The following is a 230686-nucleotide window of genomic DNA, read 5'->3' as shown; positions in this document are numbered from 1 at the left end:
ATATCAAAATGAAAAATACTTCAGTAAAGTGTTTAAAAAATATACCGGTTTAACACCGAATGAGTTTCGAAAAGGATAGAGGGGACAGAGATTGCTCTGTCTCCTATGCTTGTGGGGCCAAACGAGCCGTCTCCGCTTTTCTAATTGTCTAGCTCCGGCGCTTAGGCCCTATCAAACTTCCCGTTCCGTCCGTACGATAAGTCAACATCAGCTCACTGTCGTTCGCTGTGTTTCCTTTATCTCCTACCGGAACAGTCCAGTTTGTACGGGCCTGATCGAAGCGCCTCCGCTTTTCTAATTGTCTAGCTCCGGCGGCTAGGTCCGGCTCAAACTTCACTTTTCCTCCGTACGATAAGTCATCATCGACTCGAAGATCGCTCGCCGTGATTCCTTTATCTCCTGCGGAAAAGCTCCAGTTTGATTGGACCTGATCGAGCCGCCTCCGCTTTTCTAATTAATTCGCTTGTTTTCTTCTACTGATAATAGATGGATCTTGGTAGACTAGCTGTTGTACTGTCGCAATGAGCGTGTCTAGCTTATTTTCCATCCTCGTTAATAAATAAAACGTGACAGCCACTGGAAATCCAACGTCACTTATCCAGCTCCACCATTGTTCCATTTAACGTTCACACCTCCTTAAAAAAGGGCCAGAGCTTGCCCTGACCCTACTAGCTTATTATTCTGCCATTTCAAAAACAGTTTCGGTACGCTCGATTACCTTTGCACTATGTTTCGTAACATAGTTACCACCGTTCGTTGTGAATACGCCGGAAGCAATAATTGCATCCATCGCACTAGTTATTTCAGCTTCCGTTACGTCCTCACGTGGCTCATCAACAACTAATTTCGCTTGTCTTCCCATTTCATTTAAGAAAATTAGCTCTAACGTTTTCATGTCTTTCACCTACCTTTCTTCCTAGTTACTTGCTAACCATTATTCAACGATTAGCTGTAAGTCGTTACGCTTCACTGCATCTAACGGGTACACTTGAAGACTACTAATCGCTTGTGCTGCTGCAATTAACCCTTCGTTTGTTGCATCAATTGCGATGTTGTTGTAGTTTTTTGTTTTAAATTGTACGTTTCCATGCTCGTCCAACCCTACCTCAAAGATTAAGCGAAGCTGTGTATTTTCTAGTACTGCTTGTGCCATCCTTATCACCTCCTTCACCTTCTATATAAAGCCTGTGGAAGGAAAAGTAGCGCTACTAGTAAATTTTTTTAAAAAAATATGATGGTACCATAACGAAAACGTTCAACAGAAAGCAAGGGTAGTTTAGTGATGATTAAAAATGTAGCGATAAAGTGATAAACTATTATTAATGAATAAAGGGAGAGAACTTGCACTTCCCTACAAAAAAGGAGCCTTTTCGATGCTAATACAGTGTACGAAGAAACTATTAGATGAATTGAAAATAAAACCAGCTGAACCACCAACAGATGCAGAACGTTTATTTTCTTGGCATGCCAATCTTATGTTGATTGGTCGTAAAAAAACGTTAGTACTAGTTAATGATCGCAATCGTTATACTGTCGTTCTTTTTGGATTAAAGGCAAAGCAGATGAAAAATATACAGCAATTAATGAGGGACGCGATCCGAGAAACACTTCAAGCGGAAGGAATAAAAGATGAATTTATTGAACCGTTTTTCCGTAATGAAGTAGTCTTTTCGAAAACACAAGGTAGGACGTTCGTTGCTAGAATGAACAAAGCGTGTGAAAATGTATACTACTTTCAAGAAGACATTCAAGAAGAAGCTATAAATCAAGTAGAGCTAAGTAAAAGAGTGAGTCGAATATATGCAGGCGAAGGAAAGGGGTATATCGAACCAAACGAAGAAATGTATAAAGATATAGCTGCCTGGAACGGTCAGCCTATTTTTCATACCGAGGCGGTTCAATTAAAAATAACACTCCAATTAGAGAATTATCGTATTTGGCGGAGAGTTATCGTCCCAATACATAAAACTTTTTCACAGTTACACACAGTAATGCAAGCTGCTTTTAATTGGCAAGACGAACATTTGCATGAATTTTATATACTAAATCTAGCTGGCAAACCGATAGCACATTTAGTTGCTACTGAAGAAGCCTTTGCATATGCAAGAGATGAAGTCCCAATGAAAATGAATAAGGATGTTATTCTATCCGAATACCTTCCAAATAAGATGTTGTATGTTTATGACTTTGGGGACGAGTGGAAGCATGTCATTGAAGTAGAAAAATTGATAAATGATTATTCCAATCCTTTTCCAACTTGTGTTGATGGGGAAGGCAATACACCGCCGGAAGATGTAGGTGGAGAAGGTGGTTTCGAATATTTTATGGAAGTGCTAGCTGACAAAAAACATCCAGAATACGAGCACATGTATTCATGGGGGAGAAGTCAAGGGTATGAAAGCTTTAATCGAGATCAAGTGAACAGAATGTTGAAGGATAAGTAACGAAAAACTGACTTAGAAGAATAGGGAGGTTAGAACTTATCTAACCTCCATAGTAAGTGTTACTCTCCGTATCCATTCGGATTATTGCTTTGCCATCTCCAAGAATCACGGCACATTTCTTCAATTCCTTTTTCTGCTTTCCATCCTAACTCTTTTTCTGCTTTTGTTGGATCGGCATAGCATTCCCCAATATCACCAGGGCGACGGTTAATAATACGGTATGGTACTTCTTTTCCGGAAGCTTCCTCAAATGCTTGTATCATTTCTAGTACGCTATAGCCTTGGCCAGTCCCTAAATTGTAAGCATCAACATTAGTAGTTTTCTTCACTTTCTCTAACGCCTTTAAATGCCCTTTAGCTAAGTCGACAACGTGAATATAGTCTCTTACACCTGTTCCATCAACTGTGTCATAATCGTCTCCAAATACTTGAAGATTAGGTAGTTTCCCTACCGCAACTTGTGTAATGAATGGCATTAAATTATTCGGAATTCCATTCGGGTCTTCGCCAATTTTTCCACTTTCATGTGCACCAATTGGATTGAAGTAACGTAGTAAAGAGATACTCCAAGTAGAGTCAGAGTCGTATAAATCTCTGAGAATTTCCTCAATCATAAGCTTAGAACGGCCGTATGGATTTGTTGCGCTCAATGGGAAATCTTCAGAAATAGGTACACTTTCTGGCATCCCATAAACCGTTGCAGACGAACTGAAAACAAGTTTTTTTACATCATTTTTTTTCATTGTTTCACAAAGGTTTATGGTGCCTGTAATGTTATTTTGATAATAGTAGAGTGGCTTTTCTACTGATTCACCCACTGCTTTTAACCCTGCAAAATGTATTACCGCATCAATTTGATTTTCTTGAAAAACTTGTTCGATTTTCTCTATCTGAAGTAAATCAGCCTCGTAAAATGCAAAGTCCTTCCCAGTAATTTCTTTTACACGGCGTAACGATTCCATTTTACTATTCGAAAAGTTATCTAAAATGATAACGTCGTATCCTGCTTCTAATAATTCCACAGTAGTGTGACTACCAATATATCCGGCTCCACCTGTTACTAAAATAGCCATTATTTTACCCCCGAACTATGTATTTTCAAATTTTGACATATAGTAAGATTATATCATTGGAATACGACGAGGGCTAGTTGTCGTATAATAACAAAATTTCGGTATTTTCTACAAAAAGATAAAACTTATTGTCGAATATGTAGTAAAATAGTATCAGAAAATAGATGGGAGTGGTTCCTATGAAGAAAGGTTTATTGCTAATTTTTTGTTTAGCTCTATTATTTTTAGCAGCATGTACATCAGGCACGTCTAGTAATTCTAGTAAATCTAACTCTAGTAAAAATACACTATATAAAGTGCGTGATTACAAATATGACGAAGATTATTATGAGTTCGTTAATGACATTCGTTACGGGTTTATGAATAAAAAAGGTGAAGTGGTTATTAATTATCAGTTTGATTATGTTGGTGAATTTTCGGAAGGATTAGCAGTCGTGTACATAGGGGATAAGTATGGATTTATTAACGAATCTGGTGAGTACGTTATTAATCCTCAATATGATTACGCCGAAAAGTTTACAGACGGTTTAGCGGCGGTCCAATTAAATGGCAAGTATGGCTATATTAATAAAAAGGGCGAGTATGTTATTAACCCTCAATTTGATAATGCCTATCCGTTTTCAGAAGGGTTAGCAGCAGTATCCGTTGGAGATAAATTTGGATTTATTGATAAAGATGGAACGTACACAATCAATCCACAATTTGAATATGTAGGACAATTTTCGGAGGGGCTTGCTTGGGTAGAGTTGAGTGAGAGAATAGGTTACATTGATAAAACAGGTAAATATGTGATTAATCCTCAGTTCGACAGTCCTTATTACATGGATTACGGTAATCTTGATTTTCGCGATGGTATTGCGTTAGTAATGGTGAAAGACACATTTGGTTTTATTGATCACAAAGGCCAGTATGTCATTAATCCTCAGTTTGAATGGGCAAATCCGTTTACAGACGGTTTAGCTTCTGTTTCTGTAGGAGGAAAATATGGATTTATTAATAAAGAAGGATCGTTCGTTATTAATCCTCAATTTGATTGGGCAGGTAGTTTTAGTGACGGGCTAGCGGTAGTCGCAGATTGGGATATCGAAGCATACGGATATATAAATAAAAAAGGGAATTATGTTTTAAATCCTTCTGAAAAACAATATGTATGGGCAGATAACTTTCAAAATGGGTTAGCCTATGCCATCTTAGATGACGAGAATGAAGGATATATTGATAAAGATGGAAATGTTGTTTACAACTATCTTACTGAAATGACGTACATTGGAAGATACGGGTATTAGTAAAAAAGAAAGGGTATCAGAGTACAACAACTCTGATACCTTTTTTATTAAGCACTTATCGTCTTGTTCGTATTTTCTTTTTTGTTTTGCATGTAATTTAGTGCGAAGATGATAGCGATAATGGCGATACCAATCATATCTGAATATGTTCCTGGAATAATCGACATTAATGCACCAGCACCTAAAATAATGCTCATTACTACGTTAAGCTTAGTGATGAAAAATCTTTCTACAGCAGCACTTAATGCAATAACACCGATAATAGCCGTAATCGTAATTAAGACGATATCTAATATAGGTGCCATCGGGAATTCCCTTGCATTTACTGCTACACCTGTCGTATCAATCATTAACAATGCAGGGTTGTATACGAATAGGTATGGAATTAAAAATCCGGCGATTGCTAGCTTTAAGGCAGCGAATCCAGTCCGCATCGGATCTCCACCTGAAATACCTGCACCAGCAAATGCTGCTAGCGCAACTGGTGGTGTAATGTTTGCAAAAATACCGAAGTAGAATACAAACATATGTGCAATTAAAATCGGAATCCCGAACTCTGCTAACGCCGGTGCTGCCATTGTAGCAGTAATGATATAAGCAGGGATAGAAGGTAAACCCATTCCTAAAATCATTGAAGCAATCATCGTAAAGAATAGTGTTAAAAATAGTGAATTCCCACCTAATGATGCGATAGACGATGTCATTACGTTACCGAAGCTAGTTAAACTTACAACTCCGATAATAATACCTACAACCGCACAGGCAACCATAACAGATAATGACTGTCTTGCCCCGGAATCTAACGCTTCAATAATATCCTTTACTCCCATTCTCGTACTCTTTCTAATGCTTGCAATAACGACAGTAGATACTAGTGTCCAAAATGCAGCATGTCCGATTGGCATATTTTGATATAGTAATACAACAAGGACTAAAATAGGCAATAATAAATGTCCTCGGTCTGCCATAATTTCTTTTACGCGAGGAAGATCCGCTTTTGGGATGCCTCGTAAGTTTTCTTTTCCAGCACGGAAGTGAACTTGCATAATTACCGCTAAGAAATAAAGTACGGCCGGGATTAACGCTGCAAGTGCAATTGTTCCGTAAGCAACACCAGTCGTTTCCGCCATAACAAACGCACTCGCACCCATTATTGGTGGTAATATTTGTCCACCAACAGAGGCACTAGCTTCTACTGCACCGGAGAAGTTTTTTGAATAACCGATACGCTTCATTAGTGGAATCGTAAACGCACCTGTACCAACTACGTTTGCAACTGCGGCACCGTTAATACTTCCCATAAATCCACTAGAAATAACGGCAACTTTTGCAGGTCCACCTTGTTTATGTCCCGCAATGGCAAGGGCAAGATCGTTGAAAAATTTCCCCATCCCTGACTTCGCTAAAAAAGCTCCAAATAAAATAAATAAGAAAATGAAGTTAACAGAAGCACCGATTGCTGTCGAGAACAATCCTTCCGTTTTTAAATATAGCTGACCGAAAATATCTCCTAAGTCGTATTGACGAGTCATCATTTTTCTAGGTATCCAACTCATATGACTAACGAATGGATATGCTAAGAAAACTAATGCTAAAATTGGTAGAATAATACCTGTTACACGTCTAGCAGCTTCTAATACTAGTACAACTGTCATAATTGCAAAAGCAACATCAAGTTTGTTAGGAATGCCACCTCGTTCGGTAACTATAGCATTATATTCCACAATTAAATATCCAGCAGAGCTTAGTGCAGCTATGAATAAAATCCAATCATACCAAGCTACTTTACTACGGTTTTGCTTTTTCGTCGTTGGATAAATAATAAAAATTAAAGCTATACCTGCCGCAACGTGAATCGCTCTTTGCTGCAACGTTGGCATAGGATTAAATGTAATATATAAATGAAAGAGTGAGTACAAAATAGCAAGAATAGAAACAAAGATGATCGTTTTTTTATTAACAAACTTACGGACCTTTGATTCAGCATCGAATTTTTCTAATATTTGTTGCTTTTTGTCTTCGGAAATTTCTTCTTCTACTAAATGGTTTTTCGTATCTTTTTCCGTCATTGTTAAGCACCTCTCAGCAACCGCCATAACGGTATATCTATTATTTCAATCGTAATCGTTTCATAATCATCAACGAGTTCATATAAAGGGATTATCTTATCATTAGTATAAAGGGTGGATTTAACATTTTTCGAGACAACTAAATGGACGGCATCCATTGGGCGGTTCACTTTCATATGAATAAATCCATCCTGGGAAGGAATAACTTCTTCATCAGAGGGGGTTCCAGCTCCGAACGTTTTAAATTTCGTTACGGTTAAATATAGCTGGTCATTAATATTTTCGTATGTTTCATACCACGGTTCTTTTTCAACGGAATGGATCCACCCGATTTCGAACATATCGTCTTCTATATAAAAGCTACTATTATTATAGGAAACTTGTATAATAGAAACACGATAAAAGAGGAAAACAAGGAGCACTAATAGGAAAGTGCCCCCTAAATATAAAAACTTATTTTTGCTCATCGTAATATTTTTGTGCTCCTGGATGCACTGGTGCAACCGTTCCTTCTTGAGCAAGTTCTAACGTTACCTCTGTTGCAGCTTGGTGAGAGTTACCTAGTACATCAAGCTTTTCGAAAAATAGCTTTGTTAATTGATATACATCGTCTTCACTTAAGTCACTACTTACTACTAACGCGTTCATAATTGCAGCAGTAGGAATAGGTTCAGCGTTACCATACGTATCAGCTGGAATTTCTAATGATACGAAATATGGTTGGTCTTGCGCAATTTTTTCAATGTTTTCTGGTTTTACAGAAACTAATTTAATATCAAGTGTTTTAGAAAGTTCTAGAACAGATGCATTTGGAAGACCACTTGTTAAAAATGCTGCATCAATGGCACCAGATTTTAATCCGTCAGCCGCTTCTGCATATCCCAAGTAATCTACTGTAATGTCATCATATGTAATGCCATGTCCAGCAAGTAAGTTTCTAGCGTTAACTTCTACACCAGAGTTTTGATCCCCAACAGCAACACGTTTACCAACTAAGTCTTCAACTGTTTCAATTCCAGAGTTAGCAGTTGTAATAATTTGAACGTAGTTCGGATACAGTCTAGCCATTTGCGCTACTTCTGTTACAGGTTCAGAGAAGCTTCCTGTTCCATTTACTGCGTCTGTTAATACGTCACTCATAACGAAGGCCATTTCTACTTTACCTTCTTTAATTAAGTTAATGTTTTCAACAGAAGCACCAGTTGATTGAGGTTTTGAGTTCACATCAAACGTATTTGTGTACTCATTCGCTAAAGTAGTACCAATAATATGATATGGACCTGAAGATCCACCAGTTGCAATCGTTACAATGTTCGTATCTAATCCATCTTCACTAGCGTTACCGCCGCTATCATTTCCCCCACATGCAGCTAGCACAGTACCAATTAGTAAAACGCTTACAAATAGAAGTGCAATTCTTTTCATGTTTATTATCCCCCTTGTCTAAAATAATATAATAATTCTAAAATAGTTTAGCAGAATAGCAGAATTGTTTCAATGATTTTTCGTTTCATTTTTCTGTAAATTTAAGAAGGATAACTTTAAATCTACTAAATTTATAAATATGTATAAAAAGAAGCTTGTTAGGACTCCTGACAATACACATGAAAAATGTAACGAATAAATATACATATAATAATGAAAATTAGAATAGCTTTTTTACCTTCTTAATTTATATGACAAAAAAGAAAAATATTATTTATAAATAGTAAGCGTTTTTATCTCGAGACACGAAACAAATCTGTTGCTTTTTTGTTTCAAAGCTCCTAAACTATTATAAGCAAATATGAATGAAAAAGAGGTTGTTCTTATGAACACAAATTCTAATAGAGAACAAGGGATCGGAATGTTGTTTGCCGCCCTATCGTATGTATTATGGGGTTTTCTTCCATTATATTGGAAGTTAGTAGATGAAATTCCAGCGGCTGAGGTGCTAGCCCATCGAGTTGTCTGGTCGCTCGTATTTATGTTTATTATTCTTTTACTAGTGGGGAAACTTACTAGCTTTTGGGAAGAATTAAAGGCACTGTTGACGAATCGGAAACGACTAGTAGCGATCAGCTTTGCCTCTGTTTTTATTAGCATCAATTGGGGATTGTATATTTGGGCTGTTGCTAGTGAACAGTTAGTACAGGCGAGTCTTGGTTATTACATTAATCCGCTCGTTAGTATTTTACTAGGTATAATTGTATTAAAAGAAAAACTATCAACACTACAAACGATCTCTTTTATTATTGCTGCAGTAGGGGTACTAAATTTAGCGTTCAATTTCGGTGAATTCCCATGGTTAGCACTTTTATTAGCATTCAGCTTCGGTATTTACGGATTGTTGAAGAAAATGGTTCAATTAGGTGCGTTAGTAGGGCTAGCAATTGAAACATTACTTATCACACCGTTCGCACTACTTTTCTTGGTGTTTATGCCTTGGGGCGATGCGTTCGGTACGAGTGGTGGAACTACCATACTATTAATTGTAGCAGGTATCGCTACAGCTGTACCACTTCTACTATTTGCAAGCGGGGCAAAACGAATTCCGTTATCGCTAGTCGGTCTTTTACAATATATTGCTCCGACCATTACGCTTATATTAGGTGTTTTCTTGTTTAACGAACCATTTACTGGAGTCCATCTATTCTCGTTTATTTGTATATGGGCAGCATTAACCTTATACACATTATCGATTTCAAAATGGTTTAAAGTACAGCCGGTGAAGAAAACACTGCAAGGATAAAGGAATATTTATTGAAAAGTCTCCGTTTTCATTGGAGGCTTTTTAGCTCGTTCTAAAATATGTGTAAGCTCCATATTTATGTACAGAAACAACTATAAATATGGGGGTGTTCACATGTTAAACAGAATAGCTAATAAGTTTTCAAAGTTTGTGGAGCGTTATTTACCAGATGCGTTTGTCATTGCTGTATTGATGACGCTCTTCGTTCTGCTTATCGGTTTTTTCATGAATCCAACGGAACCGAAGACGCTATTCACTTCTTTTGGAAATGGATTTTGGGCGTACCTAGCCTTTACGATGCAAATGGTTCTCTTATTAATGACTGGTATGGCGTTAGCATCCGTTCCTGTTATTCAGCGTTTACTTACAGCGCTAGCATCAAAGGCGAAAACGGCAAATCAAGCGTATGTGCTAACATTTTTAGTAGCATCGGCTGCCTATTATATTAACTGGGGATTAGCGGTCGTAGTAGGTGCGATTATTGCAAGAGAAGTTGGAAAGAGGAATAAAAAAGCACATTTTCCGCTGTTAGTAGCATCAGCATATACACCGACTGTACTGTATACGGCAGGATTTTCAAGTTCTATTGGGTTAACGGTTGCAACGGAAGGCCATTTTCTAGAAGGTGTTATGGGAGTAATACCTACTTCGCAAACGATTTTTCATCCAGGTACTTTTATTATACTACTAACTCTTCTTATTACTGTTCCACTATTCATCGTCCTGATGGCACCGAAAAAAGATATTATTTCATACAATCCTCCTATTCTTAAAAATGCTCGTACTCCTGAAAATGAAACGAATAGTTCAAGCCCAGCTTTACGTTTAGAAAATACCCCTATTCTTGGTATGATCATTGGGGCTATTGGCATTATTTATATTGTTATAGAGTTTGTAGGTGGGCGTGATTTAGATTTAAATATTATTAATCTAATCTTCTTATCATTAGGGTTATTTCTTCATCGCTCGCTTGGTCAGTACGCAAAAGCGTTTAAGGAAGCGGCTGGTGCGATTTCACCAATCATTTTACAATTTCCGTTCTATGCAGGTATTATCGCCGTATTAGGTAGTTCTGGAATTGCGGAGTCCATTATTAACGGCATGGCATCCATTGCGAACGAACAAACATTTTCTGTCTTCTCCTATTGGACAGCCGGCTTAGTAAATATACTGGCTCCATCCGGTGGTGGACAATGGGTACTCCAAGGTCCATTACAAGTTCCGGCAGGGATGCAATTAGGTGTTGATCCAGCCGTGACTGCCATGGCTGTAGGTTGGGGAGATGCTTGGACAAATCTTATTCAACCGTTTTGGGCATTACCGATCTTAAGTGTAGTGGGATTGCATATTCGTCACATTATGGGATATTGTATCCTCCTTAGTATTTGGGTAGGGATTGTTACGACAATTTTATTATTTTTCGTATATTAGCGGTGTTAAAGCAATGTAAGCGCTACACTATTGCGTTAAAATTTTAATCTTTTATATTAGTGAAGTTTTCTTATTGACACGCGAAATGTAACATCATATACTAATAAATAATTTCATAATAAACTTTATTCAAAAAACTCTTATCCAGAGTGGCAGAGGGACTGGCCCGATGACGCCCGGCAACCTTTCTTTTATAGAAAAGGTGCTAATTCCTGCAAAACAGAAATGTTTTGGAAGATGAGAGAGGAAGAATTGTTATATTCACTTATCCTCTCTTGTTCTGACAAGAGGGGATTTTTATTTGGTCTTTATGAAAAGGAGGGAAGCGAATGATTGTAAGAGGTGCTCCTAACAATTATCAATGTAGAGTTGGAGTGTTAGATGACTTAGAGGTAATTTTACAGAATGAAGGATATCAAAAAGTATTGTGTATTACTGGTGAAAAATCACTGGAGGCAGCTTCAAACTATTTACCGAATTTCTCGACTGTTTCTGTATCTTTTGAAACGTACAACGGGGAATGTTCGCCATCTGAAGTTCAGCGGTATCATCGTATAATCGAACGAGAGCAATATGATGCCATAATCGGGCTTGGGGGAGGAAAAGTTTTAGATTTAACGAAAACTGTCGGTGATAGTGTTAAGAAAGATGTGATACTCATTCCGACGTTAGCGGCTACTTGTGCAGCGTGGACACCGTTAAGTGTACTTTATGACGATGAAGGCTCGTTTATAAGGTTTGAATATTATTCAAAGAGTACTTTTTACGTTTTAGTAGAACCGCGAATTATTAGCGAGGCTCCTGTCCAATTTCTAAAAGCAGGTATTGGAGATACGCTCGCAAAATGGTACGAAGCCAAGTCGTTAATACATAGTTTAGATCCACTTCCTGTATCGGTACAAATAGCATTACAGGCAGCAAGGCTATGTAAAGACCTTTTGTTAGAAAAAAGTTTACCTGCTATTGAAGCAGTAGAAGCTCAAAAAGTGACGGATGATTTACTAGCTGTAGTGGAAGCGAACATATTATTAGGTGGAATGGTTGGCGGTTACGGTGATTATTACGGTCGAGTTGCTGCAGCACACTCTGTTCATAACGCACTAACACATATACGTGCATGCCATTCTCTCCTTCACGGAGAAAAAGTTGCTTACGGTGTTTTAGTTCAACTCGCATTAGAGAAAGAGTGGGATGAAATCGAACTGCTCCTCCCTCTATATGAGAAGCTAGGTTTACCTGCCTCATTAGAATCGTTAGGACTAACGTTACAAAATAGTGAAGAGCTTGATTTAATAGCCGAAAAAACATTATTACCCTCTGAATCTATTCATTATATGAAAGATTCGTATAAAAAAGCGGACATTATATCCGCAATAGAAAAATTACAAGCATACAAAAAAATTACGAGGTGAAGAACATGAAAAAGATATTATTGTCCATTGTAAGTTTATTATTAGTAGCATTTTTAGCAGCATGTGGAGGAAAGGATACTGGAGGGGCACTAAGTGAAGATAAATTAGTTATTGGAGTAACAGCAGGACCACATGAGCAAGTAATGGAAAAAGTGAAAGAAGTAGCTGCAAAAGACGGATTAGAAATTGACATTAAAGTGTTTACGGAATATGTAATGCCAAATACTGCTCTAGCAGAAGGTGAACTAGATGTGAATAGTTTCCAAACGAAACCGTTTTTAGATAACGTTGTGAAGGAAAGAAATTATGATCTAGTCGACATTGCACCAACATTAACGTTCCCAATGGGTATTTATTCTGAAAAATTTGCGTCTGTTGATGAACTAGAAGAGGGAGCAAAATTAGGCTTACCGAATGACCCGACTAACGGAGGTCGCGCATTAATCCTATTCCAATCTGCTGGTCTTATTACGTTAAAAGATGGAGTTGGTGACCAAGCGACAGTAAAAGATATCGTTGATAACCCGAAGAACTTTGAATTTATCGAATTAGAAGCATCTCAACTTCCTAGACAATTAGACGAACTAGCTGGAGCTGCAATTAATACGAACTTTGCAATTGAACACGGATATGTTCCAACAGAAGATTCCATCTTTATCGAAGGTAGTGACTCACCGTGGGTAAACTTACTAGTTGTTCGTGGTGAAAATAAAGAAGATCCTGTTTTAGAAAAATTACTAAAAGCGTACCACTCCGATGAAGTAAAACAATTCATCGAAGAAACGTTTAGTGGATCTGTTATTCCATCTTGGTAAGGAGCGAGCGTGCCTATGCAGATAATGAGCGGTTATCGCAAATAAACAACGGGCTATCGCAAATAAGGTTTGATTACCGCAAATAAAGCAGCTGTTATCGCAAATAAAACATGGGTACCGCAAATAAAGCAGCTGTTATCGCAAATAAAATTCAGGTACCGCAAATAAAAAACGATTATAGCAAATAAAACTGCAGTTACCGCAAATAACAACGGGAAACCGCAAGATAGAAACAGAGCCGCAAACTAAAAATGCGGCTCTCTCCTATAATAAATAGGGAGGAAGGATATTTATGATAGAACTATCCAACATAACGAAAACATTTGTATCGAAAAAGGGAAAAGTCGAAGCGTTGAAAAACGTATCGTTAAACGTACGAAAAGGGGAAATCTTTGGAGTTATTGGCTATAGTGGAGCAGGAAAAAGTACGCTAATCCGCTGTGTTAACTTACTAGAGGAGCCAACAAGCGGAACTGTCAAAGTGGATGGAGAGGAATTAACGAGCCTCTCAGCGAAGCAACTGTTAGATGCACGCAGAAAAATCGGAATGATTTTTCAAGGTTTCAATTTATTAAAAACGGCGACAGTTTATGAAAATATCGCAATTCCATTAAAACTAACAGGTGTACCTAAAAATGAAATAAAAGAACGAGTTGAAAAATATTTAACGATCGTTGGTCTTATGGAGAGGAAGGACGCCTATCCAGCACAGCTATCCGGTGGTCAAAAGCAAAGAGTCGCGATTGCAAGAGCTTTAGCGTTTGAGCCTTCTGTTCTGTTAAGTGACGAAGCAACAAGTGCGCTAGACCCTGATACGACAGAAGCGATTTTAGAGCTCTTATTAAAAATTAATAAGGAACTTGGAATAACGATTCTCCTTATCACGCACGAAATGCATGTTATTCAAAAAATATGTGATCGAGTTGCGGTTATGGAAAATGGAGAAGTTGTGGAGCAAGGTATGACGCTCGATGTGTTCACTGCGCCTCAACACTATACAACAAAAAAGTTCGTTAATTCAATCTTTAATCACGATGTATCAGAGGATATTATCGATTCTCTAAAAGACCAAGGCAAAATTGTTTCTTTAAAATTTATCGGAAACACGTCAAAGGAACCGGCTTTAGCGTATGTAAGTAAAAAGTTTGAAGTGTTCCCTAATATTTTATCTGGTCATATCACTCATTTAAAAGGGCAACCGTTTGGTAGCTTACTCGTTCATTTAAATGGTGAAGAGCCCGAAGTGAAAAAGGCAATTGATTATTTATTGGAAGAAGGAGTACAAGTGGAAGGAGAGGTAAACTATGACGTCAACAGTAAGCGAATTCCTTCATGAGTGGGGAGATACGATTTGGGAAGCGATTATTCAAACGTTTCAAATGCTGGGAATTTCTTTGTCTATCTCAGCAGCAATTGGTATTCCGCTAGGTGTATTCCTCGTTCTTACACGTCCAGGTAAAAGCTTAGAAAATAAATATGTGTACGGTTTTTTAAATATTAGTATTAATATTACACGTTCTATTCCTTTCATTATATTACTCTTCTTTATTTTACCTTTTACGAAACTAATCGCGGGTACTTCGATGGGAGTGCGTGGTGTAATCGTACCGCTTGTTGTTTATACAGCACCGTACATCGCGAGACTAATAGAAAATTCACTTTTAGAAGTGGATAAAGGAGTAGTCGAAGCGTACGAAGCGATGGGAATTAAAACTCGCCACATCATTTGGAATGTGATGATTCGTGAAGCGCGTTCCTCCATTGTCCTCGGTTTAACAATTGCAACAATTGGTTTAATTGGTGCAACGGCAATGGCTGGTTTAGTAGGAGCAGGGGGATTAGGAGACCTAGCTTATCGTTTCGGGCATTTACGCTACCAGTTGGACGTTATGTATGTAACCGTCTTCCTTCTAATCATTCTCGTTATCATTATTCAATCGGCTGGAAATATTGTCGCCGCGAAGCTTAAGAAAGATTAGGAGATGGTCCTTTTGGAAAAAACAGTAGATGTAAGTCGCGTTGTTCAATTTGAAGAATGGGAAAAACTCGCAAAAGAAAATATCGATCATAATGCTTTTACGTACATTCAATCTGGAGCAGGCAGAGAAGAAACGCTGCGAAGTAATGAAGAGGACTTTCGAAAAATAAAGCTCATTCCACGATATTTAAAAGATGTTTCAAACGTTTGTTTGAAAACGAATATTTTAGGAGAAACATTACCGTATCCGTTTATGATAGCACCAGTTGGCATGCAAGGAATTGCACATAGGGATGGGGAACTCGCAACAGCACGTGCAGCTAACGCACTAAAGGTTCCATTCATTGCTAGTACGGTCACGACATATTCTTTGGAAGAGATAGCGGCAGAGCTACCAGACACGATAAAATGGTTCCAATTGTATTGGAGTGGCGATTGGGAAATAACAGCAAGCTTTCTTCACCGCGCTGAAAAAGCAGGATACAGTGCAATTGTTGTGACAGTAGATACTCCATTATTAGGATGGCGAGAAAAAGACTTAACTAATGGGTATTCTCCACTAAAAGTTGGCAAAGGGGCAGGTAACTATTTTTCAGATCCTGTTTTTCTACAACGTTTAAAGCGTTCGCCACAGGAAGACAGTACGGCAGCAGCGGAAGAAATGATTAAACTTGTGCTAGAACCGAAATTAACTTGGGACGATATTCGCTTTATACGTGAATATACATCATTGCCAATCATTATTAAAGGAATACTACATCCTGAAGACGCGAAACAGGCGCTTAACTATGGTGTGGATGGCATTGTTGTCTCTAATCACGGTGGTCGACAATTAGACGGAGCTATTTCTTCCATTGAGGCGTTACCCGCAATTGTCGAAGAAATTCAAAATAAAATACCGGTATTACTAGATAGCGGAATCCGATCCGGTGCAGACGCGGTAAAAGCGTTAACTCTCGGTGCCGATGCAGTATGTCTCGGTCGACCGTTCGTGTACGGCTTAGCAGCGGCGGGGCAAGAAGGTGTTTCACAAGTTCTGCAAAACTTTATACAAGATTTAAAAGTAACGAAGAGTTTAATCTAAAAAAAGACCTGTTACCTTAAAAAGGAAAGCAGGTCTTTATTTTGTTAATAAAAGTGCTTCCTTATAATCAAATATTTTTTCATATAAAGTTACACATTTCTTATGATTTGAAGGGAATTGTCTTATAAAGGCATACAAATTTGGCTTTAAATTAACTTCAATTATTTTCTCGTTTTCTTCGCCAACTAGAAAATCGATAGAAACATAATCATAACCTAAAACGCTAGCTGCTTTACGAGAGATACACATTAAATGTTCAATTTTGTCTTTTTCTATTGAAATTTCCTTCGTAACCAAAGGGCGTAATATATTTTGTTCATTATTTGGTTTCATATAATAGAATTGCACCTCTTTTTTGAACAAAATTAACCGTATTTCATACTTATGAGGATAATAAGTGGATATACAATATGGTCTACCTTTAGGTAGTTTATTAATTTCTTTTAATAATTCTTCAAACCTATTAAAGGAATAAACCCCTTCACTTTTCTGTCCATTAATAGGCTTGATCACTACAGTATTAGAGTTGTTAAATGAGAAATGTTGAAAATCTTCATATAGAGAATCTTTGTTAGCTACATTAATTTCCTTAGTTGGGATACATGGTATATTTTCATTTTCTAATATAGTCGTTGTAATGACTTTATTATTTGCAATAATCTCGCTTTGGCTATTAATTGGGATGTTTACAATTCCATCTGAATAAAAAAATATGTCCCCTTTACTATACTTGGTCAAGTATGGGTGTGTAGTTAGTAGTTTTTCTATCTCCCAACCTCTATTAGTAGCGGCCTCGTTAATAAAAGATATCATTATTATCATCACTTCTTCCCAATATATTAAAATAAAACACTTCCTAAATAAATGACGAACGCTACTGAAAGAGAGCTACATATTGTTGAAAATAGTACAGTTTGCGCTGCTAATTCAGGATGACTGTTGTATTCTTGTGCTATGACAGCGCTATTCACAGCTGTAGGCATAGAGCTTGCGATTAGTAATGATTGAGCCGTGATACCGTCAACGTTGAATAAATAGATAATAGCGAGTGCAAGAGTTGGCCCAATAATTAAACGGATTCCACCACTAACTAGCACAAATGAAGAAATCGCAATTTTTTTTAAGTTTGCGACTTGAGCACCTAAAGTTAGTAGTGCTAAAGCGACCATTGCGTCCGCGATATAGTGAGCAGGTACCCATATAAAGTCCGGTATCGGTACATTCCAATAGTTTAATAGAACGCCAGACAACATGGCATAAAGAACAGGCATTTTAAAATAGCCAAGAGCTGCTTTCAGCTTTCCTACATCTGCTGATTTTAACGAAAAAATACCATATGAAAACACAAATATATTTTGCAATGTTAACATAATTACTTGGATGGACATTGCATACGGGTCGCTTTTAAAAACTAAATCATTTACAGGTACTCCGTAGTTACCTGAATTAAAAAACATCGTCGAGTTAGCGAAAGTTGTTTTTTTCTTATTGTCCATTTTCATTATTTTAGCAGTGATAGAAGCAATGATATACAGCAAAACGACAAGTAAAATGAAAAATGAAAGCACATTAACAAAAAGCTGGAACGTAAACGAGGATTCATATAGTTTTACAAAAATAAATGCTGGCACAACGAAATAAATATTCAGTTTTGCTAGAGTGGACAAATCAAGCTTAAACTTTTTTTGTAGGATATACCCAATCGCCATAATTATAAAAATCGGTAGAATAATATCTTTTAAAATAAATAATAAAGCAGTCATATTGCGGCCTCACTTTGGTTTTATTTCGTAAGTCTAATGAACATACACTTATTTTACCGCGTTAAATTAACCGTGGCAACGACTACCGAATGTTAATGACTATTTTCCTGTTTTTTACTATAATAATAGGTAATGATAAATAGAAAGAGAGCTTAGTTTATGCAACGCTTAATTATACCGTGGCTCTTAGTAGTCGCATGGATGGTACTTATTTTCTCCTTCTCGGCTCAGCCTGCTGAACAATCTTCCAGTTTAAGTGGAGGGATTGTGGAGCCGATTATTGAAACAATTGAAACAGTAGTCCCTGTTGTTAGTATTGATAAGGAATTTTTCCATACGTTTATCCGTAAAAATGCTCACTTTTTTACTTATTTTATTTTAGGTGTTCTTTCGTTACATGCTTTTAGGCGTAGTGGAGTTGTTGGAATGAAGGGGGGGACTTTTGCCCTTTTACTATCAGTCGTTTACGCAATTTCAGACGAGGTACATCAACTTTTCGTACCAGGTAGAAGTGGAGAGGTTAGGGATGTGCTTATTGATAGTGCTGGAGCGTTCATAGGCATTGTCATTTATTATTGTTTGTCTAAACTATATAATCGAAACAAGGCACTTTCTCGTTCGTAGAAAGTGCCTTGTCTTGTTTAATTATTATTAACCTTCTCAGGATATTTTTCTTGGATCATTCGAATAAATGGCTTTACGAAGACTGGATCAAATTGTTCACCAGCACAACGATTCAACTCATCTATTCCTTCTTGGAATGTTTTTGTTCGTTGATACGGTCTTTCCGTTGTCATTGCGTCAAAAGAATCAATAACACAAAGTATCCGTGCTAGTTTAGGGATTTTTTCACCAGCTAGCCCGTAAGGATATCCTTTTCCGTCGAACCGTTCATGGTGCAGCTCTACTAGCGGAATGAGGTCATCATACTTTTTCGTCGAGGCCATAATTTCTTTCCCCCACGTAACGTGCTTTTTCATTAAGTCCCATTCACGGGCATCAAGTTTCCCTTTTTTATTAATAATGTCACGCGGTATTTCTAGCTTCCCGATATCATGGATAAGAGCACCAAGTATGAGCTCGCGGCGTTCTTCACTCGTTAATGGAAGGCGATTGGCCATTTCAACTGCGTAAGTGAAGACACGTTTACTATGTTGGTATGTGTACATATCTTTTGATAAAAAGATGGAAAGTTGTTGCTCGAGAGCATCTATTTCTTTAAGTAGAAAATGCTCTTCGTTATATAAATGAGAATTTTCTTCGTATATTTGAACAGTGTTTTTCCCTTGAGCTTTTGCATAATACATTGCTTTATCTGCTTTATTTAATAGTTCAGCTGAATTATACGTATCTTCTTCATATTGGGCGATTCCCGCTGAGAAAGATAAACATTGAAGAGGGAGATCGTCACTACCGTTAAAATGTGTGTCGTTCAGTTCTTTTCGTATTTTATTTAAGAATGCCGAAGCTGCCCGCTTATCTGTTTTAGGCATTAAAATGGTAAATTCTTCTCCACCATACCTTGCCGGTAAATATCCGAATGGTTCCGTTTTTTCTTTTAAATAAGAACCAAAATACTTTAATAACTCATCACCTTGCAAGTGACCATTCAAATCATTATATTTTTTGAAATCATCAATATCTAAAATTGCAACAGAAAATGCTTCGTACGATTCCATTTGTTTAATATGTTCATCTAGTTGTAGTTTAAAATAACCATGGTTAAACAAGTCAGTTAAAAAGTCTTTATTTGCTTTTTCTTCTACTTCTTTATAAAGGGTAAAGAATTTAGTAAAGGCAAAGGATAGTGATACAACTAGGGAAATGAAAAGAAAAAGTCCAAAATAACTGTTTGCCTCTAATAGAATAGTTAAAACTAGAGCTAATAATAGTGTACTCACGTAGCTGACTATAGATTCTTTAATAATTCCTTTTTTAGAGAGATTCCTAATTAGTTGTACTGCATCTTTTGGCTCAAGGATGAAAAAGTATGCACTAATCATGATGACATTTAATGAGAAGTAAACTGTAAGTGCAACAAAGTAAGGCAATAGGTTTGTGAAATTTGTTCCATCTTGAGTGCCATTGAACAGTATATATGAATAATAAGAACCAACAATCATAATAGTATAAATTGAAAAGTTAAAAAGGTGCTTCCACCATGCAGTTTTTCTAATAAAAAAACCTAAAAGGCTACTTAGTAAAAGTACGAGTAATGTAATATCGAGACCAAAAAGGAAAATACAAGCGAGATAAATGGAACTGTCCATTGACAGAGCATTACCTTTAGGAGGTAAAAATATAATAAAGAAATTCAGTAGTAAAATTGAGCCAGTTAATATATATATAAGAACCCATCCCTGTATCGTCACATTAAGGGGGGACAGATGATAAATAGCTAAAGGTATACCAATAATACATATAGTAAAAATATATAATTTCTGTAAAAATTTCATATGCATACCACTTTCAAAAATATTAGGAGAAGCAATATATAGTATTACTCCTCCCACCATTATTAGACTAACTTATAACCTGAAGTTAGTGCAACAATTAATGATCCTAAAACTACTAGGTTGATAATAGTGTTTTTAGTTTTTGCGCTCATGTTTGTCACCTCCTTCAAATATTTAATTGTATTTAATTTGTAGAACTAGAAACTTTATTTGCATTTTTTCGACTTTCAACCATTACATATTGAATAAAAATGAAAACACCAATATTCATTATAACGTCTCCAATACTGATAACCTGTTCTTTAGGATACGGAGCTTGCAATGGGATAATATCACCAAGAAATGCTAGTCTAGTAGCTTCTGTTATTGCCTCATGTTTTCCATATAAGCTATTTGTTAAAGCTTCAACGAAATATGGATCAAGCATTTGACTTGCTTCTATTGAAACAGGCATTCTTCCCCCGTTTACTGCCATAACTATGAAATTTAAAACTACTCCAACTAAAATTAAATTAAAACCTCTATGTTCTCTATTAAGCCATAATAGGTAAATACCAATTACGTAGATTAACATAAAAGTAATGTTGCTATAATTTCCTACTAATTCAAATTTGTTTTGGATAGCAAATATAGTAATTTGCACTATTAATAAAATAGGGAAAATTAGAGCATACTTAAACTTTAACTCTGCAAATTTACTGAAGTTTCCCCCTCTAAGAAGGGCAACTATTATTCCAACCAATATACCGTCATAAACCATTTTCTTTCCTCCGAGTTGATTGGTGTTTACTATAAGAATAATATCATAAATAAATTACATTTATAACATATATTCCTACAAAACTAGACAATATTTGCAATAAATTGGACATAAACACTCATTCAAATAATTCTTAATTTTTAGTACAATTAAAAGAGGTTAATTTTAAAGAGGAGTGTGTCCAATGAAAAGAGAAGATTTGATTGCTCCAGAACAGTATAATTTAGTTTCAGAAGTACAAAAGTTTACTTCAGACAAAAAGAAAGTAGCCTTAATTTGGGAAAATGAAACAGGTGAGAGTAAGACAATTACATATGAGAGATTAGTAGATAGTGCGAATAAGATTGGAAATGTTTTTTTAAATAAAGGCCTTGAAAAAGGTGATGTTGTCCTAGTAGTCGTTCCTAGACTTGTGGAAGCATACGAAGTGTATTTAGGAGCGTTGAAGGCAGGATTGGTCGTCATTCCGTGTTCAGAAATGCTACGTGCAAAAGATTTTGCCTATCGAATTGAGCACGGTGATGTAAAGGCAGTCGTTTCCTATTATCCTTACGTGGAAGAGTTAGAGAAAGTAGGAAGTATAAAAGATGTTCACCGTTTTGTCGTAGGAAATCAAAAAGACGACTGGATTCAACTTGAAGAAGAAATGGCATTACAATCGACTCACCTAGCAACAGCGGAAACTTTAAGAGACGATATTGCATTTTTATCGTATACGTCAGGTACAACTGGAAATCCGAAAGGGGTTGTCCACACACATGGTTGGGCGTTTGCACATTTAAGGACTGCTGCACCACATTGGCTAGCTATTGAGGAAAATGATGTTGTTTGGGCAACTGCTGGACCTGGATGGCAAAAATGGATTTGGAGTCCTTTTCTTTCTACTTTAGGATCTGGGGCAACAGGGTTCGTATATAATGGTAAGTTTGAACCGAATAAATATTTACAGTTGTTAGATCAATACCAAATAAATGTATTATGTTGTACACCGACAGAATATCGCTTAATGGCGAAAGTGGAAAACTTAAATGATTATTCATTAAAAGCATTACATAGTGCCGTCTCTGCTGGAGAGCCATTAAATCGGGAAGTAATTGATACGTTCAAACGTCACTTTCATGTTGAAGTGCGTGACGGCTACGGACAAACAGAAAATACGTTATTGCTTGGTGTGTTAAAAGGAATGGAAATAAAACCTGGTTCAATGGGAAAACCGACGCCAGGTAATGTAGTAGAAGTTATTAATGATGAAGGTGAAGTGTGTGATCCAGGAGTAGTAGGAGATATTGCTGTTCACGTTAGTACACCGGCGTTATTTAAAAGGTATTATAAAGATCCAGAGCGAACTTCTCGTCAGTTTAGAGGAGAATACTATATAACTGGGGACAAAGCGAAAAAAGATGAGGACGGTTATTTTTGGTTTGAAGGTAGAGGAGACGATATTATTATTAGCTCCGGTTATACGATTGGCCCGTTTGAAGTAGAAGATGCTTTAGTAAAACATCCGTACGTTCGCGAATGTGCAGTTGTAGCTAGTCCTGATGAAGTACGTGGTGCAGTCGTAAAGGCGTTCATCGTATTACAAAATGAAATTGATTCTAATGATCCGCAGTTAATCCCAACATTACAAGAGCATGTAAAACAATTGACGGCACCTTATAAATATCCGAGAAAAATCGAATTTGTAGAGGATCTACCGAAAACAACGTCTGGAAAAATTAGAAGAATTGAGTTAAGGCAAAAAGAAATGACTAGCGTATAAAAGAAAAAAGCAGGGCTTCACAATTGTGAGATTCCCTGCTTTTCCTATTACTCATTTAATTTTAAATGTTCTTTTAAAATAGTAGAAATGCGTAAACGTTCTTCTTCAGGAACTTGTAAATAGTAGATACGGCTAATCGTCGTTCCAGTTCCGGTTATTTGAAGAACTTCAAGGTCATTTATTGCCTCTTTATAATTTTTTTGAATATCTAGCATCTCTGTTGATGCTATATCTGTTTTAACATTTTGGCCAATAGCATTTAAAATAGAGTCTAAGTTTGTTATGCCAGAGAATGACGCGCCTTTTTTAATAACAGCTTGAACTATTTGCTTTTGTCGATCTGTTCGTCCGAAATCACCACGAGGGTCTTGCTTCCTCATTCGAGAAAACGCTAATGCTTCTTTACCGTTTAAAGAAATCTTCCCTTCTGGAAAGTCCATTCCGCCGGTAGAAAAGGCAAAACTATTGTTGACTTCTACTCCTCCTACAGCATCTACTAAATCTTTAAAGCCTTCCATATTGATCTTTACGTAATAATCAATCGGTATATCTAAAAAGTTTTCGACAGTAGGAATAGCCATTTCCACTCCACCGAACGAATGGGCATGATTTATTTTATCCTCAAAACCTTTACCGACTATTTCCGTTCTTGTATCTCGTGGAATACTTACCATTTTCATCGATTTGTCGTCTGGATTTACCGTTATAACCATTAAGGTGTCTGAGAGGCCTCTCTCTAAATTGCCGTTTCTAGAATCTACTCCAATTAAGAGAATAGAAATTGGATCTTGTTCTATAAAGTTTACTTTTTCAGGACGTTTATCTGAATACTCTCTCTCAATCGGTTGATGCATCGTACTTAATGTTTTATTCACATTATAAAATGCATAACCTACCATACTTCCAACACCTAAAAATAAAACACCGATTATTAAGAAAGTATATTTCTGCCACTTTTTTAAGCTTTTTAGTTTTTTTATCATTAGTTTCTTCCTTTATCTGTATATTCTACTTTGAATTATACGATTTTTCGACAGGAATGTACATCGAATATATTGTAAATTTTTAATTTTGCACAAGCTTATGTAATGTTTAATAGATTTCTGCTTTTATTAGGTTTCTTCCAAACAAATTACATCATCTTTACACAAAAATTTATGTCGAAAAATATTGTTGTTATTCGAAAGTTTACTATATTCCAAAAAATAGTAATACGATATATAATCATCTTGTTTGATAATAATTTTAGGAGGATGGGAAATGAGAAAGGGCTTTTCTATTTTAGTAATTTTAACGTTACTAATCTCTCTACTAAGTCCAATTTCCACTTTTGCTGAAGAACCTGTTCAGCCCGAGGAAGAAATTCAACTGAAAGAAGAGACAGTAAACACTGACGAGCCGTTTAATACGGAAGCATCTGAAGAGAGTACATCAGAAGAAGAGATAGTTGAGGAAGCAGTTGAAGATGTAGTTACAGAAGAAGAAAAAATTACAGAGGAAGTAGATTCATCTGAAGCAACAGAAGAAGAAATTCCAGAAGAAGCGGAAGAAAATGAAGTAGTAGAACAACCTGTTGATGAAGAAAAAAAAGCAATTCGCGAAGAAATTAATCTTGATGACGAGATAGAGTTCATTGAGGGTGATTTTTTGTATGTTGACACGGTTTATGTGAATGAAAATAGTTTTCGTATATATTGGGGTGCATATTCGGAAAGTGAAAGAGTTTCATCCTATAAAATATACTTGAATGATAGTTTAGTATTATCTCCTAATCATCGTACAACTGAATATACTTTTACTAATTTACAACCAGATACGGAATATTACGTAAAAGTAGAAGCTTATAATAGTTCGGGAAAACTAATTGTCGAAAATAGCCTTACTGCAAAAACTTGGAAAATGCCGACAGGAAATAAAGTGACTTTTACAGATGCTAAGCTTAAACAAGCTATTCAACAACAAATTGGTGTTACGCGTGACATTTATGAAAGTGATATGGAACAGCTTACTTATTTAGATGCATCTAATATGGGGATTAGTAATCTATCAGGGATTGAAAAAGCTACTAACCTAAAAGTTTTATATATTTTTGGAAATAAAATTAGAAATATTTCTTACTTAAGCGAGTTAACTAATTTAGTTGACTTAGACTTAGATATGAACAATATATCAGATGTAACACCATTAAGGGGATTAACGAATCTAGTTACTCTTTGGCTCGCGAATAATCCAGTAGCAGATATTAGTAGCCTTGAAACTCTTGTTAATTTAGAATATCTCTTTCTACATGAAACGAATGTATCTTCCATACAAGTAATTGAAAACTTTACGCATTTAACACACTTAACAATTGAAGGGACAAATGTAGATTATTCAGAGGGTACGTCTACATATGAACTATTAATGACGTTGTTTGATGCGGGTGTATATATCGATGTTTTCGATGAGTATTACTATGAAAATTTTGAAATATGGTTAGAAGGCGTTAATGAAAATAGTGCATATTTTTATTGGTGGCATTTCGATGAAGAAGATCCAAATTATACGTATAAAGTTTATTTAAACGGAGAATTTATAACGGAAACAACAGAATTTGAGATTGAACTGACAAACTTAAATCCAGATACGGAATATGAGCTAGAGGTTCATGTCTATGATCAAAATGGAGAGGTAGTAGATGTTGGATATTACCTTTTTAGTACGCTACCACTGCCAACTGGAGAAATTGTAGTTATAGAAGATGAAATGTTAGAACATGCAATAAAAGCAAGTCTTTACATTAAAAATCGTCCAATCTATGAATCTGATATGGAAAGATTAGAGTGGTTAGACGCTGGGTTCTTAGGCATAACAAGCCTTGAAGGGTTGGACAAGGCTACGAATTTAGAAATGTTATATGTTGAAGGTAATGAAATAACAGATTTAACTCCATTAAAGAATTTACCTTTAATCTTTTTATCTGTAGGAAGTAATAATGTTTCAGATTTAACAGCTTTAGAAAATTTACCATTAATCTTTTTAGATGTATCGAACAATCCAATTACAAATATTAACGTTCTTTCTACGTTGATTGACTTGTATTACTTACTTTTACACGATACGAATATTTCTGATATCTCTGTATTGCTAGAGTTAGAGTATTTAGAAATGGTGACTTTATTTAACATTCCTTCTTTAACTTTTGAAGAAGGTTCGGAGGAATTACGTATCGTACAGGTATTAGAAGAAAGAGGAGTTATCGTCTTCTTAACTGAAGAAGATTTCTATGGTTCTTCTGATTTATACTTTCATTTACTAGATGTAACAAGCTCGGAAATTGAATTAGAGTGGTTCTACGCTGGTGAATATGAGGTAGATCATTATGAAGTATATTTAGATGGGGAGCTAGTTGATATTGTAAATGAAGAATATTTCTATTTCTCCGAGTTACTATCTGAAACGGTATATACAGTAGGTATTGCAGCATATGATGAGTACGGTGATTTCATTGATTATAATGAAATGGAGATCGAAACTTTAGCTGAAGTAGAGGGACAACCGATAGACGAAGAAGAAGAAGAAAAAGAAGAAAAAGAAAATGACAAAGTGGAAACAGGTAAAGGCGATGGGGCTTCAAAAAATGAAGGGGAAAAAGAAGAAAAAATAAGTAACACAGGAAATAAACTACCGAAAACAGCAACAAATATGATGAATTTCTTGGTTGTTGGATTTGTGTTACTAACAATTGGTGGAATAACCCTATTGTTTAACAGACGAAGACGAATAGTATAAATAATGATGAGCTAACTCTAATAAGAGCTAGCTCATTTTTTTGTCGTCTATCTCCGGCGGCTAGGTCCAGCTCAAACTTCACCTTTCCTCCGTACGATAAGTCATCATCGACTCACTGACGTTCGCCGTGATTCCTTTATCTCCTGCGGAAAGGCTCCAGTTTGATTGGACCTGAGCGAGCCGCCTGCGCTTTTGTTCTTTTATTCGACACTTAGTCCAAATTAAGAAAGCATTTGACAAATTTCCGAGGAAATATTCGACAGGAAATTATGTTGTATCGTAATTGAGCGAACCGTTTCTAAAGGAATTTTAAATAGTACTATCCTCCTTTTTCTACATCTACATCTTTTGTTCTAGAATATTTTGGAATAAATGTATATGAGCCTGTATACACTTTACTGAATGTGAACAGAAGGGAATATTGCGATTTTGGAGGAAGGAGTGGTTAAATGGAGCCTAATATCGCTGTTGAGTCGAGAAAAGATTTGACAGCAAAAACATATCGGAAGCGTAGGGAAAGGAAGTTGTTTTGGACTGGCATGCTTTATTTGTCGCCAGCTTTATTTTTCTTAATTGTTTTCTTATTTTATCCAATGTTTAAAACATTATATTTTAGTTTCTTCCAAACCGCTGGGGCAGGGATTGTACAAGGATTTGTAGGGTTTGATCACTATACAAGGCTATTTCAATCCGAGCTTTTTTTAGGTAGTTTAAAATCTACTTTTCTATTTGTTCTTTATACGGTTCCGACTGGAATTGTCATTGCACTCGCATTAGCCGTTATTGCTAGTGAAAAATTAAGAGGAATAGGCTTTTTTCGAATTGTTTTTTCTTCATCTCTTGGAATATCTGTAGCTGCGGGGGCGACGATATGGTTGTTTTTCTTTCATCCTACACTCGGTGTACTTAATAACATATTAGGGTTGTTTGGAATAGGCTCTATTAAATGGTTAACCTCTTCTTCGTGGGCACTAGTTTCAGTAGCTATTACTACGATCTGGATGAATATTGGTTTTAATTTTATTATTCTTCTAGGTGGTATTCAAAATATTTCAGAAGAGTTATATGAAAGTGCAAAAATGGATGGTGCTGGCTATTGGCGTCAATTATTTAGCATTACACTCCCACTATTATCTCCGACATTATTTTTTGTTAGCGTTGTGACGTTGATTAACTCGTTCCAAACGTTTGGCCAAATTGATATTTTAACAGGTGGAGGCCCTTCTAACTCTACGAATCTTATTGTTTATTCCATATATCGTGAAGCTTTCTACAATGGTAGATTTGGCTACGCAAGTGCACAGGCCATTGTATTATTTTTGATCATTTTAGTTTTTACAATTGTACAGTTTAAGGTTGGCGAAAAGAGGGTGCATTATCAATGATCAAAAAAATCATTATATATATACTCCTAACTTTGTCGGCCTTTTTGTTGTTTGCGCCTATTTTATATGCTATTTCAGCTAGTATGATGACACCGCAAGAGATTTTTAGTGGTGCACTAATTCCTTCATCACCTAGCTTGGAGGCTTATAGTCAAGCAATTAATCGAGTTCCTATTTTACAATTTCTTTTTAATAGTTTTGTTGTATCCTTTATTGTCATGCTCGGTCAGTTAGTAGTTTGTAGTCTAGCTGCATATGCTTTCGTGTTTATCCCTTTTAAAGGAAGAAATTTTTTGTTTTTCGTTTTTTTATCAACGATGCTTATCCCGTGGGAAGCAACGGTTATTCCAAACTACTTAACGATTTTAAATTTAGGGTGGATGAACACGTACCAAGGATTAACGCTGCCGTTTTTCGCTTTAGCATTTGGTGTCTTCCTATTACGTCAGCACTTCCTAACCATTCCTAGGGACATTTTTGAATCGGCGCAAATGGATGGGTGCTCTCGATTTCGGTTTTATTGGTCATTTGTATTGCCCCTATCTAAGTCTACGTTAAGCGCACTTGGTATTTATGGTTTTTTAACAACGTGGAATATGTATTTATGGCCACTATTAGTTACGAGTAATAACGATGTTCGTACAGTTCAGATTGGTTTGAAAATGATGATTGCACAAGAATCGTCTACGAACTGGAATATGGTCATGGCAGCGGTAGTGCTAATTTTACTGCCAACACTTCTGCTTTTATTCTTCGGCTTGAAGTATATTAGAAAAGGTCTTCTAGCTGGAGCTTTAAAAGGATAAATGCTTAAAACAAGGGGGAAAAAGAATGAATTGGAAAAGGTCATTACTACTAGTAGTTATCGCCTCAGTACTAGTATTTGCTGCAGCTTGTAGTAACAGTGGTGGGGAGACAGTTACGGAAGATGGAAAGAAAGTTGTGACATTTTGGCATGCGATGGGCGGAGGGCCTGGAGAAGCGATTGATCAAATGGTTGCGGACTTCAACGCGCAATCTGATTCAGTGCAAGTAGAAGCCGTTTATCAAGGTAGTTACGAGGAGCTGCTAAACCAATTGCGTGCAGTTGGAGGTTCAAGTGAAGCGCCAGCACTTGTCCAAGTGTACGAGGTTGGAACGAAATATATGAGTGAAAGTGGCTTTATAACACCGATGCAAAAGTTTATTGACGAGGACAATTATGACTTAAGTGATTTAGAGGAAAATATTTTAGGGTATTATCAGCTAGATGGTGAACTATATTCGATGCCGTTTAATACGTCGAATGCGATTATGTTCTACAACAAAGACATGTTTGCGGAGGTGGGATTAGACCCGGAAAATCCTCCAGCAACGTTCTCTGAAGTGAAAGCAGCTGCTGAAAAACTAACAAAGAAAAGTGGAAATGAAACGGAAGTGTATGGATTTGCGATTTTAATTTACGGATGGTTTTTTGAGCAATTATTAGCAAACCAAGGTGGTTTATATTTAGATGCTGATAACGGCAGAAGTGGAAATCCAACTAAAGCGACAATTGACGGTACGGAAGGGCAAGCGGTTTTCAACTTTTTACATGACATGAACGAAAGTGGCTATTTAGGAAACTTCGGTCGGACGTGGGATGATATTCGTGCAGCATTCCGTGCAGGTCAGCTTGCCATGTATTTAGATAGTACGGCAGCTACTCGAGATAATGTTACACATTCTCCGTTTGAAGTTGGTACGGCCTTCCTACCACACCCAGATAGTGTTGGGCCAAATGGTGTTATCGTTGGTGGTGGTTCTTTATGGATGACAAACCAAGTTTCAGAGGACACGCAAGATGCGGCTTGGGAGTTTATTAAGTTTTCAACTCAACCAGGAGTGCAAGCAAAGTGGGCAGCAGCAACCGGTTACTTCCCAATTACGAAAGCGGCTTATGAAGAAGATACATTAAAAGCTGTTTACGAAGTGCACCCTCAGTTCACAACTGCTGTTCAACAACTTCAAAACACACAATTAACTCCTGCGACACAAGGAGCTTTAATGAACGTATTTCCAGAAGCGCGGAACATTGTGGAAAATGCAATTGAAGAGTTATATGAAAATGGAGACCCAGAAGGAGTGTTAAAGAGAGCGTCGGATGCAATTACAGAAGCATTGAAAAATTAATAGTTATGTTCTACCCGGAAACTTGTCCATTGATGAGTTTCCTTTTTTTTGTTAGATGTAATAAAAAGTAACGGTTTATATATTTACATAATTTTGATAAGATAAGAAACGACAATTTATTGTACAAAAGTTATAGTACGGTAGAAATTTGTCAACTAGTAACGAATTACAGTATATTGTAAGAAGGATTATAAGGCCAAAATAAGAAAGGCTGAAACAAATGCAAAAAGTGAAAATTTTATTTTTTATTTATCAAATGGGTGGCGGTGGAGCTGCACGTACGTTATTAAATATTATTAATAACTTAGATCGAACTAAATTTTCGCCTACATTAGTTACCCTTAACTTTAACGGCTCATACGAAAGCGAACTAAAAGATGATGTTCAGTTTATCAAGTTGAGTACAACACGCTTAAGTCGATCTATATTTGAATTATCACGTATTATTAAAAAGGAAGAAATTGATATTGTATTTAGTACGATACCACGAGTAAATACGATAGCAATACTTGCAACAAAATTAGCTAATTCAAAAGCGAAATGTGTTATTCGCGAGGCAGATAATTTAGGTGGAGACTGGAAAACAAATCTTCAGCTATTAGGATTTGGATTTGCCTATAAATTTTCGAACCAAATCGTATCATTGTCAGAAGGTGTAAAAGAAAACTTAGTAAATCGCTATAAGGTAAAGCCTTCTGATATTAAAGTCGTATATAACCCAATTGACGTTGAGATTATCAATAAAAGAATCGATCAAGGTAAAATGGATCCACATGTACAGGAGCTTTATAATCGGGACGAAAAGGTTATTGTAACAGCGGGACGGTTAGTGGAGCAAAAGGATCAAAAAACGTTGTTACAAGCTTTTGCAAAAGTAAACGAACAGATAAAAAGCCGATTAGTTATTTTAGGTGAAGGCCCTCTAAAGGAGCAATTGACTAATCAAGCAAGTGAATTAGGCATTGCCGACAAAGTACACTTCATCGGTTTCCAAAGTAATCCGTACATCTATTTTAAGCATGCGGATTTATTTGTGCTATCTTCAAAACACGAAGGATTTAGTCATGTTATCGCTGAGGCTTTAGCAACTGGAGTACCAGTTGTATCAACTAATTGTAAATCTGGTCCATCCGAAGTGTTGTATAACGGTCTTTACGGTCAGTTATGTGAAGTTGGAGATGCAGATGAGATGGCTGAAAAGATGTTATTGATTCTATCTAAGCCAAAAGAAGAAGTAGAAGAAATTATTAATAAAGGCTACGAACGAGCATCACATTTTGATGCAAAAAAAATAGTAAAACAGTATGAAGAGGTGTTTTTACAGGCACTAAATTCATAAAGGGAGAAAGCTTTATGCTAGGTAACACAAATAATAATCCGTTAATTTCTATCGTGACTCCTGCTTATAATTCAGAAGCGTATATTAAGGACGCAATAGATTCAGTACTTAAACAAACGTACGTTAATTGGGAAATGATTATTGTAGATGATTGCTCTAAAGATAAGACTGTTGAAATGGTTAGGCAGTATTCTGACCCGCGAATTAAACTAGTTCAATTAAGTAAGAATAGTGGTCCTGCTGTTGCTCGAAATACCGCTATGGAGAACGCGAGAGGTCGATATTTAGCTTTTTTAGACAGTGACGACCAATGGTTACCCGAGAAATTAGAAAAGCAATTATTACACATGCAAGAGAACGACATTGCATTTTCATTCACTAAATATATGAAAGTAGATGAAGATGGGAAAGATATAGGAACAATTGTTGAAGCGCCTGACACACTTTCTTATAAACGACTTCTTAAAGATAATGTTATCGGATGTCTAACGGTTATGGTGGACAAAGAAAAAGTCGGTAATTTGAAAATGGAGAACATCCGTACTCGTCAAGATTGGGTACTTTGGTTAACAATATTAAAAAAAGGGTTTCAAGCCCATGGATTACAAGAAGTACTAGCTAAATATAGGGAACGACCTAACTCTGTCTCAAGCAATAAACTAAAAATGGCAAAACAAAATTGGAAAGTTTATCGTGAGATTGAAGGGTTTGGTCTAGTAAAAAGTATTATTATTTTTATTATACATTTATTTCATAAAGCTAAGAGAATTTTGTAGAAAATTGTATATTTTTAATTGAATTTTTTTTAATTAAACTATATAGTAAAGAATGTCATAAAAAAGAAGTAGATTTTTCAAAAAAAGTATAATTGTGATTCATCAATAAAAAGATAACATCAACTGAATTGAATTGAACTAAGAGGTGACAAAATTGGATAGAAAAATTGGTGTAGTAGGATTAGGGTATGTTGGATTACCAGTTGCGGTTGCATTTGGTCAAAGACACCATATTGTAGGATTCGATATCAATGAGCACAGAATAAATACTTTAAAAAATAATGAGGATTATACTAATGAAGTAGATGTGGATGAGCTAAAATCTGCGGATATAGACTTCACAATGGATCCATCACGATTACGTGACTGCGACTTTATTATCGTAGCAGTCCCAACTCCAATCAATATTAATAAGCTTCCTGACTTTGGTCCGTTAGAAGGTGCTTCCAAGACTGTAGGTGCTAATTTAACAAAGGGAACAATTGTTGTTTATGAATCAACAGTTTATCCTGGAGCTACAGAGGAAGTATGTTTACCAATATTAGAGCAAGAATCTGGACTAAAAGCTGGAGAAGATTTCTTTATTGGTTATTCACCAGAAAGAATTAATCCAGGGGATAAGGAACATACTTTTAGAAATATTACAAAAGTTGTTTCTGGACAAACTCCCGAAGTTTTAGAAATTGTAGCTGAGGTATATGAAAGTGTCGTCGAGGCTGGTGTATTTAAAGCTAGCTCTCTAAAAGTTGCAGAAGCAGCTAAAATTATCGAAAATACACAACGTGATTTAAATATTGCCCTAATGAATGAATTAGCTATTATGTTTGACCGTATGGATATAGACACGGCTGAAGTATTAGAAGCTGCTGGGACGAAATGGAATTTTCTGAAGTTTAATCCTGGGCTTGTTGGTGGTCATTGTATTGGTGTAGACCCTTACTATTTAACACATAAATCAGAAAGGGTTGGATATCGTCCTGAGTTAATTTTAGCTGGACGTCGTATCAACGACAATATGGGTAAGTATATCGCGACAGCTTTAGTAAAAGAAATGATCCAACAAAAATCTCCTGTATTTGGTTCAACAGTCACAGTTCTTGGATTAACTTTCAAAGAAAATGTGCCGGACTTACGAAATTCTAAAGTTATTGATGTAATTCGTGAATTAGAAGAATACGGAATAACTGTTCAAGTTTCTGATCCATATGCATCTGTTGAAGAAGCAAAAGAAGAATACGGAGTAGATCTAACTAATTATGAAGAATTAAAACCAGCTGATGCGGTAGTTATGGCTGTTCCACATAAATTCTACCTTGATAAAGAGTGGGATGAATATAATAAATTATTTAGCTCTGATAAAGGTATTATTGTAGATATTAAAGCTAAATTAAATAAAGATACTTGTCCTCCTAACATTAATTTGTGGAGATTGTAAAAGAAAAAAGTGTATTCCCATTGGGAATACACTTTTTACAAATAATTTTCATCGTCAATATATATTTCATCAATATCATCATCAATATCACTATCATTTTCTTCGTTTTCGTTCTCCATACCGAGGTCTTCATCTATTTCTTGATAAAGTCCAAATTCCTCATCTACATAATATTCAGGAACTTGTCTAGAATTAAAATAGTTTAAAATTTTCTTGAACATTTATTCTCACCTCGAGTAGTATTATTACTTTATTAATACCCGAAAAGTGAAAATAATATACAATTAGAATTCAAAAGAAAAAACGTCGAAGTATACGACGTTTTTATATGGTTATTTACTTTGTAAAGCGTCTATTAGTGGTGTTTTTAGCATTGGAGCTAATGTCCGCGCGTAAGTTGCAGTGAGATGATGTGCATCTCTATAAACAAGAACATTTCCAATAACAGGTTTACAGTATTCGTCATCACAAATGTAATCATTTAAATCAGCATAATATACGTTAGGTGGTGGATTATCTAGTTTCTCCCAAGCGCTTATTGAAGATAAAACATCCTCTCTTTCCTTTGTACACTCCAAAGAATCTTCACCTTTTTCTTCCACACAGGATGGCACATCAAAACCAAACCAAGGATTATCTCTAATAGCGAATACTTTTAATCCGGCTTCATTAAGTTTTTCCCATTGCTCGATAAATCCTTCTGGAATTACATTATTCTTTCTGTTTCCTACATCAGCTGTAGTGAATATTAGATCAGGTTTATTATCAATTAAAGTATCAATTAAATTGTTATTCCATTCAAGACAAGACTCAGTCATATCATCGCCTGTTGTAAAACGACAAGCGCTCTTCGTATAACTTAAAATCTTTATACTTTCGGAAATTGCTATTTCTTCAAGTGCTGATAACCAATGAGCAGAGTGAGAACCTCCAACAAGAGCAACTGTATATTTGGCATTCTCTGTTTCACCGTATATACATTCAATAACATTTGTGTCTGTTTGGTTTTGGTGACAACCATCTTCATATACTTTAGGGAGGTCTTGTCTAGCTTGTATTGGTGAAGGCTTCACGGGTGCATCTCCTGTATATATACCGTCTTGATTATCGTATAGGAGGGCCATAGCTCCAGGATATTCATCCGTCATCACTGCACTTGCTAATTGTGTGTGCTGTTTTTCCACTGTAAAGGACCATGTGTTTGTTAAAATAACAACTGGCAACATAAAGGCTAAAATTAATGATACTGTTTTCCAGTTTTTATTTGGGACTTTCAATGAACGTACCGGCTTTTCTATAAGTTTAGTAGAGAAGTAGGATAAGAACATGGATAGTAGAATTAATACAATTCCATGAGCAATTGATACTGTTTCATTTCCTGAAATAATAAAGTAAAAAGTTAATACAGGCCAATGCCACAAATAAAAGGCATAAGATATGCTACCAAATTTTAATAAAGGTTTGCTTGTTAAAATACGGTGGACTCCGTATTTACCTCCGCTAACGCCGGCTAAAATAATAAATACACCGCCTAATGTCGGCCAAAGTGCAGCGTACCCAGGAAATACAGTTGAAACTTGAATAACAATACCACAACTTATAATTGCGACAAGTCCAACCCAACCTAAAACAAAGCTTAATGTTTTACGTAAGACAATATGAGATGCGAGTACAGCAACGATTCCACCCATGCTAAATTCCCATACTCTTGCAAATGTGTTGAAGTAAGCCCAAGCTTGGTTAGTATATGTGCTATAAATTGAATAAATAAACGATAATGTAAATACCGTAAATAATATCATTACTAGGCTTTGTTTAAATGTTTTTTTGAATATCGATTTAACAAGGTAAGCTGTACCAAATATAACAATAGGCCATATAATATAAAATTGACCTTGTAAGGATAATGCCCAAAAATGTTGCACAGGGCTTGCTTCGTTATTTTGAGCTAAGTAGTCAACGGCATTAAAGGCCAATTGCCAGTTTTGAAAATAAAAAGCTGAAGCCAATATTTCTTGTATCGTTTGATCCCACCGAACTTGAGGTAACCAAATAATACATGCAATCGTAACAGAAAATAATACTAGAAAGGCCATTGGAAATAATCGTTTTGCAAGTCCAATGATAAAGTCAAGCACATCTATCTTATTGTATCTTTCCATTCTTTTTAATAGAGAAGTAGTTATTAAGAATCCTGATACGATAAAAAAGACATCCACTCCTCCTGATACATTACCTAACCAAATATGGTAAACAGCTACTAGTAAAGCAGCTACTGCTCTTAAACCTTCAATTTCGTATCTGAATTTTCTAGGTTGATTTAAGTTTGTTTCCAATAGGACCATTCCTTCTTTCAATAAATTATAAAAGACCATTTTCCCTTTAAGTTTTGTATGACATATTCCTCATACATGATAACGAACATTCACATATGTGTAAATAGAAAATATGGGTAATTTTAGGGAGGGGTATTTTAGAAATAAAAAAACGTATAAAGACAAATGTCCTTTATACGTTTTATTATTTCATTTTAGAAAATAATTGATAATACCTTGTAAAATACCTTCAGCTGCTAATTGTTTGTATTTCGCCTGCTTTAATTTACCACTATCATTTGGATGGTCCAAAAAACCAATTTCAATTAAAGAGCTAGGTATTTTCGTTTCACGTATAACGTGATAATTACCTTCGGCTACTCTTCGATAGTTCATTCCAGTTGCTTGTACTAATGCATTTTGTAACGAATTACTTAACTTTATACTTGAATTTTTTTCGTGCTTTCCATACCAAAAGGATTCAATTCCGTTAGCACTTCCATTGAACTTATTGGCATGAACACTAATGAAAATATCCGCATTAGATGAATTTGCGATTGCAGCTCTTTCGTGAAGTTCTAGGAAAACATCTGTTTCTCGAGTCATTATAACAATTGCACCTTGGTCTTCTAAAAGCTTTTTTGCACGTAATGATATATCAAGTACTAAGTTTTTTTCAACAATGCCATTTGCACTAGCCCCAGGATCTTTTCCACCATGACCTGGGTCTAAAACAATAACCATGCCATCAAGCAGACCATTTTTTTGATCTGTTCTATAATATTCAACACTTACTTTTTCTCCATCTATGAATGCGGTTCGATTATTGTAGATAACTTTTAACCAACCATTTCGTTCAATAGCGACTACTTCAACATAATCGTTCTTTGATAGAGTAGCGATAGTGTTGTAAGATTCACCTGCGCCAGTTTTAAGTGTTGTTGAGCTATTAATAGTAGCAATAGATAAAATTCTTGGTAGTAATATTTTATTTACTGCGTACTCTTTCTGGATAGCAGCTACACTAATAAGATTTACTTCCATGGCGGATGCTTGTATTATTCGATTGTATCTGTCGAGTGCTGTTGTATAATTCCTAGATTGGTGTTGTTTAGTTGCCCAATCTAATACAGATTTTGCACTTTCATTTAGTTCACTAATAAGTTTCTTGTCATTAGGATATAAAAAGTAACTATCTAACAAAATATTAAACCTACCTGTAACAGTACTATTCTTACTAGCTTCACTAATTAAAGAATTAACAGATGGGATGCGTTTATTATTTTTCGCATATGAGAGCTTTGCCTCTGCTTCTAGTACTATCGTAGTTTTCACTCTAGGAGCAGATAGGATCCTTTCATATCGATCAATAGCTGTATTGAAATTACCACTTTGTTGCTGGTTTGTTGCCCAGTTAAGTAAGGACTGAGCGCTATTATTAATTCCATTAACGAATCTTTGATCATTAGGATATAAATAGTATCCTTCAATATAAGCCGTTAATAAATGAGATGCACTCGTTTGGTTATTAGCATAGTTATACATTTCTTGAGCTGTCGGGTATTTACTATTTTGTTTAGCATAACGAAGTTTAACTTTAGTTTCTTCTATTATATTATTTGGGACGGTTGGTAACTCGATAATAGTCTCGTAACGATTCATAGCTGTACTAAAGTTACCGCTCTCGTGTTGCTTACTTGCCCATGCTAATAAATCTTTTGCTGTTTGGTGAATACCATCTCTTAACTGTCGGCTCTCTTTATAAATGGAATAACCATCTAATAAAGTATTTAACCTTACAGTTAGGGTCGATTGAGACATTGCTTGATCAAAGTATTCAGAAGCAGAAGGGATTTTTTTGTTTGATTCTGCAAAATGTTTTTGTAACTGAGCTCTATCTTTTATTGATTGCAAAACTTCCTTAATGCTCATAATAAAATCGTATCTACTAATAGCAATATCGAAGCTACCTTGTTGGTGTTGTTTTGTCGCATAGTTTAATACAAGTTCTGCGCTAGTAGATATTCCGTTATAAAAATCTTTATTGTTAGGATAGAACATATACCCTTCTAAAAATAAATCTAGTTTCTTTGAAGCACTAGCTTCTTTTTGTGCCAAATCTAGAATTACATTTGCAGGGCGTTTACCGATTAATGCATCTTGTAAACGGGAATGAATATCTTTAACTAATGCTTGATTAACATTTGAAGCCGATAATAGTAGTTCATACCTATTAATTGCGGTTTCATAGTTTCCTAAGTCATGTTGTTTTGTAGCCCAAACAAATAAATTTTTTGCGCTTTTTTGAAGGCCGGCTAATATTCTTTCGTCTTCGGAATAATGTAATAATGCATCTAAATAACCTGTAAATATAGCAGATACTTGTCCTTGATTTTCTGCATTATGAATTAATTCTTCTACAGTAGGATATAGTTTTCCAGTACTCGCGTATTGAATATGCTTTTCTGTAGTTTTTAATAATGTATCGTCCAAAACAGGAGTTTGAATAATCGTATTATAACGGTCAATTGCTGTATCAAAATTCCCTCTATTATGTTGACCTCTTGCCCAGTTTAACAAAAGTTGGGCACTTAATCGTATCCCGTCAACAAATCGGTGATCGTTTGGATAGAAACCATAACCTTCAACATATAAAGCTAGTTTACGAGATGCACTAGATTCATTGACTGCTAACTCTAAAATAATATTAGCGGAACGTTTCCCAATTTTTGCATCTGCAAGGCTAGAATTCACACTGCCTATTAGGGTTTGATTAATTCCATTAACACTTAATATAGTTTCATAACGGGTTATTGCAGTACTAAAGTTACCGGAATCATGCTGTCTTACCGCCCAATTATATAAATTTTGCGCACTCGATTGTAGCCCTTGTTGAAACCTACCATCTTCCGGATACCATTCGTATGCGTCTACATAACTCGTAAATATTCCAGATACGGTTGTTTGTTTACTAGCGTTACTAGAAAGATCTTCCGCACTCGGGACTGATTTATTATTGTTAGCGTAAGTTAAATGCTTTTCTGTTGATTTTTGAATTGTGCTATTCAGTTGTGGTGCAAGAAGGATTCGCTCATAACGGTCAATAGCTGTTGAAAATTGCATCTGGTTATGCTGCCTTCTAGCCCAAGTTAAAAGGGATTGAGCACTGCTTTGAATCCCATCTACAAATCGACTATCGTTTGGAAACTTTTCATATCCTTCAATAAATAATTCCAATTTTTTTGAGGCGCTATTTTCATTTACCGCTATTAAATACATTTCGTCACTAGTTAAATGATTGTCTATTATTTCGTTTGTAGTATCGTTAGTAGATACTTCATCATTTATAGTTGTATGTATTTCAGTAACATTTCCTTCGCTAATCTTTTCAACAGAAGTAGTATTTACCGTAATATCTTCCTCTATATCAGCTTCTTCTTCTAACACATTAGATTCGATTTCTAAAAATTGAGTAGAACCATCCTCAACATCAGCTTCGCTTTTATCCTTTTCATTCAATGAGCTCTCAAAATTTGAATCCTCTTCTTCATGTGAATGAATGGTGGTTTTTTCAACTTCCTGACTATTAATAGTTTCAGCGAAAGTTGAAATAGGGAAGATGAATAGTAAAATAAATGGTAAAAAAAGTCTTATTTTCATTTATAACCCCTTTTCAGTAATTTTTTAGCGGACAAGACAACATTCATTTTACAACATAAATTTACAATTTTCTACGAGATATTTATGGCTATATTGATAAATAATATAATGAAATAAGGGATTTTAATTTTGTTACAGTAATATTAATTTATTTGACATTTGTTAAACAAAATAGTACTACAGCCTCTATGTAATGATATTATATTGGAAAGTTTATAAAAGACATGTTAAAGTAAGATGTCTAAAAGAATTTTTATAATTAGTTAAACTCAGGCGGTGTCACGTTGAATTATGCGTAAATATTTGTTAGAAATGTTAAAGCGAAAAGACTTACTTTTATACTTAGTTAAGTCAGGTTTAAAAGCAGAAAATCGAAACAGTTACCTTGGATACTTTTGGTGGCTATTAGATCCACTTCTAAATGTTCTAGTTTATTACTTTTTAGTAGTGATTATCTTAGAACGAGGCGGAGAGAATTATGCAGTTTATCTTGTTATCGGACTAGTAGTTTGGAGATGGATGAACACGACCGTTACAACATCTGCAAAAGCTATTCGTAAATACGGTTCTATTATTAACCAAGTATACTTACCGAAATCAATATTTCCATTAGCAACTACTTCTACACAATTATTTAACTTTGCATTTGGACTTATCGTGGTAGCTATATTTTTAGTTATTTTTGGAATATTCCCAAGTTGGCATATTGTTTACTTGCCAGTCATTGTATTAGTTCAACTCGTATTACTTTTAGCGATAGCACTATTTCTTGCGTATATATGTGTATTTATAAGGGATATTGATAATATACTATCTCATATTATGAGACTGTTCTTTTATGCATCACCGATTATTTGGGAGGGTAGTCGTCTTCCAGAAAAATATGACTGGGTTGTTGCGATAAATCCAGTTGCTATCATTGTTGATTCTTATCGAAGTGTCTTAATGTACAATCAAAATCCTGCATTTTTAGGTCTGTTTGTAATTGGATTTACTTCTATTATATGTATAGCAGCAATGATATATTTTTATAGTAAAAACGAACATAAAATAATAAAAGCATTATAATTAAAAGAGGTTTTATTATGTCATTAAGTTCAGCAACAGTTCCAATAGATAAAAAAGAAGTTATTATTGATGCCAAAGATTTAGGAGTTAGCTTCAGCACCGGGCAAAAGGATGATTATAAATCTCATGTAATAGATTTTTTTAAAAGAGAGAAAAAAAAGCGGAGTAGTAAAGTTGTATGGCCGTTAAGAAATTTAAACTTTACTGGTTATAAAGGGGAAGTGTTAGGGATTATTGGCTCTAACGGTTCTGGAAAAACTACACTTTGTAAAATGCTTAGTGGCATTCTAGTTCCAGACGAGGGGCAATTAACCGTCAAGGGAAAGGTGTCAGCTTTATTTTCGCTAGGTATGGGGTTTAATAAAGAGTTAACAGGTCGAGAAAATGTTTATTTAAACGGTATGATGTTAGGAATTGAAAAAGAAAAAATTCATTCGTTTATTGAAGAAATACACGAATTTTCGGGTCTAGGTGAATTTATAGATCAACCAATGAAATATTATTCAAGTGGGATGAAAGCAAGATTAGGGTTCAGTGTTGCTGCATATTTAGAACCAGAAATACTAATATTAGATGAAGCACTAAACACAGGTGACAGTGAATTCAGTAATAAAGCTGCTGACAAAATAAAAGAACTTGTAAATAAAGCAAAAATGGTAATCCTAGTTACTCATAGTATGAAATTTGCACAAGAAAATTGTGATAGATTAATTTGGTTAGACAAGGGAGTAATAAAAGAAATTGGAGACCCTACTTTGGTCATCAAAAAATATAAAGAATCTATTCCTCCTAGAAAACCAAAGAAAAAATTAGAAATCAACTTTAACGAAACGACTTCTAATATTAAAGATGATCTAGTTATTAGAGCAAAAGATGTTAGTGTTTCATACCAATTGAAAAAAGGAACATTCTGGGCGTTGAAAGATGTTTCTTTTGAAATAAGAGAAGGGGAAATTATCGGTATAATAGGCCACAATGGGGCTGGGAAAAGTACTCTATGTAAAGTTTTAACAAATATATTAGAGCCAGAAAAAGGAAGCATAGAGATACATGGAGAAACATCTGCTTTACTAGGATACGGTACGGGATTCAACGAACAATTATCCGGAAAGGATAATATTTATCTAAATGGAATGTTATTAGGAATGCCTTTGAAAAAAGTTGATTCCAACGTGGATAATATAATTGAATTCTCAGAGTTAGGAAAAAAAATTAGCCAACCAGTAAAATCGTATTCAAGTGGTATGAAAGCGAGATTAGGATTCAGTATTGCAGCCACTCTTGAACCAGATATATTTATTATCGATGAGGCGTTATCTACTGGAGATATGCAATTTAAGCAGAAGGCTACAGAAAGAATCCAGGACATGATTGAAGATGCAAAGGCAGTTTTAATTGTTTCACACAGTATGAATTATATAGAAACAGTTTGTACAAGAGTAATTTGGTTTGAAAGAGGGCAAATCCTTTTTGATGGCGATCCAAAACAAGCTGTAGCATTATATAAGGAAAAAGTGAAACAAAAAAACAAAAAGCTTAAATAGAGCGAAGGTGTAGGCAAATATGCTAAAGATTTTAAAAAAGAGAATAATTAATATCCTCGAATGGTTTTTTTATAAATTTTTTAATTCTAGTCAAAGACGTAAAATTTTTACTTTACTCTCTTCTAAAAATAGGAAAAGAGTAAAGAAGTTGTTTAAAAAGGGAAAGACTCAAACGAATTTACGAAAAATTGAACAACTAAGGTATAAATTACGAAATTTAGGTTTTTTTGAAGAAGCGCTAAAGGATTTAGAAGATCTATATAAAAATAGTCCAAACGCAGTTTTAAGGAAATCTGCAGCTTGGGAAATTGCTTTATGGCATGCCAATAAGCAAACTCCGGAAGGTGCTAAAGAATGTCTAAAGTATATCCCGTTTTTATATGAGGGTGAACAAGATAAAGAGCAATTAAGACAAATTACTATTATAGAAGCAGAATGTTTGATAGCTGTAAATAAAAACGAAGAGGCTAAACGTACATTATTAACTGCTCTTAAAAGAGAAGAACATCCTGATTTATTTCTAGCATTGGCAAATTGTGAAACTAATGTTGACGAACGGCTAAAGTGGATAAATAAAATGTATACATTCTATCGCTTAACATCTGTCCTTTTGGAAGAAGAAACAACGAAGAATTTTTATGATAATTTAAGTCATAAGAAAGCCAAGGCTGTCTATAAAGAGAATTCGGGAAAAGTATCTATTATTATTCCTGTTTATAATGCAGAAGATGTAATAGAAACATCTTTAAATTCAGTCTTAACACAAACATGGAAAAACCTCGAAATTATTGTGGTTGATGATTGCAGTAGCGACAGCACAGTTCAATTGGTAGAAGAAATACAGAAAAAGGACGAACGACTTAAGCTTGTAAAAGCAAGTAAAAATGGTGGAGCATACACAGCGCGTAATCTAGCATTACAAGTAGCAACAGGGGATTTTATAACAATTAATGATGCAGATGATTGGTCACACCCAGAAAAAATTGAAAAACAAGTAACACATTTATTAAACAATCCAAGAATTATAGGGAACACTTCACAACAAGCAAGAGCAACTGAAAATTTAAAATTTTTCAGACGTGGAAAGCCAGGCTTATATATATTCAGTAATATGTCTTCTTTTATGTTTAGAAGAAAAAAAGTAACAAAGGCTCTTGGATACTGGGACTGTGTGAGGTTCGGAGCGGATTCTGAATTTATAAAACGAATTAAACATGTCTTTGGTGAAGATAGTATATTAGAATTACCAACAGGACCACTCTCCTTCCAAAGGCAATCTGAATCTTCTTTAACTGGCAATTCCTACTTCGGTTTTCCAGGTTATTTTATGGGAGCTCGAAAAGAGTATTTAGAAGCTCAAGTTGATTATCATAAAAAAGCTGAGAACTTGTATTATGATTTTCCACAAAAGAACCGTCCTTTCCCTATACCTGAACCTATGAAGCCGAACAGGTTACCACGAGATACTCGTAAGCATTTTGATGTAATTATACTGTCAGATTTCCGATTAGATGGAGGTTCAACCCTATCAAGCGTAGAGGAAATTAAGGCTCATAAACAAATCGGATTAAAAACGGGTCTAATTCAATTAGCACGCTACGATTATTCCCCTAAAAAGAAAATAAATCAAAAAGTAAGAGATTTGTTAGACGGGGAAAATGTAGAAATGATAGTGTACGGTGAAAATGTTTCTTGTGATACGTTAATAGTTAGATATCCTCCTGTATTACAAGTAAAACAAGAGTATATTCCGAATGTTGAAGCAAAGGAAATAAGGTTAATTATTAATCAAACTCCTATGAGTGATTATGGGCCACAAGGTGTTTTAAGGTATGATTTAAAGACTGTAAAAGATCGTTTAATAGAATACTTTGGTAATGCGGGGATTTGGCATCCCATTGGACCTTTGGTAAGGCAAGCTTTAGAAAATTATCATAGCCAATCGTTATCAGAAATACCGTTAGCAAAGGAAGACTGGACAAATATAATTAATCTAAATGATTGGAAAGAGAATGACCGACAAATTTCTGAATCTAAAGCAAATAATATAGTTATAGGTAGGCATTCAAGGGATAATGTTGTGAAATGGCCAAATGACAAAGAACAATTATTGTCAATTTATCCTGAGCAAGAAGGATATGAGGTTAGAGTGTTAGGTGGGGCCAATACAGTAAAAGATGTATTAGGTTACATCCCGGAAAATTGGTCTGTATATAAGTTTGGGGAAGTTGCACCTAAAGAGTTCTTAGCAAATCTTGATGTTTTCGTATATTTTACACATCCAAACTGGATTGAATCTTACGGGAGAGTAATAATAGAAGCTATGGCAGTAGGTATCCCAGTTATTCTTCCAAAACAGTACGAAATATTGTTCGGTGACGCAGCAATTTACTCTAAACCTAGTGAAGTAAAAAACGTAATTAATAACTTATTGTCTGATCCTCATTTATATGAAGAACAAATAGAAAAAGGTTGGAATTACGTAAAAGAAAATGCTAGTTATGAAACACATTACAGAAGGCTAAAATTAAGAGCTTATAATAATTAATAAGAAACAAGGCTGATTCTGGTATTTTTTACCTTGGTTAGCCTTGTTTTTATATTCTGATTGAACTTCTTACAAAAACTTACAAAAAATATAAAGCGATATAATGTTTTCAAATTGTGGTGTTTAGTTTATAGTAGATAAAGGAGATTTTAGTCGAATCTTGCAATATAAGTAGAAAGGTGATGACATGAAAAAAACAGTAAGTACCCTTTGTGTTTTGTTGCTTTTGTCCCCTTCTCAGTTTGTAATGGCAAATGATTCAAATGCCAACGTAATCGAAGAAGAGTTTGTCGATACGGAATCAAAAGAAGAAGAAAACGCGTTTACGGTTGATGATGAAGCCGACGCACGAAAAGAAGATATTATTAAAGAAGAAGAGATTGCAGAAGTTGAACTCTCGGATATAGATGAGGAAACTGCAAAAGATATTGGTAATGATAAACAGGCTGATGAACAAGAGGTTATTGAAAAATCATCGGTAACTGTTAATACTAGAAAAATGGATACTGTAGAAGCAACTACTATAACATCTATTGAATCAGATAAAGGTGCAGATTACTATTATGAGCAAGCAGTAAATGAAAACAGCGCCTCAAAAAAGTTAGAATTATTTATTGAAGGCTATGAAAAGTATCCAAATGATAGTCGATTTGTAGATGGTATTCAAAGTAGTGCTCAATCGCTTTTAACTTGGGCTAGAAGGCAGCATAACCAGCAGCAATTTACAACTGCTATTGACCGTTATGAACGAATCCTTCGTGCACCACAACTGAATAATGCAATCAAGAAATCAACGGAAAAGCATTTATCTTACGCTAACAGCAAGAAATTAATCCCAAGTGCGGACAGTCTTTATAGTATTGCTAGTAAACAGACAACTGTCTCTGGAATATTTGCGAGTTATGTAGACGCATACGAATGGTATCCGGAAGATGGTAGGTTTCAACAAGGGCTACAATCGAGTGCGCAAAATTTATATAATTGGGCGGTAAGACAGCATGATTCCGGTAATTTTAGTACTGCAATCGCTCGTTATGAAACGATATTAAGTGTTGCTGGGATTAATCAAACTATTATTAGTAACGTAGAATCTCGTCTTGCAGACGCAAAAATTGGGAAACGATCCGCTAATATTATTTTAGATTTAGCAGTCAATGAATCTAGTGCATCTCGTAAACTAGCTTTATATGTTGAAGGTTATGAGTTCTATCCAAACGACAAACGATTTATCGATGGGATTCAAACAGGTGCTCAACTTTTGTTAAACTGGGCGAGAGGTCAACATAATAGAGGTAACTTTGATACTGCAATTGATCGCTATAATACTATAATTGATACGCCAACTGTAAATGACGTTATTGTTCAGTCTACTGAAAAACATTTAGAATATGCATTATATAATAAGAGTATCCCATCTGCAGATCATTTGTTTAATACAGCTAAGGCACAGACGCAAGTTTCAGCTATTTTCCAAACTTATGTTGACGGTTTTGAGTTATATCCTAATGACCAGCGCTTTGTTGAAGGATTACAGAAAAGTGCACAAAACTTGTATAATTGGGCAGTAAGACAACATGATGATGGAAACTATGATACTGCAATCAATCGCTATGAGATAATTCTAGCTGTATCTGGTATTAATGACTCGTTATTAAAAAATGTCCAGTCACGTTTAGCTGATGCTAAAATTGGCAAGCGCCCTGCAAGTGTCATATTTGATTTAGCACAAAAAGAAACAAGTGCTTCAAAAATACTCGAGTTGTATATTGAAGGGTTTACTTTTTATCCGAATGACAACAGGTTTGTTAATGGAATTGAGCCTAGTGCTGTTGCATTATTAACGTGGGCAACAAATCAGCACCAAGCTGGAAATATTGATACTGCATTAGGTAGATATCAATATATTTTATTAGCACCAACTATCTCTGACGAGTTAATAAAGAAAACAAATATTCAATTAAGTTTTGCCGAAAAAAATGAAATGATACCAACACCGAATGGTTTCTATCAACTAGCGATGGAGATTTCTACTTTAACACATAGATTGAATATGTTAATAGATGGATGGACAATTTATAATGAAAGCTCAGTATTGGTTAATGGTATTAACACAACTGCAGGAGATTTATTATCTTGGGCTAGTAATCAACATGAGAATGCTCAATATGATACGGCAAAAAATCGATATCAAATAATTTTAAATATACCAGTATTATCGGAAACTATTAGACAAGAAACACAACTTAAACTTAGATATGCTGAACAAAATTCAAAATATCCAACTGCACAGCAACAATTTGATTATGCAAGTGGTCAAACAAGTGCATCGCATTTATTAGCAGCTTTTATCGAAGGGTATTTATTATATCCTCAAGATGCTAGATTTATAGAGGGAATAAATACGAGTGCTATTTCTTTATTAAATTGGGCAACAAATCAGCATAGAAATGGAAATTTTAGTACTGCAGTAGATCGCTACGAGAGAATCCTTGCAGCTCCAGAAGTTAGAAGTAGCATTTTGTTGGAAGCAGAAATTAAACAAAGCTATGCAGCAAAAAGTCAGCAAATTCCTTCAGCGAACCAATTGTTTAACGAAGCTGAAAGCAATAATAGTGCTACAGGTAAGTTTAACTTATTTATAAATGGGTATGTAATATATCCGAGTGACGAAAGGTTCATTTATGGTTTAAATGCTAGTGCTTTAAATCTACTAAACTGGGCTAAAGCTCAACATGAAAATAGAAGATTTGATACTGCAATAGATCGTTACAATAGAATATTAAATGCACCTGGTGTGTCTGATAGTGTAAAAGAAATGGCCAGCAGACTATTATCTTCTGCTGAAGATAATAAAACACCAGAAAGAGAATATATTACGTATACACAATATAACGTCACACTTGCTAATTCATTAAAAACTCAGATGTCATTAAGTGTTCCGCCTCAAACAGATCGTTATCGTAATGCTCCAGCTTATATTCAAACTTCTCGTATATCAGAAGTGTATACGAGGGGGATAGCAACTGCAGGTAGTAATTTACGGACAACTCCTAGTTTAACTGGTTCGGTTGCTTTCACGGTAGTACAAGGAACTACTTTTGAAATATTAGGTAGTGAAAAAGGCGATATGTGGAATGGTAGTGATATCTGGTACAAAGTTAGGTTTGAAAAGAGAGATTTATATATCCACTCTAACTTAGCATCTAGTACTAACATCGGAAAGCTTGCTAGTAATACTTCAGTATATGAAAGTACTAGTACGACCAGTCATGTATTCGGTACAAGAAGTGCAAACAGTGAAGTAGTTCTAGTAAACTATAATAATAATAGTAATTGGCAACAAATAAGTTTAGGAGCTTGGCGGAATGCTAAGGAAAGCGATGTTTTACCAATGCTCGACCCTAATAACAATGATATATTCCAACACCTTGTTTTAACTTCTAGTGTGGGTGTTCCCGCAACACAAATTAATAATTTGCTTTCGGGTAAAGGAGTATTACAAGGTAAAGGACAAGCGTTTATTGATGCTGGGTTAAGGCATTCTGTAAATGAAGTATATTTAATTTCACATGCCCTACTAGAGACAGGCCACGGCACTTCTGACTTAGCTACAGGTAAATTAGAAGTTGGTAAAGATAAAAATGGAAATCTTCAGCTAGTGACTTCGTCTAATAGAAGCTCTTTAACAAATATAAAGCCAACTTATAATATGTTTGGAATTGGAGCAATTGACTTTGATGCTGAAAGACAAGGTGCTTTCAGAGCATATCGTGAAGGTTGGTTTACAGTAGAAGCTGCTATTATAGGAGGAGCAAAATTTATTGGAGAGCGTTATATCCATAATCAATATGGACAAAATACGCTTTATAAAATGAGATGGAATCCAGCTAATCCAGGCTATCCTCAATATGCTACCGATATGGAATGGACTATTAAACAGATAGGGAACATTAAAAATATGTATAATCAATTAGAAAATCCTGTATTGAATTTTGACATTCCCAAATACAAATAGATTTATAAAAAGAATTCCCTAAAAGTAGATTAACTTATAGGGAATTCTTTTTTATTAATAATCAATCTATTAATTTGAATTTATAAATTAGATACGATATTTTGAATATATTTGAGAGATTCATTTAGTTTTAAGGGACTGTGTCCTAATTCTTTATCTGAATATAAAGTTACTTTAATTTCATCTGTATAGTAATGGTCGTCTAACTGTTCTAAACCTATTAAGAAAGGATTTAAATGTTTTTCTACGTCTCTAAGACAGGAAACGTTTTGAACATAATTTATTTTAGGTACATACTGTATATCTTTGTAGAATTCAATTATGTTTAATCGTTTTGTATGTCTATTAATTATTTCATTCCTTGTTAATTGAGGTTCAATCGTACTGAATAGGGCATTAACATGCTTATCGTTATAATTCCAAACGATAGTTTGTGGATTGTTAATAAGTGCTGTTGATTCTTTTATTAAACCTGAAAGCATTAGAGACATAAAGCCTCCAGCTGAGCTTCCGTAAAATAGTGTTTTTTCATTTTTTATTGACAGTTTTTCAAGGAGAATTATTAGGATTTCTGCAATTTCTGTTAAATAATGCCTTTCGCCTATTCCAACTCCCCATCCGATATTTAGTTTATTTAAATATAAAGTTGGGTCATTATAAAAAATAGTAGTTTCATCAAAATATTGAATCCATTTATGCCTTTGAAAGATAGGTGGCCTCAATTCAGATGATGCATCGTAGGCTCCAGAACCAAAAACTATTGCCTTTGAAGAATTCCTCTTTATTCTTAATAAAAAATCAAATTTAACTTTATCTTTATTTATTGTTAATAAAAAAGGATCTTCGTTTGTTGGAAAAGAAAACTGGTGTAACTGGCCGAATTCAACTTGGTGATTTTTATATGACGAAAGCATATATTTCCTCCCTTAGATATGATTTGTGTTATGTGCTATAGTTAATAATTATTGAACCAATTAATAATAAATTATAATTGGATTATACCAATGTTGCAATTTACTTGATTATTCTTCTAGTAAATCTTTTTTTTTATTTTCTCGTATGATATGCTAATGCTTGTAAATTTAATGGATTCTGAAATTATAATTGCTATCTAAGTTTTTTAAAAACTAGATAAAGCAATAAACATAGCAATAAACATATAGGAGCTGGTATATTTGGATAGTATTGAACATGGAGTTCGTGACCAATATTGGGCGGATCGAAATAGTATGATGTACTATAAATATGTAGATTATTTAGTGCGTGCATTTGCTGCTGATGCTAAAAGCATCATTGATGTTGGTACTGCAAATACAAAATACATAGAAAGCTTTACTTGGATTCCAAATAAATATTCACTTGATATAAAAAACCCTTACAGCTCAAGTAGTGTTAAGGGCATTGAAATGGATTTTTTAAAATTTGAACCGAAAGAGAAATTTGATTTTGTTACATGCTTACAAGTTTTAGAACATATTCCAAATGTAGAAGCTTTTGCACAAAAGTTACTTTCGATTTCAGATAAAGTACTAATTTCTGTTCCTTATAATTGGCCAGCAGGTTCAGAAGACGAGCATATACATGATCCCATTGACTTAGATAAACTGAATAAGTGGATGGGGAAAGAACCCACTTATTATATAATTGTAGAAGAACCATTAAGAAATCCAGTGAAACGTAAAAACAAAAGATTAATTTGTTACTATCAAACGCAAAATATAAATTTTGGAGAAGCGAGAAGCACAGCAAAAAGAATTAGAGGTAATAATATGGAGTCAAAACAGGTAAATGGGGAAGAGTTTCTAAAAAGTAATTTTGAATCAATTATTAGGCACCAACAAATAAATAATGAAATTATCGGAGCGGAAATTAAGACGTTAATCTTAAAAGAAAAAATAGAACTTACTATAAAAAACAATATTTTATATAGGAATAAGATTCAACAACTAGAAAAAGAAAAGGCTATTATAGAAAAGAGTTTAAACAAGGAATATAGAGAAAGAAAAATGTACGATAAGAAGTACAAGAAGATTACTGTGAGTAGGTTATGGAGACTGACATTACCGTTAAGAAAAATAGGGGACATTATTAAGCTGAAATTTTGAAACGACGGGTTTAAGTTGAAGTGACTTTAGCATGAAGGAGGTTCATCAATAAGATGAATAACAGTAACGAAAAGCCATATGATGAAGACCAAGGTGACAAATTAATAAAAGTACAAGAGGAATTTAAATCCATCACTAACAGGCTGGCGGTTGAGGAAGAAAACGAATTAGAATTACTACAAAAAATTAATGAACTAGAAAAAAGTATCTTTCAAAATAAGGATAAACTAAATCGGGCTACTAATAAAAAAAGCAAAAGTAAAAAAAGGTATGAAAAAATAAGTACAAGTACATCGTGGAGAATAACGGCTCCAGTTAGGAAATTTTTAGATAAAATAAAGGGTAAAGGGCCGAAATATGAAAAAACCTCCAATATCTCAGATGTAACTAGTCAAACGGGTGCCAGAGAAAATAATAAAAAAGAGGAAAAAAATGAAGTAAGATATTTAGATAAAAAATTATGGGCTGGTTTTTCAAAGTATGCAATAAAAGAATTATCTGATATAAAGTATTCAAGTGAACATTCCAAGAGTGAAAGAGTTAAAGCTGCAAGGGCAATTGCTAGATGGGAATATGATAATAATAGATATGAAAAAGCCCTTGAAAATTTATACTTTGTGGACGAAATCCGCTCTTCTAGTAAGATAAATATCGATGCTGTTATTAGAGAGATTAAAGTATTAAAAAAGCTTGGACAAGAAGATTTAGCATTAAGAGAACTTTGGAAGGCTATTGATGGGCTCGGAATGGAATCCGAACTTTGCTTAGCAATGGCACACGTCCACGATGATTTGTCGGAAAGAATTAAGTGGATAAATTTAATTTTTGAAAAATACGGGTACAAAAACGTACAAAAGCGTGATGCGGATCAGGAATTGACACTACATAATGTTCGTACAAAAAATCTAGAAAGTATAGATAATTTTAAGGATGTAAAGGTTTCTGTAATCATTCCTGCCTATAAAGCAGAAGACTCAATTCACATTGCGTTAAATGGTTTGTTAGAACAATCCCATTCAAATATTGAAATAATTGTGGTTGACGATTGTAGTCCAGATAATACGGCTGAAGTAGTATCGCGCTACACCAAAATTGATAACCGTGTTAAGCTAATAAAAAAGACAAACAATGAAGGTGCTTACGCTGCTAGAAATACAGCTCTCGATTACGTTACTGGTGATTATGTTACTATACATGATAGTGACGACTGGTCTCATTCTCAAAAAATTGAAGTTCAGTTACGAGCATTAATGAACTCTCAAGATGCAGTTGGAACAATATCACATTTAATAAGAGTATATAATGATTTATCTCCTGTTAATGCGGGCTCCTTATTAAGTACCAAATTTTTAATTATTAATTCTTCATCTCTATTAGTTCATAAGAACGTTTTTAAAGAGCTAGGAGGATGGGACAATGTTCGAGTTGGGGGAGATACAGAGTTTATTAGACGCATTGAAAAAGTATACGGTAGTAACAGTATTATATATGTTGAACCGAAAGTTCCATTTTCCTTTTCTTTATCGGATGAAAATTCTTTAACAGGTACAAGTGCTACTCATATTAAAACAATCAGATATGGATTACGTAGAACTTATAGAGAATCTTATCAATGGTGGCATGATAGTATAGGCTCTAATAAAGACTTATACATAGAGCCTGGAAGTTCGGAACGAAAGTTTCCTTGTCCAGTGCCTAATTTAGTGAAAAAGCCAACATCTAGAGATTATGATTATGTGTTTATTGCAGACTTTACAATTCCGCTAAAGGAACAGTCATTCTATAATATTCTAAATAAGGAAATTAGAGCAGGGAAGAAGATTGCAATATTTCATTGGGCTTTTTATGAAAATGACGTGTACAAACTATTGTCTTATGAAGTTTATGACATGGCACATAAATATAATATAGATATATTAGTTCCAGGTGAAAAAGTCTTCACCCAATTAACAATTATAGGTACTCCGCATGTTCTTAACTATAGTGTTGATAGTGCACCTGAAATAGAAAGTAAGAATAACTTTGTAGTATATTCAGATGATAGTGATAAAGAAAGCCTTCCTAGTAAAGAAGAAAATATAAAAAATGTTTTTGGATTTGAAGTGAAATGGGTTCAACAAACACAAATTGATGAAATCGAAAAACAATAAAAGGTAATGCCCTAAATAAAAAGTAGTAAAGAGTTGCTTTGGCTTCTCTACTACTTTTTTATTGATTTTTGAATAAGTGAATTTGCATAATTAAATTTATTTTAACCATCAATGTATTACTTAAAAACAATGGTTTATCACTTGTTTAAACTGGAATCCTAGTATAATAATTTTAATCATTTTCTATTTTGTACTTTTTTGTGTAAAATAGTGTAGGTACATAATATAAATTATTCTTCGTAAAAGGAGTTTTCATAATGAACAAAACATTAATCTTCGGACACAAAAACCCAGACACGGATACTATTTGTTCGGCTATTGCGTATGCTCATTTAAAAAAGGAGCTAGGTGCGAATGTTGAAGCGGTGCGATTAGGTGAAGTAAATGGTGAAACAAAATTCGCACTTGACCACTTTGGGGTAGAAGCGCCACGTTTAGTAGAAACTGTAGCGAATGAGTCGAACGGAGTAATTTTAGTTGACCATAACGAATTCCAACAAAGTGCAGCAGACATCGAAGATGCACACATTTTGGAAGTAATTGATCATCACCGTGTTTCTAACTTCCAAACGGCGGACCCGTTATACATGCGTGTGGAGCCAGTTGGTTGTACGGCAACGATTTTAAACAAGCTTTATAAAGAAAAAAGCGTAGAAATCCCGAAAAACATTGCAGGTTTAATGTTATCTGCAATTGTTTCTGATTCGCTTTTATTCAAATCTCCAACTTGCACAGATGAAGATATTGCAGCTGCAAAAGAGCTAGCGACTATCGCAGGTGTCGATGTAGATAAATACGGCTTAGATATGTTAAAAGCTGGTGCTGACTTAAGTGAAAAAACAGCTGCAGAATTAATTTCTATCGATGCAAAGGAATTTGCAATGGGTAATTATAAAGTAGAGGTTGCACAAGTGAATGCTGTTGACGTTTCAGAAGTAATGGCACGCCAGACGGAACTTGAAGAAAAACTAAATGATGTTATTTCCAGCAAAGGATTAGATTTATTTGTTCTAGTTGTAACAGATATACTAAACAGTGATTCCACTGCTTTAGCACTCGGCCAAAAAGCGGATGCAGTCGAAAAAGCATTTAACGTAACGTTAGATAATCATACAGCGGTATTAAAAGGCGTTGTATCACGCAAAAAGCAAATTGTTCCTGTTTTGACAGAAGCTTTAAAATAATAAAGAAAAGGGTGTCTCAAGTTGGAGACACCCTTTTACGTTATTAGTTTAAATTCAAATGCTCTTTAAAGATATTTGATACTCTCGTTCTTTCGTCCTCTGGGACAACAAAGTAGTATACTCCGTTAATAGTGGACCCTGAGCCACTAAGTTGTAATGTATCAACATTATGACGTGCTTCTAAATAGTTACGTTGAATGAGCATCATATCTTGTCTCGCTAGATTTGTATTGACGTTGTGGCCAATTGCACCAAGTAAAGAATTAACGTTAGCTATTCCTGTTACAGATGCGCCTTTGTTAATAACACCTTGGACAACTTGTTTTTGTCGGTCTGTTCGTCCGAAATCTCCTCGTGGATCTTGTTTCCTCATTCGTGAGAACGCCAGTGCTTCATCTCCGTTTAAAGAGATTCGTCCCTCTTGGAAAGTAAACTTATCTTGTGTAAAAGCAAATGAATTGTTTACTTCTACCCCGCCAACTGCGTTTACAATATCTTTAAAACCTTCCATGTTCATTTTCACATAAAAATCAATTGGAATATCTAAAAACTTTTCGACTGTTGGTATGCTCATTTCGACTCCGCCAAAAGCGTGAGCATGATTAATTTTATCTAACGTTCCTCTACCAACAAGCTCAACACGAGTATCACGCGGTATACTCATCATTTTCATGGAATCGTCTGCAGGGTTAACAGTGACCACCATTAAAGAGTCTGTCCGGCCTCGATCTGTTCCACCTGATTCTTTATCAATCCCCATTATAAGGACAGAAAATGGCTGTTTTTTAGACAAATCGACAGGTCCTGTTCTCAATGTTGAGAAATCTCGATCTAAAGGGTCGTGCATCGTTGTTAATGCTTTATTTAAAGTAAATAACGTATATCCAATATAACCACCAACTAACAGGACAAATACAGCTAGAATGCTAAGAGTGACTTTTAACCATTTTTTCATTTTCTTCTTTTGTCTACGTTCAGATCTCATCCTCGTATCTTCCTTTATTTGTATTATAGTAATCGAATCTATTAAATTATATTCGTTGTTCCATATTTGTACAAGTGGATATTTTTTAACATCTCTCTAAAATATCAAATTATGTAAAATTATTTTAAAAATAAAAAGCCCGCCTTAAAACAAGGCGAGCGAAAAGGTATATACATTACCATTGATCATTCGTAATTTTTTTAGCCATGTCTAATGAAAATTGTAGTTCTTCTTCTACATAATGATCCTTCGAAAATAACTTTAACGTGTACATATTATTTTCCATACTGTATGTTGCTAATGACTGGTCTACATCATTTAGCAAATAATACATCCAATATTCACCAGAAATTTTATATATATCACCTTTAAAAGGCTGTAAGTAGTTTTCGTTAATAATAGGACTATTGGAAAAAACCATCATAAAATCAGCATACCCTTGATGGTTAATACGAATAATCGTACTTTCTCCAGTAGAATATTCATAAACGAGCATGTCTTCTAAAGAGTATAGCTCATCTTGCTCGATATAGTTCGGCTCACCGAAAACACTTTTGACTCGCTCTACTGTATCTCCAACCGTAATTGCTTCTGAATCAGTCGGACTATTCTTTACATAAAACTTTCCATCCTCACCAGTAAACGCTCTAGCTTTTGGAAGTTCAGTTTCTGTCGCAGTTTCTTCCTCTGTATCCACACTCGATTCAGCCTGTTCTTGTTCGCTTTCTGTAACTTCTTCTTTAACAGTTGAATCTACGCTCGAATCAGATTGTTCCTGTTCGCTTTCTGTAGTTTCTTCTTTAACAGTTGAATCTACAGTCGATTCAGCTTGTTTTTGTTCACTTTCTGTATCCTCTTCTGCTTTATTTAATGAGACTTCATCTGTAGATACTTCCTGTTCAGTCTGTTCTTTTGTTGCCGAAGTAAGAGGGGAATAGCCTTCATATTCTGTTTTCGTACCGACACTATTAAGTACTAATAAAAATAATAACCCTATTGTGATTAAGTTCTTCATTTAAAAAATGCCCTCCATTCGGATCGTTATATATTTATATATTCAGAGTTAGTTTAAAAGTTCTTATAGTAACTGTATTTCCTTATCACTATATGTTTAATATTACAAAAACATTACAACTGATTTTTAATTAATTCCTGTAAAGGATTGGTGATATTTTGCTCCCTTCCGTAAACGAGCAAATCTCGATACTTACGTTAGGAAAAGCGAACAACGTTATTGGATATGCACATAGAAGATACGGTTCAAATTAGGCAGAATATGTACGAGTGAATGATATTTATCCAACCTTTGCGGAACTTAGCTGAAGTAGGTCTCGAAGCATTACAATTGAAATAACTGGTAGAAAAATGCTAAATATAAAATATTTTGTAAAAACATGTTGAAATACCTAACTTAATATAGTACTATTTTATTAAGTTTTGTAAGATATTAGGTGGTGCGAAAAAGGGTGAAAAAGGAAAGTGAACTTCACTCTACTAATGATATTTTGAATGTTTTACAGTATGCTTTCCAAGAAGGTAACAACCAAAAAAACATCTCAGCAAAAGAATTAGTAGAAAAGATAAGTAAAAGACTAGAGAAACTAACGAGGACTACATAAAGAACTAGACTTATAGATTACTATAAAGTCTAGTTCTTTTTTTGAGCTTATAAGAAAGTATAAAGTTTATTAATCTATAATTGACGACAATCTCTATTAAAGAGTGTTTTCTTCCTAAAGTCGCTAAGATAAACTAGCGCAGATTGCTTCGCAGCAAGGACTCGCGATCTGCGAGTTTATCTAATAAAAAACAAACATAAATTTTTCCATCACAGGTAATAATAACATCATCAACTTGTGGAGGAGATTTTATGAAATTTATTATAAAAATGCTAGTCATTGGAATAATTCTATCTTTATTGCAGTTCCCGAACATAACTTCGGCTGCACCTACAGACGAAGAAGTTCAAACATATCTTCGTGAAATTGGTTGGACTGAGCGGGAATTAAAGGCGTATTTAGATTTTTATGAAGTATCGCTCCAAGATTTTAAAAATATTGAATCATTACGAAAAGAATTAGGTACTCCAATTACGAAAGAAAGTCTACACGAATTATTGGATTCGTACAATATTACAGAGGAAGAATTAAATATTTTGTTAGCAAGGTTCGGAGAGAAAATTCAAGATTATACGTTCATTGAAGATTTAGATGTGGCGATCGATTTTTACTTAACACATGAGGAAGAAGTAGCTCGAGCAGAGAGATTTTTCGTATCGATGGGCTTTGAAGAGCGTGAAGCACATTTATTATTTCAACATATTTTACGTTTAGATAAAGATACGCTACTACCAGCATTAAGTAAAATTCAAGACGATTTAAGGCAAGTTACTACGAATGAAGAGGCGCTTACTGTTTGGCGACAGTTTTTTGAAGTGTTTCAATTAGGTGCCACAGTTTATCAAGTGGATGACCAAGGTCGAACAGTAATAAATAGGGAAGATATGCTTTCTTCTCAGCAAATGGATAATGCTACGTGGATTTTAGAGCTTTCCACTGCGAGTACGACCGATGTTTTAGCCTCTCTAACTTTAAATGAAGAAATGCTAACAAGTGCGTATGCAGCAGAAAAGGGAGAAGAGCTTATTTTTACAGCCCAAGTAGTTATGCAATTAAGTGACAAGTTATATGGAACTCGGATGCCGCAAACAGCAACTTCGAATGGAGCAGGAATGCTAGTTGGACTAGGCTTAATGGCTGTTGGATTGTTTTTATCGAGAAGGGTCCGACAATGAGAGAGGCGAAAGTAATTTCGATGTTTTTTATTAGCATGGGTGCAGTGTTATTTCTGCAAAGTGGAATTGCGTTTTGGGAAGGAATACGGTCAGTGGAAGAAGGAGTGATTGAGCGTACGGTTCCACCTCCAATCGAGCCTACTATTGAGCAGACCTTTATGGCTGGTGAGAAAATAGGCTACTTACATATTCCTGCACAACAAAAAAAGATTAGCATTTTTGAAGGAACATCTGAGAAAGAACTACAAAAAGGAATTGGCCATTTACCGAAAAGCTCATTCCCAGGACAGGTCGGAAATATCGTTTTATCAGGACATCGTGATACCGTATTTCTTCATATAGATGAATGGAGCGTTGGAGACGAGCTCACCATTGAAAGTAATGGCGAACACTATACGTACAAAATAAAAAAGACGAGAATTGTCGATAAGGATGATGGGACCGTCCTTGTACCCCGTCCCAGGGAGGAATTAACGATTACGACATGTTATCCGTTTCAATTTATCGGCAGCGCTCCTGAGCGATACATTGTTATAGCAGAACGAATAAAATAAAAAAGCTACCTACCGTGATGGTAAGTAGCTTTCTGTTTTCGTTGAGGAAATTTAAAAGGTATAAATTTTGTGGATCATTACTAATTTTGCGTTGTTACGTCTAGCTCCGGCGCTTAGGCCCTATCAAACTTCCCGTTCCGTCCGTACGATAAGTCAACATCGACTCACTACGTTCGCCGTGTTTCCTTTATCTCCTACCGGAACAGTCCAGTTTGTACGGGCCTAAGCGAAGCGCCTATGCTTTTGTACTATGATTTAGCAGTTTGTGGCTTCGTTGTATCATCTTTTGAACGAGTAATAAATTGGGAGAGTAATTCGTCGCCAGCTAATCCTTCTCCTACGAGACTGGATAGGAGGTCTACGTGAAAGCTATTGTTGCGACGGAAAAGCTGTGCATCGAATAGGACGCTAATATGCTCTTCCATAACGGAAATATGCTTTACTCTAGCATGAAAAGTGGCTGGGTCATTTGTCGGTTTAGAAATAATCGTTTGTATCGGAATAAGCTCTTCACTATTGACAAGGTTCTCAAATAATACGAGGTTGTCCTTTGGAACGTACGCCTCTACTAGCCATTGCTCATCCAACTCTTTATTAATAATAAGGCCGTCGATTAATGGGATAGGTCGGTTTTTATTTTCCTCAATAAGAGCTAAACTAACGAGCTTGAACGTTTTCATTCTTTCCCTCCTATAGGTAGTCAAAAGTTTTCAGGACTATTTTGCTTAACTTTATTTTTACCGTTTACTATAACTACGATTATAGCATATTGCAATGTTTTCCACTCTATGTATGAGAATATTAAAATTATGTTAGAAGTATAAAACAGTTGATTGAGGAGTCAAAAAGTTCATTTTGCTAGAAGAAATAGAGTGTTTTCTACCTTTTTACTTGCAAAAATGTTTTTTCGTTCATTTTACGTATTATTCCACACGTAATACTATTGAGTTGCAGTTCAAGTTAAGCACTGAAAGGAGGGAAGAGAATGATCAATCAAGTGACTCTTGTTGGTCGGTTAACGAGAGACCCTGAGCTCCGCTATACGAGTGAAGGAACTGCTGTAGCGACGTTTCATTTAGCGGTAAATAGAAATTTTAAAAATCAAGCTGGAGAAATAGAAGCTGACTTTGTTTCTTGTCGAGTTTGGCGTAAGCTTGCAGAAAATGTTGCAAACTATTGTCGAAAGGGGTCACTGATCGGCATAACGGGAAGAATTCAAACTCGTCGCTACGAAGACAAAAGCGGATCTTGGGTCTACGTGACAGATGTAGTGGGAGACGATGTAAGGTTTCTGGACAAACGAAAAGAGAAAAACGTTATTTTTACAGAAGGTAGAAGTGAAAGAAAGACTGATATACAATTAGAAACGTCAAAATAAGGGTATTTATAATCTTTCGTACATGTAGAAGAGGCAGGGCTTTGGGTAGGTCCTGCTTTTCTACAAAACTATAACCTCAAATAGAGAAGAACATCCATTCACATTTATCAAATAAAACTTCCCCGATACTCTCCTCCGCAGCCAGCAATAATTTTGTTGGCTACTATTTTTTCTTTATATCTGTTTGTTGTTTGATTAATAATTGAAATATTTGTTCTATATACTCTTGTTGCTGTTTGGATAATGTTGTATATGTATGTAATTGCTGTTTAAAGTTAGGAGCATGTTGCAAAAAGTTAACGATATCAAGTAGTTGTGTATCATTCTCTGGTAAATTATATAGACGTTTAAATTCATTTATATACGATTGTTCAGACGTGTGTTGCCCCATTAAATATGCAACACTTACTCCAAAAACATCACTAATCTTTTGAATCGTTTCTGTATCTGGTGTGAGCTTTTCTGTCTCCCATTTGCTTACTTGTGAACGGGAGTGATTGATACGTTCTCCTAGTTCGTCTTGCGACCAGCCTTTTTGTGTACGTAACGATTTAATATTTCTAGCTAAAACAGAATGGGACAAGAGAATACCTCCTATTCAATATAAATGGCTACTATAACCGTATAGGAAAGGTATTATGTTGAATGTTCCAATTAAGAACAAAGGTTACAAAAGTTCATAATCAGAACAGTTATTAGGTAGTTAGTACGAGGAAGAAAGAACGAGAAAAATGGAGAAAAAAGATATAAATTTATGAAAAAGCATATAAGAACACAGATATTGACGAATCTATCGAAATAGGTAAACTATAAGTAGAATCGTTTGGATAATTTTGGATTTAAAAACCATGCAAATGAGATGTAACCAAACTGGCGTACTACGCCGAAAGCAACTAGAACCGCTGTAGATAATAACAATAATAAAAATAAGGAGCGGGAGAAGTAGTAATGTATTATTTGTCGAGTGTCAGTTTTCATGAAAATGATTATAAGCATGTGGCCAATATTTCGAATTACTATATTTATGTGAAAGACTTTCACACTTCCAATTCTAGTAAAGAAGCTAGCTCGTTTTATGATGCCCTTCAACTATGTTCCAACGTAATAGAAGAGGAATGTTGGCGATCTATCGTTGTTAATCGGCTGCAGTCTATTGAGTTCCATTTTCGTTCTTACGAGAATAAAAAACAAATTATTTCGATAATGGTCCATTTGCCAACGTTTGAAGTTGACATATACTCTTACGGGTGGCAACCATATCGAAGTAGGTATTTAAGACATAACGATAACTACATTATTGATGATTCAGTTATTTTAGAGTTGCTTCAACGGATTTATATTAAGCATAATGATACTATTACATATCTTTCGCACTTTCGTCCGCGTGCGAAAAAAGAATAAAAAAAGCCAGGCAATGGGTAAAGCTCAATGCCTGGCTTTTGTTTCTGTTTAGGTTACTACTGACATGTTTTTACGTCTAGCTCCGGCGCTTAGGCCCTATCAAACTTCCTGTTCCGTCCGTACGATAAGTCAACATCGACTAAACGTTGTTCGCCGTGTTTCCTTTATCTCCTACCGGAACAGTCCAGTTTGTACGGGCCTGTTCGAAGCGCCTCCGCTTTTGTTTTAGTTGCGAAGTACTAGTAAGTCCTGTAGTTCTTCGTTTGTTAATTCTGTTATCCAGCCTTCGCTCGTAATGATTTGATCATTCAAGCTTTGTTTGGACTCAATCATCGCATCAATTTTTTCTTCGAGCGTTCCTGTTGTAATAAATTTATGAACGTGTACAAAACGCTTTTGACCAATTCTGTACGCTCGGTCTGTTGCTTGATTTTCTACTGCTGGATTCCACCAACGGTCGTAGTGAATAACATGGTTTGCAGCCGTTAAGTTCAGTCCAGTACCACCAGCTTTTAAAGATAAAACTAGAACGTTATACTTTCCTGCTTGAAAGTCGTCGATTAACGTATCACGGTCTTTTTTGCTGACAGATCCGTGTAAAAATTTTACGCGCTCACCTAATTTTTTTTGCAGAGCTTGAACGATCATATTACCCATTCCAATATATTGCGTAAAAATTAAACAGCTCTCATTTCTGTCACGTACTTCTTCTACTAACTCTACTAGCTTCTCCATTTTCGAGGAGCGAGAGATTAATTCTGTTGGTTCATCTTCTTTTAAATAAAGGGAAGGGTGATCGCACACTTGCTTGAGCTGACCGAGCATTTTTAAGACAAGTCCTCTACGTTGAATACCAGCTAGTTTCTCTACCTGCTCGAGCGTTTCCTTTACAAGTCGTTCGTATATAGATGCTTGTTCTATTGTTAAAGGACAATATTCTTTTTGCTCTTGTTTGTCCGGTAAGTTTAATGCAACTTGTTTATCTGTTTTCGTGCGACGCAATAGGAACGGTTGAATTAACTTTTGTAATTGCTCAATTTTCTCTTTATTTTGCTCGCGCTCAACAGGTACGACAAATTGGCGATGAAAACTACCGAGTGATCCTAAATATCCAGGATTTATAAAATCAAAAATAGCCCATAATTCTGATAAACGATTTTCTATCGGTGTCCCTGTTAATGCAATATGATGACGGCCGCGTAATTTTCGAACAGATTGAGACTGTTTCGTATCTGCGTTCTTTATATTTTGTGCCTCATCCAAACATATAGCATCCCAATGAACGTTAGTGAGTTCTTCTTCATCTAAATGTGAAAGAGCGTAGGAGGTAAGAATAACATCCGCCCCCTTAACAAAAGAGTCGAACGCTTCCCCTTTAACACGATTAGGTCCGTAATGTAATTTCACTCCTAAATTTGGTGCAAACTTCTCTAATTCCTTTTGCCAGTTTCCAAGTACAGAAGTAGGGCAAATAATTAAACATGGATTAATGTTATTCCCTTTTTCAAACGCTTCTTCTTTAGCGGAAAGGAAATAAGCAATTAATTGAATCGTCTTTCCTAGTCCCATATCGTCAGCTAAACAAGCGCCAAACCCGTGTTTTCGTAAAAATGTTAACCAACCAGCTCCGTGCGTTTGATAGGGGCGCAATTCTCCTTTAAAGCTAGGAGGAACATCAAACTGTTGATATTCTTTACCTTCATACAGCTGGTGAAATAGTTTTTTTACTTCACCGGACATTTCAATTTGTATATCTGATATATCATCTTGAAAGTCTGCTTCAGACCCATCGCCAGCATTATTTTTTAATACATCTTCTAACGAAATTCCATTTTGCTCTGCTTGCTGCATTAGTTTACGTATTTGTTGGATGAAGGATGGATCTAATACCATCCATTCTCCTTGTATTCGTACGAGTCGGCGGTTTTGCTCGACAAGTGCGAGAAATTCCTCCTCTGATAGTTCACGATTCCGAGTGGAGAAGCGCCATTCAAAATTTACGAGAGAATTTAGTCCAACGAACGATTGACTATTTTGATTCGTGCTAGTAACTCGCGCTTTTACTTTCGGACGAGAGTTTTTCACCGCTTGCCACCATGAAGGTAAATAAATATCGACGCCCATTTGAATGAGCTTTTCACTACCAGTGAGTAAAAAATCCCATGCTTCTTCTTCTGAAATAGTAGCGTTCAACTTTTCCTTTTTAAAAATGGTTGGTGTAACAAACTCCCACTTTCTATGTGCTTTCTGGATGGCTGCTTTATGTTTCGAAAACTTAGCTGGAAGCTTATCTTCACCGAATACGTATTGGGTGTCTGTCTTTTTGTCTTTTAATATCGTTTGCATCGTCCAATCGTACCCATCTTCCTCTGGTTCCGAGATGCGAAGTCCGATTGTAAACGGTGTTTCATCTTTATACCAGCCGATATCTAGTAACCAATCTTCCTTTTCGCCGTATAAATCTTGCAATGAATCTTCAAAAAAAGCGGGTGTAAGCTTTTCAGGGTTTGGCCAAATAGGCTCGAGCAGAAAATATTGCTTTTCTTCTACTAGCTTTTGCATCGTACTTTCAAGCCAAGTTTGAATAAGAGGTAGATGTGGACGAACTAGTATATTTTGCTCCGTAAGCTGTTTTCCTTCTTCGGTAAGCGTATATGTTATTTCATTTTCCTTCCAAGCTGAAAAAGAAGGTTCAAACGCTTTGTCCTCCATAATCGTTTTTAAAGTAGGTGCAACAAGTCGGTATATTTCCGCTTCATCACTCCAAAATACTTCATAAAAGGAGTTACCAGTTTCTTCTGCAAAAAGCTCTAACGCTTCATAAGCAGTCAAAAATAGTCCGTTTTTTCCTTCGAACGTATCCTCTTTTAAAGCTGTGCCAAAAAAGGAGCTTTCATGCCAAGTAAAAAGCAATGAAATATAGTTAGAAGGAGGAATAATGTTCCCGTCTTCCTCACCATATAAGAAAAATTTATGTAGTTTTTGTAAGTAAATAGCATGAATCATTAATTCGTTCATGGTAAAAGTTTACCTCTTTTCAATTCCTCCTGAAACGAGCGTAATCGTTTCGTCCTGTTTGCTAACTCTGGGAAATAAGCATCCCAATAGGAGAGCTTTTTTTCTTTCTTGTAAATAGCGAGTAGTTTCTTTAATAAACGAACGGCTTCTTTATAGCTTTTACGATTACGTTCGTTTATTTTTTCTTCCACCCCGCGATGATAAAAAGGTAAAAGAACAGAAGGAGCTTCTTTTTGAATCATTTTTAACCGGTAAGAATCGAGTGCATTCCAATCAAACCCTAAAAATAAGTGCAGTTCCATCCATTTTCGATACTCTTTCGTTTCATATAGGTACCATTCATATTCAGTAAAGCTGTATGGCAATAGTTTTTCCATCGCATATATGTATGGTTCATCATTGCCGGTTTCTTTCGCTAAGCTTGTTAGTAGCTTTAATAAATAGGATGAAAGCTGTCTTTTCTTATTATAAATTCCTTCGGCTAAAATATAATCGATGACGGAGGATAGGGCACCATCAACTAGTTTGGCCATTTGTGACCATGCACCAGTTTTGGATAACATTCGTAACCAATGGAAAATAAAAGGACCATATCGAATTCGATCTCGTTTTATCCATTGTAGCGCTTCTTCCTCTTTTTTTAGTAATAGGAGTAAGTGAATGTTTAAAATGGATGCTGGGAATGAAGTTAGTTCGGCAATGTCTTTTCGAACCGTTCCCATCCAATTTCGCTTTTGATACACGGTTTTCCACATATATTCGACGACGAAAAACTTTTCGTTTAAAAAATCGTCTTCTTTTAAGAAAAATTGATTTACTACCTCGCAACTTTCCTTCAGTAACGTATCAAGTTGAAAGGAAAGGGCGTGATGGGCCAAACTTTTCGATTGCTCTTCTAGCACGTCAATTACGCGTAAAATCATATCACGAACGTATTGAGGCGGATGTTGATCTGCCTCTTCCATCATTTTTTCGATACAAAATATAGCTGCATGTACGATGAAAAGCTGTCTAATTTCCCCTTTTTTCGGAGCAACAAGCTGTACTTTCGGTAAAAAAGTATAATAAATAGATGAAATTTGATGATTAGTCGATGCTGTAGAACGAAAATGTTCATATTGTGATTGTAAGTATTGAAGCCAGCTTACTAATGAACTTTCGTCATACACTTGTTGTGTTGGTACGTTATCTTTTTTTGCTGCTTTCCATTGTTCCATTAAAGTAGTAATCGGTTCTGACTTTGCCCACATCGTTAAAAAAACGGCAAGTGCATGAGGACAAAGGGAAGAGGTGTCACACGAGCAGCGGCTGAACTCTCCCATATCTGTATCGATGAGCGTATGGTATGTACTGGACCCTACTTCTACTTTTCCGAAAATATTCGTTCCATCTTGATAGACGTTGTGAACGTTCCCACTACGAAAGAGCCGAAGTGCTTTACTTAATAGTTGTCGATTTTCTTCATATTGAAGAGGATATTCTTCTATTAAAAAGGTTGTAAACTGGTCCATTTCGTCACCATCCAAAAGTTGTTTGCTTATAAACTAAGAAAAGGCTTCCTACTAATAGGCGAGCCCAGTATTTTAAAAATTTCCATACCTTTAATTATAGATTTTTTCCACTTTCGTTACAACCTAACAAGCAAAAGCAAATTAATTTACTTCAAAACTAGTGGAAGCTTGAACAGGTAGGTCTGCTCCTGCAAATAGAAACTGTACTTTATACGTGCCTTGTGGTAGATCTGCTTTTACTTCGTCGGCAGAGACAGTGTACGTTAAGCTTTCACCGCTAGAGAGTGTCGTTTCCACTATTGCTTGTGTGTACATCATACCGTCGGAGTGCTGCTTTATCTTTTTTCCATTTTCATCAAAAACAATATAGTCAAATTCTTGACTGGAAGAAAAAAGTATATCTAATTCGTTCTCATCTGTATTTTCGACTATAAATATGAACGAATCTTCTTCAAGTTGAACATTGGCTTGCAACGTGCTATCAGGATTGGTAAGTTCCAGTTCTCTTTTCTTCTCCTCTTTACTTCCTGTAGACGGGGAGGAGTTGTTAGTTGTATCCGTTAATGAATTGTCAGTCGAGTTTGTCGTCCCGCAAGCAGCTGCAACGAATAGTACGAATAGAAATAAAGGCGTCAGTTTTTTTAACATTAATATTACCTCCTATGTCCTGTTTTTATATTAGTCGTGAAAGGTATGAAGAAAGTTACTGTTTACCCGTAATGTATAGCAGATAAACTTCGAGTTAGAAATTTCAGTCTATTCGTAGGGCTAAAGGATAGTATATAATACAATTATACATAAATTGTAATTACAATATTGGGGTGTAGGAGAGAGATTGACAATGGAAAAAGTAAAAAAGTTTTTTACGAGTAAATGGTTTAAAGGTTCCGTTAACGGTATATGTTTCACACTATCACTTTTACTTCTAATATATAATGTTAGTATAATCGGATATTTTATATTATTAATTCGATTTGGCGAAGATCAAGGTGAAATGTTATACATGTTGTTAAGTACTGCTGGTATACTATTAATCTTAATTCCACTATTATTCAAAATGACGAAGCAACGGTTTTATCACTTTACTTTAATTGTGCTCCATTTATTTGCAATCGGTTTACCTTTTTTCATTAAGTTCATTGAAGGAGCTTTGAGGAAAATATAGAAAAGAGAGGAACGGATTTACTTTGAAAAAAGGAATGGTATTTGCGTTTTTACTTATTATTAGCGGATTAGGGTTCATTGGCTATGGTTTATATGAAAAAATTAGTATGGATAAAAAAACAGAAGCAGCTTTAAAAGAAGCAATCGAGAAAACAACAAGCTCCTCGATCGTTACAGAAAATGGAGTGCCTGAAGATTGGGATCCTGCAATTGGTGAAGCGATAGGTATTTTAGAGCTTCCAAAAATAGAGGCAGAACTTCCAATTGTAGCTGGAACAGATCCAAATGAACTAGCAAAAGGGGTCGGGCATTATACAGGCTCTTCTTACCCTGGTGAAATTGGACAAATCGTCATGTCGGGTCATAACGATACCGTTTTCTTGAGATTGGGAGAATTAGAAATGGGAGATACGTTCCAAGTAAAGATGCCGTACGGAGAATATACGTATGAAATTTATGATTCTAAAATAGTAGATGAAAATGACCTTTCGATTATTACATTGCAAAAGGAAACGGAAGAATTTATACTAACAACGTGCTATCCTTTTCACGTTTTAGGTCCAACACCTGAGCGGTATATTTTGTATGCAAAACCAGTCAAAAAATAAATAATGATGATAAAACACTGAATATAGTCTTATTCGGTGTTTTTGTTATACTAATATAACAATTCCGAAATCGCTATTCGTTAATTTTCGACAAAATACACCCGTTCTCAATATGTTTATACTATGGTAATATTAATAAATAACTAACGTGGGAAATTTGGTCTACAAACCAAGATAGGAGGGAAGAACTATGATTGATCTTCATTGTCATATACTTCCAGGTGTGGATGACGGTGCTAAACATATGACAGAAAGTATTGAGATGGCTAGGGTTGCGGTAGAACAAGGGATTACAACGATTGTAGCGACGCCTCATCATTTAAATGAGAAGTATACAAACAAAAGAATAGACATAATCCAACTTGTAGCCGAACTTAACGATCGCTTAAAAAAAGAAAATGTTCCTATTACAATACTTCCGGGTCAAGAGACTAGAATTCACGGTGAATTACTAGAATCCTATCAAAATGGTGAAGTTCTTACGATGAACGATAAAGGAAAATATGTTTTTATTGAGCTTCCTTCTGCAAACGTTCCTCTTTACACAGAAAAGTTAATCTATGATATACAGCTTGAAGGGCTGATCCCAGTCATTGTTCATCCTGAACGTAACGCTGAACTTTTACAATCACCTGATAAACTATACCAATTAGTAAAAAAGGGTGCATGCACACAATTGACGGCGGCTAGTTTAGTAGGGGCATTTGGAAAGAAAATTAAAAAGTTTTCTCATGATATTATTCAAGCTAATTTAGCTCATTTTATCGCATCAGATGCTCACAATATTAAAAATCGTACGTTTAAAATGGACGAGGCGTTTGAACTTATTGATAAAGAGTTCGGTAAGGAAACTCGTTACGTATTTATGGAAAATGCTGAGCTTTTAATTGAAGGCCAAACGATTATAAAAGAAATTCCGGAGCGTATTCGAAAGAAAAAGCTACTAGGGTTGTTTTAACATATATGAAAAATTCAAGCGGATGCACTGCTTGGATTTTTTTTTATTTAATCGTTTACCAGGAAACTATAAACGTTAGCTTTACTTTCGTTACGTCTAGCTGAGCGCTCCACTTCTGTTTATAGGTAAATAGTCTGTTGAATTTGCAATATTTTGTAGACAATTGTAGAAAAGTAATGGGAATAATAGTATATTGAGAGAGAGGTGGTAAAATGAGAAACGGAATCGTATTAGCCGTCCTATTAATTTGCTTAGGTTCGATTATAGCAGGACATTTTCATTGGGAAAATAAAATCGCATCAACGGGCCAAGAAATACGAACTACTAATATTGCTAGCTTAAATGAACAAGCCCCCGTAAATTCACAGGTTGAAGATAAGGACGAACAAAATAATGACCAGGATGCCCAGCTTGCTACTGAATACGCAAATCAGCTGCCATCACCGTTAAAAGAAGCTGTTCTTCAAAAGGTAACGAGTGGTGAACAAGTACGTTTTCTTATCGTTGGTTCAAAAGGCTTAACCGGTGAATCCGCTTGGCCAAACATACTCCAAGAAGAAATGAAAAAATATTATGGGGACACTTTCGAGTTTTACATACAAGAAATTACCGATCATACATCTTCAAAAGTAGTAGAACAACAGCTTCACCTTCTTGACGAAGTCGTTCCGGATGTTGTCCTTCTCGATCCATTTGTAATAGAGGATAATTATGGGCTCGTGCAAATGAGTAGAAGGTTTGCAAACATAGACGAAATCATTAAAGGTTATAAAGAGCAAAATGAAGAAGTTGTAATTTTACTACAGCCTTCAATGCCGCTTTACGGAGCTAGAAACTATCCGCGTGAAATAGAGGCGCTACAACAGTTTGCTGAACAACATAGTTATTTATATTTAAATCATTGGGAGAATTGGCCTCACTATAATGATGACGAGTTTTTACAATATGTTTCTGATGATACGCAATATCCAAATGATGTTGGGAATAACGCGTGGGCAGATTATTTATTACGTTTCTTTACAGGGGATGAAATAGAGGACAGTATAGTTTAATTATACTGTCCTTATTTATTTAAAATAACTTCCATATCGAAAATAGATAAACCCAAATGATAAATGCTACGAGAACTAATCCAGTAACAACATATGAAATAATTTTGCCGGCTTTAGAACGCTCGGTTATATATTGAATAAATAAAAACGGTATTAAAAGCCACGGTACGAGCATGATGATGGACAGAGCGTAAAAGCTAAATGTGCTATATTCGAGTCCGAAATAAAACATAACCGCTGGAATTGTGACAAATAATGGGCATAAGCCAACAATGATCATGATGCGGAAAGAATAATTTTTTAAATATAAAAACAAGGCCTCCCAATTAAAATGTATAGGATAACTTTTAAGACGTTTAATTATTGGTTCGAACCTACTCGCTATTTCTGCCATTTTTATCCCTCACTTCTCCCTATGCTTATACTTATCATTCTATTAACACTACTAACTAAATATGACTAGTTAGAAAAGTTCATCAAACTGTTTTTCCAGCTTTCTTTCGTTTTTTCGTAATGTGATTGGTAGTGTTGGAGCTTTTCTTCCTCTACATGACTATGACTTTTTAATTCTTCTAAAATTTGATAAAAAGACTCGTCCGTTTCTTTTTCAAGTTCCTTTAATATTTGGTACCCTTCTAACAATAAGGCTAAACTACGTTCTTCCTGTAGCTTTTCTTTTAAATCCTCGAGCGCAACATTCAATTTTTGTTCTGTTTCTACTTGTAATTGTTCTAGCTTCTTTTCGTATTGTTGAACAACATTTTCGTCTATCCAATTATTAGACGTTTGGAATACCGGAAAAGTTACATTTTTATCCAAAGAAAAAAAGTTTTCGTTAGGAATTTCTTTTTCTAATAGGGCAGTTTCTGCTCGTATCGGCAAGTGTTTACTAGTAGACTTAGTAGGGAGTGTGACGATAATAATTAAAACTATAAATATACTTATTAGAACTAACTGCATCTTATTCATAACAGAATTCTCCTCTCACCTATATAGTTTTAGCATCGTCGATTTTAAAGAAAACTATACGTTTTTATAGGGTGAGAATTAATTTTCTAGTAAGTGATAAAGTTAACTACCAGTTAATGGGACTTGCGATTTTCTAATGGAACTTTAACTTTATTTTTAGAAGAGAAGGTTGTAAACTTATATATTGGTAGGTTGGAAGTTTCTTTTTATTACAATTTCCATTATAATTAAGGGAAATTTGTGCATTGTTTGGAGAAACTAATAGTTAAACAAAACGTCTAACGTATTAAGGCCTTAACAAAGGAGCTTTTATATGAATACTTATACAAACGAAAAAACGAAACGGTTATCATTTATTATTATTGATATTAGCATTATTACACTGTCCTATTTCTTAGCGTTTTATATACGAAGTGAAACGTACGTAACAAGAAACTGGGACTCGTTCTTCACGGTACTTCCATACATTATTATAATCAGTACTTTCTTCTTATTTGTTTATGAAGTTAACCCTTCGAGACGAAAAAGAGTATTCGATTATATTGGAAGTATTTTTATTAGTACCGCGTCGATTACAGTAACGACGATGGCTGCTTCGTTCTTCTTTCGAGCGTTTGCATTGCCAAGATCGGTTATCCTGCTGTCCTTTATCATTGCGGTTGTGCTCTTAACGCTTTGGAAAGTTGTGTTTTTTGCTTTAAAGAAATCTAAGCCTGAAAAAGTGTTATTAATTGCAGAACCACATGAGAAAAATAAACTAACGTATCAAGTAATAGGGACGTTTGCATCAAAAGTAGATGTCGAATACGTGAACTACCATGCACCACTTCCAGAAATATATAACGCGATTAAACGATCTGAAACGATTGTATTAGGTGCAAAAGATACGGATGAGAAGAAATCTAAAATTATTTATTCCTCTTTTAAAAATGGGAAAAATTTATATTTAGTACCGTCGTTCTATGATTTGTTACTATCCAAATCAGAAATTACACCGTTTGAAGATACGATGTCTCTTGCGATTAAGCCATTCGGTTTAACGATTGATCAACAATTTATGAAACGATTTTTTGATTTAGTCGTTTCTGTAGTAGCATTTCCATTTCTTATCCCTTTCTTCCTAATTGGGATGATTTTAATTAAAATCGATGACTGGAAAGGCTCCATCTTTTACACGCAAAAGCGATTAGGAAAAGATAATAAAGAATTTAATATTATTAAATTCCGCACTATGGTAGAAAATGCAGAAGGTAAAACAGGCCCTACGATGGCAACGGATAAAGATCCGAGAATAACGAAAATCGGTAAATTTTTACGAGCGACAAGAATTGATGAAATCCCACAAATAATAAACGTTTTGAAGGGGGATATGTCCATTGTTGGTCCTCGCCCGGAACGAAGCTTCTTTATTGAAAAGTTTAAGAAAGAATTAAAATCGTATGAATACCGTAATAGTGTGAAGCCAGGTATTACTGGATACGCTCAAATTATGGGGAAATATACGACAAGTGTAGAGGATAAGCTGCGCTTTGACCTGCACTACATTAGAAATTATTCAGTTATGTTTGATATCCTTATCATTTTAAGAACGTTATTAGTTATTATTGATAAAGATAAATCAGAAGGTGTAAAAGAACAGCAACCGAGCAGCAAGTTAGCTCACAAGCGAAATTAATGAGGAACAGGCTAACTACTATGTTAGTCTGTTTTTCATATTTTCCGGTCATGCTAGAAAAACTAAAGTATCTACGTATGTCTTATTTTGTAATATGTTCTTAACAGTCACTTTACTAATCATACATTTGACTATGATATACTTTTATAAGACATATATGTAAAAAGGAGTAGTAGGAAATGACAATTAAAAAGGTAATTATTCCAGCAGCAGGTTTAGGAACTAGATTTTTACCAGCTACGAAGGCACAGCCAAAAGAAATGCTACCAATTGTAGATAAACCAACGATTCAATATATAGTAGAAGAAGCGGTACAATCTGGAATTGAAGATATTATTATCGTTAGTGGTAGAGGAAAGCGTGCAATTGAGGATCACTTCGATAAATCGTATGAACTAGAAGAGACGTTACTAAAAAAAGAAAAATATGAAATTTTGCATGAAATTCAAGGTATTTCTGAATTAGCAAACATTCACTACATTCGCCAAAAAGAACCTTTAGGATTAGGCCATGCGATTTGGTGTGCAAGAAAGTTTATCGGCAATGATCCGTTTGGTGTTATGTTAGGGGACGACATCGTTAAAGGAGATACACCTTGTTTAAAGCAGCTTATTGATGTATACGATCAATTCGGCTCGTCCGTTGTTGGAATACAAGGTGTTCCTGAAAAAGAAGTATCCAAATACGGTATAGTTGCTCCGAAGGGTGACGAAATTGCTGAAGACGTTGTGAAAATTGCAGGGCTAGTTGAAAAGCCAAACGTTGCAGAAGCTCCTTCCAATTTCGCGATTATGGGAAGATACGTACTAACTGCTGATATTTTTGATATTTTAGAGAAAACTCCTAAAGGTTCTGGTGGAGAAATCCAATTAACAGATGCAATCAATAGTTTAAATGGAATCCAACAAGTGCTAGCATATCAATTTAGCGGAACGAGATACGATGTAGGAGATAAATTCGGATTTGTGAAGGCGACAATCGATTTCAGTTTGGATCGCGAAGACTTACGAGATGAAGTTGTTCAATATTTACAAACACTTCAATATCAAAATTACAAAACGAAAGCCTGAGGAGCGATAATGGAGAGTAAAACGCACGTTATCGTCGCTACAGGCGATTGGGACCAAGATCATTTACGTTACCGTAGACACCGTTTAGCAGAATTTTTACTAAAACAAAGAGACACGGAAGAAGTGATATGGGTTTGTCCCACTACCGGAAAACAAAGCTTCCAGAAACTTTCTAACGGAATTGTGCAATACGGAATTCCTGATGTGCATAGTCATAAATTGTTTCGCTTTGGAAGATATTTTGATTTATTTTATAAACATAAATTAAAAGCACTACAAGCGCATTTGCAGAGTAAAGGTACGAAAAAATACTTATGGTATACGTTTCCTGGCTTTCCGGCCATTCAGAAGCTAATTGACTGGGAAACAACTACCTACGATTGTAGCGATTTGTGGGCTTCTTCCATGACTGGTAAAAAAAATATTGTGCTAAAACTTAGGGAGCAGAGCATTGTACAAGCGGAAGAAAGAATTGTCCGAACGGTCGATAAGCTATTTGCTACGTCAGACTTCTTAAATGACTATCTTGTAAAAACGTATAATCCTGCCCAAAAGCCACTGACGTTAGAAAACGGAGTAGAATATCACCTGTTTGAGGAGCGAGTTAAGCTAAGTAAAGGTAATGACCTGTCAGGCTCTGTAATTGGCTATATCGGGGGAATTAAGCCGAAATTAGACTTTGACTTGCTTAATGAGGTGATGAAGCATAGAGGGGATTGGACGTTGTTACTAGCTGGCCCCGACGGAACGAATGGTGACCCAACTTTTCACCAGTTACTTCAAAACGAAAATGTTAAGTATTTAGGTAAAATTCAACCGAATGAAGTACCAGCTTGGTTAAATAAAATTGATATTGGCTTACTACCGTACAAACCGTCCGAATATAATAAAGCGGTATTTCCGCTAAAGTTATTTGAGTATTTGGCTGCAGGCAAGCCGATAGTCGGCTATAATTTACCCTCAACGAAAAAGTATCAACAAGAGTGGATTTACGAATATGGAGAGGGTAGAAACGTTGACGAATTTATCGCCCATTGTTCCAAGCTTTTAGCGAATAACAACGAGAAGCATGTAGAAGGCCGAAAAAAACTAGCAGAGAGCAAAGATTGGAATAACATATTTAAAAAAATGTATATGAACGTAGTAGGAAAATAAAAGGCTCGCAGTTATTTAGCTGCGAGCCTTTTATTATGGAGTACCAGGTTGTGCTGGTGGAATCGTTGTTTCTGGTGTTCCCTCTGTTCCTTCTTCATCGATAGTTAATGCAGATTCAGGTAGTATACCTAAATGAACTTTGAGCTCTGTTTGAACCTCTTGAAGTGCTATTTCATCAGGAATGAAATAATAGATATTGTTTATATAGTCGTCTGTACCTTTAATGCTTAGCTGTTCAATTTTCGACGTATTAAAGTTCGAGTATACGGATGTAAGTCCAATAGCATCTGTTATCCGTACATTTGTCTCAATATTTTGTCCTAATTCTCTAGCGATACGATCGATTCGTAATAAATTTTGTGGGGAGGTAAGTTCATTAATAGTAGCTTCCACAATTTGTTTTTGTCGATCATTACGACCGAAATCCCCACGAGGATCTTTTTTTCTCATTCTAGCGTATGCTAGTGCTTCTTCCCCACCTAACGTCATTTCACCTTCAGTGAAGTGTATATCATAACGCGGTCTCGTATCACTTCGTTCTGAGAAACTAAACGGAACATCAACCGTTACTCCGCCAACAATATCAATAATATTTTTAAAACCGTCAAAGTTTACTGTTGCAAAATAATCAACAGGAACCCCGAGTAATTCTTCTATACGGTCAATCGTCATTTCTTTCCCGCCATAAGCGTGTGCATGATTAATTTTGGAGTAATAGTTACGATCTGGGAAGAACACTCTAGTATCACGGGGGATACTTAGGAGCTTCATCGTTTGTGTGTCAGGATTGAACGTTGCTAGCATTAATGTATCCGTTCTTCCGTTCGTTCCTCCGGTAGAATAATCCTCAATCCCCATTAAAAGAACAGAGAATGGATCTTTTCCCATCGTAATTTCTGTTTCCCTTAATTTTGATTTATTTCCTCTATCTATTTCTGTGTAAGCATCATTTGCTGCTCGAACTGTTTCATATACTAAATACCCTGCATATCCACCGACTATTAAGAATAGCGTAAGAATTGTAACTAATATCGTTCGCTTCTTTCTACTCTTTTTAGTCTTTTTCATTGAGACCCTTGAATTTTTATCCATAATAAAATTCCCCTCGTTATAGTTCTGTTTCTAAATAAGTGGTGGAGCCTTTAATAATATCGGCTTTCCCATTTGTTAAGTTAACCATCCACTCTTCGAACTGATTTGTTTCAGACTCAAGAACATACGTGTCGATCGTAATGTTTTCTAAATAATGAATTTCTTTTAAGGAGTAGTGAGAATTTCTTAATTCGTTTTCTACTTTCCCTAGTAATGTATAATCAATCGTTGTATGCATTATTCTCATCAATTTTCGCTCAACTATGCCTATTGATGTTAATCCTTCTGAAACTGCCTTTCCATATGCTCTTACTAACCCACCTGCACCAAGCTTCACGCCACCAAAATAACGGGTTACGACAACAACTGTATCTTTTAACCCTTTTTTCTTTAATACTTCCAACATCGGCACTCCGGCTGTACCGCTTGGTTCACCGTCATCATTTGCTTTTTGGAATTGATCGTTTTCACCAATTAAATAAGCAGAGCAATTATGAGTAGCGTTCCAATGCTTCTTTTTTATGTCTTGTATGAAAGTTTCTGCCTCTTCGACAGTGGTCGCTCTATTGATGTATGCAATAAATCTTGACTTTTGAATAGAAATTTCGTGTTCTCCGTACTCTTTCACGGTATAATAATGGGATAACAAGGTTTCACTTCCTCACTTATTGTACTAGGTATAAGAAACCATACATTTTATTATAAGGTCATTGTATTAGTACATCAATTGAAAAATTGTGCAAATCCTTTATATTTCGACAAAATGAGAAAAATTTAATGTAAATGTAACAAACGTCACATTACTGGATTATGTAAATTTCTAGATTTTACTATAAACTATCCGTTGTACCCCCACAAACAAAGAGGTGCAAAGGTAATGATATATTGTTCATGTTATAATGTGTGTAGGCAAAAAGAACTACTCACTCCGCCTAATGAGAACAATATTCTTTTAAGAATACAGGGACTTTTGGAGGATGTTCGATGTCACGTAAAGTTATAAACTCAAAACAACTAGATGAAATACTTGATAAAATGATTCAAACGGTTCAGAAGAGTAAATCAGAAGTTTTTGAAATCGGTGAGTCTTCTCGGAAAGAATTTGAAAGCCTATCTGAAGAGTTAAAAGTAATTAAAGTAGAAGTGGAGCAATTAATCCAACAGCAAGATTCTTTAGAAAATCTCGTTAGGTCTGCAAGAAACCGACTATCAGAAGTGAGTAAGCAATTTACAAAATATAGTGAAGAACAAATAAGACAAGCCTATGATCAAGCTCATGCCCTTCAATTAAAGCTTCATTCATTAGCACAGAAAGAAGCTGTATTAAGGGTAAGACGAGATGAAATCGAAAGGCGCCTCATTGGAATTGAAGAAACGATATCAAAGGCTGAACAACTAGTAAGTCAAATTTCCGTTGTCCTAAATTACATGACTAACGATCTTCAACAAGTAGGCGAACTTATTGCCGATGCTGCGGAAAAAAGAGAATTTGGCTTTAAAATTATGGAGGCTCAAGAAGAGGAGAGAAGAAAACTTTCTCGTGAAATTCATGATGGCCCAGCCCAAATGCTTGCAAATGTCATGATGCGTTCCGATCTTATTGAACGAACTTATCGGGAAAAAGGCAAGGATGCTGCATTAGTAGAGATCAAAGATTTAAAAGTAATGGTACGAAATGCATTATACGAAGTCCGCAGAATTATTTATGATTTGCGTCCGATGGCGTTAGACGATCTCGGATTAATCCCTACCTTAAAAAAATATATTTCGACAATCGAAGAGTACAATAAAGGAAAACCGAGTATCCAGTTTGTAGAAATTGGAACAGACACTAGACTATCTAATGACTTAGAAGTAGCTATATTCCGACTAGTTCAAGAGTCAGTTCAAAATGCAATTAAACATTCACGAGCTAGACTTATTCAAGTGAAATTGGAAATTACGAAAAAGAAAGTGTACATCCTAGTGAAAGATGATGGAGTCGGCTTTGATACGACAGTAAAAAAAGCAGAATCATTCGGTTTATTAGGAATGAAGGAACGGGTAGATTTAATAGGTGGGGAGTTAACGATTCAGTCTCAACCTAAAAAAGGGACAATCGTTTTAATACAAATACCGACAGATTGATATTAGGGGGATGAGAAAGATGGAAAAAACAAAAATTGTAATTATAGACGATCATCAACTATTTCGTGAAGGTGTTAAACGTATTTTAGACTTCGAACCAAATTTTCAAGTAGTTGCAGAAGGTGACGACGGAAACGAAGCAGTAAGTTTAATTACACAATTTTCACCTGATGTTGTCATTATGGATATTAACATGCCAGATATAAACGGAGTAGAAGCGACAAAACAATTAGTGGAAGAGAACCCAGATACGAAGGTCATCATGCTTTCAATCCACGACGACGAAAACTATGTAACGCATGCATTAAAATCAGGAGCATGTGGCTACTTACTAAAAGACATGGACGCAGATGCACTTGTAGATGCTGTGAAAGTAGTGGCAGAAGGTGGCTCATACCTACACCCGAAAGTAACGCACAACCTAGTAAAAGAGTACCGCCGTCTAGCAAACAACGACCACGTAACGGTTGGTCACGTAAATGGTGTATTACAACAATTAGAAATTCGCCGCCCGCTACATTTATTAACACGTCGCGAATGTGAAGTCCTTCAACTTCTAGCAGACGGAAAAAGTAACAAATCCATCGGAGAAGCTTTATACATAAGTGAAAAAACGGTGAAAAACCACGTAAGTAACATTTTACAAAAAATGAACGTAAACGACCGCACACAAGCCGTAGTAGTTGCCATCAAAAACGGCTGGGTCGAAGTACGATAAGCCCACAGGAGAACAAAGCTGCTGGGGCTTTTTCTTTTGGCTTTTGGGAGCGAGGTAGGTAGTTGGAGCATAAGATCTCGGTTGGCGTAAAAGTGTTGTCGGTTGGCACAAAAGAGAATTCGGTTGGCGCAAAAGAGAATTCGGTTGGCGCAAAAGTGTTGTCGGTTGGCACAAAAGAGAATTCGGTTGGCGTAAAAGTGTTGTCGGTTGGCACAAAAGCGATTTCGGTTGGCGCAAAAGTGTTGTCGGTTGGCACAAAAGTGAATTCGGTTGGCGTAAAAGTGTTGTCGGTTGGCACAAAAGCGATTTCGGTTGGCGCAAAAGAGAATTCGGTTGGCACAAAAGCGATTTCGGTTGGCGCAAAAGAGAATTCGGTTGGCACAAAAGAGAATTCGGTTGGCGTAAAAGTGTAGTCGGTTGGCACAAAAGTGAATTCGGTTGGCGCAAAAGAGAATTCGGTTGGCGCAAAAGTGTTGTCGGTTGGCACAAAAGTGAATTCGGTTGGCGTAAAAGTGTTGTCGGTTGGCACAAAAGAGAATTCGGTTGGCGCAAAAGTGAATTCGGTTGGCGCAAAAGAGAATTCGGTTGGCACAAAAGCGATTTCGGTTGACACAAAAGTGAATTCGGTTGGCACAAAAAGTAGTCGTCTCCCATCTACTTCAGCTAGCACCAAACAAAAATAAAAATGGAAAAATATAAAAATAGAAGGGTTTTTTCCAAAAGTGTAGAAGTATTCAGGTGATATTATTAGTTAGGGGTGATTTTTATTAAAGAGAGAACAAAACCGATTTATCTTTTGAAATTAGAAGCTGCATTGAGGCGAGTCCCAGATACGCATCCAAATAAACAAAAAATATTAAAAGAGTATTTAAAACAACAATCAGGATATAGAGGCGAAAAAACCGTAGATTATTATTTATCACTTCTTCCCAAAGAGCAGACAATTCTCCTTCCTAACCTCCGTCTAAAAAACAACAACAACTTTCACTTTCAAATGGATACACTAGTACTTACTCCTAGATTTTTCTTAATTATTGAATCTAAAAATTCCGCTGGAGAACTTATTTATGATACAGAGACAAATGAGTTAGTAAGGAGGAAAGGGACAGAGATTGAGATTTTTTCTGATCCTGTTCTACAAGTAGAAAGACAAAAATTGCAATTAATCGAACTCCTTCAATCGTTTAATATCCCTCCGGCTCCTCTCCTGACACTTGCCGTGTTAACGAATTCCTCCGTTACATTAAAAATGAAATCAGACCAGATGAAAGTCCCTGGTAACTTAATTAGAGCAGAAGCCCTCCCAAATAAACTAACAGAAATTCATTATTCAAATAAAAAGGAATATATCGCTTACCAGGATTTAAAAAGATTAGGCAGAATTCTTATTAAGAGAGATCAACCTTATAATCCAAATGTGTTAGAAAAATTTAATGTAAAAAAAGAGGAGTTAATATGCGGGATACATTGTCCGAGTTGTTTTAATTTTAATATGAGAAAGAGTAGACAGGGACATTGGAAGTGTGAGACTTGCTCGCTTATCAGTAAAGAAGCTTTCAGGTTTTCTATAAATGATTATTTGCTTTTAGTAAATAATGTCATCAAAAATAGTGAATTTAGGCGATTTTTAAATATAAAAGCACGCAGGTCAGCGGTACGTCTTCTTTCGAATTACAAAAAGACAGGAAATAAAAAAGCAACAACCTACCATTTAACCTATTACAAAAGTTAGGAGAGGTACCTACTTTTAACATAAATATAACCCAAGGTTATACCACTCTCTCTTATTTTATAGTAAGATAAAAGTAAGAAAACTATTCTATGCTAAGGAAGGTTTTAATCTAATATGAAAACTGCGATTGTTACAGATAGTACTGCGTATTTACCGAAGGAACTTCGTGAGCAGCATAATATACATATGATTCCATTGAATGTCATCTTTGGAGAAGAATCTTATCAAGAAGAAGTGGAAATAACAGCAGGGCAATTTTATGAAGAAATAAAAAATCGCCCTGATTTGCCTTCAACATCTCAACCGGCGATTGGGAAGTTTGTAGAGCTTTTTGAATCACTAGCGAAAGATTATGATGCTATTGTTAGTATTCATCTCTCCAGTGGGATTAGTGGTACGTATCAAGGTGCGGTAGCGGCTGCAGACATGGTAGATAGTGCTGAAATTCACGTGTTTGATACGGAAATTAGCTGTATGGTACAAGGCTTTTATGCAATTGAAGCGGCAGAAATGGCGAAAGAAGGTAAGGGTGCGGACGCGATTATGGCCCGTCTTCAAGACATGAAAAGAACGATGCGTGCATACTTTATGGTTGATGACTTATCCAATCTACAACGTGGTGGTCGTTTAAGTAGTGCTCAAGCGTTTGTCGGAAGTCTTTTACAGGTGAAGCCACTCCTTCATTTTGTTGATAAAAAGATCGTGCCGTTTGAAAAAATTCGCACACGCAAAAAAGCGGTAAAACGCATTTTAGATTTATTCGATGATGATGCAAAACTAGGTGCTCCGATGCGAGCAGTTATTATTCACGGTAATCAAGAAAGTGAAGCAGAAGAATTAAAAGCAGAGCTATCAGAAAAATACCCTCACGTTGAATTTTACGTAAGCTATTTCGGACCTGTAATCGGAACGCACTTAGGAGAAGGTGCCCTCGGTGTTGGCTGGTATTTAAAATAATATAGAAAACACTGTAGAAATGCAGTGTTTTTTCTCACTTTTAAGGAGGAATTTTGACGCGAGCATCGTAATATAAAATTGAAAGGAGGATACCATGAGATTTGCAAGTCAAAACGAATATGTTATACCAGAAACCTTATTACCTGAACCACTACCCACTAAAAAAATGAATGCTTTTCCTTCAATAAAAACTCCGACACGAAACCTTAAATTTACTTTTTCAAAACAACTACAACAACATTTAGCAGGAAGACGTTTATTGCTTGACGAAATTCCGTTCCTAATTGACGAAATCCAATCTCACTATGAAAATGGCTATATAACGTATGAACCAGGAATCTCTAACCAAACTTGTACCCGTTGCGGAAACGATGATCCGAAGCTTTTTGCGAGCTTTCAATGTGCTCGTTGCGAAGAGCTTTGCACGTACTGCCGAAAGTGCATCATGATGGGAAGGGTGAGTGAATGTACACCGCTTGTCAAATGGACAGGCCCTCCGATTATTTTCCACACACAAACAAATCCGTTACATTGGGAAGGTACTTTATCGCCAGGGCAACAGGCTGCATCCGACGAAGTAGTTCAAGCGATAGAGCAAAATAAAGAACTGCTAGTTTGGGCTGTTTGTGGTGCTGGAAAAACGGAAGTACTCTTTGAAGGAATCGAGAAAGCAATACAGCTTGGCCACCGAATTTGCCTTTGCACACCAAGAACAGACGTCGTACTCGAACTTTCTCCACGGATTAAACAAGCATTCCCTACAACTGAAATGGCTACTCTTTACGGTGGGAGTGAGGAGCGGATGAAAAATGCCCAACTGACAATTACGACGACCCATCAGCTTCTCCGCTTCCATCAAGCATTCGATACGATCGTTATTGATGAAGTGGATGCCTTTCCGTATTCCATCGATGCATCACTTCAATACGCTGTACAACAGGCGCAAAAAGAACAAAGTGCAACGATTTACCTTTCCGCCACGCCATCCACCGACATGCAGCGCAACGTACAGCTCAAAAAACTCCATGCTGTCACCATTCCTGCCCGCTACCATCGCCATCCTCTACCAGTCCCGACATTCCATTGGTGTGGAAATTGGAAAAAGAAATTAGAAAAGGGGAGGCTACCTCTCCAAGTGACGGGTTGGATAAAAAAACATCTACAACAAGGAAAACAGCTATTTTTATTTCTCCCGGATATAAAAAAGATGGAGGGAATTATGACACTCCTACAACCTCAGTTCGATGAAAAAATAGATTCCGTTCACGCAGAAGACCCCGACCGCAAAGAAAAAGTATCCCAGTTTCGCAACGGTTCAACTCGTCTGCTCCTTACAACAACAATACTAGAAAGAGGAGTCACCGTCCCAGACGTGCAAGTCGGAGTGTTTGGTGCAGAAGATCCGATTTTTACCGAAAGTGCACTCGTTCAAATTGCTGGTCGTGCTGGTCGGAGTGCCCACGCTCCAAACGGAGATATTCGTTTTTTCCACTACGGCAAAACAACCGAAATGGTGCGGGCCCGCCAACATATTTTAAAAATGAACAATCGTGCGAAAGAGGCTGGTTATATTGAGTAAATGTTTTATTTGTGAAGGTGACAATTCCGCACAGTTTACTTGGACAACTCTTTTTTCCAACGAAACAGATGTCACTTGTGCCGACTGTGAAAAGAAGTTCGAGCTCATAACTGGCGACACTTGCCCGAAATGCTCCCGCCCACAAAGTGACGCTACTGTATGTGACGACTGTAAAAAATGGGAAATGGACGAACAGTATAAAGGAACACTTCACCGGAACATATCCGTATATGCTTACAACGATTTTATGAAAGAAGTGCTCGCGCAATATAAATTTCGTGGTGATGTGGCGTTAGTAAAAGTTTTCCAAAAAAAGTGGACAGCGGCATTCCAACACCACTTTCCCGAAAAAGACCTACTACTCGTACCAATCCCGTTAGGAAAAGACCGACTTTACGAACGAGGTTTCAACCAAACGCTTGCTTTAACAGAAATGCTACCAGGTCAATTCGCTGATATTTTAACGAAAAACGAAACAGTAAAGCAGTCGAAAAAATCCCGACACGAGCGCTTGCGAACGGAAAATAGTTTTGAAGTAAAACAACCTCCACCTGAAAAAAGAATCGTCCTCATTGACGACATATACACAACCGGTACGACGATTCGAATGGCTGCAAAACGGTTAAAAGAGGCAGGTGCAACGGAAATATCATCCTTCACCCTCGTTCGTAGTTAACATTTTGTGAAATTGTACGATATAAAAGATAGAAGAAAAGCGGGAGAGGATGTTACCGATGGAACAGCTTACGAATTGTGCAAACTGTGGTCAGCTTCATATTAAAAATTCTGTGCGTGATGTTTGTGAGACATGTTATAGGCAAGAAGAAGAAGCGTACACAACAGTATATAAATTCATTCGTCAACGAGTAAATCGGACAGCAACGATGCAACAAGTAGTAGATGGTACTGGTGTTGAGGAGAAGCTTATTATAAAATTTATAAAAAAAGGCCGAATTCACGTTAGCCAATTTCCGAACTTAGGTTATCCGTGTGACCGTTGTGGGGCGTACATTAAAACAGGTAAACTTTGTGATGACTGTAAAAAAGATATTAATAGTCAAATCTCGGCTTTGGACCGTGAAGAAGAGAGAAACCGTGCTGAAGAAAAAATTAAAACGTACCATGCTGTTAAAGGTGCAAAAGGAATTTGGGATAAATAATAAACTTTTTATATTTTTTACCGATACTAATAATAGATATTTGTACGAGAAGAGGGATACGATGAAAATTAATCATATTGGACCTTCCGGGATTAATCCATATAAACGTAATCAAATGAATCAACAGCCAAAATCGGTTAGTTCTTTTAAAGAAGATAAGGTAGAAATTTCTACAGAAGCAAAGGGATTACAAGAAATGAACCAAATCCAAACAGCACGTGAAGAAAAAGTAAATAAGCTGAAAATCGCGGTTGAAAACGGTACGTATAAAGTAGACCCGAACGTTGTAGCAAATAAAATGATCGATTTTTATTACAAAAAATAAGGTAGGGATCCGGCAATGACTTTACAACCAGTGATCGTAATAATGGAAAAATTGCTAGCCCTTCATGAAGGTTTATTACAGCTTGCTGTGAAAAAAACAGACATCGTCAAGTCTGGCGACGCGAAAGAGTTGCAGCAGCTAACAAAAGAAGAAAACAAATTTGTGAAAGCAATCGGTCAACTAGAGCAAGAGCGTCTAACACTTACAGCAAATTTAGGTACGGGTGCTACCATTTCGGAGCTAATCGAAAAAGCGACAAATTCAGATGCGGACAAGCTTCTACAATTGAAAGATAAATTAACTCACGTTATTAAACAATTACAAGAACGGAACGAACTAAACGAAGGACTTTTACAACAATCATTACAATTTGTCCAAGTCACGTTAAATTCTATAAACCCAGAGCCAACGTCCGTAACGTACGAAAAGGCTGCAACAGGGAAGAAGCCAGCTACACCAACTCGTTCGATGTTCGATTCAAAAGCATAGGAGGAAAAACAGATGCGTTCAACGTTTCATAGTCTTGAAGTTGCAAGACGCGGACTCACCACTCAACAAACAGCATTACAAGTTACGGGGCATAATATTGCTAACGCGAATACACCTGGTTACTCACGCCAACGAGTAAACTTCGTCCAAACAGAACCGTATCCTCCAGCATCAATGAATCGTCCGCAAATACCTGGTCAGTTAGGAACTGGTGTAGAGGCAGGAAGTATTCAACGTGTACGCGAGAGTTTTCTAGATATTCAATTTCGCGGAGAAAACAATAAGTTCGGCTACTGGTCAACGAAAGCGGATTCCTTACAAAAGATGGAGGAAATAATGAACGAGCCGTCCGATACTGGTCTATCGAAAACGTTAGATCGCTTTTGGCAGTCATTCCAGGATTTAGCGGTAAACCCGACAAATACAGGTGCTCGTTCTGTAGTTCGCCAACGAGGAATTGCGGTAGCGGAAACGTTTAATTATTTATCAGATTCTATGAAATCTATACAACAAGACTTAAAGAACGAGATTAATGTTACGGCAAAACAAATAAATTCTTTATCAACAAGAATTAATAACTTAAATGAACAAATAGCGAGTGTAGAACCACACGGACTATTACCGAATGATTTATATGATGAAAGAGACCGTTTAGTAGATGAGCTTTCACAATTAGTGAATATTAAAGTAACTCCCGTTAAATCTGGCGGTAATGCGTTAGAAATAGCAGAAGGAAAATATACGATTGAATTAGTAGATGATAACGGTGTTCCAATACCTATGGCTGGAAAGTTAGTAGATGGGCAAACAAACAGAGTTAATCATCTCGATGTTAAATATGACAATACAACAGGCTTAGTAAGTGAAATTTCCATCGGCGGTATTGTTTCATTAGAGACAGACCAGTTTAAATCAGCAGGTAAACTAAAAGCTCTTTTTGAGTCTCACGGGTACATGAAAGGGACAGAAGAAAAAGGCCTTTATCCTGAAATGTTAAAAGCGTTAGACACGATGGCTTTTGATTTCATTACCGAATTTAACCGTGTTCATAATGAGGGATGGAGTGTATCTAGCATCGAGGCGGGAGAACATACAGAATATAACTTCTTTGCCCCGTTAGATAGTAGCGATGGTGCTGCAAAAGCAATTAAACTAGATGATGCGATCTATGATTCTTTAAATAATATCGCTGCTTCGTCAAACGGAAATTTAGGAGATGGACAAGGGGCAATTGCACTTGCTGAAGTGAAAAATAGCGCGTTAAATATTGGTGGAGACACTACGACTATTCAAAACTTTTACGAAAGTTTAATAGGCTCAATGGCAGTAGACGCTCAAGAAGCAAATCGACTTTCGTATAATAGTGATACGTTACGACTTTCTGTTGACCAACGTCGCCAATCGGTAAGCTCCGTTTCATTAGATGAAGAAATGACCAATATGATTCAATTCCAGCATGCCTATAACGCATCTGCAAGAATGATTACAGCAACGGATGAAATTTTAGATAGAATCATTAACGGTATGGGATTAGTAGGAAGGTAGGTGAACAGTGATGCGTGTAACACAGTCAATGTTAGCAGGTAACTCCTTGCGCCACATTAGTCAAGGCTTCAATAAAATGGGCAAATTACAAGAGCAGCTATCAACTGGTAAAAAAATTACCCGCCCTTCTGACGACCCAGTTGTTGCAATGAAGGGAATGTACTACAGAACAAACTTGACAGAAGTTCAACAATATAAGCGAAACCTTTCCGAAGCTTATGCGTGGATGGAAGAGTCCGAGGCTGCGATTGAGCAAGGTTCGAATGTATTGGGTCGTGTACGTGAACTACTAGTTCAAGGGATGAACGGTACTTTAGCAGATGAAGATAAAAACGCAATTGCTGCGGAAGTAGGCCAATTAAAAGAAGCGTTAGTCCAAGTGGCGAATACGCAATTTACTGGTCGTTATATATTCAATGGAACAGCAATAAACGAGCCCCGAGTAACAGATGGAAGTGACCCGTCTACTGTGAAAGACTTGAATGAACCATTCATGATTGAAGTGTCAAAAGGAATAAAGCTCCAAGCGAATATTGATGCGAACAACGTATTTAACGAGGAATTATTTACAATCATGAATCAAATTGAACAAGGCTTAAAAGGTGACGACTCTGTGGACTTAGGCTCGTTTTTGGGAAGATTAGATAACCAAATCGACAGTATGAACGCCGAACGTTCAGAGCTAGGTGCTCGTTATAATCGTTTAGAAATGATTGATGACCGCCTCGCCTATCAAGAATATGTTGCGACTAGAGTACTATCGGATAACGAAGACGCTCACCTTGAAGAAGTTATTACCGATTTAATCACTGCTGAAAGTGTACATCGAGCAGCATTAGGTGTAGGTGCAAGAATTATTCAGCCTTCGTTATTAGACTTTTTAAGATAATTTAGCTATCTACTTTTTGTAGGTAGCTTTCTTTTTAGGAGGGAGACTATGAAAATACCTCAAATTACGATAGAAACTAAGCCGTTTATTATGGAATCATCGAGTACATGGCATACGCTTGAAATAGAACAACCACCAGCAACGATTGATATCCAACAGCCTCATGCGGAAGTATCAATGCACACGATACCGAGTAAATTGACCATTGACCAAACACAAGCATGGGAGGATATGGGATTAAAACATATATTTCGTTCCATAGAGGAAGAAGCAAAAAAGGGACATCAGCATGTTCAAGAAGGAATGGCCCGCAGAGCAAGCGATGGCGACGAGTTAATGAAGATTGAGAATAAATATAATGCATTAACCGAAATTAGTAAAAGGAATGGAACGAGGAAAATGCAAGAATTCAACATTGGCTTTATTCCATCGCCTTTTAGTGTCAAAATAGATTATCAACCAAGCGAGTTGAATGTTGATGTGAAAGTGAATAAACCGATCATTAATAGTCACGCTAATAAAGTGAATCTAACGTATCATCCAGGAAGTTTAGATTTTGAGATTAAGCAATATAATTCGATTGATATAGATTTTAAAATATAAGGATGGAGTACATATGAAAATTAATACATGCTATCACGGAGATATTACGATTCAGGAGTCAGATATTATTACCTTTAAAAACGGTTTACCAGGGTTTGAGAATGAAAAAAAGTTCGTACTACTCTCACTAACAGAGGAAAATGTTTATTTCTCGTTGCAAAGTGTAAATACAACAGACTTAGCTTTTATCGTTACAAATCCATTTCTTTTCTATAATGACTATGAGTTTGAGTTAGAAGAATCTACTCAGCAAGCTCTAGCAATTTCAGCTAGCCAATCTGTTGAAATTTATGTTGTTCTAACCATTGCAGATCCATTCGAAAAGTCGACAGCTAACTTACAAGGCCCTATCGTAATTAATAAGGAAAATCAACTGGCGAAACAAATTGTTGTAAACGGGACGAAATACAATACAAAACACATCCTCCCACTTAGTACAAAGGAGGAAAAATGATGCTTATTTTAACTCGCAAACTAAATGAGACGATCGTTATTGATGGAAACATCGAAATTACCATTCAAAGTATAGATGGTGAACAAGTAAAAATAGGTGTAAAGGCACCGAAAGAAATCGAAATTTATCGAAAAGAAGTGTTAGAAGCAATCCAAAACGAAAACAAAAACGCACTCTCTAGGAAAATAGATATAAAAAAATTAAAATAAGTGTAAAGTTTTATAAAATCATGTCGATATAAAGAATGTAAAACAAAAGTTCAAAGTCGGCCGACAAAAACTTTTGAAAATAACCCACATGGATGTGGAAGAAAACAATTCAAGGAGGAAAACAATATGATTATCAATAACAACTTAAACGCAATGAACGCTCATCGTCAAATGGGTATGAACGTAAACGCTACAGGTAAAGCAATGGAGAAATTATCTTCTGGTCTTCGTATTAACCGTGCTGGTGATGATGCAGCTGGTCTTGCTATTTCTGAAAAGATGCGTGCCCAAGTACGTGGATTAGATCAAGCTTCAAGAAACTCTCAAGACGGTATCTCTTTAATCCAAACAGCTGAAGGTGCCTTAAATGAAACTCATGCAATTCTTCAGCGTATGCGCGAATTAGTTGTTCAAGCAGGAAATGGTACTAATGAGGAAGCTGACTTAGATGCTATTCAAGAAGAAATAAACGCCTTAATTGAAGAATTAGGTGGAGCGGATGAAACTGGAATTGCTGACAGAACTGCATTCAATGGTAAGAAATTATTAGATGGATCATTAGATATAAACCTTCAAATTGGGGCTAATACTTCTCAAGCACTTCAAATTACAATTGAAGACATGAGTGCAACAGGACTCTTAGTTGACACAGTTGATGTATCAGGAGTTGGTTATGACCCTGATACACACATAACTGCGATTGACACTGCGATCGAATCAGTTTCGGAACAACGTTCTAAATTAGGTGCATTCCAAAACCGTTTAGAGCACACGATTAAAAACTTAGATAATGCATCTGAAAATCTACAAGCAGCAGAATCTCGTATCCGTGATGTTGACATGGCTAGTGAAATGATGGAGTTCACACGTGCGAACATCCTTAACCAAGCTTCTCAAGCGATGCTTGCTCAAGCTAACCAACAACCTCAAGCAGTATTACAGTTACTACGTTAATTTAAAAATTATTAGAAAGGGACCTTTTTAGGAAAGGTCCCTTTCTATTACCTATTTAATAGTACTATAGTCCTTGTATCATAAACCATACTTTTGTAATAGATAGGAGGTAATTCCATGTTAAAAAAGATAGCCGTTAATTTAATTGTAATTATTATGCTTTCTAATATTTTTCTTCAATCAATTGGAGCTTCAATGGAAGCGTGGATATCGCCAAAAATTATTAATCTATCATTAAAGAAAAATGAAGAGGTTAATTTAGATTTAGTAGTTGAAACAGGCACACCACCAATCAAAAAGATAGATGTTGTATTTGCGATAGATACAACTGGAAGTATGGGTGGTGCAATTGAAGTTGCGAAAGCAAGGTCAATAGAAATTATGAATAACATTAAGAGTAAAGTAGAAGATTCAAGTTTCGGCCTAGTTACTTTTCAAGATTATCCTGGTTCATTTACATACCCTGGATATTCATCTACCTATGGGGGATATAGCGATAAACCATTTACATTACACCAACCGGTTACTAGTGATATTAATGCAGTATCAAATGAAATAAATAAACTTTATGCTAGTGGTGGGGCAGATTGGCCAGAAAGTTACACTCGTGCTTTATATGAAATGGCGGTTGGTACCCCAAAATGGAGAGATAATGCCAAAAAGGTAGTAATTTTAATAGGTGATGCTCCTACCCATGACTTAAGCTTTGCAGGGTACAACTTTGGTGGTGATCCGGGTCCTGATGGAATAGCAGGAACTAGTGATGATTTAGTTTTCACTGATGTGGTTAAACAATTAAATGACAAAGAAATTACAGTTTTAGCTTTACAGGCCGGAAATGATTTAGCTGCTTCAGCAACTTTCAAAGGTGCATCAGTAGGGTATGATACGGCCATAGGTACAAACGGACAGTATTTTAACTTGAGCAATTCGGAAGAGATATTTAACAAGATCCTAGAAATGGTAACCGACGAAATTGCAAAGATAAAAAACTTAACTCTAGATATACCTGAAGAGTACAAGGACTGGATTAGCTTTTCCCCTTCACATTTCGAAAATGTAGGACCTAGAAGCACAAGAACATTTTCTCTAAACGTAAAAACTCCAGAAGGTTTAACAAATGAAGAGTTGCAAAAGATTCATGAAATACCAGTAGGTGCCTATGGTGATGGTACATTAATAGAAAATATAACTGTAAATGTAGGAATAGAAAATGAAGAAAATAATGGAAATGCTGGTCAATTTCAATTTTCTTCAGATATTGCTATTACAAATGATCAAAAATATGCAAATATAACAATTAGTAGGGTTAATGGAGAAAAAGGGGAAGTAAGTGTTTTATTTAATACAGTATCATCTACTGCTGAAGAAAATGAAGATTATCTACCAGTTGAAAAGATAGTTGAATTTAAAGACGGTGAAACCAAGAAAGTTGTTCAGGTACCAATATTGAATAATAAGAAATTAGACGGAAAGAAAGAAGTGGTCCTTTCACTATCTTCCCCAACAGGAGGGGCTATACTAGGTGAACGAACTGTTGCTATATTAACTATAATTAATAATTCAATAAAAGAATATGGAAGCATTGAATTTTCTTCTCTATCATATAAAGACAGCGATGATAAAGAATTTGTAAATATTATTATTAATAGAAAAAACGGATTAGATGGAGAGGTTTCGGTAGAATTTTCTACAATTGATGGTACAGCAAAAGCTGGACTAGATTATGAATCTGTTAATGAAAGGATTACTTTCCTTCAAGGTGAAGAAAGTAAAACGATAAAGATACCGTTACTAAAAAACCATATAAGTGAAGGGAAAAGAGATATTAAGTTAGTCTTAAGTAAACCACTTGGAGGTGTAATGTTAGGAAGCTATAATACATCAACTCTTACTTTAGAAAAATCTATTACTAAGGAAATTTTAGAAATAAGATTCAAAGAGCAGTTGGATTATATGGAGCCAGGAGAAAGTAAGCAGTTAGAATTAATCGCCAATTATAGCGATGGCAGCACAGAAGATATAACAGAAAAAGCCAGCTATACAAGAAGTTCTTCTTATGCCACGGTAAGTCCGATAGGAACGATAACCCTATCGCCAAGTACCAAACTAGGAATGACGATCACAGTAACAGCAAACTACGAAGGAAAAAGTGGAACAAAGGAAATCACAGTAGAAGATACTAGTGTAGCGTTAGAGAGTATCGCATTCGAAGAAGTTTCGGTGGAGATGGATCCAGGAGAAACGAAAGAGTTCAAAGTGATAGGCTATTATAGCGATGGCAGCACAGAAGATCTAACAGAAAAAGCCAGCTATACAAGAAGTTCCTCTTATGCCACGGTAAGTCCGTCAGGAACGATAACCCTATCACCAAGTACCAAACTAGGAATGAAGATTACAGTAACGGCCAATTATGAAGGAAAAAGTGGAACAAAGGAAATTACAGTAGAAGATACTAGTGTAGCGTTAGAAAATATCGCATTCGAAGAAGTTTCGGTGGAGATGGGTCCAGGAGAAACGAAAGAGTTCAAAGTGATAGGCTATTATAGCGATGGCAGCACAGAAGATCTAACAGAAAAAGCCAGCTATACAAGAAGTTCCTCTTATGCCACGGTAAGTCCGTCAGGAACGATAACCCTATCACCAAGTACAAAACTAGGAATGAAGATTACAGTAACGGCCAATTATGAAGGAAAAAGTGGAACAAAGGAAATTACAGTAGAAGATACTAGTGTAGCGTTAGAAAATATCGCATTCGAAGAAGTTTCGGTGGAGATGGGTCCAGGAGAAACGAAAGAGTTCAAAGTGATAGGCTATTATAGCGATGGCAGCACAGAAGATCTAACAGAAAAAGCCAGCTATACAAGAAGTTCCTCTTATGCCACGGTAAGTCCGTCAGGAACGATAACCCTATCACCAAGTACAAAACTAGGAATGAAGATTACAGTAACGGCCAATTATGAAGGAAAAAGTGGAACAAAGGAAATTACAGTAGAAGATACTAGTGTAGCGTTAGAAAATATCGCATTCGAAGAAGTTTCGGTGGAGATGGGTCCAGGAGAAACGAAAGAGTTCAAAGTGATAGGCTATTATAGCGATGGCAGCACAGAAGATCTAACAGAAAAAGCCAGCTATACAAGAAGTTCCTCTTATGCCACGGTAAGTCCGTCAGGAACGATAACCCTATCACCAAGTACAAAACTAGGAATGAAGATTACAGTAACGGCCAATTATGAAGGAAAAAGTGGAACAAAGGAAATTACAGTAGAAGATACTAGTGTAGCGTTAGAAAATATCGCATTCGAAGAAGTTTCGGTGGAGATGGGTCCAGGAGAAACGAAAGAGTTCAAAGTGATAGGCTATTATAGCGATGGCAGCACAGAAGATATAACAGAAAAAGCCAGCTATACAAGAAGTTCCTCTTATGCCACGGTAAATCCGTCAGGAACGATAACCCTATCACCAAGTACAAAACTAGGAATGAAGATTACAGTAACGGCCAATTATGAAGGAAAAAGTGGAACAAAGGAAATTACAGTAGAAGATACTAGTGTAGCGTTAGAAAATATCGCATTCGAAGAAGTTTCGGTGGAGATGGATCCAGGAGAAACGAAAGAGTTCAAAGTGATAGGCTATTATAGCGATGGCAGCACAGAAGATATAACAGAAAAAGCCAGCTATACGAGAAGTTCCTCTTATGCCACGGTAAGTCCGTCAGGAACGATAACCCTATCACCAAGTACCAAACTAGGAATGACGATTACAGTAACGGCCAAATATGAAGGAAAAAGTGGAACAAAGGAAATCACAGTAGAAGATACTAGTGTAGCGTTAGAAAATATCGCATTCGAAGAAGTTTCGGTGGAGATGGGTCCAGGAGAAACGAAAGAGTTCAAAGTGATAGGCTATTATAGCGATGGCAGCACAGAGGATCTAACAGAAAAAGCCAGCTATACAAGAAGTTCCTCTTATGCCACGGTAAATCCGTCAGGAACGATAACCCTATCGCCAAGTACAAAACTAGGAATGACGATTACAGTAACGGCCAAATATGAAGGAAAAAGTGGAACAAAGGAAATCACAGTAGAAGATACTAGTGTAGCGTTAGAAAATATCGCATTCGAAGAAGTTTCGGTGGAGATGGGTCCAGGAGAAACGAAAGAGTTCAAAGTGATAGGCTATTATAGCGATGGCAGCACAGAAGATATAACAGAAAAAGCCAGCTATACAAGAAGTTCCTCTTATGCCACGGTAAATCCGTCAGGAACGATAACCCTATCACCAAGTACAAAACTAGGAATGAAGATTACAGTAACGGCCAATTATGAAGGAAAAAGTGGAACAAAGGAAATTACAGTAGAAGATACTAGTGTAGCGTTAGAAAATATCGCATTCGAAGAAGTTTCGGTGGAGATGGATCCAGGAGAAACGAAAGAGTTCAAAGTGATAGGCTATTATAGCGATGGCAGCACAGAAGATATAACAGAAAAAGCCAGCTATACGAGAAGTTCCTCTTATGCCACGGTAAGTCCGTCAGGAACGATAACCCTATCACCAAGTACCAAACTAGGAATGACGATTACAGTAACGGCCAAATATGAAGGAAAAAGTGGAACAAAGGAAATCACAGTAGAAGATACTAGTGTAGCGTTAGAAAATATCGCATTCGAAGAAGTTTCGGTGGAGATGGGTCCAGGAGAAACGAAAGAGTTCAAAGTGATAGGCTATTATAGCGATGGCAGCACAGAGGATCTAACAGAAAAAGCCAGCTATACAAGAAGTTCCTCTTATGCCACGGTAAATCCGTCAGGAACGATAACCCTATCGCCAAGTACAAAACTAGGAATGACGATTACAGTAACGGCCAAATATGAAGGAAAAAGTGGAACAAAGGAAATCACAGTAGAAGATACTAGTGTAGCGTTAGAAAATATCGCATTCGAAGAAGTCTCGGTGGAGATGGGTCCAGGAGAAACGAAAGAGTTCAAAGTGATAGGCTATTATAGCGATGGCAGCACAGAGGATCTAACAGAAAAAGCCAGCTATACAAGAAGTTCCTCTTATGCCACGGTAAATCCGTCAGGAACGATAACCCTATCGCCAAGTACCAAGCCAGGAATGACGATCACGGTAACAGCAAATTACATAGGAAGAAGTGGAATAGTTTCCATTCAAGTACCTTAATCTCCGTGAAAAAAAGAAGGCATAGGGGAATTTCTGCTGGTACACCTTCCAAGATAAACATATAAATTACGAATTTACGAAGTTATAGAGCGTGGAGAAAAGGGTTAATAAGGACAGTGATTTATTTGACCACTATTCTTTCAAACGAAACAGAAGGAGAGAATGTGTTTTTTGAAATTATCGCTTCGGTGAATCTGAAGAAGGTCGAAGTTACTCAAGAAGTTCTTTTTTTAATAATCCCAAAACTAAAACATTCATTTTATCTATTAACGATAGAAATTATGTTGAATTAATATAGGGATTAATCCCTGTATTTTGAAGTGTTTTGGTATGTTTTATTATTCTAGCCAAAAAGTTAAGTCTATTTACTCTTTTTTAAAAAAGTTTTTAGATAAAATATAGTCTAAAGTACCCATTCATTTAACCTGATAAATCTATTATCCTATTATTATAGTAATAAATACCAAGTGAAAAAGGCAAATCATAGGAAACTATGAGACGCAAAGCCAAGGGCCTGTTCTGCGTGATAAATAACACGTGGATGGCAGCCGGTTGCCACAAGGAATCATAGTTCCTAACCTATGAACCTTGTAGAAGGTTCTTTTTTATTTGGTCAAAAATAATGAAAGGTAGGACAAAAGGATGAAAAAATCGTTTTTTAGGAAGTTTACGTTATTAGCATTATTTCTTATGGTTGCTCAATCGTTACTTCCAGTTGTAGATGCGTTTGCCAATTCCGATAACAATATGTTACCTCCAAGTAATATAGATGCGGAATATATAACGCCAGATGATGTTAAGTTAGTATGGAACTCTGTTCACGGAGCAACAGGCTATCATGTTTATGAAATTACAGAAGGGCAGTTGATATTACTAGGGGAAACAACAGCTGCTAATTTCACTTTGAATGATTTAGAGGAAGGGTCCTACAGATATGTTATTTCTACATTAAATGGAGATTGGGAATCTGGACCAAGTGCACCAGTTAGTGTTGATGTTACATATCCAACTATGGAATCACCATCGACGATAACTCATAAGGTGGAAAACGGTAACGATATTGTACTTAACTGGGAAGCTTCTCCATATGCAGAATCGTATCATGTTTTTGAAATTTCCTCAGAAGGCGATGCTTCATTAATAGCAACTGAAGCTGGAACTACATACAAAGTTAATAATGCCCCTGAAGGACTGTATACATATGCTGTTTCTGCTTCACATTCTTTATATGGTGAATCATCATTATCACATATAGTCGAAGTGGAAGTTACTTATCCGTTAATGACAGCACCACAAAATTTTACGTATTCATTAGTTAACGGAAGCGATGTGTCACTTAAATGGGATGCTATTCCTTTCGTAAAAAATTATCATGTTTATGAAATATTAGATGATGAAAGAGTTTTAAAAAGCACTGTTACTGATAATAAAGTGACATTTACAAATCAATCTCCAGGTGAATATGTATACGAAGTTCGTTCTAACAATGATCGCTTTGGAGAGTCCGAAAAAGGAAGTTTGCTAAATGTTAATGTAAGTGAAATCACGATGTCAGCACCAGCTAATTTCACCTACAAAATCCAGAACTATAACGATATTGTTTTATCTTGGGGGACTGTCCCTTACGCAACAAGCTATAAAATATATCAAGTTAACGATGAAGGGAAAAGTTTAGTTAGTACCGTAACTGGTACAAGCGTTACTTATCCTGTTATGCCTGCAGGTGACTATGTGTATGAGGTACATTCCTTTAGTGACCGCTTTGGTGAGTCGGTGGACGGTAGTGTTGTTACTTTCTCGGTAGAAAAAGTAGATATGGATGCGCCGAATAACTTTAGTTATAAAATAAATAATGGAAATGATATCGCTTTAAGCTGGGATACTACACCTAATACAAATAACTATAAGATATACCAAATTGTAGATGGAGAAAAGGTGTTGGTAAGCACAAGAACGAACACTAATGTAACCTTTACAAATATGCCAGAAGAAAATTACGAATATGTAGTACATTCCTTTTCTACTAGGTTTGGAGAGTCCGAAGAAGGCAGTCAATTATCTTTCACTTTAGAACACCCAGTTGTTAAACCACCAGAAAATTTAATTCAGTCTATAAATAATCCAACTAGCTTTACATTAAATTGGGATGCAGCATTATTTACAACCAATTATAGAGTGTACGAAGTTGTAGGCGGAGAGAAAATCTTAAAAAGTACGACATCTAGAACAAATGTTACTTATTCAAATGTTTTACCTGGTGAATATACGTACGTTGTTCATACTTATTCTAGCCGCTTTGGAGAATCTCTAGAAGGTTCAGTGCTAAAGGTAACAATGAATGGGGAAACAATGGCCACTCCTACTAATCTATCGCATAGCGTTAGTAATGGAAACGATATTCGTTTAACTTGGTCAAGTGTCCAATACGCACAAAGGTATAACATTTACGAAATCATTGATGGTGAAAGAGTTCTGAAAAATTCTATCACTGGTACAGCATTATCCTTTATTAATTTACCAGAAGGAAATTATCATTACGTTGTCCATTCTGCCTCCACTCTACTAGGAGAATCTCCAGAAGGAGCGGAAGTTAAAATTTCGATCGTTCATCCGACGATGGAAGCCCCAAATACTGTAACATCAAGAGTGCAAAACGGTAATGATGTAGTATTAAGCTGGGAATCAGCGCCTTTTGCGAATAACTATCGTATTTACGAAGTGGTAGGCGAAGAGAAGGAGTTAAGAAGGACAGTGAACTCTTTATCTACTATTCTTTCAAACGAAGTGGAAGGGGAGCGTACGTATGTTGTGCATTCTTTTAACAATCGTTTCGGAGAATCCGCAGAAGGTATCGAAGTTACTCAAGAAGTTGTCTTTCCAGAAATGCAAAAACCAGAAAACGTAACATACTCTATTAACAACGGAAACGATGTTGTGTTGAGATGGAATGCGGCGGAATATGCAACGAATTATGTAGTATACCAATTTATTGATGGGGAACTAGCGTTAGAAAGAACGGTGTCAGGTGCTGCGACTACGTTCAGTAATATGCCTGAAGGTGAGCATAAATATATCGTTCATTCGAATAGTACTCGCTTTGGTGAGTCAGGTGAGGGAAGTGAAGTATCTTTAACACTTATTCACCCGACAATGCAAGCACCAGAAAATGTAACCTATAGTATTAATAACGGAAATGATATTGTCTTAAGGTGGAATGCCTCTTCGTTTGCTACCAATTATAAAGTGTACCGAGTTGTTAATGAGGAGTTAGTGTTAGAAAGAACTGTTTCGGGTACTGTAACGTCGTTTTCGAATATGCCTGAAGGGGAGTATGATTATGTGGTTCACTCGAACAGTACTCGCTTTGGTGAGTCGCATGAAGGTGAAACTATTTCCTTTACACTTATTCATCCAACAATGCAGCCACCAGGTAATTTAACGAATAGTATTTCAAATGGTAATGATATTGTATTAAAGTGGAGTGCTTCAACATTTGCTAACAACTATAAAGTATATCGGGTCATTGGTGAAGAGTTAGTATTAGAAAGAACGGTTTCAGGTACTTCCGTTACTTTTACTAATATGCCTGAAGGAAATTACGAGTATATTGTTCATTCCTATAGTAACCGGTTTGATGAATCTCCAGAAGGTAGCACTCTCGATTTTACGTTAGTATGGCCGACTGTACAGTCACCACAAGTTACTGGCACGGTCGTAAATGCAAATAATGTTACGTTATCATGGCCAACTGCCACGTGGGCAAATGAGTACCGTGTGTATAAGGTAAATAATGAGAGCAGAGAATTGATTTATAAAGGTACAGCGAGAAATTACACCGTTCACAACTTGACAGAGGAGACTCATTCTTTTGAGGTTACTTCTTTTAATACAAGGTTTGGGGAATCTAAACCGTCAAATAGAATTACAGAAACGATCATTTATCCAATTATGGAGCCACCGGTAGCAAACTTAGTTTTATTAAGTGATACGAGTGCGCGAATTTTGTGGGATTTTGTTACGTATGCAAATGGCTATAATATTTATGAATTAATAGATGGAGAAGCTGTTTTAATAGCAGAAAGGGTAAACAACCTATCTTACACAGTTAGGGATTTATCTTATCGAAACCATGAATATGTTGTAACTTCTTACAGTAACTCATTTGGTGAATCAGCACGTTCCAATATCGTTTTAGCAAAATTAATCATTGATACAGTACCACCGGTTACCACCATCAATGCATCGGAAAATTGGACAAATGAATCAGTTGCGATTACTTTATCTGCTACAGATGAAGATACAGGAGTAGCAAACACTTATTATTCTATTAATGATAGTGCCTTTGTGGAAGGAAACAGTTTTGTAATAGAGGGCGAAGGGATTCATGCTATTTCCTTTTACTCTGTTGATAAAGTAGGGAATAAAGAAGAAGTTCAGACAATTGAAGTGAAAATCGATCAAACAGCTCCGGTAACGGCTTCAAACATAAGTAGTGGAAAATGGTTGAATGAAGCTTATACGGTTGAGTTTACAGCTGAAGACAGTAAGAGTGGTGTAGGTAACACCTATTACTCTATTAACGAATCAGCATTTACAGAAGGAACAAGCTTTACTATCTCCAAAGAAGGCGTTCATGAAGTAAGCTATTACAGTGTAGACAACGCTGGTAATATAGAAGAAGTGAAAACAGAGCAGGTGAAGCTTGATTTCACAGCTCCAGTAACAATTTCGAACATTGTAGATGGCTGGCTAACAGAAGCGTTTACTGTACAATTAACTGCTACTGATGGAAAAAGCGGAGTAGCAACTACGTACTATTCCTTAAACGGTTCTGACTTTGTAGAAGGAACATCCTTTACAATCGAAGATGAAGGTGTTCACGAAGTAAGCTATTACAGTGTGGATGTTGTAGGTAATAAGGAAGAAGTGAAAACAGAACAAGTGAAAATTGATGGTACAGTACCAGTTACCTCTTCTAACATTTTAGACAAATGGTTGAATGAACCATTCACAGTTCAATTAATAACAGGGGAAAGTACTAGTGAAATTGCTGCTACTAACTATTCTATAAATGGTTCTGACTTTGTAGAAGGTACATCCTTCACAATCGAAGAAGAAGGCGTCCATGAAGTAAGCTACTACAGCGTTGACAATGCTGGAAATGTAGAAGAAGTGAAAACAGAACAAGTGAAGCTTGATTTCACAGTTCCAGAAACAACTTCAAACATTGTAAATGGGTGGTTAACAAAAGCGTTTACTGTACAACTAACTGCAACGGACAGTTTAAGTGGAGTATCAACAACTTACGTATCAGTTGACGAATCCGAACATGTAGAGAGCACAAACATTACGTTTGAAGAAGAAGGTCTATACGAAGTAAGCTACTATAGTGTCGATCAAGCAGGCAATGTGGAAGCTGCAAAAACGGAATACGTAAAGATTGATAAAACAGCTCCTGCTGTTAGCTGGGATTACGAAGATGAGTATGCATTAGGTACAGAATTAACATTAACTTATGATGCCTTTGATGCTCTTTCAGGGATTCAATCAGAAACATTGTTGTTTAATGGTAAACAATACAACAATGGCGATGTTGTTGTACTTGAACAACCAGGAAAATACACGTTAAAACTCGAAGTGGTAGACAATGCTGGTAATGTTACAACACTGGAAACTGAATTTGTCGTTTACATTCCACTAGTTGACTTTGAAGTGTTACCAAAAGTAATTACTCCGAATACAGGTGTATTCACTGTAAAAGTTAATTTGGTAGACAATTATTCTACAAAAGGGTTCGACTTGAATACGGTAACTATTAATGGAGTAAACGCTATTAATAAGAGCAATGGAAGCCAAAAGCAAGCCGAAAATGGACAATTCAAATTCAATCGGGACGAATTTGTTTGGAATCAATATGAGCAAGTCTTGGAATTTAGAGGTTATGTTGATGGACAGCTTGTAGTAGGCTATACAACAGTTAAAGTTCAAAGTAATAGTGGCAATAATAACGGGAAAAATATGAAGTTTTAATTATTACTTAAGAGGGCCAAGTTTTTTGGCTCTCTTTTTTTGTCTAAAGAATTCACCAAAATAACCGATATAAAAAGAAAAGCTGTATTGTTAGAAAGCGGGGATGGGGAATGGAGATAAGCTCTTCTAAATTAACAAATTTTCTTTCTACTAACACGTACAACGTAAAGACAGAAACTTCAGAGGTAGAAATTGCAAAAGAACATAAAAACGTAGAAAATGTTGTCGAAAGTATTAACCAATTTTTAAAACCTTTAAATACATCGGTGCAATTTTCTTTTCATGATGAATTAAATGAGTACTATGTTTCGATAGTGGACCAAGAAACGAAAGAGGTTGTGAAGGAAATTCCACCTAAGAAATTGTTAGACATGTATGCAGAAATGGCCAAGTTTATGGGGTTATTTGTAGACCAAAAAATATAGGAGGAACACGACAACATGAGAATAAGTGGATTTGCAAGTGGTATGGACATTGACCAAATGGTAAAAGACTTAATGAAAGCTGAACGGATACCATTGGACAGGTTTTATCAAAGAAGAACGACAATAGAATGGCAACGTGATGCGTATCGCGAAATGAATACGATGTTAGCTAATTTTCGAGATTTATCTAGGAATTTAACGCTCTCTACTTCATTAGGAGCAAAAACAGTTTCAACATCTAATACTAATATCGCAACTGCAACGGCCTCTTCATCGGCTGCGTTTGGTTCATATAAACTTGAAAACGTCACGTTAGCAAGTGCAGCTACAAATATTAGCGCCGGGACGATCTCTTCGGATGAACAAAATAAATTAGATCCTACTAAAAGTTTATGGAGTCAACGCGATAAAGTAGCAGCTTTAGCAAATGTAGAAGGTTCTGACGTTTGGGTAGAGAATTCTTTTGAACAATCAGCAGTATCTCTCTCGAATAAAAACTCGGTTCGTCTATCAAAAGGAGCTATCAATAGCGAGACATTCCCTAATACATTAACTGTATCTTCAAGTGATTTTACAAGAGTAAATTCACTTGAGGAATTAGAGAATGGTGGTCAAGCATTTTTCGTTGACACAAACACCGGACAAGTGACCTTTAGTGAAACATTTGAAGAGGGCGATGAACTACAATCATTTTCTTATGATCATTATTCCTTTAACTTTTCCATCACAACGTATGATGTGAACGGCACGGCAAAAGCAACTCCGCTAGAATTTGACGGTACCGCAACGTTAAACCAAGTTATTTCTGGGATAAACACATCGGCTGCAGGTGTAACAGCGCTATACGATAGTCAGTCCGACCAAATTGTTTTTACTAGAAAAGAAACAGGGAATTTCAATATTGAAGGACCAGAAATGACTTTTGAAGGAGCGTTTTTAACGAGTGTTTTACAAATGGATCCTTCTAGAGAAACAGGTGGTTCTGACGCAAGGTTCACCATTAATGGTTTAGAAACGTCACGTAAAAGTAATACATTTACGATGAACGGCATGACCATCACGCTAAAAAGCAACACAGTCGGTAATGAGTCCATTAACTTAACGGTAAATGCTAATACGGATAAAGCGTTTGATGAGGTTATGAACTTCGTTAACACGTATAATGAACTTATTGGAGAAATAAGTGGAAAGGTAAACGAACAAAAGAATAGAAATTACCCACCGTTAACGGATGAACAAAGGCGTGAAATGAGCGATCGTGAAATAGAGCTATGGGAAGAGAAGGCGCGAAGTGGATTGCTTCAAAATGATTCTTCACTACGTAGTTCGTTAGATCAGTTTAGACGTGAGTTATATAATGCAGTAGATGGCGTGGATCAGTCTTTTAATCATCTAATGAAAATCGGAATAACAACTTCCCGTGATTTCCGTGAAGGTGGGAAACTTATTGTTGATGAAGGAAAACTGAGAGAAGCGCTTGCTTCCAACCCGGATGAAGTTAGAAAGCTTTTTGGACAAGATGGGTCAACACAAGCGGAGAAGGGGCTTGCTCAACGACTTCGTACGATCGCCGACAATACGATTAAAAGTATTGAAACGAAAGCTGGAAATCAATATCGAACAAATCAACAGTTTTCACTAGGGCGTGAATTAATCGACGTTGAAAAAAGAATTACAGATTTTGAACGAAGATTAGTAGGAATTGAAAATAGGTACTGGAGTCAGTTCACTGCTATGGAAAAAGCATTATCACAAATGAACAGTCAAGCGAACTACTTATATTCTCAATTTATGAGTTAAGAGAGGGAAATAAAAAATGGCAATGAATAATCCTTACAAAGCTTACCAAGAAAATAGTGTTTCAACAGCTTCACCAGGAGAGCTAACTATTATGCTATATAATGGTGCTATTAAAAATGTGAAACTAGCAAAACAAGCAATTCAAGGTAATAACATTTCTGCTAAACATACACATTTAATAAAAGCTCAAGATATTGTAAGAGAACTAATGGTGACATTAAATATGGACATTGAAATCTCAAAATCGTTAATGGCGATGTATGATTACATTAATCGTAGATTAGTAGAAGCAAATACGACGAACAGTACTGATATCTTAGTTGAAGCAGAAGGATACTTAGTGGAGTTAAGAGATACGTGGAAAGAAGTAATTAAAATAAACCGCCAGAAGCAATTTGGTCAAGGTGGACAAGTATAATGAATCGAATGCAAGCTTATAACGATGTTAGTTTAGAATTACTTTACCTTCTTCAAAACTTACCACCTATTAAAGAAGATGATGACTACGTGCAACCATTGAATGAATTACTGCAAAAAAGAGAGGTTTTATTAGAAGTGATAAAACCTCCCTACTCAGAAGAAGAAAAGGTAATTGGTAAAAGTGTAGTACAGTTAGATATAAAAATTCAACAATTACTTCAAAACCGTAAAGTTAGAATTAGCGAGGAAATGATGAAAATAAAGCAATCAAAAAAGGTGAATAAAGCTTATGCTAATTCTTTTCAAGCACCTAGCCTTGACGGCACTTACTACGACAAACGAAACTAGGTGAACTGCATGACGGAAGAACAAATCACCTTTATCCGAGAATACAATGAACTTTTAGAAGTAACAGTAGAGGCGCTTCGATATTTAGGTTCGGATCGAACGAATGATGGTAGCGAAATGGAGGAGCGGGTCTACTACGATTCTTTATTAGCGTTTCTTAAAATACAACAAATGAATGAGGCGTTGTTGGATATTTTTCATGATGATACAGAGAAAGTGCAAGCAATTGCTTCATTTGAGGTAGTAGTGCATGAATTAGATAAAATTAGTACGGAACCGGTTCATGCTTCTAACGAAATTTTTCAACATCATATTATACCAGCTTTTGAAGCTTGGAAGATTCATTTACAGTCACACTTAAAAACAGTCATTTTTCATTAAAGGATGCCTATCTCCCACTAGCATCCTTTTCTTCTAAACTACCCTCTCTAGAAAAATAGCCCTGTAAATATGTCTAATTTTGACGAAAAGTATCGAATTTACTCGAAATTTGTATTATTATAATAGAGTGAGGAAAAATCTCACATTATTTACGAAATATTACTGAATACTATACAATATTTCTACATAACAGAAGGGTATGGAGTAAATGAAATCTTTAAAGTTAACTAGCTATGATCAATACTACAAGTTGTTATATCTTTATCATGCAGAGCTAGTATTTATAATAAATCTCCAAGAAGAGATCGTAGGTGCGAACCAAAATCTCATTAAATATGGATTCAGCATCGATGACATATTACATCAACATATAAAAACAATTCTCCGTGTCGATTTTTCCATTTCCCATGAAGATAGAATGGCTTCACAGCTTACTTATAAAAATGGTGATCAGGCGGAAGTGGAAGTACAGGTTATTACAATAGTAGAAAAAGGTGAATTAAAAGGATATTTTCTCGTTGTAAAAGATCAGAGCGAGGTCAATAAAGTTTTGCTCCAAGTCAATAAAGACGCCTTGTTGAAGAAAGAATGGATTACTCCATTTGAGCTAAAGTATGCATTGGAGCACAATCAGTTCACTTTATTTTACCAGCCAAAATTAAGCTTAACGACTGGAAAAATCGTCGGTGTAGAAGCGCTTATTCGCTGGAAACATCCAAAAAGAGGATTGATTTCACCTGGAGAGTTTATTCCTATTACAGAAGAAAGTGGGCTTATTATCCCAATAGGAGAATGGACACTCCGTGAAGCATGTCGCCAAAATAAAGCTTGGCAAGAAGAAGGTCATCCTCCCATGTTAATGTCTGTAAACCTATCTGTTAGACAACTGCATCAACCTGGTTTTGTCCCGATTGTTCAGCAAATCCTAAACGACACAGAGTTGGACCCTTCATACTTAGAGCTTGAAATAACGGAAAGCATGCTAATGGATCATGAAAAAAGTATTCCTGTATTAAGAGACTTAAAAAACCTCGGAGTGCAAATAAGCTTAGATGATTTTGGAACAGGTTATAGTTCTCTCCATTATTTAAAAAATATTCCGATTGACCGGCTGAAAATTGATCAATCATTTGTTCGAAATTGTTCTATCGATACGAATGATGCAACAATCGTTAAAACTATTATTGCGATGGCACATCAATTAAACCTAGAAGTTATTGCCGAAGGAGTAGAAATTAAAGAACATCTTTTATTCCTCCAGCGACACGTCTGTGATGAAGCACAAGGTTATTTATTTAGTAAGCCGCTTCCACCGGAAGAGTTGATTTGTATTTTAAAAGATGTCGAGCAAGTTATTCCTACAAGCGGGCTACCAAAAGACCTTTCCAACCAACATTGGATTGAAGAAGCGAATAGTGTAGATCGCCAAGAACTTATCGATACGATTAGTAAGCAGCAAGGAATGATCATGAAGTTTATAAAAAAAGGAAATGCATTCATTCACACATTATGTGGTGGGGAGTTAATTTACAAATTCGGATTAATTCCGGAGCAAATCATCGGGAAAGAGCTAAAAGACTTTCTTGACATAGAATTAGCAAATGAAAAACTCGCCTTTTATGAACGTGCTTGGTCTGGCGAGAAAGTAGTGTATGAAGCAAAATTAAACGATGTATTCTATATTACCTCTTTGCAGCCGGTAAAGAAAATGGGCCAGGTTGTCGAAGTAATTAGTTCTTCCTTTGACATTACACCTCGGAAAAAAATCGAGGAAGAGTTAAAGTTAAGGGAAGCAAATTTTAGAATCATTACGGACAATATGCTCGATTTAGTAGGCGTTTGGGACTTAGAAGGAAACGTTATATACGCTTCTCCCTCTCATAAAAAAGTATTAGGATTTAACCCTGAAGATTACAAAGGAAAAAAAGGACATAGTTGGGTACATCCGGAAGATATACCGATAGTAGATGAACATTTCAAAAATGTTTTAAACGCAAAACAGCAAAGCCTTGTTATTTTCCGTGCAAAACATACTAACGGAAGCTGGATAAAAATTGAAGTGCAAGTAGCACCAGTCATGGAAGAAAGCGGAACTGTAAAACAATTTGTCGTAGTAGGAAGAGATGTAAATAATAGAACGTGAATGACGTTTCTACAGCAAAAATACTAAACAAGGTCACAAAATAAACAACTTCCACCTTTAAGGAAAGAAACGCATATGTAGTGCATATACTTATTCAACTACGTAACTGCCTTGCCATTTGACGAAAATGTGAAGTTTATACAAAAGAAGGAATTATTTCACAAAAAGTTTGAAAAATGTCGATGTTTTAGCAGGAATGGAGGCGGGTATTGTAGAAATATGTATACATAGCCTTTATAATAAAGGTGAGGGGAAGATAGTATATTATCCCCGGTTATATGCAAAATGATAGAGATGTTTTCTATCAAGAGTTTAAAGGAGGAGTTCGTTTATGAAGTACAACGTACGCGGTGAAAACATTGAGGTAACTCCAGCAATCCGTGAATATGTGGAAAGCAAAATTGGTAAAATCAAAAGATATTTCGATTCCACAGAAACGGTAGAATGCAAAGTAAACTTAAAGGTAAATAACAACACACAAAAAATTGAAGTGACGATTCCGATGACTGGACTAGTGTTACGAGCTGAAGAACGCCATAGCGATTTATATGCAGCAATCGACCTAGTAGTCGACAAATTGGAACGCCAAATTCGTAAACATAAAACAAAAGTGAACCGTAAGCTACGTGATACGGGTGCTCCGAAATACTTATTTAATGAAGCAGTAGAAAATGGTAGTGTTGCTGTTGCAGACGAAGAAGATGAGTTAGTACGTACAAAACGTTACAACTTAAAACCGATGGACAGCGAAGAAGCAATTTTACAAATGAACATGCTTGGCCACAACTTCTTCGTATTCCTTAACGCAGCTACAAACGAAACAAACGTCGTCTACAAACGAAACGACGGCAAATACGGTATAATTGAAGCTCACTAAAAAATAAAAATAACGTAATACCCCGATTTTAATTGATCGGGGTTTTTACTTTTTTTAGGGAAAATAGCTCTGGCTAATGATTCAAGGTGGGAGATTGACAGGATTCTACTATAAAAATTACCGCTGAACTGGTAAAAAACGGAGCAAATGTATCAACTTCAACATAAATTAGCATGGAATTGGTGAATTTAATGAAGAAAAGGATGTGAAATGTAGTCATGAAACGAGATGCAATCGAAATTACAGATAATCCTGTCTCTCATTATTTATTTAACAGCACAAAGCTTGCTCTATTTTGGTTAATTGTTCGCTTATATGTTGGTTACGCATGGTTAAAGGCAGGATGGGGGAAAGTAACGTCAGATGCTTGGACAGGAGAGAACGCAGGTGTTGCGATAGAAGGGTTTATTAAAGGAGCAATCGCCAAAGCAGGAGAAGGTCCAGATGTAACTGGTTGGTACGCAGCGTTTTTAGAAAATATTGTTTTACCAAATGCCACAGTGTTCTCCTATTTAGTAGCTTACGGTGAAGTATTAGTAGGTTTAGGGTTAATTGTTGGGTTACTAACAGGAATTGCTGCTTTTTTTGGCTCATTAATGAACGTCACATTTTTATTCGCAGGGACATTAAGCACCAACCCAATTCTTTTCATTCTAGCGACTTGGCTAGTATTAGCTTGGAAAGTAGCAGGTTGGTATGGTTTAGACAGATGGGCACTTCCTCGTTTAGGTACTCCATGGAATCGCCCAGAAAAATAATCTTCATTCGTCAAGTACGTGACACTTGGCGATTTTTTCTGTTTTCTGCTTCCTCAGCCACTATCCGACCCGAAAGTTGTCCCCACTATAAAGAAGTGATAAAATAAAGGAATAAATATGGTTATAAAAGATGAGCGGAAATAAAAGGATTTTTCCCATTTATCGAGAATCTTTTTATTAACAACATCGAAAAGGGAGCGTTACTATGCGTGGATTATTGAACAAAGTTTTTGACATGAATAAGCGCCAAATTAAAAAATCAGAGAAATTGGCCGACCAAATAGATGCGCTAAGCAGTGATATGGAAAAGCTTTCCGACGATGCATTGCGTGCCAAAACAGAAGAGTTTAAAGAACGCTATCAAAAAGGCGAAACGTTAGATGACCTACTCGTTGAATCATTTGCAGTAGTTCGTGAAGCAGCACGTCGTGTTTTAGGGCTACACCCATACAAAGTACAGTTAATGGGAGCGATTGCCCTTCATGAAGGAAATATCGCCGAGATGAAAACAGGGGAAGGTAAAACGTTAACTTCTACACTACCTGTATATTTAAATGCTCTTACTGGAAAAGGCGTACACGTTGTTACAGTTAACGAATACTTAGCAAGCCGTGATGCGAACGAAATGGGACAACTTTTCGAGTTTCTTGGCTTAACAGTAGGATTAAACTTAAACGGACTTACACGTGAAGAAAAAATAGAAGCATATAAAGCAGATGTTACATATAGTACGAACAATGAATTAGGCTTTGATTACTTACGTGACAACATGGTGCTATACAAAGAACAAATGGTACAGCGCCCACTTCACTTTGCTGTCATTGATGAGGTAGACTCGATTTTAATTGACGAAGCGCGTACGCCATTAATTATTTCAGGTAGTGCTCAAAAATCTACTGCTCTTTACTTACAAGCGAACGGTTTCGTACGTCAGCTAAAGCGTGAAGAGGATTACACGTATGACGAAAAAACAAAAGGTGTTCAATTAACAGAAGACGGAATTTCGAAAGCGGAAAAAGCGTTCGGAATTGATAACTTATTTGACATCCAGCATGTCGCGTTAAACCATCACATTAACCAAGCGTTAAAAGCGCACGTAACGATGCATAATGATGTCGACTACGTTGTTCAAGAAGGCGAAATCGTTATCGTTGACCAATTCACTGGTCGTCTAATGAAAGGTCGTCGTTTCTCTGATGGTCTACACCAAGCAATTGAGGCAAAAGAAGGCGTAGAAATCCAAAACGAGAGTATGACACTGGCAACAATCACGTTCCAGAACTACTTCCGTATGTACGAAAAGCTTTCTGGTATGACAGGTACAGCGAAAACAGAAGAAGAAGAGTTCCGTAACATTTACAATATGAACGTTGTCGCAATCCCTACGAACAGACCGATTGCTCGTGATGACCGTGCCGATTTAATTTTCAAAACGATTGAAGGAAAGCATAATGCTGTTGCGAACGACATCGCAGAGCGTCATAAAGCAGGCCAACCAGTTCTTGTTGGTACAGTTGCGATTGAAACGTCAGAAGTTATTTCTAAGCTACTTAACAAACGTGGCATTAAACATAACGTTTTAAACGCGAAAAACCATGCACGTGAAGCCGATATTATCGCAGAGGCAGGTCATAAAGGATCTGTAACAATAGCGACAAACATGGCAGGTCGTGGTACGGACATTAAGCTTGGCGAAGGTGTTAAAGAAGCGGGCGGTCTTGCTGTTATCGGTACAGAGCGTCACGAATCACGCCGTATTGATAACCAGCTTCGTGGACGTTCCGGTCGTCAAGGAGACCCTGGGGTAACGCAATTCTATCTTTCCATGGAAGATGAATTAATGCGCCGCTTCGGTTCTGACAACATGAAAAATATGATGGAACGACTTGGTATGGACGATACGCAACCAATTCAAAGTAAAATGGTATCTCGTGCCGTAGAATCAGCGCAAAAACGTGTAGAAGGAAACAACTTCGATGCGCGTAAACAGCTTTTACAATTTGACGATGTACTTCGTCAGCAACGTGAAGTTATTTACAAGCAACGTTTTGAAGTATTAGATTCTGAAAATTTACGTTCAATCGTTGAAAAAATGTTAAAGTCTACTATCGAGCGTAACGTTCGTCTATACACGCCAGCTGCCGACCTTCCGGAAGAATGGAACTTACAAGGAATTGTCGACTATTTAGAGGCAAACCTTTTAAGGGAAGGCGACGTGACTGAAGGCGACCTTCGTGGTAAAGAGCCGGAAGAAATGATCGAGCTCATTACGGAAAAAGTAATCGTGCGCTACGACGAGAAAGAACAAGAGCTAGAGCCAGAGCAAATTCGTGAGTTCGAAAAAGTAGTCGTTCTTCGTGCTGTTGATAGTAAATGGATGGACCATATCGACGCAATGGATCAGCTTCGTCGAGGAATTCATTTACGTGCTTACGGTCAAATTGATCCGTTACGTGAATACCAAATGGAAGGTTTCGCGATGTTTGAAACGATGATTGCTGCGATTGAAGAAGATGTATCAAAATACATCATGAAAGCTCAAATTCGCAACAATTTAGAGCGTCAAGAAGTAGCTAAAGGTACAGCTGTTGTGCCAAACGAAGACGGAAAAGAAAAAGCGAAAAAACGTCCTGTTACAAAAGCTATTAATATTGGCCGTAACGACCCATGTATTTGTGGTAGCGGAAAAAAATATAAGCAATGTTGCGGACGTTAATATATGATAGGAAGGTGGGGCTTTCATTGCCTCACCTTTTTGCCGGTGGAAAGCACTTTAGGAGAAAATCGTCATAAATGATATGATATGGTTACAATAATTATAGAGGTGAACAGAATGGAACTTGCAGAAATTAGAAACGAACTTGAGAAAATGGCTAAACGTTTAGCGGACTTTAGGGGGTCTCTTTGACTTAGAACATAAGGAAAAGAGAGTCGCCGAATTAGATGAGCTTATGAGTCATCCTAACTTTTGGGATGATCAAAACGCAGCCCAAGTAGTCATTAGTGAGGCGAATGCGTTAAAAGATTCAGTTGGTCAATTTCATGAACTTCATGAAAGCTATGAAAACTTAGATGTAACGTATGAGCTAGTGAAAGAAGAGCCAGACGAAGAACTGCTAGCTGAACTAGTAAATGAAGTAAAAGAACTAACAGGTGAGTTTAATAAATTTGAACTACAGCTTTTATTAAGCGAGCCTTACGATAAAAATAATGCGATTTTAGAATTGCATCCTGGCGCTGGTGGAACGGAATCTCAAGACTGGGGCTCTATGCTACTACGTATGTACACACGCTGGGCAGAGAAAAAAGGTTTCAAAGTAGAAACGTTAGATTACCTTCCTGGTGATGAAGCTGGAATTAAAAGTGTAACTCTTTTAATTAAAGGGCATAACGCATATGGCTACTTAAAAGCAGAAAAAGGAGTACACCGTCTTGTACGTATTTCTCCATTTGACTCTTCCGGCCGTCGTCACACGTCGTTCGTTTCTTGCGACGTAATGCCAGAGTTTAATGATGAAATTGAAATCGACATCCGCACGGAAGATTTAAAAATTGATACGTACCGTGCAAGTGGAGCAGGTGGTCAGCACATTAACACAACTGACTCCGCAGTCCGTATTACACATATTCCAACGAATGTCGTTGTAACGTGTCAAACAGAACGTTCCCAAATTAAAAACCGTGAACGTGCGATGAAAATGCTCCAAGCAAAACTTTACCAACGTAAACTAGAAGAGCAACAAGCGGAATTAGACGAAATCCGTGGCGAGCAAAAAGACATTGGCTGGGGAAGCCAAATTCGTTCCTACGTTTTCCATCCTTATTCCCTTGTAAAAGATCACCGTACCAACACAGAAATCGGAAACACACAATCAGTCATGGACGGCGAACTCGATCCGTTCATTGATGCATATTTACGTTCAAAAATTTAATTGTCATTCCTACCCTTGTCGTGCAACGCGGCAGGGGTTTTGTTTTTGCCAGCAAGGAAGAAAGCTAGCGGGTTAAAAATAACGTCAAGTGCGTCAATTAATTTTTCAGCTGCGTCAAAAAATTGGCCGTGTGCGTCAATTAAATCCGCAAGTGCATCAATAAGTGAGTTCGGTTGGCTGAAATAGTGTTGCAGTTGGCGTGAAAGGAAGTCGGTTTGGCCGAAACCGCGTTGCAGTTGGCGTGAAAGGAAGTCGAGTTGGCCGAAAACACGTTGTAGTTGGCGTGAAAGGAAGTCGGTTTGGCCGAAACCGCGTTGCAGTTGGCGTGAAAGGAAGTCGGTTTGGCCGAAACCGCGTTGCAGTTGGCGTGAAAGGAAGTCAGTTTGGCCGAAACCGTGTTGTAGTTGGCGTGAAAGGAAGTCGAGTTGGCCGAAACCGCGTTGCAGTTGGCGTGAAAGGAAGTCAGTTTGGCCGAAAACACGTTGTAGTTGGCGTGAAAGGAAGTCGAGTTGGCCGAAACCGTGTTGCAGTTGGCGTGAAAGGAAGTCGGTTTGGCCGAAACCGCGTTGCAGTTGGCGTGAAAGGAAGTCAGTTTGGCCGAAACCGTGTTGTAGTTGGCGTGAAAGCGAATCCGGTTGGCACAAAGCCGAACTCGGTTGGCACAAAAGCGAATCCGGTTGGCACAAAAGCCAGCTCGATTGACGCAAAAGTGAACTCGGTTGGCACAAAAGCGAATCCGGTTGGCACAAAAGCCAGCTCGATTGGCGCAAAAATGAACTCAGTTGGCACAAAAGCGAATCCGGTTGGCACAAAAGCCAGCTCGATTGGCGCAAAAGTGATCTCGATTGACGCAAAAGCGAATCCGGTTGGCACAAAGCCGAACTCAGTTGGCACAAAAACCATTCGGTCTACACAAAACGAAGCCTGGTTTCCGTAAAAACCCACCACCCTCCCCCTCTACCGATGCATGAAATTCCCCCTCTTACCACAAACTAACTTTTAGCGCTTTAACACGTTATTCGAGCATCGTTTACATCGAAAAAAGTGCGTGCTATACTCTTTCTGTTTGTGGTTTATATGTTAGCGTAGTTGGAGGGAGCATCTTTGAGCAAACGTAAAAAGAATGATCGAAAAGTAGACAGCCCATTTATGCAAAGGGTGAAAGAATATGGGTACGTTATTATCGGAGCGGCTTTTGTCGCGTTAGCTTTTAATTTATTTTTACTTCCTAACCGTGTAGCATCGGGTGGAGTTAGTGGAATTAGTACTATATTAAATGCAGTGTTAGGCTGGGAACCTGGTATCGTTCAATTATCTTTTAATATTCCGCTATTTTTTGCAGGAGTCGTTTTACTAGGACGTCAGTTTGGATTAAAAACGTTAGTAGGAACGGTAACACTTCCATTAATGGTTTTATGGACGAGAGATATTCAACCTGCGACGATGGATCCGTTACTTGCAAGTCTTTTCGGAGGAATTGGGGTCGGAATTGGGCTTGGGCTTGTGTTTAGAGGAAGAGCGTCTACAGGAGGAACGGACTTAGCAGCGCAAATTATACATAAATATACCGGGCTATCTCTAGGGACGTGCGTTGCCATTATCGACGGTTTAATTGTAATTTCTGCTGCAATTGTTTTTGATATTGAACTTGGTTTATACGCGCTTTTATCTCTATACGTAACAAGTAAAACAATTGATATGGTTCAAGTCGGTATCGGATATTCGAAGACAATTATTATCATTTCCGAAAAAGAAGCGGAAGTTCGTGAAGCAATACTAACAAAATTAGATCGCGGTGTGACAAAGCTAACAGCCCATGGTGGATACACTTTAAATGAAAAGCCGGTGCTTATGTGTGTAGTAAATCAGCAAGAATTCACAAAGTTGAAACAAGTGGTGCAAAGCATTGATGCGTCTGCTTTTGTCGTCGTTATGAATGCTTCAGAAGTGTTAGGAGAAGGGTTTAAACGGGAGTAGGATGGTTATAATAACCAATGGAATGTGGTATTTTTTAAGTATAAGGAATGCGCATCCTTTTTAACTACAAAATTATTGCTAAGGGGGATTTTACCTTGAAAAAATGGTTATTAACATTCGTTTTCGTTAGTACTCTCATTGTCCTTGGTGCTTGTGGTGGTGGAGGAGATAATGCAACGGAAGCTCCTGCACAAGATGCAACAGGCGATGCTGTCAGTGCAGATGCTGAAAAGCTATATCAACAAAGCTGTCAAAGCTGTCACGGTGGTAATTTAGAAGGTGGCTTCGGACCACAACTATCGCAAGTAGGAAATAAATATTCTAAAGAAGAAATTGAAGACATTATTTTAAATGGACAAGGTAATATGCGTGGTGGCTTCTTAAAAGGTGAAGAAGCATCTACTGTTGCTGCATGGTTAGCAGAACATAAATAAAAGTCCTAGTACAAAACTTCTCAGTGAAAAATCATTGGGGAGTTTTTTCTATTTCTATGTAGTTTCCCCCTCGTCTTTTTTCAAAACATAAGTAATTAGCACTAACCTTCGAAATTAAAAATCATGCCTCAATATCTATTTTTCAAAAAACAGCTTGGACTTTCATCCTGTTTATTTCAAACTCTATTGAATATTTAAATAATTAAAAATATAATTTATTTTAGTTTCCGAAATAATTGTAGGAAATTAGTGTCGATTGCAGTCTAATGTTGCGACGTTAGCTGTAAGAATAGTTAAAAAGGGGAGTGGGTCCATTGCGTAACAAACTGGTTACAGCACTAATGATTGTTAGTGCCATCCTATTAGTGTTTAGTTCTTTTTCTGCTGGTGCACAAGTGAACCAAGGGAAAGTAACTAAAGTAGAAGAATTAGCAACTCTATACGGCGAGTATGATTTATCTAGCTCGAAGCCGACAACAGTTATTGTCGAACTAGAAGAAGAGTCTCTTGTCGAAGCAAAGCATAAAGGAAAAGCACAAACGAAGAAAAACTTGAATAATGTTCGTAACCAAGTAAAAAATGAAGTTGGGAAACGTGTTTCTACTTCAAAAGTAGAACGTGAATATGATTACGTATTTTCTGGTTTCGCTGTGGAAGTTCCACAAAACGAGATTCCTAGCTTACTAGCAACTCCTGGCGTAAAAGCAGTTTATCCGAACGTTACATATACAGTAGATTCTTCCACTGAATATGTTGTAGAAGAATCTTATAGCCCAGAAATGTTAGATTCCGCTCCATTTATCGGTTCTAACGAAGCTTGGGATGCAGGTTTCACTGGTGAAGGTGTAACAGTAGCAGTTATCGATACTGGTGTAGATTACACACACCCAGATTTAGCTGGACAATTTGGTGCTTACAAAGGATATGATTTCGTAGATAACGACGAAGATCCACAAGAAACACCTAAAAATGATCCGCGTGGTGCAGAAACAACTCACGGTACACACGTTGCAGGTACAGTAGCAGCGAACGGTCTAATTAAAGGGGTAGCTCCAGAAGCGACGCTTTTAGCATACCGTGTTTTAGGACCTGGTGGTAGCGGTACGACAGCTAACGTTATCGCAGGTATTGAGCGCGCAGTTCAAGATGGCGCTGATGTTATGAACCTATCTTTAGGTAACACGTTAAACAGCCCTGACTTTGCAACGTCTATCGCATTAGATTGGGCAATGGCAGAAGGTGTAGTAGCAGTAACTTCTAACGGAAATAGCGGTCCAAACAACTGGACAGTAGGTTCTCCTGGAACTTCTCGCGATGCTATCTCTGTTGGTGCAACTCAATTACCGTACAACGTATTTACAGCAACAACAACTTCTTCTGACGGAGTATCTTACGCTTCCTCAGCAGTTCAAGGATTCCCATCTGAAGATGCGTTAAAGGCTTTAAATGGACAAAACTTTGATTTAGTAGATGTAGGCTTTGGTTCTCCAGCAGAGTTTGCAGGTAAAGAATTAGAAGGTAAAATCGCATTAATTAGCCGTGGAGCAGGTATCCCATTCGTGGACAAAGCGACAGAAGCTAAAAAAGCTGGCGCAGTTGGTGCAGTTCTTTACAATAACGTAGCTGGTGATATGCCACTAATTCCAGGAATGGACGTTCCAACAATTATGCTTAACCAAGCAGATGGGGAAGCGTTAAAAGCAAAAGTTAATGACGTAACAGTAAGCTTTAACATTGCATTTTCTCACCAAGTAGGTGAAACAGTAGCAGACTTCTCATCTCGTGGTCCAGTAATGGATACTTGGATGATCAAGCCTGACGTTTCAGCACCTGGTGTTGCAATCGTAAGTACAGTACCAACATTTGATCCATCAAATCCATACGGATACGGAGCAAAGCAAGGTACTTCAATGGCAAGTCCACACGTAGCAGGAGCAGCGGCATTAGTATTACAAGCTAATCCTGATTGGGATGTATTCCAAGTAAAATCTGCGTTAATGAATACTGCAGAAGATCTAATTAATCCAGCAACTGGGGAAAGCTATCCACACAATACACAAGGTGCTGGTAGTATCCGTGTACTAGATGCAATCAATGCAGAAACATTAGTTAACCCTGGAAGCTATTCTTTCGGAGTATTTGAAAAGGCAAAAGGAAAAGAAAGTGCACGTCAACATTTCGAAATCCAAAACCTTTCTAATGAAGCTAAACGTTACAACGTCGAATTCACATTCAAAAACGAAGTAGGCAAACATGTAAAAGTTACAACAAGTAACAATACAAGAGTAAACCCAGGTAAAACACAAAAAGTAAATGTAAATGTAACAGTAGATGCTTCTAAATTAGACTCCGGCTATTATGAAGGCTACTTAACAGTTACAGAAGGTGAAACAGTAGTAGAAGTTCCTACAATTCTATTCGTAGGTGAACCAGACTTCCCTCGAGTAACTTCTTTAGGGTTCGATAGCTTAGGAAACAACACATTCGACATTTGGTCTTACTTACCAGGTGGCGCAGATGAGTACGAAGTGTGGATCTACTCTGCAACAGCAACTGGTGGATTAGGTTCTTATGTTGGAGATGCACTTTACGATTCCAACCTTCCTGCTGGTTATGCTGAGCATGTGTGGGATGGTACATTAGTAGATGGTACCGTACTACCTGCTGGTAACTACCGTGTAGTAGTGTTTGCACAAAAAGGTGAATTAAATCGTGCAGTACTAGCAACAGACGTATTAACAATCGAATAATAGTAAAGGTCCAAAAAGTAGAAATTAACTTTTTGGACCTTTTTTTGTTCAGACTAGGAGTAATGATTCTGAACCAACAAGCTTTAAAACATGAGTTGGCTCAAGTGTCCGAACGGTTGGCGTAAAAAGAGTGTCGGTTGGCACAAAAGTCCGAACGGTTGGCACAAAAGGAGTGTCAGTTGGCACAAAAGTCCGAACGGTTGGCACAAAAAGAGTGTCAGTTGGCACAAAAGTCCGAACGGTTGGCGCAAAAGGAGTGTCAGTTGGCACAAAAGTCCGAACGGTTGGCGCAAAAAGAGTGTCAGTTGGCACAAAAGTCCGTACGGTTGGCGCAAAAAGAGTGTCAGTTGGCACAAAAACCCGTACGGTTGGCGCATAAATAGAGTGAGTTGGCGCAAAAACCCGTTCAGATGGCCGAAAAAGTGAATCAGATGGCGCAAAAGTCCTTTCAGTTGGCCGAAAAAGTAGCTCAGTTGGCGCAAAAGTCCATTCAGTTGGCCGAAAAAGCAGCCGAGATGGCGCAAAAACCCGTTCAGTTGGCCGAAAAAGTAGCTCAGTTGGCGCAAAAGTCCATTCAGTTGGCCGAAAAAGTAGCTCAGTTGGCGCAAAAACCCGTTCAGATGGCGCAAAAGCCCGTTCAGTTGGCCGAAAAAGTAGCTCAGTTGGCCGAAAAAGTAGCTCAGTTGATGCATACCACAGTTCCTTTAGCCTATAATAGGCCCCCGGTAGCACAATCCAAAGTCCATTCACGTCAAAGCATCCCCACGAAAAAAAGCAAGATCCCACAGCTACTATCAAAATAAACACAAAAATTTCAAACTTCCCCCACAACAAAACTATTATTTTTTTCTACCTCTACCAAATTAAGATGAAATATGACAAAATAAACCTATATTCCCAATAATCGTTTTAAATTGAAAAGAAAATGTAATATAAATAATGCTCTTTTTGTCGGAATATGATGTTATAATGAGTCTGAACAATTTTGAGATTGAGGATACTTGCCGTTTAAGACAATGGATTAATATAGAGAAGACAATGGATTGATATAGAGAAAATACATTTTCTACTAAAAAGGTGATTACATGATTGAAATGCATAATGTATTTAAAAAATATTCAAATGGTGTACAAGCAGTTAATGGTATAGATATAACATTTAAAGCAGGCGAATTTGCTTACGTCGTAGGACCTAGTGGTGCAGGGAAATCAACATTTATTAAAATGATGTACCGCGAAGAAAAGCCGACAAGCGGTTCCATTATTATTGACGGAATCGATTTATCTAAGCTAAAAGAGCGCCACGTTCCATTATTACGTAGAAAAATAGGCGTCGTGTTCCAAGATTTTAAACTGTTACCACAACTAACAGTTTATGAAAATGTAGCATTTGCGCTAGAAGTTATTGAAGAAACGCCAAAAAGTATTAAAAAACGTGTCATGGAAGTACTAGATTTAGTAAAGCTAAAGCATAAAGCGAGAGCCTTCCCAAATGAACTTTCAGGTGGAGAACAGCAGCGTGTATCTATCGCGCGATCTATCGTTAATAACCCGAAAGTAATGATTGCCGATGAACCTACCGGGAATTTAGATCCTGATACTTCATGGGAAATTATGAAGTTGTTCGAAGAAATTAATGAACGAGGCACGACGATTGTGATGGCAACACATAACAAAGAGATTGTTAACACGATGAAAAGACGTGTTATTGCAATAGAATACGGAAAAATTGCTAGAGACGAAGTGAAGGGGGATTATGGCTATGAAGCCTAGAACATTACTCCGACATTTCAGAGAAAGTTTCAAAAGTTTAGCTCGTAATGGTTGGATGACATTTGCATCCATTAGTGCCGTTACTGTAACGCTACTATTAGTCGGTGTATTCCTCGTTATTATGATGAACTTAAATAACGTGGCGAAGGAAATTGAACAAGACGTTGAAATTAAAGTTTATATAGAAATGACAGCAACAGAAGAAGAGCAAAATCAATTACAAGCAGATTTAGAAAAAGTTTCGAAAGCTGAATCTGTTGTATTTTCATCTAAAGATAGTGAATTAGAAAGTTTAAAGGATAGCTTTGGTGAAGATGGCGCTATTTTAGACCTTTTTGAACAAAGTAATCCACTATATGATGTGTTTATTGTCAAAACAAAGACTCCACAAGATACCTTTGATGTAGCAAAACAAATTGAGGGCTTTGACAATGTTGCGAAAGTAGTGTTTGGTCAAGAAACGGTGGAAAGGCTCTTCCAAATCTTTAATATAGCTCGTAACATCGGACTCGCATTAATTTTAGGGTTAGTATTTACGGCGATGTTCCTAATATCTAACACTATTAAAATAACTATTTTTGCAAGAAGAAAAGAAATTGAAATTATGAAACTAGTAGGGGCAACAAATTGGTTTATCCGCTGGCCGTTTTTCCTAGAAGGTCTTTGGTTAGGTGTTCTTGGTGCATTTTTACCAATTGCGATTATTTTAACATCGTATTATTACCTCATTGATCTAGTTCAACCAAAAGTAACATCTCAATTTTTACAATTCTTACCTTTCTTCCCGTTCGCATTCCAAGTTGTAGGCATTTTAGTTGCTATCGGTGCGTTTATCGGAATTTGGGGTAGTATGATGTCTGTCCGTAAGTTTTTAAAAGTATAAAATAGTCGAGTATTAGTAGATTGCTATATAAATAGTGTTCCCTTAAAACGATTAAGGAAAACATGAAATGCTCGTCTTTTTGAGGAGGGTTATACCTCCTCGTATACATAAACGTTTGAGGAGGATCAAAATGAGAAGGAAAATCGGCATAGGTATTATTGCAGCGGTCATCGGTTTATCTGTTGTATTTTCAACGAACTACTCAGATACAACATTCGCAAATGGGTTGCAAGAAAAACTTAACGAAAATAAGGAAGCTCAATCAAATCTTGAATCTTCTTTAAATGAAAAACAAGAAGAAGTGAACAAATTACAAGCAGAACAAGCTCAAACTGAAGCGGAAATTACTCGTTTAGACAAAGCGGTGGAAGAAACGAAGGCTAAAATCCGTACGAAAAAAGATGAAATTGAAACGACTCGTCAAGATATTGAACAGTTAAAGAAAGAAATTGAAGCATTAATGGAAAGAATTGAACGTCGTACTGCATTGTTAGAAGACAGAGCGCGTACGTTCCAAACAGGTGGAGGCGCTATTAACTATATTGATGTAGTTTTAGGAGCGCAAAGCTTTAGTGACTTTATTGACCGTGTAAATGCAGTTGCCCTTATTTTGCAAGCTGACAGAGATATCGTCCAAGCACATGAAGATGACTTAAAGCTTTTAGAAGATAAAGAATTAGAACTACGTAGTAAACTTTCTAACTTAGAAACGCAATTAACAGAGCTAGAAGGCTTAGAGAAGAGTCTAGAAGGTCAAATTGCGGAAAAAGCAAAAATTATGGATAAATTAAAGAAACAAGAACAAGAAGCGATGCATGAAATTCATGAAATTGAAGATGAAGCTGCATTCTTAAGAGCACAAGAAAGAGCGATTCAATCGCAAATAAAAGCAGAAGAAGAACGTAAAAAGCGTGAAGAAGAAGAGCGCAAACGCCGTGAAGCAGAGCAAGCAAAACAAGCTTCTAGTAATAGTAATAACGGAGGAAGCTCAAGTGGTAATAATTCAACTGGTACAGCACCAGCCCCTGCAGTAACTAGTGGTAACTTTATGAGACCAGCTACAGGGCGTGTAACATCAGAATTTGGCCCACGTTGGGGAACGTTCCACTACGGTATCGATATCGGTAAAAACGGTAGAAAAGAAGATGTTCCTATTGTTGCAGCAGCATCTGGTACAGTATTCCGTTCAAGCTATACACCATCATACGGTAATGCTGTATTTATTACTCATAATATTGATGGACAAGTTTGGACTACGGTTTACGCCCACTTAGAAAACCGTGCAGTTGGTGAAGGTCAATATGTAGAAAAAGGTCAGTACCTCGGCATGATGGGGAATACAGGTCATTCTACTGGACCACACTTACACTTTGAATTACACAAAGGACCTTATCAGTTCCCGCGTGTTAACGCTGTAAATCCGAGAAATTACATTAATTTCTAATTTGCATAAAATGTACAAGCTTTTCATATACTAGTTATTAATTAAGGCATTACACTTTAAACGTGTAATGCCTTTTCTACACATATTTCCACAAGTAAATGATAGGCTCAACTTTTCGTTTTGCTATATGACTATGTTACAATAGTCTTTAAATGGAAGTGTAGAAATTCGATTTTGCGTCATATTGCGCACTTGTAAGTTGCTGTAACTTAAGGCATCGCCGTTTTCTTTTCTACATAGTATGAACGAAACGAGACTTAAAAAATGCAGGGGGTTTTTCGGATGAATCGTAAATTAGTGACCGCCGTAATGGTGCTTTCACTTTTATTAGGTGCCGGCGCAATGTACGTTGGACTCCAAGTTTTTGGAGATTCACCTGTATCAACAACTACTTCACCAAATTCTTCAAATGAAAATTCAAATGCAAAAAAAGAGAAAGAAGTAGTCATTAATGTTGATGAGCAAATGAAAAAAATTCAACAAGCGTTTGAATTAATTTCAACAGAGTACGTCGAGCAAGTCGACCAAATGGAACTAATTGAAGGTGCTATTCAAGGGATGGTTAGCACGTTAGAAGATCCTTATTCTACATATATGGATAAAGATACGGCAGAACAATTTACACAATCATTAGAGTCTTCTTTTGAAGGAATTGGTGCAGAGGTGGGTATGCAAAATGGAAAAGTAACGATTATTTCTCCATTTCGTGATTCTCCGGCTGAAAAGGCAGGGTTACAGCCAAATGATCAAATTATAAAAGTAGATGATGAAGACATTGCCGGCTTAGATTTATACCAAGCAGTGTTAAAAATTCGTGGTGAAAAAGGCACGGTCGTTAAACTAGAAGTGGAACGACCAGGAGTAAATGAATCGTTTGTTGTAAACGTAACGAGAGATACGATTCCGTTAGATACCGTTTATTCGAAAACGTTTGAGCAAGATGGGAAAACGGTAGGATACATTCAAATTACTTCTTTTGCCCAAGAAACGTCGGCTGATTTCCAAGATCAACTTAATGAACTAGAAAACAGTGGTATTGATGGATTAATCATTGATGTTCGTGGAAATCCAGGTGGGCTGTTAGATCAAGTTCAGACGATTTCATCAGAGTTTATTACGAAAGATAAACCGTATGTTCAAATAGAACAACGAAACGGCGAGAAGCAGAGATATTTCTCCTCTTTAACTGAAGAAAAATCGTATCCAATCGTAGCACTAATTGATAAAGGTAGTGCTTCCGCTTCTGAAATTTTAGCAGGTGCTTTAAAAGAAGCTGGAGGATACGACATTATTGGTGAAGCTTCATTTGGTAAAGGAACGGTACAGCAAGCAGTTCCATTTACGGATGGTAGTAACATAAAATTAACGCGTTACAAATGGTTAACTCCAGATGGTAACTGGATTCATAACGATGGAGTTACGCCTACAATAGAAGTACGTCAACCTGACTATTTTTACGCTAGTCCAATTGTGTTAGAAGACGGAGAAGAGTTAGTGTTTGATTCTAACAATGAAAAAGTAAAAAATGTGCAAGTGATGCTTCAAGGATTAGGACTAGAGCCTGGTCGTGCGGATGGCTATTTCAGTAAGCAAACTGAAGAAGTAATCCGTCAATTCCAAAAGGATAAAGGCATTTCCGTTACTGGAAAGGTCAATAGTGAAACAGCAGAATTGATCCAAACGGACTTACTAGAGGCAGTTCGTGCAGAAGAAAATGATGCTCAACTCCAAGAAGCAATTAAAGTTTTAGGTCGTTAATAAAAGAGGTTGTCCGATATAAGTGTTCATTCACTTATAATCGGGCACCTCTTTTTTGCTTATGTTAATATTTTCACATCCTAACTACGAAAAAACAGGTGAAAAGTTTCGTACCTTTGTTAGTTGTGGAAATTTTCTATACTTCTTATCGCCTTTTCTATGATAAAATAAAGAGTAAAATGAGCTGAATAGGCGGTGTAAATGTGTTTGAGGCTTGGGGAATTGAATTATTAAAAGCAATTGGTCGTTTTTTTATCCATCCTGTACCTTACGTTATTGTTGCTGTAGCATTACTCCTTGGTTATATGCGGATAAAAAGAGAGCGATATGACTTCCATATAAGAGTATATGATATTTTTCATGAGCTTCGATTTGCCATTCAACCTATGCTGATGGGATTAGCTCTCTCTATTTTCACGATAGGTCTAGGAGTAATCATACCGTTCAGTACAATATTTTTTATTAGTATTATTACTGTCCTTTTAGCTCTCACATTAAGGCCAAAATGGCTATCGGCAAGCTTTATATTTGGAGTAACAATACTAGCTATTTTAGTGTTGCCTCAATTTACTACAGGCGTATCATTAATTGATGATCAAATTCAATCAATGGCGACGACTCATATTCCGAGCATAACGTTCCTTTTAGCTACGTTTGTGATCGTAGAAGGGTTGTTAATTTGGAAGCAAGGGTCCCGTTTGACGACGCCGCAACTAGAGAAAAGTAAGCGTGGTTTACCAGTCGGAGCGCATGAAACTAGTCGAGTATGGCTCATTCCGTTATTTTTATTTTTACCTGGGACAGGCCTTCAATCAACAGTCGAATGGTGGCCAGTATTTTCTTACGGAGAACAAACTTTCTCTCTTTGGATTGTTCCGTTTGCATTAGGTTTCTCGCAACGATCGTATACTGCTGTACCGAAACAAGCCTTTGCTCTTACAGGTAGACAAATCTTTGCATTAGGGATTGTATTATTTCTACTAGCAGTTGGTACTATATGGGTAGAATGGTTAACATTAGCTGCAGTTATTTTAGCAATTGTAGGAAAAGAATGGATTACTTATATGGGTAGGAAAAGAGAAGAAGAAGCCCCACCTATTTTCGTTCATCGCGACAAAGGGTTAATTGTGCTTGGTATTATTCCAAGTAGTGTAGCGGAGAAAATGAATGTAGAAATTGGTGAAATTATTTTAAAAGTAAACGGCATGACAGTGTCATCTGTACAACAATATTATGAAGCATTACAATCGAATCGAGCTTTTTGTAAACTACAAGTACTTGACGAAAATAACGAACTCCGTTTTGAACAACGTGCCCTATACGAAGGAGAACACCACGAATTAGGTTTCTTACTCGTTCAAGAGGGGAAGAGATGGAAAAAAGAAGCGGTGTAACAATATAAAAAACTACTTAGCATTAGTCTAAGTAGTTTTTTCTTGTATTAAATTTTTGTTATGTGCATGTAAAAAAGAACGTTTAAGTAATACTATTTGCACTTCTCATGATAAGATAGAAGAAAATTACCATGTAGAGGTGGTCAATTGTTTCCTACTGTTATCCCTGCTATCCGTAATATAAAGGACTTTGAATATGTGCTAAAAAAAGACCATGAGCATATTATATTTTTAGAAACACGACTTTCCCAAGTAGACAGTATCGTGAAGCATGCGAAACAGCATAACAAAAAAGTATTGATGCATGCCGATCTCATTCAAGGATTAAAAGTGGATGAATATGGACTAGAGTATTTAATTAATAACGTGAAAATAGATGGAATTATTTCAACGAGAGCGAACGTTATAGCTTTTGCAAAAAAGCACCAAGTAATTGGAATCCAACGGTTATTCGCCTTAGATAGTCATGCACTTGATCATAATTTAAAGCTATGCAAAAAAGTTCAGCCGGACTACATAGAAGTACTTCCCGGAATTATACCGAGTGTTAATAAAGAAATTATCGAAAAAACAGGCATTCCCCTAATAGCGGGTGGATTAATCCGTACAGAAGAGGATGTGCAGCATTCTTTAAAAAGTGGTGCCATTGCTGTTACGACCTCCAATAGGAATCTTTGGTAATAGATGATTCATTGCTTTATATTTTTTTAGAATATTGTTATAATGAAACTAAGTTAATAATTTGGGCGGAGAACTCGAGAGACCACATCACTCTACTTTTCGGAAACGAAAATAGAGTTGATTTGTGGTCTCTTTTTTTGTTATCTTTCGCCTTTCATTGCTAGATTTTTAAAGTGAGTGCTAAACAGTTGTCTTGAATAATATATTGCTATTATGAAAGGAACGATTATGATGCAATTTTCTAATGTAAATAGAGTAGAAATAAAGAAAAAAATGCAAAGTGAACCGTTAGATCTACTAGTTATTGGTGGTGGAATTACTGGTGCTGGCATTGCTTTAGATGCAGCTACGAGGGGAATGAAGGTTGCCGTTGTGGAAATGCAAGACTTCGCTGCGGGCACATCGAGCCGATCAACAAAACTTGTCCATGGTGGGTTACGGTATTTAAAACAATTCGAAATCGGAGTTGTTGCAGAAGTTGGGAAAGAGCGGGCGATTGTGTATGAAAATGGCCCACATGTCACAACACCGGAATGGATGATGTTACCGTTCTACAAAGGTGGAACGTTTGGCCCTCTCACAACGAGTATCGGATTGAAAGTGTATGATTTTTTAGCTGGTGTTAAAAAAAGTGAACGAAGAAAGATGTTAAAGCCTGAAGTTGCAATAGCACGAGAACCCCTATTAAAACGGTCTGGTCTGAAGGGGGCGGGTTTGTATGTGGAATATAAAACAGATGATGCCCGTCTAACGCTTGAAGTGATAAAAAAGGCAGTAGAAATGGGAGCACAAGCTCTTAATTATATGCAGGTTGTTGCATTAGTTTACGAAAATAATAAAGTAGTTGGTGTGAAAGCGGAAGACTTAATAGATGGGTCTATAGTAGAAATACGTGCGAAAAAAACGGTGAACGCGGCAGGTCCATGGGTCGATACGTTAAGAGAAATGGATAAGTCAAAAAAAGGGAAAACGTTGCAATTAACGAAAGGAATTCATTTAGTGTTTGATGGAAAAAGGTTTCCGCTCAAGCAGGCTATTTATTTTGATACAAAGGATGGGAGGATGATCTTTGCTGTTCCGAGAGACGGAAAAACTTACGTAGGTACGACAGACACAGTATATAAAGGGGACATTGCTCATCCGAAAGTTACAGTTGAAGACCGTGATTATGTTTTAACAGCGATTGACTTTATGTTTCCTGACGTAAAAATATCAGCTAATGATGTTGAATCAAGCTGGGCTGGGCTTAGACCGTTAATTCATGAAGATGGAAAATCTCCATCTGAAATTTCTCGGCGGGATGAAATATTTATCTCGGAATCTAATTTTATTTCCATTGCAGGAGGTAAATTAACAGGGTATCGGAAAATGGCCGAACAAATAGTAGATGTAGTTGCTAGGCAAATTCATAAAGAAGAAGGAATTAGCTTTCCGAATGCTAGTACGAAGTCCTTACCAATCTCCGGTGGGGATGTAGGTGGTTCGGAAGGATTTAAAAAATTTATTACTCTAAAGCGGATGGAAGTAAAGAATATTGGTTTTAGCGAAGAAATTGCAGAACAACTAATTTACCGCTACGGATCTAATGTAGATATAGTTTTTAACATTTACAAAAAAGAGAAAGAAAAGGCTAAAGAGGAAGGACTTGATCCAGTTGTTTATGCTTGCTTAAAATATAGTATCGATTATGAGCTGGCATTTACACCGAGTGACTTCTTCATTAGACGCACTGGGGCAATCTTCTTTAATATTCGTTGGGTACTTGAGCATAAGAATTCTGTTACAATATTTATGAAAAAAGTGTTCCGATGGACAGATGAGCAGTACAAAGAGTATAAACAAGAGTTGGAACAGCTAATTTATGAGACTACTAACCCTTTAACAGAAAAGGAATATTAAAAGTTTGCTTTTTTTGAAAAGGAAATCTTTTCTTTCATTTAAGATATTTCTGCCATATTTATGTTGTAATTGTAGATAACATATTTATGGTAATTATGATAATCTAGATGTAAAGGTATTCATTGCAAATGGTTAAGGAGGTTTTCGGAAAAATGGAAATTGCCATTGTGGTAGCATTGCTTATCGGAGTGGGATCTGCAATTGCGACATTGATGTTAGGTGGAAAGAGTGATGAAAACTATCGTGGTGCTGCAAAAAGAAATAGCATTAATTTATCGTTAATTTATACAGTTGTTATTATTTTATCATTTGCGGCTCTCGGAATATATCTTGTATGGTTTGTTTAATAGATGGGCAATCACATATCCAGTGTGATTGTCTTTTTTATTCAGAAAAATGCAATGCGGAATGGGAAAAATTCCAAAAGTATAATTCATTTAAAATAAATTTTACAAAACGTATAATAGTAATATTGCATTTAAATCATTTTTTAAAGGAGCAACAAAAATGAAATATAAAGGTAGAATTGTTGCGCTAAGTATATGGTTAATTTTGTTGTTGTCCTTTGTACTTATAGTTGCATTAAATATTGAATTAAATAGAATGGTAAAGTATATAAGTGTTTTTTTATTGCTTATTCCGGCCTGGTTCATAGGAAATCAGTTTGATAGAATTTCTTTTTACATGAATCAATTAAATGTAAATAAGCAACAGTTGGATGATAAAAACAGATTGTTAGAAAGCAGTAAAAAAGAGATTGATGAAATATATGAGAACCTTCATTTAATGTATTTTTCCTACAATCCGAAAAAAAATAAAATGAGTGTATCGAAAGGAATCGAGCTAATAAGCGGGTATACGAAAGATGACTTTTCGGCGAACTTTATACTTTGGAGAGAACTTGTTCACCAAGAAGATAAAGAAAAAGTGAGTGAAAAACTAGAACAATTATTTTTAGGCAAGAGTATCTCGAACCTACAGCATAGAATTATTGATAGTAACGAAGAAGTGCGTTGGGTGTCGCTGAATGCGAACATTTTATATGATGATGAACATCAGGACGTACAAAAAATTGTTGGAACCGTTACAGATATATCGGAGCAAAAACAGCTGGAAGATAAGTTGAGACATTTAGCCTATTACGATAATTTAACGAATTTACCTAACCGATTGTTACTCCATAATCATCTCAAAAGAGCAAAGGCTAGAGCAAAAAGAAATAATCATAATTTAACGATTTTGTTTATGGACCTTGATGGCTTCAAACAAGTGAATGATACACTTGGGCATGATGTTGGAGACCTATTACTAAAAGAAGTAGCCTACCGGTTAGAAAATTGTGTGCGGGAAGAAGATCTAATTTCGAGAATTGGTGGAGATGAATTTATTATCGTTTTGGAAGAAACGGATAATGAAGACGTTAGAAAGATTGCGGAAAGAATTGTAAGTGCAATTTCAGAGCGATACGATTTAAATGGGAACAAGACAGAAGTTACTCCTAGTATCGGGATCAGTGTATTTCCTGAACATGGGGAAGAGATAGAAGTTTTACTGAAAAATGCTGATAAAGCGATGTACGCTGCTAAAAATAACGGAAAAGCCCAATACGTTTTTTATGAAACGACGCTAGAAAACTTCCAATTGAAAAAGTCTATTTTTGAAAAAATATTAAGCGCTTTTCAACGAAATTAAACAAAAATAAAAGAACGACTTTTCACCTCTATCATCTAGATAACGGGATTGTCGTTCTTTTTTGTATAATTGCTGAAGTTTTTCTTGCTTTGTTTTTGTTTTCTTCGTCGTTAAGTTCGCTAGTGCATACACTCCACGACCGTTTTCAGGATTACGCTTTCCTTCTCGTTCTAGCTTTTCACGATATTTCTTTGCTTTACTTTTTGCCATACTGTATCATCCTTTCCTCTCTGTTTCTTCTATTATACACATTTTCGATCAACTTGTTTATAAAACTGTGTATGATCAATATTAAATAAATAGTTATACACAATTACTATAAATGTGGATAAATACCGGCAACTGTAAAGGTTTAATTCACTATTACCGAAGTGTTTATACACAAAAACACAAAAGAAATGCACAATTGTTAGTAAATAAGGGCGAAAATGGAGGGTCTGTGGATTAGTAGTTGAGAAAAATATTTTATATTCACAATATTTTTGCTAGTTATACACAATAGTTTGTACATTAAACATATTTAGGTAAGAAATGTGGATAATATTCAGAATAATATGGAAAGAAGTCCGCAAAATAGCTGTTAATTATACACAAGTCGTAAAAAGGAAAAAACTTTATTTCTTCGGACAAATGATATCTGCTATAATATTTCTATTCCTAAAAATGAGAAGAGGCAGGTTGAATTTGTGAACAACTTAACTAATGAAATAGATCGTCGTAGGACGTTTGCGATTATCTCTCACCCGGATGCTGGAAAAACAACGTTAACAGAAAAATTATTAGTTTTTGGTAACGTTATTCGTTCAGCGGGTACCGTAAAAGGTAAAAAATCAGGGAAATTTGCTACGTCTGACTGGATGGAAATCGAGAAGAAACGTGGAATCTCGGTAACTTCCAGTGTTATGAGTTTTGAATATATGGACCGTCATATTAATATTCTGGATACTCCAGGACACGAAGACTTCAGTGAAGATACGTATCGTACATTAACAGCAGTAGATAGTGCAGTAATGATTATCGACTGTACAAAAGGTGTGGAGCCTCAAACGATTAAGCTTTTCAAAGTTTGTCGTATGCGTGGTATTCCAATCTTTACGTTCATCAATAAGTTAGACCGTGAAGGAAAAGAGCCGTTAGAGCTGTTAGAAGAAATTGAAGAAGTGTTAGGAATTGAGTCTTACGCGATGAACTGGCCAGTTGGTATGGGGAAACGCTTCTTAGGAGTGTATGACCGTTACAATGAAGTGTTCATTCGTTGGCAAGGTAAAGAAGAAGAGCAACATATTCCTTTTTCTGAGCTAGATGATGTGAAAGAAATTTCAGAACATCCAACGTTTGTTCAAGCGAAAGATGACTTTGAACTGTTAGAAGAGGCAGGAAACGATTTTTCCATTGAAAAAGTGAAGAATGGACTTCAAACACCAGTCTTTTTCGGAAGTGCGATTGCGAACTTCGGTGTAGAAATGTTTTTCCGAACGTTTATCGACCTTGCAAATGAGCCACAACCGCGTCAAACAGTGGCGGAAAGTGTGAAGCCGCAATCTGAACAGTTTTCTGGCTTTATTTTCAAAATACAAGCGAACATGAATCCGGCTCACCGTGATCGTCTAGCATTCCTACGCGTTTGTTCCGGAGTGTTTGAAAGAGGAATGACGGTAAAAGTTAGTCGCACTGATAAAGCGATTAAGTTAACGCAGTCTCAACAGTTTTTAGCATCTGACCGTGAAACAGTAGAGCACGCTTATCCAGGTGATATTATCGGTATTTACGATCCAGGAGTGTATCAAATTGGTGACTCTTTATATAGTGGAAACCAACAAGTCGAGTTTGATGAAATCCCAACGTTTGCTCCAGAGCTTTTCGTAAAAGTAACAGCGAAAAACGTTATGAAAGGGAAGCAATTTGGGAAAGGTATTACGCAGCTCGTTCAAGAAGGTGCCATCCAATTATACCGTCAATACGGAACAGACGATTACATCTTAGGTGCGGTTGGTCAGCTACAGTTAGATGTATTTGAATACCGTATGAAAGGGGAATACAACGTCGAAGTTGTATACCAAATGATTGGATCGAAAATCCCTCGTTGGTTAGAAGATCAAAAAGTCGATACGAACTTGTTTGATTCCCGTAACATGTTAGTAAAAGACCGTAATGGCGATTATGTTGCACTATTCGACAACGACTTCTCATTACGCTGGTTCCAAGATAAAAACCCTAAAATCAAACTTATTGATATTATGGCTCAAGATGAAGAATAAGGTGAAAAAAGGCTCTGTAGTTTTAGAGCCTTTTTCTATTTTTATATTGAAAAAGTGCGCATTCTGTCGATATAAAGGAAAAGAACGCTGAAAGAAGTGAATATCATGAAGGAACTCAGTAAATATGTAACTGGTCATATGACAGTTTTACAATTGAATGGGCGGGAAATAGAAACAGGTAAGTGCTCCATTTTTTTATACAAGCTGTCAATGCAAGGGATGATTATTATTAGTAACATTAATTTCCCAGAAGGAACAGATACTCTTTTACAGTTTCAATTTACAGTGAAAAATAAACCGTACACGTTAAAGGCGAAAATTGATAAATGGATTCCGAACAGTAAAGAAGGACAGTTTACGTATATGGTAATGTATGAAACTCAAAACATGAAAGAAGAAGATGATCTTTTCCAATTCGTAAATACTTTACAACTAGCTAATAAAAATAAAAATTTAAGTAGAGTGGTAGAAACTTCGCTAGAACTATCATTTGCGTAAGGAAAATAATCGGAAACCTGTTATAATATACGTACGAGTGAATAGAAAGAGGTTTTCGAATTGTTAGCTATTAAAATAATTGTTGCGCTCTTTTTGCCAGCATTATTAGTTGTTTTGTTTACGAGGGTAACGTACAACCTATATGTAGGCACTGGTTTAGCCTTAGCGTTACTTATTGCTTCGTATTATAAAGGTTATACAGATGAATGGTACATTATTGCGATTGATATGATGTCCTTACTCTTCGGCTTTTTGTATGGGAGAAGGGTAATAAGAAATTTAAAGTGAGAGGATGTAATCTAATGTTACATTCTCTTATTTAGTTTTCCCTTTACATCTTTAAAATAGAGATGTGTTAAAACATAGTCCGTTCCACTTCGCTACAGCCACTTGCTTTCCGCGGGGAGAAACGGGAGCCTCCTCGGGCTAAAGCCCTGTGGGGTCTCCCGATTCCTCTTCTTCCCGCAGGAGTCAAGTGGCTTCCGCTCCGTTTCACTCACAGTTTAAAACACTTAAGTCATGTAAAACCGCAATTACCCTATTTTTATTTCAAACTACACCCTAAATAGTTAGTTGATTTCAACGCAACATGTTTTCATTTCAAAAAAATACCTTCAAAATTGAAACTAGAAATCTGCTACTACCGTCTAATGGGCATAGTTGAATGGGGAAGGGGGAGATCCCTTGTTGGAGGAAGAGAAAAGGCGAGTCATTGAAGAGGCGTTAGAGATGTACGGGGAAGAGGTTAAACGGTTAATTTATACGTATGTGAAGGACTTCGATGTAGTAGACGACCTTTTTCAAGAAGTGTTTGTAAAAGTATATTTTCACCTCGATTCTTTTAGAGGAGAGAGTGAGTTAAAAACATGGATCTATCGAATTGCGATTAATCGAAGTAAAGATTATTTGCGAAGTTTTAAATATAGAGTGTTGCAATTACTGCAGCCAGTACAGTCGGAAGATGTGGAATCAAAAGTGCTTTTAAAAGAAAGAAATGATGAGGTAGCCTCATATGTTTTTCAATTGCCTATTAAATACCGAGAAATTATTATTTTATATTACTATCGAGATTTAAGTGTGGATGAAGTAGCGACCGTGCTTCATATTAGTGCAAATACAGTAAAAACAAGACTAGTTCGAGGAAGAGAAAGGCTACGCAAAATGTTGGAAGAGGGAGGAACCGTAGATGAAAGAACCTTTAGACAAGGATAAATTTAAGCGGAATATGGACGAATACATTTCCAGCCATTCGTTGTTTTCTGCTATTGACCAATCGAGAGTGTTAGAGCGTATTGATAAGGCAAAGCGAAGGAAACGTTTATGGAAGCGTCCAAAGCTTCTATTAGTTTTAATCTTCTTCGGGCTGTTATTGGTTATTATATTTGGTTTTCGTACAACTGGCATGTAGGCGGGAGTGATTGTTCCTGCCTACATTTACAATATTTCACTCTACTTCAGCAGCTTTTTCCTGATATTCTACTAATTGCTGTACTTCCTCTTCGGTTGTCTCTACAAGCTCTGCAGGTCGGACAACCCATATCGGATCAGCACCGAACGTTTCTCCGTAACCGATGAGTACTCCATGGATTGTCACTACATCACCAATTTGAATATCTTCTTCAATAGCTCTCTCAAACGTAACGAGAATAGAAGGTAAGTAAGGCTCCTTCAGCTCTATCGTTCTTTCATCTTGTATTCGATGAACAGTAGCTGTCCAGCGTACTGATTTCTCTTTATTTTGTTTAATATAATCATGCACATATAGACCATCTATTTCACTATATAAAAATTCTTCGTCTCTATTATGTAGCGCCCTTTCGTCTAAATAGTCCAAATCTAGCACTTTTATTGGAATACTACTGTTAGAGCAAGCGACCATTAAAAAGAAAAGGATCGATACTTTCCAAATTTTCACCTTCATCCCACCTTTCCACACCATTTTACTTTTCCAAAATAAGAACAGCAACTCTTACTATCAATGACCTACATATTGAAAAGTAAATGTCGAATAGAAAAATAGAATATTTGTTCGCTTTTTTGTGTTTTTTTATACCTTTTGTGGTAAGATATAATATAGATTTTAAGAACGGATTGGAGGCTTATGTGTGCAAAACGAGTTTGAATTAGTATCAAAGTATCAACCGCAGGGGGACCAGCCAGGAGCAATTCAAGAACTAGTCGATGGAATTAATAATGGTAAAAAGCATCAAACATTACTAGGAGCTACTGGGACAGGTAAAACTTTTACCATTTCTAACGTTATTAAAGAAGTAAACAAGCCAACGTTAATTATCGCACATAATAAAACGTTAGCTGGTCAGTTATATAGCGAATTTAAAGAGTTTTTCCCAAACAATGCAGTCGAATATTTCGTCAGCTACTATGATTACTATCAGCCAGAAGCGTACGTGCCTTCCACAGATACATTTATTGAAAAAGACGCAAGCATTAATGACGAAATTGATAAACTACGCCACTCAGCGACGGCATCTCTCTTTGAGCGAAACGATGTTATCATCATTGCGAGTGTTTCTTGTATTTACGGTTTAGGTTCTCCAGAAGAATATCGCGACTTAGTCGTTTCTCTACGAGTAGGAATGGAAAAAGAGAGAAACGAATTACTTCGAAACTTAGTCGACATTCAATACGATCGTAATGACATAGACTTTCGCCGTGGTACATTCCGGGTGAGAGGAGATGTAGTGGAAATTTTCCCAGCATCTCGTGATGAGCATTGTGTACGAATTGAGTTTTTCGGTGACGAAATTGATCGCATCCGAGAAGTCGATTCTTTAACAGGCGAAATACTAGGAGACCGCAATCATATTTCAATCTTTCCGGCTTCCCACTTCGTTACTCGTGAAGAAAAGATGCGAAAAGCGATTGTGAATATTGAGGCGGAGTTAGAAGAGCGTCTTGCGGAATTACGTGAAAATAACAAGCTACTAGAAGCACAACGATTAGAACAGCGTACTCGTTACGACTTAGAAATGATGCGAGAAATGGGATTTTGTTCAGGGATTGAAAACTATTCACGTCATTTAACGTTACGTCCTTCAGGCTCTACACCATATACATTAATCGACTTCTTTCCAGAAGATTTCTTATTAGTAATTGATGAGTCGCACGTAACATTACCGCAAATTCGTGGCATGTTTAATGGCGACCAAGCACGTAAACAAGTGTTAGTCGACCACGGCTTCCGTTTACCATCGGCGAAAGATAACCGTCCTCTTCGTTTTGAAGAATTTGAAGAAAAGGTGAGTCAAGCTGTTTTCGTATCAGCAACACCAGGACCGTACGAATTAGAGCATACACCGGAAATGGTTGAGCAAATTATTCGTCCGACTGGCTTGTTAGATCCGACTGTCGAGGTGCGACCAATTCATGGTCAAATCGATGATCTACTAGGTGAATTACATAAACGTATTGAGAAAAACGAACGTGTTCTTATTACAACATTAACGAAAAAAATGTCCGAAGACTTAACAGCGTATTTAAAAGACATAGGTATAAAGGTTGCTTACTTACATTCAGAAATAAAAACGTTAGAACGAATTGAAATAATACGTGAACTCCGCATGGGTAAATACGACGTTCTTGTCGGAATTAACCTTTTGAGAGAAGGACTAGATATTCCAGAAGTATCGTTAGTAGCTATTTTAGATGCTGACAAGGAAGGTTTCTTACGTTCAGAACGATCTCTCATTCAGACGATGGGACGTGCTGCAAGGAATGCAAGTGGTCACGTTATTATGTATGCAGATAAAATAACGAACTCGATGAAAATTGCGATAGATGAAACGAAACGCCGTCGTGAAGTTCAGCAAGAATACAACGAAAAACACGGTATTACACCAAAGACCATCCAAAAAGATATTCGCGATGTTATTCGTGCAACGATTGCTGCAGAGGAAACCGAGAATTACGATGCGGTGTTAACATTACCAAAGACGAAGAAAGAGCGCGAAGAACTAATCGAAAGCCTAGAGCGAGAAATGAAAGAAGCGGCAAAAGATCTCGACTTCGAAAGGGCAGCCGAGCTTCGTGACTTACTATTAGAACTAAAAGCAGAAGGATGATAGAAGGATGGCAATTGACAATATAGTAGTAAAAGGGGCTCGTGCCCACAATTTAAAAAACATAGATGTAACAATTCCGCGCGATAAACTTGTCGTTATAACAGGTTTATCGGGTTCTGGGAAATCTTCCTTAGCCTTTGACACGATTTACGCAGAAGGTCAGCGTCGTTATGTTGAGTCTTTATCTGCCTATGCTCGTCAGTTTTTAGGACAAATGGATAAACCGGATGTTGATTCGATTGAAGGGCTATCACCTGCGATTTCTATTGACCAAAAGACGACAAGCCGCAACCCGCGCTCGACTGTCGGAACGGTTACAGAAATATACGATTATTTACGTCTTTTATACGCTAGAGTTGGTAGACCAACATGTCCAAAGCATGGAATTGAAATTTCATCCCAAACGATTGAACAAATGGTGGACCGCATTCTCGAATATCCAGAGCGTACGAAACTTCAAATATTAGCACCTGTTGTTCAAGGGAAAAAAGGTCAACATGTAAAAGTACTTGAAAATATTAAGAAGCAAGGCTACGTCCGTATTCGTGTTGACGGTGAAATGCAAGAAATTACAGATGATATTGAATTAGAAAAAAACAAAAAGCATACGATCGAAGTAGTTGTAGACCGTGTTGTTGTGAAGGAAGGCGTGGAAACGCGTTTATCTGACTCGTTAGAATCTGCCTTGAAGCTTGGGGAAGGAAGAGTACTTGTAGACGTTATTGGCGAAGAGGAACTACTTTTTAGTGAGTTACATTCCTGTCCTCAATGCGGCTTTTCAATTGGAGAATTAGAGCCAAGAATGTTCTCATTTAACTCTCCGTTCGGTGCCTGTACGAAATGTGATGGACTAGGGATCAAATTAGAGGTAGATGTTGATTTAGTCATCCCAAATAAGGATTTAACTTTAAAGCAACACGCTATCGCACCTTGGGAACCTACTAGTTCACAATATTACCCAACACTATTAGAAAGTGTTTGTAATCATTACGGAATTGATATGGATATTCCAGTTAGTGAAATTCCAGGGCATTTAATGGATAAAATTCTTTACGGTAGTGACGGGGAACAGATTTATTTTCGTTATGAGAATGAATTCGGGCAAGTGCGTGAAAATTACATCGTATTTGAAGGTGTTATAAACAATGTTGCTCGCCGTTACAAAGAAACATCATCCGATTACATCCGCGAGCAAATGGAAAAATATATGGCAGAACATCCTTGTCCTTCTTGTAAAGGGTATCGGTTAAAACCTGAAACGTTAGCTGTCCTAATTAATGGCTTACATATTGGTGAAGTAACGAAGCTTTCTGTTAAGGATTTATTACACCAAACGGAAAACATCCAACTTACAGAAAAAGAAGCAAAAATTGCCCATATGATTTTACAAGAAATTGTGGAGCGACTAGGCTTTTTAAATAATGTTGGTCTCGATTATTTAACATTAAGTCGATCAGCCGGTACGCTATCAGGTGGGGAAGCGCAACGTATTCGACTTGCTACCCAAATCGGTTCGCGACTAACAGGTGTACTATATATTTTGGACGAACCGTCGATTGGACTTCATCAACGGGATAACGACCGGCTTATTTCTACGCTACAAAGTATGCGTGATATCGGAAACACGTTAATTGTCGTTGAGCACGATGAAGATACGATGGTAGCAGCAGATTACTTAATCGATATCGGACCAGGAGCAGGTGTTCACGGTGGGGAAGTTATTTCTGCTGGCACTCCTGAGGAAGTGATGAATGATCCGAGTTCCTTAACCGGTCAATACCTATCAGGGAAAAAATTCATTCCACTACCACTTGAGCGGAAAATCGTAAAAGATCGAAAGTTACAAATAATTGGGGCGAACGAAAATAACTTGAAAAATGTATCGGCAGATATTCCTTTAGGTTGCTTCGTAGCTGTAACAGGTGTTTCTGGATCTGGTAAAAGTACATTAATAAATGAAATACTCCAAAAAGCGTTAGCTCAGCAGCTACATAAGGCTAAAGCGAAACCAGGTACACATAAGCAAATAAAAGGGATGGAGCAATTAGAAAAAGTAATCGACATTGACCAATCTCCAATTGGTAGAACGCCGCGCTCTAACCCTGCAACGTATACAGGTGTATTCGATGACATTCGTGACTTATTTGCCTCTACAAATGAAGCAAAAGTTCGTGGCTATAAAAAAGGGCGCTTTAGCTTTAATGTAAAAGGCGGACGTTGTGAAGCTTGTCGCGGGGATGGAATTATTAAAATAGAAATGCACTTTCTACCAGACGTTTACGTTCCATGTGAAGTTTGCCATGGAAAACGATACAACCGAGAAACACTTGAAGTGCAATATAAAGGAAAAAACATCTCAAATATATTAGAAATGACAGTAGAAGCAGCTGTCGAGTTTTTCGAAAATCATCCGAAAATTAAACGAAAAGTTCAGACGCTATACGATGTAGGACTTGGTTACATTACACTAGGCCAACCTGCTACAACATTATCAGGGGGCGAAGCACAGCGTGTCAAGCTGGCTTCCGAATTACACCGTCGATCGAATGGCCGTACTCTCTACATTTTAGACGAACCAACTACAGGACTTCACGTAGATGACATCTCTCGTTTACTTGTCGTGCTACAGCGCCTTGTAGAAAATGGAGATACCGTATTAGTAATTGAGCATAACTTAGACGTCATCAAAGCGGTAGACCACATTATCGACTTAGGCCCAGAAGGCGGAGACAAAGGTGGAACAATCATCGCCACTGGTACTCCCGAACAAGTAGCCGAAGTACAGGAATCATACACAGGAAGATATTTAAAACCAGTACTTGAACGCGACCGTGCTCGTATGGAGAAGAGAGTAGAGGAATTAAGTACAACAAAATAAAGTAATCAAAGTCATCCGATAGTTTAAGCGGATGGCTTTTTTGCGAAATAAATAAAAGTATAAATGCAGCATAAACTATTGATATAATAAAGTCAGAAAATTATAAAAATATAAACTGTGAGAGGGGGATAATAGTAATGAAGATGATGAAAGACAAGCTATCACGTTTATTTGAAATAAATCGTAGTCTTACACAATCGTTTGATTTGGAAGAAATCTTAAGTAATTTAGTGAGGGAAGCTTTTGATTTAATAGAAGCAGCAGATACAACGATTTTATATAAATTAAGAGAGGATGGCCTACTACATTTTTCTCACGGAATTGGAGTTGACGTAAATTATTTAAAGAACGTGAAATTTAAACCGGGAGAATCTTTAACAGGACATGTATTTGTTACTAAAGAAGGTGTAATTGCGAATGGGGATGAAATAAGAGCGTTTATGAGTAATATGACACCTCAAAATCATTCGCTTTTTTTTGAAGGTGTTTTTAGAAGAGAAGTGAAAAGTGGAATAGTTATTCCGTTAATTTATAAGGAAGGTTGTATCGGTATTCTCGTAGTTGATAACTTTGAAACAAATGAACAGTTTACGATGGAGGAATTTGAAATTTTAGAAATAGTAGCTGATCAAGCAGCTATTGCTATTATGAATTCAAAGCTGTATGAGGAAGTAAATCTAAGAAATGAAGAATTAAAGTACTCACTACATATACACCAAAAATTTACGAATATATTGCTAGAAGGAAAAGGTGCTTCATACATTCTGAAAACAATCAGTAAGATTTTAGGTACACCCGTATCTTATATAGAAGCATCTGATTCTCCTGACTTTTCATTCCCAATCATCATTTCAAACGAGCTATTCGGTTATTTCCAACTAGAAAAGCAATTAGAGAAGCTAAATAATGTTGAAAAAACAGCACTAGAACATGCTGCAACTGCGTTATCATTAGACTTTTTAAGACAGAATACGTTATTTGAAAAGGAAATGCATTTAAGAGAGGAAAAATTTCATGATATTTTGAACGGTACCAGGTTAAATATAGATTTCTTCAAAAAGTATAACTTAAATGAAACAAGTAAACTATCTTGCATGATCATTGATAGTAAAACCGGTTTTTTATGGGATGTAAAATCCATTCTACAAAAGGAAAAGCTAATTCGAGCTTTGGAGCGGAAACTTTATAAATATAGCTCAAGCTTTTTCACTTTTACTAAGTCAGATCAAATCGTTGTATTACTAGAAAACAAAAGAAATAAAAACAGCCAACATTTAGCTGAAGACATAAGTTCAATTATAAAAAAAACTAAAAACATAGCTATCGGTATTGGTAGAGAAGTAACATTAAAGACTATCGGTGAATCTTTTCAAGAAGCTAGTGAAGCTGTTTCTATTTGTAAAAAACTTAACGATAGAATCTTTGTTACTTATTCACAATTAGGTGTAGAAAGACTGTTGTTAAATACAGACAGAAGCCTTTTAAAGAAGTTTGTATTAGATAAAGTAGGAGTTTTATTGCAAATGGAGCCTGAATATCTGTCTACAATGCAAACATATATTGCAAACAATAAAAGCCATAAAAAAACAGCAGAAGAGCTTTTCATTCATCCTAATACTCTTGCATATCGACTAAAAAAAATAGAAAGTGACTTAAATATAGATTTAAATCAGAAGGAAGATTGGATTAATATCGTACTAGCGCTGCAAATGTTACAATTTATTTAAATATGATTGGTTCATGACACAAAATATACCACTTATTTTTAGTGCTCAGCATGTATACCCTTTAAATTCAGAATATTATAATTAATTAAAATCTATATGTAAAAGGGGTGTATGTCATGACGATCAAGACTAACAGTTATAACGAAATAACCGATGCGAAAGATGGAGTAAAAACTTATTACAATTATATTAACGGGGAATGGGTAGCATCAGAAACCGGAGAAACGTATCCGAGCATCAATCCGGCTAATACTAGTGAAGTTTTAGGATATTTTCAAAAATCGAACGCGAATGACGTACAAAAAGCAATAGAGAGTGCAAAAGATGCTTTTTCTACATGGAAAAATGTATCGCCGATAAGTCGTGGTGACATTTTATTTAAGCTAATATTTTTAATAGAACAAGAAAAAGAAGAGTTGGCAACAATAATTACGAAGGAAGTTGGTAAAACAATTGAGGCAGCTCGAAAAGAAGTAGACGCCACTGTTCAAGCGTTAAAACATTTTAGTGGAGAAGCTAATAGATTATCTGGTGAAACGGTACCTGCTATTAATCCGGAAACGTTCGCTTGTACGATTCAAGAACCATTAGGTGTTGTTGCTGTTGTCACACCTTTTAATTTTCCGCTTGGGATTGCCATATATAAAATAGCTCCGTCTATGCTGGCAGGAAATACGATTATCTATAAAGCGGCAAGTGATACGTCCTTAATTGCTGTAAAAGTAGTTGAGTTGTTTGAGAAGGCAGGCATGCCAAAAGGAGTATTAAATATGATAACAGGACCGGGATCTGTTGTTGGGGAAGCACTTGGAACAAACCCGCAAATTAAAGCATTATCCTTTACAGGTTCCTCTGATGTTGGAATTCATCTCGGCAAACTTGTAACAGCTCATGGTGGAAAAATGCAAGCAGAAATGGGTGGTAAAAATGCCACAATCATATTAGAGGATGCAGATCTTGAAGAAGCAGTTCAAAGTGTTGTTATAAGTGGCTTTTATAACAACGGTCAAAGCTGTACTGGTACTAGCCGAGTAATTGTACCAAAATCAATTTCTAAAAGAGTAATAGAAAAACTGGTAGAGAAGGCAAAGGAAATTAAAGTAGGAAACGGAATAGACGAAGGGTTTGATAATGGTGCAATAGCGAATAAGCATCAATTAAACACTTATCTTCATTATGTGAATAGTGCTATTTCAGAAGGTGCGGTTCTAGAATTTGGTGGCAAACAATTAATGGACGGGGAAAAGAGCGAGGGATATTTTGTAGAACCTACCGTTTTTAGCAAAGTGACGAAGGACTTTACGATTGCGCAAGAAGAGATATTTGGCCCTGTAGTAGCAGTTATGGAAGTAGAAACGTTCGAAGAAGCCATTGAGCTTGCGAATGGTACTGAATTCGGATTATCTTCAGCTATTTTTACAAAGGATCTGCAAAAGGCATTTGAATTTATAAGAAAAATTGAAACTGGAGTAACACATGTAAATATTCCATCCAACCATTATGAAAATCAACTTCCGTTTGGTGGAAAGAAGACATCGAGTATTGGTCCAAGAGAACAAGGAAGTTCTGCTTTAGATTTCTGGTTGGATACGAAAACAGTTTATATAAAACCGTAAAAGATTAAGGGGGGTGTAGTATGGAAAGTATTGCAGTAATAGGTTGTGGAGCAATGGGAAAGGGCATAGTTAAAAATCTATTATTAAATGGGTTGACCGTATTTGTACACGACGCAAGTTTGGAAGCAATGGAAAGGTGTGCGAAGCTCGGAGCCATTCCTAAACCAACGGCTTTTACAGCAGCGACTAATGCGGAACTAGTAATAACTTCTTTGCCAGGACCAGAAGCTGTAAAAGATGTCATGATTGGACAAAATGGTGTCTTTGAGTCATTAAAGCCTAATAGTTTTGTTATCGATATGAGCACTATTGACCCTGAAACAGCGCAAGATTTATATCGCGTTGGAAAACAAAATGGTATTCATTATTATGATTGTCCAGTAAGCGGAGGACCAAAAGGGGCAGACGCTGGGACCTTAACGATTATGGTTGGTGGAGATAAACTTTATTTAGAGGAGATTTACCCAATTATCCACTTTGTAGGAAAAGATATTTTCTACCTAGGTCCCACAGGAGCTGGCCAAGTAGCAAAGCTTTGTCATAATATGCTAGTTGCCGTTATAACAGCAAGTTTAGGTGAAGCATTTAAGGTAGGTGAAAAAGCGGGAATATCAAGAAATCAGTTAGCGAGTGTCATTCAAAGTGGTTCAGCCCATAATCGCGTATTAAATGTATTTGGTGAGAATATCCTTCAAAATAGTTATGAAAACGTACTTTTTAGTCTTGAGCATATGAATAAAGATATACACCTTTATTCGAAAACAGCCAGCTTTTATAAGGAGAATTCACCAATAGCTCAATTAGCATGTGATTTATACAAGAAGGCGATGGAGCAAGGAAAAGGGAAGTTAGATTCATCAGCTGTGTGTGACCTACCAAATGAGCATTTAATATAGGGGGGATATTATGAATAACGAAAAAAAGGAGATTTTAAAAGACTGGCGTTTGCATGCAATTGCGTTAATACTAGTTGCGGTAACTGAAACAATAGGACAGTTTAGCTTTAAAGTTGGTAGTGGTGTTATTTTATTATTACCGATGCTGTATGCATTTTTCATTGGCTTAGGGCTTTACTTCACTCCACTAGTAAAAGAAAAACAAGCAAAGAACGCAGAACCTCTCATTATTTTAGGAGTAACTCTATTAATTGCAAAAATAGGTGTCACAATTGGTCCGCAAATTGAAGCTTTAATTGCTGCAGGTCCAGCCCTGTTACTTCAAGAGTTAGGAAATCTCGGAACAATTTTAATTGCGCTTCCAGTTGCTGTGCTTTTAGGTTTTAAAAGAGAGAGTATCGGGATGACTCACTCTGTAGCAAGAGAACCCAATGTTGGATTAATAATGAATAAATTTGGATTCGACTCTCCAGAAGGAAGGGGAGTTATGGCAATCTATATATTCGGAACAGTATTTGGAGCTGTTTTTCTCGGATTAATTTCAGGACTTTTAGCTACGTCCACTCCACTTCATCCGCTTTCATTTGCAATGGCATCAGGTGTTGGGAGTGGAAGTATGATGGCGGCAGCAAGTGGATCACTAATAGCTGCATTTCCAGAACTAGAAAGTCAGATTGTTGCTTTTGCAGGAGCTAGTAATCTACTCTCACTTTCCACTGGCCTTTACGTTAGTATTTTTATTGGATTACCTCTGACGGAAAAATTATATGCAATGATGATGAATAGGAAAAATAGAAAGTCTGCAAATAGTGGGAAAGGGGGAGATATGAATGTTTAAAAATGTTATAGAATGGTCTCTAATCTTAATAGTATTTGGGCTTTCCGCTATTATAGGTAACTGGCTTGGATATGATGTACTCCCATATGCAGCTATTCCTGGCATGGTAATATTAATTATTATTAGTGTGCTAGGGCTTGTGTTGGAGAAGGTACTACCAGGTAATATTCCAGGTGTAGCTTATATTGGAATAATTGGAATTCTTATCTCACTTCCTTGGTCGCCTGTGTCAGAATTTGTTGTTAAATGGACTAGTCAAATTAACATCCTTGCTTTAGCAACACCTATCCTTGCTTACGCGGGATTGTCGATAGGGAGGAACTGGGCTGATTTTGCTAAACTTGGTTGGAGAAGTGTTATCGTAGCTGTATGTGTTTTCTTCGGTACATTTATTGGCTCTGCAATCATTGCTGAAATTATTTTAAGAGTTCAAGGTATCATTTAAATGGAAAATAAAAGTCTAGCGACATAATTTTGCTAGACTTTTTTATTTGGTTAGAAGTTGTCATGCAAGGGACCTTTTCCCTAAACCCTCCAAACATGTCTCGAAACCGACATAATATTTCATATCATCACTATGACAATAGTGCTAAAATAACTAAATACACAGTTAATTTGCCGGAGGGGTTTTTAGTGGGGTTATTTACAAAAAGAGAAAATAAAATAGAATCAGTTATTAAAAGTGAAGAGTTTGTGGACTCTATTCGCATTTCTGTTACAGATGCAAACATTCGAAAACAAGTGGAGTTGTTAGGGCTAACTGCTGAGGACCTTGCGACGCTACGCTCTGTCTTCCCAATTATCGAACCACATATTTCTAGTATTGTTGCAAAGTTTTACGATAACTTATCGACGCACGAACATTTATTAAAAATTATCAATACTCATAGTTCTATTGAGCGTTTAAGAAAAAGCTTAAATAAGCACTTACTTTTAACATTAAAAGGTGTGGATTTAGACGATAGTTACATAAAAACGTTAGATCGTATTGCGATGGCTCATGTAAGAATTGACCTTGATCCACAATGGTATTTAGCTACATTCCATCATATTTACGAAAATGTAATGGAAGTATTTGAAGAAGCAACACCTTCCTTACAAGATTGGAAAACATATAGTAAAGCATTATCAAAATGTTTAAATTTAGAGCAGCAAATTGTTATTGCTTCCTATGAAAATTTTTATAACAAGCAAGTAGAGGCAAAACAAAATGAAAAAGAAGAGATTTATAGTTACTTAGCGAAAGAAGCAGAGCATTTGTCTGCAATAAGTGAAGAGTCGGCAGCAGCAGTTCAAGAAGTTACTCATGCCCTACAAGATATAGAAAACACGTCTATCGCTACAGTGAACATTGTAGATGAAACAGTACACAAATCGAATGAAGGACAGGGTAAGCTGTTAGAGTTAGAAAAAGGGATGGAACAAATCGTTTTAGACGTTCAAAAAATGGGGCAAGAAGCGATTGAGTTAAAAGAAAATACCGAACAAATACAAGAAATAGCTGATATTGTGAAAGGTATTGCGGAACAAACGAATTTACTTGCGCTAAATGCTTCCATTGAAGCGGCACGTGCTGGCGAGCATGGAAAAGGCTTTGCTGTCGTTGCAACAGAAGTTCGCAAACTTTCCGAAACAACGAAAGAATCTGTTCAACAAGTAAATGAATTTCTATTAAAAACGTCTGAAAAAACAAATACCGTTATGAAAATGCTAAAAGAAGTAGAATACTTAACGAAAAACGGTACATTAGGCGCTTCTACGACGAAACTATTTTTTGAAAGTATTTTAGAAAATATGAATCAAGTGAAAGAAAGTAACATCCAAGTAAAAAATCAGTTAGCCAATACAACAACAACATTACAAAACATCGAAGAAGTATCCGCCAACGTCGCCGCATCAGCAGAAAAACTAGTAAGCAATGCGTAATGGTCATATAATAATTTTGGTGAAATGTTGAAAATATCATTGGTATTAGGTAATGCGTGGGAGTGTATCATTTTTTAATGTTTATATATTCACTGTTTAGAACCGTAAGTGGATCGTAGCGAAGGACATTTGACTCCTGCGGGAATAGCGTGAGCCTTGAGACCCCGCACGAGCGTAGCGAGGAGGAGGCTCAAGCCACGCCCGCGGAAAGCAAATGTCCGTAGCGAAGAGGAACGGACTTAATTTGACTACATCCATACAAAAAAGAAGCACATCTACTTTTGTGCTTCTTTTACTTTATTTTCAATAAACTGCTCCATAAAGCGAACATCAATCGGATACGTTTTTTCTCGAAAACGTATTTCACCCGTATTTTGCCCAACCGTACCTTTCAAATGAAACGAACTACTTTCTAACGTATACTCTTTACTTTCATCATCATAATGAAAATTTGCACTTTGCAGCTCATTCATCACAATCGGCTGAATCGTATCTTCCACAAACTTCGCGCCACTCTCCGTCGTTTCACTCGAAATCACTCCGAAAAAGACGAGCGCCACAATAACAACCGCTCCTAAAAGTAACTTTGAAAGTAAGCTCTTAATGAATGGGATAATAATAAATAACGCTACAAAGATAATAATAATCGTTAGCAAATGATCCATGATTAATTGTATCATCCTTTTTCTCCTTTCTAAGCCTCAAGACGTATAGGATGTTCCTTTAAATTAATACTCGAGTCCGACAACAAAATGAACATTTTATGGGAAAATAGAATTATAAGTTAGCAGCAGTATTAACGATAAAGTGAAACTTTACACATCTAAATTCGTATATATAGTTATAGTAAGTCAGCAAGAGGAGGGTTCGCTTATGAATCGTAATTATAAAGCTATTTCATCCTTATGTTATTTTAGCATTTTTTTCGCACCGTTTTTATTACCATTAATCGTATATTTTATCGTAGACGACAAAGAAGTAAAACAACATGCAACAGCTAGTCTTTTTTCACACATTTTACCAGTCATAGTCATACCTTTGTTTATCGTTGCCATACTGTTAAATAGTGTAGTATTTCTATTTTTCGTCCTCGTTTTAGGTGGATTAGCATCTGTATTCGTACTAATTTGGAACATTATTAAAGGTGTTCAACTATTAAAAGAATCATAAATAAGGGGGAAAAGAACATGCAAGAACGTTCGAGAATTTTAAAGCTTGTCGAAGAGGGAAAATTAACAGCAGAAGAAGCATTAATATTACTAGAAAGCTTAGAGAATGATAAAAAAGAAGAAAAGGCACGCGAAGAAGAGATGGTTACCGCAATTTCGAAAGAAGTCATTCAAGAACAGCAGTCTGGCCAAAGTTCTCAGTCTTCATCTGCGAAACAAGCCACTTCGTTTAAAAATAATATATTAGATTTTGTGGAAAGTGCGCTTCAAAAAATTAAAGACTTTGACTTAGACTTTAATTTCGGTTCTTCTGTAACGATTCAACATATATTCCAGCAATCAAGCCCATACATTCAAGACATTGATATTGATGTCGCAAACGGTCAAGTGAAAGTGTTACCGTGGAATGAACGCGATGTGAAAATCGAATGTGAAGCAAATGTGTACAATGTTGACAATCAAGAAGAGGCGCGCAAGTCATTTTTACAAGAAGTGTTATTTTCGATTGATTCAGGGAAACTTCGATTTTCGGTACAGAAGAAACAGCTAAAAGTAAATGCGACCATTTACGTGCCAGAAGCAGAGTACGACAAGTTATCTGTGCGCATGTTTAACGGCCCTATTAATGGGGAAGCACTACAAGTAAAAACAGTCAAGCTAAAATCAGCAAATGGCTCTATTACAGTGGATCGTATACGAAGTGATGAAGTAGAAGTAGAAACAGCGAACGGTCATATTAAACTAAGTGGTTGTTATGCGAAAGAAGTAGAAGCAGAAACAATTAACGGCCTAATAGAAGTAACTGGTCAAGTAGAAAAGCTAGACGTTCAAAGTTTTAATGGTAATATTGTAGGAGATATTTCGAATAGTACTCCTCGCTCTATAATGGCTAAAACAAAAACAGGAAGCATTGACCTATTCATTCCAACGAAACAGGCGATTGAAGGCGAGCTTAAGACGAATTTAGGTAGCTTTACGTGTGAAGTTCCTGGGATGGACATCGTAGAAGAGAAAAATGATGTTGTTCAAAAGTCATTACATTTTAAAGCGAATAAAGGAGAGGCAACAACTCCTCTTTATATACTAGCGGAAACAAAAACAGGATCGATATTAATTAAACCTTCTGAGGTGATTTAAAATGAAGAAACTATTACGATCTAAAACAGATCGAAAGCTCGCAGGTGTTTTAGGTGGATTAGCAAACTATATGGGGATGGATTCCACGTTACTACGTGTAATCTTTGTTATCATTGCTATTCTAACTTCAGGTTTTCCATTGTTAGTGACGTATCTTATATTAGTGTTTATTATGCCAAATGAAGGAGATACGTATAGCTAATGAAATGGCTCGCCAGTATACTAGTAAATGCAATTGTTTTAATTGTAGTAGCAGGTTACTTTGATTCCTTTTATTTAAGTGGAGTCGGGGCTGCTATTATTGCAAGTGTTATTCTGTCTATTTTAAATGTTATTGTAAAACCTATATTAATTTTGTTAACGTTACCTGTTACCGTCTTAACGCTAGGGTTTTTCCTATTCGTTATTAATGCTATTACACTTTGGATTACAGCAGGCTTAATGGGAGATGCTTTTCATATTGATGGCTTTGGTATGGCGATTCTTGCAGCCATCTTCATCTCCATTTTAAATGTACTTATCCAAAAAGTAATTATAGAACCGTTGCAAAAAAAGTAAATAATTTGTAAAGGGGGTCAGAGCTTGCTCAGGCCCCCTACTTTATTTAAAGGAAGTACAATTGTATAATGGAGAAATGTAATCAATTATTTTACATAGTGCTGCTAAGGAGGAAATACAATGTCTAATGTGCGTACAAAGGATATTATTGATAAATTTCATTTTGATTTAATCGCAGGAGAAGAAGGGGTAAACCGACTAATCGCAACGAGTGATATATCCCGACCAGGTATAGAAATGGCAGGAGATTTTACGTTCTACCCTGCGGAACGAATTCAGCTATTAGGGAAAACAGAGCTTACCTTTTTTAATCGTCTAACAGCAGAACAACGAAAGCACCGAATGGATAACCTTTGTACAGACATCACACCTGGTATTATCGTTTCCCGTGAAATGGAAGTACCGACCGAGCTTTTAGAAGCGTGTGAACAAGAAGGTGTACCGTTAATGCGCTCGTCGTTGAAAACAACAAAGCTTTCCAGCAGATTAACGAATTATTTAGAAAGTAAATTAGCTCCGACAACAGCGATTCATGGTGTTCTTGTTGATATTTACGGTGTTGGAGTTCTTATCACAGGGAAAAGTGGCGTAGGTAAGAGTGAAACAGCGTTAGAGCTAGTGAAACGTGGTCACCGTTTAGTAGCGGATGATTGTGTAGAAATACGTCAAGAAGACGAAGATACACTAATCGGTAATTCTCCAGAGTTAATTGAGCACCTTCTTGAAATTAGAGGGCTAGGTATTATCAACGTTATGACGTTGTTCGGTGCAGGGGCTGTGCGAAGCTATAAGCGAATTACCTTATGTATTAATTTAGAGCTTTGGGATAAAACGAAGCAATATGACCGTCTCGGCTTAGAGGAAGAAAAAATGAAAATTATTGATACAGAAATTACAAAGCTTACAGTGCCAGTTCGTCCAGGTCGTAACTTATCCGTTATTATAGAAGTAGCTGCGATGAACTACCGTCTAAAAAGAATGGGTGTGAACGCGGCCGAGCAATTTACGAACCGTCTAGCAGATGTAATCGAAGAAGGAGAAAGAGAAGAAATTTAACGTGGTAAACGTTATCGTGTTATAGTGTTACATAGATAGAAAGAGGAGAACAAGGAGGGGAATAAAAATGTATTTAGGGGCAATTGAGCCACTGAACCCTGTTCTTTTGCAGTTAGGGCCACTAACTGTTTATTGGTACGGGTTTATTATTGGAGCTGGTGCGCTTCTAGCTTTATGGGTAGCTACTCGTGAAGCAGATCGTCTCGGTTTTGATAAAAATATCATGGTAGATTTAGTACTAATTGCTATTCCAGTCGCAATATTAGGTGCAAGGCTTTACTACGTCACGTTTCAATGGGACTATTACTCTAAAAATCCAGGCGATATCCTAAAAATATGGGAAGGTGGTCTCGCCATCCACGGTGGTTTAATTGCTGCTGTTCTGACTGCTATTGTGTTTACGAGAGTAAAGGGGATTTCGTTCTGGAAAGTGGCTGATATCGCGGCACCAAGTATTATTTTAGGGCAAGCGATTGGTCGTTGGGGAAACTTCATGAACCAAGAAGCTCATGGAGGCGAAGTAACAAGGGAATTTTTAGAAGGTTTAAATTTACCGGAATTTATTATTAACCAAATGTACATTCAAGGTACGTACTATCAACCAACGTTCCTGTATGAATCATTATGGAATCTAGTTGGCTTTGCAATCTTACTCTTATTGAGAAAAGTAAATTTAAAACGTGGGGAACTATTTTTAACGTACGTTATTTGGTATTCGATTGGTCGTTTCTTTATTGAAGGCTTACGAACAGACAGCCTCATGATTTTAGATTTACTCCGAACTGCTCAAGTAATTTCAATTGTTTTAATTATTGTAGCAGTTGCGTTTATTATCGTGCGCCGACTTACTGGGCAAGCGAACAAACGTTATTTAGAAAATTAATAGAAAAAGCATCAAAGGGGGAGAGCGGCTTTGAAAAACACGTTTAAAAACGGGGTAAAAGCTGGATTACAAACAACGTGGACGCTAGGAAAAGTCATTTTCCCAATAACGATTCTCGTTGGTATTCTGCAGCATACGCCTGTTTTGCAATATATTACAAACTTTATTGCGCCGGTTATGGGGATATTCGGCCTATCAGGTGAAGCGGCAATTCCGCTAGTAGTCGGAAACTTTTTGAACCTTTATGCCGGGATAGGGGCGATTTTAACGTTAGATTTAACGGTAAAGGAAGTATTTATTTTAGCGATGATGCTCTCCTTTTCCCACAATCTATTAGTAGAGTCCACTGTCGCAGCAAGAGTAGGAATAAAAATTTGGATTATATTAGTAGTACGTTTAGGATTAGCTTTTTTCTCAGGAATCATTATAAATTTAGTGTGGCAAGGTGGGAGTGAACAGGCCCAATACGGACTGATCGCTCCGAAGGAAGAAGTGATTACCGGCTTTTTCCCAATTGTTTTCGATGCATTTCAACGAGGAATTTTAGGGATTGTCCAGCTTGCAATTATCGTTATTCCGTTAATGGTTGCTGTTCAATTTATGAAAGACTTAGGTTGGCTAAATGCATTTTCGAAAAAAATGGCGCCTTTTACAAGGATGCTCGGTATGAAGGAAAATACGTCGATGACATTAGCTGCCGGCTTAACCATTGGTTTAGCTTACGGAGCAGGTGTTATGATTCAAGCAGTAAAAGAGGATAATGTTAGTAAAAAAGATATTACACTCGCATTTATATTCCTCGTAGCTTGTCACGCGGTTGTGGAGGATACGTTAGTCTTTATCCCTCTAGGTATACCGGTCTGGCCGTTACTAATCATTCGGGTTGTAACAGCTATTGTTCTAACAATGGTAATCGCACAAGTTTGGAAACGAATGGAACTTGCCAAAAGAAAGGAAGCTACTTATGAGCATTAATACAGTACTATTTGATTTAGACGGAACATTAATCGATACAAACGAATTAATTATTAGTTCATTTTTACACACGTTAGACCATTACTATCCTGGTGAATATAAACGAGAAGACGTTTTAACGTTTATGGGGCCACCACTTTACGATACGTTCGTGAAAATGGATAAAGAACGAGTACAAGAAATGATTGATCATTACCGTGAGTATAATTTACGCATGCACGATGAGCTGGTAACTGATTTCGAAGGTGTTTTTGAAACAGTGAAAACATTGCATGAAAAGGGCATCAAGCTTGGTATCGTAACAACGAAAATGAGCCCAGCTGTTCATATGGGACTGAAACTTTCTAAGTTAGATCAGTTTTTTGACGTAATTGTTGCTTTAGACCATGTGGAAAAGGCGAAACCAGATCCAGAACCAGTGTTACTTGCTTTGAAACAACTGGACGCTAAGCCGGAAGAAGCGTTAATGGTCGGTGACAATTACCACGATATTTTATCAGGTAAAAATGCAGGTACTAAAACAGTTGCTGTTAGCTGGACGTTAAAAGGTATCGACTTCTTGAAAAAATATGAACCAGACTATATCTTGGAGCATATGGAAGACATCCTTCCAATCGTCGGAGTGACAAACGAATGAGAAAAACGACTCGCTATCCAGTAGAAGGGGCCAACTCGCTTTGGCACGTGTACAAAACCGTACCATTCTGGAAAGTAGTCAAAAACTTCATTGTGATTCAACTAGCTAGATACACTCCTCTCCTCGGAATGAAAAATTGGTTATATCGAACGTTTTTACGAATGAAAGTAGGAGACCAAACATCATTTGCCCTTATGGTCATGCTTGATGTGATGTTTCCAGAAAAAATTAGCGTCGGCCGGAATACGGTTATTGGCTATAATACAACAATTTTAGCGCACGAATATTTAATAAAAGAATACCGCCTCGGTGACGTTGTAATTGGCGATGAAGTCATGATCGGTGCGAACTCAACGATTTTACCAGGTATCAAAATCGGCGATGGCGCCATCGTCTCAGCCGGCACACTCGTCCATAAAGACGTCCCAGCCGGTGCCTTCGTCGGCGGCAACCCGATGCGCGTTATTTACACAAAAGAAGAAATGGAAGAACGAAATAAAAAGGAAACAACCTAATGGCTTAGTGGCGGTTAGGTTGTTTTTTTGTTTTACGGAATATGTGTTTAAAGCAACCGTTTTATGTTCAACATCTCCTCATTTATGAGCAATATCCCTCCGTTTGTGAGTAACATCTTTCAGTTTATGTGCATTGCTAGTAGTCCCATCGCCAATATGTTTAATAAACAGCCGTTTATGTTCAACATCTCCTCATTTATGTGCAATATCCCTCCGTTTGTGTGTAACATTCCTCAGTTTATGTGCAATGCCAATAGTCCCATCGCCAATATGTTTAATAAACTACCATTTATGTCCAACATCTCTTCATTTATGTTCAACATTTCTTCATTTATGTGCAATAGCCCGCCGTCTGTGTGTATCACCTTTCAGTTTATGTGCATTGCTAGTAGTCCCATCGCCAATATGTTTAATAAACAGCCGTTTATGTTCAACATCTCCTCATTTATGTGCAATACCCGCTCGTTTATGCTCACTATCAATCCACCAAAACAGAAAGTAATAAATTTCCTTGACCACAAACTTTTAATTTGTTAACATATTACCATATTAGCAGGCTAAAGGATTTAAGATAAATCAGAAAACTAAAAATAAAAGGACGTGTACATCATGTCAAAGCTCTTTACGTTTGAAAAACCGCTCGGGATGCGGGATACGCTCCCAGCTTTATATGAAGCAAAACAGACGATTAAAAAATTGCTAGCCTCCGAGATTAATAGTTGGGGTTATCAGTTTATGGATACACCTACGCTTGAATATTACGACACTGTAGGATCAGCTTCTGCGATCCTTGATCATCAGCTTTTTAAACTGCTAGATCAGCAAGGGAAAACGTTAGTACTTAGACCAGACATGACGGCACCAATTGCTCGAGTTGCGGCATCGCAAATGGAGGACACTGCACAGCAACCACTTCGCCTCGCATACTCAGGCAATGTGTTTCGCGCTCAACAGAATGAAGCGGGGAAACCGGCAGAGTTTGAACAGGTCGGTGTAGAATGCATCGGTGACGGCACCATTAGTGCAGATGCAGAGATGATTGCTTTATTAGTCTCCCTGTTAAAAAAAGTAAACATTCAACCGTTTACGATTGCCGTCGGACATATCGGCTTCGTTCAACAGCTTTTCCTAGAAGTGGTCAAGACGGAAGAAACAGCGGAAAAGTTAGGGAGATTTTTATACGAAAAAAATTACGTTGGCTACCGTGAATACGTGAAAAGCTTACAGTTAGACTCAAAGGAAGAACAACGATTACTAACATTACTTCAAGTTAGAGGAGACTACTCCAAAATTGAACTCGCTCAAACGTTAGTAGAAAGCGAGGAAGGAGTGCAAGCAATTGAAGAACTCCAACAATTATGGACGATGTTAGAAGCATACGGTGTCACAGAATTTGTTAAATTAGATCTAAACATCGTAAGCCATATGAGCTATTACACTGGCATTCTATTTGAAGTATATGCAGGCAATGTTGGTGCGCCAATTGGGAATGGTGGAAGATACAATCAGCTTTTTGAAAAATTCAATAAACAAAAACCAGCAACAGGGTTTGGATTATATTTGGACCGTTTATTAGATGCAAAGGGCTACAAAGGTGAGATTGCTCCACGGTCACTAGTCCTTTTCAGTAAAGACCGAAAACTAGAAGCGATACAATATGCGCAAATGAAAAGAAACGATGGGGAGCGAGTAGTCGTTCAAGACATCGACGGACTTCAACATATAGAGGCCTGTATCCAACAATACGAAACAGTATATTATTTTATAGATCGTGAGGTGTAAGCGATGTTAACGGTAGCGATGCCTAAAGGGAGAATTTTTGATGAAGCGGTTGAGTTGCTTGTAGCAGCTGGATATGACATCCCATCAGATCTTCAAAATTCACGTAAATTAATTGTTGATGTACCAAATGAAAATATGCGGTTTATTCTTTCAAAACCGATGGACGTTACAACGTATGTAGAGCATGGGGTAGCGGACATCGGAATCGCTGGGAAGGACGTTATGTTAGAAGAAGAGCGCGACGTTTATGAAGTGTTAGATCTTCATATTAGCGGTTGCTATTTAGCGGAGGCGGGGCTACCAGGATCGGAATGGTCAGGAGTGGTAAAAAAAGTCGCAACGAAATATCCGAAAATTGCTTCGAGCTTTTATCGAGAAAAAGGCGAGCAAGTGGAAATTATTAAACTAAATGGATCAATTGAACTTGCGCCATTAATTGGTCTTGCGGACCGCATCGTCGACATCGTTTCCACTGGACGAACATTAAAGGAAAACGGCTTAGTGGAGTTTGAACAAATTTCCCCAATTACATCAAGACTAGTTGTGAATCCAGTAAGCTATCGATTAAAAGACAGCACTATTGATGAATTAGTAGCAAGACTTACAAAAGTAATCGAACGTAAGGAGAATGCCGTATGAAAATTAGTAGAATAACGGATACGCTTTCGATTAAACGTTCGATTGACCAAGGAACAGAAGAACAGCGCAGCGCCGTATTATCGATCATAGAAAATGTAAAACGTAACGGCGACAAAGCGTTATATGAATATACGGAAAAGTGGGATGGGGCAGCACTTTCTCAACTAAAAGTTACAGAGGAAGAAATTAGCGCAGCATACGAAGAATTACCAGCAGAAATGATTACGATCTTCAAAGAAGCTGCAGCCAACATTCGCGCTTATCATGAAAAACAAGTCCGTAATTCATGGTTCACTACGGATGAAGCGGGAACGTTACTTGGGCAAAAAATTACACCGTTAGACGCTGTTGGTGTTTACGTTCCAGGTGGGAAAGCGGCGTATCCATCGTCTGTATTAATGAATGTTATCCCAGCCCAAGTTGCGGGTGTAAATAGAATTGCGATGGTGAGTCCTCCTGATGAAACAGGGAAACTACCAGCTGGTGTATTAGTTGCAGCAGACCTTTTAGGTGTGAAAGAAATATATAAAGTTGGTGGAGCGCAAGCTGTTGCAGCATTAGCGTATGGGACCGAGTCGATTCAGCCCGTACATAAAATAGTCGGGCCAGGTAATGTGTTCGTTGCTTTAGCAAAAAGAGAAGTGTACGGACAAGTCGATATTGATAGTATTGCAGGGCCGAGTGAAATTGTTGTACTAGCAGACGAAACGGCACAGGCAGACGAAGTAGCAGCCGACCTTCTATCTCAAGCAGAGCACGATGAACTCGCCTCCAGTGTATTAGTAACAACCTCTATGAAGCTAGCAGAAGAGGTGTTAATGGAAGTGAAAAAACAACTAGCCACTTTACCGCGTCAGGAAATTGCACGTGCTTCTATCGAACAATTCGGGGCGATTTACGTTGCAGAATCATTGGATGAAGCAGTGGAAACAGTTAATAGCCTAGCGCCTGAGCATTTAGAAGTGTTAACGAACGAACCGATGAGCGTTTTACCGATGATCAAGCATGCAGGAGCCATTTTCCTCGGAAGATTTAGTACGGAACCGGTTGGCGACTATTTTGCCGGTCCAAATCACGTCTTACCAACGAACGGGACCGCAACATTTTCAAGTGGTCTATCAGTTGATGAATTTGTAAAAAAATCGAGTGTGATTTTTTATAGTGAAAAAGCATTGCAACAAAATGGAGAAAAAATTGCCGCTTTTGCTAGACTGGAAGGTTTAGAAGCACATGCACGCGCGGTAGATATACGATTGAAAAAACAAGGGTGGGAAACAAAATGACGAGAACAGCTTCTATCGAAAGAAATACAAATGAAACACAAATACAGCTTTCTTTTAACATCGATGGGGAAGGAAACGCAGACTTAACAACGCCAGTACCGTTCATGACCCATATGCTCGATCTTTTTACGAAACACGGCCAATTTGACGTTACCCTTCAAGCGAACGGAGATGTCGAAATTGATGACCATCATACGACGGAAGATATCGGCATCGTGTTAGGGCAAGCACTTCTTACAGCTTTAGGTAATAAAAAAGGTATAAAACGTTATGGAAATGCATTCGTTCCTATGGATGAAGCACTTGCTCAAGTGGTAGTCGACTTAAGTAATCGTCCGCATTTAGAAATAAGAGCCGAGTTTCCTAGTCAAAAGGTAGGAACATTTGATACCGAGCTTGTTCACGAATTTTTATGGAAACTAGCACTTGAAGCACGAATGAATTTACACGTTATCGTTCACTACGGGACGAATACTCACCATATTATTGAAGCAATTTTTAAAGCGCTAGGTCGAGCGTTAGATGAAGCAACGACCGTCGATCCTAGGGTGAAAGGTGTGCCATCAACGAAAGGGATGTTGTAAATGATCGGAATTGTAGATTACGGAATGGGTAATTTGTTTAGCGTTAGTAAAGCGCTTGAACGAATGAACGTCCCTTATTTTATTTCATCAGAACAAGAAACGCTCGCGGGGGCAGACGGGCTTTTACTACCAGGTGTTGGTTCGTTTCACGATGCGATGAACATTTTACAAGAAACACGGTTGGCACAATTTTTAAAAGCGCAAGCTGCAAATGGAAAACCGTTACTCGGTATTTGCTTAGGGATGCAGCTATTATTTGATGATAGTGAAGAAAATGGCAAAACAGCTGGATTAGGCTTATTAAAAGGCAATGTAGTCAAGTTTCCAGATAGCGAGTTGAAGGTCCCACATATGGGCTGGAATAAGCTGCGTTTTCAACAAGCTTCACCTCTGCTAACGAATGTACCGGAAGAGTTCGTCTATTTCGTTCATTCTTACTACGTAAAGCTAGCAAGTGAAGATACACTAATTGCAAGTAGCAACTACGGTGTAACAGTGCCAGCAGTAGTCGGAGAAGGAAATGTGTTCGGAACGCAATTTCATCCAGAGAAAAGCAGTGAAGTAGGCATCGCGATTTTGCAAAATTTTGTGCAACTAGTGGTAGTGTCAAAAGTTCTATGAAAAACTAGCACGGTTCATACTACCTACCATTTATTAGGTGGAATTGCTCGCTATCGCTCTTGACAAACACACCAATGGTTTATTCGGAGGTCAATCAAGGGCGAAGGGAACAAAAGAAGGCATGCTAAATAAACCCTTGACTCTTTCCATTTTAAACCATTGGTAAGTTCGGTTTGTCAAGAGTTCGCTTCGCCGATAGCTGAATAGGGCTCAGCTAAACAAAAGTTAGGCTGACTGTTGTTGAATCCAGTCCTGGGCTAATCCAATAAGGGCTGTCCATCTCGCTGGCATGGTTGGTAGCTTTTCTAATTCTGGAATTGTTACTGGCACTTTACCTTCAAGTGAAGAATGTGGGCGCAAGAAGTTAAAGTAAGCCACAAACAATGTCACAAAAGAAACAGAACCTTGTTCAGAACCAAAGCCGTGTGTCGATCGATAATTTCCTTTAAACGTGCGATTTAGTCTCTCGATGATTTGCTTGAGAGGTCGATACTCTCTGGAGACATCATCTTCATTTGTTAGCCCGATGACCTGTTTTACGTCAAACGATATGTGGTTTTCTGCGAAGAAATGCTGTGCCAACAAGTAAATAGGGTTACCATCTACTACAAATTGTAGGTTTTCGGGTATTTCTTTCAGCTTCACTAGTACTTCATCAATCGCTCGTATTGCTGTTGCGGTGTCGCGATTTGGTGACACTGGATACGAAAGAATGACTTTCTTGACCGCATCAAAAAAGAAAAACAGATAATGCCAACGACCGTTGACCCGGATGTACGTTTCATCCCCACAGAATTGATCCGACAGCTCATACGGAAAGTAGTCAATATAAGGCTTGAGCCATAATGCGACGCTGTTTTCGTAGTTTAGGATACTTTGATGGGAGACAGACACGCCGTGAATATCCTTCATGATCGCTGCCGTTTTACGGGCCGATAATCCGTAATTGACATGGTACGTCAAGATGAGCCCAAGTGTATGCGGTGAAACATACAATCTTGATAAATCGACTTTTGGCTGCTTTGGTGATTGTTTGGATAACGGTTGATAGTCGATGTGGAACTTCCGGTAAATGTAGCGAACTTTCAGCGATTGTGGATCTTCTTTAAACTGTTTTTTCTCTTTTTTAGTCATGGCATTCAAGTTCTTTTGATAATAAGAACAACGATCATTTTTACACTTAAACACGTGAAAATCTTTTCGTTCTTTAATTTTTTCTAGCGTTTTAAGACAGTGAGGACACTTAAGGATGGCCTCTTTCTGATAACGACTCTTTTTATTGAAAACACACGCACACACCTTACATTGATATTGTCCTTTTCCTCCGTTGTTTGCGTACAGATACGCAGAAGGAGCACCACACTTCGGACAACATAATGTAGACGGTACAGGTGTAGAATTCGATCGACGCTGTACTGGTTTTAACGGTTTCCCTTTGGAATGAAGGTGTTCCGCTAATAAAAGTTGATAATTGAGCATTTTAGGTTTTTCAATGATAGGTAAATCATCAATTTGAAGCTTTCGATAAGGCTGATTAACAGGAGCTTCTTTTGGTTTATCGAACATGCTTTTTCCAATCAATAGAGTGAGCAAAGTTCGAATAATTTGTTCTTGATAGTTTATAAAAGTTAATAAATAGGTTATAATTTGAGGGTACAAATTGTCACTTCCTTTTCTGGAATTGGGTGTGTGGTAACCTCAATTATCTACAGAAATCAGGGGGTGGCAATTTTTTTGCTTATAAAGCCCTCTAATATAGGATTTAATAACCTATTTCTATATAAAGTTTTGACAATACGCAACTAGTAGAGGGGGTTCGAGTATGAGTTTTACGATTTTTCCAGCAATCGATATGAGAGGCGGCAAATGCGTTCGACTTCTTCAAGGGGATTATGAGAAAGAAACAGTGTACGGTGATTCGCCTTTTCAAATGGCAAAAACATTCGCGGAAAGTGGAGCAGCATGGATTCATATGGTTGACCTCGATGGTGCGAAAGCGCAAGAGCCTGTTAATGATGAGTTCGTTCTTCAAGTTGCTCGTGATTTGCCAGTCAAAGTTCAAATTGGTGGTGGCATCCGCACAGAGCAAGTAGTGGAACACTATTTATCTCAAGGAGTGGACCGTGTCATTTTAGGAAGTGCGGCGATAAATAATCCCGCTTTTGTAAAAGAGATGTTGCAAAAGTATAAGGAAAAAATCGTCATTGGCATCGATGCGAAAGATGGCTTTGTCGCAACAGAAGGCTGGACTACAACTTCTACACTAAAAGCAACAGAACTTGGTGTAAAGTTAGCCGAAGCTGGAGCGGAAACGTTTATTTTCACTGACATTGCGACAGATGGGATGTTATCTGGACCGAATGTTGATGCTATTTTGGAGTTAGCAAAGGTTACCGGAAAAAGCGTTATTGCCTCAGGTGGAGTTAGCTCACTAGAAGACTTGCAAAAGCTCCAACAGTTCGAAAGTGAAGGGGTTTCTGGCGCAATTGTTGGAAAAGCGATTTACACCGGTAGAGTCGAATTAAAAGCTGCATTAGAAAAGGTTAGTGGTCAATGATGTTAACGAAACGAATTATTCCATGTTTAGATGTAAAAGACGGTCGTGTCGTAAAAGGTATTCAATTTGTTGGGTTACGAGATGCTGGAGACCCGGTTGAACTGGCAACCTTTTATGATCGTGAAGGCGCAGATGAACTCGTCTTTTTAGATATTTCTGCTTCCCATGAAGGGAGACAAACGATGGTTGATGTTGTCCGGAACGTGGCGGCGACACTTGCCATTCCGTTCACGGTCGGTGGCGGTATTAATAGTTTAGAAGATATGAAACGTATTTTACGTGCTGGTGCAGATAAAGTGTCCTTAAACACAGCGGCGCTACTTAATCCAGAGGTTATTACAGAAGGAGCGAACTACTTTGGCTCCCAATGTATCGTCGTTGCTATTGATGCAAAATACGATGAGGAATTAGGTTCATGGCGAGTTTTTACGCACGGTGGGAGAAATGCAACCGACTGGGAAGTAACGGCTTGGGCGAAAGAAGCAGTTTGCCGAGGCGCTGGGGAAATTTTGTTAACGAGTATGGATAGTGACGGAGAGAAAAGCGGTTTTAACCTCGCGTTAACAAAAGCAGTCAGCTCCGTTGTATCCGTTCCGGTTATCGCTTCAGGTGGTGCGGGGAAAGCAGATCATTTTTACGATGCTTTTGAAGAAGGAAAGGCCGACGCAGCACTAGCGGCTTCCATTTTTCACTATAAAGAAACATCAGTTGCAGAAGTTAAATCATACTTAAAAGCGCGAGGAGTGGCAGTTCGATGATAGAAAATATAAAATGGGACAGTGCAGGACTGGTTCCGGCAATTGTACAAGACGCACAATCGAAAGAAGTTTTAACCCTCGCTTATATGAATGAAGAGTCGTTACAAAAAACGTTAGAAACGAAAGAAACGTGGTTTTGGAGTCGTTCTCGCGAGGAGCTTTGGCATAAAGGAGCGACGAGCGGAAATACGCAAAAAGTAGTTGAGCTTAAACTAGACTGTGACCGTGACGCGATCGTTGTTTTAGTAGAACCAGCAGGCCCAGCGTGTCATACAGGAGAAACGACATGCTTTAATGAAGTAGTCGTGGCAAACGAAAAACCACCTGGTAGTCTAGCTATTTTACGAGAACTAGAAAATACGATTAAAGAACGCCAACAAGAAATGCCGGAAGGGGCGTATACAACGTACCTTTTTGAAAAAGGTGTCGATAAAATCCTAAAAAAAGTCGGCGAAGAAGCAGCGGAAGTCATTATCGCAGCGAAAAATCGTGATCGAGAAGAATTGAAATGGGAAACAGCCGACCTTCTATACCACACACTCGTATTATTACGCGAGCAAGACGTGTCACTGAATGAAGTGTTAGCTGTACTAAACGAGCGACATAAAAAATAATAGATATTTTGATAAAATGCTAAGCATGTGCCTAGCATTTTTTTATATCAATCGAGCTTTTGCGGAAAAATATGCGTTATGCGGAAATTCAATTTATTTATGCTGAAAATCCTCCTTTTTTGCGAAAAATCCCTTTTTTTCCATCTAACACCCTCCGTAAACATTTATTCCTTAAACTTCATCTGTTCCGAATAAGCATTCGTATGTTATACTACGTAGGTTGAGGAAGATTGAAAGACGGAGGGTACTTAATTGGGAAAATACTCTAATGTGAAAAAAGAAGCGAAGATTATCCCATTTGCCCAAAATGGTGATTTTTATTTTGAAAAAGGTTTACACGCATACCGTAAGCGTGATTTATATAAAGCAAGAAAATGGTTACAACGTGCAACTCAGATGAAGCCAAGTGATGCGAATATTATTTCTCAATACGCAATTGTACTAATGGAGTTAGGAGACTATCAACGTTCTAACGAATACTTTGAGCAAATTTTAGAAGAACTTGAGCCAACAATGTATGATTGCCATTACTTCCTAGCAAACAACTATGCCTTTATCGGACTTTTCCAAGAAGCGAAAAAGCACGTTGAAGAGTATTTAACGTATGAACCTGATGGAGAGTTCGTAGAAGAGGCGGAAGATTTACTAGAACTTTTAGAAATTGATGCGGATGAAGATGAGACAACTGGTACAACTCAGGATCAGTTAATTGTCATGCAAGAAGATGCTCGTGCGTTGCTAGAGGAAGGAAAATTGGAGGAAGCAATTGATCTTCTTTTAGAAATGATAGACGAGTATCCGCAATTTTGGTCGGGATATAACAATTTATCGCTTGCTTACTTTTATCAAGGAAATGTTCAAAAGGCGATGGAAGTTTCGTATGATGTTTTAGAAAAGAACGAAGGAAATCTTCATGCTCTTTGTAACCTCGTTGTGTTTTATTACTACGAAGGAAAGTTTAAAAAAGTAAAAAACTTAATTGACCAGTTAGAAAAGGTAAACCCAATTTTAATTGAGCATCGTTACAAGCTAGGGGCAACGTTCGGGATGGTTGGTCGTTACGATTTAGCTTACAACTGGCTTCGTTCCTTACAACGCACTGGATTTCAAGGTGATGGAACGTATTATTACTGGTTAAGCTTTGCTGCATACCATACCGGAAATGAAAATATTGCTTATCAAGCGTGGGAGAAAGTGCTTGAAAGTAATCCGAGTAAATACGGTTCTGCTCCTTGGGAACAAGATGGAAAGAAAATAGAGGATGAAGCATTGCAGCTATTCAACACTTTTGAAGTTAGCTTACAGAAAAATGTTGATATAAAGGAACAATTGCAACAAGGTGGAATGACCCCACTAGTTCGCGATTTTGCGACGTATGCTTTTCTTCACCAACAGCATTTGCCACTGTCCATCCAAAACAGCTATAAAGTTGCGCTGCAGTTAAACGAACAGATGGATATGAGTGCTGTAAAGGAATGGTTTGCCTTATTCGTAAAAACAGTGGAAGCGAACATGGAAATTAAAAATGTTGATGCTTGGGCAAGTGCTTTTACGTACGTTTATACGATCACCCAAGGGATGAAAATAACCCAAACTTCGCTTGCAAACCGATACGGTGTTTCGGTAAGTACATTAAGAAAACATATAAAAGTTATTCAAAGCCTTCTTTCTTAAAAAAATAGAAAGAAGGTTTTTGGCATATGTTACAATTCACGTGAAATTTACAAGTATACAAGCAAAAAGATGGACGAAATCGAACGTGTTTTATACGATAGTATTAGGGAATACTTTTAAAAGAACTTATTATAATTATTGTCGGCTAAGGAGTGACAAACATGTCTGAAGAAAAAATTTATGATGTGATTATTATCGGGGCTGGTCCTGCAGGAATGACAGCAGCGGTATATACGTCCCGTGCAAATTTAAGCACTTTAATGATAGAGCGTGGAGTTCCAGGAGGACAAATGGCAAACACAGAGGAAGTGGAAAACTATCCTGGATTTGACCATATTTTAGGACCTGAACTTTCTACAAAAATGTTTGATCATGCGAAAAAATTCGGCGCAGAATATGCGTACGGAGATGTAAAAGAAGTAGTAGACGGAAAAGAATATAAAACAGTAAAAGCTGGAAGTAAAGAATATAAAGGCCGATCGATTATTATTTCAAGCGGAGCGGAATATAAAAAGCTTGGCATACCTGGAGAAAAAGAACTTGGTGGCCGCGGTGTATCTTACTGTGCAGTATGTGATGGAGCATTCTTTAAAGAAAGAGAGCTTGTCGTTATTGGTGGGGGAGACTCAGCAGTTGAGGAAGGTGTATACTTAACACGCTTTGCTTCAAAAGTAACAATCGTTCACCGTCGTGACCAATTACGTGCCCAAAAAATTCTTCAACAACGTGCGTTTGATAATGAAAAGATTGATTTCATTTGGAACCATACAGTGAAAGAAATTAACGAAAAAGATGGAAAAGTTGGCTCTGTAACGTTAGTAAGTACAGAAAACGGAGAAGAAAAAGACTTTAAAGCGGACGGTGTATTCGTATATATCGGAATGCTTCCACTATCGAAGCCGTTTAACGGTCTTGGCATTACGAATGAAATGGGATATATCGAAACAAATGATAACATGGAAACGAGAGTGCCTGGCATTTTTGCGGCAGGGGACATTCGTGAAAAATCACTACGTCAAATTGTAACAGCTACAGGTGACGGTAGTATTGCTGCCCAAGCTGCCCAACATTATGTGGAAGAGCTGTTAGAAGAGTTAAAAGCGGAAGCGAAATAATATTGTTATATAAGATTAATATGTAAAATTTGTCAGGCTGTCTGTTAACGAAAAAGTAACTTCCCTTTAATGATGCTGTAACAGCATTGAAACAATAATCGTTTATTATAAAGGTAGTAATTGACCCCCTTTTAATAAATTTTTTTGGCACAGGTTCCCTTTTACCTGTGTCTTTTTTTGAGTATATATAATTAAATTTTCTGAAAATAATATACTAGAAATCCTCTTAATAGAGAAGCTAACAATATTAATTGTCCAATACATAAAGAAAGGATATACTAAATAGATATAATTCGATATTTTGTAGATTTTTACGGTGTTTTCTTTTTTATATATACAGTAAAATAAAAGTAATACACTGTTCACGGTAGGATAAAATGAACATAAGTGTATAATTCGAGGTGAAAAGATGCAAAGAGTAACGAACTGTATTTTATTATCAAATGATAAGGTGTTACTTTTACAAAAGCCGAGACGTGGTTGGTGGGTGGCACCAGGCGGTAAAATGGAGCTAGAGGAATCGGTCAAAGATTCTGTTGTCCGTGAGTACCGTGAAGAGACCGGAATATATTTAAAAAATCCGAATTTAAAAGGTGTTTTTACCTTTATTATGAAAGATAAAGAGGAAGATAAAATAGTTTCGGAATGGATGATGTTTTCCTTTTTAGCAACAGAATATGACGGAAAAAACGTACAACAATCTGAAGAAGGTAAAATCGAATGGCACGATGTAGAAGCAGTAAGTGAGCTTCCAATGGCGCCTGGCGATTATCATATATTAGACTATTTAATTAATGGTACAGGAATGATTTACGGAACGTTTACGTATACTTCCGATTTTGAGCTATTGTCTTACCGTTTAGATCCAAACTAATGGCATGAGTCAAAAATGCTACAAGTATTTCTTATAGGGAGGAATTATGATGAGCACAGGTTCTAGTAGTGATATCCAACTAGTCATCATTACCGGCATGAGTGGAGCAGGGAAAACAGTAGCGATCCAAAGCTTAGAAGATTTAGGTTTTTTCTGTGTCGACAATTTACCACCATCCCTTCTTCCTAAATTTTTAGAGCTAATGGAAGATACGGGAAGTAAAATGAATAAAGTTGCGCTCGGAATGGATTTACGAGGTCGTGAATTTTTCGATAGTTTATTCGAAGCGTTAGACGATATGTCTGAAATTTCTTGGGTAACACCGCATATTTTATTTTTAGATGCGAAAGATTCTGCCCTCGTTAGTAGATATAAAGAAACGAGACGATCACATCCACTTGCAAAAACGGGGTTACCGCTTGAAGGTATTCAGCATGAACGTGAGCTGTTAGAAGAACTGAAAGGTCGCGCTCAACTTATACTCGATACTACCGATTTAAAACCACGAGAGCTACGCGAAAAAATCCTCCATCAATTCGCAACGCATTCAAAACATACGTTTAAAGTAAACGTACTATCTTTTGGGTTTAAATACGGGATCCCAATTGATGCGGACTTAGTGTTTGATGTGCGTTTTTTACCGAACCCTCATTACATCGATCATATGAGGCCAATGACTGGATTAGATGAAGAAGTATCCTCTTATGTGCTAAAATGGACAGAAACACAAAAGTTCATCGAGAAGTTAACCGATTTATTAACATTTATGCTTCCTTATTATAAACGTGAAGGAAAAAGTCAACTTGTCGTTGCAATTGGTTGTACAGGTGGCCAGCATCGATCTGTCACGTTAGCAGAATACTTCGCAAAGCATTTTGGTGAAGACTACGAAACAATCGTGACACATCGCGATATCGAGCGTAGAAAGGAACGACATTAATGAGTGAGACGAAACTTCCAAAAGTCGTCATTATTGGTGGCGGTACAGGGTTACCTGTTTTATTACGCGGATTGAAAAAATACAACATTGATATTACAGCAGTCGTGACCGTTGCAGACGATGGAGGAAGTTCGGGAAGATTAAGGGATGAATTGGATATTCCACCACCGGGAGATGTACGAAATGTACTCGCAGCGTTATCCGAAGTGGAACCGTTAATCGAAGACCTTTTTCAGCATCGATTTAATACTGGAAACGGACTATCTGGGCATTCATTAGGCAATTTATTATTAGCTGCAATGACAACGATACGTGGTGATTTTGTAACCGCCATTCGTGAAATGAGTAAAGTATTAAATGTACGTGGTAAAGTGCTTCCAGCAGCTAACCAAAGTGTTGTCCTTCACGCTGAAATGGAGGATGGTACGATTGTTTCGGGGGAATCGAAAATACCGTATTCCGGCAAGAAAGTAAAACGAGTATTTTTATCACCAGAAAAAGTGGAGCCTCTTCCTGAAACGTTAGAAGAAATTAGCAGTGCGGACTTAATTATTATCGGTCCTGGAAGCCTATATACGAGTATTTTACCGAATTTGCTAGTACCGAAAATCGGAGAAGCCGTTTGTGAAGCGAAAGCAAAAAAGGTGTACATTTGTAATGTGATGACCCAAGCCGGAGAAACATTATCTTATAAAGCAAGTGATCACGTTCAAGCGTTATACGACCATATGGCTCGGCCTTTTATTGATACGATTCTTGTTAACAATGAAAACATACCAGCCAACGTGCAAGAACGCTATACGAAAGAGTTAGCACTACCTGTAGAAGTGGATGAGGATAAGCTACAAGCGATTGGCCTTGAAATCATTCAAGATAACCTTATCCGTTATGAAGATGGAGTAATTCGCCATGATACAGATAAAGTGGCGTCTCTTTTATATTCAATGATTGATGTAACTTGAGTAAATGAAGGTGGTTAGAGGTAAGGGATACCTTATCGCTTCCCCACAAATAATAATGGGGGGATTATGGGATGTCTTACGCATCAGAAACGAAAAAAGAACTAACAACGTTAGAAATAAAAGATTGTTGTGTAAAAGCAGAACTATCCGCACTCATAAGAATGAATGGCTCTTTATCTTTTTCCAATAAAAAGTTAATATTAGATATTCAAACTGAAAATGCAGCAATCGCAAGACGCATTTATACGTTAACAAAAAGACTGTATGATGTGTCCATTGAATTGCTAGTTCGAAAAAAAATGAGACTGAAAAAGAATAACGTTTATATCGTTCGTTACTCGGAGCAAGCTCATTATTTACTAGAGGAACTTCAAATTTTGAAAGACGGTTTTACGTTCATTCGAGAAATTTCCGAAGACATTACAAAAAAGAAATGTTGTAAACGTTCTTATTTACGCGGAGCATTTCTAGCAGGTGGATCGGTAAACAATCCAGAAACATCTTCGTATCACTTGGAAATATTTTCACTGTACAAGGAGCATAACGAATCATTATGTGACCTAATGAATATGTTTCACTTAAACAGTAAAACGTTAGAGCGTAAAAAAGGATATATCAACTATTTAAAAGAAGCAGAGAAAATAGCTGAGTTTTTAAACATTATTGGTGCACACCAGTCTCTTTTAAGGTTTGAAGATATTCGTATCGTTCGCGATATGCGTAACTCGGTAAACCGTCTCGTAAATTGTGAAACAGCTAACTTAAATAAAACGATCGGTGCAGCGATTAGACAAGTTGAAAACATAAAATTTATCGAGCAAACAGTAGGACTGCAAATACTGCCAGATAAATTAAGAGAAATTGCCGAACTACGCGTCACGTATCAAGACGTCACACTAAAAGAACTTGGGGAAATGGTCTCTAGCGGTACGATTAGTAAATCTGGAATCAACCATCGGTTAAGAAAAATAGATGAAATAGCGGAAAAGCTACGCTCAGGAGAAAAAGTATAAATATATAGAGAGAACTTAAGGAGGAATTAAGATGGTACAAAAACAAGTAGAAGTAAAATTAAAAACAGGATTACAGGCACGCCCGGCAGCGTTATTCGTACAAGAAGCAAACAAATTTTCAGCTGACGTGTTTCTTGAAAAAGAAGGTAAAAAAGTAAACGCAAAAAGCATTATGGGACTTATGAGCTTAGCGGTAGGCTCAGGTGCGACTATCACACTAATCGCTGATGGCAACGACGAAGCAGAAGCATTAGAAGCACTAGTAAAATACGTTCAACAAGAAGGTTAATACGAAAACCGTTCCACCTAACAATGTGGGCGGTTTTTTGTTGTTTCAGTCTCGAGTGCGTCAATTATCTTTTTATCTGCGTCAAAAAAGTCGGAAAGTGCGTCAATTATTTTTTTATCTGCGTCAAAAAAGTCGGGAAGTGCGTCAATTATCTTTTTATCTGCGTCAAAAAAGTCGGAAAGTGCGTCAATTATTTTTTTATCTGCGTCAAAAAAGTCGGGAAGTGCGTCAATTATCATTTTATCTACGTCAAAAAAGTCGGCAAGTGCATCAATTATCATCCCAACTACGTCTATAAACTCTCCACCATCATAAATAAAGCCACAACGAACATCTATTCCCTCGCAACCCCCTTCTTAAAAGTAAAAAAGCGCATCCCAACCAACATTGGGACACGCTTATCTCTAACATTAGTTATTATTTCTAATAACTTTATCAATTAATCCATACTCTAACGCACGGTCAGCAGTCATGAAGTTGTCACGCTCTGTGTCACGCTCGATTACTTCCATCGGTTGACTAGTGTTGTCAGCTAAAATGCGGTTTAACTTTTCACGTAAGAAAAGGATACGCTTAGCAGCAATCTCAATTTCAGTTGCCTGACCTTGAGCTCCACCTAGTGGTTGATGAATCATTACTTCACTGTTCGGTAAACAGAAACGTTTACCTTTCGCACCAGCGGATAGTAAGAACGCACCCATGGATGCAGCCATACCGATACACATTGTGCTTACATCTGGCTTAATGAAATTCATCGTATCATAAATTGCCATACCAGCTGTAATGGATCCACCTGGAGAGTTGATGTATAAAGAAATATCTTTATCAGGATCTTCCGCAGTTAAGAAAAGTAATTGAGAAACGATAGAGTTTGCTACGTTATCATCAATTGGACTTCCTAAAATAATAATGCGGTCTTTTAATAGACGAGAGTAAATGTCGTATGCACGCTCACCACGACTTGTTTGTTCAATAACTGTAGGAATTAAGTTCATCTCACTTTTCCTCCTTAAATGTTCTTATTAGTGATAACTAAATTAATAAAGAGAAACGCGGTAATCATTTCCTCTTCTTATGTATCTTTATTCTACAACTAAGGTCAAGAATGGTCAAATGAAAAACCTCGTGAATCTCTATGTTTTTTCTCTACCCTTACATCATAACCATTCTACATAAAATTAAACTTTTCCTTCCTAATATCGTATTGTAAAAATTAGAAATGTATGATTAAGTTATACATGGAAGTTAGACGTATAAAGGTGGGAACCCATTTGAAAAAAATATTTATTTTAATCATCATAACATTATTTTTTGCTGGTTGTAGTTCAACTGCAAAAGAGAAAGTTGATACAAGAGCAATACTAGTTCAAGAAGTTACGGTTGCATTTGCTAATGGGGATCGTGAACTACTAGAAGAAAAAGTGAAAATTGAAGATCATAAAATAGATGAGTATATAGAAAAGTGGTCCCAATCGAACATTAGCGGTAAAGCGGAAACGGACTTTACGGTAGAAAAACAAGGGGACTTTACGTATCATGTTTTTGAAACAAACAAAGGGAAAGAATCTGGGTACGTTATTTTCCGTGTGTTTGAACATTTACATACAGGTTTTTACGTTGATTATGTACAGTTTGTTTCATAGATATTGAAAAATTAGCGCGAATAGCCTATAATTAGTGAGCGAATGATTTTGTTTGCACATCAGTGTGGGTAAATCTCATTCACTTCTTATTTTGCGCTCGTAGCTCAGTCGGATAGAGCGGTGGTTTCCGGTACCACGTCTGTCGGGGGTTCAAGTCCCTTCGAGCGCGCTAAAATAAATCTCTATTTCTATTATGAAATAGGGATTTTTTCTTGTTTAAAGGCATAGTAACTCTTTGGAAACGTATATTTGATAATAATAGAAGCGATAAAGCGGTAGGTACGGATCGAACAAAATGTAGTCGCCATTAATTTACATTCAAAAACGGACGAATCTCATGTAAAATAGAATAGTAGGGAGGAGGGCTGTTAGATGAGACATGATTTACAACTAGTGCAAACGCAAACATTAAAATTAACGATGACACAAGAGTTAAGACAAGCAATATCATTACTACAATACTCAACTTTGGATTTAATTCCTTTTCTGCAAGAGCAAGCGTTAGAAAACCCCCTGCTTGAGTTAAAAAATCAAGAAACATATGCTTCATCTTATCAGCAAAGAAAAGGAAATTCAGATTCCGATTTTACAATTGAAAATGTAGGATATGATAAAGAGTCGATACGAGATTATATCGAGACACAAATACTATTAGACAAAAAGATTACGAAAACAGAGCGAAATTATGTTAAAAAATTATTACCGTATCTCGATGATAACGGTTATTTTACAGAATCAACTTCGTTTATAGCGCAACAAATGAAGGTAAGTGAACATACAGTGGATACGTTAATACAACTAGTCCAAGGGTTAGAACCTGCCGGAGTAGGAGCTCGAAACTTACAAGAATGCATCTTACTTCAATTAACAAGACTTCCGAAACGTAGTCGTGTAGCAGAAGAAATTATCGAGGAACACTTTCACCTATTTGCAGAAAAAGCGTGGAAAACATTGTCTAAGCAAACAGGGTATTCTTTAAAAGAAATACAAGAGGTTTTCGACTTAATTGTGACGCTTGAACCTAAACCAGGTATACGTTATGGATCCAATGATCATGCGAAATACATTATCCCTGATTTATATGTGACAGAAATTAATCATGAGTGGATTGTTTCGCTGAACGACGAATTAATTCCTCAAATTGAAATTAATGAAATTTACGCTAATCATTTAAACGGAGATGATGGACGTTACATTCAAGAGAAAATCCAACACTGTCACTGGTTAATTAGAAGCTTAGACTATCGAAAACAAACATTAATCCGGGTGATGGAAGAAATCGTCCGCCTGCAACATTCCTTTTTCGTAAATGGTCCGTCTTTTTTGAAACCGCTAACATTACGAGTGATTGCCGAGCGACTTGATGTTCATGAGTCTACAGTAAGTCGTGCAACGAAAGAAAAATATGTTCAAACGCCGTATGGATTGTTCGAATTAAAGTATTTTTTCTCACAAGGGTATGTTACGACACTTGATGAAGAAAAGTCATCGCGGCAAGTAAAGGGAGTACTGCAGTCAATTATAGAAAAAGAGAATAAGCAAAAACCATATTCCGACCAAAAGCTGACAACCTTACTAAAAAAAGAGTATAGTATAGATATCTCAAGAAGAACGGTGGCAAAATATCGAGAGCAGCTCCATATTCCATCTTCTTCACAACGAAAAAGATACGATTAGAAAGGTGACAGCGTAATGAAAGTAACACTTTATTCGAAAGAAAATTGTTCTCTATGCGATAAAGGTAAAAAAATATTAGAAGAGTTACAAGAAGAAATAAAATTCTCGATTGAGGAAGTAGATATTTACAAAGACGACATGCTACTAGAAAAATATCAAATTATGATTCCGGTTGCGGAAGTAGATGGCGATATGCTGGGATATGGTATTTTTAACAAAGTTGACATAAGAAACCGCTTACTTGAAAAAATCAGCTAATGCCTAGTTGAATAAGCTTTTAACCTCTGTTAGAATAGAAATTGTAGCCGAGGTGTTTTTTTTTACAACTGGTGGGACATAATATGTCACACAGGGACGAAATGAGTCCCTATTGGAAAACGACACCTAAAAGGGGAAGCTATTGATGAGAAATATTGTAGAGATTCAACAAAAATTATTACCGGATCTTCTATCTGTTATGCAGAAAAGATACGAAATTCTTCGGTACATACGATTAATGCAGCCCATTGGTAGAAGATCACTTTCTACAAACCTTGGACTAAGTGAGCGTGTTTTGCGTAGTGAAGTAGATTTTTTGAAAAAACAAGATTTACTCAACATAAGCACTTCAGGTATGACACTTACGCAAGAAGGTACCATATTAATGAGGCAGTTAGAAGAATTTATGAAAGAAGTATCTGGTTTAAAGGTGTTAGAAGAGGGAATTAAAAACCAACTACAACTTCGACAAGTTGTCATCGTACCCGGAAATAGTGATACTTCCCCGTGGGTAAAAAACGAGATGGGTCGAGCGTGTGTAGCCAGTATGAACCGTTATTTAAAAGAAGAAAATATTATCGCGGTAACTGGAGGTACGACGATTTCTGCAGTTGCAGAAATGATGGCGCCTGAATCTAAAAACCGAAACCTTTTATTCGTTCCAGCTCGTGGTGGGCTAGGCGAAAATGTACAAAATCAAGCTAATACGATTTGTGCAGCAATGGCCGAAAAAACGAAAGGCCAGTACCGATTACTTCACACACCAGATGAATTAAGTAACGATGCTTATCAGTCAATGATTGCGGAACCATCTATTAAAGAAGTGCTTGCACTCATTAAAAATAGTAGTATGGTTGTTCATAGTATTGGGGACGCTAAAATGATGGCGATGCGCCGAAAAACAGCTCCTGAAAATATGAAAAAGATCGAACAATGCAAGGCTGTTGCAGAAGCATTCGGTTATTATTTCAATAGTGATGGAGAAGTAGTCCATCGAGTACAAACAGTAGGAATGCAATTAGCAGATTTGGAAAAAATAGAAACTGTTATTGCGGTCGCTGGAGGAGCTTCGAAAGCGAATGCCATTCGAGCTTATTTAAAACAAGCACCACATACCATCCTTATTACAGATGAAGGTGCAGCAAAAGAGCTAATTAGGGAGACTCTCCCTTAATTAGGGAACGTTTTAGTATTTGTCCAACTAACAAATATTGAAACAGACCTACTATATAAAAAAATTCTTAGTATTCTAAGGAGGAAAAATCATGGCAGTAAAAATTGGTATTAACGGATTTGGTCGTATCGGACGTAACGTATTCCGCGCAGCTTTAAAAAATTCTGAGGTAGAAGTAGTAGCAGTTAACGATTTAACAGACGCTAACATGCTTGCTCATCTTTTAAAATATGATTCCGTACACGGTAGACTTGATGCGGACGTTAAAGTAGATGGCGATAGCCTAGTAGTTGATGGAGTAGCTGTAAAAGTTACTGCTGAGCGTGACCCTGCAAAATTAACTTGGGGAGAAATGGGAGTAGACATCGTTGTTGAATCTACTGGTTTCTTCACTAAGCGTGCAGACGCTGCAAAACATTTAGAAGCTGGAGCGAAAAAAGTAATTATTTCTGCACCTGCTACTGACGAAGATATTACAATTGTTATGGGTGTTAACCATGACAAATATGATGCAGCTAGCCATGACGTAATTTCTAATGCGTCTTGTACTACAAACTGTTTAGCTCCATTTGCAAAAGTATTAAACGACAACTTTGGTATTAAACGTGGAATGATGACAACTGTTCACTCTTACACAAATGACCAACAAATTTTAGATTTACCACATAAAGACTACCGTCGTGCTCGTGCAGCAGCAGAGAACATTATCCCAACTTCTACTGGTGCAGCTAAAGCGGTATCTCTAGTATTACCTGAATTAAAAGGTAAACTAAACGGTGGTGCAATGCGTGTTCCAACTCCAAACGTATCACTAGTTGACTTAGTAGCGGAGTTAGATAAAGACGTAACTGCTGAAGAAGTAAATGCAGCATTAAAAGCAGCTTCTGAAGGTGACTTAAAAGGAATCCTTGATTACTCTGATGAGCCACTAGTATCTGGTGACTACAATGGTAACCCAGCTTCTTCTACAATCGATGCATTATCTACAATGGTTATGGAAGGTAGCATGGTTAAAGTTATCTCTTGGTATGACAACGAGAGCGGATACTCTCACCGAGTAATCGATTTAGCTACTTACATCGCTTCTAAAGGTCTATAATATTTCACAATTCAATTGTGATTTGCTATACACTTTATATATAATTAAGAGTGGTTAAGGGGGAAGGGAATATATCCCTCCCCCTTTTTTCCATGTAGTGATGGATAGACGTTGTATTTTCAATAAAAGGAGGCCTTTTTCATGAACAAGAAAAGTATTCGCGATATTGATGTAAAAGGTAAAAGAGTCTTTTGTCGTGTAGACTTTAACGTACCGATGAAAGATGGTGTAGTTGGCGACGAGACTCGTATTCGTGCAGCAATCCCGACGATTCAACATTTAGTTGAAAATGGTGCAAAAGTTATTTTAGCAAGTCATCTAGGACGTCCAAAAGGGGAAGTTGTAGAAGAACTTCGCTTAGCACCAGTAGCCCGCCGTCTTCAAGAGCTTTTAGGTCGTGACGTAGCAGTAGCTAACGAAGCGTATGGAGAAGCTGTGAAAGCACAAGTAGACGCTCTAGCGGAAGGTGACGTACTTGTATTAGAAAATGTACGCTTCTACCCTGGTGAAGAGAAAAACGATTCAGAACTAGCAAAACAATTTGCAGAGCTTGCAGATGTTTACGTAAATGATGCATTTGGTGCAGCTCACCGTGCTCATGCTTCTACAGAAGGTATTGCACATCACGTACCTGTTGCAGTTTCCGGTCTATTAATGGAAAAAGAATTAGACGTACTAGGTAAAGCTTTATCACATCCTGACCGTCCATTCACTGCAATTATCGGTGGTGCAAAAGTTAAAGACAAAATCGGTGTTATTGATAACCTACTGGATAAAGTAGATAACCTAATTATCGGTGGAGGACTTGCTTACACTTTCATTAAAGCGCAAGGACACGATGTTGGGAAATCTCTTCTAGAAGAAGATAAAATAGATTTAGCAAAATCGTTCATGGAAAAAGCGAAGAAAAACGACGTAAACTTCTACATGCCAGTTGACGTTTTAGTAGCTGATGATTTCTCTAACGATGCTAATACAAAAATTGTTCCAATTGATCAAATTCCTAGCGATTGGGAAGGTTTAGACTGTGGTCCAAAATCTAGCGAGATTTATGCAGAAGTTATTAAAAACTCTAAACTAGTTATTTGGAACGGACCGATGGGAGTATTCGAATTAGATACTTTCGCAAACGGAACAAAATCAGTAGCAGAAGCACTAGCACAATCTCAAGATACATACTCTGTAATCGGTGGAGGAGACTCCGCAGCTGCAGTAGAAAAGTTCAATCTTGCAGATAAAATGAGCCACATCTCTACAGGTGGAGGAGCTTCCTTAGAATTTATGGAAGGTAAAGCCCTACCAGGAGTAGTAGCTTTAAACGATAAGTAAGATTCTTACCCTTTAATGTTATGAAGTGAAGTTACTTCGTTTTTGTGAGTGGAACGGGTCCATGGCAAAGCGGCGTTCGGGATATACATACAAACGAGTGACACGCTAATAATGACAGGGTGAAAATAATAAGCATTGAAAGGAATGAAATTCCATGCGTAAACCAATTATTGCAGGAAACTGGAAAATGCACAAAACTGCTTCTGAAGCAGTAAGCTTTGTAGAAGAAGTGAAGGGATTAATTCCTTCAGCTGACAAAGTGGATGCAGTTGTTTGTTCACCTGCCCTATTTTTAGACCGTCTAGTACAAAATGTAGAAGGTAGCGAACTTAAAGTTGGCGCTCAAAACATGCACTGGGAAGAAAGTGGAGCGTTCACAGGTGAAATTAGCCCTGTAGCATTAAAAGACTTAGGAGTAACTTACGTAGTTTTAGGTCACTCTGAGCGTCGTGAAATGTTTGCAGAAACAGACGAAACTGTAAACAAAAAAGTATTATCATCTTTCCAACACGGATTAACTCCTATCGTTTGCTGTGGCGAAACGTTAGAAGAACGTGAAGCTGGAAAAACAAATGATCTAGTAGGAGACCAAGTGAAAAAAGCGCTAACGGGCCTAACTGCTGATCAAGTAAAAACAACAGTCATTGCTTACGAACCTATTTGGGCAATCGGAACTGGAAAATCTTCAACTGCAGAAGATGCGAACGAAGTATGTGCACATATTCGTCAAGTTGTAGGGACTGAATTCGGTCAAGATGCTGCAGATGCAGTTCGTATTCAATACGGCGGAAGTGTAAAACCAGGTAACATCGCTGAATATATGGCACAACCAGATATCGATGGAGCTTTAGTTGGCGGAGCAAGCCTAGAAGCTCAATCTTTCTTACAGCTTTTGGAGGCAGGTAAGAATGAGTAAAAAACCAGTAGCACTTATTATTTTAGACGGCTTCGCTCTTCGTAATGAAGAAAAAGGGAACGCCGTTGTTCATGCAAAAAAACCAAACTTTGACCGTTACTGGAACAACTATCCACATGCACAATTAATTGCTAGTGGAGAAGCGGTAGGATTACCTGAAGGACAAATGGGGAATTCTGAAGTTGGGCACTTAAATATTGGTGCTGGACGTATCGTTTATCAAAGTTTGACTCGAGTGAACGTTGCTATCCGTGAAGGACATTTCGCAGAAAACGAAACATTCCTTCGCGCAATGAACCATGCAAAAGAAAAAAACTCTAACTTACACATTTTCGGTCTACTTTCAGACGGTGGTGTACATAGTCATATTAACCACCTTTTCGCTCTATTAGAACTAGCGAAAAAAGAAGGTGTGGAGAGAGTTTACATTCACGGTTTCCTTGATGGTCGTGATGTAGCACCTCAAAGTGCGAAACAATTTATTGAGCAATTAAATGCACACATTGAACAAACAGGTGTTGGAGAAATCGCAACTATTTCTGGTCGTTATTACTCGATGGACCGCGACAAGCGTTGGGATCGTGTAGAAAAGTCGTATCGATCCATGGTATACGGCGAAGGGCCATCTTACCGTAATGCATTAGAAGTTGTTGAAGACTCTTATGCAAATGGTATCTACGATGAATTCGTATTACCATCTGTCATTACGAAAGAAGACGGAAGCCCAGTAGCAACAATCCAAAACGATGACGCTGTTATTTTCTATAACTTCCGTCCAGACCGTGCGATCCAAATTTCAAACACGTTCACGAACAAAGACTTCCGTTCGTTTGACCGTGGAGAAAAGCACCCTGAAAACTTAATGTTCGTATGTTTAACACATTTCAGTGAGTCAGTAGACGGATATGTTGCATTTCAACCAGTTGGAATGGATAATACCCTTGGTGAAGTATTAGCTCAACAAGGGTTAAAGCAACTACGAATTGCTGAAACGGAAAAATATCCACACGTTACGTTCTTCATGAGCGGTGGACGTGAGGAGCCTTTCCCAGGTGAAGAGAGAATATTAATTGATTCACCGAAAGTAGCAACGTATGACTTAAAGCCAGAAATGAGTGCATATGAAGTAACAGAAGCACTATTAAAAGAAATCGAAGCAGATAAACATGATACGATTATTTTAAACTTTGCGAACCCAGATATGGTAGGGCACTCCGGAATGCTTGAGCCAACTGTGAAAGCAATTGAAGTAGTCGACGAATGTTTAGGAAAAGTTGTCGAAGCAATTAATGCTAAAGGCGGAACTGCTATTATTACAGCTGACCACGGGAACGCTGATGAAGTCATTACGTTAGAAGGCAACCCGATGACAGCACATACAACAAACCCAGTTCCTGTTATCGTAACACGCGAAGGTCTAGAACTTCGTAACGACGGTATTTTAGGAGACTTGGCGCCAACAGTACTTGACTTACTAGGCGTTGACAAACCAGAAGAAATGACAGGAAATACGTTAATTAAAAAATAATATAAGAGTATAGCGCTGAGAAGTGCATTACTTTTTGATTGGAGCGGAAGGTACTTGACTCCCGCGGGAGAAGAGAGAAGGTCGAGACCCCACAGGCGAAGCCGAGGAGGCTCGACTCTCTCCCCGCAGGAAAGCAAGTACCTGTAGCGGAAATCAACTATTGTAAAAAATATTTTAAAATAAAAAGGAGACTTACAAACATGCCAATTATCTCTGATATTTACGCACGCGAAGTATTAGACTCTCGCGGTAACCCAACAATTGAAGTAGAAGTTTACACAGAATCAGGCGCATTCGGTCGCGCACTAGTACCAAGTGGTGCATCTACAGGTGAATACGAAGCAGTAGAACTACGTGACGGTGACAAATCTCGTTACTTAGGTAAAGGTGTTCAAAACGCAGTTGAAAACGTAAACGAGCAAATCGCTCCTGAACTTATCGGTCTTTACGACGTAATGGAGCAAGTAGCTATCGACCAAGCATTAATGGAGCTTGACGGTACAGAAAACAAAGGAAAATTAGGAGCAAACGCTATTCTTGGTGTTTCTATGGCAGTAGCTCGTGCAGCAGCTGACTTCCTACAAATTCCTTTATACCAATACTTAGGCGGATTCAGTGCAAAAACGCTTCCAGTACCAATGATGAACATCATCAACGGTGGAGAGCATGCGGACAACAACGTAGACATCCAAGAATTCATGGTAATGCCTGTTGGAGCTGAAAACTTCAAAGAAGCTCTACGTATGGGTGCTGAAATCTTCCACGCTCTTAAAGCAGTTTTAAGTGCAAAAGGTTTAAACACAGCTGTTGGTGACGAAGGTGGATTCGCTCCAAACTTAGGATCTAACGAAGAAGCTCTTCAAACAATCATCGAAGCAATTGAAAAAGCTGGTTACAAACCAGGTGAGCAAGTAATGCTTGCTATGGACGCTGCAGCTTCTGAGTTCTACAACAAAGAAGACGGTAAATACCACCTTAAAGGCGAAGGTGTTGTTTACACTTCTGAAGAAATGGTTGAATTCTACGCGAAAATGGCGGAGAAATACCCAATCATCTCGATCGAAGACGGCTTAGATGAAAACGACTGGGAAGGTTTCAAACTATTAACGGAGCGCATCGGCGGTAAAGTTCAATTAGTTGGAGACGACCTATTCGTAACAAACACGAAAAAATTAGCAGAAGGTATCGAGCGTAAAATCGGTAACTCTATCCTAATCAAAGTAAACCAAATCGGTACACTAACTGAAACATTCGAAGCAATCGAAATGGCAAAACGCGCTGGTTACACAGCTGTAATCTCTCACCGTTCTGGTGAAACAGAAGACAGCACAATTGCTGACATCGCAGTTGCAACAAACGCTGGCCAAATCAAAACTGGTGCACCATCTCGTACAGACCGTGTAGCTAAATACAACCAATTACTTCGCATCGAAGACCAACTTGGTGACACAGCTCGCTACGACGGCTTACGTTCTTTCTATAACTTAAAGAAATAATGTGAATGAGGGTCTGACCTATTGGGGTCAGGCCCTTTTATATTGGGTGGCGTGAACAGAGGGTCTGCTGGCGAAAAGTGTTACCGGTTGGCGTAAAAAGATGCTCAATTGGCCGAAAAGTGTTCCCAGTTGGCTCAAAAAGATGCTCAGTTGGCCGAAAAGTGAGTCCAGTTGGCCGAAAAGTGAGTCCAGTTGGCGCAAAAGTGAGTTCAGTTGGCGCAAAAGTGAGTTCGGTTGGCACAAAAGCGGGTTCAGTTGGCGCAAAAGTGAGTTCGGTTGGCCGAAAAGTGAGTTCGGTTGGCACAAAAGCGAGTTAGCTTGGCCAAAAAAATGATTCAAATTACTTAATAAGGCTCACGACTAGCACAAAAAACTAACAGTAAACGCAAATTGCACTATTCGAAATGAAGAAATTCCTGACCTTTTCGCATTTTCTCCCTCTTGTCCACACTAACATTTTGTGGTACATTTATTGTAAGTTTACTTATGAACGTTCGATGGAGGTGTCGTAGTCACATGCAAATTTTCTTAACTATTTTACTTATTATTACTTCTTTAGCACTTGTAGTCGTTGTTTTACTTCAATCAGGAAAAAGTGCTGGTCTATCTGGTGCAATCGCTGGTGGAGCAGAAACATTATTTGGTAAACAAAAAGCGCGCGGTCTTGATTTAGTTTTACATCGTGCAACGATCGTATTAGCTGTACTATTTTTCTTACTAACTTTAGCAATCGCTTATTTTGCATAAAACAACAGTAAAACCACTTCCCATTACCGAGAAGTGGTTTTTTTAATTAACGGAAATGCGACCGTAACGTTAGTCCCTTTTCCTTCCTCGCTAAAAAAGTTAATCGTTCCATTATATTTCTGGACAATATTAAAGCAAATCATTAACCCAAGTCCAGTCCCTTTTGCCTTTAAAGAATAGAAGGGAGTGCCGATTCTTTTTAATTGTTCCTTCGTCATCCCAACCCCTTGATCTACAATGTTAATTTGAACCCTATCATTAACTTTTCTAACCTTTACTCGCACTGTTCCCCCATGCTTGGAAGCTTCCACCGCGTTTTTCAATAAATTGACGAATAGCTGCTTAAATTCCATTAAAGTACATTGAATCGAATAATCATCTTCAATGTCTAATTCTATTTGGATTGTATCAATGTGAGCGTACGTATTTAGCAAATCCATTACATTATAAAGAGCTGGTTTAACTTCAACTGTTTCAACTTCACTAACCTCAGGCTTTGCGAGAGATAAAAAGTCTGAAATAACCGTTTCAGCTGTATACAGCTCGTCCATCATTAATTTATAATGCTTCTTTATATGGTCAGGTAATTGCTTATCTGTTTCATGTAATTGGATAAATCCTTTCACTACTGTAATCGGATTGCGAATTTCATGTGCAACTGCTGCAGCCAATTGTCCTGTTGTCTTTAATCGTTCATCCTCTTGGATTTGCTGATAATACTGCTTTTGCTCTTCAATTTTTTTCTTAATGAGTGCAAAAATAAAATAAAGCATAACTTGGCATGCTAAAAAATTGATCGCATAACCGTGTAAGTCTTTATAAAATATAGGAAAACCAGCTCCTTGATCTACTAAAAAGACATAAAGCATAAAAGAAAGTACTATTACAACATTACTAATTAACGAAAAATAAAATAGCCTTTGATTGTAGAACAATATCGCTATCCCTGGAATAAAGCAAATGATAAGGAGTGGTGATAAAGTGAATGGATAGAAAATGAACATTGCGTAAAAATAAATGGGCATTGCAATGTTCAATGCATATTTAGTGAAGATATTTTTCTTTTTAGGATAAATAATTAATAGTATGGAAATGACTACTACAATTAATAGGTGCGTAATAAATGTGGCTGTTGGCCCATTTTCCCACAGTTCAATGAACGAACCTAACGTCATTAAGACGATACTAGCAATCGCAATAATCCAATATATTTTTTTATTTGGTAAATGGGTTTGATTCTTCATGTTAATACCTCAATATTTGTAATATCTCCATTTTACTAGATTATAGTTGGAAAGAAAATGTAAAAAAAAGAGAGACCGCTTTGGCCCCCTAATTTTCCTATTCAACATTCTTACTAAGCTCCTTAAATGCCTCACTTATTTCTTCCATCGTCATCCCCATTTCTTTGGCTTCAAGAATCATTTGAATCCAGTCACAATCTAATTCATATTCTAGGTCCACAGTTATTCCCCCTTAATTCTTTTCGTTTCTTGCCATTTCTTAAAATGAAGGTAATCACGAAACTGTACAAAATCTTCTTTTGTCATCCCCTCAGAAATCGCTTTGTATAAAAGCCGTCGCCATTCAGCATCTAGCGTAATTTTTGGCCCACTTACCTTTTTCTTTTTATTAAGTAATTCTTCTATATCGGTATCTAATGATGTCGCAATTTTACTTAACAATTGAAGAGAAGGGTTTACTTGCAAATTTCGTTCTAATTGACTCAAGTAAGACTTTGAAACACCTGATTTTTCCGCTAATTCACTTAAACTAAGTCCATTATTATTACGAAGTTTCTTTATCTCGTCACCAATCATACACATCGTCCTAACTATATATCTTTTTGTTCATTATATCGTACAGTTAATTCATTATAAAAAACAAAAAACTAAGTAAATGAGAGAAAACTAATGAAAAAGTCCTAAAAATGTTCTCAATTGCGAAAAAACGAACTAATTTGGCGTTTTTCATAACGAACAAAGTGTTTTATACTTCGTATTGTAAGGTTCGTTAAAGAGAACAACGAACTTAAAAATTTTACCTTAGGGGTATAGGAGGAAAAAGAATGAGTTTAAAAAAGAAATTAGGTTTAGGGGTAGCTTCAGCAGCACTAGGTTTAGCACTAATTGGTGGAGGTACATATGCGTACTTTAGTGACACAGTAGCAACAACTAACACATTTGCATCGGGTACATTAGATTTATCCATTAATCCAGAGTATGTAATTCGTGCTGAAAACATTAAACCAGGAGATATTATGCCAAGAGCTTTTGAACTTTCAAATGACGGTACTTTAGATATCTCTAGAGTTGATATTCATACAGATTACACTGTTGAATATGGCGACAAGTATACAGGAGGAGACTTAGGTGAGCATATTCTCGTACATTTCATGACAAACGTAGATAAGAATGGTCTAGGTAATATCGTTGTAGGGCCAAACAATGTTATAACTACTACTACTTTAGCAGAACTAAAAGCTGCAGATGGTCTTCCTGATGCAGTAGCAAATGATCTATACGTAAATTTACCGTGGCTAGGTGAAGTAAATGGAGAAAGGGGCGGCCTTGCAGCTGGGGATTCAGATGACTTAATTGTTGTGTTTGAATTTGTAGATAATACTGAAGATCAAAATACATTCCAAGATGCTGAGTTGACTCTCTTCTGGAACTTCGAAGCTCACCAAACAGCTGGAACTATAAAATAAGAAACTAGATAGATTGGGGAAGGGTGGGGTTAGCTCACCTTTCACCATTTATTTTTTATCATAAATATATAAATCTAATTGTATATTCATGATAGAAAGTAAAAGCATTAAAGGAGGTTCTAACATTGAAATGAGGAGCTCTAGATTAAGGAAGTTTGGTAAAAAGAACAAAGGGTTTCTAATCATTTTACAATTAGCTGCTATTTATTATGTATCAATTATTTCACTATCATATTTAACAAATGGAACACTAGCCTATTACAGTGACACTTCACAAACAAACACTAGGATCACTACTGCTTCAGATTGGTACGACGGAAGTGATCTTATTTTTCCTAATAGAGGTACTCAAGTTGTACATAGTTGTCCTCCTGAAGAAATCGGTGTGGTAGTTAAAAATGATGGATTAGATATGTCTAAAGCGACAGAGTATGAGATTTATTACACTGAATTAAATGAAAATGGGAATCCACTAAAACATGGTGATAGAATTTTTTCAGGTTGGATTGAACCGATCCCTAAAGGGGGGACTGTCCTCTTAACTTATCAAGCTGAAAGTGAAGGATGGTACGTTTTCAAAGCTCTACAAAGACCTGGATTTGAAAAGGACTATATTAATAGAAAAGAAGTGTGGAGTGAAAAAGTGAAAGTCCAGTGTAAAAAACAGAAAGATATTAAGGGAGCAGCTGAAGAAGAAGAGAATGAAATAGATAAGTCATTAGAGGAAAAGGAAGAAATAGTAGAAGAACAACCGAATGAAGACATAAAAAATGAAGAGGAAGAAAATAAAGAAGAAAAAATGGATGAAGAATTAGAACCAGAGCCAGAAAAAGAAGAAAAAAGTGAAGAAATACCTCCAGAAGAAAGTGACGATGAAAAAACTGAAGAAGAGATATCTTCAGATCAACCTAAGAATCAGAGTATAGATGAAGAAAAGGAACATGAAGGAGATGAATCAAGTGAAGGATAAGCTTAAAAGCCTATTTAGTCTAAAAAATATAAAAAAATGGTTTAGTAGTTTAGTGACATTTACTTTATTTGCAACTTTAATTTTAATGGCTGTTCTCGTAATATCCTCCAAAGCTGCTGGAGGAGAACCACAAGTTTTAGGCTATCAATTAAAAACTGTTTTATCTGGTTCAATGGAGCCAGAAATAAAAACAGGATCCGTTATTGCGGTAAAGCCTGATGTAGATATGAAAGGCTTTGAAAAAGGGGATATTATTACATTTAAAGCAGATACAGAGAAATTAATTACTCATAGAATTACAGAAGTTGTTACTAGTGGAGAACATGTAATGTATCGAACTAAAGGCGATAGTAATAATGCAGAAGATTCCGCGCCTGTTTTGTCTGAAAATGTAGTTGCACAGTATACCGGCTTCACTATCCCATATGCTGGTTATTTTATCAACTTTGCGAATTCTAAAAATGGAAGCTTACTTTTAATGGTCCTTCCAGGTATATTACTCGTACTTTATGCTGGTTTAACAATTAAGAGTGCAATAAATGAGATCGAGAAAAATAGTAAACAACTAACTGTTCCAATTGAGGATACACCGCCAAAAGTTTAGTTAAGCCCTTAAGGGAAGGGAGAAACGGTATGAATGCTATAGTAAAACTTATCATGTATAGTGCTTTACTAATACTAATAATACAATCGGCTACTTCTTCTGTTCTTGCTGACTCTAATGAAAATGAAATAGATATAAGGACTTCACCCGAAAAAATACTTTTTGAATTAGATAACATGAAACCAGGAGATTGGGCAGAAAGAAGTTTAGTAGTAACAAATAGCGGTACGAAAGATTTTAAATATCTTTCGTCCGCAAGTTTAGTTTCAGGTTCTGAAAAATTTTATAATGCTCTTATTTTATCTATTTCAGATAAAAGTGGACAGATTTTTAATGGTAGTCTTGAAGATTTTAAAGCGTTAAATCCAAGAGAAATTGTATCAGGTGGAAAGGATGAATTGTTATTTAAAGTGGAGTTTCCATATGAAAAGGGAAATGAGTATCAAGGTTTAGCATCTATAGTAGAATTTAAGTTTTATGCAGAAGGTACACTTGGAGGAGTTAGCCCTGTGGATGGTGTAAAGTTACCTAAAACAGCTACAAACATTTTAGATATTATTTTAATTGGTGTCATTATTTTAACTATAGGTACATTTATATTAATAATAAGTAATAGAAAAAAACGAAAAATGCAATATAAATAAATTTTTAAAGTTATTTCTTTTAAAGGAGAGAAATTAAGGTGTACACCAAAACCTGCCCAACCTGCACGAAACCATCCTACTCCAGCTCAGAATTCTCCCGATGGATCTGTCCAACTTGTTCAACAGACTTAACTTCTCAAAAGGAATACGTAGCATTATGTCATCAACCAACTAAATACGAAAGAAAGAAACAGCTTACTCTTTATGTAAAGAGCTATAAAATCGACCGAGTCATATAATAAAGCGCCGATGCATTTTGCTATCGACGCTTTTATTTTTGGCTTGCTTTCCATTTATTAAATTCTAGCCATTCTTTGAATTCATCTTTTGATACACCTGAATTCATAGCTTCTTTTACTAGGTTAGCCCACTCTGAATCGATGGCTCCTTCGTCTACTTCTTCATGTAGAAGGCTGTTGACGGATACGCCTAAAACTGCTGAAACCTTTTCTAAAAACTGTACAGATGGGTTCGATTGTAAGTTACGTTCGATGGAACTTAAATAAGATTTAGCAACCCCTGCACGCTCTGCTAGTTCTGACATGGATAATTTCTTTTCTTCACGAATTTTTTTGATGCGCTCGCCGATCACAGTAGTCACCTTCTTTCTCTATCTCTAACTTTTTCTATTATATCATATATCGAAGGTGTTGTTTGATATTTCAAACAAAAATAAAACTATACGAACTAAAGAGAGGTGTTCGGATAGTTATGTAAAAACTCTCTAATTTCTTCCACGCTAATGCCGAATTCTAACGCAGATGATATTAGTTCAATCCACTCTTTATCTAGATTCTCAGTCATTTCTAGTACCCCATTCCCCATACTTTTTCCCTCCTAAAATACAATCAGTATCCCAGGCAGTCCAGCCATCATAGCAGATTTTTTTCTCTTTCTTTGTTTATCTCCCGTAGACCTGTTGACTTTGCGTCCTTATTTTTCAATAAGTTTGCCTTTGACTGAATCAATAGTCGCACTACTTTTTCTATATGTCCAAAGTTATTATAAAACAACCATATTAAAGATGTTGAAGATACATGTCGAAGTAGTAAAAAAGTGATAAATCTCTCTAAAGCTTGATATGATAACGATTAGAGGAATTAAATGTTAATTTTTTACTAAAAAGGAGAAAAATAATTTTATCCACTTTTGTCGAAATAGTCTGAAACTTAAAGTTAGGCAAATTGTTACCCACATAAAAATAAATAGGATTGCGAAGCTGTTACTTTTTTACTAGTAATTCGTTTAGCACCATATTTCATGCGTAACAAAACGTTTTATGGTAATATATTCTTTTTGGATAGGATAAATTTTTACTTATAAATGGTTGAGCATACTATACATAATAATAAAGAGTGAGGGATGTCCCAATGAAAGTGAAGTTACCAGAACCGTTCACGTTTGAAGGCGGGGAACGAGCGGTTTTACTATTACACGGATTTACAGGAAATTCAGCCGATGTTCGCATGTTAGGCCGATTTTTAGAAACAAGAGGTTATACATGTCATGCACCACAATATAAAGGACATGGTGTTCCGCCAGAAGAACTTGTTCATACAGGCCCGGAAGATTGGTGGCAAGATGTAATGGAAGCTTATCAGTTTTTAAAAGATAAGGGTCATGAGCAAATTGCAGCTGTTGGTTTGTCTCTTGGAGGCGTATTTTCTCTTAAATTAGGTTACACTGTACCTATTAAGGGTATTGTCCCAATGTGCGCACCAATGTATATAAAAAGTGAAGAAGTAATGTATGAAGGTGTTTTAGCGTATGCTCGTGAATGGAAGCGAAGAGAAGGAAAAACACCAGAACAGATTGAACAAGAAATGAAGGCTTTTGCTCCGATGAATACGTTAAAAGAGCTACAAGCATTAATCGCTGACGTTCGTGACAATGTCGATATGATTTACTCGCCAACATTTGTAGTTCAAGCACGCCACGATAAAATGATTAATACAGACAGTGCGAACATTATTTACAATGCAGTGGAGGCAGACAATAAGAAAATAAAATGGTATGAAGAATCAGGTCATGTCATTACGCTAGATAAAGAGCGTGAACAACTACATGAAGATGTTTATGAATTTTTAGAGTCATTAGATTGGTAAGGTGTATTAGACAATTAAAAGGAGGGATGGGAAATGGAAGAAATGATTCAAGAACATATAGAGCGGCTTCTTTCCTATATGAAAGAAGAGGCCTATAAGCCGTTAACTACGGGTGAGTTAGAAAGTGCATTCGGAATAGAAGATTCAGAGGAATTTAAAACGTTTGTCAAAGCGTTAGTGCAAATGGAAGAACAGGGGTTAGTTGTTCGTACGAGAAGTAATCGTTACGGGTTACCAGAAAAAATGAACCTTGTTCGTGGTAAAGTAGTTGGCCATTCAAAAGGGTTCGCTTTCGTTGTACCGGAAGAAGCTGATTTAGAGGATGTGTTTATTCCACCGACAGAGCTAAATAATGCGATGCACGGAGATATCGTTCTCGTACGAGTGAACAAGCGTGCAGAAGGTGGTTCTCGACAAGAAGGAACCGTTATTCGGATTGTAGAACGTAGTGTGAAGCAAATAGTCGGTACATATACAGAAAGCAAAAATTTCGGTTTCGTTATTCCTGATGATAAAAAGGTAACGAGTGATATTTTTATACCGAAGGAAGCAACAGGTGGAGCGGTAGAAGGTCATAAAGTTGTCGTGAAAATTACAACGTATCCAGAAGGACGTTTAAGTGCGGAAGGAGAAGTAGTTGAAATACTTGGGCATAAAAATGATCCTGGTGTTGATATTCTCTCCGTTATTCATAAGCACGGATTACCTGGTGATTTTCCGAAAGAAGCGCTGGACCAAGCGATTGCTGTACCAGACGAAATTAGCGAAGAAGATATGAAAGGCCGCCGCGATCTTCGTGACGAAGTGATCGTTACGATTGACGGTGCTGATGCGAAAGATTTAGATGATGCTGTAACGGTAATGCAATTAGATAACGGAAATTATAAATTAGGTGTACACATTGCCGATGTTTCTTATTACGTAACAGAAGATTCCCCTATTGATAAAGAAGCGTTAGACCGTGGTACAAGTGTTTATTTAGTAGACCGAGTTATTCCGATGATACCGCATCGCTTATCCAATGGTATTTGTTCTTTAAATCCAAAAGTAAATCGCTTAACGTTATCATGTGAAATGGAAATAAACCCTTCAGGTGAAGTAGTTAAGCATGAAATTTTCCAAAGTGTGATAAAAACAACGGAACGAATGACGTATACAGATGTGAACAAAATTCTCGTTGATAAAGACGAAGAAACACGTTCTCGTTACGAAAGTTTAGTGCCGATGTTTGAAGAAATGGAAAGACTAGCTGAAATTCTTCGTACTAAACGGATGACACGTGGTGCAATCGATTTTGACTTTAAAGAAGCGAAAGTTCTAGTCGATAAGGAAGGAAACCCAACTGATGTCGTGCTCCGTGAGCGTTCAGTTGCGGAGCGTTTAATTGAGGAGTTCATGCTAGCAGCGAACGAAACGATTGCTGAGCATTTCCATTGGTTAAACGTCCCATTCATTTACCGTGTCCATGAAGATCCGAAAGAAGAAAAGCTACAACGTTTCTTCGAGTTTATTACGAATTTTGGATATGTCGTAAAAGGAAAAGGTAACTCTGTACATCCACGAGCACTTCAAGAAATTATCGAAGCGGTTCAAGGAAAGCCAGAAGAAATGGTTGTTTCAACTGTCATGCTTCGTTCCATGAAGCAAGCGAAATATGACGAAGAAAGCTTAGGCCACTTTGGGCTATCAACAGAGTATTACACTCATTTCACTTCACCAATTCGTCGTTATCCAGATTTAATCGTGCATCGTTTAATCCGCACTTATTTAATTGAAGGAAAAATAGACGAAGATACGCAAGCGAAGTGGAAAGAAAAGTTACCGGAAATTGCCGAGCATACGTCTAACCGCGAACGTCGAGCAGTAGATGCGGAAAGAGAAACAGATGAGCTGAAGAAAGCGGAGTATATGTTAGATAAGATCGGCGAAGAATACGACGGTATTATTAGCTCTGTTACAAACTTCGGTATGTTCGTGGAACTGCCAAATACAATTGAAGGGCTCGTTCACGTAAGCTACTTAACAGACGATTACTATTCGTACGACGAACGTCATTATGCAATGATCGGGGAGCGTACAGGGAAAGTATATCGAATCGGTGATGAGATTACGATTCGCGTCGTTAATGTCGATAAAGATGAACGCTCCATTGATTTTGAAGTAGTTGGCATGAAAGGAACTCGCCGAACATTAAGTAAAGACGCACCTCGCGTTATAAAAAGTGATGCAGGTAAACCACCGAAAGGACGTAGCCAAAAACGAAAACGTGATAAAGACGTTGATGACTACACCTTTGAAATAGGATGGTCTACCCAATCACCGAATAAAAAGAAGAAAACTGAGAAAAAACATTACGAAAATGCCCCAAAAGCAAAACGTAAAAAGAAAAAGAAGCGATAATGGAATATTGCAGCCCGCCGTTAATGGTGGGCTTTTATCGATTTTAGGGGGTAATAACGGTGCGTGGTGATAAATAACTGGGGCGCGGTGATAAATAAACCGGCGTGGGTGATAAATAAATTAGCGTGGGTGATAAATAAACTGTGTTCAGTGATAAATAAATTAGCGTTGGTGATAAATAAAACGGGTTAGGTGATAAATAAATCAGCGTTGGTGATAAATAAACCGAGCCCGGTGATAAATAAACTCAGCTCCATGATAAATAAAACAACAGATGATAACTAAACCAGAGCCCAACACTAAATAAAATGCCTACAGTATTAATTAAAACACCCCTTTCATATAAAAAACGCACCACCCGCTATACAATAACTACAAAACTACCTTACTCCTTGTATCCACCCCTCATTTTTGGTAAAATGTTCATTACAAAAGGAAGGGGAAACGCGATGCCAAAAGGACATGGAAAGACGTTAAGCCAAAACAAAAAAGCATATCATGATTATTTCATTGAAGAGACATATGAAACAGGAATGGTATTGCAAGGTACAGAAATTAAATCAATTCGTGCTGGCCGTGTGAATTTAAAAGATTCTTTTGCACGTGTTCAAAACGGTGAAGTGTTCTTGCACAACATGCATGTTAGCCCTTATGAGCAAGGTAACCGTTACAATCACGAGCCATTACGGACACGAAAACTACTTCTTCATCGTAAAGAGATTAGCAAACTTATTGGGATGACGAAAGAAGAAGGATACACACTCGTACCACTTAAAGTGTACTTGAAAAATGGATTTGCCAAACTACTTTTAGGTTTAGGTAAAGGGAAAAAGAAATATGACAAACGTGAAGACTTAAAACGTAAAGAAGCAAAACGTGATATTGAACGTGCATTTCGCGAGCGTCAAAAGATGTAATGTGTTTTACAAAAACTTACAATTGAAAAGTTATGTAAGTATGTTATAATAAATTTGTCGCTAAGTTAAGCGGCACTTTGATAATTGAATAGCTAATGTAACGTTAGCTTGAAATATCACTCCGTGTTTTCCCGCTTTAATACGATGGCAAAGTTGAATAAACGATGCTTATCTTTATTATCGAGGGGACGTTACGGATTCGACAGGGATAGTTCGAGCTTGGGTTGCGAGTCGGGGGGATCGTCCTCGTCATCAACGTCAACGCCAATAATAACTGGCAAAGAAAACAACAACTTCGCTTTAGCTGCTTAATAACAGTCTAATGCGGTTCCTCCCTCCATCGCCCATGTGGTAGGATCAGGGACTCACTCTTAGTGGGCTACGCCGGAGATCGCCGTCTGAGGTCAAAGGAAGAGAACAATCAGACTAGCTGCCAGGAAGCCAGTCAATAGGCCGAAGGGTTAGTGAATTACTAATATATTGACTACACTCGTAGATATTCAAGTGGCGATGTTTCTGGACGTGGGTTCGATTAATTATTAGTCGCCTTATGTGGTAACACATAAGTGATAATCTGGCTTTATCGGTGAAACCTAAGTCGCTTTAAAAGTAGTGATAAGGCAATGCCGAGCGGTATGTGGAGTAATCCAACAGCCGTGTATCGACTTATAGGTTGCCACTCGCAGTGGTAATACTAGGATGCGAAATGCTACCGAGTACGGTAAAAATTATATTTCGCATAATACGCCAGAAGGCCTTATTAAAAAGGTCTAAGATATAGTCAGTGCCATGACGAAAGCATGGAAATACACGTCCCACCGTCTCCATACTTAAAAGACAAAGACCAGCATTTATGCTGGTCTTTTTACGTTGCTATATTGAAAAGAAATAATCTTCAAATTCGATTTTTCTTCTTATCGAAGTTTCATTATACTTGCCATTTCTAGGTGTTACGCTATCATACTTATTAAGTATCCACGCAGCTCTTTTTCTTTTTTGTGGTACTCTAAGAAAATGAACTATGTGTTCTAAAGTGTTAAATACATCTTTCTTTTTCTTTATGGTTAAAACAAACGAATCTTTATGTTTTTCAGGACTGTAATTTTTCTTGTTTACAATATTCCCACCAGTTATGCTTTGGATATAGGACAATAGCTCTTTATCGGTTGAAGAAATAGATATACAGGGACGTCTATATTCGTTTCTGTGGATTCTAGTTAGAGTAATTGAACCTTCTCCATCAATTATTCCAGCAATATAGGCAGCTTCCCACTCCTTCAACTTTACACCCCCTTCGTTAAGGAACGTATGTTCTTGTATATAATGTTACTTGATAAATAATTATATGTCTAGATAACAAAACGCATATTATTATAAATTCATAATTCCAGGGGTGGTTAAAGTAATACAATATAAAAAAAACCACCACCAAAAAAGGTGATGGGCAAAGATAACTTATTGAGCAGTATATCCACCGTCAACAATTAAGCTATTACCAGTCATGAATGTAGAATCGTCACTAGCTAGGAATAGGACAGCTTTCGCCATTTCTTCTGCTTGTCCAAGACGCTTCATGGGAGTCATACTACGTAATACTTCTTTGCTTTCTTCTGGAATAATTGGTGTATCAATGAATCCAGGGCAAAGTGCATTTACACGAATGTTTTGTTCTGCATATTCAAGTCCAAGGGAGCGAGTTAAGTTAACAACTCCGCCTTTCGCTGCGTTATAAGCTGCTGAACCTGGTGATCCAACCCAACCGTACATAGATGCCGTGTTAACGATTACACCGCCACCAGCTTTTAGAAATTCACGAATAGCTTCACGTGCTACTAAGAAAACGCCATCTAAGTCAACGTTTACAGTATTTCTCCACTCAGAGTACTCTAATTCGTGTGAAGGTTGAACTCGACCGATACCTGCATTATTGAACACAACATCGACTTTACCGAATGCTTCAATTGTTTGTTTATAAATATTTGCTACGTCTTCTTCACTTGTAATGTTTGCTTTTACAAATAGTGCTTCCGCGTTTAGCGCTTTCAATTCTGCTTCAAAAGCTTTTCCTTTTTCCTCATTAAGGTCAACTAGTACAACTTTTGCTCCTTCTTGAACGAATAAACGAGCTGTTTCTGCCCCTATTCCTGAAGCTCCACCTGTAATGACTGCTACTTTATCTTGTAATTTTCCCATTATATAATCCCCCTTAATAAATAATATTGATATAATATTGTTGAGTACAATGACCCATAAGTTTTGTCACCATTTGGTCACAATTATATTTTACTATTTTGTGAACGATTAACAATCATCAAAGAAATTGTAAATGTCTAACTGTTAGACATTTTCGATAAAACTGTCTTTTTAGGGAGGTTTTTTAATGCACGATGGAGTGGAAGTTTTATCAAATCGACAAAACCGGACAAAAGAACATTTAAAACTCGCCCTCATGGAGCTAATAAAAGAAAAGGGATATCATGCTATTTCAGTAAAAGATATTGTAAATCAGGCAGCTTATAATCGCAGCACATTTTATGTTCATTATCATGACAAAATTGATTTAGCTGAAAGCTTGCTAGAGTGCATGATGACAGGGTTATGGGATTCTGTTGGACAACCACATACACCAGGGCAGAAAGTATATACAACGAAGATCAATAAACAGTCGTTTAACATAGTATCTTATATTTATAAGCATCGAAATTTCTTTGAATTGATAAAATATGATGATACGTTACCGGGATTACATACAACTCTTCCTCAAACAATTTTAAAGATTTATCAAGAAAAGTTCATCTTCGAAACGATTAATAACATTCCGGTTAATATGGACTATTTTAAACGATACACAGCTTATGGCTTTTACGGGCTTATCCAAAATTGGATTACAAGTGATTTTCACGAGTCCCAAGAAGAATTTATCCAAGAAGTTATGGAGCTAACAAAAACTCATATTTATTCATTCAAATATACAGGAGTATAAAGGGACGGGGTTAGTCACCGTCCTTTTTGTCATCTTGCTTTATAGATAATTTCTCCTTACAAAACAAATACTAACTAAAAAAGGGGATGCCACTGCCATGACTCAAACGAAATTTGACTCAAAAACAATATCAATTTTAGAAGATAAAATTCAGTTAATTAAAACAGAAAAGGGTGCTATTTACTTAGTTGGTCCAATTCAACTTCCCGTTAATTTATACGATAAGACGGTAGTTTTCCATTGGTATTGCTGGTTAAACTGTGATGAAGTAACGGAGAATTTTGAAAGTATCATTCATAAGTTATCTTCTATTAATTTGGCAGAATTTCAACAGTCAAGTGTATTAGCGTATGGTGATTTTGCCTATAGTGAAGATGCGATTATTCGTATGCATTCGATCTGTCATACTGGCGACATTTTCGGTAGTAAAAGATGTGATTGTGGATATCAATTAAAGCAATCAATGAAAAAGGTTGTCGAACATGGAAATGGGGCAATTTTTTACTTAGCTAATCACGAAGGAAGAGGCATTGGGTTATTTAGTAAGGCAATGGCATACATTCTTCAAGAAAACGGCTACGATACTGTAGAAGCGAATCAAGCGCTCGGCTTTGTTGATGACTCACGAAACTATAACGATGCCATACATGTTTTAAAAGCATTACGTAGCAAGCCGGTTACGCTTATAACGAATAACCCAAAAAAATTAGAGGCGCTAAAAAAATCAGGGTTGCCTGTTTCGGGAAGAGAACCGTTATGGGGAGACGTTTCTGAGTATAATGAAAAGTACTTAGAAACAAAAATAAACCGCTCTGGTCATATGAAAGAGGGAGATGAATGTTGTAACGACTAGGAGGGATGTCCCAAAAGTCAGTAAAGACTGATTTTTGGGACTTTTTTTGTTAGAAATTTTACTAAGGATACAAAATTTCCATTTATAGTACACTAACAGTTTTTTACATTTGCTTTACATAAAATAAACAAAACTTGTAAAAATTAATTTTACATTAATGTTGAATATTTAAAGGAGGAACATCATGATTAAGCTAGTGAGCAGTTTTTTGGAAAACTTCAAGAAAATGTTTGTTGCATTAGTAGAGTTTAATTATGAAGAAGAAATAAAAGAAATGGAAAGAAAATAAAAAACGTAGAAAAAGACCAACTTCCCCGAGTTGGTCTTTATTAGTGCTAGAGTCGCCTTCGCTTTTGTTCACGACATCACATGTAAAGCGCTATGCTCAATTCTAATTTTTGTAGGTGTTTGTCCAATTATTTCACCATCACCGTGAATGAGGAGCGGGTCGGAACAAATAATCTCTAGTTCTTTTCCTTTTAAAATAGTGATGGAAGGAGAATGTGTATGATTTCCTTTAAAAACAGTCGGTAACAATCGTAAAAATTGCAACTTCGTCATGTTTTGCGCAATACAAATTTCAAACAGTCCATCGTTGCTTACTGCTTTCGGACAAATAACGAGGCCGCCACCGTAAAAAGGTAAATTTGCAACAGCAACTAACCACACGCCAGGGAGATGGTGCAATTCATTATCAATTTTCAACGTTATATCTTGTGGCTTATAACGAAGTAATACATTTAATGCACTAATAATATAAGAGATTTTCCCTAGTCGGACGGAACTAAATAGTTTCTTATGTTTCGATCGATTCGTCGTATCCGCTACTTTTCCATCAAAACCAATTCCAGCAACCGTTCCAAAATAGGTAGAGTTGACGTTTCCAATATCGATGATTTTCGGTTCGCCATTTAATAGTCGATTTAATGCTAGATTGTAATCTAACGGAATGCCAAGACCGCGTGAAAAATCATTGCCAGATCCAGCAGGAATAATTCCTAACGGTGTTGTAGTGCCAATAATGCCGTTAATTACTTCATGGACAGTCCCATCTCCACCGATAGCGACGATAGCTGATACATTATCCTTCTTGGTAATCTCTTTTACTAACTCCGTTGCATGCTTCTGTCTCTCTGTAAAAAAAACAGAATATGGAATACATTCTTTATTTAATCTCTTTTCTATTTGATTCCATATTCGATACGCTCTTCCGCTTCCAGATACTTTATTAACGATAAAGTAATACATTCGCATCCACCTAATATGTAATTTTTAGGAAAATTATAACCTAATAAGAACGAATCTATACAAAAAGTAGTTGTTTACCAATTTATAGTAAAATAATGAATATTTGTAAAGGAATTGGTAAAAATATCATTAATTTCATTAGAATAACTTGCGGTTAATCGGACAAGCAAAATATTATGATGTTGCTTCGTCTTTCTAACTAGCGCTCAAAAAGAGTGGGTGATAAATGTGAAGGCAGTCCAATTTGATTTCAACATACCTCAATACGTATTTAGTAAAGTGACAGGAAGGCTTATTCCATCGATTTATTGGAATTCACGGTTATCTTGTTTACGATACCATGATCAGTCTGAACCTGAGCTTCCGAATAGTAATTGGGTGAAAATAAAAGTGAAATATGGTGGCATTTGTGGAAGTGATTTAAATCTACTATTTTTAAATGATAGTCCTGCAACATCCCCGTTTGTCTCATTTCCCTTTACGATTGGTCATGAAATCGTAGGAGAAATCGAAACTGTTGGAGAGAACGTGACGGGTTTTCAACCTGGCGATAGAGTGGCAATTGATCCGATATTATCTTGCTCCGTAAGAGGGATTGAACCAGCCTGTTCCGCTTGTCAAAAAGGAAATTATAGCCTCTGTCAATATAAAACAGAAGGAGACCTCTCACCAGGGCTATTAATAGGAACGTGTCGAGATACTGGAGGTGGATGGGGCTCTCATATCGTTGCGCATAAGAGCCAAATTTTCAAGCTCCCAGAAGAAGTGAATGATCTGAATGGCGTTATGATTGAGCCGTTTAGCTGTGCATTACATAGTGTGTTGCGAAATCCTCCGAGTGAAGGCGATACGGTTCTAGTTATTGGTGGTGGTGTCATTGGTATTAGTGTAATTGCTGCTATTCGTGCTTTAGAGCTGCCGTGTAAAGTTGTGGCCCTTGTAAAACACGAATTTCAAGCACAATTAGCTTCGGATTACGGAGCAGATGACATTATTATGTTGCGAAGGCAAAGTTATATTGAGGAACTTGCTAGCTCCATTGGAGGGAGAGTGTTAAAACCTGTGTTTGGACCAGAAGTAATAGAAGGTGGTGCAGACATGATTTATGAATGTGTCGGCAGAAAGCAAAGTATTAACGATTCGTTACGTTTTGCTAGAAACGGTGGAAAAGTTATTTTGCTAGGCTTAGCTGGCATAATGGATGGAATTGATTGGACAACCGTCTGGCTGAACGAATTAGATGTTAGCGGCAGCTTTGCTTATAGTACAGAAGAGTATAAAGGAAATAGAGTGAGAACGTTTGAAATTGCAATTGATTTAATACGAAATGGAAAAGTAGACTTGGCACCAATGGTTACGCATCGATTTCCGCTTGAAAAATATCGAGATGCGATTGACACCGCGTCTAATAAGAAAAATCGCTCAGCCTTTAAAGTAGTATTTGAACCGAACGTTGATTCACTCACCTCTTAAAAGGGATTTGTATATAGAACTTGTCTGTTACCAGCGATATTTCAATTAACAACAAGATAATAGGAGGAATAGAAATGAAGCAGTTTACAGTAACAGGAGCCGAGCAAAGTGCTTTTCTCACATGGTTTACTTCAGAACTAAAGGAAGTGTTTAGCTCCAAAGGATACCGATATACAGAAGACCCTAATGACGATTTACAGCTTGTATTCAATGTTGTAAATGAAGAGCGACCTCGACCTTTTCGACGCAAGGCGCAAGCAACTTTTGTTGTGTCGATTATGGAAAGCAGTCAGGACAGAGATAATCATTTCGAAGCAGCATACCCTAATCTAGTTCGCTCCTTATCGAACCATTTCGTTTACATTGTGCATACGAACGAAGGAACAATCGTTTCATTCGTTACACCAGAACAAGGCTTTTACCAAATACGTTACGACGGCGAGAATGCAACTGATTTCTTCGAGCAAATCTACGAAAGATTAGAGCCGGTCGCTTCTGCCCAATTAATTATTGATAATGATTTTCTAGCAGACTTAGATGAGCGGCTATGGAATGGAAATGAAAAGACAAAGAAGATGTATTTGTCAGGGAAGAAATTAGATGAGATGAATTTACTTCCGGCTCCGTTTCCACTACATAAATATTTAACAGATCGCGATATGAGACAGTTAAGAAAATTGTACGGAATTGGGGGCTTAAGTTACGGGAATTTAAGTAGTCGCAACGATGATAAAGGATTTTGGATGAGCGCCAGTGGTGTGAATAAAGCGAACATGAAAGTAATCGGACAAGATATTTTATATATAAAAGGCTATAACGATGAGAAGCGATCGATGGAAGTAAGCATCCCACCAACCGTAAGCCCACGAAGAGCTTCTGTTGATGCGATTGAACATTGGATGATTTATAAAGAACATCCACAAGTAGGGGCAATCGTTCATATTCATGCTTGGATGGATGATGTGAAAGCAACAGAAATTAATTACCCGTGCGGAACGATTCAACTTGCTGAAACGGTTGCAGACTTAGTAAGAAAAGCGGAAGATCCTTCAAGAGCGGTAATTGGCTTGAAAAATCATGGCTTAACGATTACTGGTCGGAGTTTAGACGACATTTTCGAGCGTATTGAAGGACATGTTATACCACAAGTGCCAATGGGCTTTTAGTACATTACGAACAAACTAAAAGGAGATAAGTATGGACCCAGTAATTGAACCGTTAAATCGAGTAGCTATTAGCATTGGCCCCATTCAGTTATATTGGTACGGTGTTCTCATTATGACAGGGGCTATTATCGGTCTATGGATAGCTGTTCGTGAAAGTGAACGAAGAAACTTACCGAAAGATACGTTTGTCGATTTAGTAGTATGGGGGCTACCAATATCTGTTCTTGTCGCACGATTATACTATGTAACTTTCCAATGGGATTATTACTCTGCTCATCCGAAAGAAATACTAGCAGTGTGGGAAGGTGGACTAGCGATGCACGGTGTATTAATCGGCGCTGTGCTGACAATTATAGTGTTTGCAAAAGTACGCAACCTATCGTTTTGGAAGCTTACTGATATTTTGGCCCCAAGTTTAATACTAGCTCAAGCAATTGGTCGTTGGGGCAATTTTATGAATCAAGAAGCTCACGGAGGACCGGTTACGAGAGGATTTTTAGAAAGCTTACACTTACCGGAGTTTATCATTAATCAAATGTATATTAATGGAACCTATTATCATCCAACATTTTTGTATGAATCAGTTTGGAACTTTATCGGGTTTCTATTATTAATGTCATTGCGGAAAGTAAATTTAAGGCGTGGAGAGTTATTTTTAACGTATCTCATTTATTATTCCGTTGGTCGCTTCTTTATTGAAGGAATGAGAACGGACAGCCTTATGCTTGGCGAATATATACGAATGGCACAAGTAATGTCGATTGTATTAATACTATTAGCGCTAGCGGTCATTTGGTTTCGTCGCAAAAAAGGATACGCAAACATGCGATATTTAGATAACGGTGTAAAGGTTGATTAAATTTCTAATCAACCTTTTACGATTTTACCCACTGCAGTTGTCACTTCTTAAAATAGTGCTTCAAAAGGATTGTTTACTTTTTTGTAGTAAATACTAAGACATAATTACTTAGTAAGGGAGTTTCTCATGAGTAAAAAGGTATTAATTCTTTCGGAAGCAGTTGGAAATGGTCATACGAAAGCGGCCGAAGCATTGCAACAAGGAATTGCTCATTTAAATCCATCTGTCGAAACGCAAATTATCGAAGTGGGACAAACGTTAAATCCTTTTTCGTCTAAATTATTTGTTAACTTTTATATAAATTTGATTATCCTTTTTCCTAATCTTTGGAGAAAAATATACCGTCATAAACAAGAAAAACCACTCTCTCAGTGGAAAAAGGTTGTCATCTACTTGCTTTTTCATCGGCGGATTGAACAGTTAATCATAAGAGAAAAGCCAGACATGATTATTTGCACCCACCCTTTTACGAGCGCCACTCTTTCATCTTTGAAAAATAAGGGATATCCATTTACACTTTGTACACTCATTACAGATTTCCACGTGCATGGAGCTTGGGTACATAAATATATTGATTATTATCTCGTTTCAAGTGAAGACGTTGTCGAGCAACTTTTAGAAATGGACATTCCCCGTAGTCAATTAGTCGTAACGGGAATTCCTACCAATTCAAGTTTTTGGGATAAGAAGGACAAAGAAGAAGTGAGAGAGAAGCTCCAATTAAAACATATTCCTTCCGTTATGGTAATGGGAGGCGGTCTTGGTCTCGGTGGGATGAAAGAATTATCAGAGCAGTTAACGAAATGGAAGGACAACATTCAAATTATTATTTGTACAGGGAGAAACGAAAAATTAAGAAAAGTTTTACTGAGCCAGGAGCAGTACGAGCACCCTAATATTCGTATACTAGGTTTTCGTAACGATATAGACGAATGGATGGAAGCAGCGGATTTACTTATTACAAAAGCTGGCGGTGTCACTTGCTTTGAAGCGTTATCTAAAGGACTTCCTATGTACATTTACAAACCTATTCCCGGTCATGAAGAAAGTAACTGCGAGATTTTAGTGAAAAACTGTTTAGCAGAAAAATTAGATGAAAGTTACACAATTGACGAACTAATAGAAAAGCTGTTGTATGCTCCGGCTGAATTAGAAATGTTACAGACGAAATTGAAGGCTTATCAAGGGACAATTGAGCCTTTAGCAAGTGCGGAGTTAGTAATCGACCTTCTTTATCGTAAAAAAATCTCAACGTACAAAAAGCCAATTAGTTATACGTTATCGAATGAATACTAATTTAACATGGTGGAAAATAAAGTATACTAAACAGTGAGGGGTCTCGATCCCTCACTAATTGTTTTGTCTTATAATAATCGGGTGAGAAATGGGAAGGGGAAAACTCTCAAGAAAAGAATGTTCCTATTTTTAATAAGTATACTATTATTAACTGCATGTAAAGTAACGGTTGAAGAACAACTGCCTGTAGAGGGAAAGGAGGAGGCAATAGTGGATGAAAAAGAAAAGACTACCCCTTCAGATGAAAAAGAAGTCACTGCACCTCCGAAGGAAAACGAAGAAGAGTATAGGTTGAAAATTAAAGGGGAATCTCCTAAACTGTCCAAAAAAGCTTGGGATAGTATGCAACAATGGCGCGAGGATATGTATCATTTTACCGCGGAGCATGAAACGGTATATTTAAATGGCCCAAATAAAAAAATGGTCGCTCTTACGTTTGATGACGGTCCCGATGATGTTGTAACACCACAAATCGTCGATATTTTAAACGACTTTGGGGTAAAAGGGAGTTTCTTTTTCATCGGATCCGAAATAGAAAAAAATCGTGAAATTGTCCAAAAAACAGATGCTTCCGGACATTTAGTTTTAAATCATAGCTACCATCATAACGAAATGACAAAACTAACGGAAGAGGAGATGGCGAAAGAAATAGAAACAACAGACAAAGCTATTGAAGCAATAATAGGGAAAAAGCCGAGCATATTACGTACACCATATGGCGACACTGATGAAAGAGTTGTTAAAGTAGCTTCAGAAGCTGGTCATACAATCGTTCTATGGTCTATTGATACGTTAGACTGGTCCCATAATGATGCAAATAAGACAGTAAAAAATGTGGTGGAAAACGTAAGAAATGGTGACATCATTCTAATGCATTCCGCTTCTATTCATGGTGAAAATAGTAAAGCATTACCGATTTTAATCGAAGAGCTTAAAGTTAGTGGGTTTGAACTAGTTGACTTAGCCACCCTTTTAAATATCGATGCTTACAAACTGGAATAAATTAACTTGTGTGTTATATTGACTTTATACCTAACGGGGTATATTATAAGTGCATAACGTTTTGAATAAATGAGCCTATACACTGCATATTTTCATAGATTGTTTTATAATGGAACAAAGAAAGGTCGGTGAGTTAAATGGAATACAATGATAAAATTAAAAACCGCTTAAAACGAGCGGAAGGTCAAATTCGTGGTGTTCTTCACATGATGGAACAAGGGAAAGATTGCCGCGATGTTATTTCTCAATTAACTGCAGCACAAACAGCCATTGATCGTGCAATCGGAGTGATCGTAAGTACAAACTTAGAACACTGTGTTCGTGAACAAGTATTAAAAGGGGAAGATACGAGCGATACAGTGAAAGAAGCAGTTGAATTGTTAATTAGAAGTAGGTAGTTGACAATAGGTGAGTAGGTTGTTATTATACCCTTGTAGGTATATTAGAAATACCTCTCTCTTTTTTTAGAAAATAATATACCCTTACAGGTATAAGTATAAAACATTAGGAGGAACTGTAAATGAACAATAATAAAGTGTTAGATGTGAAAGGGTTAAACTGCCCAATGCCATTAGTAAAAACAAAAAAGGCTTTAAACGATCTTCAATCAGGTGAAGTATTAGAAGTAATCGCAACTGATAAAGGAGCAAAGGCAGATTTAACTGCTTGGGCAAAGTCGACAGGAAATGAAATGGTAGACATGAAAGAAGAAAACAATGTATTTACGTTTTATATAAAAAAAGGATAATAGGGGGACGATAGCGATGACAGAAAGAAAAAAGACAACGATTATTTTGTTTAGTGGTGACTATGATAAAGCTTTAGCGGCTTACATTATTGCAAACGGTGCAGCTGCATATGACCATGAAGTAACCATTTTCCACACGTTTTGGGGATTAAATGTATTGCGGAAAGAAGAGCTAGTTCCTGTTTCCAAAAACTTCATTGAAAAAATGTTTGCAAAAATGATGCCTCGTGGCGCGAATCGTCTAGCATTATCGAAAATGAATATGGCTGGAATTGGACCGCAAATGATTAAAGGAATTATGAAAAAGCATAACGTTCAGTCTCTACCAAGCTTGATCGAAATGGCGAGAGAACAAGATGTAAAAATTGTAGCATGTCAAATGAGCGTAGATTTATTAGGTTTAAAGGAAGAAGAAATGTTAGAAGGAATTGAATATGCCGGTGTAGGTGCATATTTAGCAGACGCATCGGAAGGAAACGTAAACTTATTTATTTAAAGAAAGGTTGGGTTTCTCAGTGGAAATTATTCAATATATTTTAATGGCCTTAGTCATCTTATTTTTAGTGCGAAAATTTATACCAACGAAAGGTGTACGTCAAATAACAACGGCACAGTTGAAAACGGAATTAAAGAGTAAGGATAAACAGTTTGTTGATGTACGTACACCGATGGAGTTTAAAGGTAATCATATTAAACAATTTAAAAATATTCCATTAAACGCATTAAAAGCTGAGGCGAAAAATCTTTCAAAAGAAAAAGAAGTAATAGTTATTTGCCAAAGTGGTATGAGAAGTAATGCAGCAGTGAAACAGTTGAAAAAGCTTGGTTTTTCGAACGTAACAAACGTAAAGGGCGGAATGAATGCTTGGTCATAAAAGTTAGGGGGAATTGAGATGAAAGTAAATGAAACGATTGATGCGAAAGGGTTAGCTTGTCCGATGCCAATTGTACGTACAAAAAAAGCAGTGGATGCGTTACATGCTGGAGAAGTGTTAGAAGTGTTAGCTACGGATAAAGGTTCTACAGCCGATATAAAAGCATGGTCCGAAAAAATTGGTCATCACTATTTAGGTACAATTGAAGAGGACAGTGTTTTAAAACATTATATTCGCAAGGCAACAGCAGCGGAAGAAAAAGCAGAAGCGAGTTACCCTCATACGGTGACGAACGAAGAGTTGGAAACAAAACTAGGTGAAGAAATTGTAGTAGTGGACGTTCGTGAGCCAGCAGAATATGCATTTGGACATATACCAGGAGCGATATCTGTCCCACTAGGTGAACTAGATCAATTAGTTTCCACTTTAAATAAAGAAGCGACCACATACGTTGTTTGCCGAACAGGAACACGTAGTGACCTTGCTGCACAGAAATTAACAGAAAAAGGATTTCAACAAGTTTTCAATGTAATCCCAGGTATGTCTAAATGGGAAGGACCGAAGCAATAACGGTCCTTTTTTTTATTGTTCAAAAAAATGTTTTCAAAAAATGAAAAAACAATGTAACGAATACAATGTTCATGGTACTAATTATATGAATCGAAAATAATGAAACCCCAATGATCAAGGGAGGGGCGAAATGGATATTAATTCTCTATATAAAGAGATGCAGCCCAAAATTTATGCTTTCTTCTATATTAAAACTTCCAATAAAGAAGCAGCGGAAGATTTAACGCAAGAAGTATTCTTTGAAGCAATAAAAGGAGGAGTGAAATTTTCAGGTGAATCTTCCATTCAAACGTGGCTTTTCGCTATTGCAAAAAATCGGCTAAACAAGTATTACCGTTCTAACAAATACAAATGGAACCTTTTAAAGAAGATTCCACGAGGTCAACCTTTGCAAGCTTCCCCTGAACAAGATTTATTAGCGAAAGAATCGAAGTTTCAATTACTTGAAAAAATAGAAAAGCTAGATGATGAACCAAAAGAAGTAGTGATCCTACGAATGTATGGAGAACTATCGTTCAAAGAAATTGGCAGTTTACTAGGAATAAGTGAAAACGTCGCAAGAGTAACATTTCATCGTGCAAAACTAAAACTGCAAAAAGAATTGGAGGGTTATTATGTCGAATAACATACCTGTTCGTTCTATTATAGAAGATTTATTGCCTCTTTATAATGAGGATTTGTTAAGTGAAGAAACGAAAAAATGGATGGATGAAGAGATTCATAACAATAAAGAATATGAAGAATTAGTGGAGTATTCTAAAGTTCCGATAGAGATAGAAGAGGTAGTGTCGGATGTAGACGAAGAAAAACTGCTTCAAAAAATAAATCGAAAACTTGCGTACTTTCAAATTATCTTTGTCGGTGTATCGTTTTTATTAGCATTAGGTACATCTATTTTAAATGAAAGCTTCGGCTTCATCTTATCGTATACCGTTTTAGGAGTTGTTACATTCCTTTTTTATAAAGATATAAAAATAGCATTTATTATCTCCTTTTTTCCTATATTTCTTTGGTCGCTAGGAGAAAACCTTTTTGATTACATGCAAGGAAACTTAGGTGACGATGTTACCTTTCTCGCTCATTTCTTTCTATCATTAATGGGCAGTGCGTTTCTCTCTATTATTCATTATGTATTTGCTCTAGTTGGGAATATCATCGGTTGGCTTATTTTGAAAGTGAAGGAGTGAATGGGAAATGAACAGGAAAAAAGTAATGTACTGGATACTACTCGTTTTACTAGTAAGCATCATTTTATTTTTATATAACGCGTTTAATGGCAATCCGATTAGTAAACATATATCGAAAAGGGTGTTAGAAAATCACTTACTAACAACTTATCCAGATAAAGAGTTTCGAGTAAAAGACGGGATGTATGACTTCAAATTTAATGAGTACATCTTTCCGGTTGTACAAATAGGAAGTGGCGAACAATACGATTTCCAAGTTCGCGGTTTTTTACAGCCAGAGGTTACAGGAGATGGGATACGATTTGCTAGTTTAGATATTCCTTTGATGGAGCGACTCAGTAAAGAAGCGGCAGAAGAAATATATCTTTTATTAAAAGATGAAATAGAATCTGTAAGAGCAGTAGACGTTCAATTAGAAGTTTTACAAGGGAGTGAAGAAGTAAAATGGCATAAAGATTTCCCGCTAGAAAAACCGATTTACATTCATATCGTTATCGATGCAACAAACTTCGGAAAAGAAGAAGTGCTAAACGATACGGAAATTATACAGAAAATATTAGCTCGAGAACAGTACAATTACGACTCCGTTACCGTAAATGGAAACATTATCGATGACCCAGAAATAACAAAAGACTTAGAGAACGGATATGTAAAATATAGCGTTTCATTTGAACAGGAAACGAAATTAAAACTAAAAGATGTTAAAGAATTGGAGTAAAATATTCGGGGGTGTCCAAAATGTTGTAGTGACTGGCATTTTGGACACCTTTTAAATTTGCTTTTGTACAGATAGAGCTTGTGCTAGTCAAGTATCCTTTAATGGGTATAATAGGATAGAGGTGAATTCATTGGACAATTTTACAACGTTAGGAATACAAGATTCATTAATAGAAAAAATCACAGCCCAAAATATTGATAAACCAACACCGATACAAGAAAAAACAATTCCTGTTTTATTAGAAGATCAAGACGTAATTGCACAAGCAAAGACAGGAACAGGAAAAACGTTAGCATTTATTTTACCGATGCTTCAAAAAATAGATGTGGAAAAAGATCACGTACAAGGTTTAATCGTAACGCCTACAAGAGAGCTAGCCATTCAAATTACAGCAGAATTAGAAAAATTAGTTCCTAAACAGGAAAGTGATATACATGTATTACCGGTTTACGGTGGACAAGATGTGGATAAACAAATTAAACAATTAAATCGTCATGTCCATATTGTCGTGGCAACTCCAGGTCGATTACTAGATCATGTACGAAGAGAAACGATTGACTTATCGAAAGTATCAATGCTTGTCTTAGATGAAGCAGACCAAATGTTACATATCGGCTTCCTTCCAGAAGTAGAAGCAATTATAGAAGAAACACCATCCACAAGACAAACGGCGTTATTTTCTGCAACTATTTCAAAAGAAGTACGTAAACTAGCGAAGCGATATTTAAAAAATGCGAATCATATACAGGTGCAAAATAAAGAAAAAACGATGGAGCAAATACAACAGCTAGTCGTAGAGACGACAGACCGCCAAAAGCAACAAGCATTACATAAAACGATTAAAGAATACCAGCCGTTTTTAGCTATCGTCTTTTGCCGTACGAAACGTAGAGTTAGTAAGTTGCAATATGAGTTGAAATCAAAAGGATATAATACGGAAGAATTACACGGTGACCTTTCGCAAGCAAAGCGAGAAAGAGTGATGAAACTATTCCGAGAAGCAAAAATACATTTATTAATTGCTACCGATGTGGCAGCAAGAGGGCTCGATGTAGAAGGAGTTACTCACGTATTCAACTACGATATTCCGGAAGATGTAGAAAGCTATATTCATCGAATTGGTCGAACTGGTCGAGCAGGGGAAGACGGAATGGCCATCACTTTCGTTGCGCCAAAGGACCGTCAACAATGGGACGAAATCGAAAAAGGGTTACAACGCACAATCGAGCGTAAAGTAGTAGAAGTAGCCGACAAAAGCCCAGAAGCCAACCAACAAAAGAAAAAAGCACCAACCGAATCAAAAAAAGACAGACGCGAACAAAACATCGCCAAAAACAAAGAACGAAAACAAAGAACAACCTTCACAAGCCGAAACGAAAAAAGAAAACCATCACGGAAACGGTAAGCTAATGACCATTTTGTACACTGAGGACTGAAAAAATGGACTTGAATATCGAAATGGCCATAAGGTTTCCAACTGAGGATTAGAACCGAGAGTGTAACGTAGCGGAAGGTGTGAGACTCCTGCGGGAGTAGAGGGAAGGCTGAGACCCCACAGGGCAAAGCCCGAGGAGGCTCAGCTCCCTCCCCGCGGAAAGCGAACACCTGAAGCGAAGTGAAACGGACTAGCTTAATACGAATTACATAATCAATGTTGTATAGAATGTTTTCCTCAAACCATTCTATTTCACAGTGTCGAAGCACAGAAAAACAAAAAACTAAGCACACCAAAAGTCCAACATGTACTATAATAAAAACAGAATGTTGTGAGAGTTGCAGCAAATAAAATTAAAGGTAGTCTGTACATGCTGGATCTTTTCTTATTTATTTTTATTTTATTACCATTCATTCACCTTTTACACGAACTCGGTCACATAATCTTTGCAAGATTATTTCGTGTCCAACATACGAAAATTGTCTTAGGAGCCGGTCCCAAATGGTTTCAATTTACGATCCTCGGAACAAAAATACAGTGGAACACCTACTATATGGTTGGTGGCTATTCAACAAACGAGCAAAATGGAAGCCTTTCGCCATGGAAACAAGCACTTATTTCACTAGGCGGTCCACTTTTCAATGTGCTAGCAGTCATATGCTCGATCCCATTCATCACCGCTTCCAACGTAAACATGATGACAGCCTTTATCTTTTTTAACGGATGGATAGGACTTACAAATTTAATCCCTTTTAAAATCGGCCATAAGTGCTCAGACGGTTGGATTATCGTGAGTTGTATAAAAGAAGAATTCCAAAATTGGTGGAAAAGGAGGAAGTAACAATGAAATATTTTATCGTAACAGGTGCTTCACGTGGTCTCGGTGCAGCAACAGTGAAAAAAGTAGCACAAAAAGGAAATCGTATCGTTTGTATTGCTCGTACACCAAATGAAGAGTTAGTGAAAGAGGCGGAAAAGAACGGGGCAACCGTTTCGCTTGTAGAAGCAGACTTAACAGACCATTCCAATGTAGAAACATTGTTAGAAGGAATATTTGCTGAACTGCCTTCTAACCAAGTAGAAGAAATTTACCTCATTCAAAATGCCGGAATGGTAGATCCGATTAAAACAGCGGGTAACGCACCAAGCGATGTGGTGACAAATGCTGTTCATTTAAACTTATTAACGCCGATGTTAATGACAAACAAATTTATTGAACTAACTTCTACACTTTCATGTAAAAAGGTAATCGTTCACGTTAGCTCAGGTGCAGGTACTCGTCCTATTTATGGTTGGAATACATACTGTACAACGAAAGCAGGCTTAAATATGTATACAAATGCAGTCGGACTTGAGCAACAATCGACATCGAACCCGGTAACGGTTATTGCTTTTTCACCAGGGATAATGGATACAGAAATGCAAGCAGTTATTCGTAGTTCCAATGAAGAAGACTTTGCAGATATTAGTACGTTTAAAGAGTACCATGAAAAAGGAGCATTACGTTCACCGGAATTTGTCGCCGAGAAGATGGTAGAATTAATTTACAACCAAAAACTTGAAAATGGTAGAGTATATGATATTAAAGAATTAATATAGAACGTAAAAATAGAGGATAGGACATAACTATTTCTATCAAAGTAAAAAACGAACTATCGCAGGATTTCCGGAGCGAGTTTTCACCGAATATCTTTTGTTCGTTTTTTATCATGACCATTTTAGTGTTGTCCTAGCCTCTTTATTTTGTCCTTACATAATAGGAAAAGCCGTCCCCAACTGCACCGTTTATATCTGTTACATTTCCATCTTGATCTGTTATTACTGCTTTTTCCCCCATCACTTCTTTATAAAGCTGTTCGTTTACTTTTAATAGGGCATGTTTTAGAGTTGCACCTTTGAACAGTTCAACGGGCTGATCATTCACAGTTATTTTCACATAACTCCCTCTTTCAAAAAAAAGTATAGTTTAAAAGTTCATACTACTATTGTATCAATCTAATAATAGTAAGTTAGTATTTCTATCACTTTTAAGTCAATAGTCATTATCGTCTGAAGTTAGACAACTAGTCACTTCGATTCATCTTTCATATTTTTACAAATATTTAACGAGAATATAATGAAAAGTCAACACAATTTCAATAAAATGTGAATGTATGTCGAAATATAAAATAATGGAGGTACAAAATGAATTTTGTCATGAAAAGAAGTAGAAAGCTGCTAACTATTACTCTCGTATTCTTAATGCTTTTCTCTTCCTTACTCAGTTCCATCGGTGTGAACTTAGCATCTGCTGAGGAAGTAAATAATGAGGAAACGGTGCAATTAAAAGTACTTCATACGAATGATTTACATGCAAAGATTAATGATTTTGGTAAAATTGCCGCTTACATAAACAGTGAAAGAGAAAATGCAACTCATTCTCTTTACTTAGATGCTGGTGACATTTTTAGCGGAAATCCAGTAGTAGACTTACAATATGGAGTTCCAATCGTAGACTTATTGAATGATATGGGTCTTCAAGCAATGGCAATCGGGAATCATGATTTTGATTACGGTCAAGAAGAGACGGTTAATAGAATAGCACAATCTAATTTTCATTGGTTAAGTGCCAATACAGTAGTTAATGATACACCGGTAGAAGACTTTCCCCAACCAGAACCGTATAACATTTTTGATGTAAATGGAATTACGGTAGGAGTATTAGCAGTAACAGAAACACCTCCATCGACAGCTCCTGCTAACGTTGTAGGAATTAGCTTTAATGATCCAATTGAAACAATTAAACGATATGAATTTTTAAAAGATGAAGTAGACGTTTTAATCGGTTTAACACATCATGGCTACTCAGAAGATATTAAACTAGCAGAACAAGTAGACTTTTTAGACGTTATTATCGGTGGCCACTCTCATACAGTATTATCTAGTCCGAGAGTAGTAAATGGGACACCAATCGTACAAACAGGTGGTAACGCAGAGAATGTTGGTAATTTAACACTTTCTATTGATCCAGAAACGAAGAGTGTTGTTGAAGTTAATGGTCATTTACAAAGAGTTTCTGAATTAACAGAAGTAGACGAAGCAATCCAAGCAAAAGTAGATGCTTACAATTCGGAAATGGATGGGCTATTAGGTAGAGTAATCGGTTCTACAGAAACAGGCTTGAATAGAAGTGGTAACGGCGATACTTCATTAGGAAATTTCTGGACTGACGCGATGCGACACTTTACTAGTTCTGACATTGCTTTTACAAATGGCGGTGGAATCCGTGCGAATATCGCTGCTGGTGATATTACGGTCGAAGATATTTACACAATCGAGCCTTTCGCGAACGAAATTATGAAAATTGAAATGACAGGTGCTGCGATTAAAGATGTAATCGAATATTCGTATACTCGTCAAGACCGCAATCGAATTGATCTACAGTCTTCAGGTTTATCGTACACAATCGTAACGAATAATACTGGTAGATATATAACAGCAGAGTTACTATTAAACGGTCAGCCGATTGAAGATGATGAGACATATATTGTGGCAGTTGGCGACTATATTGGTACAGGTGGCTCAGGTTATAATTTTGTCGGAAATGTGTTAGAAGCAAAATCAGGTTTTATGACAGAAGCGATGATTAACTATGCAGAACATTTAACTGAAGAAGGACAAAAAATTAACTACACGAATAACGAACGTATTTTTATCCGCGTTTCGAATGAAGCTCCGATTGATGGAGAAGTAATTGGTAGTACAGAAAGAGGATTATCATCTGCTAACAATTCTTTAGGTGACTCTGGATTAGGTAATTTATATACAGATGCTGTAAGAGCGGCAACAGATGCAGAGCTTGGGATGTTAAACAGCTCATCCGTAATAGGAACAATTCCAGCTGGTCCAATTACAGACCGCCAAATTGAATTTCTTGATCAGTTTGGAAATGTAATCGTTGTTGCAAAAACAACGGTTGATCGACTAAAAGAAATAATACTAGAACAATCTACGTATCATAACGGAGTAGACGTTCAAGTATCAGGTTTCCATTATGAGCTAGTAAAAGAAAATGGAAAATTTGTTGATGTTATTATGACAGATGAAGAAGGTCAGCCGCTTGATACGACGAGAGAATATACAGTTGCGTATAACGATTATATGCACGGACGTGCTTTTTATAATGTAGGTAACGAAGTAATCATTGAAAATGGTGGACCAGTTTGGGAATCTGTTATTGATTATGTTAGAAATCATGACGGGCCAATCGATTATGTAGAAGGATCTCGTATTACGATTTCTGGTGAAACAACACCACCAACACCTGGACTTCCAGACGGAGTTATTACAGTTGCAGAAGCAATTGCAAATAACAGTGGAACGAAGACAGTGCAAGGGTATATTATTGGAACAACAGGCACAACTGGTTCTGTAGGTAACGGAGATTTAACTGCTCCATTTACTATTGCAACGAACATTTTACTTGCTGACAATCCAAACGAAACGGATATGAGTAAAGCTATTCCAGTACAGCTTCCGAATACTAATATTCGTACTGTACTGAATTTAGTCGACAATCCAAATAATTTAGGACAGCTAGTGAGAATTACAGGAACACTAAATCCGTATTTTTCAGTACCTGGTCTGAGAAGTGCTAACGCATATGAATTCGTTCAAGAGGAAGAAGAAGAGCTAACCATTCAAGAAGCTCGCGAACTAGCACAAGGAACAACAGTTACTGTAAAAGGGATTGCTACAACAAATGCTGGTGCTTGGGGAGCAAAGGGCTTTTACATTCAAGATGAAACAGCTGGAATTTACGTTTACCAGTTTGACATTGATGTGAAGGCTGGCGACGAAGTGACGCTTACTGGTACGTTAGGAAACTTTAATGGCGAATTACAAGTTTCCAATCCTACTAATCTACAAATTATGAGTGAAGGAAATGACATTCCAGAAGCAATCGTAATTTCACCAGCAACGATTAATGCGGACAATGAAGGCCAGTTAGTAAAAATCGAAGAAGTTACAATCTCCAATATTAAAAAAGCAGATAATTTCGGTACAACAGAATTTACTGCAACGAAAGATGGGGAGTCTATTTTAGTTCGTGTTGATAATCGTACAGGGCTTCACTATGATGATTTCGCCTTTAATGAAGGTGATATTGTTACCGTTACTGGTGTTTCCAGTCAATTTAGAGGCACACCTCAATTGAAGCCTCGTCACGCAGAGGACATTGTACTAGTTCAGCCAGTTGTTCCTGTAGAAGCTTCCGTTCATTTCGTTAATAATAACGGAGAAGAGGTAGTGGCATTACAGAGAAAAACAGATGTAGATGTGCAAGTAAATCTTGAAAATAATGTACGTGTCGAGCAAACAGTAAACGTAGCCGTTCAGTTAGTTGATAAGCATGGAAGAGTGAAACATTCGACCCAAGAAGAAGTAGTGGTGGCCGAGCAATCGCTCGTTGTATATAGCACTTCTTTACAAGTTCCAGCGAATCATGTTGGCCAACGCTATACATTAACAGTAACAGTTGAAAATGAGCAAGGAGAACAACTTACTCAATCTGTTATAAAATAATAGAAAAAGAGGGAGCAATATGCTTCCTCTTTTGTTTGCATTTAATATCCCATTTCTTCTAATACTTCTAACAATAAATCAGGTCGGTCCGTAATAATTCCACTTGCTCCTCGTTCTAGAAGCATCCTCATTTCTTGCTTATCATTAATCGTCCAATAGTGAAGCTCCACCCCTACATGGCCTGCATCCTTTATGAGTCGTTCTTTCGTTAAATCTAGGCCACTATTTTCAGTTGGGATTTGAAAAGCATCTACAGAGGAGAAAAATAAATTTCTAGCGAATAGTTTATGCAAAATGACGAAACGCTTAATTTCACTTCTACCACCTGCGACAGCTACTTCGCCGTCCGTTTCTTTTTGGAAAGCTTTAATGATGTTATGATCGAATGATGCAACTAACACCCGATCTTGTAATCCATATTTTTGAATAAGCTCCCACAATTTTGTAATAATTTCATTAATCCGCTCGGGAGGGTTATCATCTTTAATTTCTATTTCCCATCTTATATCTGGAAAAAGTCCAAACAGCTCATCTAGAGTAGGAATGTATACTCCTTGGTCTCGAAAGCTATATTCCCCAGACAAATCTTGAAAATAAAATCCAGCATCTAATTGTTGAAGCTCCTCTAACGTAAAGTCTTCCACAAAACCAAGCCCATCTGTCGTTCGGTCAACGGTAGAATCGTGTATCGCAACTAAATGGCCATCTTTCGTAATATGTATATCTGTTTCTAATACGTCCACTCCTAATTGTACTGCATTCGCAAAGGCTTCAATTGTGTTGGAAGGTGCTAAATGTTCCCCACCTTGATGAGCAATGACTAACGGTCGATCATTTGTAAAAAACGGTTTGTTATCGGTAGAGTGAATGGAAACGAAATGAAACAGAGCAAAGTAAATGATTGCTATAATAGGAATGATAAAAAATACTTTTTTCTTCTTCCTTTTTTTATAGTTGTGATGAACTCTAATTGGTGATTGTATCATCGGAACAACCCTTTCTAATAACCTTTTTAATTATTATAGAATATTCTAACATTAAAGGGAACTTTAATTAGTGGTGATTAATAATAGAACGTTGGACTCGAAAAAATCCAATCCTGTAAGCTAATATTTACGTCAAAAGTTAAACATTATTCCTAACAAAAATAGACAGATAGTTTAGTTGTTCACCTTGAAAAATAGACAGTTATTAATTATTAGTTCGTTCCTCTTCGCTACGGGAACTTGCTTTCCGCGGGGAGATGTCTAGCTCCAGCGCATTGGCCCTATCAAACTTCCCAGTCCGTCCGTACGATAAGTCAACATCAACTCAACTAACGTTTCGTTGTGTTTCCTTTATCTCCTACCGGACTGCTCCAGTTTGTACGGGCCAGATCGATGCGCTTCCGCTTTTCGTGGAGTCGAGCCTCCTCGGCTGCGCCTGTGGGGTCTCGACCTTCCCTCTTCATCCCGCAGGAGTCAAGTTCCCTCCGCTACGATCCACTCACGGTTCCAAACTGTGAAAGGAAAAAATCTTATAGAAGTTCAGAACAGAAGTCGTATTTCATAATGCAATTGTTTTCTTCCGGGACTATCTAAAAAAACAATGAAAAACCCACCAGTTACAACTGGCGGGTAGTAATGTTTATTCGTTTAAGAAAACTTCTTCGATATCGTCTAGCATTTTGTTTGCGGCTATTACGCCACCAGCAGTATTCCAAATGGCATCACTTACTTCATGTACACGGCCGTTTTTTACTACTTCTAAGTTTTGGAATAATGGGTCTTCTAACCATTCGTTTTGAACGCCCGTTGCATCACCTTCACCTGTTTCGTATGTGAAGTAAAAAAGTATGTCACCTTCCATAGCGTGGATACGTTCTTTCGTTACGTTCATTTCTGCAAAATCATCTACATCTTGCTCTGCTGGACGAGCAAACCCAAGCTGTTCTAAAATAATCCCTGAAAAAGAGTCTTTATGATAAATACGTACATCCCCAGCTAAAAAGCGGACGATTGAAACTTCTTGTTGTAACTGATCACCTAAATCTGTACTAATTTGTTCTACTCGGTCATCGAAAGAGGTTAACACATCATTGCCAACTTCTTCTCTGTTTAATGCTTTCGCGTAAAGTTGGAAGTTTTCTTTCCAGTCACCTTTAATTGTTTCTGCAAAAACAGTTGGTGCGATACTTTTTAATTGCTCGTACACTTCTTCTTGACGTAATTTGTTTCCGATAATTAAGTCTGGCTGTAAAGCAGCAATTGCTTCCAGGTTAACAGCACTTTCTGTTCCAACTACTTGAACATCTTCCATTTCTGCAGCAATATGATCATACCAAGGATCCCCCAGCCACGATTGAACAGCTCCTACTGGTTTCACTCCTAACGCAAGTAATGCTTCTGTACCTTCATTTGTTAAAATAACAACTCTTTCTGGTGTGCTAGGAATAGTAGTTGTTTCCATCGCATGTTCTACCGTATACGCTTCATCATTTGCACCCGTATCATCATTAGATGCCTCATTATTATTTGTTCCGCCACCACATGCAGCTAATACCAATGCAAATATAAACATAGAAAATAAAAGAAATGACTTTTTCATCGTATGTACCTCCAAATTTTTGGTTGATAATCATTTTCAATTAGAATATTACTTTGCTATAGCGTAATTGTCAATAACTTCTTTGAGAATGATTTTCAAAGTCGTTGACAGAGCTCTATGTATTCCCTAAACTGAAAGTAGAATATATAGATTGTAGGTTTTTGTATGTTGTTAAGAAAAAATTCTCATAAAATACTTGGATTAATTTTAGGAATCATACTACTTTGTATCTTTTTTGTTGCAAGTATTGTTTTAGGATATACGAAAACGAATATACCAATGGTGTTGGACTCTTTTTTCCGATTTGATGGTAGTAATGAACATATTATTATTCAAACTGTTCGGTTACCGAGAGCTATTATTGCTGTAATCGTTGGTGCATGTTTAGCGATTGCAGGATTATGGATGCAAGCGTTGACTAAAAATCCGTTAGCATCTCCTAGCATTTTCGGTATAAATGCAGGTGCAGGTTTTTTCGTCGTATTAGGAGTTACCTTTTTCTCTGTTCATTCCTTACAAGCGTACACTTGGATTGCTTTTGCAGGAGCAGCTGTTGCAGCGCTAGCGGTATATTTTATCGGCTCAGTAGGTAGAGAAGGACTAACACCGATGAAACTAACTCTAGCAGGAGCAGCGATTGCAGCAATGTTTTCTTCTTTAACACAAGGTTTATTAGTTGTAAATGAAACGGCACTGGAACAAGTTCTTTTTTTGCTAGCTGGAAGCATTCAAGGTAGAAAGCTAGAAACAGTGGAAGCAGTTCTTCCTTACATTACGATTGCTTTTATTTGGTCCTTCTTCATTGGGAAAAAGATGAACTTGTTCGCAATGGGAGAAGATGTTGCAACAGGATTAGGTGTTAAAACTGGGATGCTAAAAATATATGCTGCAATTATTATTATTTTTTTATCTGGTGGAGCTGTAGCAATCGCAGGACCGATTGGCTTCATAGGTATTGTTATTCCACATGTTGCCCGTTTCTTTGTTGGAACAGATCACCGCTGGCTAGTGCCATACTGTACGGTACTTGGAGGAATTCTACTACTAAGTGCAGATATCGCAGCACGATATGTACTAATGCCTCAAGAAATACCGGTTGGTGTCATGACAGCTATCGTCGGAACTCCGTTTTTTATTTACATTGCTAGAAGGGGGTTCGGAGCCAAATGAGAAAATATCGGACATTTCGGTATCGAAATCTCTTTTCTTACTTTGTAGATAATAAGTCTATTTGGGTAATCTTTTCTCTATTATTAGCAGTAGTAGGATTATTTATTATTAGTACTGGTACAGGAGAAATGAAAATAGCTCCGTGGAACGTTGTAAAGATTATTTTTGGGTATGGTGAATCGATGGAAACGCTCGTTGTACAATCGTTTCGTTTACCTAGAATCATTATGGCTCTTTTAGTAGGGATATCCTTGGCAGTGGCAGGAGCCATTCTACAAGGAATTATTCGTAACCCACTAGCTTCTCCGGATATCATTGGATTAACAGGCGGTGCCTCTGCTGCAGTTGTATTGTTCCTAGCATTATTTAGTGATAGCAACAATTCTTTAATCGTGAGCATTCAGTGGCTACCGTTGAGCGCGTTTATCGGTGCAACGGTTGTTGCGATTCTAGTTTATATTTTAGCTTGGAAAAATGGGTTGTCACCTATTCGATTAGTCTTAATTGGAATTGGTATTTCTGCTCTCATGCAAGCTGTTACAACAATGTTAATGATTTTAGGTCCAATTTATCGAGCGAGTCAGGCAAATATTTGGATTACCGGAACAGTGTACGGGACGAATTGGGATCAAGTAAAATTAATGATTCCGTGGACGATTATACTTTTCATCATAAGTTTAATGTTAGTACGTCATATTAATATACAAGAACTCGGAGACGAACTAGCAACAAGTGTAGGTAGCTCGGTTCAAAAACAGCGAGTTGGCTTACTTTTCTTAAGTACAGCATTAACTGGAGGAGCTGTAGCGTTCGGTGGCGGAATTGGCTTCGTTGGACTAATGGCTCCGCACATTGCCCGTCGGTTAGTAGGCTCATCCTTTGGTGTACTATTACCAACATCAGCATTAATAGGTGCGTTTCTTGTTATGTTAGCTGACTTAATTGGCAGAACGTTGTTTTCCCCATTAGAGATTCCTGCTGGTGTGTTTACCGCATCTATCGGGGCGCCATATTTTATTTACTTACTATATAAAACGAGAAATGCTTAACGAGAGGTGGAAAATGAAATGGATGCAATGGAAACCAAATCTTTAACATTAGCATACGGCGAAAGTATTATTATTGAAGAGTTGGACTTGCAAATACCGAAAGGGGAAATAACGGTCTTTATCGGTGGAAACGGCTGTGGAAAGTCTACGTTATTACGTTCTTTAGCCCGTTTATTAAAGCCGAAAGATGGAAGTGTACTGTTAGAAGGTGAAGCAATATCGAAACAATCAACAAAAGAAATTGCTCGCCAACTTGCAATTCTTCCACAAGGTCCTGTTGCTCCGGAAGGCCTTTCTGTTTTACAACTCGTCAAGCAGGGGAGATACCCTTACCAAACGTGGCTAAAGCAGTGGTCAGAGCAAGACGAGCAAATTGTGTGGGATGCATTACGTGCCACGGGAATGGAACAGTTTGCTGAACGACCAGTAGATTCCTTATCAGGAGGACAGCGCCAACGTGCTTGGATTGCAATGACATTAGCGCAAGAAACAGACATTATTTTATTAGATGAACCGACAACTTATTTAGACTTAACACATCAAATAGAAATTTTAGATTTACTATTTGAACTAAATGAAAAAGAACAAAGAACAATTGTCATGGTTCTTCATGATCTCAATTTAGCTTGTCGCTATGCTCATCATATTGTAGCAATTCGGGATAAAAAAATATACGCACAAGGTAAACCTGAAGACGTTATAAGTTGTGACTTAGTAAGAAACGTTTTCGATATGAATTGCCAAGTGACAACGGATCCTTTGTTTGGAACACCGTTATGTATTCCACATGGGAGAGGGCGTTGCATCGTTCCGCAAGTTAGCACATGAATTTAACAAATGCGGAGTTGCAATTTTTAGAAGAGAAATGTCGTCTTACAACTAAGAAGAGTAAATCTTCGGTTAGTGTAAAAGATTTAATGGAAGAGGGCAGTTTACAATTTTTGAAACAAATTCAACCATATATAGGGTCTGATAAAGATTATGTGACTGCCTCCCTATTGATGAAAAGATTAGCATTTTTAAGTGTGAACGTTCTGCTTTCCTTCTCGGCTTACAATAAAATAATGGAGCTTAAACTAGAGACGATTCATATAGATGATTATATAGAGAAGGAACTATGGTTACCTAAAATAAGATTTGAGCCACTACATATGAAAGAGATTGTAGAGGAAGTAGGAGCTCGAGAGGAAGCAAGAGACCAGCTGTTTAAAATACTGTTTTTTGACATTTATACTCCTATTATTGAACGGTTATCCAAAGTGGCAAATGTATCACGGTTTACACTATGGGAAAATGTGATGATTTATATTTATTGGCTTTATGAAACGTTGCTACCTTCGATTGGGAAAGAGGACATAGCTGGTGACTTTGAAGCTTTGCAATATGCGCCATCTCAATGGTTTGGATTAAATAAAAATCCAGTGAAATATTTTTATAGTGTAAAAGGTACCGTTGCAGAGAAAGCAATACGATCTCGAAAGACTTGTTGCTTCTATTATGAAACAAACGAGGAAAAATCTAGATGCAAAACTTGTCCTCTTGCATGTCGAAACTCTTAAAAAGGAGGAATCCGAATGGATGCAAAACTAAAAGACCAATTAGATGGGTTACTAGAAAAATATACAGAGCTTTTACTAGGAGAAAGTTCTCCTGAATTAAAAGAGAAGGTAGAGGCGTGGGTTGTATATTCATATATTGCAAAATCAATGCCCCCGTTAGTGAAACATTGGAATGAGCAATATCCCGATGCGAAAGATGGAATGAAGGAACTTATTTCTGAAATTAAAACATTAAATGAACAGCATCGCGCTTCCTCAGGGAAATAAAAAAAGTGGTCGATATATAAATCGGCCGCTTTTTTGAATATATTTTTATTGGAAAATCCCCCGAATGCTTTACACCCGAGGAAAGTTACAAAAATTACTACTGCATCATGTTGCCGTATGGGAATTGGTTAGAATACCCTTGGAACTGCTGATGTGTTTGTTGTAATTTTTGCGGGTCAGCTGGTTCTAAACTGTACCATCCTTTTTGAAACATAAGATTATATAGCTCTCTTTGACAATTTTGTGTTTCGTTACTAATAGCAAGTAAATCCGTGTATAACTGTTGATTACTTGCTTCATTTAATGCAGTAGAATAAGCACTTGTCATATATTTTTCAGTTGCTAAAATGTCGTTAATAAAATCACGGTCATTCATTTGTGGTGTTTTAGGTACTTGCGTTTCAGGGTTTTGTACTTTTTGCTGGTTCATATTATCCCTCCTTATTGTAATGGCTGCTGTTGTTGTGTACTTTGAGTTTGACTAAGTATTTTTTCATAGTGACGTTGATGCATTTGCCCAGCCTTTTCGATTAGTTGTTTTACCTCTTGATCTTGACATTGTTGCGCAAAATGATGTGCTTTTTTCATAGCAAGTAAGTTCCAAGACATCATATCTGCTAAGTATAAAGAGTCTTTAGTAGTGACGATATTTGGTGGTTGAGGGTAAATTGGTTGTTGCTGCCCGCCCATGTTTTGTTGTTGTTGCATGAATAGTTAACCTCCTATAATAAAATCATTTGTATCATCTCCAATGCCAATCTGTAATATACAGTTATTAAGTGTAAACGCTCCTCAACTAAACATTAGACAAAATATACATGGAACCGACAAAATTATGTATTCAAATGAAAAAAAAAATGATAGAATGATTTTGTATTTTGAAATATTTTGAATGTAACCGATTTCGTTATTTACTAGATTACAAGAGACATCATGAGGTATCCAGGAGGTTGAAGGAATATGGAACAATTAATGAGAAATTTCTTCCTATATTTATCAAAAAGTAAAACACTTACGAAGCTAGCAAGAAAATACGGACTTCGCTTTGGCGCAGGCCGATTTGTTGCTGGAGAAACGATTCAACAGGCAGTAAGTGTTATTAAAGATCTCAATAAAAAAGGTTTATCTGTCACAATTGATTATTTAGGAGAATTTATTGATACGGAAGCAGAAGCGAATGAGATGGCGGATAATTCAATAGAAGCAATTCGTGCCATTGGAAGCCAAGCGCTTGATTCTCAATTATCCCTTAAGATGACTTCAATGGGCCTAGATATTTCTGATGAACTAGTATTGAATAATATGAGACGAATATTAGACGTGGCAAAAGAAAATGATGTATTCGTTACAATAGACATGGAAGATTATGAGCGCTGTGGTAAAACGTTAGAAATATTTAAGAAGCTTCGTTCAGAATATGATAACGTAGGTACTGTTATTCAATCATATTTATATAGAACAGTATCAGATATTGAAGATTTAAATCAGTACAGTCCTAATTTACGTCTCGTAAAAGGTGCATACAAAGAATCACCAGAAGTTGCGTATCCAGATAAGAAAGATGTGGACGAAAACTTAAAGAAAATTATTAAAATGCATCTATTAAATGGAAACTATACAGCAGTTGCCTCTCATGATGATGCAATGATTGAATATACAAAGCAATTAGTAGAAGAACATAATATCCCAAGAGATCAATTTGAATTCCAAATGCTCTACGGTATTCGTGAAGAACGCCAACTGGAATTAGTAAAAGAAGGCTACAAAATGCGCGTATACGTACCTTATGGAACAGACTGGTACGGTTACTTCATGCGCCGCCTTGCAGAAAGACCAGCGAACGTAGCATTCGTATTAAAAGGAACGTTTGGCAAGTAGTAATAAAAAAGCAACCTTGTTGGGTTGCTTTTTTATTTTGTTGTAAATGAAGACCAGGTGCTGTAAACTCCGATTGCAAATAAGAGGATGGTATCGCAAATAAGAGGATGGTTACCGCAAATAAAAGAGAGCTATCGCAAATAAGAGGGTGGTTATCGCAAATAAAAGAGAGCTACCGCAAATAAGAAGTTGGTTATCGCAAATAGAAGAGAGCTATTGCAAATAAAAGGGTGGTTATCGCAAATAAAAGAGAGTTACCGCAAATAAAAAGTTGGTTATCGCAAATAAAAGGTACTGTCAATAATTATGTGTAAGTATTTGTACTCAATGAGTTATATGGTTTTGTTAGTGGAGGATTCAGGCAGCCTCGGCTGCCTGAATCCTCCACTTTTAGGCTTTGGGATACTGCTCCTCAAACATTTTTAAAATTTGATCATGAGCTAGGCCGAATCCACTTAGTTTTCTTCTTGACCAGCGCTCGTTATAGTCGATAGAGGTCAGGTACGTAATCTTTTCAGCTGCTTCAATGTTCGGCAGGCTATTCATGGTTTTTAACCTCTTGCGGATTTCCTTAATGGTACGCTCAATAAGATTTGTAGTGTAGATGTACTTTTGGATTTCCTCAGGGTAGCGTAAAAAGGTTAAGAGTACTGGAAGGTCTTCTTCCCAGGAAGCTATTTCTCGACTGTAGCGCTTTTTCCATTTCTCCCTGAGCTCTCCGAACGCTTTTTCAGCTTCTACGTATGTGCTTGATGTATAGACTTTTTTTAAATCAGTACTTAGCTCAGCTTGATCCTTCTTACGTGCTTTATTCATAGTGGAACGGACCTTGTGTATTACACAACGTTGAACATCAGCTTTTGGAAAGATGGAACGAAATGCCTCTTCGAGACCAGTCAGTCCGTCAAAAACGCCTAGCAGTACTTCCTGTACTCCTCTGTTGCGCAGGTCCTGGAGGATTTCCTTCCAACCATTTGAAGATACTATTCCTCCGACATAAAAACCAAGGATTTCCCTGTGGCCTTCCGGAGTAATTCCTAGAACAATATAGACAGCTTCTTGGGCTACTGTATCTCTACGAATCTTTACAAACAAAGCATCAAGAAATAAAGCACAATAGCGCTTCTTTAAAGGGCGGTTCTGCCATTCAATCACATCCTCCATCACGGCAGATGTGATATTCGATATGGTGCCAGGGGAATATTGTTCCCCAAGCAAGTTTTTCAAGATACTCCCTACCTGACGGACTCCAACCCCGTGTTGATAAAGTTGAACAACGAGCTCATCTACTGCAACCATTCGCCTTTGATAAGGCTCAAACATATTAGTCGTGAACTCACCTTTACGATCGCGGGGAACAGCCAGATCTTCAACGCGGCCATACATAGTGTCGAGAGTCCTCGGATAGTATCCATTACGGGAATTTCCTTCTCCGACAGGTTCGTTCTCTAGTACACTCTTGATCTCCTCGCGCAAGATAGTTTCTATTTTCTCCTTTAGGAGATCCTGCATGGAAATTTTTAAGATAGTGGCTAAATCTAATTTATCTGTGTTAAAATGGGACATGGATAAAGTACTCCTCTCAAAGGTTATTGTGGTGATAACTCAGAGAGTACTTTGTCCTTTTTTATTTGTCTAGCAAAAGGTCTTACACATACTTTTATACATCATCAAATAAAAGAGAGCTACCGCAAATAAGAGGGTGGTTATCGCAAATAAAAGAGAGCTACCGCAAATAAGAGGATGGTTATCGCAAATAAAAGAGAGCAATCGCAAATAAAAGAGTAGTTACCGCAAATTAAAAGATGATTATCACAGATTAAAACAAAAAACGAGGTACCAAAGCACCTCGATTCACTTTTAGTTAACGGATTAGGGCGAGCCGCCTCCGCTTTTCTATCAATGTTCCATATTATTCTTTTTATACTGTTGGTTGCCGCTCGTTTTTTTGCCGCCCATGTCGTATTCGTTGTTTGGGCCAGCGTTACCTTTTACACTTGCAGCACTTTTAGCTCTTTGAGATGGTTGTTTTTTCATCTTCACTTATGACTCACCTCCGCACCTCTATCATCCCCAAATTAAGTATGAAACATGTAAAAGAAGGTATGTTATAATGACCGTAAAAATATTTAAGAAATCTCTTTGTATATATATTGCGAAAATTTTAAATATCGTTTATAGTAATATTCAAAGGACTTCTTACTGAGGAGTTATTTTTTTCACGGTAAAAATGAATGAGTATTCATTCAAAAATAATTATAGTAAAGAAACTCACTTTGGAATTTTACGAAGTGCGGAAGCGTAATAAATGTATATGATGTATTCCGTATGTAAATTCCAACTAAAATCATTTAGTTTCCTTTATAAGAAGCTCTAATATTTGAATTAAATAGGGGGAGGAAGAATGAAACAAAGTATTAAAAAGGCTGCTGTTATCGGTTCAGGAGTTATGGGATCAGGTATTGCGGCACATCTTGCAAATGTTGGTATACCGACACTTCTGTTAGACATTGTTCCGAACAAATTGACAGATGATGAAGAGAAAAAAGGTTTAACACTATCGGATAAAGTAGTTCGCAACCGTATTGTACAATCTTCCTTACAAAAGCTTTTAAAGCAAAAGCCAGCACCATTAACAACAAAGAGTAATTTACAATTAATCGAAGCTGGAAATTTAGAAGATGATATAGAAAAGTTAAAAGACTGCGATTGGATTATCGAAGTTATCGTTGAAAACTTAGAGGTCAAAAAGTCATTATTTGAAAAAGTAGATCAACATAGAAAGCCAGGAAGTATCGTAAGCTCCAACACTTCTGGTATTTCTGTAGAAGCGATGTCAGAAGGTCGTTCGGAAGATTTTCAAAAGAACTTCTTAGGAACTCACTTCTTCAACCCACCAAGATACTTAAAATTATTAGAAGTAATTCCTACGAAAAATACAGATCCAGCTGTCGTTTCTTTCATTAAAGAGTTCGGTGAAAACGTTCTTGGTAAAGGAATTGTACTCGCGAAAGATACGCCAAACTTTATCGCTAACCGTATCGGTACTTACGGATTATTAGTAACAGTGAAAGAAATGTTAGAAGGCGGATATAGTGTCGGAGAAGTTGATTCCGTGACAGGTCCATTAATTGGTCGTCCGAAAAGTGCAACATTCCGTACGTTAGACGTTGTCGGATTAGATACATTTATTCACGTTGCAAAAAACGTGTATGACAAAGTGGAGGGTGCAGAAAAAGAAGTTTTCAACATCCCAAGCTTTATGCAAACTATGCAACAAAATGGTTGGTTAGGAAGTAAGAGTGGGCAAGGTTTCTACTTAAAACAAGGAAAAGAAATTTTAGAACTGGACCCTGAAACGTTAGAGTACGGTCCACGTAAAAAATTAAAAACTGCAGCAGTAGAAATGAGTAAGCAAGCTAAAGGTTACGGCAATAAATTGAAAGCGCTTGTATACGCAGATGACCGCGCAGGTAACTTACTATGGAATATTTTAGCTCCTGCATTAAGCTATTCTGCAGAGCTACTAGGTGAAATTGCAGACGATATCGTAGCAATTGACGAAGCAATGAAATGGGGCTTCGGTTGGGAGTACGGCCCATTTGAAACGTGGGATGCAATTGGCATAGAAGATTCTGTATTAAAAATGAAACAAGATGGCATTACTGTTCCAGCTTGGATTGATGAAATGTTAGAAAAAGGCTACCGTTCTTTCTATCAAAAAGATAACGGGGTTACTTCCTTCTATCATAACGGTGAGTACAAAGCGAAAGAAGTAAACAAAAAAGTTATTCATCTTAAAACTATTTCTGAAACAAAAGGTGTTATTAAGAAAAATAGTGGTGCAAACTTAATCGATATCGGTGATGACGTTGCGTTATTAGAATTCAGATCACCGAACAACGCTATTGGTCTAGATATCCTTCAAATGATCAATTACGCAGTGGAAGAAGTAGATAAAAACTACAAAGGGCTTGTGATCGGTAACCAAGGGAAAAACTTCTGTGTAGGTGCAAACCTTGCGATGATTTTAATGGAAGCACAAGACGACAACTTCTATGAGCTAGATATGGTCGTTCGCATGTTCCAACAAGCGATGATGAAAATTAAATATAGCAACAAGCCAGTTGTAGCAGCTCCGTTCGGTATGACACTTGGTGGAGGAACGGAAGTAAGCTTACCAGCAGCCAAAATTCAAGCTTCTAGTGAAACATACATGGGATTAGTAGAAGTGGGAGTAGGTTTAATCCCTGGTGGCGGAGGAAATAAAGAGCTTTACTTAAAGCACTTAAACTCCATGCCGAAAGGGCTAGATTTTGACTTGCAAAAAGTTGCGAACAAAGTGTTTGAAACGATTGCGACGGCAAAAGTATCTACCTCTGCACACGAAGCTCGTGACCTACATTTCTTAAATGAAAAAGATAGTGTGAGCTTCAATGGAGATCACTTAATCCATGATGCAAAGCAATCAGCATTAAACCTTTTTGAAGCTGGCTATACAGCACCAGTTCGTCAAAAAATCCCGGTAACTGGAGAAACTGGATACGCAACGATGCTACTAGGCGCGCACAACATGCACTATTCCGGTTATATTTCTGACCATGATCTAAACATTGCGAAAAAGTTAGCAAACGTTATTGCTGGTGGAAAAGTTGCATACGGAACTCTAGTAGATGAGCAGTACTTATTAGATATCGAGCGTGAGGCATTCTTAAGCTTACTAGGTGAACTGAAAACACAACAAAGAATGCAACACATGTTAGTAAAAGGCAAACCATTACGTAATTAATAGATACCTATATTTATAGAAAAAACAATGTGAAGGTGGGGGAGCATGTTGAAAGAAGCTGTCATCGTAGCGGGTGCGAGAACACCTGTCGGTAAATCAAGAAAAGGTTCATTAGCGAACGTTCGTCCTGATGATTTAGGTGCATTAGTAGTAAAAGAAACGTTAAGAAGAGCTAGTAACTACGACGGGCCAATCGATGATTTAATTTTCGGTTGTGCCATGCCTGAGGCAGAACAAGGGTTAAATATGGCTCGTAATATTGGAGGATTAGCAGGGCTTCCGAATAGTGTACCAGCTATTACAATTAATCGTTACTGCTCATCGGGGCTACAAACAATCGCATACGCTGCTGAAAGAATTATGTTAGGTCATGCGGAATCGATCATCGCTGGTGGAGCGGAATCAATGAGTATGGTTCCGATGGTTGGTCACACTGTTCGACCGAACGCACGCCTAGTGGAAACTGCTCCTGAATATTACATGGGCATGGGTCATACTGCAGAGCAAGTGGCGCAAAAGTACGGAGTAAGTCGTGAAGATCAAGATGCATTCGCTGTACGTAGTCACCAAAGAGCAGCAGCAGCTATTAAAGAAGGTAAATTTGTTGATGAAATCGTTGGAGTCGATGTAACGGTAAGAAATGTAGGACCAGACAATAAATTAAAAGAAAAAACATTTACGTTCTCTCAAGATGAAGGTGTTCGTGAAAACACAACGATGGAAATATTAGCGAAATTAAGACCAGCATTTAACGTCCAAGGATCTGTAACTGCTGGTAACTCTTCACAAACGAGTGATGGTGCTGCATCTGTACTAGTAATGGAAAGAGAAAAAGCAGAAGCACTAGGTTTAAAACCAATCGCTAAATTCCGTTCCTTTGCAGTAGGTGGAGTTCCGCCGGAAGTAATGGGAATTGGTCCAGTAGTTGCAATTCCGAAAGCATTAAAGCTTGCTGGATTAGAGCTTTCTGATATCGGTTTAATCGAGCTAAACGAAGCATTTGCATCTCAAGCAATCCAAGTAATGCGCGAGCTTAACTTAGATGAAGACAAAGTAAACGTTAACGGTGGAGCAATCGCTCTTGGCCATCCACTAGGATGTACTGGATCAAAACTAACGTTAACATTACTTAACGAAATGAAACGTCGAAACGAACAGTTCGGATTAGTAAGTATGTGTATCGGTGGCGGAATGGGTGCCGCTGGTGTATTCGAACTATTAGCATAATTTTGTAAGGCCCTCTCATACGGGGGCCAATCATACAATAAGGGGGATTTACCATGTCAAATACAGTTGAAAACGTTGTAAAAGGCGGAAGCTTTTTAATTGAAGACTTAACAGCTGATAAAATTTTCACTCCAGAAGATCTAAACGATGAGCATAAACTGATTGCGAAAACAACGGAAGACTTCGTAGTAAACGAGGTTGTACCTAACATTGAAGAAATTGAACATCATAACTTTGATGTTTCTGTAAAGTTACTAAAAGAAGCTGGCGAGCTTGGATTATTAGGTGCAGATGTACCTGAAGAGTACGGCGGATTCGGTTTAGACAAAATCAGTTCTTCTTTAATTACAGAAAAATTCTCTAGAGCTGGTGGATTCTCTTTATCTTACGGCGCACATGTAGGAATCGGTTCTTTACCAATCGTATTATTCGGTAATGACGAGCAAAAGAAACAATACTTACCTTTCTTAGCAACAGGTGAGAAAATTGCTGCTTACGCGTTAACAGAGCCAGGTTCAGGTTCAGACGCTTTAGGTGCAAAAACTACTGCTAAATTAAACGAAGAAGGCACTCACTACGTACTAAACGGTGAAAAACAATGGATCACAAACGCTGGTTTTGCTGATGTATTCGTAGTGTACGCTAAAGTAGATGGCGAGCACTTCTCCGCATTCATCGTAGAGCGCGAATTCCCTGGAGTTTCTACAGGTCCAGAAGAAAAGAAAATGGGTATTAAAGGATCTTCTACTCGTACGTTAGTATTAGAAGATGCAGTTGTACCGAAAGAAAACTTATTAGGTGAAATTGGTCGCGGACACGTAATCGCGTTCAACATATTAAATATCGGTCGTTACAAATTAGCAGTTGGTACTGTTGGTGGATCTAAGCGTGGAGTAGAATTAGCTGCTCAATATGCAAACCAACGTCAACAGTTCAAAACGCCTATCGCAAAATTCTCTTTAATTCAAGAAAAAATCGCGAACATGGCAACAAAAACATATGCGGCAGAAAGCTCTGTATACCGTACAGTAGGTTTATATGAGAACAACCAAGGTGCATTGACTCTTGAGCAAGAAAAAGATCCAAAAGCAGTTGCAGCAGCAGTTGCAGAATATGCAATTGAGTGTTCTTTAAATAAAGTATTCGCTTCCGAAACACTAGACTACGTAGTAGACGAAGCTGTCCAAATCCATGGTGGGTACGGATTCATGGCTGAGTACGAAGTAGAAAGAATGTACCGTGACTCTCGTATTAACCGTATTTTCGAAGGTACAAACGAAATTAACCGTCTTTTAGTGCCTGGTACGTTCTTACGTAAAGCATTAAAAGGTGAACTTCCATTAATTCAAAAAGCAATGCAACTTCAAGAAGAATTAATGATGCTTATGCCTGAAGAAGTTGGCGATGGCGTTTTAGACCAAGAGAAATATTTATTAAAGAACGCGAAAAAAATTGCGATCTTAATGACAGGTTTAGTCGCGCAAAAATACGGTAAAGCATTAGAAAAAGAACAAGAGCTATTAGTTAACATTTCTGATATCATCTCTAACGTCTATGCGATGGAATCTGCTATTCTACGTACAGAAAAAGCAATCCAAAAAAGCGGCTTAGAGAAAAATAAACAAAAAGTATTATACACAGAAGTATTCTGTCAAGAAGCATTCAATGCTATTGAAGCAGATGCAAAAGAAACGTTAGTTGCAGCAGAGAGTGGAGACACTTTACGCATGATGATTTCAGCATTACGTAAATTTACTCGTCATAATCCAATCAATGTAATCGAGAAAAAACGTGAAATCGCTGCAGCAGTTTTAGAAGCTGAAAAATATACTGTTTAATTAGGTCCATTTTTAACCCCTTTAAAAATGATTCTATAAAAAGAAAGGACGGCATGTAAAATGTCGTCCTTTTATTTTTGTAGAACATTGATTTTCTTAATGGGAACCACTATAGCTTTCGCTGTCGTCAAAGGCAAAGGGCTTCGGACTAACCCGTAAAATATGAAAATTTGCAGAGGAACGAACAGCTGTAATTACATAAATTTAAGAAAGTATAAAAGAAAAGAGGTTTTTTGCAGAAAACGTCGAATATGTTGGGAAGACTGCATTTTGTTATTAGAACTATAGTGTATGATTGTGCTACAATATGGAGTAAATAACAAAGTAAGGTGGTTGATATTAGTGAGCGTAACGTTTTATTGGTATCCAAAATGCGGCACTTGTAGAAATGCAAAAAAATGGTTAACTCAAAATGAAATCGAAGTCAACGAAATACATATTGTTGAAAATCCACCAAGTCGTGATGAACTTCATGAACTATATAAAAAAAGTGGATTAGAACTAAAAAAGTTCTTTAATACTAGCGGTATGAAATATCGTGAACTTGGGTTAAAAGATAAACTAAAAACGGCTACAGAAGAAGAGATGTTAGAGCTTTTAGCATCAGATGGTATGTTAATTAAACGTCCAATTACGACAGATGGTACGAAAGTGACTGTTGGATTTAACGAAAAGCACTTTGAAGAAACATGGAAATAAAACCATTTTAGAAAGCTATCTACTTTAAAAAAGGGAAGCTTTACATAAATTTATACTATCTTTAAGGAGGATTTTTTTATGAACACACCAAAAGAATTACGTTATTCTAAAGAGCATGAGTGGGTAAAAGAAGAAGGAGGTAAAGTGCGTATCGGTATTACGGACTTTGCACAATCTGAGCTTGGAGATATCGTATTCGTTGAGCTTCCAGAAGTAGGAGATGAAGTAACGGTTGACGATTCATTCGGAAGTGTAGAATCAGTTAAAACTGTTTCTGAGCTTTATTCACCTGTTAGTGGAAAAGTAGTAGAAGTAAATGAAGATTTAAACGATAACCCAGAATTCGTAAATGAGTCTCCTTACGAAAAAGCATGGATGATTGTTGTAGAACTTTCTGATAGCAGTGAAGTAGATAATTTAATGACTGCAGAGCAATACGAAGAGTTAGTAAAAGAAGACTAATAACGTTATTTCATTTTGGACACTCTAACTGATATAAAGCAGAATTCAACCTGCTTATAAGCAAATAAAAGGGTGGAGAAAATGACACTTCAACAACAACGTTTAGATATAACTGACCGTGTTACAGGAAAACTGTGTGATACCGGCTTTCAATTGTATTTAGAAAATGATCCAATTGGACAAGTCACATTCACACCAAACGGTAACGAATTCGAGCTTAAATCTGGCTTCGAACAAAACGGTACGAAAATATACCAACAAGTTCAAGTCCCGACAGAGCCTGATATGAAATACGTCGACTGTGACGACGAAAACGGTTGGTGCTAAGAAAAACGGAGTAGATAATCTGCTCCGTTTTTTCTGTGTTCCATTAAGAAATGGATAAAACGTGGAGACCGTGGAACGGAGCGGCCTCACACTCACGCCAACAGCAGTCACTATTCGGCCAACCGGGCTCACATTCACGCCAACCGCAATCACTATTCGGCCAAGCGGCCATACATTCACGCCACCAACAGTCACTATTCGGCCAACCGGAGCCACATTCACGCCACCAGCAGTCACTATTCGGCCAACCGGGCTCACATTCACGCCAACCGCAATCACTATTCGGCCAAGCGGCCACACATTCACGCCACCAACAGCCACTATTCGGCCAACTGGCCTCGCATTCACGCCACCTGAAGTCACTATTCGGCCAACTGACCTCGCATTCACGCCAATTGCAGCCACTATTCGGCCAACTGACCTCGCATTCACGCCAATTGCAGCCACTATTCGGCCAACTGGCCTCACATTCACGCCACCAGCAGCCACTATTCGGCCAACCGGGCTCACATTCACGCCAACCGCAATCACTATTCGGCCAAGCGGCCACACATTCACGCCACCAGCAGCCACTATTCGGCCAACCGGGCTCACATTCACGCCAACCGCAATCACTATTCGGCCAAGCGGCCACACATTCACGCCACCAGCAGTCACTATTCGGCCAAC

General features: G+C 37.1%; 216 protein-coding genes, 1 tRNA gene, 1 other RNA gene and 3 riboswitches (1 of these 221 only partly in view). Of the genes, 170 read left to right on the top strand and 48 right to left on the bottom strand.

The genetic code is table 11. The annotated features are described in order from the left end of the window. Positions 1–79, top strand: the final stretch of a protein-coding gene (locus tag O1A01_RS22315; protein ID WP_270065032.1) for a response regulator transcription factor. The gene continues 647 nt to the left of window position 1, outside the view; the window shows 79 of its 726 coding nt (coding positions 648–726); its start codon lies off the left edge, out of view; it ends in the stop codon at positions 77–79. A 375-nt stretch (positions 80–454) separates the two neighbouring features. Here O1A01_RS22315 and O1A01_RS22310 read toward each other — a convergent pair whose 3' ends face one another. The 3 genes from O1A01_RS22310 to O1A01_RS22300 are packed head-to-tail and all read right to left on the bottom strand — an operon-like array spanning position 455 to position 1153. Then, positions 455–619: a YvrJ family protein gene (locus O1A01_RS22310; RefSeq protein WP_270065031.1), complete on the bottom strand. Its 165-nt coding sequence runs from the start codon at positions 617–619 to the stop codon at positions 455–457. Positions 620–676: 57 nt separating this feature from the next. Continuing rightward, positions 677–895 (bottom strand): DUF2922 domain-containing protein, encoded by a 219-nt coding sequence (locus tag O1A01_RS22305; protein WP_066420824.1) that lies wholly within the window; start codon positions 893–895, stop codon positions 677–679. 39 nt (positions 896–934) lie between these two features. Continuing rightward, positions 935–1153, bottom strand: coding sequence for a DUF1659 domain-containing protein (locus O1A01_RS22300; RefSeq protein ID WP_066420810.1), 219 nt, complete (start codon positions 1151–1153; stop codon positions 935–937). A gap of 220 nt (positions 1154–1373) precedes the next feature. On the opposite strand from O1A01_RS22300, the gene O1A01_RS22295 reads away from it, so the two are divergent. Beyond that, positions 1374–2444 carry a plasmid pRiA4b ORF-3 family protein gene (locus tag O1A01_RS22295; RefSeq protein WP_066420812.1) on the top strand — a complete coding sequence of 357 codons (1071 nt, stop codon included), beginning with the start codon at positions 1374–1376 and terminating at the stop codon, positions 2442–2444. Between the two features lie 59 nt (positions 2445–2503). On the opposite strand, the gene galE is transcribed toward O1A01_RS22295, so the two are convergent. Next, positions 2504–3517: a UDP-glucose 4-epimerase GalE gene (galE, locus tag O1A01_RS22290; RefSeq protein ID WP_270065030.1), complete on the bottom strand. Its 1014-nt coding sequence runs from the start codon at positions 3515–3517 to the stop codon at positions 2504–2506. A gap of 179 nt (positions 3518–3696) precedes the next feature. On the opposite strand from galE, the gene O1A01_RS22285 reads away from it, so the two are divergent. Next, entirely contained in the window at positions 3697–4803 is a 1107-nt protein-coding gene (locus tag O1A01_RS22285) for a WG repeat-containing protein (RefSeq protein ID WP_066420814.1), read from the top strand. Between the two features lie 47 nt (positions 4804–4850). Here O1A01_RS22285 and O1A01_RS22280 read toward each other — a convergent pair whose 3' ends face one another. The 3 genes from O1A01_RS22280 to O1A01_RS22270 are packed head-to-tail and all read right to left on the bottom strand — an operon-like array spanning position 4851 to position 8297. After that, positions 4851–6872, bottom strand: a complete 2022-nt coding sequence (locus tag O1A01_RS22280) for a TRAP transporter permease (RefSeq protein WP_066420815.1) — start codon at positions 6870–6872, stop codon at positions 4851–4853. 2 nt (positions 6873–6874) lie between these two features. Further along, positions 6875–7339, bottom strand: a complete 465-nt coding sequence (locus tag O1A01_RS22275) for a DUF1850 domain-containing protein (RefSeq protein ID WP_094366201.1) — start codon at positions 7337–7339, stop codon at positions 6875–6877. After that, positions 7326–8297 (bottom strand): TAXI family TRAP transporter solute-binding subunit, encoded by a 972-nt coding sequence (locus tag O1A01_RS22270; RefSeq protein ID WP_066420816.1) that lies wholly within the window; start codon positions 8295–8297, stop codon positions 7326–7328. The genes O1A01_RS22275 and O1A01_RS22270 overlap by 14 nt, the downstream gene beginning before the upstream one ends. A gap of 385 nt (positions 8298–8682) precedes the next feature. On the opposite strand from O1A01_RS22270, the gene rarD reads away from it, so the two are divergent. From rarD to O1A01_RS22235, 7 genes are all read left to right on the top strand, one after another. Continuing rightward, complete coding sequence (gene rarD, locus O1A01_RS22265) at positions 8683–9603, top strand: EamA family transporter RarD (RefSeq protein ID WP_270065029.1); 921 nt, start codon at positions 8683–8685, stop codon at positions 9601–9603. Positions 9604–9717: 114 nt separating this feature from the next. Further along, positions 9718–11034 (top strand): short-chain fatty acid transporter, encoded by a 1317-nt coding sequence (locus tag O1A01_RS22260; protein ID WP_270065028.1) that lies wholly within the window; start codon positions 9718–9720, stop codon positions 11032–11034. 137 nt (positions 11035–11171) lie between these two features. Next, a riboswitch (SAM riboswitch) is annotated at positions 11172–11278 on the top strand. A gap of 85 nt (positions 11279–11363) precedes the next feature. Beyond that, positions 11364–12446: an iron-containing alcohol dehydrogenase family protein gene (locus O1A01_RS22255; protein WP_066420820.1), complete on the top strand. Its 1083-nt coding sequence runs from the start codon at positions 11364–11366 to the stop codon at positions 12444–12446. Positions 12447–12451: 5 nt separating this feature from the next. Beyond that, positions 12452–13261: a MetQ/NlpA family ABC transporter substrate-binding protein gene (locus O1A01_RS22250; protein WP_174522394.1), complete on the top strand. Its 810-nt coding sequence runs from the start codon at positions 12452–12454 to the stop codon at positions 13259–13261. Between the two features lie 292 nt (positions 13262–13553). Next, positions 13554–14597: a methionine ABC transporter ATP-binding protein gene (locus tag O1A01_RS22245; RefSeq protein WP_066420880.1), complete on the top strand. Its 1044-nt coding sequence runs from the start codon at positions 13554–13556 to the stop codon at positions 14595–14597. Then, the gene (locus tag O1A01_RS22240) at positions 14566–15240 is read left to right on the top strand and encodes a methionine ABC transporter permease (RefSeq protein ID WP_066420878.1); all 675 of its coding nucleotides are present in this window, start codon (positions 14566–14568) and stop codon (positions 15238–15240) included. Before O1A01_RS22245 ends, O1A01_RS22240 begins: the two co-directional genes overlap by 32 nt. A 12-nt stretch (positions 15241–15252) precedes the next feature. Further along, positions 15253–16323: an alpha-hydroxy-acid oxidizing protein gene (locus O1A01_RS22235; protein WP_270065027.1), complete on the top strand. Its 1071-nt coding sequence runs from the start codon at positions 15253–15255 to the stop codon at positions 16321–16323. Positions 16324–16359: 36 nt separating this feature from the next. Here O1A01_RS22235 and O1A01_RS22230 read toward each other — a convergent pair whose 3' ends face one another. Both O1A01_RS22230 and O1A01_RS22225 read right to left on the bottom strand, forming a co-directional pair. Next, positions 16360–17145 carry an ATP-grasp domain-containing protein gene (locus O1A01_RS22230; RefSeq protein WP_270065026.1) on the bottom strand — a complete coding sequence of 262 codons (786 nt, stop codon included), beginning with the start codon at positions 17143–17145 and terminating at the stop codon, positions 16360–16362. Between the two features lie 17 nt (positions 17146–17162). Next, on the bottom strand, positions 17163–18086 hold the full coding sequence (locus O1A01_RS22225; RefSeq protein WP_270065025.1) for an AEC family transporter: 924 nt from the start codon (positions 18084–18086) through the stop codon (positions 17163–17165). Between the two features lie 159 nt (positions 18087–18245). On the opposite strand from O1A01_RS22225, the gene O1A01_RS22220 reads away from it, so the two are divergent. After that, the gene (locus tag O1A01_RS22220) at positions 18246–18710 is read left to right on the top strand and encodes a VanZ family protein (protein WP_270065024.1); all 465 of its coding nucleotides are present in this window, start codon (positions 18246–18248) and stop codon (positions 18708–18710) included. A gap of 17 nt (positions 18711–18727) precedes the next feature. Here O1A01_RS22220 and O1A01_RS22215 read toward each other — a convergent pair whose 3' ends face one another. Together O1A01_RS22215 and O1A01_RS22210 are read right to left on the bottom strand one after the other, a co-directional pair. Then, complete coding sequence (locus tag O1A01_RS22215; RefSeq protein ID WP_333482918.1) at positions 18728–20542, bottom strand: bifunctional diguanylate cyclase/phosphohydrolase; 1815 nt, start codon at positions 20540–20542, stop codon at positions 18728–18730. A gap of 184 nt (positions 20543–20726) precedes the next feature. Further along, positions 20727–21302: a DUF5317 domain-containing protein gene (locus O1A01_RS22210; RefSeq protein ID WP_270065023.1), complete on the bottom strand. Its 576-nt coding sequence runs from the start codon at positions 21300–21302 to the stop codon at positions 20727–20729. Positions 21303–21486: 184 nt separating this feature from the next. On the opposite strand from O1A01_RS22210, the gene mbcS reads away from it, so the two are divergent. After that, the gene (gene mbcS, locus O1A01_RS22205; protein ID WP_270065022.1) at positions 21487–23064 is read left to right on the top strand and encodes an acyl-CoA synthetase MbcS; all 1578 of its coding nucleotides are present in this window, start codon (positions 21487–21489) and stop codon (positions 23062–23064) included. Positions 23065–23111: 47 nt separating this feature from the next. On the opposite strand, the gene O1A01_RS22200 is transcribed toward mbcS, so the two are convergent. Continuing rightward, the gene (locus tag O1A01_RS22200; protein ID WP_270065021.1) at positions 23112–24047 is read right to left on the bottom strand and encodes an LCP family glycopolymer transferase; all 936 of its coding nucleotides are present in this window, start codon (positions 24045–24047) and stop codon (positions 23112–23114) included. 277 nt (positions 24048–24324) lie between these two features. Here O1A01_RS22200 and O1A01_RS22195 point away from each other — a divergent pair, with 277 nt between their 5' ends. From O1A01_RS22195 to O1A01_RS22165, 7 genes are all read left to right on the top strand, one after another. Next, complete coding sequence (locus O1A01_RS22195; protein WP_270065020.1) at positions 24325–26835, top strand: leucine-rich repeat domain-containing protein; 2511 nt, start codon at positions 24325–24327, stop codon at positions 26833–26835. Positions 26836–27284: 449 nt separating this feature from the next. Next, on the top strand, positions 27285–28220 hold the full coding sequence (locus O1A01_RS22190) for a carbohydrate ABC transporter permease (RefSeq protein ID WP_270065019.1): 936 nt from the start codon (positions 27285–27287) through the stop codon (positions 28218–28220). Further along, the gene (locus O1A01_RS22185) at positions 28217–29026 is read left to right on the top strand and encodes a carbohydrate ABC transporter permease (protein ID WP_270065018.1); all 810 of its coding nucleotides are present in this window, start codon (positions 28217–28219) and stop codon (positions 29024–29026) included. The genes O1A01_RS22190 and O1A01_RS22185 overlap by 4 nt, the downstream gene beginning before the upstream one ends. A 25-nt stretch (positions 29027–29051) precedes the next feature. Further along, complete coding sequence (locus tag O1A01_RS22180; RefSeq protein WP_270065017.1) at positions 29052–30371, top strand: ABC transporter substrate-binding protein; 1320 nt, start codon at positions 29052–29054, stop codon at positions 30369–30371. A gap of 220 nt (positions 30372–30591) precedes the next feature. Continuing rightward, positions 30592–31710, top strand: a complete 1119-nt coding sequence (locus tag O1A01_RS22175; protein WP_270065016.1) for a glycosyltransferase — start codon at positions 30592–30594, stop codon at positions 31708–31710. A 14-nt stretch (positions 31711–31724) separates the two neighbouring features. Then, positions 31725–32486 carry a glycosyltransferase family 2 protein gene (locus O1A01_RS22170; RefSeq protein WP_066417559.1) on the top strand — a complete coding sequence of 254 codons (762 nt, stop codon included), beginning with the start codon at positions 31725–31727 and terminating at the stop codon, positions 32484–32486. Between the two features lie 154 nt (positions 32487–32640). Beyond that, positions 32641–33921, top strand: coding sequence for a nucleotide sugar dehydrogenase (locus tag O1A01_RS22165; RefSeq protein ID WP_066417556.1), 1281 nt, complete (start codon positions 32641–32643; stop codon positions 33919–33921). A gap of 35 nt (positions 33922–33956) precedes the next feature. On the opposite strand, the gene O1A01_RS22160 is transcribed toward O1A01_RS22165, so the two are convergent. The 3 genes from O1A01_RS22160 to O1A01_RS22150 form a co-directional block, all read right to left on the bottom strand. After that, positions 33957–34142 carry a hypothetical protein gene (locus O1A01_RS22160; protein ID WP_066417555.1) on the bottom strand — a complete coding sequence of 62 codons (186 nt, stop codon included), beginning with the start codon at positions 34140–34142 and terminating at the stop codon, positions 33957–33959. A 111-nt stretch (positions 34143–34253) separates the two neighbouring features. Beyond that, on the bottom strand, positions 34254–36257 hold the full coding sequence (locus O1A01_RS22155; protein ID WP_270065015.1) for an acyltransferase family protein: 2004 nt from the start codon (positions 36255–36257) through the stop codon (positions 34254–34256). 189 nt (positions 36258–36446) lie between these two features. Further along, a complete protein-coding gene (locus O1A01_RS22150) occupies positions 36447–39896 on the bottom strand; it encodes an N-acetylmuramoyl-L-alanine amidase (protein WP_270065014.1) in 3450 nt (1149 codons plus the stop codon). A 291-nt stretch (positions 39897–40187) separates the two neighbouring features. Between O1A01_RS22150 and O1A01_RS22145 the strand changes: the two genes are divergently transcribed. From O1A01_RS22145 to O1A01_RS22130, 4 genes are all read left to right on the top strand, one after another. Further along, positions 40188–40964 (top strand): ABC transporter permease, encoded by a 777-nt coding sequence (locus O1A01_RS22145; protein ID WP_066417549.1) that lies wholly within the window; start codon positions 40188–40190, stop codon positions 40962–40964. 17 nt (positions 40965–40981) lie between these two features. Continuing rightward, complete coding sequence (locus O1A01_RS22140; RefSeq protein WP_066417545.1) at positions 40982–42508, top strand: ABC transporter ATP-binding protein; 1527 nt, start codon at positions 40982–40984, stop codon at positions 42506–42508. A gap of 148 nt (positions 42509–42656) precedes the next feature. After that, positions 42657–45056, top strand: coding sequence for a glycosyltransferase (locus O1A01_RS22135; protein WP_270065013.1), 2400 nt, complete (start codon positions 42657–42659; stop codon positions 45054–45056). Positions 45057–45243: 187 nt separating this feature from the next. Further along, entirely contained in the window at positions 45244–49071 is a 3828-nt protein-coding gene (locus O1A01_RS22130) for a glucosaminidase domain-containing protein (protein ID WP_270065012.1), read from the top strand. 80 nt (positions 49072–49151) lie between these two features. Here O1A01_RS22130 and O1A01_RS22125 read toward each other — a convergent pair whose 3' ends face one another. Next, positions 49152–49985, bottom strand: a complete 834-nt coding sequence (locus tag O1A01_RS22125; RefSeq protein ID WP_270065011.1) for a glycosyl transferase family 2 — start codon at positions 49983–49985, stop codon at positions 49152–49154. Between the two features lie 261 nt (positions 49986–50246). Here O1A01_RS22125 and O1A01_RS22120 point away from each other — a divergent pair, with 261 nt between their 5' ends. The 3 genes from O1A01_RS22120 (at position 50247) to O1A01_RS22110 (ending at position 54510) form a co-directional block, all read left to right on the top strand. After that, positions 50247–51176 (top strand): methyltransferase domain-containing protein, encoded by a 930-nt coding sequence (locus tag O1A01_RS22120; protein ID WP_270065010.1) that lies wholly within the window; start codon positions 50247–50249, stop codon positions 51174–51176. Between the two features lie 53 nt (positions 51177–51229). Continuing rightward, positions 51230–53326, top strand: coding sequence for a glycosyltransferase family 2 protein (locus O1A01_RS22115; protein WP_270065009.1), 2097 nt, complete (start codon positions 51230–51232; stop codon positions 53324–53326). A gap of 257 nt (positions 53327–53583) precedes the next feature. Next, positions 53584–54510, top strand: coding sequence for a manganese-dependent inorganic pyrophosphatase (locus O1A01_RS22110; protein WP_270065008.1), 927 nt, complete (start codon positions 53584–53586; stop codon positions 54508–54510). Between the two features lie 43 nt (positions 54511–54553). Here the strand turns inward: O1A01_RS22110 and O1A01_RS22105 are convergent, their stop codons facing one another. Beyond that, entirely contained in the window at positions 54554–55495 is a 942-nt protein-coding gene (locus O1A01_RS22105) for an LCP family glycopolymer transferase (RefSeq protein ID WP_270065007.1), read from the bottom strand. Between the two features lie 175 nt (positions 55496–55670). After that, positions 55671–56510, bottom strand: coding sequence for a hypothetical protein (locus O1A01_RS22100; protein WP_270065006.1), 840 nt, complete (start codon positions 56508–56510; stop codon positions 55671–55673). A 451-nt stretch (positions 56511–56961) separates the two neighbouring features. Here O1A01_RS22100 and O1A01_RS22095 point away from each other — a divergent pair, with 451 nt between their 5' ends. The 3 genes from O1A01_RS22095 to O1A01_RS22085 all read left to right on the top strand — a co-directional run bounded on the left by O1A01_RS22095 (position 56962) and on the right by O1A01_RS22085 (position 58843). Continuing rightward, positions 56962–57114: a YwzD family small protein gene (locus O1A01_RS22095; RefSeq protein WP_270065005.1), complete on the top strand. Its 153-nt coding sequence runs from the start codon at positions 56962–56964 to the stop codon at positions 57112–57114. A 251-nt stretch (positions 57115–57365) separates the two neighbouring features. Then, the gene (locus O1A01_RS22090; protein ID WP_270065004.1) at positions 57366–58289 is read left to right on the top strand and encodes a processed acidic surface protein; all 924 of its coding nucleotides are present in this window, start codon (positions 57366–57368) and stop codon (positions 58287–58289) included. After that, positions 58286–58843, top strand: a complete 558-nt coding sequence (locus O1A01_RS22085) for a class D sortase (protein ID WP_094366197.1) — start codon at positions 58286–58288, stop codon at positions 58841–58843. Before O1A01_RS22090 ends, O1A01_RS22085 begins: the two co-directional genes overlap by 4 nt. 248 nt (positions 58844–59091) lie before the next feature. Here the strand turns inward: O1A01_RS22085 and O1A01_RS22080 are convergent, their stop codons facing one another. Next, positions 59092–59523 carry a YwpF family protein gene (locus O1A01_RS22080; RefSeq protein WP_066417524.1) on the bottom strand — a complete coding sequence of 144 codons (432 nt, stop codon included), beginning with the start codon at positions 59521–59523 and terminating at the stop codon, positions 59092–59094. 305 nt (positions 59524–59828) lie between these two features. Between O1A01_RS22080 and ssb the strand changes: the two genes are divergently transcribed. Continuing rightward, positions 59829–60221 carry a single-stranded DNA-binding protein gene (gene ssb / locus O1A01_RS22075; protein ID WP_084380505.1) on the top strand — a complete coding sequence of 131 codons (393 nt, stop codon included), beginning with the start codon at positions 59829–59831 and terminating at the stop codon, positions 60219–60221. A gap of 163 nt (positions 60222–60384) precedes the next feature. Here ssb and O1A01_RS22070 read toward each other — a convergent pair whose 3' ends face one another. Next, positions 60385–60804: a helix-turn-helix domain-containing protein gene (locus tag O1A01_RS22070; RefSeq protein ID WP_066417521.1), complete on the bottom strand. Its 420-nt coding sequence runs from the start codon at positions 60802–60804 to the stop codon at positions 60385–60387. 365 nt (positions 60805–61169) lie between these two features. Between O1A01_RS22070 and O1A01_RS22065 the strand changes: the two genes are divergently transcribed. Next, entirely contained in the window at positions 61170–61622 is a 453-nt protein-coding gene (locus O1A01_RS22065; RefSeq protein WP_270065003.1) for a hypothetical protein, read from the top strand. Positions 61623–61847: 225 nt separating this feature from the next. Here O1A01_RS22065 and O1A01_RS22060 read toward each other — a convergent pair whose 3' ends face one another. The 3 genes from O1A01_RS22060 to O1A01_RS22050 form a co-directional block, all read right to left on the bottom strand. Beyond that, a complete protein-coding gene (locus tag O1A01_RS22060; protein WP_270065002.1) occupies positions 61848–64640 on the bottom strand; it encodes a DEAD/DEAH box helicase in 2793 nt (930 codons plus the stop codon). Next, positions 64637–66151, bottom strand: coding sequence for an SWIM zinc finger family protein (locus tag O1A01_RS22055; RefSeq protein ID WP_270065001.1), 1515 nt, complete (start codon positions 66149–66151; stop codon positions 64637–64639). Before O1A01_RS22055 ends, O1A01_RS22060 begins: the two co-directional genes overlap by 4 nt. Before the next feature lie 141 nt (positions 66152–66292). Continuing rightward, positions 66293–66799: a BsuPI-related putative proteinase inhibitor gene (locus O1A01_RS22050; protein WP_270065000.1), complete on the bottom strand. Its 507-nt coding sequence runs from the start codon at positions 66797–66799 to the stop codon at positions 66293–66295. 193 nt (positions 66800–66992) lie between these two features. On the opposite strand from O1A01_RS22050, the gene O1A01_RS22045 reads away from it, so the two are divergent. The 4 genes from O1A01_RS22045 (at position 66993) to O1A01_RS22030 (ending at position 69933) form a co-directional block, all read left to right on the top strand. After that, positions 66993–67316: a hypothetical protein gene (locus O1A01_RS22045; RefSeq protein ID WP_066420441.1), complete on the top strand. Its 324-nt coding sequence runs from the start codon at positions 66993–66995 to the stop codon at positions 67314–67316. A gap of 34 nt (positions 67317–67350) precedes the next feature. Beyond that, a complete protein-coding gene (locus O1A01_RS22040; protein ID WP_066420460.1) occupies positions 67351–67923 on the top strand; it encodes a class D sortase in 573 nt (190 codons plus the stop codon). Between the two features lie 190 nt (positions 67924–68113). After that, positions 68114–68881 (top strand): tyrosine-protein phosphatase, encoded by a 768-nt coding sequence (locus O1A01_RS22035; RefSeq protein ID WP_066420443.1) that lies wholly within the window; start codon positions 68114–68116, stop codon positions 68879–68881. A gap of 212 nt (positions 68882–69093) precedes the next feature. Then, positions 69094–69933, top strand: a complete 840-nt coding sequence (locus O1A01_RS22030; RefSeq protein ID WP_270064998.1) for an SGNH/GDSL hydrolase family protein — start codon at positions 69094–69096, stop codon at positions 69931–69933. A 19-nt stretch (positions 69934–69952) separates the two neighbouring features. On the opposite strand, the gene O1A01_RS22025 is transcribed toward O1A01_RS22030, so the two are convergent. Next, positions 69953–70327 (bottom strand): hypothetical protein, encoded by a 375-nt coding sequence (locus O1A01_RS22025; protein WP_270064997.1) that lies wholly within the window; start codon positions 70325–70327, stop codon positions 69953–69955. Positions 70328–70392: 65 nt separating this feature from the next. After that, positions 70393–70902 (bottom strand): hypothetical protein, encoded by a 510-nt coding sequence (locus O1A01_RS22020; RefSeq protein WP_270064996.1) that lies wholly within the window; start codon positions 70900–70902, stop codon positions 70393–70395. Positions 70903–71215: 313 nt separating this feature from the next. Here O1A01_RS22020 and O1A01_RS22015 point away from each other — a divergent pair, with 313 nt between their 5' ends. The 3 genes from O1A01_RS22015 (at position 71216) to tuaH (ending at position 74802) form a co-directional block, all read left to right on the top strand. Continuing rightward, the gene (locus O1A01_RS22015; protein ID WP_270064995.1) at positions 71216–72577 is read left to right on the top strand and encodes a sugar transferase; all 1362 of its coding nucleotides are present in this window, start codon (positions 71216–71218) and stop codon (positions 72575–72577) included. Positions 72578–72756: 179 nt separating this feature from the next. After that, positions 72757–73647 (top strand): UTP--glucose-1-phosphate uridylyltransferase GalU, encoded by an 891-nt coding sequence (gene galU, locus O1A01_RS22010; RefSeq protein ID WP_066420453.1) that lies wholly within the window; start codon positions 72757–72759, stop codon positions 73645–73647. A gap of 9 nt (positions 73648–73656) precedes the next feature. After that, positions 73657–74802 carry a teichuronic acid biosynthesis protein TuaH gene (gene tuaH / locus O1A01_RS22005; RefSeq protein ID WP_270064994.1) on the top strand — a complete coding sequence of 382 codons (1146 nt, stop codon included), beginning with the start codon at positions 73657–73659 and terminating at the stop codon, positions 74800–74802. Positions 74803–74835: 33 nt separating this feature from the next. Here the strand turns inward: tuaH and O1A01_RS22000 are convergent, their stop codons facing one another. Then, complete coding sequence (locus O1A01_RS22000; RefSeq protein WP_084380685.1) at positions 74836–75894, bottom strand: LCP family protein; 1059 nt, start codon at positions 75892–75894, stop codon at positions 74836–74838. Between the two features lie 16 nt (positions 75895–75910). Then, positions 75911–76543 (bottom strand): YigZ family protein, encoded by a 633-nt coding sequence (locus tag O1A01_RS21995; protein ID WP_270064993.1) that lies wholly within the window; start codon positions 76541–76543, stop codon positions 75911–75913. Between the two features lie 335 nt (positions 76544–76878). Between O1A01_RS21995 and O1A01_RS21990 the strand changes: the two genes are divergently transcribed. The 44 genes from O1A01_RS21990 (at position 76879) to O1A01_RS21775 (ending at position 128617) form a co-directional block, all read left to right on the top strand. Further along, a complete protein-coding gene (locus tag O1A01_RS21990; protein ID WP_270064992.1) occupies positions 76879–78021 on the top strand; it encodes a sensor histidine kinase in 1143 nt (380 codons plus the stop codon). Positions 78022–78040: 19 nt separating this feature from the next. After that, positions 78041–78739, top strand: coding sequence for a response regulator (locus tag O1A01_RS21985; protein WP_270064991.1), 699 nt, complete (start codon positions 78041–78043; stop codon positions 78737–78739). A 62-nt stretch (positions 78740–78801) separates the two neighbouring features. Beyond that, a complete protein-coding gene (locus tag O1A01_RS21980; protein ID WP_270064990.1) occupies positions 78802–79152 on the top strand; it encodes a hypothetical protein in 351 nt (116 codons plus the stop codon). Between the two features lie 15 nt (positions 79153–79167). Then, complete coding sequence (locus O1A01_RS21975) at positions 79168–79422, top strand: hypothetical protein (RefSeq protein ID WP_270064989.1); 255 nt, start codon at positions 79168–79170, stop codon at positions 79420–79422. Between the two features lie 74 nt (positions 79423–79496). Continuing rightward, entirely contained in the window at positions 79497–80471 is a 975-nt protein-coding gene (locus tag O1A01_RS21970) for a nuclease-related domain-containing protein (RefSeq protein WP_270064988.1), read from the top strand. Between the two features lie 114 nt (positions 80472–80585). Continuing rightward, the gene (locus tag O1A01_RS21965; RefSeq protein ID WP_270064987.1) at positions 80586–81428 is read left to right on the top strand and encodes a DegV family protein; all 843 of its coding nucleotides are present in this window, start codon (positions 80586–80588) and stop codon (positions 81426–81428) included. A gap of 94 nt (positions 81429–81522) precedes the next feature. Beyond that, positions 81523–83007 (top strand): ATP-dependent helicase ComFA, encoded by a 1485-nt coding sequence (locus tag O1A01_RS21960; protein WP_270064986.1) that lies wholly within the window; start codon positions 81523–81525, stop codon positions 83005–83007. Continuing rightward, positions 83000–83683, top strand: coding sequence for a ComF family protein (locus O1A01_RS21955; protein WP_094366189.1), 684 nt, complete (start codon positions 83000–83002; stop codon positions 83681–83683). The genes O1A01_RS21960 and O1A01_RS21955 overlap by 8 nt, the downstream gene beginning before the upstream one ends. Before the next feature lie 58 nt (positions 83684–83741). Beyond that, on the top strand, positions 83742–84167 hold the full coding sequence (locus O1A01_RS21950) for a TIGR03826 family flagellar region protein (RefSeq protein ID WP_270064985.1): 426 nt from the start codon (positions 83742–83744) through the stop codon (positions 84165–84167). Positions 84168–84228: 61 nt separating this feature from the next. Further along, positions 84229–84492 (top strand): flagellar biosynthesis anti-sigma factor FlgM, encoded by a 264-nt coding sequence (gene flgM / locus O1A01_RS21945; protein ID WP_066419086.1) that lies wholly within the window; start codon positions 84229–84231, stop codon positions 84490–84492. 15 nt (positions 84493–84507) lie between these two features. Then, positions 84508–84981, top strand: coding sequence for a flagellar protein FlgN (locus tag O1A01_RS21940; RefSeq protein WP_270064984.1), 474 nt, complete (start codon positions 84508–84510; stop codon positions 84979–84981). A gap of 12 nt (positions 84982–84993) precedes the next feature. Continuing rightward, positions 84994–86526 (top strand): flagellar hook-associated protein FlgK, encoded by a 1533-nt coding sequence (gene flgK, locus O1A01_RS21935; RefSeq protein WP_270064983.1) that lies wholly within the window; start codon positions 84994–84996, stop codon positions 86524–86526. A gap of 10 nt (positions 86527–86536) precedes the next feature. Next, a complete protein-coding gene (gene flgL, locus O1A01_RS21930; protein WP_270066453.1) occupies positions 86537–87415 on the top strand; it encodes a flagellar hook-associated protein FlgL in 879 nt (292 codons plus the stop codon). A 48-nt stretch (positions 87416–87463) separates the two neighbouring features. Further along, positions 87464–88018 carry a DUF6470 family protein gene (locus O1A01_RS21925; RefSeq protein ID WP_270064982.1) on the top strand — a complete coding sequence of 185 codons (555 nt, stop codon included), beginning with the start codon at positions 87464–87466 and terminating at the stop codon, positions 88016–88018. A gap of 13 nt (positions 88019–88031) precedes the next feature. Further along, the gene (fliW, locus tag O1A01_RS21920; protein ID WP_270064981.1) at positions 88032–88472 is read left to right on the top strand and encodes a flagellar assembly protein FliW; all 441 of its coding nucleotides are present in this window, start codon (positions 88032–88034) and stop codon (positions 88470–88472) included. After that, on the top strand, positions 88469–88681 hold the full coding sequence (csrA, locus tag O1A01_RS21915) for a carbon storage regulator CsrA (RefSeq protein WP_328227545.1): 213 nt from the start codon (positions 88469–88471) through the stop codon (positions 88679–88681). Before fliW ends, csrA begins: the two co-directional genes overlap by 4 nt. Positions 88682–88807: 126 nt before the next feature. Further along, positions 88808–89635, top strand: a complete 828-nt coding sequence (locus O1A01_RS21910) for a flagellin N-terminal helical domain-containing protein (RefSeq protein WP_270064980.1) — start codon at positions 88808–88810, stop codon at positions 89633–89635. 117 nt (positions 89636–89752) lie between these two features. Beyond that, positions 89753–94819: a Calx-beta domain-containing protein gene (locus tag O1A01_RS21905; RefSeq protein ID WP_270064979.1), complete on the top strand. Its 5067-nt coding sequence runs from the start codon at positions 89753–89755 to the stop codon at positions 94817–94819. Positions 94820–95284: 465 nt separating this feature from the next. Next, positions 95285–95379: riboswitch (cyclic di-GMP riboswitch) on the top strand. Positions 95380–95461: 82 nt separating this feature from the next. Further along, complete coding sequence (locus O1A01_RS21900) at positions 95462–100849, top strand: OmpL47-type beta-barrel domain-containing protein (protein WP_270064978.1); 5388 nt, start codon at positions 95462–95464, stop codon at positions 100847–100849. Between the two features lie 110 nt (positions 100850–100959). Further along, entirely contained in the window at positions 100960–101274 is a 315-nt protein-coding gene (gene flaG / locus O1A01_RS21895; RefSeq protein WP_270064977.1) for a flagellar protein FlaG, read from the top strand. Positions 101275–101289: 15 nt separating this feature from the next. Then, positions 101290–103074 carry a flagellar filament capping protein FliD gene (fliD, locus tag O1A01_RS21890; protein ID WP_270064976.1) on the top strand — a complete coding sequence of 595 codons (1785 nt, stop codon included), beginning with the start codon at positions 101290–101292 and terminating at the stop codon, positions 103072–103074. Positions 103075–103090: 16 nt separating this feature from the next. Then, a complete protein-coding gene (fliS, locus tag O1A01_RS21885) occupies positions 103091–103492 on the top strand; it encodes a flagellar export chaperone FliS (protein WP_270064975.1) in 402 nt (133 codons plus the stop codon). Continuing rightward, a complete protein-coding gene (locus tag O1A01_RS21880; protein ID WP_270064974.1) occupies positions 103492–103842 on the top strand; it encodes a flagellar protein FliT in 351 nt (116 codons plus the stop codon). The genes fliS and O1A01_RS21880 overlap by 1 nt, the downstream gene beginning before the upstream one ends. A 9-nt stretch (positions 103843–103851) precedes the next feature. Next, on the top strand, positions 103852–104223 hold the full coding sequence (locus O1A01_RS21875; protein WP_270064973.1) for a DUF8042 domain-containing protein: 372 nt from the start codon (positions 103852–103854) through the stop codon (positions 104221–104223). 208 nt (positions 104224–104431) lie between these two features. Beyond that, the gene (locus O1A01_RS21870; RefSeq protein WP_270064972.1) at positions 104432–106366 is read left to right on the top strand and encodes a sensor domain-containing phosphodiesterase; all 1935 of its coding nucleotides are present in this window, start codon (positions 104432–104434) and stop codon (positions 106364–106366) included. A 331-nt stretch (positions 106367–106697) separates the two neighbouring features. Next, positions 106698–107243: a ribosome hibernation-promoting factor, HPF/YfiA family gene (hpf, locus tag O1A01_RS21865; protein WP_066419130.1), complete on the top strand. Its 546-nt coding sequence runs from the start codon at positions 106698–106700 to the stop codon at positions 107241–107243. A gap of 218 nt (positions 107244–107461) precedes the next feature. Next, the gene (locus tag O1A01_RS21860; protein WP_270064971.1) at positions 107462–108001 is read left to right on the top strand and encodes a DoxX family protein; all 540 of its coding nucleotides are present in this window, start codon (positions 107462–107464) and stop codon (positions 107999–108001) included. Between the two features lie 205 nt (positions 108002–108206). Then, a complete protein-coding gene (gene secA / locus O1A01_RS21855) occupies positions 108207–110717 on the top strand; it encodes a preprotein translocase subunit SecA (RefSeq protein ID WP_270064970.1) in 2511 nt (836 codons plus the stop codon). 117 nt (positions 110718–110834) lie between these two features. Then, positions 110835–111933 (top strand): peptide chain release factor 2 gene (gene prfB, locus O1A01_RS21850; RefSeq protein ID WP_235858227.1). Its coding sequence is split into 2 segments (ribosomal slippage): positions 110835–110897 and positions 110899–111933, totalling 1098 coding nucleotides; the frame shifts between segments, so codons are not numbered across the junction. A 199-nt stretch (positions 111934–112132) separates the two neighbouring features. Next, positions 112133–112870: a hypothetical protein gene (locus O1A01_RS21845; protein ID WP_094366187.1), complete on the top strand. Its 738-nt coding sequence runs from the start codon at positions 112133–112135 to the stop codon at positions 112868–112870. Between the two features lie 212 nt (positions 112871–113082). Beyond that, positions 113083–113910: a YitT family protein gene (locus O1A01_RS21840; protein WP_270066451.1), complete on the top strand. Its 828-nt coding sequence runs from the start codon at positions 113083–113085 to the stop codon at positions 113908–113910. A 95-nt stretch (positions 113911–114005) separates the two neighbouring features. Then, a complete protein-coding gene (gene cccB, locus O1A01_RS21835) occupies positions 114006–114344 on the top strand; it encodes a cytochrome c551 (RefSeq protein ID WP_174522392.1) in 339 nt (112 codons plus the stop codon). 314 nt (positions 114345–114658) lie between these two features. After that, positions 114659–117094 (top strand): S8 family serine peptidase, encoded by a 2436-nt coding sequence (locus O1A01_RS21830; protein WP_270064969.1) that lies wholly within the window; start codon positions 114659–114661, stop codon positions 117092–117094. 130 nt (positions 117095–117224) lie between these two features. Then, the gene (locus tag O1A01_RS21825) at positions 117225–117473 is read left to right on the top strand and encodes a hypothetical protein (protein WP_270064968.1); all 249 of its coding nucleotides are present in this window, start codon (positions 117225–117227) and stop codon (positions 117471–117473) included. Positions 117474–117516: 43 nt separating this feature from the next. Then, positions 117517–117897 carry a hypothetical protein gene (locus tag O1A01_RS21820; protein WP_270064967.1) on the top strand — a complete coding sequence of 127 codons (381 nt, stop codon included), beginning with the start codon at positions 117517–117519 and terminating at the stop codon, positions 117895–117897. Positions 117898–118179: 282 nt separating this feature from the next. Further along, the gene (gene ftsE / locus O1A01_RS21815; protein WP_066420378.1) at positions 118180–118866 is read left to right on the top strand and encodes a cell division ATP-binding protein FtsE; all 687 of its coding nucleotides are present in this window, start codon (positions 118180–118182) and stop codon (positions 118864–118866) included. Next, entirely contained in the window at positions 118856–119749 is an 894-nt protein-coding gene (gene ftsX / locus O1A01_RS21810; RefSeq protein ID WP_066420380.1) for a permease-like cell division protein FtsX, read from the top strand. The genes ftsE and ftsX overlap by 11 nt, the downstream gene beginning before the upstream one ends. 130 nt (positions 119750–119879) lie before the next feature. Next, positions 119880–121193 carry a murein hydrolase activator EnvC family protein gene (locus O1A01_RS21805; RefSeq protein WP_270064966.1) on the top strand — a complete coding sequence of 438 codons (1314 nt, stop codon included), beginning with the start codon at positions 119880–119882 and terminating at the stop codon, positions 121191–121193. A gap of 282 nt (positions 121194–121475) precedes the next feature. After that, positions 121476–122951, top strand: a complete 1476-nt coding sequence (locus tag O1A01_RS21800) for a S41 family peptidase (RefSeq protein ID WP_270064965.1) — start codon at positions 121476–121478, stop codon at positions 122949–122951. Positions 122952–123154: 203 nt separating this feature from the next. After that, positions 123155–124345: a PDZ domain-containing protein gene (locus O1A01_RS21795; RefSeq protein WP_270064964.1), complete on the top strand. Its 1191-nt coding sequence runs from the start codon at positions 123155–123157 to the stop codon at positions 124343–124345. A gap of 147 nt (positions 124346–124492) precedes the next feature. After that, entirely contained in the window at positions 124493–125026 is a 534-nt protein-coding gene (locus tag O1A01_RS21790) for a glycerol-3-phosphate responsive antiterminator (protein WP_270064963.1), read from the top strand. A gap of 231 nt (positions 125027–125257) precedes the next feature. Next, a complete protein-coding gene (locus O1A01_RS21785; protein WP_270066450.1) occupies positions 125258–126925 on the top strand; it encodes a glycerol-3-phosphate dehydrogenase/oxidase in 1668 nt (555 codons plus the stop codon). Positions 126926–127077: 152 nt separating this feature from the next. Beyond that, positions 127078–127272 carry a hypothetical protein gene (locus O1A01_RS21780; RefSeq protein ID WP_066420396.1) on the top strand — a complete coding sequence of 65 codons (195 nt, stop codon included), beginning with the start codon at positions 127078–127080 and terminating at the stop codon, positions 127270–127272. A gap of 160 nt (positions 127273–127432) precedes the next feature. Then, positions 127433–128617, top strand: a complete 1185-nt coding sequence (locus O1A01_RS21775; protein WP_270064962.1) for a sensor domain-containing diguanylate cyclase — start codon at positions 127433–127435, stop codon at positions 128615–128617. Here the strand turns inward: O1A01_RS21775 and O1A01_RS21770 are convergent. Continuing rightward, on the bottom strand, positions 128594–128827 hold the full coding sequence (locus O1A01_RS21770) for a hypothetical protein (RefSeq protein ID WP_270064961.1): 234 nt from the start codon (positions 128825–128827) through the stop codon (positions 128594–128596). The two genes, O1A01_RS21775 and O1A01_RS21770, sit on opposite strands and share 24 nt — an antisense overlap. Before the next feature lie 476 nt (positions 128828–129303). Here O1A01_RS21770 and O1A01_RS21765 point away from each other — a divergent pair, with 476 nt between their 5' ends. The 5 genes from O1A01_RS21765 to O1A01_RS21745 all read left to right on the top strand — a co-directional run bounded on the left by O1A01_RS21765 (position 129304) and on the right by O1A01_RS21745 (position 132781). Next, positions 129304–130875 carry a peptide chain release factor 3 gene (locus O1A01_RS21765; protein ID WP_066420398.1) on the top strand — a complete coding sequence of 524 codons (1572 nt, stop codon included), beginning with the start codon at positions 129304–129306 and terminating at the stop codon, positions 130873–130875. Positions 130876–130980: 105 nt separating this feature from the next. Next, entirely contained in the window at positions 130981–131373 is a 393-nt protein-coding gene (locus O1A01_RS21760) for a hypothetical protein (RefSeq protein WP_066420399.1), read from the top strand. A 69-nt stretch (positions 131374–131442) separates the two neighbouring features. Next, positions 131443–131661, top strand: a complete 219-nt coding sequence (locus O1A01_RS21755) for a CsbA family protein (protein ID WP_270066449.1) — start codon at positions 131443–131445, stop codon at positions 131659–131661. Between the two features lie 396 nt (positions 131662–132057). Beyond that, on the top strand, positions 132058–132585 hold the full coding sequence (locus O1A01_RS21750) for a sigma-70 family RNA polymerase sigma factor (RefSeq protein ID WP_270064960.1): 528 nt from the start codon (positions 132058–132060) through the stop codon (positions 132583–132585). Continuing rightward, positions 132560–132781 carry a hypothetical protein gene (locus tag O1A01_RS21745; protein ID WP_270064959.1) on the top strand — a complete coding sequence of 74 codons (222 nt, stop codon included), beginning with the start codon at positions 132560–132562 and terminating at the stop codon, positions 132779–132781. Before O1A01_RS21750 ends, O1A01_RS21745 begins: the two co-directional genes overlap by 26 nt. 36 nt (positions 132782–132817) lie before the next feature. On the opposite strand, the gene O1A01_RS21740 is transcribed toward O1A01_RS21745, so the two are convergent. Then, positions 132818–133288: a hypothetical protein gene (locus O1A01_RS21740; RefSeq protein WP_270064958.1), complete on the bottom strand. Its 471-nt coding sequence runs from the start codon at positions 133286–133288 to the stop codon at positions 132818–132820. Between the two features lie 190 nt (positions 133289–133478). Here O1A01_RS21740 and uvrB point away from each other — a divergent pair, with 190 nt between their 5' ends. The 8 genes from uvrB to O1A01_RS21700 all read left to right on the top strand — a co-directional run bounded on the left by uvrB (position 133479) and on the right by O1A01_RS21700 (position 145336). Then, positions 133479–135455 carry an excinuclease ABC subunit UvrB gene (gene uvrB, locus O1A01_RS21735; protein ID WP_270064957.1) on the top strand — a complete coding sequence of 659 codons (1977 nt, stop codon included), beginning with the start codon at positions 133479–133481 and terminating at the stop codon, positions 135453–135455. Between the two features lie 7 nt (positions 135456–135462). Next, positions 135463–138333 (top strand): excinuclease ABC subunit UvrA, encoded by a 2871-nt coding sequence (gene uvrA / locus O1A01_RS21730; RefSeq protein ID WP_270064956.1) that lies wholly within the window; start codon positions 135463–135465, stop codon positions 138331–138333. A 137-nt stretch (positions 138334–138470) separates the two neighbouring features. Continuing rightward, positions 138471–140060 carry a helix-turn-helix domain-containing protein gene (locus O1A01_RS21725; protein WP_270064955.1) on the top strand — a complete coding sequence of 530 codons (1590 nt, stop codon included), beginning with the start codon at positions 138471–138473 and terminating at the stop codon, positions 140058–140060. Between the two features lie 116 nt (positions 140061–140176). Continuing rightward, positions 140177–141676 (top strand): aldehyde dehydrogenase family protein, encoded by a 1500-nt coding sequence (locus O1A01_RS21720; protein WP_270064954.1) that lies wholly within the window; start codon positions 140177–140179, stop codon positions 141674–141676. A gap of 20 nt (positions 141677–141696) precedes the next feature. Beyond that, positions 141697–142572: an NAD(P)-dependent oxidoreductase gene (locus O1A01_RS21715; protein WP_270064953.1), complete on the top strand. Its 876-nt coding sequence runs from the start codon at positions 141697–141699 to the stop codon at positions 142570–142572. A gap of 10 nt (positions 142573–142582) precedes the next feature. Beyond that, positions 142583–143410, top strand: coding sequence for a DUF3100 domain-containing protein (locus tag O1A01_RS21710; protein ID WP_270064952.1), 828 nt, complete (start codon positions 142583–142585; stop codon positions 143408–143410). Beyond that, a complete protein-coding gene (locus O1A01_RS21705; RefSeq protein WP_270064951.1) occupies positions 143403–143855 on the top strand; it encodes a hypothetical protein in 453 nt (150 codons plus the stop codon). The genes O1A01_RS21710 and O1A01_RS21705 overlap by 8 nt, the downstream gene beginning before the upstream one ends. Positions 143856–144043: 188 nt before the next feature. Next, on the top strand, positions 144044–145336 hold the full coding sequence (locus O1A01_RS21700) for a globin-coupled sensor protein (RefSeq protein ID WP_066421570.1): 1293 nt from the start codon (positions 144044–144046) through the stop codon (positions 145334–145336). Positions 145337–145611: 275 nt separating this feature from the next. Here O1A01_RS21700 and O1A01_RS21695 read toward each other — a convergent pair whose 3' ends face one another. Further along, entirely contained in the window at positions 145612–146016 is a 405-nt protein-coding gene (locus O1A01_RS21695) for a hypothetical protein (RefSeq protein WP_270064950.1), read from the bottom strand. 193 nt (positions 146017–146209) lie between these two features. Here O1A01_RS21695 and O1A01_RS21690 point away from each other — a divergent pair, with 193 nt between their 5' ends. The 14 genes from O1A01_RS21690 to hisH all read left to right on the top strand — a co-directional run bounded on the left by O1A01_RS21690 (position 146210) and on the right by hisH (position 157175). Next, positions 146210–146506 carry a magnetosome magnetite crystal formation protein family gene (locus O1A01_RS21690; RefSeq protein ID WP_066421714.1) on the top strand — a complete coding sequence of 99 codons (297 nt, stop codon included), beginning with the start codon at positions 146210–146212 and terminating at the stop codon, positions 146504–146506. Positions 146507–146523: 17 nt separating this feature from the next. Further along, complete coding sequence (locus O1A01_RS21685; protein WP_270064949.1) at positions 146524–147642, top strand: DUF4097 family beta strand repeat-containing protein; 1119 nt, start codon at positions 146524–146526, stop codon at positions 147640–147642. Position 147643: 1 nt separating this feature from the next. After that, positions 147644–147844 carry a PspC domain-containing protein gene (locus O1A01_RS21680; protein WP_066421709.1) on the top strand — a complete coding sequence of 67 codons (201 nt, stop codon included), beginning with the start codon at positions 147644–147646 and terminating at the stop codon, positions 147842–147844. After that, on the top strand, positions 147844–148200 hold the full coding sequence (locus O1A01_RS21675) for a phage holin family protein (RefSeq protein WP_270064948.1): 357 nt from the start codon (positions 147844–147846) through the stop codon (positions 148198–148200). The genes O1A01_RS21680 and O1A01_RS21675 overlap by 1 nt, the downstream gene beginning before the upstream one ends. 120 nt (positions 148201–148320) lie before the next feature. Next, positions 148321–149256 (top strand): HPr(Ser) kinase/phosphatase, encoded by a 936-nt coding sequence (gene hprK / locus O1A01_RS21670; protein WP_270064947.1) that lies wholly within the window; start codon positions 148321–148323, stop codon positions 149254–149256. Positions 149257–149323: 67 nt separating this feature from the next. After that, on the top strand, positions 149324–150139 hold the full coding sequence (lgt, locus tag O1A01_RS21665) for a prolipoprotein diacylglyceryl transferase (RefSeq protein WP_270064946.1): 816 nt from the start codon (positions 149324–149326) through the stop codon (positions 150137–150139). Positions 150140–150169: 30 nt separating this feature from the next. Further along, a complete protein-coding gene (locus tag O1A01_RS21660; protein ID WP_066421700.1) occupies positions 150170–151114 on the top strand; it encodes a nucleoside recognition domain-containing protein in 945 nt (314 codons plus the stop codon). After that, on the top strand, positions 151104–151751 hold the full coding sequence (gene ppaX, locus O1A01_RS21655; RefSeq protein WP_066421698.1) for a pyrophosphatase PpaX: 648 nt from the start codon (positions 151104–151106) through the stop codon (positions 151749–151751). The genes O1A01_RS21660 and ppaX overlap by 11 nt, the downstream gene beginning before the upstream one ends. Beyond that, positions 151748–152266, top strand: a complete 519-nt coding sequence (locus O1A01_RS21650) for an acyltransferase (protein ID WP_270064945.1) — start codon at positions 151748–151750, stop codon at positions 152264–152266. Before ppaX ends, O1A01_RS21650 begins: the two co-directional genes overlap by 4 nt. Before the next feature lie 606 nt (positions 152267–152872). Next, positions 152873–154048, top strand: coding sequence for an ATP phosphoribosyltransferase regulatory subunit (locus O1A01_RS21645; protein ID WP_270066448.1), 1176 nt, complete (start codon positions 152873–152875; stop codon positions 154046–154048). Between the two features lie 3 nt (positions 154049–154051). After that, entirely contained in the window at positions 154052–154687 is a 636-nt protein-coding gene (gene hisG / locus O1A01_RS21640) for an ATP phosphoribosyltransferase (RefSeq protein ID WP_270064944.1), read from the top strand. After that, a complete protein-coding gene (gene hisD, locus O1A01_RS21635; protein ID WP_270064943.1) occupies positions 154684–155970 on the top strand; it encodes a histidinol dehydrogenase in 1287 nt (428 codons plus the stop codon). The genes hisG and hisD overlap by 4 nt, the downstream gene beginning before the upstream one ends. After that, entirely contained in the window at positions 155967–156554 is a 588-nt protein-coding gene (gene hisB, locus O1A01_RS21630) for an imidazoleglycerol-phosphate dehydratase HisB (RefSeq protein WP_270064942.1), read from the top strand. Before hisD ends, hisB begins: the two co-directional genes overlap by 4 nt. Further along, positions 156555–157175, top strand: coding sequence for an imidazole glycerol phosphate synthase subunit HisH (gene hisH, locus O1A01_RS21625; protein ID WP_270064941.1), 621 nt, complete (start codon positions 156555–156557; stop codon positions 157173–157175). A gap of 225 nt (positions 157176–157400) precedes the next feature. Here the strand turns inward: hisH and O1A01_RS21620 are convergent, their stop codons facing one another. Further along, entirely contained in the window at positions 157401–158834 is a 1434-nt protein-coding gene (locus tag O1A01_RS21620) for a DDE-type integrase/transposase/recombinase (RefSeq protein ID WP_270064909.1), read from the bottom strand. Between the two features lie 163 nt (positions 158835–158997). On the opposite strand from O1A01_RS21620, the gene hisA reads away from it, so the two are divergent. From hisA to O1A01_RS21570, 10 genes are all read left to right on the top strand, one after another. Further along, positions 158998–159732 carry a 1-(5-phosphoribosyl)-5-[(5-phosphoribosylamino)methylideneamino]imidazole-4-carboxamide isomerase gene (gene hisA / locus O1A01_RS21615; RefSeq protein ID WP_270064940.1) on the top strand — a complete coding sequence of 245 codons (735 nt, stop codon included), beginning with the start codon at positions 158998–159000 and terminating at the stop codon, positions 159730–159732. Continuing rightward, positions 159732–160490, top strand: coding sequence for an imidazole glycerol phosphate synthase subunit HisF (gene hisF, locus O1A01_RS21610; RefSeq protein ID WP_270066447.1), 759 nt, complete (start codon positions 159732–159734; stop codon positions 160488–160490). The genes hisA and hisF overlap by 1 nt, the downstream gene beginning before the upstream one ends. Further along, positions 160487–161104 (top strand): bifunctional phosphoribosyl-AMP cyclohydrolase/phosphoribosyl-ATP diphosphatase HisIE, encoded by a 618-nt coding sequence (gene hisIE / locus O1A01_RS21605; protein WP_270064939.1) that lies wholly within the window; start codon positions 160487–160489, stop codon positions 161102–161104. The genes hisF and hisIE overlap by 4 nt, the downstream gene beginning before the upstream one ends. Before the next feature lie 252 nt (positions 161105–161356). After that, positions 161357–162778, top strand: a complete 1422-nt coding sequence (locus tag O1A01_RS21600) for a tetratricopeptide repeat protein (RefSeq protein ID WP_270064938.1) — start codon at positions 161357–161359, stop codon at positions 162776–162778. A gap of 161 nt (positions 162779–162939) precedes the next feature. After that, complete coding sequence (gene trxB / locus O1A01_RS21595) at positions 162940–163893, top strand: thioredoxin-disulfide reductase (protein ID WP_066420761.1); 954 nt, start codon at positions 162940–162942, stop codon at positions 163891–163893. A 409-nt stretch (positions 163894–164302) separates the two neighbouring features. After that, positions 164303–164767, top strand: coding sequence for an 8-oxo-dGTP diphosphatase (locus O1A01_RS21590; protein WP_066420758.1), 465 nt, complete (start codon positions 164303–164305; stop codon positions 164765–164767). Positions 164768–164816: 49 nt separating this feature from the next. Further along, positions 164817–165707 (top strand): RNase adapter RapZ, encoded by an 891-nt coding sequence (rapZ, locus tag O1A01_RS21585; protein ID WP_066420754.1) that lies wholly within the window; start codon positions 164817–164819, stop codon positions 165705–165707. Beyond that, entirely contained in the window at positions 165707–166669 is a 963-nt protein-coding gene (locus O1A01_RS21580) for a gluconeogenesis factor YvcK family protein (protein ID WP_066420752.1), read from the top strand. Before rapZ ends, O1A01_RS21580 begins: the two co-directional genes overlap by 1 nt. Positions 166670–166740: 71 nt before the next feature. Next, positions 166741–167682 (top strand): DNA-binding protein WhiA, encoded by a 942-nt coding sequence (whiA, locus tag O1A01_RS21575; protein ID WP_066420750.1) that lies wholly within the window; start codon positions 166741–166743, stop codon positions 167680–167682. A 31-nt stretch (positions 167683–167713) separates the two neighbouring features. After that, on the top strand, positions 167714–167971 hold the full coding sequence (locus O1A01_RS21570) for an HPr family phosphocarrier protein (protein WP_066420749.1): 258 nt from the start codon (positions 167714–167716) through the stop codon (positions 167969–167971). Between the two features lie 17 nt (positions 167972–167988). Here the strand turns inward: O1A01_RS21570 and O1A01_RS21565 are convergent, their stop codons facing one another. Together O1A01_RS21565 and clpP are read right to left on the bottom strand one after the other, a co-directional pair. Further along, positions 167989–168252, bottom strand: a complete 264-nt coding sequence (locus O1A01_RS21565) for a hypothetical protein (protein ID WP_094366183.1) — start codon at positions 168250–168252, stop codon at positions 167989–167991. A 129-nt stretch (positions 168253–168381) separates the two neighbouring features. Next, positions 168382–168966, bottom strand: a complete 585-nt coding sequence (gene clpP / locus O1A01_RS21560; protein ID WP_270064937.1) for an ATP-dependent Clp endopeptidase proteolytic subunit ClpP — start codon at positions 168964–168966, stop codon at positions 168382–168384. A gap of 276 nt (positions 168967–169242) precedes the next feature. Between clpP and O1A01_RS21555 the strand changes: the two genes are divergently transcribed. From O1A01_RS21555 to secG, 12 genes are all read left to right on the top strand, one after another. Next, positions 169243–169614, top strand: a complete 372-nt coding sequence (locus tag O1A01_RS21555; RefSeq protein ID WP_270064936.1) for a hypothetical protein — start codon at positions 169243–169245, stop codon at positions 169612–169614. Between the two features lie 93 nt (positions 169615–169707). Then, positions 169708–169783: transfer RNA gene (locus tag O1A01_RS21550), tRNA-Arg, on the top strand. Positions 169784–169986: 203 nt separating this feature from the next. Next, positions 169987–171291 carry an RNA polymerase factor sigma-54 gene (gene rpoN, locus O1A01_RS21545; protein ID WP_270064935.1) on the top strand — a complete coding sequence of 435 codons (1305 nt, stop codon included), beginning with the start codon at positions 169987–169989 and terminating at the stop codon, positions 171289–171291. A 15-nt stretch (positions 171292–171306) separates the two neighbouring features. Then, on the top strand, positions 171307–171549 hold the full coding sequence (locus tag O1A01_RS21540) for a glutaredoxin family protein (RefSeq protein WP_066419532.1): 243 nt from the start codon (positions 171307–171309) through the stop codon (positions 171547–171549). Positions 171550–171694: 145 nt separating this feature from the next. Then, a complete protein-coding gene (locus O1A01_RS21535) occupies positions 171695–172723 on the top strand; it encodes a sugar-binding transcriptional regulator (RefSeq protein WP_066419537.1) in 1029 nt (342 codons plus the stop codon). A 91-nt stretch (positions 172724–172814) separates the two neighbouring features. Then, positions 172815–173822, top strand: coding sequence for a type I glyceraldehyde-3-phosphate dehydrogenase (gap, locus tag O1A01_RS21530; RefSeq protein ID WP_066419539.1), 1008 nt, complete (start codon positions 172815–172817; stop codon positions 173820–173822). A 141-nt stretch (positions 173823–173963) separates the two neighbouring features. Further along, positions 173964–175151, top strand: coding sequence for a phosphoglycerate kinase (locus O1A01_RS21525; RefSeq protein WP_066419541.1), 1188 nt, complete (start codon positions 173964–173966; stop codon positions 175149–175151). 154 nt (positions 175152–175305) lie between these two features. Then, on the top strand, positions 175306–176067 hold the full coding sequence (gene tpiA, locus O1A01_RS21520; RefSeq protein ID WP_066419543.1) for a triose-phosphate isomerase: 762 nt from the start codon (positions 175306–175308) through the stop codon (positions 176065–176067). Further along, a complete protein-coding gene (gpmI, locus tag O1A01_RS21515; protein WP_270064934.1) occupies positions 176060–177595 on the top strand; it encodes a 2,3-bisphosphoglycerate-independent phosphoglycerate mutase in 1536 nt (511 codons plus the stop codon). The genes tpiA and gpmI overlap by 8 nt, the downstream gene beginning before the upstream one ends. Before the next feature lie 200 nt (positions 177596–177795). Then, positions 177796–179091 (top strand): phosphopyruvate hydratase, encoded by a 1296-nt coding sequence (eno, locus tag O1A01_RS21510; protein ID WP_066419546.1) that lies wholly within the window; start codon positions 177796–177798, stop codon positions 179089–179091. 77 nt (positions 179092–179168) lie between these two features. Then, a complete protein-coding gene (locus tag O1A01_RS21505) occupies positions 179169–179408 on the top strand; it encodes a hypothetical protein (protein WP_270064933.1) in 240 nt (79 codons plus the stop codon). Between the two features lie 199 nt (positions 179409–179607). After that, positions 179608–179838 carry a preprotein translocase subunit SecG gene (secG, locus tag O1A01_RS21500; RefSeq protein ID WP_066418127.1) on the top strand — a complete coding sequence of 77 codons (231 nt, stop codon included), beginning with the start codon at positions 179608–179610 and terminating at the stop codon, positions 179836–179838. A gap of 23 nt (positions 179839–179861) precedes the next feature. On the opposite strand, the gene O1A01_RS21495 is transcribed toward secG, so the two are convergent. The 3 genes from O1A01_RS21495 to O1A01_RS21485 all read right to left on the bottom strand — a co-directional run bounded on the left by O1A01_RS21495 (position 179862) and on the right by O1A01_RS21485 (position 181658). Beyond that, positions 179862–181082 (bottom strand): ATP-binding protein, encoded by a 1221-nt coding sequence (locus O1A01_RS21495; RefSeq protein WP_270064932.1) that lies wholly within the window; start codon positions 181080–181082, stop codon positions 179862–179864. A gap of 97 nt (positions 181083–181179) precedes the next feature. Next, positions 181180–181302, bottom strand: a complete 123-nt coding sequence (gene sinI / locus O1A01_RS21490; RefSeq protein WP_235858189.1) for a DNA-binding anti-repressor SinI — start codon at positions 181300–181302, stop codon at positions 181180–181182. Positions 181303–181304: 2 nt separating this feature from the next. Next, on the bottom strand, positions 181305–181658 hold the full coding sequence (locus O1A01_RS21485) for a helix-turn-helix domain-containing protein (RefSeq protein WP_066418122.1): 354 nt from the start codon (positions 181656–181658) through the stop codon (positions 181305–181307). A 248-nt stretch (positions 181659–181906) separates the two neighbouring features. Between O1A01_RS21485 and O1A01_RS21480 the strand changes: the two genes are divergently transcribed. The 4 genes from O1A01_RS21480 to O1A01_RS21465 all read left to right on the top strand — a co-directional run bounded on the left by O1A01_RS21480 (position 181907) and on the right by O1A01_RS21465 (position 184766). Next, the gene (locus O1A01_RS21480; RefSeq protein ID WP_066418120.1) at positions 181907–182548 is read left to right on the top strand and encodes a TasA family protein; all 642 of its coding nucleotides are present in this window, start codon (positions 181907–181909) and stop codon (positions 182546–182548) included. Between the two features lie 130 nt (positions 182549–182678). Next, positions 182679–183518, top strand: a complete 840-nt coding sequence (gene tapA, locus O1A01_RS21475) for an amyloid fiber anchoring/assembly protein TapA (RefSeq protein WP_270064931.1) — start codon at positions 182679–182681, stop codon at positions 183516–183518. After that, positions 183499–184122: a signal peptidase I SipW gene (sipW, locus tag O1A01_RS21470; RefSeq protein WP_066418113.1), complete on the top strand. Its 624-nt coding sequence runs from the start codon at positions 183499–183501 to the stop codon at positions 184120–184122. Before tapA ends, sipW begins: the two co-directional genes overlap by 20 nt. A gap of 29 nt (positions 184123–184151) precedes the next feature. Next, positions 184152–184766, top strand: coding sequence for an LPXTG cell wall anchor domain-containing protein (locus O1A01_RS21465; RefSeq protein ID WP_066418109.1), 615 nt, complete (start codon positions 184152–184154; stop codon positions 184764–184766). Between the two features lie 271 nt (positions 184767–185037). On the opposite strand, the gene O1A01_RS21460 is transcribed toward O1A01_RS21465, so the two are convergent. Continuing rightward, a complete protein-coding gene (locus O1A01_RS21460; protein ID WP_066418107.1) occupies positions 185038–185358 on the bottom strand; it encodes a helix-turn-helix domain-containing protein in 321 nt (106 codons plus the stop codon). Positions 185359–185453: 95 nt separating this feature from the next. Then, positions 185454–185591, bottom strand: a complete 138-nt coding sequence (locus tag O1A01_RS21455; protein ID WP_084380532.1) for an anti-repressor SinI family protein — start codon at positions 185589–185591, stop codon at positions 185454–185456. Between the two features lie 31 nt (positions 185592–185622). Further along, a riboswitch (cyclic di-GMP riboswitch) is annotated at positions 185623–185730 on the bottom strand. A 406-nt stretch (positions 185731–186136) separates the two neighbouring features. On the opposite strand from O1A01_RS21455, the gene O1A01_RS21450 reads away from it, so the two are divergent. From O1A01_RS21450 to ssrA, 4 genes are all read left to right on the top strand, one after another. Next, positions 186137–186871 carry an alpha/beta hydrolase gene (locus O1A01_RS21450; RefSeq protein ID WP_066418097.1) on the top strand — a complete coding sequence of 245 codons (735 nt, stop codon included), beginning with the start codon at positions 186137–186139 and terminating at the stop codon, positions 186869–186871. Between the two features lie 33 nt (positions 186872–186904). Then, positions 186905–189271 (top strand): ribonuclease R, encoded by a 2367-nt coding sequence (rnr, locus tag O1A01_RS21445; protein ID WP_066418094.1) that lies wholly within the window; start codon positions 186905–186907, stop codon positions 189269–189271. Positions 189272–189720: 449 nt separating this feature from the next. After that, on the top strand, positions 189721–190188 hold the full coding sequence (gene smpB, locus O1A01_RS21440; RefSeq protein ID WP_066418092.1) for an SsrA-binding protein SmpB: 468 nt from the start codon (positions 189721–189723) through the stop codon (positions 190186–190188). A 192-nt stretch (positions 190189–190380) separates the two neighbouring features. After that, positions 190381–190723: a transfer-messenger RNA gene (gene ssrA / locus O1A01_RS21435) on the top strand. Between the two features lie 338 nt (positions 190724–191061). Here ssrA and O1A01_RS21430 read toward each other — a convergent pair. Both O1A01_RS21430 and O1A01_RS21425 read right to left on the bottom strand, forming a co-directional pair. After that, entirely contained in the window at positions 191062–191469 is a 408-nt protein-coding gene (locus tag O1A01_RS21430) for an LAGLIDADG family homing endonuclease (protein WP_270064930.1), read from the bottom strand. Positions 191470–191643: 174 nt separating this feature from the next. After that, positions 191644–192381, bottom strand: a complete 738-nt coding sequence (locus O1A01_RS21425) for an SDR family NAD(P)-dependent oxidoreductase (RefSeq protein ID WP_066417866.1) — start codon at positions 192379–192381, stop codon at positions 191644–191646. A 187-nt stretch (positions 192382–192568) separates the two neighbouring features. Here O1A01_RS21425 and O1A01_RS21420 point away from each other — a divergent pair, with 187 nt between their 5' ends. Both O1A01_RS21420 and O1A01_RS21415 read left to right on the top strand, forming a co-directional pair. Further along, positions 192569–193171 carry a TetR/AcrR family transcriptional regulator gene (locus O1A01_RS21420; protein ID WP_066417863.1) on the top strand — a complete coding sequence of 201 codons (603 nt, stop codon included), beginning with the start codon at positions 192569–192571 and terminating at the stop codon, positions 193169–193171. 97 nt (positions 193172–193268) lie between these two features. Continuing rightward, positions 193269–194024 carry a GTP cyclohydrolase II gene (locus tag O1A01_RS21415; RefSeq protein WP_270064929.1) on the top strand — a complete coding sequence of 252 codons (756 nt, stop codon included), beginning with the start codon at positions 193269–193271 and terminating at the stop codon, positions 194022–194024. A gap of 357 nt (positions 194025–194381) precedes the next feature. Here the strand turns inward: O1A01_RS21415 and O1A01_RS21410 are convergent, their stop codons facing one another. Next, complete coding sequence (locus O1A01_RS21410; RefSeq protein ID WP_066417857.1) at positions 194382–195272, bottom strand: diacylglycerol/lipid kinase family protein; 891 nt, start codon at positions 195270–195272, stop codon at positions 194382–194384. 228 nt (positions 195273–195500) lie between these two features. Between O1A01_RS21410 and O1A01_RS21405 the strand changes: the two genes are divergently transcribed. From O1A01_RS21405 to O1A01_RS21330, 16 genes are all read left to right on the top strand, one after another. Continuing rightward, positions 195501–196745, top strand: a complete 1245-nt coding sequence (locus O1A01_RS21405) for a zinc-dependent alcohol dehydrogenase (protein WP_270064928.1) — start codon at positions 195501–195503, stop codon at positions 196743–196745. 74 nt (positions 196746–196819) lie between these two features. After that, on the top strand, positions 196820–197911 hold the full coding sequence (locus O1A01_RS21400; protein WP_066417852.1) for a class II aldolase/adducin family protein: 1092 nt from the start codon (positions 196820–196822) through the stop codon (positions 197909–197911). A gap of 31 nt (positions 197912–197942) precedes the next feature. Further along, a complete protein-coding gene (lgt, locus tag O1A01_RS21395; RefSeq protein WP_066417851.1) occupies positions 197943–198770 on the top strand; it encodes a prolipoprotein diacylglyceryl transferase in 828 nt (275 codons plus the stop codon). Positions 198771–198896: 126 nt separating this feature from the next. Further along, positions 198897–200066 (top strand): MGDG synthase family glycosyltransferase, encoded by a 1170-nt coding sequence (locus tag O1A01_RS21390; RefSeq protein ID WP_084380512.1) that lies wholly within the window; start codon positions 198897–198899, stop codon positions 200064–200066. Between the two features lie 210 nt (positions 200067–200276). After that, positions 200277–201068, top strand: a complete 792-nt coding sequence (locus tag O1A01_RS21385) for a polysaccharide deacetylase family protein (protein ID WP_157729288.1) — start codon at positions 200277–200279, stop codon at positions 201066–201068. A 137-nt stretch (positions 201069–201205) separates the two neighbouring features. Continuing rightward, complete coding sequence (locus O1A01_RS21380; protein ID WP_066417849.1) at positions 201206–201466, top strand: metal-sensitive transcriptional regulator; 261 nt, start codon at positions 201206–201208, stop codon at positions 201464–201466. A gap of 122 nt (positions 201467–201588) precedes the next feature. Further along, complete coding sequence (locus O1A01_RS21375) at positions 201589–201816, top strand: sulfurtransferase TusA family protein (RefSeq protein ID WP_270064927.1); 228 nt, start codon at positions 201589–201591, stop codon at positions 201814–201816. A 16-nt stretch (positions 201817–201832) separates the two neighbouring features. Then, the gene (locus O1A01_RS21370; protein ID WP_066417845.1) at positions 201833–202312 is read left to right on the top strand and encodes a DsrE/DsrF/DrsH-like family protein; all 480 of its coding nucleotides are present in this window, start codon (positions 201833–201835) and stop codon (positions 202310–202312) included. 43 nt (positions 202313–202355) lie between these two features. After that, the gene (locus O1A01_RS21365; protein ID WP_425319502.1) at positions 202356–202691 is read left to right on the top strand and encodes a rhodanese-like domain-containing protein; all 336 of its coding nucleotides are present in this window, start codon (positions 202356–202358) and stop codon (positions 202689–202691) included. A gap of 18 nt (positions 202692–202709) precedes the next feature. Next, positions 202710–203261 (top strand): sulfurtransferase TusA family protein, encoded by a 552-nt coding sequence (locus O1A01_RS21360; protein ID WP_270064926.1) that lies wholly within the window; start codon positions 202710–202712, stop codon positions 203259–203261. A gap of 130 nt (positions 203262–203391) precedes the next feature. Then, on the top strand, positions 203392–203886 hold the full coding sequence (locus O1A01_RS21355) for an RNA polymerase sigma factor (RefSeq protein ID WP_270064925.1): 495 nt from the start codon (positions 203392–203394) through the stop codon (positions 203884–203886). Then, on the top strand, positions 203876–204448 hold the full coding sequence (locus tag O1A01_RS21350; protein WP_270064924.1) for a hypothetical protein: 573 nt from the start codon (positions 203876–203878) through the stop codon (positions 204446–204448). The genes O1A01_RS21355 and O1A01_RS21350 overlap by 11 nt, the downstream gene beginning before the upstream one ends. Positions 204449–204455: 7 nt before the next feature. After that, positions 204456–205166 carry a YfjL-like protein gene (locus O1A01_RS21345; protein WP_270064923.1) on the top strand — a complete coding sequence of 237 codons (711 nt, stop codon included), beginning with the start codon at positions 204456–204458 and terminating at the stop codon, positions 205164–205166. A gap of 130 nt (positions 205167–205296) precedes the next feature. Further along, complete coding sequence (locus O1A01_RS21340; RefSeq protein ID WP_443081790.1) at positions 205297–206571, top strand: DEAD/DEAH box helicase; 1275 nt, start codon at positions 205297–205299, stop codon at positions 206569–206571. Positions 206572–206971: 400 nt separating this feature from the next. Further along, positions 206972–207442: a site-2 protease family protein gene (locus tag O1A01_RS21335; RefSeq protein ID WP_270064922.1), complete on the top strand. Its 471-nt coding sequence runs from the start codon at positions 206972–206974 to the stop codon at positions 207440–207442. A gap of 2 nt (positions 207443–207444) precedes the next feature. Further along, positions 207445–208200: a (S)-benzoin forming benzil reductase gene (locus O1A01_RS21330; RefSeq protein WP_270064921.1), complete on the top strand. Its 756-nt coding sequence runs from the start codon at positions 207445–207447 to the stop codon at positions 208198–208200. Positions 208201–208339: 139 nt separating this feature from the next. On the opposite strand, the gene O1A01_RS21325 is transcribed toward O1A01_RS21330, so the two are convergent. After that, positions 208340–208537, bottom strand: a complete 198-nt coding sequence (locus tag O1A01_RS21325) for a hypothetical protein (RefSeq protein ID WP_270064920.1) — start codon at positions 208535–208537, stop codon at positions 208340–208342. A gap of 248 nt (positions 208538–208785) precedes the next feature. Here O1A01_RS21325 and O1A01_RS21320 point away from each other — a divergent pair, with 248 nt between their 5' ends. Then, positions 208786–212166, top strand: a complete 3381-nt coding sequence (locus O1A01_RS21320) for a 5'-nucleotidase C-terminal domain-containing protein (RefSeq protein WP_270064919.1) — start codon at positions 208786–208788, stop codon at positions 212164–212166. A gap of 41 nt (positions 212167–212207) precedes the next feature. Here O1A01_RS21320 and O1A01_RS21315 read toward each other — a convergent pair whose 3' ends face one another. Together O1A01_RS21315 and O1A01_RS21310 are read right to left on the bottom strand one after the other, a co-directional pair. Next, positions 212208–213152 carry a glycerophosphodiester phosphodiesterase family protein gene (locus O1A01_RS21315; protein WP_084380775.1) on the bottom strand — a complete coding sequence of 315 codons (945 nt, stop codon included), beginning with the start codon at positions 213150–213152 and terminating at the stop codon, positions 212208–212210. Positions 213153–213792: 640 nt separating this feature from the next. Then, positions 213793–214752, bottom strand: coding sequence for an ABC transporter substrate-binding protein (locus O1A01_RS21310; RefSeq protein ID WP_066420622.1), 960 nt, complete (start codon positions 214750–214752; stop codon positions 213793–213795). Positions 214753–214917: 165 nt separating this feature from the next. On the opposite strand from O1A01_RS21310, the gene O1A01_RS21305 reads away from it, so the two are divergent. The 5 genes from O1A01_RS21305 to O1A01_RS21285 are packed head-to-tail and all read left to right on the top strand — an operon-like array spanning position 214918 to position 218797. Beyond that, positions 214918–215922 (top strand): FecCD family ABC transporter permease, encoded by a 1005-nt coding sequence (locus O1A01_RS21305; RefSeq protein ID WP_270064918.1) that lies wholly within the window; start codon positions 214918–214920, stop codon positions 215920–215922. Further along, positions 215919–216971: a FecCD family ABC transporter permease gene (locus O1A01_RS21300; RefSeq protein WP_066420624.1), complete on the top strand. Its 1053-nt coding sequence runs from the start codon at positions 215919–215921 to the stop codon at positions 216969–216971. The genes O1A01_RS21305 and O1A01_RS21300 overlap by 4 nt, the downstream gene beginning before the upstream one ends. Positions 216972–216989: 18 nt before the next feature. Further along, entirely contained in the window at positions 216990–217799 is an 810-nt protein-coding gene (locus O1A01_RS21295; protein WP_066420626.1) for an ABC transporter ATP-binding protein, read from the top strand. Further along, the gene (locus O1A01_RS21290) at positions 217796–218530 is read left to right on the top strand and encodes an IucA/IucC family C-terminal-domain containing protein (protein ID WP_066420628.1); all 735 of its coding nucleotides are present in this window, start codon (positions 217796–217798) and stop codon (positions 218528–218530) included. Before O1A01_RS21295 ends, O1A01_RS21290 begins: the two co-directional genes overlap by 4 nt. Before the next feature lie 15 nt (positions 218531–218545). Beyond that, on the top strand, positions 218546–218797 hold the full coding sequence (locus tag O1A01_RS21285) for a YusU family protein (RefSeq protein ID WP_066420630.1): 252 nt from the start codon (positions 218546–218548) through the stop codon (positions 218795–218797). A 97-nt stretch (positions 218798–218894) separates the two neighbouring features. On the opposite strand, the gene O1A01_RS21280 is transcribed toward O1A01_RS21285, so the two are convergent. Both O1A01_RS21280 and O1A01_RS21275 read right to left on the bottom strand, forming a co-directional pair. Continuing rightward, a complete protein-coding gene (locus tag O1A01_RS21280) occupies positions 218895–219227 on the bottom strand; it encodes a spore coat protein (protein ID WP_066420631.1) in 333 nt (110 codons plus the stop codon). Positions 219228–219238: 11 nt separating this feature from the next. Then, positions 219239–219505 carry a hypothetical protein gene (locus O1A01_RS21275; protein WP_066420633.1) on the bottom strand — a complete coding sequence of 89 codons (267 nt, stop codon included), beginning with the start codon at positions 219503–219505 and terminating at the stop codon, positions 219239–219241. A 252-nt stretch (positions 219506–219757) separates the two neighbouring features. Here O1A01_RS21275 and O1A01_RS21270 point away from each other — a divergent pair, with 252 nt between their 5' ends. Continuing rightward, complete coding sequence (locus O1A01_RS21270) at positions 219758–220675, top strand: proline dehydrogenase (RefSeq protein ID WP_270064917.1); 918 nt, start codon at positions 219758–219760, stop codon at positions 220673–220675. A 390-nt stretch (positions 220676–221065) separates the two neighbouring features. Here O1A01_RS21270 and O1A01_RS21265 read toward each other — a convergent pair whose 3' ends face one another. Together O1A01_RS21265 and O1A01_RS21260 are read right to left on the bottom strand one after the other, a co-directional pair. Beyond that, entirely contained in the window at positions 221066–222241 is a 1176-nt protein-coding gene (locus O1A01_RS21265) for an IS256 family transposase (RefSeq protein WP_270064916.1), read from the bottom strand. A 333-nt stretch (positions 222242–222574) separates the two neighbouring features. After that, positions 222575–222712, bottom strand: coding sequence for a YuzL family protein (locus tag O1A01_RS21260; protein ID WP_084380700.1), 138 nt, complete (start codon positions 222710–222712; stop codon positions 222575–222577). 367 nt (positions 222713–223079) lie between these two features. Between O1A01_RS21260 and O1A01_RS21255 the strand changes: the two genes are divergently transcribed. The 6 genes from O1A01_RS21255 (at position 223080) to O1A01_RS21230 (ending at position 230017) form a co-directional block, all read left to right on the top strand. Continuing rightward, a complete protein-coding gene (locus O1A01_RS21255; protein ID WP_270064915.1) occupies positions 223080–225464 on the top strand; it encodes a 3-hydroxyacyl-CoA dehydrogenase/enoyl-CoA hydratase family protein in 2385 nt (794 codons plus the stop codon). A 48-nt stretch (positions 225465–225512) separates the two neighbouring features. After that, positions 225513–226691 carry an acetyl-CoA C-acetyltransferase gene (locus O1A01_RS21250; RefSeq protein ID WP_270066445.1) on the top strand — a complete coding sequence of 393 codons (1179 nt, stop codon included), beginning with the start codon at positions 225513–225515 and terminating at the stop codon, positions 226689–226691. A 53-nt stretch (positions 226692–226744) separates the two neighbouring features. Beyond that, positions 226745–228529, top strand: coding sequence for an acyl-CoA dehydrogenase FadE (locus tag O1A01_RS21245; RefSeq protein WP_270064914.1), 1785 nt, complete (start codon positions 226745–226747; stop codon positions 228527–228529). Between the two features lie 342 nt (positions 228530–228871). Further along, on the top strand, positions 228872–229228 hold the full coding sequence (locus O1A01_RS21240) for an arsenate reductase family protein (RefSeq protein ID WP_066420638.1): 357 nt from the start codon (positions 228872–228874) through the stop codon (positions 229226–229228). Between the two features lie 78 nt (positions 229229–229306). After that, on the top strand, positions 229307–229690 hold the full coding sequence (gcvH, locus tag O1A01_RS21235; RefSeq protein WP_066420639.1) for a glycine cleavage system protein GcvH: 384 nt from the start codon (positions 229307–229309) through the stop codon (positions 229688–229690). A gap of 81 nt (positions 229691–229771) precedes the next feature. After that, a complete protein-coding gene (locus O1A01_RS21230; RefSeq protein WP_270064913.1) occupies positions 229772–230017 on the top strand; it encodes a YusG family protein in 246 nt (81 codons plus the stop codon). The last annotated feature ends 669 nt before the right edge of the window (positions 230018–230686 follow it).

Source organism: Sutcliffiella sp. NC1, from assembly GCF_027594365.1.
GTDB classification, from domain to species: Bacteria; Bacillota; Bacilli; order Bacillales; family Bacillaceae_I; genus Sutcliffiella; species Sutcliffiella cohnii.
The sequence above is the reverse complement of the archived record's forward strand: the minus strand, read 5'-3'. Positions and strand labels throughout refer to the sequence as shown.

What these genes read in the sequence shown, in the direction of transcription:
- gcvH (WP_066420639.1), top strand. Translation starts at nt 229,307, where the DNA reads ATGAACACACCAAAAGAATTACGTTATTCTAAAGAGCATGAGTGGGTA.
- O1A01_RS22180 (WP_270065017.1), top strand. Translation starts at nt 29,052, where the DNA reads ATGAATTGGAAAAGGTCATTACTACTAGTAGTTATCGCCTCAGTACTA.
- O1A01_RS22045 (WP_066420441.1), top strand. Translation starts at nt 66,993, where the DNA reads ATGGAAAAAGTAAAAAAGTTTTTTACGAGTAAATGGTTTAAAGGTTCC.
- O1A01_RS21360 (WP_270064926.1), top strand. Translation starts at nt 202,710, where the DNA reads ATGAAAGTAAATGAAACGATTGATGCGAAAGGGTTAGCTTGTCCGATG.
- O1A01_RS21720 (WP_270064954.1), top strand. Translation starts at nt 140,177, where the DNA reads ATGACGATCAAGACTAACAGTTATAACGAAATAACCGATGCGAAAGAT.
- O1A01_RS22035 (WP_066420443.1), top strand. Translation starts at nt 68,114, where the DNA reads ATGATTGATCTTCATTGTCATATACTTCCAGGTGTGGATGACGGTGCT.
- hpf (WP_066419130.1), top strand. Translation starts at nt 106,698, where the DNA reads ATGAAGTACAACGTACGCGGTGAAAACATTGAGGTAACTCCAGCAATC.
- O1A01_RS21925 (WP_270064982.1), top strand. Translation starts at nt 87,464, where the DNA reads ATGAAAATACCTCAAATTACGATAGAAACTAAGCCGTTTATTATGGAA.
- O1A01_RS21715 (WP_270064953.1), top strand. Translation starts at nt 141,697, where the DNA reads ATGGAAAGTATTGCAGTAATAGGTTGTGGAGCAATGGGAAAGGGCATA.
- O1A01_RS21535 (WP_066419537.1), top strand. Translation starts at nt 171,695, where the DNA reads ATGAGAAATATTGTAGAGATTCAACAAAAATTATTACCGGATCTTCTA.
- O1A01_RS21940 (WP_270064984.1), top strand. Translation starts at nt 84,508, where the DNA reads ATGACTTTACAACCAGTGATCGTAATAATGGAAAAATTGCTAGCCCTT.
- O1A01_RS21650 (WP_270064945.1), top strand. Translation starts at nt 151,748, where the DNA reads ATGAGAAAAACGACTCGCTATCCAGTAGAAGGGGCCAACTCGCTTTGG.
- O1A01_RS22250 (WP_174522394.1), top strand. Translation starts at nt 12,452, where the DNA reads ATGAAAAAGATATTATTGTCCATTGTAAGTTTATTATTAGTAGCATTT.
- mbcS (WP_270065022.1), top strand. Translation starts at nt 21,487, where the DNA reads ATGAAAAGAGAAGATTTGATTGCTCCAGAACAGTATAATTTAGTTTCA.
- O1A01_RS21965 (WP_270064987.1), top strand. Translation starts at nt 80,586, where the DNA reads ATGAAAACTGCGATTGTTACAGATAGTACTGCGTATTTACCGAAGGAA.
- O1A01_RS22040 (WP_066420460.1), top strand. Translation starts at nt 67,351, where the DNA reads ATGGTATTTGCGTTTTTACTTATTATTAGCGGATTAGGGTTCATTGGC.
- O1A01_RS22110 (WP_270065008.1), top strand. Translation starts at nt 53,584, where the DNA reads ATGAACAAAACATTAATCTTCGGACACAAAAACCCAGACACGGATACT.
- csrA (WP_328227545.1), top strand. Translation starts at nt 88,469, where the DNA reads ATGATGCTTATTTTAACTCGCAAACTAAATGAGACGATCGTTATTGAT.
- lgt (WP_270064946.1), top strand. Translation starts at nt 149,324, where the DNA reads ATGTATTTAGGGGCAATTGAGCCACTGAACCCTGTTCTTTTGCAGTTA.
- O1A01_RS21775 (WP_270064962.1), top strand. Translation starts at nt 127,433, where the DNA reads ATGAAATATAAAGGTAGAATTGTTGCGCTAAGTATATGGTTAATTTTG.
- O1A01_RS21590 (WP_066420758.1), top strand. Translation starts at nt 164,303, where the DNA reads ATGCAAAGAGTAACGAACTGTATTTTATTATCAAATGATAAGGTGTTA.
- O1A01_RS22145 (WP_066417549.1), top strand. Translation starts at nt 40,188, where the DNA reads ATGCGTAAATATTTGTTAGAAATGTTAAAGCGAAAAGACTTACTTTTA.
- O1A01_RS21260 (WP_084380700.1), bottom strand. Translation starts at nt 222,712, where the DNA reads ATGAAAAAACAACCATCTCAAAGAGCTAAAAGTGCTGCAAGTGTAAAA.
- O1A01_RS22050 (WP_270065000.1), bottom strand. Translation starts at nt 66,799, where the DNA reads ATGTTAAAAAAACTGACGCCTTTATTTCTATTCGTACTATTCGTTGCA.
- ftsE (WP_066420378.1), top strand. Translation starts at nt 118,180, where the DNA reads ATGATTGAAATGCATAATGTATTTAAAAAATATTCAAATGGTGTACAA.
- O1A01_RS21345 (WP_270064923.1), top strand. Translation starts at nt 204,456, where the DNA reads ATGAACAGGAAAAAAGTAATGTACTGGATACTACTCGTTTTACTAGTA.
- O1A01_RS21910 (WP_270064980.1), top strand. Translation starts at nt 88,808, where the DNA reads ATGATTATCAATAACAACTTAAACGCAATGAACGCTCATCGTCAAATG.
- O1A01_RS21415 (WP_270064929.1), top strand. Translation starts at nt 193,269, where the DNA reads ATGACTCAAACGAAATTTGACTCAAAAACAATATCAATTTTAGAAGAT.
- O1A01_RS21540 (WP_066419532.1), top strand. Translation starts at nt 171,307, where the DNA reads ATGAAAGTAACACTTTATTCGAAAGAAAATTGTTCTCTATGCGATAAA.
- O1A01_RS21365 (WP_425319502.1), top strand. Translation starts at nt 202,356, where the DNA reads ATGGCCTTAGTCATCTTATTTTTAGTGCGAAAATTTATACCAACGAAA.
- O1A01_RS22195 (WP_270065020.1), top strand. Translation starts at nt 24,325, where the DNA reads ATGAGAAAGGGCTTTTCTATTTTAGTAATTTTAACGTTACTAATCTCT.
- O1A01_RS22280 (WP_066420815.1), bottom strand. Translation starts at nt 6,872, where the DNA reads ATGACGGAAAAAGATACGAAAAACCATTTAGTAGAAGAAGAAATTTCC.
- O1A01_RS21390 (WP_084380512.1), top strand. Translation starts at nt 198,897, where the DNA reads ATGAGTAAAAAGGTATTAATTCTTTCGGAAGCAGTTGGAAATGGTCAT.
- O1A01_RS21565 (WP_094366183.1), bottom strand. Translation starts at nt 168,252, where the DNA reads ATGATAATTGATGCACTTGCCGACTTTTTTGACGTAGATAAAATGATA.
- O1A01_RS21310 (WP_066420622.1), bottom strand. Translation starts at nt 214,752, where the DNA reads ATGAAAAAGTCATTTCTTTTATTTTCTATGTTTATATTTGCATTGGTA.
- O1A01_RS21725 (WP_270064955.1), top strand. Translation starts at nt 138,471, where the DNA reads ATGAAGATGATGAAAGACAAGCTATCACGTTTATTTGAAATAAATCGT.
- O1A01_RS21745 (WP_270064959.1), top strand. Translation starts at nt 132,560, where the DNA reads ATGAAAGAACCTTTAGACAAGGATAAATTTAAGCGGAATATGGACGAA.
- O1A01_RS21880 (WP_270064974.1), top strand. Translation starts at nt 103,492, where the DNA reads ATGAATCGAATGCAAGCTTATAACGATGTTAGTTTAGAATTACTTTAC.
- tpiA (WP_066419543.1), top strand. Translation starts at nt 175,306, where the DNA reads ATGCGTAAACCAATTATTGCAGGAAACTGGAAAATGCACAAAACTGCT.
- O1A01_RS21285 (WP_066420630.1), top strand. Translation starts at nt 218,546, where the DNA reads ATGGATGCAAAACTAAAAGACCAATTAGATGGGTTACTAGAAAAATAT.
- O1A01_RS21465 (WP_066418109.1), top strand. Translation starts at nt 184,152, where the DNA reads ATGAATGCTATAGTAAAACTTATCATGTATAGTGCTTTACTAATACTA.
- O1A01_RS22310 (WP_270065031.1), bottom strand. Translation starts at nt 619, where the DNA reads ATGGAACAATGGTGGAGCTGGATAAGTGACGTTGGATTTCCAGTGGCT.
- O1A01_RS22240 (WP_066420878.1), top strand. Translation starts at nt 14,566, where the DNA reads ATGACGTCAACAGTAAGCGAATTCCTTCATGAGTGGGGAGATACGATT.
- hisIE (WP_270064939.1), top strand. Translation starts at nt 160,487, where the DNA reads ATGATAGAAAATATAAAATGGGACAGTGCAGGACTGGTTCCGGCAATT.
- O1A01_RS22105 (WP_270065007.1), bottom strand. Translation starts at nt 55,495, where the DNA reads ATGAGATCTGAACGTAGACAAAAGAAGAAAATGAAAAAATGGTTAAAA.
- O1A01_RS21420 (WP_066417863.1), top strand. Translation starts at nt 192,569, where the DNA reads ATGCACGATGGAGTGGAAGTTTTATCAAATCGACAAAACCGGACAAAA.
- O1A01_RS22000 (WP_084380685.1), bottom strand. Translation starts at nt 75,894, where the DNA reads ATGGATAAAAATTCAAGGGTCTCAATGAAAAAGACTAAAAAGAGTAGA.
- O1A01_RS22125 (WP_270065011.1), bottom strand. Translation starts at nt 49,985, where the DNA reads ATGCTTTCGTCATATAAAAATCACCAAGTTGAATTCGGCCAGTTACAC.
- O1A01_RS21230 (WP_270064913.1), top strand. Translation starts at nt 229,772, where the DNA reads ATGACACTTCAACAACAACGTTTAGATATAACTGACCGTGTTACAGGA.
- O1A01_RS22200 (WP_270065021.1), bottom strand. Translation starts at nt 24,047, where the DNA reads ATGATAAAAAAACTAAAAAGCTTAAAAAAGTGGCAGAAATATACTTTC.
- O1A01_RS22175 (WP_270065016.1), top strand. Translation starts at nt 30,592, where the DNA reads ATGCAAAAAGTGAAAATTTTATTTTTTATTTATCAAATGGGTGGCGGT.
- O1A01_RS22060 (WP_270065002.1), bottom strand. Translation starts at nt 64,640, where the DNA reads ATGAACGAATTAATGATTCATGCTATTTACTTACAAAAACTACATAAA.
- tuaH (WP_270064994.1), top strand. Translation starts at nt 73,657, where the DNA reads ATGGAGAGTAAAACGCACGTTATCGTCGCTACAGGCGATTGGGACCAA.
- O1A01_RS21900 (WP_270064978.1), top strand. Translation starts at nt 95,462, where the DNA reads ATGAAAAAATCGTTTTTTAGGAAGTTTACGTTATTAGCATTATTTCTT.
- O1A01_RS22130 (WP_270065012.1), top strand. Translation starts at nt 45,244, where the DNA reads ATGAAAAAAACAGTAAGTACCCTTTGTGTTTTGTTGCTTTTGTCCCCT.
- O1A01_RS22245 (WP_066420880.1), top strand. Translation starts at nt 13,554, where the DNA reads ATGATAGAACTATCCAACATAACGAAAACATTTGTATCGAAAAAGGGA.
- O1A01_RS21400 (WP_066417852.1), top strand. Translation starts at nt 196,820, where the DNA reads ATGAAGCAGTTTACAGTAACAGGAGCCGAGCAAAGTGCTTTTCTCACA.
- fliD (WP_270064976.1), top strand. Translation starts at nt 101,290, where the DNA reads ATGAGAATAAGTGGATTTGCAAGTGGTATGGACATTGACCAAATGGTA.
- hisA (WP_270064940.1), top strand. Translation starts at nt 158,998, where the DNA reads ATGAGTTTTACGATTTTTCCAGCAATCGATATGAGAGGCGGCAAATGC.
- O1A01_RS21315 (WP_084380775.1), bottom strand. Translation starts at nt 213,152, where the DNA reads ATGATACAATCACCAATTAGAGTTCATCACAACTATAAAAAAAGGAAG.
- galU (WP_066420453.1), top strand. Translation starts at nt 72,757, where the DNA reads ATGACAATTAAAAAGGTAATTATTCCAGCAGCAGGTTTAGGAACTAGA.
- eno (WP_066419546.1), top strand. Translation starts at nt 177,796, where the DNA reads ATGCCAATTATCTCTGATATTTACGCACGCGAAGTATTAGACTCTCGC.
- O1A01_RS21875 (WP_270064973.1), top strand. Translation starts at nt 103,852, where the DNA reads ATGACGGAAGAACAAATCACCTTTATCCGAGAATACAATGAACTTTTA.
- O1A01_RS21295 (WP_066420626.1), top strand. Translation starts at nt 216,990, where the DNA reads ATGGATGCAATGGAAACCAAATCTTTAACATTAGCATACGGCGAAAGT.
- O1A01_RS21785 (WP_270066450.1), top strand. Translation starts at nt 125,258, where the DNA reads ATGCAATTTTCTAATGTAAATAGAGTAGAAATAAAGAAAAAAATGCAA.
- clpP (WP_270064937.1), bottom strand. Translation starts at nt 168,966, where the DNA reads ATGAACTTAATTCCTACAGTTATTGAACAAACAAGTCGTGGTGAGCGT.
- O1A01_RS21805 (WP_270064966.1), top strand. Translation starts at nt 119,880, where the DNA reads ATGAGAAGGAAAATCGGCATAGGTATTATTGCAGCGGTCATCGGTTTA.
- O1A01_RS21280 (WP_066420631.1), bottom strand. Translation starts at nt 219,227, where the DNA reads ATGAACCAGCAAAAAGTACAAAACCCTGAAACGCAAGTACCTAAAACA.
- O1A01_RS21800 (WP_270064965.1), top strand. Translation starts at nt 121,476, where the DNA reads ATGAATCGTAAATTAGTGACCGCCGTAATGGTGCTTTCACTTTTATTA.
- hisH (WP_270064941.1), top strand. Translation starts at nt 156,555, where the DNA reads ATGATCGGAATTGTAGATTACGGAATGGGTAATTTGTTTAGCGTTAGT.
- flgL (WP_270066453.1), top strand. Translation starts at nt 86,537, where the DNA reads ATGCGTGTAACACAGTCAATGTTAGCAGGTAACTCCTTGCGCCACATT.
- secG (WP_066418127.1), top strand. Translation starts at nt 179,608, where the DNA reads ATGCAAATTTTCTTAACTATTTTACTTATTATTACTTCTTTAGCACTT.
- O1A01_RS21950 (WP_270064985.1), top strand. Translation starts at nt 83,742, where the DNA reads ATGGAACAGCTTACGAATTGTGCAAACTGTGGTCAGCTTCATATTAAA.
- O1A01_RS21350 (WP_270064924.1), top strand. Translation starts at nt 203,876, where the DNA reads ATGTCGAATAACATACCTGTTCGTTCTATTATAGAAGATTTATTGCCT.
- O1A01_RS21355 (WP_270064925.1), top strand. Translation starts at nt 203,392, where the DNA reads ATGGATATTAATTCTCTATATAAAGAGATGCAGCCCAAAATTTATGCT.
- ftsX (WP_066420380.1), top strand. Translation starts at nt 118,856, where the DNA reads ATGAAGCCTAGAACATTACTCCGACATTTCAGAGAAAGTTTCAAAAGT.
- O1A01_RS21770 (WP_270064961.1), bottom strand. Translation starts at nt 128,827, where the DNA reads ATGGCAAAAAGTAAAGCAAAGAAATATCGTGAAAAGCTAGAACGAGAA.
- lgt (WP_066417851.1), top strand. Translation starts at nt 197,943, where the DNA reads ATGGACCCAGTAATTGAACCGTTAAATCGAGTAGCTATTAGCATTGGC.
- rpoN (WP_270064935.1), top strand. Translation starts at nt 169,987, where the DNA reads ATGAGACATGATTTACAACTAGTGCAAACGCAAACATTAAAATTAACG.
- O1A01_RS21480 (WP_066418120.1), top strand. Translation starts at nt 181,907, where the DNA reads ATGAGTTTAAAAAAGAAATTAGGTTTAGGGGTAGCTTCAGCAGCACTA.
- O1A01_RS22100 (WP_270065006.1), bottom strand. Translation starts at nt 56,510, where the DNA reads ATGAAGAACTTAATCACAATAGGGTTATTATTTTTATTAGTACTTAAT.
- flgK (WP_270064983.1), top strand. Translation starts at nt 84,994, where the DNA reads ATGCGTTCAACGTTTCATAGTCTTGAAGTTGCAAGACGCGGACTCACC.
- sipW (WP_066418113.1), top strand. Translation starts at nt 183,499, where the DNA reads ATGAATCAAGTGAAGGATAAGCTTAAAAGCCTATTTAGTCTAAAAAAT.
- O1A01_RS22225 (WP_270065025.1), bottom strand. Translation starts at nt 18,086, where the DNA reads ATGACTGCTTTATTATTTATTTTAAAAGATATTATTCTACCGATTTTT.
- O1A01_RS22080 (WP_066417524.1), bottom strand. Translation starts at nt 59,523, where the DNA reads ATGAAAACGTTCAAGCTCGTTAGTTTAGCTCTTATTGAGGAAAATAAA.
- flaG (WP_270064977.1), top strand. Translation starts at nt 100,960, where the DNA reads ATGGAGATAAGCTCTTCTAAATTAACAAATTTTCTTTCTACTAACACG.
- O1A01_RS22260 (WP_270065028.1), top strand. Translation starts at nt 9,718, where the DNA reads ATGTTAAACAGAATAGCTAATAAGTTTTCAAAGTTTGTGGAGCGTTAT.
- hisG (WP_270064944.1), top strand. Translation starts at nt 154,052, where the DNA reads ATGTTAACGGTAGCGATGCCTAAAGGGAGAATTTTTGATGAAGCGGTT.
- O1A01_RS21255 (WP_270064915.1), top strand. Translation starts at nt 223,080, where the DNA reads ATGAAACAAAGTATTAAAAAGGCTGCTGTTATCGGTTCAGGAGTTATG.
- O1A01_RS21495 (WP_270064932.1), bottom strand. Translation starts at nt 181,082, where the DNA reads ATGAAGAATCAAACCCATTTACCAAATAAAAAAATATATTGGATTATT.
- O1A01_RS22275 (WP_094366201.1), bottom strand. Translation starts at nt 7,339, where the DNA reads ATGAGCAAAAATAAGTTTTTATATTTAGGGGGCACTTTCCTATTAGTG.
- O1A01_RS22220 (WP_270065024.1), top strand. Translation starts at nt 18,246, where the DNA reads ATGCAACGCTTAATTATACCGTGGCTCTTAGTAGTCGCATGGATGGTA.
- O1A01_RS21485 (WP_066418122.1), bottom strand. Translation starts at nt 181,658, where the DNA reads ATGATTGGTGACGAGATAAAGAAACTTCGTAATAATAATGGACTTAGT.
- O1A01_RS22305 (WP_066420824.1), bottom strand. Translation starts at nt 895, where the DNA reads ATGAAAACGTTAGAGCTAATTTTCTTAAATGAAATGGGAAGACAAGCG.
- O1A01_RS21300 (WP_066420624.1), top strand. Translation starts at nt 215,919, where the DNA reads ATGAGAAAATATCGGACATTTCGGTATCGAAATCTCTTTTCTTACTTT.
- trxB (WP_066420761.1), top strand. Translation starts at nt 162,940, where the DNA reads ATGTCTGAAGAAAAAATTTATGATGTGATTATTATCGGGGCTGGTCCT.
- O1A01_RS21265 (WP_270064916.1), bottom strand. Translation starts at nt 222,241, where the DNA reads ATGTCCCATTTTAACACAGATAAATTAGATTTAGCCACTATCTTAAAA.
- O1A01_RS21705 (WP_270064951.1), top strand. Translation starts at nt 143,403, where the DNA reads ATGTTTAAAAATGTTATAGAATGGTCTCTAATCTTAATAGTATTTGGG.
- O1A01_RS21570 (WP_066420749.1), top strand. Translation starts at nt 167,714, where the DNA reads ATGGTACAAAAACAAGTAGAAGTAAAATTAAAAACAGGATTACAGGCA.
- rarD (WP_270065029.1), top strand. Translation starts at nt 8,683, where the DNA reads ATGAACACAAATTCTAATAGAGAACAAGGGATCGGAATGTTGTTTGCC.
- O1A01_RS21425 (WP_066417866.1), bottom strand. Translation starts at nt 192,381, where the DNA reads ATGGGAAAATTACAAGATAAAGTAGCAGTCATTACAGGTGGAGCTTCA.
- O1A01_RS21695 (WP_270064950.1), bottom strand. Translation starts at nt 146,016, where the DNA reads ATGATACAATTAATCATGGATCATTTGCTAACGATTATTATTATCTTT.
- O1A01_RS21840 (WP_270066451.1), top strand. Translation starts at nt 113,083, where the DNA reads ATGCAAAGGGTGAAAGAATATGGGTACGTTATTATCGGAGCGGCTTTT.
- O1A01_RS22190 (WP_270065019.1), top strand. Translation starts at nt 27,285, where the DNA reads ATGGAGCCTAATATCGCTGTTGAGTCGAGAAAAGATTTGACAGCAAAA.
- O1A01_RS21320 (WP_270064919.1), top strand. Translation starts at nt 208,786, where the DNA reads ATGAATTTTGTCATGAAAAGAAGTAGAAAGCTGCTAACTATTACTCTC.
- O1A01_RS21270 (WP_270064917.1), top strand. Translation starts at nt 219,758, where the DNA reads ATGGAACAATTAATGAGAAATTTCTTCCTATATTTATCAAAAAGTAAA.
- O1A01_RS21990 (WP_270064992.1), top strand. Translation starts at nt 76,879, where the DNA reads ATGTCACGTAAAGTTATAAACTCAAAACAACTAGATGAAATACTTGAT.
- tapA (WP_270064931.1), top strand. Translation starts at nt 182,679, where the DNA reads ATGAGGAGCTCTAGATTAAGGAAGTTTGGTAAAAAGAACAAAGGGTTT.
- O1A01_RS22160 (WP_066417555.1), bottom strand. Translation starts at nt 34,142, where the DNA reads ATGTTCAAGAAAATTTTAAACTATTTTAATTCTAGACAAGTTCCTGAA.
- rnr (WP_066418094.1), top strand. Translation starts at nt 186,905, where the DNA reads ATGGAAGAAATGATTCAAGAACATATAGAGCGGCTTCTTTCCTATATG.
- uvrA (WP_270064956.1), top strand. Translation starts at nt 135,463, where the DNA reads ATGGCAATTGACAATATAGTAGTAAAAGGGGCTCGTGCCCACAATTTA.
- O1A01_RS22090 (WP_270065004.1), top strand. Translation starts at nt 57,366, where the DNA reads ATGAAATTTATTATAAAAATGCTAGTCATTGGAATAATTCTATCTTTA.
- O1A01_RS21860 (WP_270064971.1), top strand. Translation starts at nt 107,462, where the DNA reads ATGAAACGAGATGCAATCGAAATTACAGATAATCCTGTCTCTCATTAT.
- O1A01_RS21410 (WP_066417857.1), bottom strand. Translation starts at nt 195,272, where the DNA reads ATGTATTACTTTATCGTTAATAAAGTATCTGGAAGCGGAAGAGCGTAT.
- secA (WP_270064970.1), top strand. Translation starts at nt 108,207, where the DNA reads ATGCGTGGATTATTGAACAAAGTTTTTGACATGAATAAGCGCCAAATT.
- O1A01_RS22055 (WP_270065001.1), bottom strand. Translation starts at nt 66,151, where the DNA reads ATGGACCAGTTTACAACCTTTTTAATAGAAGAATATCCTCTTCAATAT.
- gpmI (WP_270064934.1), top strand. Translation starts at nt 176,060, where the DNA reads ATGAGTAAAAAACCAGTAGCACTTATTATTTTAGACGGCTTCGCTCTT.
- O1A01_RS21710 (WP_270064952.1), top strand. Translation starts at nt 142,583, where the DNA reads ATGAATAACGAAAAAAAGGAGATTTTAAAAGACTGGCGTTTGCATGCA.
- flgM (WP_066419086.1), top strand. Translation starts at nt 84,229, where the DNA reads ATGAAAATTAATCATATTGGACCTTCCGGGATTAATCCATATAAACGT.
- fliW (WP_270064981.1), top strand. Translation starts at nt 88,032, where the DNA reads ATGAAAATTAATACATGCTATCACGGAGATATTACGATTCAGGAGTCA.
- O1A01_RS21690 (WP_066421714.1), top strand. Translation starts at nt 146,210, where the DNA reads ATGAATCGTAATTATAAAGCTATTTCATCCTTATGTTATTTTAGCATT.
- O1A01_RS22295 (WP_066420812.1), top strand. Translation starts at nt 1,374, where the DNA reads ATGCTAATACAGTGTACGAAGAAACTATTAGATGAATTGAAAATAAAA.
- O1A01_RS22030 (WP_270064998.1), top strand. Translation starts at nt 69,094, where the DNA reads ATGAGAAACGGAATCGTATTAGCCGTCCTATTAATTTGCTTAGGTTCG.
- fliS (WP_270064975.1), top strand. Translation starts at nt 103,091, where the DNA reads ATGGCAATGAATAATCCTTACAAAGCTTACCAAGAAAATAGTGTTTCA.
- galE (WP_270065030.1), bottom strand. Translation starts at nt 3,517, where the DNA reads ATGGCTATTTTAGTAACAGGTGGAGCCGGATATATTGGTAGTCACACT.
- hisF (WP_270066447.1), top strand. Translation starts at nt 159,732, where the DNA reads ATGTTAACGAAACGAATTATTCCATGTTTAGATGTAAAAGACGGTCGT.
- O1A01_RS22230 (WP_270065026.1), bottom strand. Translation starts at nt 17,145, where the DNA reads ATGATAATAATGATATCTTTTATTAACGAGGCCGCTACTAATAGAGGT.
- O1A01_RS22020 (WP_270064996.1), bottom strand. Translation starts at nt 70,902, where the DNA reads ATGAATAAGATGCAGTTAGTTCTAATAAGTATATTTATAGTTTTAATT.
- O1A01_RS21455 (WP_084380532.1), bottom strand. Translation starts at nt 185,591, where the DNA reads ATGGGGAATGGGGTACTAGAAATGACTGAGAATCTAGATAAAGAGTGG.
- O1A01_RS22210 (WP_270065023.1), bottom strand. Translation starts at nt 21,302, where the DNA reads ATGGTTTATGACGGTATATTGGTTGGAATAATAGTTGCCCTTCTTAGA.
- O1A01_RS22215 (WP_333482918.1), bottom strand. Translation starts at nt 20,542, where the DNA reads ATGAAATTTTTACAGAAATTATATATTTTTACTATATGTATTATTGGT.
- O1A01_RS21675 (WP_270064948.1), top strand. Translation starts at nt 147,844, where the DNA reads ATGAAATGGCTCGCCAGTATACTAGTAAATGCAATTGTTTTAATTGTA.
- O1A01_RS21290 (WP_066420628.1), top strand. Translation starts at nt 217,796, where the DNA reads ATGAATTTAACAAATGCGGAGTTGCAATTTTTAGAAGAGAAATGTCGT.
- O1A01_RS22255 (WP_066420820.1), top strand. Translation starts at nt 11,364, where the DNA reads ATGATTGTAAGAGGTGCTCCTAACAATTATCAATGTAGAGTTGGAGTG.
- O1A01_RS22150 (WP_270065014.1), bottom strand. Translation starts at nt 39,896, where the DNA reads ATGAAAATAAGACTTTTTTTACCATTTATTTTACTATTCATCTTCCCT.
- O1A01_RS21780 (WP_066420396.1), top strand. Translation starts at nt 127,078, where the DNA reads ATGGAAATTGCCATTGTGGTAGCATTGCTTATCGGAGTGGGATCTGCA.
- ssb (WP_084380505.1), top strand. Translation starts at nt 59,829, where the DNA reads ATGATCAATCAAGTGACTCTTGTTGGTCGGTTAACGAGAGACCCTGAG.
- smpB (WP_066418092.1), top strand. Translation starts at nt 189,721, where the DNA reads ATGCCAAAAGGACATGGAAAGACGTTAAGCCAAAACAAAAAAGCATAT.
- O1A01_RS21335 (WP_270064922.1), top strand. Translation starts at nt 206,972, where the DNA reads ATGCTGGATCTTTTCTTATTTATTTTTATTTTATTACCATTCATTCAC.
- O1A01_RS21275 (WP_066420633.1), bottom strand. Translation starts at nt 219,505, where the DNA reads ATGCAACAACAACAAAACATGGGCGGGCAGCAACAACCAATTTACCCT.
- O1A01_RS21760 (WP_066420399.1), top strand. Translation starts at nt 130,981, where the DNA reads ATGAAGGAACTCAGTAAATATGTAACTGGTCATATGACAGTTTTACAA.
- O1A01_RS21960 (WP_270064986.1), top strand. Translation starts at nt 81,523, where the DNA reads ATGAGATTTGCAAGTCAAAACGAATATGTTATACCAGAAACCTTATTA.
- O1A01_RS22065 (WP_270065003.1), top strand. Translation starts at nt 61,170, where the DNA reads ATGTATTATTTGTCGAGTGTCAGTTTTCATGAAAATGATTATAAGCAT.
- ppaX (WP_066421698.1), top strand. Translation starts at nt 151,104, where the DNA reads ATGAGCATTAATACAGTACTATTTGATTTAGACGGAACATTAATCGAT.
- O1A01_RS22025 (WP_270064997.1), bottom strand. Translation starts at nt 70,327, where the DNA reads ATGGCAGAAATAGCGAGTAGGTTCGAACCAATAATTAAACGTCTTAAA.
- O1A01_RS21905 (WP_270064979.1), top strand. Translation starts at nt 89,753, where the DNA reads ATGTTAAAAAAGATAGCCGTTAATTTAATTGTAATTATTATGCTTTCT.
- rapZ (WP_066420754.1), top strand. Translation starts at nt 164,817, where the DNA reads ATGAGCACAGGTTCTAGTAGTGATATCCAACTAGTCATCATTACCGGC.
- O1A01_RS21525 (WP_066419541.1), top strand. Translation starts at nt 173,964, where the DNA reads ATGAACAAGAAAAGTATTCGCGATATTGATGTAAAAGGTAAAAGAGTC.
- O1A01_RS22285 (WP_066420814.1), top strand. Translation starts at nt 3,697, where the DNA reads ATGAAGAAAGGTTTATTGCTAATTTTTTGTTTAGCTCTATTATTTTTA.
- O1A01_RS21685 (WP_270064949.1), top strand. Translation starts at nt 146,524, where the DNA reads ATGCAAGAACGTTCGAGAATTTTAAAGCTTGTCGAAGAGGGAAAATTA.
- hisB (WP_270064942.1), top strand. Translation starts at nt 155,967, where the DNA reads ATGACGAGAACAGCTTCTATCGAAAGAAATACAAATGAAACACAAATA.
- hisD (WP_270064943.1), top strand. Translation starts at nt 154,684, where the DNA reads ATGAAAATTAGTAGAATAACGGATACGCTTTCGATTAAACGTTCGATT.
- O1A01_RS21680 (WP_066421709.1), top strand. Translation starts at nt 147,644, where the DNA reads ATGAAGAAACTATTACGATCTAAAACAGATCGAAAGCTCGCAGGTGTT.
- O1A01_RS21370 (WP_066417845.1), top strand. Translation starts at nt 201,833, where the DNA reads ATGACAGAAAGAAAAAAGACAACGATTATTTTGTTTAGTGGTGACTAT.
- gap (WP_066419539.1), top strand. Translation starts at nt 172,815, where the DNA reads ATGGCAGTAAAAATTGGTATTAACGGATTTGGTCGTATCGGACGTAAC.
- O1A01_RS22270 (WP_066420816.1), bottom strand. Translation starts at nt 8,297, where the DNA reads ATGAAAAGAATTGCACTTCTATTTGTAAGCGTTTTACTAATTGGTACT.
- O1A01_RS21380 (WP_066417849.1), top strand. Translation starts at nt 201,206, where the DNA reads ATGGAATACAATGATAAAATTAAAAACCGCTTAAAACGAGCGGAAGGT.
- O1A01_RS21330 (WP_270064921.1), top strand. Translation starts at nt 207,445, where the DNA reads ATGAAATATTTTATCGTAACAGGTGCTTCACGTGGTCTCGGTGCAGCA.
- O1A01_RS22015 (WP_270064995.1), top strand. Translation starts at nt 71,216, where the DNA reads ATGAATACTTATACAAACGAAAAAACGAAACGGTTATCATTTATTATT.
- O1A01_RS22140 (WP_066417545.1), top strand. Translation starts at nt 40,982, where the DNA reads ATGTCATTAAGTTCAGCAACAGTTCCAATAGATAAAAAAGAAGTTATT.
- O1A01_RS22300 (WP_066420810.1), bottom strand. Translation starts at nt 1,153, where the DNA reads ATGGCACAAGCAGTACTAGAAAATACACAGCTTCGCTTAATCTTTGAG.
- O1A01_RS21245 (WP_270064914.1), top strand. Translation starts at nt 226,745, where the DNA reads ATGTCAAATACAGTTGAAAACGTTGTAAAAGGCGGAAGCTTTTTAATT.
- O1A01_RS21450 (WP_066418097.1), top strand. Translation starts at nt 186,137, where the DNA reads ATGAAAGTGAAGTTACCAGAACCGTTCACGTTTGAAGGCGGGGAACGA.
- O1A01_RS21580 (WP_066420752.1), top strand. Translation starts at nt 165,707, where the DNA reads ATGAGTGAGACGAAACTTCCAAAAGTCGTCATTATTGGTGGCGGTACA.
- O1A01_RS22115 (WP_270065009.1), top strand. Translation starts at nt 51,230, where the DNA reads ATGAATAACAGTAACGAAAAGCCATATGATGAAGACCAAGGTGACAAA.
- O1A01_RS21985 (WP_270064991.1), top strand. Translation starts at nt 78,041, where the DNA reads ATGGAAAAAACAAAAATTGTAATTATAGACGATCATCAACTATTTCGT.
- hprK (WP_270064947.1), top strand. Translation starts at nt 148,321, where the DNA reads ATGTCTAATGTGCGTACAAAGGATATTATTGATAAATTTCATTTTGAT.
- O1A01_RS22085 (WP_094366197.1), top strand. Translation starts at nt 58,286, where the DNA reads ATGAGAGAGGCGAAAGTAATTTCGATGTTTTTTATTAGCATGGGTGCA.
- O1A01_RS22185 (WP_270065018.1), top strand. Translation starts at nt 28,217, where the DNA reads ATGATCAAAAAAATCATTATATATATACTCCTAACTTTGTCGGCCTTT.
- whiA (WP_066420750.1), top strand. Translation starts at nt 166,741, where the DNA reads ATGTCTTACGCATCAGAAACGAAAAAAGAACTAACAACGTTAGAAATA.
- O1A01_RS22170 (WP_066417559.1), top strand. Translation starts at nt 31,725, where the DNA reads ATGCTAGGTAACACAAATAATAATCCGTTAATTTCTATCGTGACTCCT.
- O1A01_RS21375 (WP_270064927.1), top strand. Translation starts at nt 201,589, where the DNA reads ATGAACAATAATAAAGTGTTAGATGTGAAAGGGTTAAACTGCCCAATG.
- O1A01_RS21305 (WP_270064918.1), top strand. Translation starts at nt 214,918, where the DNA reads ATGTTGTTAAGAAAAAATTCTCATAAAATACTTGGATTAATTTTAGGA.
- O1A01_RS21870 (WP_270064972.1), top strand. Translation starts at nt 104,432, where the DNA reads ATGAAATCTTTAAAGTTAACTAGCTATGATCAATACTACAAGTTGTTA.